The 230686-nt window shown below is 72.1% G+C and carries 199 protein-coding genes, 4 pseudogenes and 1 riboswitch (2 of these 204 cut by a window edge); of the genes and pseudogenes, 137 read left to right on the top strand and 66 right to left on the bottom strand.

From position 1 onward, the window contains the following. The 3 genes and pseudogenes from rnc to OOJ91_RS33450 form a co-directional block, all read left to right on the top strand. Positions 1 to 48: pseudogene (gene rnc, locus OOJ91_RS33460) on the top strand (ribonuclease III); its annotated part reaches 705 nt to the left of the window's first position; the annotation flags it as partial. A 259-nt stretch (positions 49 to 307) separates the two neighbouring features. Then, on the top strand, positions 308 to 1165 hold the full coding sequence (mutM, locus tag OOJ91_RS33455) for a bifunctional DNA-formamidopyrimidine glycosylase/DNA-(apurinic or apyrimidinic site) lyase (protein ID WP_266251434.1): 858 nt from the start codon (positions 308 to 310) through the stop codon (positions 1163 to 1165). Positions 1166 to 1387: 222 nt separating this feature from the next. Beyond that, a complete protein-coding gene (locus OOJ91_RS33450) occupies positions 1388 to 3607 on the top strand; it encodes an MMPL family transporter (protein ID WP_266251433.1) in 2220 nt (739 codons plus the stop codon). 93 nt (positions 3608 to 3700) lie between these two features. On the opposite strand, the gene OOJ91_RS33445 is transcribed toward OOJ91_RS33450, so the two are convergent. Then, on the bottom strand, positions 3701 to 4543 hold the full coding sequence (locus tag OOJ91_RS33445; RefSeq protein ID WP_266251432.1) for an endo alpha-1,4 polygalactosaminidase: 843 nt from the start codon (positions 4541 to 4543) through the stop codon (positions 3701 to 3703). Positions 4544 to 4659: 116 nt separating this feature from the next. Next, positions 4660 to 5823 carry a CAP domain-containing protein gene (locus tag OOJ91_RS33440; RefSeq protein WP_266251431.1) on the bottom strand — a complete coding sequence of 388 codons (1164 nt, stop codon included), beginning with the start codon at positions 5821 to 5823 and terminating at the stop codon, positions 4660 to 4662. Positions 5824 to 6197: 374 nt separating this feature from the next. Here OOJ91_RS33440 and OOJ91_RS33435 point away from each other — a divergent pair, with 374 nt between their 5' ends. The 3 genes from OOJ91_RS33435 (at position 6198) to OOJ91_RS33425 (ending at position 10987) form a co-directional block, all read left to right on the top strand. Continuing rightward, complete coding sequence (locus tag OOJ91_RS33435) at positions 6198 to 6392, top strand: hypothetical protein (RefSeq protein ID WP_007456482.1); 195 nt, start codon at positions 6198 to 6200, stop codon at positions 6390 to 6392. Positions 6393 to 6752: 360 nt separating this feature from the next. Continuing rightward, the gene (smc, locus tag OOJ91_RS33430; RefSeq protein ID WP_266251430.1) at positions 6753 to 10367 is read left to right on the top strand and encodes a chromosome segregation protein SMC; all 3615 of its coding nucleotides are present in this window, start codon (positions 6753 to 6755) and stop codon (positions 10365 to 10367) included. Further along, a complete protein-coding gene (locus OOJ91_RS33425) occupies positions 10367 to 10987 on the top strand; it encodes an HAD family hydrolase (RefSeq protein WP_266251429.1) in 621 nt (206 codons plus the stop codon). The genes smc and OOJ91_RS33425 overlap by 1 nt, the downstream gene beginning before the upstream one ends. A gap of 6 nt (positions 10988 to 10993) precedes the next feature. Here the strand turns inward: OOJ91_RS33425 and OOJ91_RS33420 are convergent, their stop codons facing one another. The 5 genes from OOJ91_RS33420 to OOJ91_RS33400 form a co-directional block, all read right to left on the bottom strand. Further along, on the bottom strand, positions 10994 to 11524 hold the full coding sequence (locus OOJ91_RS33420; protein WP_266251428.1) for a DinB family protein: 531 nt from the start codon (positions 11522 to 11524) through the stop codon (positions 10994 to 10996). Between the two features lie 42 nt (positions 11525 to 11566). Next, positions 11567 to 12061 (bottom strand): universal stress protein, encoded by a 495-nt coding sequence (locus tag OOJ91_RS33415; protein ID WP_266251424.1) that lies wholly within the window; start codon positions 12059 to 12061, stop codon positions 11567 to 11569. A gap of 9 nt (positions 12062 to 12070) precedes the next feature. Next, a complete protein-coding gene (locus OOJ91_RS33410; RefSeq protein WP_266251422.1) occupies positions 12071 to 13675 on the bottom strand; it encodes an MDR family MFS transporter in 1605 nt (534 codons plus the stop codon). A gap of 148 nt (positions 13676 to 13823) precedes the next feature. Next, positions 13824 to 14264 (bottom strand): MarR family winged helix-turn-helix transcriptional regulator, encoded by a 441-nt coding sequence (locus OOJ91_RS33405; RefSeq protein ID WP_007456496.1) that lies wholly within the window; start codon positions 14262 to 14264, stop codon positions 13824 to 13826. Positions 14265 to 14290: 26 nt separating this feature from the next. Continuing rightward, entirely contained in the window at positions 14291 to 16003 is a 1713-nt protein-coding gene (locus tag OOJ91_RS33400) for an alkaline phosphatase D family protein (RefSeq protein ID WP_266251419.1), read from the bottom strand. Between the two features lie 82 nt (positions 16004 to 16085). Between OOJ91_RS33400 and ftsY the strand changes: the two genes are divergently transcribed. From ftsY to OOJ91_RS33350, 10 genes are all read left to right on the top strand, one after another. Then, positions 16086 to 17276 carry a signal recognition particle-docking protein FtsY gene (ftsY, locus tag OOJ91_RS33395; protein WP_266251418.1) on the top strand — a complete coding sequence of 397 codons (1191 nt, stop codon included), beginning with the start codon at positions 16086 to 16088 and terminating at the stop codon, positions 17274 to 17276. 6 nt (positions 17277 to 17282) lie between these two features. Beyond that, positions 17283 to 18146, top strand: a complete 864-nt coding sequence (locus OOJ91_RS33390) for a phosphotransferase (RefSeq protein ID WP_266251417.1) — start codon at positions 17283 to 17285, stop codon at positions 18144 to 18146. A gap of 275 nt (positions 18147 to 18421) precedes the next feature. After that, complete coding sequence (locus OOJ91_RS33385) at positions 18422 to 19834, top strand: ammonium transporter (RefSeq protein ID WP_266251415.1); 1413 nt, start codon at positions 18422 to 18424, stop codon at positions 19832 to 19834. 25 nt (positions 19835 to 19859) lie between these two features. Next, positions 19860 to 20198 carry a P-II family nitrogen regulator gene (locus OOJ91_RS33380; RefSeq protein ID WP_007456507.1) on the top strand — a complete coding sequence of 113 codons (339 nt, stop codon included), beginning with the start codon at positions 19860 to 19862 and terminating at the stop codon, positions 20196 to 20198. A gap of 16 nt (positions 20199 to 20214) precedes the next feature. Beyond that, positions 20215 to 22491 carry a [protein-PII] uridylyltransferase gene (locus tag OOJ91_RS33375; protein WP_266251414.1) on the top strand — a complete coding sequence of 759 codons (2277 nt, stop codon included), beginning with the start codon at positions 20215 to 20217 and terminating at the stop codon, positions 22489 to 22491. A 403-nt stretch (positions 22492 to 22894) separates the two neighbouring features. After that, positions 22895 to 24061, top strand: a complete 1167-nt coding sequence (locus OOJ91_RS33370; protein WP_266251413.1) for a sensor histidine kinase — start codon at positions 22895 to 22897, stop codon at positions 24059 to 24061. Then, positions 24058 to 24714: a response regulator transcription factor gene (locus OOJ91_RS33365; protein ID WP_266251410.1), complete on the top strand. Its 657-nt coding sequence runs from the start codon at positions 24058 to 24060 to the stop codon at positions 24712 to 24714. Before OOJ91_RS33370 ends, OOJ91_RS33365 begins: the two co-directional genes overlap by 4 nt. A gap of 126 nt (positions 24715 to 24840) precedes the next feature. After that, on the top strand, positions 24841 to 26403 hold the full coding sequence (gene ffh / locus OOJ91_RS33360) for a signal recognition particle protein (protein ID WP_266251408.1): 1563 nt from the start codon (positions 24841 to 24843) through the stop codon (positions 26401 to 26403). Positions 26404 to 26473: 70 nt separating this feature from the next. Further along, positions 26474 to 26653 (top strand): hypothetical protein, encoded by a 180-nt coding sequence (locus OOJ91_RS33355; protein WP_266251406.1) that lies wholly within the window; start codon positions 26474 to 26476, stop codon positions 26651 to 26653. A gap of 18 nt (positions 26654 to 26671) precedes the next feature. Beyond that, positions 26672 to 27751 carry an amidohydrolase family protein gene (locus tag OOJ91_RS33350; RefSeq protein WP_266251403.1) on the top strand — a complete coding sequence of 360 codons (1080 nt, stop codon included), beginning with the start codon at positions 26672 to 26674 and terminating at the stop codon, positions 27749 to 27751. A gap of 625 nt (positions 27752 to 28376) precedes the next feature. Here the strand turns inward: OOJ91_RS33350 and OOJ91_RS33345 are convergent. Beyond that, complete coding sequence (locus OOJ91_RS33345) at positions 28377 to 28979, bottom strand: TetR family transcriptional regulator (protein ID WP_266251401.1); 603 nt, start codon at positions 28977 to 28979, stop codon at positions 28377 to 28379. A gap of 220 nt (positions 28980 to 29199) precedes the next feature. Between OOJ91_RS33345 and proS the strand changes: the two genes are divergently transcribed. The 12 genes from proS to OOJ91_RS33285 all read left to right on the top strand — a co-directional run bounded on the left by proS (position 29200) and on the right by OOJ91_RS33285 (position 37400). Then, on the top strand, positions 29200 to 30606 hold the full coding sequence (gene proS / locus OOJ91_RS33340; protein ID WP_266251400.1) for a proline--tRNA ligase: 1407 nt from the start codon (positions 29200 to 29202) through the stop codon (positions 30604 to 30606). 1 nt (position 30607) lies between these two features. After that, positions 30608 to 31264: a DUF402 domain-containing protein gene (locus OOJ91_RS33335; protein ID WP_323178596.1), complete on the top strand. Its 657-nt coding sequence runs from the start codon at positions 30608 to 30610 to the stop codon at positions 31262 to 31264. Between the two features lie 230 nt (positions 31265 to 31494). Then, a complete protein-coding gene (gene rpsP / locus OOJ91_RS33330) occupies positions 31495 to 31980 on the top strand; it encodes a 30S ribosomal protein S16 (RefSeq protein WP_266251399.1) in 486 nt (161 codons plus the stop codon). Continuing rightward, positions 31955 to 32215, top strand: coding sequence for an RNA-binding protein (locus tag OOJ91_RS33325; protein WP_186718042.1), 261 nt, complete (start codon positions 31955 to 31957; stop codon positions 32213 to 32215). Before rpsP ends, OOJ91_RS33325 begins: the two co-directional genes overlap by 26 nt. Then, the gene (gene rimM, locus OOJ91_RS33320; protein WP_266251397.1) at positions 32215 to 32769 is read left to right on the top strand and encodes a ribosome maturation factor RimM; all 555 of its coding nucleotides are present in this window, start codon (positions 32215 to 32217) and stop codon (positions 32767 to 32769) included. Before OOJ91_RS33325 ends, rimM begins: the two co-directional genes overlap by 1 nt. An 11-nt stretch (positions 32770 to 32780) precedes the next feature. Then, positions 32781 to 33554, top strand: coding sequence for a tRNA (guanosine(37)-N1)-methyltransferase TrmD (gene trmD / locus OOJ91_RS33315; protein ID WP_266251395.1), 774 nt, complete (start codon positions 32781 to 32783; stop codon positions 33552 to 33554). A gap of 143 nt (positions 33555 to 33697) precedes the next feature. Then, on the top strand, positions 33698 to 34054 hold the full coding sequence (gene rplS, locus OOJ91_RS33310) for a 50S ribosomal protein L19 (RefSeq protein ID WP_007456548.1): 357 nt from the start codon (positions 33698 to 33700) through the stop codon (positions 34052 to 34054). A gap of 181 nt (positions 34055 to 34235) precedes the next feature. Further along, complete coding sequence (gene lepB / locus OOJ91_RS33305) at positions 34236 to 35105, top strand: signal peptidase I (RefSeq protein WP_266251393.1); 870 nt, start codon at positions 34236 to 34238, stop codon at positions 35103 to 35105. Positions 35106 to 35115: 10 nt separating this feature from the next. Then, on the top strand, positions 35116 to 35751 hold the full coding sequence (gene lepB, locus OOJ91_RS33300) for a signal peptidase I (RefSeq protein ID WP_266251391.1): 636 nt from the start codon (positions 35116 to 35118) through the stop codon (positions 35749 to 35751). A 49-nt stretch (positions 35752 to 35800) separates the two neighbouring features. Continuing rightward, on the top strand, positions 35801 to 36274 hold the full coding sequence (locus OOJ91_RS33295) for an NUDIX hydrolase (RefSeq protein WP_266251388.1): 474 nt from the start codon (positions 35801 to 35803) through the stop codon (positions 36272 to 36274). Next, a complete protein-coding gene (locus OOJ91_RS33290) occupies positions 36268 to 37080 on the top strand; it encodes a ribonuclease HII (protein ID WP_266251385.1) in 813 nt (270 codons plus the stop codon). The genes OOJ91_RS33295 and OOJ91_RS33290 overlap by 7 nt, the downstream gene beginning before the upstream one ends. Next, positions 37077 to 37400 carry a DUF2469 domain-containing protein gene (locus tag OOJ91_RS33285; protein WP_007075222.1) on the top strand — a complete coding sequence of 108 codons (324 nt, stop codon included), beginning with the start codon at positions 37077 to 37079 and terminating at the stop codon, positions 37398 to 37400. Before OOJ91_RS33290 ends, OOJ91_RS33285 begins: the two co-directional genes overlap by 4 nt. Positions 37401 to 37454: 54 nt before the next feature. Here the strand turns inward: OOJ91_RS33285 and OOJ91_RS33280 are convergent, their stop codons facing one another. After that, positions 37455 to 38582 (bottom strand): sulfite oxidase, encoded by a 1128-nt coding sequence (locus OOJ91_RS33280; protein WP_266251352.1) that lies wholly within the window; start codon positions 38580 to 38582, stop codon positions 37455 to 37457. A gap of 226 nt (positions 38583 to 38808) precedes the next feature. On the opposite strand from OOJ91_RS33280, the gene OOJ91_RS33275 reads away from it, so the two are divergent. After that, entirely contained in the window at positions 38809 to 39492 is a 684-nt protein-coding gene (locus OOJ91_RS33275; RefSeq protein ID WP_266251350.1) for a murein hydrolase activator EnvC family protein, read from the top strand. On the opposite strand, the gene OOJ91_RS33270 is transcribed toward OOJ91_RS33275, so the two are convergent. The 5 genes from OOJ91_RS33270 to OOJ91_RS33250 form a co-directional block, all read right to left on the bottom strand. Then, the gene (locus OOJ91_RS33270) at positions 39426 to 40607 is read right to left on the bottom strand and encodes an aminotransferase class V-fold PLP-dependent enzyme (protein WP_266251348.1); all 1182 of its coding nucleotides are present in this window, start codon (positions 40605 to 40607) and stop codon (positions 39426 to 39428) included. The genes OOJ91_RS33275 and OOJ91_RS33270 overlap by 67 nt on opposite strands. A gap of 44 nt (positions 40608 to 40651) precedes the next feature. Continuing rightward, a complete protein-coding gene (locus OOJ91_RS33265; RefSeq protein WP_266251347.1) occupies positions 40652 to 41713 on the bottom strand; it encodes a tyrosine recombinase XerC in 1062 nt (353 codons plus the stop codon). 126 nt (positions 41714 to 41839) lie between these two features. Continuing rightward, positions 41840 to 43114 carry a DNA-processing protein DprA gene (gene dprA / locus OOJ91_RS33260; RefSeq protein WP_439117162.1) on the bottom strand — a complete coding sequence of 425 codons (1275 nt, stop codon included), beginning with the start codon at positions 43112 to 43114 and terminating at the stop codon, positions 41840 to 41842. Beyond that, the gene (locus tag OOJ91_RS33255; protein ID WP_266251344.1) at positions 43024 to 44544 is read right to left on the bottom strand and encodes a YifB family Mg chelatase-like AAA ATPase; all 1521 of its coding nucleotides are present in this window, start codon (positions 44542 to 44544) and stop codon (positions 43024 to 43026) included. Before OOJ91_RS33255 ends, dprA begins: the two co-directional genes overlap by 91 nt. Before the next feature lie 30 nt (positions 44545 to 44574). Beyond that, positions 44575 to 44934, bottom strand: coding sequence for a YraN family protein (locus tag OOJ91_RS33250; protein ID WP_266251342.1), 360 nt, complete (start codon positions 44932 to 44934; stop codon positions 44575 to 44577). Positions 44935 to 45291: 357 nt separating this feature from the next. On the opposite strand from OOJ91_RS33250, the gene OOJ91_RS33245 reads away from it, so the two are divergent. From OOJ91_RS33245 to frr, 5 genes are all read left to right on the top strand, one after another. Continuing rightward, a complete protein-coding gene (locus tag OOJ91_RS33245; protein ID WP_266251340.1) occupies positions 45292 to 46452 on the top strand; it encodes a hypothetical protein in 1161 nt (386 codons plus the stop codon). Between the two features lie 340 nt (positions 46453 to 46792). Next, on the top strand, positions 46793 to 47725 hold the full coding sequence (gene rpsB / locus OOJ91_RS33240; protein WP_266251338.1) for a 30S ribosomal protein S2: 933 nt from the start codon (positions 46793 to 46795) through the stop codon (positions 47723 to 47725). Positions 47726 to 47859: 134 nt separating this feature from the next. Further along, complete coding sequence (gene tsf, locus OOJ91_RS33235; protein WP_266251337.1) at positions 47860 to 48687, top strand: translation elongation factor Ts; 828 nt, start codon at positions 47860 to 47862, stop codon at positions 48685 to 48687. A 160-nt stretch (positions 48688 to 48847) separates the two neighbouring features. Next, positions 48848 to 49615, top strand: a complete 768-nt coding sequence (pyrH, locus tag OOJ91_RS33230; RefSeq protein WP_151490294.1) for a UMP kinase — start codon at positions 48848 to 48850, stop codon at positions 49613 to 49615. A gap of 87 nt (positions 49616 to 49702) precedes the next feature. Continuing rightward, positions 49703 to 50260 carry a ribosome recycling factor gene (frr, locus tag OOJ91_RS33225; RefSeq protein ID WP_266251335.1) on the top strand — a complete coding sequence of 186 codons (558 nt, stop codon included), beginning with the start codon at positions 49703 to 49705 and terminating at the stop codon, positions 50258 to 50260. A gap of 85 nt (positions 50261 to 50345) precedes the next feature. Here the strand turns inward: frr and OOJ91_RS33220 are convergent, their stop codons facing one another. Then, on the bottom strand, positions 50346 to 50789 hold the full coding sequence (locus OOJ91_RS33220; protein ID WP_266251333.1) for a hypothetical protein: 444 nt from the start codon (positions 50787 to 50789) through the stop codon (positions 50346 to 50348). Between the two features lie 340 nt (positions 50790 to 51129). On the opposite strand from OOJ91_RS33220, the gene OOJ91_RS33215 reads away from it, so the two are divergent. The 3 genes from OOJ91_RS33215 (at position 51130) to OOJ91_RS33205 (ending at position 55182) form a co-directional block, all read left to right on the top strand. Beyond that, a complete protein-coding gene (locus tag OOJ91_RS33215) occupies positions 51130 to 52626 on the top strand; it encodes a phosphatidate cytidylyltransferase (RefSeq protein ID WP_266251331.1) in 1497 nt (498 codons plus the stop codon). Positions 52627 to 52730: 104 nt separating this feature from the next. Next, on the top strand, positions 52731 to 53888 hold the full coding sequence (rlmN, locus tag OOJ91_RS33210; RefSeq protein WP_007456589.1) for a 23S rRNA (adenine(2503)-C(2))-methyltransferase RlmN: 1158 nt from the start codon (positions 52731 to 52733) through the stop codon (positions 53886 to 53888). Positions 53889 to 53919: 31 nt separating this feature from the next. Continuing rightward, positions 53920 to 55182, top strand: coding sequence for a DivIVA domain-containing protein (locus OOJ91_RS33205; protein ID WP_266251328.1), 1263 nt, complete (start codon positions 53920 to 53922; stop codon positions 55180 to 55182). Between the two features lie 87 nt (positions 55183 to 55269). Here the strand turns inward: OOJ91_RS33205 and OOJ91_RS33200 are convergent, their stop codons facing one another. After that, a complete protein-coding gene (locus OOJ91_RS33200) occupies positions 55270 to 55494 on the bottom strand; it encodes a DUF2631 domain-containing protein (protein ID WP_007456591.1) in 225 nt (74 codons plus the stop codon). Between the two features lie 198 nt (positions 55495 to 55692). Between OOJ91_RS33200 and OOJ91_RS33195 the strand changes: the two genes are divergently transcribed. Beyond that, complete coding sequence (locus OOJ91_RS33195; protein ID WP_266251325.1) at positions 55693 to 57273, top strand: Rieske 2Fe-2S domain-containing protein; 1581 nt, start codon at positions 55693 to 55695, stop codon at positions 57271 to 57273. A gap of 87 nt (positions 57274 to 57360) precedes the next feature. Here the strand turns inward: OOJ91_RS33195 and OOJ91_RS33190 are convergent, their stop codons facing one another. The 3 genes from OOJ91_RS33190 to OOJ91_RS33180 form a co-directional block, all read right to left on the bottom strand. Then, on the bottom strand, positions 57361 to 58956 hold the full coding sequence (locus OOJ91_RS33190; protein ID WP_266251323.1) for a phytoene desaturase family protein: 1596 nt from the start codon (positions 58954 to 58956) through the stop codon (positions 57361 to 57363). A gap of 90 nt (positions 58957 to 59046) precedes the next feature. Next, positions 59047 to 60933, bottom strand: a complete 1887-nt coding sequence (locus OOJ91_RS33185) for a HAMP domain-containing sensor histidine kinase (RefSeq protein ID WP_266251321.1) — start codon at positions 60931 to 60933, stop codon at positions 59047 to 59049. After that, a complete protein-coding gene (locus OOJ91_RS33180) occupies positions 60923 to 61624 on the bottom strand; it encodes a response regulator transcription factor (RefSeq protein ID WP_266251320.1) in 702 nt (233 codons plus the stop codon). Before OOJ91_RS33180 ends, OOJ91_RS33185 begins: the two co-directional genes overlap by 11 nt. A 111-nt stretch (positions 61625 to 61735) precedes the next feature. Here OOJ91_RS33180 and OOJ91_RS33175 point away from each other — a divergent pair, with 111 nt between their 5' ends. Genes OOJ91_RS33175 through OOJ91_RS33160 form a run of 4 tightly spaced genes read left to right on the top strand, consistent with a single transcriptional unit; the run spans position 61736 to position 65403 of the window. Then, positions 61736 to 62350 carry a hypothetical protein gene (locus OOJ91_RS33175; RefSeq protein ID WP_266251318.1) on the top strand — a complete coding sequence of 205 codons (615 nt, stop codon included), beginning with the start codon at positions 61736 to 61738 and terminating at the stop codon, positions 62348 to 62350. Then, complete coding sequence (locus OOJ91_RS33170) at positions 62337 to 63446, top strand: peptidoglycan-binding domain-containing protein (protein ID WP_266251316.1); 1110 nt, start codon at positions 62337 to 62339, stop codon at positions 63444 to 63446. The genes OOJ91_RS33175 and OOJ91_RS33170 overlap by 14 nt, the downstream gene beginning before the upstream one ends. After that, a complete protein-coding gene (locus tag OOJ91_RS33165; RefSeq protein ID WP_266251314.1) occupies positions 63443 to 64189 on the top strand; it encodes an ABC transporter ATP-binding protein in 747 nt (248 codons plus the stop codon). The genes OOJ91_RS33170 and OOJ91_RS33165 overlap by 4 nt, the downstream gene beginning before the upstream one ends. Further along, the gene (locus OOJ91_RS33160; protein ID WP_266251312.1) at positions 64186 to 65403 is read left to right on the top strand and encodes an ABC transporter permease; all 1218 of its coding nucleotides are present in this window, start codon (positions 64186 to 64188) and stop codon (positions 65401 to 65403) included. The genes OOJ91_RS33165 and OOJ91_RS33160 overlap by 4 nt, the downstream gene beginning before the upstream one ends. Here the strand turns inward: OOJ91_RS33160 and OOJ91_RS33155 are convergent. Then, entirely contained in the window at positions 65371 to 66231 is an 861-nt protein-coding gene (locus OOJ91_RS33155; protein WP_266251310.1) for a YhjD/YihY/BrkB family envelope integrity protein, read from the bottom strand. The two genes, OOJ91_RS33160 and OOJ91_RS33155, sit on opposite strands and share 33 nt — an antisense overlap. 51 nt (positions 66232 to 66282) lie before the next feature. Here OOJ91_RS33155 and OOJ91_RS33150 point away from each other — a divergent pair, with 51 nt between their 5' ends. Together OOJ91_RS33150 and OOJ91_RS33145 are read left to right on the top strand one after the other, a co-directional pair. Next, positions 66283 to 66834, top strand: a complete 552-nt coding sequence (locus tag OOJ91_RS33150; protein ID WP_266251308.1) for a GNAT family N-acetyltransferase — start codon at positions 66283 to 66285, stop codon at positions 66832 to 66834. 276 nt (positions 66835 to 67110) lie between these two features. Further along, positions 67111 to 71079, top strand: a complete 3969-nt coding sequence (locus OOJ91_RS33145; protein ID WP_266251306.1) for a CARDB domain-containing protein — start codon at positions 67111 to 67113, stop codon at positions 71077 to 71079. Positions 71080 to 71238: 159 nt separating this feature from the next. On the opposite strand, the gene OOJ91_RS33140 is transcribed toward OOJ91_RS33145, so the two are convergent. From OOJ91_RS33140 to OOJ91_RS33130, 3 genes are all read right to left on the bottom strand, one after another. Beyond that, positions 71239 to 71682, bottom strand: coding sequence for a hypothetical protein (locus OOJ91_RS33140; protein WP_266251305.1), 444 nt, complete (start codon positions 71680 to 71682; stop codon positions 71239 to 71241). 114 nt (positions 71683 to 71796) lie between these two features. After that, entirely contained in the window at positions 71797 to 72063 is a 267-nt protein-coding gene (locus OOJ91_RS33135; RefSeq protein ID WP_266251304.1) for a hypothetical protein, read from the bottom strand. After that, on the bottom strand, positions 72060 to 72302 hold the full coding sequence (locus OOJ91_RS33130) for a hypothetical protein (protein WP_266251302.1): 243 nt from the start codon (positions 72300 to 72302) through the stop codon (positions 72060 to 72062). The genes OOJ91_RS33135 and OOJ91_RS33130 overlap by 4 nt, the downstream gene beginning before the upstream one ends. Before the next feature lie 136 nt (positions 72303 to 72438). Between OOJ91_RS33130 and OOJ91_RS33125 the strand changes: the two genes are divergently transcribed. The 7 genes from OOJ91_RS33125 to ispG all read left to right on the top strand — a co-directional run bounded on the left by OOJ91_RS33125 (position 72439) and on the right by ispG (position 78351). Next, positions 72439 to 73320: a helix-turn-helix domain-containing protein gene (locus OOJ91_RS33125; protein WP_266251300.1), complete on the top strand. Its 882-nt coding sequence runs from the start codon at positions 72439 to 72441 to the stop codon at positions 73318 to 73320. Then, a complete protein-coding gene (locus OOJ91_RS33120) occupies positions 73310 to 73507 on the top strand; it encodes a DUF397 domain-containing protein (RefSeq protein WP_266251298.1) in 198 nt (65 codons plus the stop codon). Before OOJ91_RS33125 ends, OOJ91_RS33120 begins: the two co-directional genes overlap by 11 nt. 90 nt (positions 73508 to 73597) lie before the next feature. Then, positions 73598 to 73813 (top strand): hypothetical protein, encoded by a 216-nt coding sequence (locus OOJ91_RS33115; RefSeq protein ID WP_266251296.1) that lies wholly within the window; start codon positions 73598 to 73600, stop codon positions 73811 to 73813. 105 nt (positions 73814 to 73918) lie between these two features. Beyond that, the gene (locus OOJ91_RS33110; protein WP_266251295.1) at positions 73919 to 74560 is read left to right on the top strand and encodes a Uma2 family endonuclease; all 642 of its coding nucleotides are present in this window, start codon (positions 73919 to 73921) and stop codon (positions 74558 to 74560) included. Positions 74561 to 74707: 147 nt separating this feature from the next. Next, positions 74708 to 75919 carry a 1-deoxy-D-xylulose-5-phosphate reductoisomerase gene (gene dxr / locus OOJ91_RS33105; protein ID WP_266251294.1) on the top strand — a complete coding sequence of 404 codons (1212 nt, stop codon included), beginning with the start codon at positions 74708 to 74710 and terminating at the stop codon, positions 75917 to 75919. Continuing rightward, positions 75919 to 77169, top strand: coding sequence for a M50 family metallopeptidase (locus tag OOJ91_RS33100; RefSeq protein ID WP_266251293.1), 1251 nt, complete (start codon positions 75919 to 75921; stop codon positions 77167 to 77169). Before dxr ends, OOJ91_RS33100 begins: the two co-directional genes overlap by 1 nt. 9 nt (positions 77170 to 77178) lie before the next feature. Next, positions 77179 to 78351: a flavodoxin-dependent (E)-4-hydroxy-3-methylbut-2-enyl-diphosphate synthase gene (ispG, locus tag OOJ91_RS33095; protein ID WP_266251291.1), complete on the top strand. Its 1173-nt coding sequence runs from the start codon at positions 77179 to 77181 to the stop codon at positions 78349 to 78351. Between the two features lie 70 nt (positions 78352 to 78421). Here the strand turns inward: ispG and OOJ91_RS33090 are convergent, their stop codons facing one another. Continuing rightward, a complete protein-coding gene (locus tag OOJ91_RS33090; protein WP_266251289.1) occupies positions 78422 to 79012 on the bottom strand; it encodes a PadR family transcriptional regulator in 591 nt (196 codons plus the stop codon). A 152-nt stretch (positions 79013 to 79164) separates the two neighbouring features. On the opposite strand from OOJ91_RS33090, the gene OOJ91_RS33085 reads away from it, so the two are divergent. Further along, positions 79165 to 80004: a GNAT family N-acetyltransferase gene (locus OOJ91_RS33085; protein ID WP_266251287.1), complete on the top strand. Its 840-nt coding sequence runs from the start codon at positions 79165 to 79167 to the stop codon at positions 80002 to 80004. A gap of 193 nt (positions 80005 to 80197) precedes the next feature. On the opposite strand, the gene OOJ91_RS33080 is transcribed toward OOJ91_RS33085, so the two are convergent. After that, entirely contained in the window at positions 80198 to 80758 is a 561-nt protein-coding gene (locus OOJ91_RS33080; RefSeq protein WP_266251286.1) for a hypothetical protein, read from the bottom strand. A 684-nt stretch (positions 80759 to 81442) separates the two neighbouring features. Here OOJ91_RS33080 and OOJ91_RS33075 point away from each other — a divergent pair. Next, positions 81443 to 85057 (top strand): ATP-binding cassette domain-containing protein, encoded by a 3615-nt coding sequence (locus OOJ91_RS33075; RefSeq protein ID WP_266251285.1) that lies wholly within the window; start codon positions 81443 to 81445, stop codon positions 85055 to 85057. Between the two features lie 45 nt (positions 85058 to 85102). Here OOJ91_RS33075 and OOJ91_RS33070 read toward each other — a convergent pair whose 3' ends face one another. From OOJ91_RS33070 to OOJ91_RS33055, 4 genes are all read right to left on the bottom strand, one after another. Then, positions 85103 to 86170 carry an NADH:flavin oxidoreductase/NADH oxidase gene (locus tag OOJ91_RS33070; RefSeq protein WP_266251284.1) on the bottom strand — a complete coding sequence of 356 codons (1068 nt, stop codon included), beginning with the start codon at positions 86168 to 86170 and terminating at the stop codon, positions 85103 to 85105. A gap of 66 nt (positions 86171 to 86236) precedes the next feature. Next, complete coding sequence (locus tag OOJ91_RS33065) at positions 86237 to 87529, bottom strand: dicarboxylate/amino acid:cation symporter (protein ID WP_266251559.1); 1293 nt, start codon at positions 87527 to 87529, stop codon at positions 86237 to 86239. A gap of 197 nt (positions 87530 to 87726) precedes the next feature. Further along, on the bottom strand, positions 87727 to 88395 hold the full coding sequence (locus OOJ91_RS33060; protein ID WP_266251283.1) for a DUF998 domain-containing protein: 669 nt from the start codon (positions 88393 to 88395) through the stop codon (positions 87727 to 87729). Beyond that, positions 88388 to 89353, bottom strand: a complete 966-nt coding sequence (locus tag OOJ91_RS33055) for a glutathione S-transferase family protein (RefSeq protein WP_266251282.1) — start codon at positions 89351 to 89353, stop codon at positions 88388 to 88390. The genes OOJ91_RS33060 and OOJ91_RS33055 overlap by 8 nt, the downstream gene beginning before the upstream one ends. Positions 89354 to 89460: 107 nt before the next feature. Here OOJ91_RS33055 and pcaF point away from each other — a divergent pair, with 107 nt between their 5' ends. From pcaF to OOJ91_RS33000, 11 genes are all read left to right on the top strand, one after another. Further along, entirely contained in the window at positions 89461 to 90666 is a 1206-nt protein-coding gene (gene pcaF / locus OOJ91_RS33050) for a 3-oxoadipyl-CoA thiolase (RefSeq protein ID WP_266251281.1), read from the top strand. Between the two features lie 154 nt (positions 90667 to 90820). Continuing rightward, the gene (locus tag OOJ91_RS33045; RefSeq protein ID WP_266251280.1) at positions 90821 to 91633 is read left to right on the top strand and encodes an SAM-dependent methyltransferase; all 813 of its coding nucleotides are present in this window, start codon (positions 90821 to 90823) and stop codon (positions 91631 to 91633) included. Between the two features lie 5 nt (positions 91634 to 91638). Beyond that, positions 91639 to 93804: a putative bifunctional diguanylate cyclase/phosphodiesterase gene (locus tag OOJ91_RS33040; RefSeq protein ID WP_266251278.1), complete on the top strand. Its 2166-nt coding sequence runs from the start codon at positions 91639 to 91641 to the stop codon at positions 93802 to 93804. A gap of 46 nt (positions 93805 to 93850) precedes the next feature. Next, positions 93851 to 94351, top strand: coding sequence for a DUF456 domain-containing protein (locus OOJ91_RS33035; protein WP_266251276.1), 501 nt, complete (start codon positions 93851 to 93853; stop codon positions 94349 to 94351). 456 nt (positions 94352 to 94807) lie between these two features. Continuing rightward, complete coding sequence (locus tag OOJ91_RS33030; protein WP_266251275.1) at positions 94808 to 96394, top strand: amino acid permease; 1587 nt, start codon at positions 94808 to 94810, stop codon at positions 96392 to 96394. A gap of 115 nt (positions 96395 to 96509) precedes the next feature. Continuing rightward, on the top strand, positions 96510 to 97874 hold the full coding sequence (locus OOJ91_RS33025; protein WP_266251273.1) for a glutamine synthetase family protein: 1365 nt from the start codon (positions 96510 to 96512) through the stop codon (positions 97872 to 97874). A gap of 18 nt (positions 97875 to 97892) precedes the next feature. After that, a complete protein-coding gene (locus OOJ91_RS33020; protein WP_266251271.1) occupies positions 97893 to 99248 on the top strand; it encodes an aldehyde dehydrogenase family protein in 1356 nt (451 codons plus the stop codon). A 5-nt stretch (positions 99249 to 99253) separates the two neighbouring features. Further along, entirely contained in the window at positions 99254 to 100021 is a 768-nt protein-coding gene (locus tag OOJ91_RS33015) for a 3-oxoacyl-ACP reductase (RefSeq protein WP_266251270.1), read from the top strand. Next, the gene (locus tag OOJ91_RS33010; RefSeq protein ID WP_266251269.1) at positions 100018 to 100773 is read left to right on the top strand and encodes a gamma-glutamyl-gamma-aminobutyrate hydrolase family protein; all 756 of its coding nucleotides are present in this window, start codon (positions 100018 to 100020) and stop codon (positions 100771 to 100773) included. Before OOJ91_RS33015 ends, OOJ91_RS33010 begins: the two co-directional genes overlap by 4 nt. Positions 100774 to 100820: 47 nt before the next feature. Beyond that, complete coding sequence (locus OOJ91_RS33005; protein ID WP_266251268.1) at positions 100821 to 101372, top strand: pyridoxamine 5'-phosphate oxidase family protein; 552 nt, start codon at positions 100821 to 100823, stop codon at positions 101370 to 101372. 183 nt (positions 101373 to 101555) lie between these two features. After that, on the top strand, positions 101556 to 105215 hold the full coding sequence (locus OOJ91_RS33000; RefSeq protein ID WP_266251267.1) for a SpoIIE family protein phosphatase: 3660 nt from the start codon (positions 101556 to 101558) through the stop codon (positions 105213 to 105215). Positions 105216 to 105261: 46 nt separating this feature from the next. Here the strand turns inward: OOJ91_RS33000 and OOJ91_RS32995 are convergent, their stop codons facing one another. Beyond that, entirely contained in the window at positions 105262 to 105576 is a 315-nt protein-coding gene (locus OOJ91_RS32995) for an STAS domain-containing protein (RefSeq protein WP_266251266.1), read from the bottom strand. 94 nt (positions 105577 to 105670) lie between these two features. Between OOJ91_RS32995 and map the strand changes: the two genes are divergently transcribed. Both map and OOJ91_RS32985 read left to right on the top strand, forming a co-directional pair. Beyond that, positions 105671 to 106528, top strand: a complete 858-nt coding sequence (map, locus tag OOJ91_RS32990; protein ID WP_266251265.1) for a type I methionyl aminopeptidase — start codon at positions 105671 to 105673, stop codon at positions 106526 to 106528. Beyond that, positions 106525 to 107238: a VIT1/CCC1 transporter family protein gene (locus OOJ91_RS32985; protein WP_266251264.1), complete on the top strand. Its 714-nt coding sequence runs from the start codon at positions 106525 to 106527 to the stop codon at positions 107236 to 107238. Before map ends, OOJ91_RS32985 begins: the two co-directional genes overlap by 4 nt. Before the next feature lie 32 nt (positions 107239 to 107270). On the opposite strand, the gene OOJ91_RS32980 is transcribed toward OOJ91_RS32985, so the two are convergent. The 6 genes from OOJ91_RS32980 to OOJ91_RS32955 form a co-directional block, all read right to left on the bottom strand. After that, positions 107271 to 107771 carry a nitroreductase/quinone reductase family protein gene (locus OOJ91_RS32980; protein ID WP_266251263.1) on the bottom strand — a complete coding sequence of 167 codons (501 nt, stop codon included), beginning with the start codon at positions 107769 to 107771 and terminating at the stop codon, positions 107271 to 107273. 156 nt (positions 107772 to 107927) lie between these two features. Next, positions 107928 to 110654 (bottom strand): FtsX-like permease family protein, encoded by a 2727-nt coding sequence (locus OOJ91_RS32975; protein ID WP_266251262.1) that lies wholly within the window; start codon positions 110652 to 110654, stop codon positions 107928 to 107930. Between the two features lie 44 nt (positions 110655 to 110698). Further along, positions 110699 to 111433, bottom strand: coding sequence for an ABC transporter ATP-binding protein (locus OOJ91_RS32970; RefSeq protein ID WP_266251261.1), 735 nt, complete (start codon positions 111431 to 111433; stop codon positions 110699 to 110701). Continuing rightward, entirely contained in the window at positions 111430 to 112032 is a 603-nt protein-coding gene (locus tag OOJ91_RS32965; RefSeq protein ID WP_266251260.1) for a PadR family transcriptional regulator, read from the bottom strand. Before OOJ91_RS32965 ends, OOJ91_RS32970 begins: the two co-directional genes overlap by 4 nt. A 52-nt stretch (positions 112033 to 112084) precedes the next feature. After that, on the bottom strand, positions 112085 to 112522 hold the full coding sequence (locus tag OOJ91_RS32960) for a ferritin-like domain-containing protein (RefSeq protein ID WP_007456672.1): 438 nt from the start codon (positions 112520 to 112522) through the stop codon (positions 112085 to 112087). Continuing rightward, the gene (locus OOJ91_RS32955) at positions 112519 to 113046 is read right to left on the bottom strand and encodes a hypothetical protein (protein ID WP_266251259.1); all 528 of its coding nucleotides are present in this window, start codon (positions 113044 to 113046) and stop codon (positions 112519 to 112521) included. Before OOJ91_RS32955 ends, OOJ91_RS32960 begins: the two co-directional genes overlap by 4 nt. 154 nt (positions 113047 to 113200) lie before the next feature. On the opposite strand from OOJ91_RS32955, the gene rimP reads away from it, so the two are divergent. From rimP to OOJ91_RS32905, 10 genes are all read left to right on the top strand, one after another. After that, on the top strand, positions 113201 to 113920 hold the full coding sequence (rimP, locus tag OOJ91_RS32950; RefSeq protein WP_266251258.1) for a ribosome maturation factor RimP: 720 nt from the start codon (positions 113201 to 113203) through the stop codon (positions 113918 to 113920). Further along, positions 113917 to 114960: a transcription termination factor NusA gene (gene nusA, locus OOJ91_RS32945; RefSeq protein WP_266251256.1), complete on the top strand. Its 1044-nt coding sequence runs from the start codon at positions 113917 to 113919 to the stop codon at positions 114958 to 114960. The genes rimP and nusA overlap by 4 nt, the downstream gene beginning before the upstream one ends. 16 nt (positions 114961 to 114976) lie before the next feature. Further along, complete coding sequence (locus OOJ91_RS32940) at positions 114977 to 115309, top strand: YlxR family protein (RefSeq protein WP_266251254.1); 333 nt, start codon at positions 114977 to 114979, stop codon at positions 115307 to 115309. Positions 115310 to 115402: 93 nt separating this feature from the next. Continuing rightward, complete coding sequence (infB, locus tag OOJ91_RS32935) at positions 115403 to 118417, top strand: translation initiation factor IF-2 (protein WP_266251253.1); 3015 nt, start codon at positions 115403 to 115405, stop codon at positions 118415 to 118417. 90 nt (positions 118418 to 118507) lie between these two features. Next, on the top strand, positions 118508 to 118804 hold the full coding sequence (locus tag OOJ91_RS32930) for a DUF503 domain-containing protein (RefSeq protein ID WP_266251251.1): 297 nt from the start codon (positions 118508 to 118510) through the stop codon (positions 118802 to 118804). 127 nt (positions 118805 to 118931) lie between these two features. Then, the gene (gene rbfA / locus OOJ91_RS32925) at positions 118932 to 119435 is read left to right on the top strand and encodes a 30S ribosome-binding factor RbfA (protein ID WP_266251248.1); all 504 of its coding nucleotides are present in this window, start codon (positions 118932 to 118934) and stop codon (positions 119433 to 119435) included. Beyond that, entirely contained in the window at positions 119432 to 120490 is a 1059-nt protein-coding gene (locus tag OOJ91_RS32920) for a DHH family phosphoesterase (RefSeq protein ID WP_266251245.1), read from the top strand. The genes rbfA and OOJ91_RS32920 overlap by 4 nt, the downstream gene beginning before the upstream one ends. Before the next feature lie 123 nt (positions 120491 to 120613). Beyond that, complete coding sequence (locus OOJ91_RS32915; RefSeq protein ID WP_266251243.1) at positions 120614 to 121021, top strand: hypothetical protein; 408 nt, start codon at positions 120614 to 120616, stop codon at positions 121019 to 121021. After that, the gene (locus OOJ91_RS32910) at positions 121021 to 121230 is read left to right on the top strand and encodes a DUF6186 family protein (protein WP_234588302.1); all 210 of its coding nucleotides are present in this window, start codon (positions 121021 to 121023) and stop codon (positions 121228 to 121230) included. The genes OOJ91_RS32915 and OOJ91_RS32910 overlap by 1 nt, the downstream gene beginning before the upstream one ends. Before the next feature lie 455 nt (positions 121231 to 121685). Further along, positions 121686 to 123014, top strand: a complete 1329-nt coding sequence (locus OOJ91_RS32905) for an MATE family efflux transporter (RefSeq protein WP_266251241.1) — start codon at positions 121686 to 121688, stop codon at positions 123012 to 123014. 15 nt (positions 123015 to 123029) lie between these two features. Here the strand turns inward: OOJ91_RS32905 and OOJ91_RS32900 are convergent, their stop codons facing one another. Then, positions 123030 to 124046 (bottom strand): hypothetical protein, encoded by a 1017-nt coding sequence (locus OOJ91_RS32900; protein WP_266251239.1) that lies wholly within the window; start codon positions 124044 to 124046, stop codon positions 123030 to 123032. A gap of 191 nt (positions 124047 to 124237) precedes the next feature. Here OOJ91_RS32900 and truB point away from each other — a divergent pair, with 191 nt between their 5' ends. From truB to dapB, 6 genes are all read left to right on the top strand, one after another. Continuing rightward, positions 124238 to 125122, top strand: coding sequence for a tRNA pseudouridine(55) synthase TruB (gene truB / locus OOJ91_RS32895; protein ID WP_266251237.1), 885 nt, complete (start codon positions 124238 to 124240; stop codon positions 125120 to 125122). 78 nt (positions 125123 to 125200) lie between these two features. Beyond that, positions 125201 to 126130, top strand: a complete 930-nt coding sequence (locus OOJ91_RS32890; protein ID WP_266251235.1) for a bifunctional riboflavin kinase/FAD synthetase — start codon at positions 125201 to 125203, stop codon at positions 126128 to 126130. A 190-nt stretch (positions 126131 to 126320) separates the two neighbouring features. Further along, positions 126321 to 126590, top strand: a complete 270-nt coding sequence (gene rpsO, locus OOJ91_RS32885) for a 30S ribosomal protein S15 (RefSeq protein WP_007456699.1) — start codon at positions 126321 to 126323, stop codon at positions 126588 to 126590. A gap of 226 nt (positions 126591 to 126816) precedes the next feature. Beyond that, on the top strand, positions 126817 to 129213 hold the full coding sequence (locus OOJ91_RS32880; RefSeq protein ID WP_266251233.1) for a polyribonucleotide nucleotidyltransferase: 2397 nt from the start codon (positions 126817 to 126819) through the stop codon (positions 129211 to 129213). Between the two features lie 47 nt (positions 129214 to 129260). After that, entirely contained in the window at positions 129261 to 130658 is a 1398-nt protein-coding gene (locus OOJ91_RS32875; protein WP_266251231.1) for a M16 family metallopeptidase, read from the top strand. Between the two features lie 95 nt (positions 130659 to 130753). Continuing rightward, on the top strand, positions 130754 to 131506 hold the full coding sequence (gene dapB / locus OOJ91_RS32870; RefSeq protein WP_266251229.1) for a 4-hydroxy-tetrahydrodipicolinate reductase: 753 nt from the start codon (positions 130754 to 130756) through the stop codon (positions 131504 to 131506). A 168-nt stretch (positions 131507 to 131674) separates the two neighbouring features. Here dapB and OOJ91_RS32865 read toward each other — a convergent pair whose 3' ends face one another. Further along, a complete protein-coding gene (locus OOJ91_RS32865) occupies positions 131675 to 133783 on the bottom strand; it encodes an amylo-alpha-1,6-glucosidase (RefSeq protein ID WP_266251228.1) in 2109 nt (702 codons plus the stop codon). 144 nt (positions 133784 to 133927) lie between these two features. Here OOJ91_RS32865 and OOJ91_RS32860 point away from each other — a divergent pair, with 144 nt between their 5' ends. The 4 genes from OOJ91_RS32860 to OOJ91_RS32845 all read left to right on the top strand — a co-directional run bounded on the left by OOJ91_RS32860 (position 133928) and on the right by OOJ91_RS32845 (position 138286). After that, complete coding sequence (locus OOJ91_RS32860) at positions 133928 to 134917, top strand: LacI family DNA-binding transcriptional regulator (RefSeq protein ID WP_266251226.1); 990 nt, start codon at positions 133928 to 133930, stop codon at positions 134915 to 134917. A gap of 27 nt (positions 134918 to 134944) precedes the next feature. Beyond that, positions 134945 to 136195: a sugar ABC transporter substrate-binding protein gene (locus OOJ91_RS32855; protein WP_266251224.1), complete on the top strand. Its 1251-nt coding sequence runs from the start codon at positions 134945 to 134947 to the stop codon at positions 136193 to 136195. Positions 136196 to 136269: 74 nt separating this feature from the next. Then, positions 136270 to 137391, top strand: coding sequence for a carbohydrate ABC transporter permease (locus OOJ91_RS32850; protein ID WP_266251222.1), 1122 nt, complete (start codon positions 136270 to 136272; stop codon positions 137389 to 137391). Position 137392: 1 nt separating this feature from the next. After that, the gene (locus tag OOJ91_RS32845; RefSeq protein WP_266251221.1) at positions 137393 to 138286 is read left to right on the top strand and encodes a carbohydrate ABC transporter permease; all 894 of its coding nucleotides are present in this window, start codon (positions 137393 to 137395) and stop codon (positions 138284 to 138286) included. Between the two features lie 46 nt (positions 138287 to 138332). Here OOJ91_RS32845 and OOJ91_RS32840 read toward each other — a convergent pair whose 3' ends face one another. Beyond that, on the bottom strand, positions 138333 to 138908 hold the full coding sequence (locus OOJ91_RS32840) for a GNAT family N-acetyltransferase (RefSeq protein ID WP_266251219.1): 576 nt from the start codon (positions 138906 to 138908) through the stop codon (positions 138333 to 138335). Positions 138909 to 138943: 35 nt separating this feature from the next. Here OOJ91_RS32840 and OOJ91_RS32835 point away from each other — a divergent pair, with 35 nt between their 5' ends. After that, a complete protein-coding gene (locus tag OOJ91_RS32835) occupies positions 138944 to 140218 on the top strand; it encodes a glycosyltransferase 87 family protein (protein ID WP_266251218.1) in 1275 nt (424 codons plus the stop codon). On the opposite strand, the gene OOJ91_RS32830 is transcribed toward OOJ91_RS32835, so the two are convergent. Beyond that, positions 140117 to 140668, bottom strand: a complete 552-nt coding sequence (locus tag OOJ91_RS32830; RefSeq protein ID WP_266251217.1) for a GNAT family N-acetyltransferase — start codon at positions 140666 to 140668, stop codon at positions 140117 to 140119. The genes OOJ91_RS32835 and OOJ91_RS32830 overlap by 102 nt on opposite strands. Positions 140669 to 140748: 80 nt before the next feature. On the opposite strand from OOJ91_RS32830, the gene OOJ91_RS32825 reads away from it, so the two are divergent. The 5 genes from OOJ91_RS32825 (at position 140749) to OOJ91_RS32805 (ending at position 146439) form a co-directional block, all read left to right on the top strand. Then, positions 140749 to 141978, top strand: a complete 1230-nt coding sequence (locus OOJ91_RS32825; RefSeq protein ID WP_266251216.1) for a winged helix-turn-helix domain-containing protein — start codon at positions 140749 to 140751, stop codon at positions 141976 to 141978. Next, positions 141968 to 142555 carry a DUF2752 domain-containing protein gene (locus OOJ91_RS32820; protein WP_439117153.1) on the top strand — a complete coding sequence of 196 codons (588 nt, stop codon included), beginning with the start codon at positions 141968 to 141970 and terminating at the stop codon, positions 142553 to 142555. The genes OOJ91_RS32825 and OOJ91_RS32820 overlap by 11 nt, the downstream gene beginning before the upstream one ends. 428 nt (positions 142556 to 142983) lie before the next feature. Beyond that, on the top strand, positions 142984 to 143724 hold the full coding sequence (gene thyX, locus OOJ91_RS32815; RefSeq protein WP_266251558.1) for an FAD-dependent thymidylate synthase: 741 nt from the start codon (positions 142984 to 142986) through the stop codon (positions 143722 to 143724). Between the two features lie 47 nt (positions 143725 to 143771). Beyond that, positions 143772 to 144698: a 4-hydroxy-tetrahydrodipicolinate synthase gene (gene dapA, locus OOJ91_RS32810; RefSeq protein ID WP_266251214.1), complete on the top strand. Its 927-nt coding sequence runs from the start codon at positions 143772 to 143774 to the stop codon at positions 144696 to 144698. 52 nt (positions 144699 to 144750) lie between these two features. Further along, on the top strand, positions 144751 to 146439 hold the full coding sequence (locus tag OOJ91_RS32805; protein WP_266251213.1) for a ribonuclease J: 1689 nt from the start codon (positions 144751 to 144753) through the stop codon (positions 146437 to 146439). A 67-nt stretch (positions 146440 to 146506) separates the two neighbouring features. On the opposite strand, the gene OOJ91_RS32800 is transcribed toward OOJ91_RS32805, so the two are convergent. After that, positions 146507 to 148111 carry a YbjN domain-containing protein gene (locus tag OOJ91_RS32800; RefSeq protein ID WP_266251557.1) on the bottom strand — a complete coding sequence of 535 codons (1605 nt, stop codon included), beginning with the start codon at positions 148109 to 148111 and terminating at the stop codon, positions 146507 to 146509. A gap of 89 nt (positions 148112 to 148200) precedes the next feature. Further along, positions 148201 to 148671, bottom strand: coding sequence for a YbjN domain-containing protein (locus OOJ91_RS32795; RefSeq protein WP_266251212.1), 471 nt, complete (start codon positions 148669 to 148671; stop codon positions 148201 to 148203). Positions 148672 to 148784: 113 nt separating this feature from the next. Here OOJ91_RS32795 and OOJ91_RS32790 point away from each other — a divergent pair, with 113 nt between their 5' ends. Continuing rightward, the gene (locus OOJ91_RS32790) at positions 148785 to 151247 is read left to right on the top strand and encodes a DNA translocase FtsK (RefSeq protein WP_266251210.1); all 2463 of its coding nucleotides are present in this window, start codon (positions 148785 to 148787) and stop codon (positions 151245 to 151247) included. Between the two features lie 74 nt (positions 151248 to 151321). Here OOJ91_RS32790 and OOJ91_RS32785 read toward each other — a convergent pair whose 3' ends face one another. Together OOJ91_RS32785 and OOJ91_RS32780 are read right to left on the bottom strand one after the other, a co-directional pair. After that, positions 151322 to 151567, bottom strand: a complete 246-nt coding sequence (locus tag OOJ91_RS32785) for a hypothetical protein (protein WP_266251209.1) — start codon at positions 151565 to 151567, stop codon at positions 151322 to 151324. Between the two features lie 75 nt (positions 151568 to 151642). Further along, positions 151643 to 151957 (bottom strand): DMT family transporter, encoded by a 315-nt coding sequence (locus tag OOJ91_RS32780; protein WP_266251208.1) that lies wholly within the window; start codon positions 151955 to 151957, stop codon positions 151643 to 151645. Between the two features lie 92 nt (positions 151958 to 152049). Between OOJ91_RS32780 and OOJ91_RS32775 the strand changes: the two genes are divergently transcribed. From OOJ91_RS32775 to pspM, 7 genes are all read left to right on the top strand, one after another. Then, complete coding sequence (locus OOJ91_RS32775) at positions 152050 to 152973, top strand: ornithine cyclodeaminase family protein (RefSeq protein WP_266251207.1); 924 nt, start codon at positions 152050 to 152052, stop codon at positions 152971 to 152973. An 80-nt stretch (positions 152974 to 153053) separates the two neighbouring features. Then, complete coding sequence (rimO, locus tag OOJ91_RS32770) at positions 153054 to 154562, top strand: 30S ribosomal protein S12 methylthiotransferase RimO (protein WP_266251206.1); 1509 nt, start codon at positions 153054 to 153056, stop codon at positions 154560 to 154562. Between the two features lie 77 nt (positions 154563 to 154639). After that, a complete protein-coding gene (gene pgsA / locus OOJ91_RS32765) occupies positions 154640 to 155236 on the top strand; it encodes a CDP-diacylglycerol--glycerol-3-phosphate 3-phosphatidyltransferase (RefSeq protein ID WP_266251205.1) in 597 nt (198 codons plus the stop codon). 134 nt (positions 155237 to 155370) lie between these two features. After that, a complete protein-coding gene (locus tag OOJ91_RS32760; protein ID WP_266251204.1) occupies positions 155371 to 155931 on the top strand; it encodes a CinA family protein in 561 nt (186 codons plus the stop codon). 152 nt (positions 155932 to 156083) lie between these two features. Next, the gene (locus tag OOJ91_RS32755; protein WP_266251203.1) at positions 156084 to 156545 is read left to right on the top strand and encodes a helix-turn-helix domain-containing protein; all 462 of its coding nucleotides are present in this window, start codon (positions 156084 to 156086) and stop codon (positions 156543 to 156545) included. A 202-nt stretch (positions 156546 to 156747) separates the two neighbouring features. Then, positions 156748 to 157620, top strand: coding sequence for a PspA/IM30 family protein (locus tag OOJ91_RS32750; protein WP_266251202.1), 873 nt, complete (start codon positions 156748 to 156750; stop codon positions 157618 to 157620). A gap of 23 nt (positions 157621 to 157643) precedes the next feature. Next, the gene (pspM, locus tag OOJ91_RS32745) at positions 157644 to 158429 is read left to right on the top strand and encodes a phage shock envelope stress response protein PspM (protein WP_266251201.1); all 786 of its coding nucleotides are present in this window, start codon (positions 157644 to 157646) and stop codon (positions 158427 to 158429) included. A 34-nt stretch (positions 158430 to 158463) separates the two neighbouring features. Here the strand turns inward: pspM and OOJ91_RS32740 are convergent, their stop codons facing one another. Both OOJ91_RS32740 and OOJ91_RS32735 read right to left on the bottom strand, forming a co-directional pair. Further along, entirely contained in the window at positions 158464 to 162138 is a 3675-nt protein-coding gene (locus OOJ91_RS32740) for a hypothetical protein (RefSeq protein WP_266251200.1), read from the bottom strand. Positions 162139 to 162305: 167 nt separating this feature from the next. Continuing rightward, positions 162306 to 163115 (bottom strand): DNA-formamidopyrimidine glycosylase family protein, encoded by an 810-nt coding sequence (locus OOJ91_RS32735; RefSeq protein ID WP_266251199.1) that lies wholly within the window; start codon positions 163113 to 163115, stop codon positions 162306 to 162308. 109 nt (positions 163116 to 163224) lie between these two features. On the opposite strand from OOJ91_RS32735, the gene OOJ91_RS32730 reads away from it, so the two are divergent. Continuing rightward, positions 163225 to 164493, top strand: a complete 1269-nt coding sequence (locus OOJ91_RS32730) for a hypothetical protein (RefSeq protein WP_266251198.1) — start codon at positions 163225 to 163227, stop codon at positions 164491 to 164493. A gap of 24 nt (positions 164494 to 164517) precedes the next feature. Here the strand turns inward: OOJ91_RS32730 and OOJ91_RS32725 are convergent, their stop codons facing one another. Both OOJ91_RS32725 and OOJ91_RS32720 read right to left on the bottom strand, forming a co-directional pair. Then, entirely contained in the window at positions 164518 to 164760 is a 243-nt protein-coding gene (locus OOJ91_RS32725; RefSeq protein ID WP_039905669.1) for a CPCC family cysteine-rich protein, read from the bottom strand. A gap of 73 nt (positions 164761 to 164833) precedes the next feature. Next, positions 164834 to 165085: pseudogene (locus tag OOJ91_RS32720) on the bottom strand (SAM-dependent chlorinase/fluorinase); the annotation flags it as partial. Positions 165086 to 165210: 125 nt separating this feature from the next. Between OOJ91_RS32720 and OOJ91_RS32715 the strand changes: the two are divergent. Beyond that, positions 165211 to 165822, top strand: coding sequence for a hypothetical protein (locus tag OOJ91_RS32715; protein WP_266251195.1), 612 nt, complete (start codon positions 165211 to 165213; stop codon positions 165820 to 165822). A 283-nt stretch (positions 165823 to 166105) separates the two neighbouring features. Here OOJ91_RS32715 and OOJ91_RS32710 read toward each other — a convergent pair. Beyond that, positions 166106 to 170862: pseudogene (locus OOJ91_RS32710) on the bottom strand (Lhr family helicase). A 178-nt stretch (positions 170863 to 171040) separates the two neighbouring features. On the opposite strand from OOJ91_RS32710, the gene OOJ91_RS32705 reads away from it, so the two are divergent. The 10 genes from OOJ91_RS32705 (at position 171041) to OOJ91_RS32660 (ending at position 181299) form a co-directional block, all read left to right on the top strand. Further along, positions 171041 to 171427, top strand: a complete 387-nt coding sequence (locus OOJ91_RS32705) for a hypothetical protein (RefSeq protein WP_266251193.1) — start codon at positions 171041 to 171043, stop codon at positions 171425 to 171427. Positions 171428 to 171579: 152 nt separating this feature from the next. Next, positions 171580 to 174414, top strand: a complete 2835-nt coding sequence (locus tag OOJ91_RS32700; RefSeq protein ID WP_266251191.1) for a Na+/H+ antiporter subunit A — start codon at positions 171580 to 171582, stop codon at positions 174412 to 174414. Further along, the gene (locus OOJ91_RS32695) at positions 174411 to 174899 is read left to right on the top strand and encodes a Na(+)/H(+) antiporter subunit C (protein WP_266251189.1); all 489 of its coding nucleotides are present in this window, start codon (positions 174411 to 174413) and stop codon (positions 174897 to 174899) included. The genes OOJ91_RS32700 and OOJ91_RS32695 overlap by 4 nt, the downstream gene beginning before the upstream one ends. 22 nt (positions 174900 to 174921) lie before the next feature. After that, a complete protein-coding gene (locus OOJ91_RS32690; RefSeq protein WP_266251186.1) occupies positions 174922 to 176427 on the top strand; it encodes a Na+/H+ antiporter subunit D in 1506 nt (501 codons plus the stop codon). Further along, positions 176424 to 177029 carry a Na+/H+ antiporter subunit E gene (locus OOJ91_RS32685; protein ID WP_323178593.1) on the top strand — a complete coding sequence of 202 codons (606 nt, stop codon included), beginning with the start codon at positions 176424 to 176426 and terminating at the stop codon, positions 177027 to 177029. Before OOJ91_RS32690 ends, OOJ91_RS32685 begins: the two co-directional genes overlap by 4 nt. Beyond that, entirely contained in the window at positions 177026 to 177289 is a 264-nt protein-coding gene (locus tag OOJ91_RS32680; RefSeq protein WP_007456778.1) for a monovalent cation/H+ antiporter complex subunit F, read from the top strand. The genes OOJ91_RS32685 and OOJ91_RS32680 overlap by 4 nt, the downstream gene beginning before the upstream one ends. Beyond that, positions 177289 to 177678: a monovalent cation/H(+) antiporter subunit G gene (gene mnhG, locus OOJ91_RS32675; RefSeq protein WP_266251184.1), complete on the top strand. Its 390-nt coding sequence runs from the start codon at positions 177289 to 177291 to the stop codon at positions 177676 to 177678. Before OOJ91_RS32680 ends, mnhG begins: the two co-directional genes overlap by 1 nt. Before the next feature lie 161 nt (positions 177679 to 177839). Continuing rightward, positions 177840 to 179195, top strand: a complete 1356-nt coding sequence (locus OOJ91_RS32670) for a hemolysin family protein (RefSeq protein WP_266251182.1) — start codon at positions 177840 to 177842, stop codon at positions 179193 to 179195. After that, positions 179192 to 180256: a hemolysin family protein gene (locus OOJ91_RS32665; RefSeq protein ID WP_266251180.1), complete on the top strand. Its 1065-nt coding sequence runs from the start codon at positions 179192 to 179194 to the stop codon at positions 180254 to 180256. Before OOJ91_RS32670 ends, OOJ91_RS32665 begins: the two co-directional genes overlap by 4 nt. A 110-nt stretch (positions 180257 to 180366) precedes the next feature. Continuing rightward, entirely contained in the window at positions 180367 to 181299 is a 933-nt protein-coding gene (locus OOJ91_RS32660) for a sporulation protein (protein WP_266251555.1), read from the top strand. A 6-nt stretch (positions 181300 to 181305) separates the two neighbouring features. Here the strand turns inward: OOJ91_RS32660 and leuE are convergent, their stop codons facing one another. Both leuE and OOJ91_RS32650 read right to left on the bottom strand, forming a co-directional pair. Further along, positions 181306 to 181977, bottom strand: a complete 672-nt coding sequence (leuE, locus tag OOJ91_RS32655; RefSeq protein ID WP_266251554.1) for a leucine efflux protein LeuE — start codon at positions 181975 to 181977, stop codon at positions 181306 to 181308. Continuing rightward, positions 181977 to 183218 carry a bifunctional pyridoxamine 5'-phosphate oxidase family protein/GNAT family N-acetyltransferase gene (locus OOJ91_RS32650; protein WP_266251178.1) on the bottom strand — a complete coding sequence of 414 codons (1242 nt, stop codon included), beginning with the start codon at positions 183216 to 183218 and terminating at the stop codon, positions 181977 to 181979. Before OOJ91_RS32650 ends, leuE begins: the two co-directional genes overlap by 1 nt. Before the next feature lie 34 nt (positions 183219 to 183252). Between OOJ91_RS32650 and OOJ91_RS32645 the strand changes: the two genes are divergently transcribed. The 8 genes from OOJ91_RS32645 (at position 183253) to OOJ91_RS32605 (ending at position 191925) form a co-directional block, all read left to right on the top strand. Next, entirely contained in the window at positions 183253 to 184593 is a 1341-nt protein-coding gene (locus OOJ91_RS32645) for an aminotransferase class I/II-fold pyridoxal phosphate-dependent enzyme (protein ID WP_266251176.1), read from the top strand. Between the two features lie 91 nt (positions 184594 to 184684). Beyond that, entirely contained in the window at positions 184685 to 184807 is a 123-nt protein-coding gene (locus OOJ91_RS32640) for a hypothetical protein (protein WP_266251173.1), read from the top strand. A 930-nt stretch (positions 184808 to 185737) separates the two neighbouring features. After that, a complete protein-coding gene (locus OOJ91_RS32630) occupies positions 185738 to 186442 on the top strand; it encodes a UdgX family uracil-DNA binding protein (protein WP_266251168.1) in 705 nt (234 codons plus the stop codon). A 159-nt stretch (positions 186443 to 186601) separates the two neighbouring features. Continuing rightward, positions 186602 to 188206: a flavin monoamine oxidase family protein gene (locus OOJ91_RS32625; protein WP_266251166.1), complete on the top strand. Its 1605-nt coding sequence runs from the start codon at positions 186602 to 186604 to the stop codon at positions 188204 to 188206. Positions 188207 to 188302: 96 nt separating this feature from the next. Beyond that, positions 188303 to 189781 (top strand): MFS transporter, encoded by a 1479-nt coding sequence (locus tag OOJ91_RS32620; RefSeq protein WP_266251164.1) that lies wholly within the window; start codon positions 188303 to 188305, stop codon positions 189779 to 189781. 4 nt (positions 189782 to 189785) lie between these two features. Next, positions 189786 to 189986 carry a DUF3046 domain-containing protein gene (locus OOJ91_RS32615; RefSeq protein ID WP_007456799.1) on the top strand — a complete coding sequence of 67 codons (201 nt, stop codon included), beginning with the start codon at positions 189786 to 189788 and terminating at the stop codon, positions 189984 to 189986. A 188-nt stretch (positions 189987 to 190174) separates the two neighbouring features. Continuing rightward, positions 190175 to 191221: a recombinase RecA gene (gene recA, locus OOJ91_RS32610; protein WP_053656326.1), complete on the top strand. Its 1047-nt coding sequence runs from the start codon at positions 190175 to 190177 to the stop codon at positions 191219 to 191221. Between the two features lie 14 nt (positions 191222 to 191235). Then, positions 191236 to 191925 (top strand): regulatory protein RecX, encoded by a 690-nt coding sequence (locus tag OOJ91_RS32605; protein WP_266251157.1) that lies wholly within the window; start codon positions 191236 to 191238, stop codon positions 191923 to 191925. A gap of 87 nt (positions 191926 to 192012) precedes the next feature. Here OOJ91_RS32605 and OOJ91_RS32600 read toward each other — a convergent pair whose 3' ends face one another. Both OOJ91_RS32600 and OOJ91_RS32595 read right to left on the bottom strand, forming a co-directional pair. After that, the gene (locus OOJ91_RS32600) at positions 192013 to 192207 is read right to left on the bottom strand and encodes a hypothetical protein (RefSeq protein WP_266251154.1); all 195 of its coding nucleotides are present in this window, start codon (positions 192205 to 192207) and stop codon (positions 192013 to 192015) included. A 26-nt stretch (positions 192208 to 192233) separates the two neighbouring features. Continuing rightward, positions 192234 to 192605, bottom strand: a complete 372-nt coding sequence (locus OOJ91_RS32595; protein WP_266251151.1) for a hypothetical protein — start codon at positions 192603 to 192605, stop codon at positions 192234 to 192236. A 695-nt stretch (positions 192606 to 193300) separates the two neighbouring features. Between OOJ91_RS32595 and rny the strand changes: the two genes are divergently transcribed. Further along, a complete protein-coding gene (gene rny, locus OOJ91_RS32590; protein ID WP_266251149.1) occupies positions 193301 to 195067 on the top strand; it encodes a ribonuclease Y in 1767 nt (588 codons plus the stop codon). 107 nt (positions 195068 to 195174) lie between these two features. Here rny and OOJ91_RS32585 read toward each other — a convergent pair whose 3' ends face one another. From OOJ91_RS32585 to OOJ91_RS32570, 4 genes are all read right to left on the bottom strand, one after another. Further along, positions 195175 to 196047 carry an amino acid ABC transporter permease gene (locus tag OOJ91_RS32585; protein WP_439117152.1) on the bottom strand — a complete coding sequence of 291 codons (873 nt, stop codon included), beginning with the start codon at positions 196045 to 196047 and terminating at the stop codon, positions 195175 to 195177. Positions 196048 to 196084: 37 nt separating this feature from the next. Beyond that, positions 196085 to 196741, bottom strand: a complete 657-nt coding sequence (locus OOJ91_RS32580; RefSeq protein WP_266251147.1) for an amino acid ABC transporter permease — start codon at positions 196739 to 196741, stop codon at positions 196085 to 196087. Between the two features lie 80 nt (positions 196742 to 196821). Then, positions 196822 to 197757: a glutamate ABC transporter substrate-binding protein gene (locus OOJ91_RS32575; protein WP_266251145.1), complete on the bottom strand. Its 936-nt coding sequence runs from the start codon at positions 197755 to 197757 to the stop codon at positions 196822 to 196824. A gap of 59 nt (positions 197758 to 197816) precedes the next feature. Continuing rightward, positions 197817 to 198572, bottom strand: a complete 756-nt coding sequence (locus tag OOJ91_RS32570) for an amino acid ABC transporter ATP-binding protein (protein WP_266251143.1) — start codon at positions 198570 to 198572, stop codon at positions 197817 to 197819. Positions 198573 to 198767: 195 nt separating this feature from the next. Here OOJ91_RS32570 and selD point away from each other — a divergent pair, with 195 nt between their 5' ends. Together selD and OOJ91_RS32560 are read left to right on the top strand one after the other, a co-directional pair. Continuing rightward, the gene (gene selD / locus OOJ91_RS32565) at positions 198768 to 199757 is read left to right on the top strand and encodes a selenide, water dikinase SelD (RefSeq protein WP_266251141.1); all 990 of its coding nucleotides are present in this window, start codon (positions 198768 to 198770) and stop codon (positions 199755 to 199757) included. Positions 199758 to 199981: 224 nt separating this feature from the next. Then, a complete protein-coding gene (locus OOJ91_RS32560; RefSeq protein WP_266251140.1) occupies positions 199982 to 200461 on the top strand; it encodes a hypothetical protein in 480 nt (159 codons plus the stop codon). Here OOJ91_RS32560 and OOJ91_RS32555 read toward each other — a convergent pair. Continuing rightward, positions 200407 to 200691 (bottom strand): DUF2277 family protein, encoded by a 285-nt coding sequence (locus OOJ91_RS32555; protein WP_266251136.1) that lies wholly within the window; start codon positions 200689 to 200691, stop codon positions 200407 to 200409. The genes OOJ91_RS32560 and OOJ91_RS32555 overlap by 55 nt on opposite strands. Positions 200692 to 200747: 56 nt before the next feature. Here OOJ91_RS32555 and miaB point away from each other — a divergent pair, with 56 nt between their 5' ends. After that, positions 200748 to 202247 carry a tRNA (N6-isopentenyl adenosine(37)-C2)-methylthiotransferase MiaB gene (gene miaB / locus OOJ91_RS32550; RefSeq protein WP_266251134.1) on the top strand — a complete coding sequence of 500 codons (1500 nt, stop codon included), beginning with the start codon at positions 200748 to 200750 and terminating at the stop codon, positions 202245 to 202247. A gap of 45 nt (positions 202248 to 202292) precedes the next feature. On the opposite strand, the gene OOJ91_RS32545 is transcribed toward miaB, so the two are convergent. The 3 genes from OOJ91_RS32545 to OOJ91_RS32535 form a co-directional block, all read right to left on the bottom strand. Beyond that, positions 202293 to 203684 (bottom strand): pectate lyase family protein, encoded by a 1392-nt coding sequence (locus OOJ91_RS32545; protein ID WP_266251132.1) that lies wholly within the window; start codon positions 203682 to 203684, stop codon positions 202293 to 202295. A 236-nt stretch (positions 203685 to 203920) separates the two neighbouring features. Beyond that, positions 203921 to 205531, bottom strand: a complete 1611-nt coding sequence (locus OOJ91_RS32540; RefSeq protein WP_266251130.1) for a cellulase family glycosylhydrolase — start codon at positions 205529 to 205531, stop codon at positions 203921 to 203923. Positions 205532 to 206411: 880 nt separating this feature from the next. Then, on the bottom strand, positions 206412 to 207620 hold the full coding sequence (locus OOJ91_RS32535; protein ID WP_266251128.1) for a DUF349 domain-containing protein: 1209 nt from the start codon (positions 207618 to 207620) through the stop codon (positions 206412 to 206414). A gap of 201 nt (positions 207621 to 207821) precedes the next feature. Between OOJ91_RS32535 and OOJ91_RS32530 the strand changes: the two genes are divergently transcribed. From OOJ91_RS32530 to dapF, 3 genes are read left to right on the top strand one after another with little or no spacing between them, the layout of a single operon-like run. Then, a complete protein-coding gene (locus OOJ91_RS32530) occupies positions 207822 to 208553 on the top strand; it encodes a hypothetical protein (RefSeq protein ID WP_266251126.1) in 732 nt (243 codons plus the stop codon). Then, the gene (gene miaA / locus OOJ91_RS32525; protein ID WP_439117151.1) at positions 208478 to 209482 is read left to right on the top strand and encodes a tRNA (adenosine(37)-N6)-dimethylallyltransferase MiaA; all 1005 of its coding nucleotides are present in this window, start codon (positions 208478 to 208480) and stop codon (positions 209480 to 209482) included. Before OOJ91_RS32530 ends, miaA begins: the two co-directional genes overlap by 76 nt. A gap of 7 nt (positions 209483 to 209489) precedes the next feature. Continuing rightward, complete coding sequence (gene dapF / locus OOJ91_RS32520; protein ID WP_266251122.1) at positions 209490 to 210341, top strand: diaminopimelate epimerase; 852 nt, start codon at positions 209490 to 209492, stop codon at positions 210339 to 210341. Between the two features lie 104 nt (positions 210342 to 210445). On the opposite strand, the gene OOJ91_RS32515 is transcribed toward dapF, so the two are convergent. Next, positions 210446 to 211912 carry an NAD-dependent malic enzyme gene (locus OOJ91_RS32515; protein WP_266251121.1) on the bottom strand — a complete coding sequence of 489 codons (1467 nt, stop codon included), beginning with the start codon at positions 211910 to 211912 and terminating at the stop codon, positions 210446 to 210448. Positions 211913 to 212097: 185 nt separating this feature from the next. Between OOJ91_RS32515 and hflX the strand changes: the two genes are divergently transcribed. Next, positions 212098 to 213552 (top strand): GTPase HflX, encoded by a 1455-nt coding sequence (gene hflX, locus OOJ91_RS32510; RefSeq protein ID WP_266251119.1) that lies wholly within the window; start codon positions 212098 to 212100, stop codon positions 213550 to 213552. Between the two features lie 50 nt (positions 213553 to 213602). After that, positions 213603 to 215303 carry a hypothetical protein gene (locus OOJ91_RS32505; protein WP_266251117.1) on the top strand — a complete coding sequence of 567 codons (1701 nt, stop codon included), beginning with the start codon at positions 213603 to 213605 and terminating at the stop codon, positions 215301 to 215303. Between the two features lie 70 nt (positions 215304 to 215373). Here OOJ91_RS32505 and lexA read toward each other — a convergent pair whose 3' ends face one another. Beyond that, positions 215374 to 216159 carry a transcriptional repressor LexA gene (lexA, locus tag OOJ91_RS32500; protein ID WP_091400540.1) on the bottom strand — a complete coding sequence of 262 codons (786 nt, stop codon included), beginning with the start codon at positions 216157 to 216159 and terminating at the stop codon, positions 215374 to 215376. A gap of 596 nt (positions 216160 to 216755) precedes the next feature. Between lexA and nrdR the strand changes: the two genes are divergently transcribed. Both nrdR and OOJ91_RS32490 read left to right on the top strand, forming a co-directional pair. Further along, positions 216756 to 217256, top strand: a complete 501-nt coding sequence (gene nrdR / locus OOJ91_RS32495; protein WP_007456845.1) for a transcriptional regulator NrdR — start codon at positions 216756 to 216758, stop codon at positions 217254 to 217256. 32 nt (positions 217257 to 217288) lie between these two features. After that, positions 217289 to 220195 carry a vitamin B12-dependent ribonucleotide reductase gene (locus tag OOJ91_RS32490; protein WP_266251110.1) on the top strand — a complete coding sequence of 969 codons (2907 nt, stop codon included), beginning with the start codon at positions 217289 to 217291 and terminating at the stop codon, positions 220193 to 220195. A gap of 62 nt (positions 220196 to 220257) precedes the next feature. Here OOJ91_RS32490 and OOJ91_RS32485 read toward each other — a convergent pair. Beyond that, positions 220258 to 220650 (bottom strand): annotated as a pseudogene (locus OOJ91_RS32485) (bifunctional 5,10-methylenetetrahydrofolate dehydrogenase/5,10-methenyltetrahydrofolate cyclohydrolase); the annotation flags it as partial. An 812-nt stretch (positions 220651 to 221462) separates the two neighbouring features. Here OOJ91_RS32485 and OOJ91_RS32480 point away from each other — a divergent pair. From OOJ91_RS32480 to OOJ91_RS32470, 3 genes are all read left to right on the top strand, one after another. Beyond that, positions 221463 to 222110 carry a hypothetical protein gene (locus OOJ91_RS32480; RefSeq protein ID WP_266251108.1) on the top strand — a complete coding sequence of 216 codons (648 nt, stop codon included), beginning with the start codon at positions 221463 to 221465 and terminating at the stop codon, positions 222108 to 222110. Between the two features lie 3 nt (positions 222111 to 222113). Beyond that, positions 222114 to 224099, top strand: a complete 1986-nt coding sequence (locus tag OOJ91_RS32475; protein ID WP_266251106.1) for a hypothetical protein — start codon at positions 222114 to 222116, stop codon at positions 224097 to 224099. 82 nt (positions 224100 to 224181) lie between these two features. Beyond that, positions 224182 to 226335 (top strand): hypothetical protein, encoded by a 2154-nt coding sequence (locus OOJ91_RS32470; RefSeq protein ID WP_266251104.1) that lies wholly within the window; start codon positions 224182 to 224184, stop codon positions 226333 to 226335. Positions 226336 to 226546: 211 nt separating this feature from the next. Here the strand turns inward: OOJ91_RS32470 and OOJ91_RS32465 are convergent, their stop codons facing one another. Continuing rightward, positions 226547 to 227722 carry a Shedu anti-phage system protein SduA domain-containing protein gene (locus tag OOJ91_RS32465; RefSeq protein WP_266251103.1) on the bottom strand — a complete coding sequence of 392 codons (1176 nt, stop codon included), beginning with the start codon at positions 227720 to 227722 and terminating at the stop codon, positions 226547 to 226549. A 578-nt stretch (positions 227723 to 228300) separates the two neighbouring features. On the opposite strand from OOJ91_RS32465, the gene OOJ91_RS32460 reads away from it, so the two are divergent. Further along, positions 228301 to 228489: a hypothetical protein gene (locus tag OOJ91_RS32460; protein WP_266251102.1), complete on the top strand. Its 189-nt coding sequence runs from the start codon at positions 228301 to 228303 to the stop codon at positions 228487 to 228489. After that, a complete protein-coding gene (locus OOJ91_RS32455; protein WP_266251100.1) occupies positions 228486 to 228704 on the top strand; it encodes a hypothetical protein in 219 nt (72 codons plus the stop codon). Before OOJ91_RS32460 ends, OOJ91_RS32455 begins: the two co-directional genes overlap by 4 nt. 121 nt (positions 228705 to 228825) lie before the next feature. On the opposite strand, the gene OOJ91_RS32450 is transcribed toward OOJ91_RS32455, so the two are convergent. After that, the gene (locus tag OOJ91_RS32450) at positions 228826 to 229725 is read right to left on the bottom strand and encodes a bifunctional 5,10-methylenetetrahydrofolate dehydrogenase/5,10-methenyltetrahydrofolate cyclohydrolase (RefSeq protein WP_266251098.1); all 900 of its coding nucleotides are present in this window, start codon (positions 229723 to 229725) and stop codon (positions 228826 to 228828) included. A 14-nt stretch (positions 229726 to 229739) separates the two neighbouring features. Further along, positions 229740 to 229821, bottom strand: a riboswitch (ZMP/ZTP riboswitch). Positions 229822 to 230035: 214 nt separating this feature from the next. Between OOJ91_RS32450 and OOJ91_RS32445 the strand changes: the two genes are divergently transcribed. Continuing rightward, positions 230036 to 230686, top strand: the 5' portion of a protein-coding gene (locus OOJ91_RS32445) for a hypothetical protein (RefSeq protein ID WP_266251096.1). It continues 318 nt past the right edge of the window; the window shows 651 of its 969 coding nt (coding positions 1-651); it begins with the start codon at positions 230036 to 230038; the stop codon falls past the right edge of the window.

The following is a 230686-nucleotide window of genomic DNA, read 5'->3' as shown; positions in this document are numbered from 1 at the left end:
CAGCACGAGCAGAACGCCAAGCAGGACCAGCCGGACGGGTCCGACGAGGGCGACTCCTTCGGGCCGCTGGAGAGCGCCGAGCAGGCGGCCCGGACCGAGCAGGCCGACCACCTCGCGCAGGTCATGCCTGCCGACGTGGCGGACCAGCAGACCCCGCCCGAGCGGCAGGTGTCCGCCAACGGCGCCGGCCCCTCCGCCGATCGCGACGGTGCGGCCCGGACCGGCGAGGCCGGCAACGACGAGGCCCGGACCGGCGAGGCCCGCGACGCCGCGTCCCCGACCGGTGGTCGCGAGACGGGCGTACGTCGTGCCTGAGCTGCCCGAGGTGGAGACCGTCCGGCAGGGGCTGGCCCAGTGGGTCACCGGCCGGCGGATCGCCTCGGTCGAGGTCCGACACCCGCGCGCCGTCAGGCGGCACGTCCCCGGCGGCGTGCACTTCGCCGACGTCCTCGCCGGCCGGACGATCGTGGACGTGCGCCGACGCGGCAAGTACCTGTGGCTCCCACTTGACAGCGGCGACGCGGTGGTCGGGCACCTCGGCATGTCGGGTCAGTTGCTGCTCCAGCCGCCCGGCACCCCCGACGAGACCCACCTGCGGGTCCGGTTCCGGTTCGCCGACGACGGGCCCGAGCTGCGCTTCGTCGACCAACGCACGTTCGGCGGACTCGCGGTCAGCGAGGGCGGCGCGGACCTGCCTGCAGAGATCGCGCACATCGCCCGCGACCCGATGGACCCGGAGTTCTCCGACGCGGCCTTCGTCGCCGCGCTGCGCCGCCGGCGGACCGAGGTGAAACGGGCCCTGCTCGACCAGACGCTGATCTCCGGGGTGGGCAACATCTACGCCGACGAGGCGCTCTGGCGCGCGGGGCTGCACGGCGCCCGCCCCACCGACGCGCTGACCGGGCCGGCCGCGCAGCGTCTGCTCGGCCACGTCCGCGACGTGCTCGCCGAGGCGATCAAGGAGGGCGGCACCAGCTTCGACGCCCTCTACGTCAACGTCAACGGCGAGAGCGGCTACTTCGACCGGGCACTGAACGCCTACGGCCGCGAGGGCGAGCCGTGCCGGCGGTGCGGAGCCCCGATCCGCCGCGAGTCGTTCATGAACCGCTCCTCGTACAGCTGCCCGCGCTGCCAGCCCCGGCCTCGGGGTGCCCTTCGGGGATGACCCGGAGTCGGCTCCGGGTCGGCACCGGCGGGTCGTGGCCGGACCCTCCGGGCCACACCCGGGCGTACGCCCGAATCGCGTGTTGATGCCCCTCCGGCGGACCCGCCGCCCTCCGCACACCGACTCCGGGGTGGACGGGGGCCGTTCCCCGATGTGACCGCCTCGTCACGCCCCTAACGTCAGCAGCGTCGGCAGGGGGTCGACGTGACAGGGGGACACGAGATGGGCAACAGACCGGTGACGGTGCGGATGGCGCGGTGGAGCGCCGAGCATCCGTGGCGGGCGATCGCGATGTGGATCGTGTTCGTGGCGGTGTGTTTCGTCGGCGGCAACGCCGCCGGCCTCACCGAGGCCACAAGCGGGGACCAGGCGATCGGCGAGGCCGGGCGGGCGAGCCTCATCGTGGACGACGGGGCCTTCGACGACCCGGCGGTCGAGAACGTCCTGATCACCTCCCGCGCTGGCGCCCTGGACCCGGCGGCGGCGAAGGCGGCCGCCGACGACGCGGCGACCCGACTGCGTACGGTCACCGGAGTTGCCGAGATCGGCCCGCCGGTCACCGCGCGGGACGGGTCGGCGCTGCTGCTGCCGATCACCATGTCCGGTGACCCGGAGACCGCGTCGGACCGGGTGCAGCCGCTGCGCGACGCCACCGCCACCGTGCAGGGCGCGCACCCGCAGCTCCGCGTCGAGCAGGTCGGCGGGGCGTCGATCGGCCAGGCGCTCGACGACACCCTGGGCAAGGACTTCAAGCGCGCCGAGCTGCTGAGCCTGCCGGTCACCCTGGCCATCCTGATCATCGCGTTCGGCGCGTTGATCGCGGCCAGCGTGCCGGTGCTGCTGGCGCTCTCCTCGGTCGCCGCCGCGATGGGCCTGTCCACTCTCGCCTCGCACCTGGTGCCGGCCACCGACACGACGTCACCGGTGATCCTGCTGATCGGCATGGCGGTGGGGGTCGACTACTCGCTGTTCTACATCCGCCGGGAGCGGGAGGAGCGGGCCAAGGGCCGCTCCGGCCTGGACGCGGTGGAGATCGCAGCGGAGACCTCCGGGCACGCCGTGGTGGTCTCCGGCTTCGCCGTGATCATCGCGATGGCCGGGCTGTTCCTCGCCGGCGACGTGGTCTTCTCGTCCCTGGCCGTCGGCTCGATCCTGGTGGTCGCGGTCGCGGTGACCGGCTCGCTGACCGTGCTGCCGGCCCTGCTGGCCAGGCTGGGCCGCTGGGTCGACAGGCCCCGGGTGCCGCTGCTCTGGCGGCTGACCGCGCCGCGCACCGGCCGGCACGGCGAGCCGCGTACGCCTCGGCTCTGGCCGGCGCTGCTCCGGCCGGCGCTGCGCGCCCCGGTGGTCACGCTCGTCATCTCGGTCGGTCTGCTGCTCGCGCTGGCCGCGCCGGCGCTCGGGATGAAGCTGAAGTTCCCCGGGATGGAGGACCTGCCGCGCACCACGCCTGCCATGCAGGCGTACGACAGGCTCACCGCGGCCTTCCCGAGCACCGGCACCAACCATGTGGTGGCCGTCCGGGCGCCTGCCGAGCAGGCCGATCGGGTCAACGCGGCGCTCACCGACCTGGCCGGCCGCGCCGGCGGAGATCCGTTGTTCGCCCCCACCGAGGCGGACGGCCCGAAGATCAAGGTGTCGGCCGACAGGCGGGTGTCGGTGCTTGACGTCGCCACCCCGTACGCCAGCCGGGACGACCGGTCGGTGCAGTCGCTGGAGAAGTTGCGGGCCGACCTGGTGCCGGCCGAGCTGCGGGGGATCCCCGGGATCGAGTACGCGGTCGGCGGGAGCGTGGCCGACAGCGAGGACTACGCGTCGCACGTCCGCGACAAGCTGCCGCTGGTGATGGGCTTCGTGCTGGTGCTCACGTTCCTGGTCATGGCCTTCACGTTCCGCTCGGTGGTGGTGGCGGCCAGCTCGATCGCGCTGAACCTGCTCTCCGCCGGCGCGGCGTACGGGCTGCTGGTGCTGGTCTTCCAGGGCGAGTGGGCCGAGGGACTGCTCGGCTTCACGTCGATGGGCGCGATCGTCTCCTGGCTGCCGTTGTTCCTGTTCGTGGTGCTCTTCGGCCTCTCGATGGACTACCACGTGTTCGTGGTGAGCCGGATCCGCGAGGGGGTCCGGGCCGGCATGTCCAACCGCGACGCGGTGTCGTACGGCATCACCTCGTCGGCCGGGGTGGTGACCAGCGCGGCGATCGTCATGGTCGGGGTGTTCTCGATCTTCGCCACGCTGAGCACCATCGACATGAAGCAGCTCGGCATCGGCCTGGCGGCGGCGATCCTGCTGGACGCCACGATCATCCGGGGAGTGGTCCTGCCGGCCCTGATGACAATGCTCGGTGACGCCAACTGGTGGGCCCCGCGGTTCCTGCGGCGACGCCCGGCGCCCGCCCCCACCGACCCGCCGGCCCCCGCGCCGGAGCTGGTGCCGGTGTCCTGAGCCGAACGTCTGTCGTCCGTGCCGGGCCGCGACTCGCGGCCCGGCACGTGCCGTGGTGGGCACGCTGTGGCGGCACCCGGGCGCGATCGCAGGTCACGGCAGCGCGCACGGTTCCCGCCAGGCGTCCAACGTCCGCTCCTTGCGGATCGAGGCGAAGCCGTAGCCGACAGTCGCGACGCAGAAGTCCTCGGTCGACCCGGTGTACTCGACGTGGAAGACCGGCTTGCCCGCGTCCACGAACGGCAGCAGCTTGGCGCACTGGTCCAGCCGGACGCACTCCTCGTTGACCACGAAGTCGAAGTCCGGTGCCAGCGCCGCGAGCTGCGGCACGTCGTTGACCAGCCCGGGGGAGAGGTCAAGTGCGCGGGCCAACTGGGCCAGCCGGCGGTTGAACAGCAGTTGGTCGTCGAAGCCGAGGGGGAAGCCGCTGCGGTGGGCGTACCCGTCGGCGTCGGCAAGCGCCACCGCGCCGAACCCCTTGCCCCGGCACAGCCGCAACCGGTCGGCCAGCACCGGCTCCAGCGCGTCCCACAGCCGCACGTCCAGCCACCGGCTGCCCGGCTGTGGGCCGGCCGCGCCCCGCACGACGGCGGGCACCCGGCTGGCGTCCGGGTCGGTCGAGCGCACCGAGCCGACGGGCACCTGGCAGATCAACCGCCGGTCACGCGAGCGCAGTTCGGCAGTCTGCGCGGCAGTGGTGGCCACCGGGTCGAGCAGGAAGACGTCGGCGTCCACGGTCGTGTCGACCGGGCCGTCGAGTTGCCACTGCCACCGCCAGTGGCGAGCCTGCGTGGCCGGCCACGGGGTGGGGGCGCCCGGCGGGGTCAGTTCGCGCCGGCACCCGTACGCCGGCAGCACCAGGACGAGCGCGACGCCGGCCGACACGATCCGGCGCAGCGGGCGTACGGCGGCACGTCGCCGCGGCCGGATCCGCATCGGCAGCTCCCGGGTCACGGGCGGCCGGTCGCCGCCCACACCGGCACGTCGACCCCACGTCCGGTCCGGCGTACCTCACCGGGTCCAACGAGCGCGGGAGCGCGGACGACGCGCCGTCAGCGCGGCGCCGCGAAGACCTGCGTCCAGTACGGCCCGTTGCTGCTGGCGATGCCGACGCCGATCTCGGTGAACGCGCAGTTGAGGATGTTGGCCCGGTGCCCGGAGCTGTTCATCCAGGCGTCCATCACGGCGGCCGGCGTCTTCTGGTTCCACGCCACGTTCTCGCCGTAGGTGCGCCAGGCGTAGCCGACGCGGTCCAACCGGACGCCTGTGTCGCTGCCGTCGCTGCCGGTGTGCGACATCGTCTGGTGGTCGGCCTGGTCCTGGCTGTGCCCCTGGGCGGCGGTCATCAGCTTGTCGTCGACGCTCAGCGCCTTGCAGCCGGCCTTGGCCCGCTCGGCGTTGACCAGGTCCACCACCTGCTGGGCCTGGGTGCCGACGGTGCCGCTCACGCCCCCGGAGCCACTGCTGGTGCTCGGGGCCTTGCTGCGCTCGGCGGTGCGCCGTGACGGGGCGGTGGTCCGCGACGCGGCCGGGGTGGGCCTGACCACCCTGCTCGGCGACGGGCTCGGCCGTGCCGGGCTGGGCGAGCTGGTCGGAGAGGGTGCGGCCAGGGTGTCACCACCCGGCTGGTCGGTCGGGACCGCGGGCGCGGCGGCGACGGTGCCGTCGACGGCTGTGGGTTCGTCGGCCGGGCCGTCGCCACGGGGCATCGCGAGCGCGCCGACGCCGACGCTCACCACGAGGGTGGCTGCCGCGGCGGCGCCACCGATCATCACGGGGCGACGCCAGCGCCGGGGCGAGCGGTGCCGCCCCTCGCCGGGCCGACCGCCGCCGCTCCGGTCACCGGTGGCCTGCGCGTCGGCCTCGGTACGCCAGCCGCCGGTAGCCTGCGCGGCCTCGGTGGTCCAGCCGCCGGTGGTCTGCGCGGCCTCGGTGCGCGGGGTGTCGTCGCGCCAGCCGCCTGTCGCCTCGTCACTCCGTTCGTGGCTCGGCCAGGCGCTATCAGGCGCCTCGACCGGGGCGGCCGGGGACGCGGGCTGCCAGCGGGCGGTGGGCTCGGCGCGGTGCCACTCGTCGCCAGGCTGGTCGGGGTCGTCCCCGAAGAGGTAGGCCGAGCGGGGCTCCGGGCGGTCGCGCAGCCAGTCCGGCTCGTCGGTCGGCCGCTCGGCGCGCCGTTGGGCGCCGTTCGGGTCCATCGGGTCGGTCCAGCCGTACACGCCTCTGCCTCCACGGGGTCGGTTGCGGGCCGGGGTGACGCTACGACTCGCCCGCGACCTGCGGCAACGTGGCTAAGGAAGAGTTAAGAGGAAGTCGGACGTCAAGGCGCTGACTTCCCCGAATCCGGGCGTACAGTAAAGGTGTCCGGACAGAGAGTGTCCGTGCCTTGCGGCAGCCCCCCGACAAGTGGACAGGTCGACGTAGAGATGATCTACGGCCTGCGAGAACTTGACGAAGGAGGGGTTTGCGGCTCAATATATAGGTGTCGCCAGTCGCGCCCGGTCATGCCCAGATACAGCTGGAATGACAGCCGCGTACAAAATTGGGCGCGCGTTTGGCCGGCCTTTCCGGCAGCGCATATCAAGGAGTCAGCATGGCGAAGGCCCTCTACGGCCACGTAGGTGCAGCGCCCGACCGGCGTCTGCTCGACGAGGTCACCCGACTGCGTGCCAGGGTTCAGGCACTGGAGTTCGAGATCACGCGTCTGCGTGCCGACAATGATCGGCTCGCGGCGGCTGCGGCGGAAGCGGACGACCTGCTCCGTCTCGCCGAGCCGGCGCTGACCTGATCTTCAGGTCGGAAAACTGAATCGCAGCACCACCGCAAAAATGCGCGCCGACACCTCTGTGCCGGCGCGCAACGCTGTCCGGCGCCTTTCGCGCCCGACCATTTCTGATCTTGTGACCGGCCCCGCGATAACCGCACCCACGGTTTCGCCGAAACGCCCCGACCGGCGCGCCGATCATGAACGGAGTTTGTCTTTCTCGTCGTCGCCGCCACCACCGCGCGCTCGGCCCGTGCTCGCCGTCGACACGGCCCCGGGGCGGGTCGCGTGCCGGGTCGGTCCCGCCAGCGGGTTAGTCTGCGGGTTCACCCAGGTCCCCGCAGCCGGCGACGGTACGGCGGCCACCGGACGAGGATCGAGTAGGTGTATCTCAAGAGCCTGACGGTGAAGGGCTTCAAATCCTTCGCCTCCGCCACGACGTTGAAGCTGGAGCCCGGGATCACCTGCGTGGTGGGCCCGAACGGCTCCGGCAAGTCCAACGTCGTCGACGCCATCGCCTGGGTCCTCGGCGAGCAGGGCGCCAAGGCGCTGCGCGGCGGCAAGATGGAGGACGTCATCTTTGCCGGCACCGCCGGCCGTGCGCCGCTGGGCCGGGCCGAGGTCACCCTCACCATCGACAACACCGACGGCGCGCTGCCCATCGAGTACACCGAGGTCTCCATCACCCGCCGGATGTTCCGCTCCGGCGAGAGCGAGTACGAGATCAACGGCAACTCCTGCCGCCTGCTCGACATCCAGGAGCTGCTGTCCGACTCCGGCATCGGCCGGGAGATGCACATCATCGTCGGCCAGGGCCGGCTCGACGGCATGCTGCACGCCAAGCCGGAGGACCGCCGCTCGTTCATCGAGGAGGCGGCAGGCGTCCTCAAGCACCGCAAGCGCAAAGAAAAGGCGCTGCGGAAGCTCGACGCCATGCAGGTGAACCTCAACCGGCTCACCGACCTCACGGCCGAGCTGCGCCGCCAGCTCAAGCCGCTGGGCCGGCAGGCGGAGGTGGCCCGCCGCGCCGCCGCGATCCAGGCCAACCTGCGCGACGCCCGGTTGCGACTGCTCGCCGACGACCTGGCCACCCTGCGGACCACCCTCGATCGGGAGATCGCCGACGAGACCGCGCTGCGGGAGCGGCGTGAGCAGATCGAGGGCGAGCACACCGAGGTGCAGGGGCGGCTCGGCGAGTTGGAGGGCGCCCTCGCCGAGGACGCTCCGCTGCTCGCGGCCGCCCAGGACACCTGGTACAGGTTGTCCGCACTCCAGGAACGCTTCCGCTCGATCGAGCAGCTCGCCCGGGAGCGACTGCGGCACCTCAGCGCCACCGGCGACGACGAGCGGCCCGGTCGCGACCCCGACCAACTGGAGGCCGAGGCCGAGCGGGTCCGCGAGCAGGAGGAGGAACTGCGCGCGGCGCTCACCGACGACCAGATCCGGCTCGCCGAGGCGGTCGAGCACCGCCAGGAGCTGGAACGGCAGCTCGCCGCCGCCGAGCGGGGGCTGGTCGCCGCCGCGAAGGCCATCGCCGACAGGCGTGAGGGCATGGCCCGGCTCACCGGCCAGGTCAACTCGGCCCGCGCCCGGACCACGAGCGCCGGCGAGGAGATCGAGCGCCTCGCCGTCGCGCACGCCGACGCGTTGGGCCGCGCCGAGCAGGCGCAGGCCGACCTGGACGCGGTGGCCGCGCAGTCCACCGAGGCGGACCGGGACAACGCCGACCTGGACGCCCGGCACGCCGAGGCGGTCGCCGTCCAGGAGCGGGCGCAGGCAACCGTCCGGTCGCTTGCCGACGCCGAGCGGGCCGCCGAGAAGGACGCCGCCACCTGGAAGGCCCGCGAGGAGGCGCTCGCCCTGGGGCTGCGGCGCAAGGACGGCGCGGGAGCGCTGCTCGCCCGCGCCGGCGACGTACCCGGCCTGCTCGGCAGTCTGGCCGGGCTGCTCACCGTCGCCCCGGGGCACGAGGCCGCGCTTGCCGCCGCGCTCGGCGGGCTCGCCGACGCGGTCGCCGTCAGCGGGGTCGACGAGGCCGTCGAGGCGATGCGGCTGCTGAAGATCTCCGACGCCGGCCGGGCCGGTCTGTTGGTCGGCAGCCCGGCGGGACCGGGCATGACCGGCTCGGCCGACGCGCTGCGCCCGAAACTGCCCGACGGCGCCCGCTGGGCCCCCGACCTGGTCGAGTGCACGCCCGACATTCGTCCGGCGGTGCACCGGGCGCTGCGCGACGTGGCGCTCGTCGACGATCTCACCGCGGCGGCCGACCTGGTCGCCGGCAATCCCGAGCTGCGGGCCGTCACCCCGGACGGGGACGTGATCGGGGCGTACGCGGCGGCCGGCGGGTCGGCCAAGGCCCCCAGCTACATCGAGGTGCAGGCGGCCGTCGAGGAGGCCCGTACCAACCGGCTCGCCGCGGAACGCTCAGGCGCGGAGCTGCGCGACCAGCTCGTCGAGGCGCGTGCCGAGGTGGCCGCCGCGAAGGAGACCGTGCAGCACGCCGCGGCCGAGAAGCGGGAGGCGGAGAGCCACCGCAACGCCGCCGCCCGCCGGCTCGCCGAGCTGGGCGCGGCTGCCCGCTCGGCGAGGGCCGAGACGGACCGGCTGGGTGAGTCGCGGGCCCGTGCCGAGGCGGCCCGGCAGCGGGACCTCGCCACGCTCGACGAGCTGGAGGAGCGACTGCGGCTGGCCGAGGACACCCCGATCGACGCCGAGCCCTCCACCGAGGAGCGCGACCAGCTCGCCGCGATGGTGCCGCAGGCCCGGCAGAACGAGATGGAGGTCCGGCTCGCCGTGCGTACCGCCGAGGAGCGGGTCTCCTCGATCGCCGGTCGGGCCGACTCGCTGGCCCGGCAGGCCACCGCGGAGCGGGCCGCCCGGGAACGCGCCGCGGCCCGGCGGGCCGCGCGCACCCGTGGCGCGGGCATCGCCAGGGCCGTCGCCGGCGGCGCCCGGGAGGCGCTCACCCGACTCACCACGTCGATCGCCGCGGCCGAGGAGCACCGCGACGCCGTCGCGCGGGAGCGCGCCGCCCGCGAGGCAGAGCTGCAGGAGGTACGCGGAGCGGCCAAGCGGCTCGGCGCGGAGCTGGAGCGGCTGACCAGCCAGGTGCACCGCGACGAGGTGGCCCGCGCGGAGCAGCGCCTGCGGATCGAGCAGTTGGAGGCGAAGGCCGCCGAGGACTTCGGGTTGGACGTGGAGACGCTTGTCGCCGAGTACGGCCCCACCCAGCCCGTTCCGCCGACACAGGCGGACGTGGCGGCGGCCGAGCGCGACGGGCTGCCGGTGCCCGAGCCGGTCCGCTACGAGCGGCCGGTGCAGGAGAAGCGGGCCGCCAAGGCGGAACGCGAACTGGCCCTGCTCGGCAAGGTCAACCCGCTCGCGCTCGAGGAGTTCGCCGCGCTGGAGGAGCGCTTCAAGTTCCTCTCCGAGCAGTTGGAGGACCTCAAGGCGACCCGGCGGGACCTGCTCACCGTGGTCAAGGACGTGGACGAGCGGATCCTGGAGGTCTTCGCCAGCGCGTTCGAGGACACGGCCCGGGAGTTCGAGCAGGTGTTCACCGTGCTCTTCCCCGGCGGTGAGGGCCGGCTGATCCTCACCGACCCCGAGGACCTGCTCACCACAGGCGTCGAGGTCGAGGCCCGCCCGCCGGGTAAGAAGATCAAGCGGCTGTCGCTGCTCTCCGGCGGCGAGCGGTCGCTGACCGCGGTGGCCATGCTGGTGGCGATCTTCCGTGCCCGGCCGAGCCCGTTCTACATCATGGACGAGGTGGAGGCGGCCCTGGACGACGTGAACCTGGGCCGGCTGATCACGTTGCTGGCACAGTTGCGGGAGAAGAGTCAGCTGATCGTCATCACGCACCAGAAGCGGACGATGGAGATCGCCGACGCGCTCTACGGGGTGACCATGCGCAGCGGGGTCACCCAGGTGATCAGCCAACGGCTCAACCGGGCCGACGAGGACGACAGGCGGCACCGCCGCGGCGAGGAGAACGGGTAGTGGCTCGGGAACGCGCGACGGCGCTCCTGCTGGACTTCGACGGCGTGCTGCGCCGGTGGGACCCGACGGTGGCCGCCGTTGTCGAGCGGGAGTACGGCCTCTCCGAGGGGGTGCTCGGCGAGATCGCCATGCAGTGGGGGCGGCTCCAGCCGGTGCTCACCGGTCAGGTCAGCCACGCCGAGTGGATGAGCAGCGTCGCGGACGCCCTGAGCGAGTCGGTGGGCAGCCCGCAACGGGCCCGTGCCGCGGTGGAGCAGTGGCAGAGCTACCGGGGAGAGGTCGACCAGGAGGTGCTGGCGTTCGTCCGGGAGGTCCGCGCGGCCGGCGTCCGGGTCGGGCTGGGCACCAACGCCACCGACCTGCTCGACACCGACCTGGCCGCGCTCGGCCTGGTCGGCGAGCTGGACGTGGTGGTCAACTCCTCCACGCTCGGGGTGCACAAGCCGACGCCGGAGTACTTCCAGGCCGCCTGCCAGGCGCTGGCCACCCCGCCGGCCCGGGTGCTCTTCGTCGACGACGAGGACTGGGCCGTACGGGGCGCCCGGTCCGCCGGGCTGTCGGCGCACCGCTGGGGCGGCCACGCCGACCTGCGCTACCTGCGGGCGGCGCTCACCTACTGAGGTCGCTCAGTCGCCGGTGACGCCGTCGATGCGCTCCCGGATCAGGTCGGCGTGGCCGTTGTGCCGGGCGTACTCCTCGATCATGTGCACGTACACCCAGCGCAGGCTGAAGGTGGGGGTGCCGTCCCTGCGGGGCAGCGTGAACGTCTCGTCCAGGGACCGTCCCTCGGTCACCGCGCGGGCCGCGTCGACCTCGGCTCGGAAGGTGGCGAAGGCGGCCTCCGCGTCGGCGCCGGCCGCGGCGTGGAAGTCGGCGTCGTTGTCCGTGTCGTAGTCGTAGAGGTCGGGCAGGTCCTGGCCGGCGAAACGCGTGCGGAACCAGGACCGCTCGACATCTGTCATGTGCAGGACCAGTCCGAGCAGGCTCAGGCCGGACGGCTCGACGCTCGCCGAGCGCAACTGCTCGGCGGTCAGGCCGGCGCACTTGTGCAGCAGGGTGTCGCGGTGGTAGTCGAGCCAGCCCTCCAGCATGGTGCGCTCGTCAGCGACCAAGGGCTCCTGAGTGCGGTCGATCTCCGGTGCTCGCCATGTCGTCATCGGGCCATCCTGCGGCTCGGGTACGACAGTCGCGAGCGGATTTCAGGGCACCACGACGACGGGCCAGTGACCCTTGCGGACCAGCCGGGTGGCGACCGAGCCGACCAGCCGGTGACCGGCCTGCTCGGACGCGCCCACCACCACCATGTCGGCCTGGAACTCGTCGGCCGCCGCGCACAGCTCGGCGTACGCGTCGCCGCGGCGGCACAGGAAGGTCACCGGAATGCCCAACTGCTCGGCCGCACGCCTGCACTCCCGGCGCAGCTCGTCGGCCAACTCGTCGTGGGTGCGCTGGACCGCGCCGGCGTCCATGCCGGGCACGAGGGCGGTGATCCCGCTCGACGAGCCGACGAAGACCACCACAAGGGTGGCGCCCTGCCGGCGGGCCAGCCCGGCGGCGTAGGCGCCGGCCCGCGCGGAGGTACGGGTGCCGTCCACGCCCGCCATGACCACCCGCGGACCGTCCGTGCCCCGTTCGAAGGGCAGCGGGTTGATCCGAGGGCCGTACTCCTCGCGGTCCGGCGCTCCCACGCTCATGGCTCTACCTCACCTCTGCTCGCCGGTCCGGACCACACCGGAGACGAGGTTCGATTCCCCGTCGCCCGCATCGGAAACCGGGTTGCCGCTGTGCTGCCGCAGCGGCACCTCCTTGATGAAGCTCACCGCGATCAGCGCGATCAGCGCGAAGGGGGCGGCGGCCAGGAAGATGTCACCGGCGCCGTGGCCGTACGCGCTCTCCACCACCATCCGCAGCGGACCGGGCAGGGTGTGCACGTCGGGCAGGGTGCCGCCGCTGCCCGAGCTGGATGCCGGGATGCCGAGCTGGGCCAGCCCGTCGGCGGTGTAGTCCTTGACCTTGTGGGCGAGCACCGCGCCGAGGGCGGAGACGCCGATCGCGCCGCCCAGACTGCGGAAGAACGCCACCACCGAGCTGGCGGCGCCCAGTTCGTGCGGGCCGACGGTGTTCTGCACGGCGAGGACGAGGTTCTGCATGGTCAGGCCCAGGCCGACGCCGATCAGCGCCATGTAGACGCTGAGCAGGGTGAAGCTGGTGTCCGCGCGCAGTGTGCCCATGAGGGCGAAGCCGACGGTGAGCAGCGCCGAGCCGAGCACCAGGAACCGCTTCCAGCGGCCGGTCCTCGTGATGATCCGTCCACCGACAGTCGAGGCGACCAGCAGGCCGAGGATCATCGGCAGGGTCATCAGGCCGGCCATGGTCGGGGACTCGCCCCGGCTGATCTGGAAGTACTGGCCGAGGAAGATCGACGCGCCGAACAGGCCCACGCCCACCGCGATGCTGGCGACGACGGCGAGGGCGATCGTGCGGTTACGGAACAGCCGCGGCGGGATCACCGGCTCGGCGGCCCGGGTCTCCACCCGGATGGCGAGCGCGCCGAGGAGCAGGGCGCCGAGGACCATGGCGACGGTCTGCCAGGAGCCCCAGGCGAACTGGTCGCCGGCGAGGGAGACCCAGATCAGCAGCACCGAGACGGCCGCGGTGATCAGCGTGGCCCCCCACCAGTCGATCTGCGCCTTGCGCTTGATGACCGGCAGGTGCAGGGTCTTCTGGAGCACGACGAGCGCGGCGATGGCGAACGGCACGCCGACGTAGAAGCACCAGCGCCAGCCGAGCCACGAGGTGTCGACGATCACGCCGCCGATCAGCGGTCCGCCGATGGTGCCGACGGCCATGACGGCGCCGAGGTAGCCGCTGTAGCGGCCTCGCTCGCGCGGCGCGATCATCGTCGCCATGATCACCTGGGCGAGGGCCGTGAGGCCGCCGGCGCCGACGCCCTGGACCACCCGGCACGCGATCAGCTCGCTGGTGCCCTGAGCGAGGCCGGCCAGCACCGAGCCCAGCACGTAGATCGCCAGGGCGAGCTGGACCAGGGTCTTCTTGCTGGTCAGGTCGGCGAGCTTGCCCCAGATGGGGGTGGTCGCGGTGGTCGCGAGCAGGGCCGAGGTGACCACCCAGGTGTACGCGGACTGGCCGCCGTGCAGCTCGGTGATGATCCGCGGCAGCGCGTTCGAGATGACCGTGGACGAGAGGATCGCGACGAACAGGCCCAGCAGCAGGCCGGAGAGGGCCTCCAGGATCTGCCGGTGGGTCATGTCGACGGCGGGCGCCCGAGACGCTGTCGCCTGGCTCATCGTGTACTGCCTCCGAGCGGAGTAGAGGTGGTGGGGCGGCGGGCCGCACCGTGGGTCCCGCCTGAGAGTTGCCTGGAGCAACCGTACGTTTTTGGTTGCCTCAAGCAACAACCAGACGGGCGAGTGGGACATTCCCCACCCGCGGAGGTCATCTCCAGGAATCGTTGAACCGGCCGAGCAGCCGGGCGAACTCCTCGACGTCCCGCGACGGCCAGTCGTCGAGCGCGCGGAGGAACTCGCCCAGGCGGGCGGACCGGGCGACGTCGAACCGGCGCTGGCCCTCCTCGGTGAGGCTGATCTGGGCCGCCCGCCGATCACTCGGATCGGGGTCGCGGTGCACCAGACCGAGGGCCTCCAGCCCGTTGATCTGCCGGCTCAGCGTCCCCTTGCCCACACCGAGCCGCGCCGCCAGCTCGGTCAACCGGATCGATCCGCTGCGCCGCAGCCAGAGCAGCAGCCCGTACGTGTTCGGTTCGAGGTTCGGGTGCACCTCTCGGGCGATTTCCCAGGAAACCGCCCGTCCCCGGCGCAGCAAGGCGGTCAGCTCGTGCTCGACGGCCCGGATCGGCTCCGGCAGGTGCTCGTCCACGCGCTAGAGAGTACGGCGGGGCGTGTTCAGTCGTCGCCGGAGAGGCGGCGACTCATCACCGGCCGTAGGTGCCCGTCGCTCGTGGTGCCCTCGATTGTCACCTCGGCCTGCCGGCCCCGGTGGGTCAGCGTGGCGACGGCATTGCCGAAGTAGGGGCCTGCCATCTTGCGCCAGCGCACCCCCGGGCGTCGGACACCCGCCGAGCGGGCCAGCGCCCGGGTGGCGCCCGCCGGCCCGGACGACCAGCCCAACCGCATCAGCGGGCGGATGCCTGCCGGCACCTGGTTGTGGATCGGCGAACAGGTGAGCTGGTGCACAGGTGTGACGACCGTGGGATCGGCGAACCGGGCCCGGGCCACGTACGAGTGGTGCACGTCCCCGGAGAGCACGCTTATCGACGCCGGTGGGGCGTACGCCGGCCCGGCGCCGACCCGGGCGCCGGACTGTCTCGGGGTGCCGGTGCCGATCCGGGCGAAGGTCTCCCCGAGCGCCTCGAACGAGCGCCGGAACGCCGCCCAGTGCTCCAGGTCGAGGGCCCGGCGCAGCTTCTCGGCCCCCCGGGCCACCCACGGCCGGCGCGAGTCGGCAAGCTTCTCGTTCCACGCCTCGATGTGGTGGATGCCCTGGGGCAGCAGCCAGGGCAGCGAGGCGCCGACCACCAGGTGGTCGTAGACGCCGTGCGCCTGGTCGAGGAACCACGACCACTCGCCCGGCGGCAGCATGGCGCGGCTGCCCGCCTCCAGCACCCGGCTGCACCGGTTGTCGAGCATGACCAGCCGGGTGCGCCCCAGGTCGAGCGCGTAACTCCACTGGTACTGCACCGCGCGCCAGCGTTCGGTGTCGTGTGCCAGGTCGGACTCCTGGTCGACCCGGTGCCCGAACTCGCGCAGCACACTCGTGGCGTCCTCCGCGACGGCGACCTTGGCGAAGATCGGGTCGGCGGCGATCTCGTCCGGGGAGAGGTTGCCCAGGTGCTGGTAGACCCAGTACGAGGCAAGCCCGCTGCCGATCCGTTCGGCCCACCACGGCTGCTCACGCATCTCGGCACGCCACGCCGCCGAGGTGTTCCAGTCGTCGATGATCTCGTGATCGTCGAAGATCATCACGCTCGGCACGGTCGAGAGCAGCCAACGGATCTCCGGATCGCGCCACGACTCCAGATAGAGCTTGGTGTACTCGTCGAAGCTCACCACCTGGTCGGCCGGCGCGCCCTTGGGACGCCGCCGACGCCGACGCAGCAGCCGCCGCACGGTCGGCGAGGTGACGTCGGCGTAGACCTGGTCACCGAGCAGCACCAGCAGGTCGGGCAGCGCGTTCGACTCGGGGTCGGCCATCAACCGACGGGCGTACGCGTCAAGCGCGTCCGGCGGCAGCTTGCGGGTGGTGGCGTGCTGGGTGGTCTCCCGACAGGAGCCGAAGATCAGGCTGACCGGCTGGTCCAGGTCGTCGGCCGCCCGGGTGCGGATCACGCTCGGCGGAAAGCCGCTGCTCCGGACCGGCCAGACCACCTCGTCGTCGACAAGCACCTCGTAGGTCGTCGCGCTGTCCGGGGTGAGCCCCTCCACCACGACGAGGGCGTAGTGGTGCTCGTACGCCGAGAAGGTGGGTGCGGTGCCGGTGGCGCCGTGGGCGGTGCGGACGGTGACCACGGCGGGCGCGGCGGTCTCCACCCAGATCGTCGCCCGGGTGTCGACCACTCGCCGCAGAAGTGGGCCGATCAAGAGGTGTGCGGCGGGCATGCGGCGAGCCTACCGCCGGTTCGTGAGACCGGCCGGGTGCGGTGGCTGGGACGCCGTCGCCGGCATCTGACAGGATTCCGGCATGGCCGAATATCTCGTCCTCGCTCTGGTCCTGCTCGGTGTGCTGATCGCCGGCACAGTCGGGCTGGTCGTGCCGCGCCTGCGGCGGCGGCCCGAGCCCCCGCTTCCGCGCACCGAGGTCGACACCCGGGCCGAGGAGGATCTCGCCGGCCCGCCGGTCGAGGCACCGGAGTCCGATCTGTCCACAGGTGTCCTGGTCGAGCCGCCACCTGTCATCGAGGCGCCCGCCCCGACCGTGGAGGTGCCCGAGCCGACCGCCGGCCGCCTGGTCCGGCTCCGCTCGCGGCTGTCGCGGTCGCAGAACGTCTTCGGCAAGGGTCTGCTCGGCCTGCTCGCCCGCGACCACCTCGACGAGGACGTCTGGGAGGAGATCGAGGACAGCCTGATCACCGCCGACGTCGGCGTCGAGGCGACCCGCGACATCGTCGACCGGCTGCGCGAGCGGACCCGGGTGCTGGGCACCCGCTCGGCAGGTGAGCTGCGCGCGCTGCTCGCCGCCGAGCTGGTCAACGCCCTCGACCCCGGCATGGACCGTTCGCTGCGGACCGCCCCGAAGGACGGCGTGCCCGCGGTGGTGCTCGTCGTCGGCGTCAACGGCGCCGGCAAGACCACCACCTGCGGCAAGATCGCCCGGGTGCTTGTCGCCGACGGCCGGACCGTGCTGCTCGGGGCCGCCGACACCTTCCGGGCCGCCGCCGCGGACCAGTTGCAGACCTGGGGCGAGCGGGTCGGCGCGGAGACCGTCCGCGGCCCGGAGGCGGCCGACCCGGCAAGCGTCGCGTTCGACGCGGTCCGCCGTGGCGTCGACACGGGCGTGGACACCGTGCTCATCGACACCGCAGGCCGCCTGCAGAACAAGGTCGGCCTCATGGACGAGCTGGGCAAGGTCAAGCGCGTGGTGGAGAAGCAGGGCCCCATCGACGAGACGCTGCTCATCCTCGACGCCACGACCGGTCAGAACGGTCTGGAGCAGGCCCGGGTGTTCACCGAGGTCGTCAACGTGACAGGCGTGGTACTGACCAAGCTCGACGGCACCGCGAAGGGCGGCATCGTGATCGCCGTGCAGCGCAAGCTCGGCATCCCGGTGAAGCTCGTCGGCCTCGGTGAGGGCAAGGACGATCTCGCTCCGTTCGACCCGGCGCAGTTCGTCGACGCGCTGCTGGGCACCGAACCCGCCGGACGGGACGCGTAGTCTCGGGTGACCACTGACGATCGCGCGTACGCGGGCTGGCGCGACCCCGGCCACCCCTCGCAGCGCCTCGGGAGACCGTACGTGACTTCGCAGGAGATCCCGCTGCACGGCGGCAACGTGAGCACCGTGGTCCGGGTCGGTGACACGGTCCGTCGCAACGCCGGGCCGTGGACCCCGTCCGTGCACGCCCTGCTGCGCCACCTGGAGTACGTCGGGTTCACCGGCGCACCCCGGGCGCTCGGGATGGACGAACGCAACCGGGAGGTGCTGTCGTACCTGGAGGGGGAGTGCGGGGAGTACCCGCTCGCCCCGCACTGGGTGACCGACGAGGCGCTGGTGACCGTCGCCACCATGCTGCGGATGTTCCACGACGCGCAGTACGGGTTCGCCCCGCCGCCGAACGCCGTCTGGCGCTCGTTCGGGCCTCCGCCGCCGGACACCGAGGTGATCTGCCACCACGACGCCGCGCCGCACAACGTGATCTGGCGGCCCGACGGCACGCTCGGGCTGATCGACTTCGACCTCGCCTCGCCCGGCGCCCGGATCTACGACGTGGCGTACGCCGCGTGGACGTGGGTGCCGATCTTCGCGGACCGGGACTCGATCACGCTTGGCTGGAAGCACCCGGACCGGCCGCGCCGGCTACGGCTCTTCGCCGACGCGTACGGGTTGATCCCGCGGGACCGGCACCGGCTGATCCGCACCATCCGCAAGCGGATCGTGGACCACGTCGAGGGCATCCGCCGGATGGCCGCCGCCGGTGAGCCGGCGTTCGTCCGGATCGTGCACAAGGGGCACCTGCGGCGGCCGATGCGTGATCTGCGGCTGCTCGACTACGAGCGGCACGCGCTGGAGAACGCCCTCCGCTGAGCGCCGTCCGGTCGATGCTCGGTCGGGCTCGTCAAGCGCACCGGTCGATGCCGCTGGCCGGTCAGCCATCGAGGTTCGCCGTCCGGTCGATCCACAATCGTCCATGCTGCTGACTGTGCGGAGTTCGTGACACGTCCGAAACAACTGGTCACGAGACGGAAACCCGCACGGGACCCTTGGTGAAACAGCCGGCCGCGAAGCTTCCGCGCAACCGGCCTACGGGCGACGCTGCCCCGGAAAGCCGCGAAGGAGGACTTCACCTTTAGGAGGCCAGCGTGCCTGAAGCACCGACGATCGACGGCGCCAATACCACGTGGCTGCTGGTTTCGACCGCGCTCGTGCTGCTCATGACCCCCGGACTGGCGCTGTTCTACGGCGGCCTCAACCGGGCCAAGGGCGTACTCAACATGATGATGATGAGCTTCACGGCCATCGGGCTCATCTCTGTTCTGTGGTGGTTCTACGGCTTCAGCGTTGCCTTCGGCACCGATCAGAGCGGCATCATCGGTGACCCGAGCACGTACCTCGGTACCAAGACGTTCCTCGCCGAGTCCGACCTGTGGGGCGCCACGACGGAAAACCCCAGCGGCATCGGCATCCCGCTCTACGTGTTCATGGCCTTCCAGATGGTCTTCGCCGTGATCACCGTCGCGCTGATCAGCGGCGCCATCGCCGACCGGGCCAAGATCGCCGGCTGGCTGCTGTTCGCGTTCGGCTGGGCCACCCTGGTCTACTTCCCTGTCGCCCACTGGGTGTGGGGCGGCGGCTTCATCGGCGCCGACCTCCACGCGCTGGACTTCGCCGGCGGCACCGCGGTGCACATCAACGCCGGTGCGGCGGCCCTGGCCGTGGCGCTGGTGCTCGGCAAGCGGCTCGGCTGGCCCCGCGAGGGCATGAAGCCGCACAACATCCCGCTCGTCGCGCTCGGCGCCGGTCTGCTGTGGTTCGGGTGGTTCGGGTTCAACGCCGGTTCGGAGCTGACCGTCGACTCGGTCGCCGGCCTCGCCTTCATCAACACCCAGCTCGCCACCGCGGCCGCGGTGCTCGGCTGGATCGCGGTCGAGTGGGTCAAGGACCGCAAGCCGACGATGGTGGGCGCCTCGTCCGGTGCCATCGCCGGCCTGGTCGCCATCACCCCGGCCTGTGGTTTCATCGCCCCGTGGGCGTCCGTGCTGCTCGGCATCGTCGCCGGGGTCGTGTGCGCGCTCGCGGTAAGCCTCAAGTACCGGTTCGGCTACGACGACTCCCTCGACGTGGTCGGCGTGCACTTCGTCGGCGGCTGGATCGGCTCGCTCTGGCTGGGCCTGTTCGCCACCAACTCGGTCAACGCCGCGATCAGCGACGTGGTGGGCGCCTCCGACGGCCTGTTCTACGGCGGCGGCGCGACCCAGCTCGGTCGGCAGGCCCTCGCCGGCCTGATCGTCACCGCCTGGTCGTTCGGCATCGCCTGGGTGCTCGCCTTCGTCATCGAGAAGACGATCGGCTTCCGCGTCAAGGGTGAGGCCGAGGTCGAGGGCATCGACATCGCCGAGCACGCCGAGAGCAGCTACGACCTGTCCCCGGCCGGCGGCGGCACGGGCGGCGCGTTCGCGATGGCCGGCATCGGCACCCCCGGTGGCGGCACGCCGAGCGGTGCCACGCCGGAGGCCGAGTCCACCGAGCCGGTCAGCGCCAAGGTCGCCGGTTAACGTTCCTGGGATGGAGGGGTTGGACATGAAGCTGGTGACCGCGGTCATCAAGCCGTACCAGCTGGACGCGGTGAAGGAGGCTCTGCACGCCCTGGGCGTCGCCGGGCTGACCGTCAGCGAGGTCCAGGGGTACGGACGGCAGAAGGGGCACACCGAGGTCTACCGGGGTGCCGAGTACACGGTCGAGTTCCTGCCCAAGATCCGGGTCGAGGTGCTCACCGACGAGATCGACGTGGAAAAGATCGTGGACGCCATCGTCGGCGCCGCCCGTACGGGCAAGATCGGCGACGGCAAGGTGTGGGTCACAGGTGTCGAGGAGGTCGTCCGGGTGCGTACCGGCGAGCGCGGCCTCGACGCCCTCTGATCCGGGCCACGACGACATGACCTCGTTGATCAAGAAGGACGCGTCAGGGCACGCCGGTGACGGCGACGCGAACTTCTTGATCAACGAGGTCGTCGGCGTACCCGGGGGGATCGGGGAGGCCGCCCGGCGGGCGCGGGCGGCCGCGTACGACGATTTTCTGCGCGGGTTGCTGCCGGCACGCGACGGGGTCGCGCTGATGGCCGTCGGGGGGTTGGGGCGGCGGCAGTGCGCCCCCTACGGCGACCTCGACCTGGTACTGCTGCACGCCGGGGTGCCCGGCACGGACGACCTGGCGGCCTCGGTCTGGTATCCGATCTGGGACGCCGGCCTGCGCCTGGACCACTCGGTGCGGACCGTCTCCGAGGCTCTGTCGGTGGCCCAGGACGACGTCAAGGTCGCACTCGGACTGCTCGACGCCCGCCTGGTGGTCGGCGACCAGGGACTCGCCGACGCCCTGATCCGCACCGCCGCCGATCACTGGCGGCGTACCGCCGTCCGCCAACTGCCGGGCCTGCGGGAGGTCACCGTCGCCCGCTGGCAGGCGCACGGCGAGCTGGCCTTCCTCCTCGAAGGTGACCTGAAGGAGGCCGCCGGCGGGCTGCGCGACGTGGGACTGCTGCGCGCGATCTCCGCAGCCGGGATCACCGACGCGCTGCGCCCCGCCGTCCGCGCCGCCCACCTGCGCCTGCTGGACACCCGCGACGCCCTGCACCAGCAGGTCGGTCGCCGGGTCGACCGGCTTGTCGCCCAGGAACGCGCGGGTGTCGCCGCGCTGCTCGGCGTGGAGGACGGCGACGCCCTCCTCCGTCGGGTGGCCGGGGACGCGCGCACGGTCAGCCACGCCCTCGACGACGCCTTCCGCGCCGCCGACCGGCTGCGCTCGGGCCGCTCCCGGGGCGGGAACGGTGCTCCCGTGCGCCGGCCCGTGGCCCGGGACGTGGTCGAGCACGACGGGGAGCTGGTGCTGGCCCGGACGGCGATCGGCGCGCGCCCCGACCCGAGCCTGTCGCTGCGGGTGGCCGCCGCGGCGGCCACGACCCGGCTGCCGATCGCGCGGGCCACCTGCGAGTGGCTGGCGGCGTACTGCCCCCCGCTGCCCGCGCCCTGGCCGGCCGAGGCCCGGGCCGCGCTGACCACGCTGCTGGGCGCCGGTCCCGGCCTGGTGCCGGCCTGGGAGACCTGCGACAGGTACGGGCTGGTGGACGGCTGGCTGCCCGAGTGGACCAGGCTGCGCAGCCTGCCCCAGCACAACCCGGTGCACCGCTACACCCTGGACCGGCATCTGGTGCAGGCCGCCCACGAGGCCAGCCGGCACACCCGCGAGGTGGACCGCCCCGACCTGCTGCTGCTCGGCGCTCTGCTGCACGACATCGGCAAGGGCCTGCCCGGTGACCACAGCACCGTCGGGGTGCCGCTCGCCGAGACGGTGGCCACCCGGGTCGGGCTGCCCGCCCCGGAGGTCGAGCTGATCGGCACGCTGGTCCGGCTGCACCTGCTCCTGCCCGACGTGGCCACCCGCCGGGACCTCGCCGACCCGGTCACCATCGCGTCGGTCGCCGAGGCGGTGGGGGACACCGGCACCCTCGACCTGCTGCACGCGCTCGTCCGCGCGGACGCCGCAGCCACCGGGCCGGCCGCCTGGTCGGACTGGAAGGGCCGGCTGGTCGCCGAACTGGTAGCCCGCGTCCGTACCGCCCTGGACACCGGCGTGCTGCCCGAGCCACCCGCTCCGGATCCGGCGCTGCTGGCCGGGCCGTTGCCTGTCGTCCACCTCACCGGGGACCGGGTGGCGGTGGCCGCCGCCGACCGGCGGGGCCTGCTCGCCACGGTGGCCGGCTGCCTGGCCCTGCACCGCCTGGAAGTGCTCTCCGCGGACGCCTCGGTGGTCGACGGCCGGGCCCTGGTCGAGTGCCGCGTGCAACCCCGCTACGGCCTGCCGGCCGATCCGGTCCCGCTGCGCGCCGACCTCCGTCGCGCGGTCGCCGGCGACGTGTCCGTCACCCAGCGGCTACGCGGTCGCGCGCTCGCCGCCCGGGGCAGCGGCGCCGCCCCCCGGGTCGTCTGGCACCGCGAGGCCGCCACCGACGCCGTGCTTCTCGAACTCCGCGCGGCCGACGCCGCCGGGCTGCTCTACCGGGTCGCCTGCGCGCTCGACGAGGCGGGTGCCCTGGTCCGCGCGGCGCGCATCTCCACCCTCGGCGCCGACGTGGTCGACGCCTTCTACCTGGTGGGTGGCTGGCCGGACGACGCCACCCGGGAACGCCTGGAGGCCGCCGTCCTCGCCGCCGTCTGACCCAGGTCAGCTCCGCCCGCTGCAGTGCGCGGTGCGCGGTGGGCGGTGGGCGGTGCGCGGTGCGCGGTGCGCGGTGTGCCGTGTGCCGTGACCAGGGCGCGGTGCTCGCTGCGGGGCGACCCGCTCGTCCCCTCGCCGCTGTCCGTGGGGATCCGCCCCTGTCCTCGCGGCTCGGCCATGCCCTCGTGCGGCAGCCCGTGCGGTCATTCCTCGCGCACGGCACCGCGTGTCTGGGCCGCCGCTCGCACCCGCGACACCGTCGTCGCCGACCGGGGCGGGTAGCGCCGCGCGGGCCGGCGGCGGGCGCGGGCCGGCGGCGGGCAGCGGGTACGCCCTGGGGCGTAGGGGCGGTACCGCTCGTGGACGCACGTCACGGGGCGTCCACGCGGGCAGAATGACGGCCATGCGATGGAACGGGCGGCGGGTGTGGCCGGATGCGCTGGCTGACGCCGTGCTCGCCCTGGCGCTGCTCGGGTTCGGGCAGCTCGCCACCGGGCTCGCGGGGGCCAACCAGCCCGGGTCGAGCCCGGTGGACGCCGTCTGCCGGGTGCTGATTGCCGTCGCCGCGCTGGCGCTCGTCGGTCGGCGGCGTGCCCCGGTCGCCGTCCTCGCCGTGGTCACCGTGGCCACCACTACGTACCTGGTGCTCGGCTACCCGTACGGGCCGATTCTGCTCACCTTCCTGCTCGCGGTGTTCACCGTGGCCCTGCGGCTGCCGGTGCGCCCGGCGGCGCTCGCCACCGTCGGCGCGTTCGTGGTGCTGCTGGCGCACGTCTTCTGGTCCCGGGGCCCGGCGCCGGGCTGGACCGGAGTGCTCCCCGCGTCGGCCTGGGCGGTCGTACCCTTCGCTGCGGGTGTGGTGGTGCGGGTCAACCGCGAGGCCGCCGCCCGCAGCCGCGCCGAGCAGGCACGTGATCGTGTCGCGCAGGCCCGGCGGCAGGCCGACGAGGAGCGGCTGCGCATCGCTCAGGAGGTGCACGACGTGGTGGGGCACGGGTTGGCCGCGATCAGCATGCAGGCGGAGATCGCCCTGCATCTGCTGCCGAAACGGCCGGAGCAGGCGGAGGTCGCGCTGACCGCGATCGGTCGCACCAGCCGGGAGGCGCTCGACGAGCTCCGGGTCACGTTGGGCGCGGTACGTCGGGGCGCGGAGCGCGAACCGGTCCCGGGACTGGCCCGACTCCCGGCGCTGTGCGAACGGCTGGCCGGCGCCGGTCTCGCCGTCGACCTGCGCCGCGACGGCGAGCCGCGGGAGTTGCCGACGGCGGTGGACCTGGCCGCGTACCGGGTGGTGCAGGAGGCGCTCACCAACGTGTTGCGGCACGCCGGGGTGGCTCGCGCGGAGGTGACCGTCGGCTACCGGGTCGACGAGGTGACAGTCGAGGTCACCGACCGGGGCGTCGGGGTCCCCGCCGGGTCGTTCGACGCGGCCGACGAGGAGACCGGCGGGCACGGCCTGGCCGGTATGCGGGAGCGGGTGGCCGCGCTGGGCGGGCGGCTGACGATCGGACCGCGCCCGGACGGCGGGTTCCGCGTCTGGGCCCGGCTGCCCGTGGAGCCGCAGGCGTGATCCGGGTGCTGATCGCCGACGACCAGGACCTGGTCCGCCTCGGGCTGCGCGCGCTTGTGGAGAGCGAGGACGACCTGGCGCTCGCCGGTGAGGCGGCCGACGGGCTGCGGGCCGTGGAGCTGGCCCGCGAGGTCCGGCCGGACGTGGTGCTGATGGACATCCGGATGCCCGGAATCGACGGGATCGAGGCGACCCGCCGGATCGTCGCCGATCCCGACCTGACCGGCACGCGGGTGGTGGTGCTCACCACCTTCGAGCTGGACGAGTACGTCTTCGACGCGCTGCGGCACGGTGCGAGCGGGTTCCTCACCAAGGACACCAGGCCGCCGGAGCTGCTGCGCGCCATCCGGCTGGTCGCCGAGGGGGAGGCGCTGCTGTCGCCGTCGGTGACCCGGCGGGTGGTGCGGGAGTTCGCCACCAGGCCGTCACGGGCACCCCGGCCGCACCCGCGGTTGGGCGCCCTCACCGATCGGGAGCGTCAGGTCGTCGGTCTGGTCGGTGAGGGGCTGAACAACGAGGAGATCGCCGCCCGGTTGGTGCTCAGCCCGGCGACCGCGCGGACCCACGTCAGCCGGGCGATGGGCAAGCTGGGAGCCCGGGACCGGGCCCAGCTCGTCGTCTTCGCGTACCAGTCGGGTCTGGTCCTGGGGTGAGGCCCGGGAAGCGGGCCGGGCCGGGCGAGAGCGGCCCTGCGGCGGGGCGGTTACCCTAGCGGTGGCCGGACTCCGCAGTGCCGGCCGCGTTGTGCCCGCCGGAACACTGACAAACGGGATGTTCGCGTGTTTGACACCTTGAGTGACCGCCTGTCCGGGATCTTCACCAAGCTCCGCGGCAAGGGGCGGCTCACCGACGCCGACATCGACGCCACCGCGCGCGAGATCCGCCTCGCGCTGCTGGAGGCGGACGTCGCGCTGCCGGTGGTCAAGGGCTTCATCGCGGCCGTCAAGGAGCGGGCTCGCAGCTCCGAGGTCTCCCAGGCGCTCAACCCGGCCCAGCAGATCATCAAGATCGTCAACGAAGAGCTGATCAACGTGCTCGGCGGCGAGGGGCGACGGCTCCAGTTCGCCAAGCAGCCGCCGACCGTGATCATGCTGGCCGGCCTCCAGGGTTCCGGTAAGACCACCCTGGCCGGCAAGCTGGCCCGCTGGCTCAAGGGCCAGGGGCACCAGCCGCTGCTGGTCGCCGCCGACCTCCAGCGCCCCAACGCCGTCGGGCAGCTCCAGGTGCTCGGTGGCCGGGCCGGCGTCGAGGTGTACGCCCCGGAGCCCGGCAACGGCACCGGTGACCCGGTGCAGGTGGCCCGCGCCTCGATCGAGCACGCGAAGCGCGCCGCCCGCGACATCGTCATCGTCGACACCGCCGGCCGCCTCGGCATCGACGCCGAGATGATGCAGCAGGCCGCCGACATCCGCGACGCAGTCTCGCCGGACGAGGTCATCTTCGTCATCGACGCGATGGTCGGTCAGGACGCCGTCCGCACCGCCGAGGCGTTCCGCGACGGCGTCGGCATCACAGGCGTGGTGCTCTCCAAGCTCGACGGCGACGCCCGTGGTGGCGCCGCGCTGTCGGTGCGCGAGGTGACCGGGCAGCCGATCCTGTTCGCGTCCACGGGCGAGAAGCTGGAGGACTTCGACGTCTTCCACCCCGACCGGATGGCCAGCCGGATCCTCGGCATGGGCGACGTCCTCACTCTGATCGAGCAGGCCGAGCAGGCCTTCGACTCGGATCAGAAGGAGAAGATGACCGCCAAGCTGATGGGCGGCGAGCAGTTCACGCTCGACGACTTCCTCGACCAGCTCATCGCGGTGCGGCGGATGGGCCCGATCGCCAACGTGCTGGCCATGATGCCGGGCATGGGGCAGATGAAGGACCAGCTCGCCGAGCTGGACGACAGCCACTTCGACCGGGTCACCGCGATCATCAGGTCGATGACCCCTGGCGAGCGCAGCAACCCGAAGATCATCAACGGTTCCCGCCGGGCGCGCATCGCCAACGGCTCCGGGGTCACCGTGATGGACGTCAACCAACTGCTCAACCGCTTCGCCGACGCGCAGAAGATGATGAAGCAGATGGGCGGCATGATGGGCCTGCCCGGCGGTGGCCGGCGCAAGGCGACCAAGTCGCCCAAGAACAAGCGCAAGGGCACCAAGGGCGGCGGTCGTCCGCGTACGGGCGCTGGCGCCGGGCTCCCGGGCGGTTTCCCGGGCGGCATGCCGCAGCTCCCGCCGGGAATGGACCCGAACGATCTCGCCGGCGGCGGCCAGGGCCTTCCGCCCGGCTTCAAGCTCCCGAAGATCGACTTCAACAAGCTCGGCAAGGGCGGCGACAAGGGCCCGCGCTGACGCGTGTCGGTGACGGCGGGCCGGTGCCGCCTCTTAGGGTGACGTCGCCGGTGTCCGGTCCTACTGGGTAATGGACCCGCTGCAGGAACGCGTCACGCGCACCGAGTGCACCTTCGGCGCCAACCGCGAGTACGAGCAGGTCGCCCACACCGAGGACCTGTTCGTCACCGAGCGGCCGTGGAAGGTCTCCGTGGACCTGCCGGCCCTGACCTCCCGGAAGAACGACCTGCTCGCCCCCGACGAGGAGTGATCGGGTAGGACTGTGCGCATGGCTCTTCATGTGCGCGGCGTGCTGCTCCCCGACGACGAGGTCCGGGACCTCTGGCTGGTCGGCGACCGGGTGACCTTCACCCCGGTGCCCGGCGCGGAGACCGTCGTGGACGGCGGGTTCGTCCTGCCGGGGCTCGTCGACGCGCACTGCCACATCGGCATCGCCCGCGGCGGTGCCCCGATCACCTCCCTCGACCAGGCCCGCGAGCTGGCCCACGTCGACAGGGACGCCGGTGTGCTGGCGATCCGTGACGCCGGCTCGCCGTACCCGTACCCCGAGTTGGACGACGAACCGGACCTGCCGCGCCTGGCCCGCGCGGGTCGGCACGTCGCGCCCCCGAAGCGCTACCTGCGCGACATCGGTGTCGAGGTCGGCGCGGCGGAGGTGGCCGCCACGGTGGCCGCGCAGGCGCGGGCCGGCAACGGCTGGGTCAAGCTGGTCGGCGACTGGATCGACCGGGGCGTGGGCGACCTCGCGCCGGCCTGGGACGCCGACACCCTCACCGCCGCCGTGCGGGCCGCGCACGACGCCGGGGTACGCGCCGCCGTGCACACCTTCTCCGAGTCGGCCGTCGAGATCATGGTGCGCGCCGGGGTGGACTCGGTGGAGCACGGCACCGGCCTGAGCCTCGACCTGATCGACGAGATGGCCCGGCAGGGCACCGCGCTGGTCCCCACCATGATCAACATTGCCACCTTCGGGGGTATCGCCGAGCAGGCGCGCACCAAGTTCCCCGGGTACGCCGAGCACATGCTCGCGCTGCGCGACGGGTTCCCCGAGGTGGTACGCGCCGCGTACGAGGCGGGCGTGCCGATCTACGTGGGCACCGACGCCGGCGGGGGCATCGACCACGGGCTGGCCGCCGAGGAGATGCTGCTCCTGCACGAGCGCGCCGGCCTGGCACCGATCGACGTGCTCGCCGCCGCCTCCTGGGGTGCCCGGGAGTGGCTCGGCTTCCCCGGCCTGGTCGAGGGTGGCCTCGCCGACCTGACCGTCTACCCCGAGGACCCCCGCCACGACCTACGCGTCGTCCGTGCCCCGTCCCGCACGATCCTGCGCGGCCGAGTCATCCGCTGACTCGCACAGGTGCTGCGCCCCGGCGGTGCTGCGCCGCGTCGTGCCGGCCGTGCGTCGTGCCGGCCGTGCGTCGTGCCGATCCGCGTCGTATGCGGCGCAAGAGCGCGCTCGATCCTGGATGTAGTGGCCTCGGCGGTGAGGAGATACCACTACATCCAGGATCGAGCACGATCTTGGCGTGCGCCGAGATCAATGGCGGGGCAATCAGGAAGATCCGCGCAACATCGGGGATGTTGCTGCCTCCCGGGTGCCCGATACATCAACATCCGGGAAGTTGCGTGGATCTTGGCGCGGGGCGCGTGGTGCGGGCGTGGGGCGCGTGGTGCGGGGCGTGGGGCGCGTGGTGCGGGCGTGGGGCGCGTGGTGCGGGGCGTGGGGCGCGTGGTGCGGGCGTGGGGCGCGTGGTGCGGGGCGTGGGGCGCGTGGTGCGGGCGTGGGGCGCGTGGTGCGGGGCGTGGGGCGCGTGGTGCGGGCGTGGGGCGCGTGGTGCGGGGCGTGGGGCGCGTGGTGCGGGCGTGGGGCGCGTGGTGCGGGGCGTGGGGCGCGTGGTGCGGGGCGTGGGGCGCGTGGTGCGGGGCGCGTTGGTGCGGGGGTTCGGGGGTGCGGGGGTTCGGGGGTCAGGGGGTCAGGGGGTTGGGCGGGTGGCGGCGCTGAACAGGTGGACTGCCAGGTTGGCCAGTGCCGTGGCGGTCTGCTCGATCGGTTCGCGGGGGAGCACGATGTGGCTGACCACCAGCCGGACGATCGTGTCGGCGGCGAAGGTCAGCGCGGCCTGGTCCGCTCCGGGCAGGTGGTCGCCGGCCCAGTCGATCAGCGCGCCGGACGCCTCCGTGAGGACCACCTCGGCGCGGGTGGTGAGGTACGGCAGCAGCTCGTCCGACCCGCCCCGCGCGCTGGTCAGGATCGCCTTGACCAGCGGGTTGTCCGCCGCCGTGGCGAGTGTGTGCGCGATGGCCGCGTACGCGCCGGCGCGCACGTCGGAGCCGTGGGCAAGCAGCGCGTCGCGCACGTCGCCGACGAATCGGTCGACCTCGGCCCGGGCGAGCGCCTCGGCCAGCCCGGCCTTGCTGCCGAACTCGTTGTAGACGGTCTGCCGGCTCACCCCGGCCGTGGCGGCCACTCCGCCCATCCGGACCGCGTCCCATCCGGCGGCGATGGTCCGCGCGCGGGCGGCGTCCACGATCGTGTCCCGCAGCCGCTGGCGCGGTGAGCCCGTCATCGCAGTCATGATGGTCGAATTCTACTGGCGAGCCGGCGCTCAGAGTACGTCGCCCGCCTGCCCGCCTGCCGAGCGCACGTCGCATGTCCAGGGCGCCCTGGGCGGGCCCGCTCAGGACGCGCCGCCGCCCCGCCCGGCGCTGGTGTGACCGCTGCCCGGGGGGCGCTTCGCGCGGCGTGGCGACTCCCGGGCGCGGCGGCGCCCCGCGTGGCGCATAGGATGTGCGGTCATGGCACGCGTGCTCACTCCCCGTGCGGAGGACTTCCCCCGCTGGTACCAGGACCTGATCGCCAAGGCGAAGCTGGCCGACAACGGCCCGGTCCGCGGCACCATGGTCATCCGACCGGCTGGCTACGCCATCTGGGAGCGCATGCAGCTCGAGATGGACGCCCGGATCAAGGCGGCCGGCGCGGAGAACGCGTACTTCCCGCTGTTCATCCCGGAGAGCTACCTCAAGCGTGAGGCCCAGCACGTCGAGGGCTTCTCGCCGGAGTTGGCGGTGGTCACCCACGGTGGCGGCAAGAAGCTCGCCGAGCCGGTGGTGGTGCGACCCACCAGCGAGACGGTGATCGGCGAGTTCATGGCCAAGTGGATCGACTCGTACCGGGACCTGCCGCTGCTGCTCAACCAGTGGGCCAACGTGGTCCGGTGGGAGCTGCGTCCGCGGATCTTCCTGCGGACCAGCGAGTTCCTCTGGCAGGAGGGGCACACCGCGCACGCCACCCGCGAGGACGCCCGCGCCTACGCGCGGCGGATCCTGCACGAGGCGTACGAGGATCTGATGGTCAACGTGCTCGGCATTCCGGTGGTGGTGGGCCTGAAGACGACCCGTGAGCGCTTCGCCGGGGCGACTGCCACGTACACCTGCGAAGGCATGATGGGCGACGGCAAGGCGCTGCAGTTGGGCACCAGCCACGAGCTGGGTCAGAACTTCGCCAAGGCGTTCGACATCAGCTACTCCGCCAAGGAGGGCGGCCGCGAGCACGCGTGGACGACCTCCTGGGGCACGTCGACCCGGATGCTCGGCGGCCTGATCATGGCGCACGGCGACGACAGCGGCCTGCGGGTGCCGCCGAGGCTGGCCCCCATCCAGGCGTACATCATGATCGTCAAGGACGGCGAGGGCGTCGCGGAGGCGGCGGCCAAGCTGCGCGACGGCCTGCGCGACGCCGGTGTCCGGGTCGCGCTCGACGACCGGACCGACACCGCGTTCGGCCGCCGGGCCGTCGACGCCGAGCTGCGCGGCTATCCGGTACGCGTCGAGGTCGGTCCCCGCGACCTGGCCGTGGGCAACGCGACTGTGGTCCGCCGTACCGACGGGTCGAAGTCCCCGACGCCGGTGGCCGACGTGGTCGGCGCGGTGCTCGAGGCGCTGGAGGCCGACCAGCAGGTGCTGCACGACCAGGCGCTCGCCCACCGGTTGTCGCGCACGGTGGAGGTCGCCACCCTCGCGGAGGCGATCGAGGCGGCCGCGACCGGCTGGGCGCGGGTGCCGTGGTCGGCTGTCGGCGTGGCCGGCGAGGCGGAGGCGAACGGCCAGGGCGTGACGGTGCGCTGCCTGCTGCGCGCCGACGGCTCGGTACCGGACTCGGAGGACGAGTCCGACCTGGTCGCCATCCTCGCCCGCGCCTACTGAGGTGACTGTCGACCGCTTCGAGCCGGGTCGGCTGATCCTGCACCGGAACGTGCGGCGGGGGCGGATCGGGTGGGTCCGGCCGGCGCGTGTCGTCCTCGACGACGATCGGGGGCTGCTGCTCTGGGTCGCCGAGGGTTCGCCGGTGGCGCACGAGGTGAACGGGGTCGGTCTGACCATGCGAGGGCTGCCGTTCGCCGACTGGATCACGCCGACGTACCAGCTCGCGCAGGGGCGCTGGAACGGCCCACCGCTGCTGAAGTTCCTGCCCACCGGGGCCGCGCACTCCGTCTGGTGGTTCCGCGACGCGGCGGGCCGGTTCAGCCACTGGTACGTCAATCTGGAGGAGCCCGGCGTCCGCTGGGACGACGGGCCGGTGGCCGGCGTCGACGTGGTCGACCAGGACCTGGACGTGGTGGTCGCCCCGGACCGCACCTGGCAGTGGAAGGACGAGGACGAGTTCGTCGAGCGTCTCGCCTTTCCGGAGGACTACTGGGTGACCGACGAGAAGGCGGTCCGCGCCGAGGGGGAGCGGGTGATCGCGCTCGCCGAGGCGGGTGAGTTCCCGTTCGACGGCACCTGGTGCGATTTCACCCCGCCGGCGGAGTGGGACGTACCGGACGAACTTCCGCCCGGGTGGGACCGCCCGCCGGTGCGCTGAGAGGTGTCCCGGGTCACCTGCGGCGCGGTGTCCGGGTCCGATGCGAGACATCGGCGTCGGATCTGGCAGAATGGGTCGCTGGTATCCGGCGCGCGTCCGGCGCCCTCTAACCCGGGCACGTCGCTAGTCCACCGAGTAGTCTCCGGCCCAACCCCACGGGTCCGGTCGGCGCTCACCCACGCACACCGCCCACAGCGGGCTGGTGAGATCGCAACAGGAGCGAAACAACTGTGGCCGTAAAGATCCGGCTCCTGCGGATGGGCAAGATCCGCAACCCGCAGTACCGCATCGTCGTCGCCGACTCGCGCACCAAGCGCGACGGCCGGGCGATCGAGTTCGTCGGGGTTTACCAGCCCAAGGAAGACCCCTCGATCATCGAGGTCAAGTCGGAGCGGGTCCAGTACTGGCTGTCCGTCGGCGCTCAGCCGAGCGAGGCGGTGCAGCGGCTGCTGGAGCTGACCGGTGACTGGCAGAAGTACAAGGGCCTGCCGGCCCCGCCGCCGCTGAAGGTCAAGGCCGAGCGGGTCGACCGCAAGGCCGCGTACGAGGCCGAGGCGAAGGCCGCCGCCGGGCTCGCCCCGGAGACCCCGGCCAAGCCGGCCAAGAAGGCCGCCAAGGCTGCCGAGGCTCCGGCCGAGGCCCCGAAGGCCGAGGCCGCTCCGGCGACCGAGGCTCCGGCCGAGACCCCCGCTGCCGACGCCGGTGAGCAGGCCTGACATGCCTCTGCGTCCGGCGTTGGAGCACCTGGTCAAGGGCATCGTCGACCACCCGGATGACGTCCGGGTCCGGCTTGTCGATTCCCGTCGGGGCAAGCGGCTTGAAGTCCGCGTGCACCCCGAGGACCTCGGCACGGTGATCGGGCGGTCCGGCCGGACCGCCAAGGCGCTGCGTCAGGTGATCGGCTCCATCGGCGGGCGCGGAGTACGCGTCGACATCGTCGACTCGTACTGATGCAGCTCGTCGTCGGAAGGATCGGCAAGCCGCACGGTGTCCGCGGTGAGGTCACCGTGGAAGTGCGGACCGACGAACCCGAAGCACGGTTCGCCCCCGGTGCGGTGCTGCGCACCGAGCCGGGGGCGACACCCCCTCCCACCACCGACGAGCCCGGGGTGCCGTTCCGGGTTCCCGCGACGCTGACCATCGAGGAAGCCCGCTTCCACCAGGGTCGGGTGCTTATCGCGTTCGAGGGCATCCCGGACCGCAACACCGCCGAGGCGCTGCGCGGGACGCTGCTCGTGGTGGACAGCGTCGACGTGGCGCCCCCGGACGACCCGGAGGAGTTCCACGACCACCAGTTGGTGGGTCTGGCCGTGGTCACCCCGGCCGGCGAGCAGTTGGGCGAGGTCGCCCGCATCGACCACGCGCCGTCGTCCGACCTGTTGGTGCTGCGGCGCCCCGAGGGGCGCACCGCGCTGATCCCGTTCGTCCGGGCGATCGTCCCGGAGGTCGACCTGGCCGGTGGACGCGTGATCGTCGACCCGCCGGCCGGACTGCTCGATCTTTAGGACCACCCCGCATGCGCGTCGACGTCGTGTCGATCTTTCCGGAGTACTTCGCCCCGCTTGACCTGTCGCTGATCGGTCGTGCCCGGGCCAATGGCGTACTCCAGCTCGCCGTGCACGACCTGCGGTCCTGGACCCACGACGTGCACCGCACTGTCGACGACACGCCCTACGGCGGCGGCCCGGGCATGGTGATGCGCCCCGAGCCGTGGGGTGCGGCGCTGGACGCGCTCGCGCCGGCCGAGGCCCCGCCGCCCCGGCTGCTCGTGCCGTCCCCGGCGGGTGTCCCGTTCACCCAGGCCATGGCGCACGAGCTGGCCGCCGAGCCGCACCTGCTCTTCGCCTGCGGCCGGTACGAGGGGATCGACCAGCGGGTGTTGGCGCACGCCGCCACCCGGATGCCTGTCACCGAGGTGTCGCTCGGCGACTACGTGCTCTTCGGCGGCGAGGTCGCCGTGCTGGTCATCCTGGAGGCGGTCACCCGGCTGCTGCCCGGGGTGCTGGGCAACGCGGGCTCGCTGGACGAGGAGTCGCACGCGCACGGGCTGCTGGAGGCCCCGATCTACACGAAGCCGCCGAGCTGGCGGGGGCACGACGTCCCGGAGGTGCTCCGCTCCGGCGACCACGGCAAGATCGCGCGCTGGCGGCGCGAGGAGGGGCTGCTGCGGACCGCGGCCCAGCGCCCGGACCTGCTGGCCGCGCTGCCGCCCGAGCGGCTCGACAAACGGGACATCGCGGCGCTGGAGCGGGCCGGATTTCAGCCGCCGCCGGGGGATGTGGCAAAGTAGGGGGGTTGCCGCATCCGTCCGCGCCCGCGGGCGGCTGCGAGGATCCCCGACCGGGGTCGGCCTGCCGACCACCACCCGGGAATCAGAATCACCCACCCGCGCACCGAGTGACGGTGCGCCGTGAGCCTTACGAGGACGCAGCGATGAACATCCTGGACGCCCTTGACGCCCAGTCGAAGCGGACCGACCTTCCCGACTTCCGTGCCGGTGACACCGTCAAGGTGCACGCGCGGGTCGTCGAGGGCAACCGGTCCCGTGTCCAGATCTTCCAGGGCGTCGTGATCCGCCGCCAGGGTGACGGTCTGCGCGAGACCTTCTCGGTCCGCAAGGTCAGCTTCGGTGTCGGTGTCGAGCGGACCTACCCGCTCAACGGCCCGGGCATCGACCGGATCGAGATCGTGACCCGCGGTGACGTGCGTCGCGCCAAGCTCTACTACCTGCGCGAGCTGCGCGGCAAGAAGGCCAAGATCAAGGAGAAGCGGGAGAAGCAGCCCAGCTGACTTCCCGCTCGCCACGCCGCCTGAGCTGCGCGTATGCCGTACCGACCAGACCGCACTACCCTGGTCGTACGGGCGCAGCCAGACGGCGGCCCCGCCTACGTGGCGGGCAGCCGTGCACATCCGCCCGTGGAGCCTCGACGAGGCTCCCGGGCGGTGGTGTTTCTGCGGACCGGGGAGTGGCGTGGTGCAGACGCTTGACGAGGACGGCACCGTCGATCCGTGGCGCCGGCGGGTTCGCCGTGGCCGCCGCCAGATGCCCCTCTGGCAGGAGCTTCCACTGCTGCTGGTGGTGGCGTTCTGCCTCGCGGTGCTGATCCGCACGTTCCTGCTCCAGGCGTTCTTCATCCCGTCCGGTTCGATGGAGGACACCCTCCTGATCGGCGACCGGGTGCTCGTCAACAAGGTCGTCTACGACGTCCGTGACCCGGTGCGCGGCGAGGTGGTGGTGTTCCGGGGCACCGACCGCTGGGCGCCGCAGGTCGACCAGCAGCCGGAGCCCGGGTTCGCCGGCAAGGTCGCCCGTACCGTCGGGGACCTGGTCGGGGTGAGCCGCCCCGGTGAGAAGGACTTCATCAAGCGGGTGATCGGCCTGCCCGGTGACCGGGTGAAGTGCTGCGACTCCCAGGGCCGGGTCACCGTGAACGGCACCCCGCTCGACGAGCCGTACGTGCTGCGCGACTCCCCACTGGATCTGCCACCGAACCCGCAGGAGTGCCGCTCCCGACGGTTCGACGAGGTGGTCGTACCCCCGGGTCAGATCTTCGTGATGGGCGATCACCGTGAGGTCTCCCAGGACGCGCGCTGCCAGGGGCCGGTGCCGATCGACAACGTGGTCGGCCGGGCGTTCATGGTGGTCTGGCCGTCGTCGCGTTGGGCCGCGCTGTCGGTGCCGTCGACCTTCGACGACGTGGCCGCGCCGGCTACGGCCTCCTCCGGTGCGCCGCCGGTCCGGCCGTCCCCGCAGGGCGGTGTGCTGCTGATTCTCCCGTTGGTGGTCGCGCTGAGGGGTTCCCGCGCGTTCCGGACGGTGCCGTCCGGTCCGGCAACGTAGGCTCCTTGGCGTGATTGACGAGCAGACCGACAAGCCGCGCAGCTCCTTCTGGAAGGAGCTGCCGATCCTGCTGGGTGTGGCGATCCTGGTCGCGGTGCTGGTCCGCGCCTTCGTGCTGCAGACCTTCTTCATCCCCTCCCCGTCCATGGAGAACACTCTCAAGATCGATGACCGGGTGTTGGTCAACAAGCTGGTCTACGACTTCCGGTCGCCGCACCGCGGCGAGGTGGTCGTGTTCAAGGCGCCCACCGAGTGGAGCGGCAACCCCGACGGTGAGGACTTCATCAAGCGGGTGATCGGTGTCGGCGGCGACCACGTGGTCTGCTGCGACGCGCAGGAACGCCTGATGATCAACGGTAAGTCGCTCGACGAGCCGTACATCTTCTCGATGGACGGGGTCCAGGACAAGCCTGCCGACCAGGAGTTCGACATCACCGTGCCGAAGGGTCGGCTGTGGGTGATGGGTGACCACCGGTCGGCCTCGGGTGACTCGTTGGAGCACTGGCAGCAGTCCGGGCAGAACATCACCGAGGCCACGATTCCCGAGGGCGAGGTCGTCGGGCGGGCGTTCACAGTCTTCTGGCCCGTCAACCGGGCCACCTGGCTGACGGTGCCCGACGGGTTCGACGGCATTCCCAAGCCGTAGAACCGGCGGGGGCATGGGCGATCGGCCGCACGTCTGGCAGGCTGGTGCGGTGACCGTCTACACCCCTCGACGCGCGGCCCGGGTGCTGCTCGTCGACGCGGCCGGCCGGGTCCTGCTGTTCCGGGGCTTCGACCCGGCCCGCCCCGAGCACCGCTACTGGTTCACTCCGGGCGGCGGGCTCGACGAGGCGGAGTCCCCGGCGTCCGGCGCGGCACGGGAGCTGGCCGAGGAGACGGGGCTGCGGGTCGCTCCCGCCGACCTGGGCGAGCCCGTCTGGTCCGACACGACCGAGTTTCCGTTCGACGGCGGCTGGTACCGCCAGGAGCAGGACTTCTTCCTGCTCCGGGTGCCGTCGTGGCAGGTCGACACCGTCGGCTTCACCGATGTCGAGCAGCGCAGCATCGCCGGTCACCGCTGGTGGCTGCCGGCCGAGTTGGCCGCCAGCGGCGACAGGTACTACCCGGCGGAGCTGCCCGACCTGCTGGCCCGGCACCTGCCGCCGGCCGCCGAGGCGTCGTGCTGACCCCGCCGCGCACCGTCGTGCGCCGCGAGGCTGGCCTGTACGCGCTGGAACGGGCGCTGCAACGGCGCGGCTTCCGGCACGTGGCGGGCGCCGACGAGGCCGGCCGGGGCGCGTGCGCCGGCCCACTCGTCGCCGCCGCGGCGGTGCTGCCGGAGGGGCGACGCGGCGAGATCGACGGGCTGGCCGACTCCAAGCTGCTCACCCCGGCCAGCCGGGAGCGGGTGTACGCCGAGGTCGTGGACCGCGCCCTGGCGTACGCCGTGGTGGTCATCCCGGCCGACGAGGTCGACGCCCGGGGGCTGCACGTGTGCAACCTGGCCGCGATGCGCCGGGCGCTCGCCTCGCTCACCACCCGACCGGACTACGTGCTCACCGACGGCTTCGGCGTGGACGGTCTCGGCGTGCCGGGGCTGGCGGTGTGGAAGGGCGACCGGGTGGCCGCGTGTGTGGCGGCGGCAAGCGTGCTCGCCAAGGTCACCCGGGACCGGATCATGGTGGAGCTGGACGGGGTGTTCCCGTCGTACGGCTTCGCCGAGCACAAGGGCTACATCACCCCGGAGCACAGCGCGGCGCTGCGGGAGCACGGGCCGTGTCGGGAGCACCGCTTCTCGTACGTCAATGTCGCCGCCGTCTCCGGCCGCGACGGCCGACCGCCGCGCGCCCGACGGCCCGTCGGCACGGCGTCGGACGAGCCGATGGAGCGCTCCTGGGCGTCAGGGGGTACCGTCGGCGTGGCGTTGGGCGAGCAGGCTCGGCCTCCGGCGCCGGTGGGGGAAGATGTGGTCATGGAAGGCGGAGTGCGATGAGCGCGGAAGATCTCGAGAAGTACGAGACCGAGATGGAGCTGCAGCTCTACCGGGAGTACCGCGACATTGTCCGCCAGTTCTCCTACGTGGTGGAGACGGAGCGCCGGTTCTACCTGGCCAACCAGGTCGACCTGCACGTGCGCAACTCCGACGGCGAGGTCTACTTCGAGGTCGAGATGCACGACGCCTGGGTGTGGGACATGTATCGTCCTGCCCGCTTCGTGAAGAACGTCCGAGTGATGACCTTCAAGGACGTCAACGTCGAGGAGCTGGAGAAGCCCGACATCTCGCTGCCCGCCGACTCCGGCTTCGGCGGCTGACGACACTCGACCACGCCACGGCCCCCCCATCCGTGGCGCGGCCCACCACACCTGTCACTCGGCCGGCACCACGACCTCGACGCGCTGCACCAGGTTGTTGGCGAAGCCGCCGCGGTTCCACGGCTGCTCGACCGGCTGGGTCCGCCCGGACGCGTCGGTCGCCCGCGCGCTGAGCACGTACCGGCCCGGCGTCGCCGTCCACTCGTGCCGCCACCGCCGCCAGGCGAACTCCCCGCCCGTCGCCGGGTCCAGCTCGGCCGGCGCCCAACTCGCCCCACCGTCGACGCTCACCTCCACCGCGACCACCGGCGCGTGCCCCGACCAGGCCCGGCCGTCCAGAGTGCACGGTCCCGGCGGCAGCACCCGGCGGCGCGTCATGAAGTCGGGAAAGCCCGGCGGGCGGACCAGCGCGCGCGGCTCGATCCGGGTGACAGCCACGCCCGGGTCGTCGGCGTCGCGACGCAGCCGGTACGCCACCGCGTTCTGGTAGCCCTCGAACGGCTCCGTCCGGATCTCGATCGAGTGCAGCCACTTCACGTGCGCCATGCCGTACCAGCCCGGCACGATCAGCCGCAGCGGGGCGCCGTGCTGCGGCAGCAGGGGAGCGCCGTTCATCTCGTACGCCAGCAGCACCTCCTCGCGCAGCGCGTCAGCCACCGGCAGCGCCCGCTGGTAGTCCTGCTCGACACCGCGCTCGACGCCGTGGTCGGCGCCGGTGAAGACCACGTCGACCGCGTCCGCGCCCAGGCCCGCCTCGCGCAACAGTGGCGCCAGCGGGGTACCGGTCCACTCGGCGTTGCCGACCGCCTCGACCAGCCAGGGCTGGCTCACCGGCCGGGGGTGCAGCAGAGCCCGGCCGTTGCCGGCGCACTCCAGGGTGACCCGGTGGCTGACCCGGGGGCGCTCGCGCAGGTCGGCCAGGGTGACTGTCAGCGGTCGGTCGACCGCGCCGGCGACTGTCAACGCGTGGGCCCCCGGATCCAACTCCGGAATGTCGTAGTGGATCAGCAGGTAGTGCAGCCCGGCCGGGGTGACGTCGTAGCGCAGCGCCTCCAGCGGAAGGCCGTGGTTGCGTGCGGCGAGCTGCAGCTCGTCGGCGCTGATCGCCTCGTCGGGCTCGGCGAGCCGCGACGGGCCGCTCACGTCGGCCACCCTCGGCCCCCGGTCATCGACAGTGGTCATGCGTGGCCTCCCCGGCGCAGACGGCGGCGTCCGCCGTACCCGGCCAGCCTAGGCCCTGGACGGCGGCCCGGTGGTGGTGAGCTGTTCCGGCGGGCGGCGGGCCGGGGACAGCGCCCACATAACAGATCACCGAGACCGTTGGGTGGTCGTCCACAGCACCTCCGGTTGTCCACAGCTCGGACGGTGGGGCTGGCGGACCACCCGGCCTCGGCCGGAGGCTGCCGTCATGCGACAAGCATCAGTCCGTTCGATCTGCCGCACGCTGCTGCTCTGCGCCGCGCTCCCGCTGGCACTCACCGTCCAGCTCTGCGGGCTGGCGGTACTGGTCGCGGCGGTGCCCGGCCAACCACCGACGCCCACCATCCCGGTCGCGGCCCGGACCGTCCCGCTCGCCGAGGTGCTCGCCGATCCCGTGTCCGCCGGGCGGTTCCGCTGGCCGGTCGACGGGCCGCCTCGCCCGGTGCGCCGGTTCGACCCGCCGCCCCTACCGTGGCTGCCGGGCCACCGTGGCGTCGACCTGGCCGCCCCGGCCGGAACTGTGGTCCGCAGCGCCGGGCCGGGCACCGTGCTCTTCGCCGGCCTGGTGGCCGGTCGACAGGTCGTCACCGTGGGGCACGCCGACGGGCTGCGGACCACCCACGAGCCGGTCCAACCCGCCGTACGCCCCGGCCAGCCGGTCACCGCCGGCACGCCGCTGGGCGAGCTGCTGTCCGGGCATCCGGGTTGCCCGGCCGAGGCGTGCCTGCACTGGGGCCTGCGGCGGGGGGAGGAGTACCTCGACCCGCTGGCCCTGCTCGGCCTCGGCCCGGTGCGCCTGCTCCCGCTCGGTGCGGCGGGATCGGGTCAGCGTTGGGCGAGCAGCGCCGGCAGCCGCACGGCCAGCCGTTCGTACTCGTCGGCGGCGTTGTAGACCTGGCCGGTGAGCCGCAGCCACCCCCGGCCGTTCCAGCTCATCACCGCGACCTCCGCGGCGAGCCGCTCACCGATCCGCGCCTGCAACGCCCGCGCCGCGTCGATCGTGGTGCCCGTGCCGGGCGGCAGCGGGATGAGACGGAGAGCCACCCCCGGCCCGCCCGGGTCGGGCAGATCGGCGGGTGCCACGCCCAGAGCGTCCCCCACCACCCGCTGGCCGTACGCCGCGAGCGCCGCGTTGTGCGCCCGCACCACGTCGACGCCGAGGCTGCGCAGCGTGAACAGGCCCGCCGGGGCGGCCAACCAGGAGGTGTAGTCGAGGGTGGCCTGCCATTCGACCCGGGCCGGGAAGCCGGATTCCTGCTCCCACGAGACCACCAGCGGCTCGATTCGCTCCCGCCACTGTGGGGCCACCGCCAGCAGCGCGGTGCCCCGCGGGGCGTAGCCCCACTTGTGCAGGTTGCCCGCCCAGAAATCCGCGCCGATGCTGCTCACCGGAGTGGCCAGCATGCCCGGGGCGTGTGCCGCGTCCACCAGGACGGGCACGCCGTTCTCGTGGGCCACCCCGACGATGGCGGCGGTCGGGAAGAGCCGGGCGGTGGCGGAGGTGAGCTGGTCGACGACGAGCAGCCGCGTCCGCCCCGGGCGCAGGCCGGCCCGGATGGTCTGCACGATCTGCTCGTCGGTGGCGGCCAGCGGGATGGGCAGGACGCGGCTGACCGCGCCGGTGCGGCGGCACTCCCGCTGGATGGCGAGGCTCACCGCCCCGTACCCGTGGTCGGTGCTGAGCACCTCGTCACCGGGTTGCAGACCCACCGACTGGAGCACCACGGCGACGCCCGTGGTGGTGTTGCCGATCAGCGCGCTGCCGTCCGGGTCGGCGCCCAGGAAGCCGGCGAGGTGCCGGCGGGTGTGCGCGATCCGGTCGACGAGCCCCTGGGTGAAGAAGCGCAGCGGGTTGGCCTCCATCTCGTCGCGCAGCCGCTGCTGGGCTCGCTGCACGCCGATCGGCACCGCGCCGAACGAGCCGTGGTTGAGGTGGCTGACCGCCGGGTCCAGGGAGAAGAGCAGGCGGGCGCCCGGGATCGGCTCGGGGGGCTGCGGGACGCTCACCTGATGATCGTAACCGTCGAGCCGGCCGGCCTCTCGGCCCTCGATCAGGCGCGGGGGTGTGCCTGCCGGTAGGCGGCGCGCAACCGTTCCACCGAGACGTGGGTGTAGATCTGCGTGCTGGCCAGCGACGAGTGGCCGAGCAGCTCCTGCACGGCGCGCAGGTCGGCGCCGCCCTCCAGCAGATGGGTGGCGGCGGAGTGGCGCAGCCCGTGCGGGCTGGTACGGGGAAGGCCGGCCGTCTCGGCGTACCCACCGACGATCTGTCGCGCGGTCGTCGGGTTGAGCCGGCCACCGCGAGCCCCGAGCAGCAGCGCGTCGCCGGAGCGGGCGCCGGACAGCACCCGTCGGCCCCGGCGCAGCCAGTCGTCAAGCGCCCGCTGGGCGGGCACCCCGTAGGGCACCGCACGCTCCCGCCCGCCCTTGCCGAACACCCGGATCACCCGGCGGCCGTGGTCGACGTCTCCGACGTCCAGCCCGCACGCCTCGCTGACCCGCACACCTGTCGCATAGAGCAGCTCCAGCAGAACCCGGTCGCGCAACAGCACCGCCTCGGCGGCTGCCGCATCCGCCGCGTCGACGGTGGCTCCCGTCGCTGCCCCGTCAGGGGCCGCACCCGCCGTGGTGGTGTCGTGTGCGGCCGTTTCCGTCGCGGTGGTGCGGTCGTCGGTCGTCGGTTGTCGGGCCGGTGCCTCCATCAGGGCGGCGGCCTGGTCGGCGCGAAGGACGCCTGGCAGCTCCCGGTGTGCACGAGGGCTGGCCAGTGCAGCGCCCACGTCGGCGGGGAGCAGCCCGGCGCGGTGCGCCCACGCGCTGAACGCCCGTGCCGAGGCGGCCCGACGGGCGAGCGACGTACGGGCGGCACCCGTCGTCCGCTGCCGGGCCAGCCAGCTCCGCAGCACCGAGAGGTCCAGCTCGGCCAGCTCCAGGCAGCCCATCCGCACGGCGTGGTCGAGCAACGCGACCACATCGGTGACGTACGCGCGGACGGTGTGCGCCGACCGGTTGTGGACCCGGGCGAGGTGCTCGGCGAAGTCGTCGACCGCGTCCCGCAGCGCCGGCGGCAGCTCCTGGTGGGTCGTCCGGGTGCCCCGGCCGGACCGGCTCACGGCCGCCGCGCCGATGGCGGCGTCGTGGTGGCTGCACCCTCACTGACAGATGGCACGGCACCAGCGTACGGCCGAGAGCTTCGCACCGCCGGCCACGCCAGCATCGGTGTCGCCACCCGTGACCGCTCACGCGCCGCCCTTCGATTTGGTGGTCGGGGCGAGGGCGTAACCGTCGTCGCGGCGCACCACCATGGACAGCTCCTCAAGCAACGACAGCTTGCGCAGCGCGGTACGCACGTTCAGGCCGGCGCGGGCGGCGAGCGCGTCCACACCCCGTACGCCCCGGCGAGGCAACGCCTCCAGCACAGATCGGGCGTCGTCGTCCAACGCGTCGGTCGGCCGTTGCGGGCCACGGGCCAGCGGGGCCAGGTCCGCGCCGATCCGGCCCACCTCCTCGAGCACGTGTGCCACCCCGGTGACCAGCCGCGCCTTGGAGCACTCGCGTAGCAACTCGTGCGCGCCGACGGACATCGCCGAGGTCACCGGCCCGGGCACGACCATCGCGACCCGCCCGGTGTGGATGGCCCGTCGGGCGGTCTGCGTCGCGCCGCTGCGCGCCGACGCCTCCACCACGACGGTGCCGAGGGTGCCCCCGGCGATGACCCGGTTGCGGATCAGGAACCGGGGGCGTAGCGGCTCGGCGCCGGGTGGCCACTCGCTCACCAGCAACCCGGTGTCGGCGATCCGGTCGAAGAGCGCGGTGTTGCCCACGGGATACGGCCGGTCCACCCCGCAGGCAAGCACCGCGACGGTCAGCCCACCCGCGTTGAGGGCGCCCCGGTGGGCTGCGGCGTCGATGCCGAACGCGCCGCCGGAGACCACTGTCCAGTCCCGCTCGGCCAGCCCGTACCCCAGGTCAGTCGCGACGTGCTGGCCGTAACCGGTGGCCGCCCGCGCGCCGACCACCGCCACCGAGCGCTCCAGCGCCTCGCCCAGCGGCCAGGCCCCGCGTACCCAGAAGCAGAGCGGGGGCGCGGTCTCAACGTCTACCCGGCGGGTGGCGTCCGGCAACCGGAGCGTCTTCAGGCCGGCCACCCGGGCCGGCCACTCCTCGTCGTCCGGGGTGACCAGGCGGGCGCCGAGCCGGTCGGCCCTCGCCAACGCCTCGGCGGCGAACGCTCGCGCGTCACCGGCGGCCGAACGGGCGGCCACCGTGCTGTGCAGCCAGCCATCGGGGCTGCCGCCGTCGAGCAACAGATCCAGTGTCGCCACCGGACCCAGTCGGTCGACCAACTGGTGCACCGCCCGGGTGCCCGGCTCGGCCAACCAGGTCAACGCCACCCGGGCCAGCCTGCTCTCCTCATTGGCGCTCACGCCGCCTCCCCTGTCCGTAGTTGGATCGCCTCTCGTACGTCCTCGCGGTCCGGCCGGTCCCGGCCGTCCAGGTCCGCGATGGTCCAGGCCATCCGGATCACCCGGTCGAAGCCCCGCGCCGAGAGCGACCCGGAGTCGAGTCGGCCGCGCAGCTCGGCGGTGACCAGCGCCGGTAGCCGCCACGGCGGGCGGCGCAGGAGCGGGCCGTCCACCTCGGCGTTGAGTCGCCGCCCCAGGCCGGCCCAGCGGGTGGCCGCCGCGCGGCGGGCCGCAGCGACCCGGGCGGCGACAGTGGCCGAGGACTCGGCGTCGCCGTCGGACGCCATCAGCTCCGCCGCCCGCACGGGCATCAGCCGCACCTGCACGTCGATCCGGTCGAGCAGCGGCCCGGAGAGCCGGCCCAGGTAGCGGCGGCGGGCCAGCGGTGAGCACTCGCAGTACGCGTCGCCGGACGGCTTCGCGCAGGGGCACGGATTGGCGGCCAGCACCAGTTGGGTACGGGCCGGGTACTCGGTGCCGCCCCCGCTGCGGCTCAGCAGGATGCGACCGTGCTCCAGTGGCTGGCGCAGCGCCTCAAGCGCGCCCTTGCTGAACTCCGGCGCCTCGTCCAGGAAGAGCACCCCACGGTGGGCCAGGGACACCGCGCCGGGGCGGGCCAGCCCGGAACCGCCGCCGACGAGCGACGGGACTGTCGCCGTGTGGTGAGGTGCCTGGAACGGCGGGCGGCGTAGCAGTCGACCGCCCGGCGGCAGCAGCCCGGCGACCGAGTGCAGCGCGGTCACCTCGAGCGCCGCGTCGTCGTCCAGCTCGGGCAGGAGGGACGGCAGCCGCTCGGCAAGCATCGTCTTGCCGGCACCCGGAGGGCCGAGCAGCGCGATGTGATGCCCACCCGCTGCGGCGACCTCCAGCGCCCGCCGGCCCAGCGCCTGCCCGGCGACCTCGGCGAGGTCGGGGCCGACGGGAGCCGGTGCCGGGGCGTCCGCCGGTGGTTCGATCAGCGGACTGCCGTCGCGTACGAAGGCGACCAGCCGGTGCAGCGTGTCCACGGCCCGCACCCGTACGCCGGGGATGACCGCGGCCTCGGCGGCGTTGCCGGTCGGCACGATGACCCGCTCGACGCCGGCCCTGGCCGCGGCGGCGACCATGGGCAGCACCCCGCGCACCGGCCGGACCGTGCCGTCCAGGCCCAGCTCGCCGAGGACCACGACCCCGTCCAGCGGAAGCAGCGGCAGCTCACCCGAGCCGCCCAGCAGCGCGGCGGCGATGGCCAGGTCGAACGCCGAGCCGAACTTCGGCAGCGTCGCGGGCAGCAGGTTCAGCGTGATCCGCCGGTTCGGCCAGCGTTGGCCGGAGTTGACGACGGCGGCCCGGACCCGGTCGCGGGCCTCGTGCAGGGCGGTGTCCGGGAGACCGGAGATCACCACGGCCGGCAGGCCGGCGGCCAGATCCGCCTCGACCTCGACGAGGTGGCCGGTGACGCCGACCAGCCCCACGCAGAGCACCTTCGCGTAGCTCATGGGGAGTCACCGATCCGTCGGCGGCGCATCTCAGAACGCGCCCTTCAGGTGGTCGACCTGCGCGGGACCGGCGTCGGGCAGTCGTACCGACAGCACGTCGAACCGCACCTCGTCGGCGCTCGTGCCGGTCTCGGCGAGCCAGCGCGCGGCGAGCCCGCGCAGGCGACGGGCCTTGGCCGGTACGACGGCCTCGGCCGGTGTGCCGAACACGTCGCCCCGGCGCGTCTTCACCTCGCAGAACGCGAGGACCGGCCCGTCCCAGGCGATGATGTCGATCTCGCCCTGCGGGCAGCGCCAGTTCCGGACGATCGGGCGTAGCCCCGCCTCGCTCAGGTGCTGGGCGGCACACCGCTCGCCGTACGCTCCGACCGCCTGGTTCCGCTTCGTCATGGCCGCGACGGTGCCCGTCCGGGTGCGCGCGTCGCGACCCCGCGACGGCCCGGCTGTGGACGAAGGGCCTCCTGTGGACAACCGGACGATCAAGCCCGCGCTGTGCTAGGTGCGCGTGAGCCTCCGACCGCGGCCGGCAGCACGGGCTGGCCGCGCTCCAGATGGGGCCCGTCTTGATCAGGTGATGAGAAACAGGTGTCAGGACCGCTGCGGACCTACTTTTCATCACCTGATCAAGGGACCGCCGCGCCGCAGCGCTATCCGAGCGCAACTCGTGCTCCACGCTTCCGGGCGGTCGGCGGGCGGCCGGGCAGGCTGAAATGGCGCGGGCGTGGCCTGTCGCATACGGTGCCTGACGTGGACGGACGACGGAGCTTTCCGGAAGATCAGGAGTCGCGCTGGTACCCCGACGAGCGGGCTCGCGGTTACGGCGATTCCGAGTGGCGCGGTGCGGGTGAGCCGCGATACCGGGACGGCGAGATCCCCGAGCAGCGCGGGAGCGACGACGGCCGATCCGTCGAGGACACCGGCGTCGGCCGACGCCGGGAGCCGGATCCGGGGCGATTCGGCGGTACGCCGGAGCCAGGCTCGGGCCGCTTCGGCGCGATCGACGCGGGCCGCTTCGGCAGTGCGCCCGAGCCGGACTCGGGCCGTCTCAGCGCGCTGGACGTGGGCCGGCCCGAGCCGGACCCGGGCCGTTTGAGCGCGCTGGACGTGGGCCGGCCCGAGCCGGACTCCGGGCGGTTCGGCGCCGTCGAGGCCCCAGTGGGGAGGTTCGGCGGCAGCGAGCCCGACTCGGGACGCTTCGGCGCGGTAGACCCGCTGGGTGACGCGCGTGCGGAAGGGGACGGTTACCGGGCGACCCGCTCGCGCAGGGCGGATCGGGACCCTTCGGAGATCTCCGGTGAGCTGCCCGGCCGCCGAGCCGCCCGAGAGTCGCTGAGCACGGCCACGCCGGGAACGGCCCGAGACGCCGGGCCAGCGGCCCTCCGGGACACCCCGCCAGCGGCCACCGCAGACGCCGGGCCGGCGGCCGGGGTGCTCGCCGACCCGACCCGGCCCGCCCCGCTCGCCGGCTACCCGATCATCGAGCCGACCCGGGGTGGCGGGGACCAGCCGCACCCGCTGGAGATGCCGACCGGTCCGATGCCGGGGATCGGCCCCCGTCCCGACCTGTCCGTCGGCGAGCCGCCGGCGTACCCCCAGGCGGCCGACGGTGTCTACCGGACCCGCCGCCCGGCGCTGGCCGCGCTCTTCGCCCTGCTGGCGTTGATCTTCGAGGTCCCGGCGCTGCGGGTGCTGCTGGCGGGCGTCACCGGCGACCCGCTGGACGCCGGTAACGTCGTGGTGGGCATCTGCCTGGTCGCCGGGCTGCCGATCTTCGCATCGGGGCTGTACGGGCTCAGAACCGGCGGACTGGCGCTCTCCGACAGCGGACGGGGCTGGCTGCGCCCTCCGACGGCGTACCTGACCGTCGGCCTGGTGCTCTTCGTCGCCGCCGCCCTCGCCGCCGGCTGATCCCCGCGCAGCCGACCCGCCGGCTGATCCCCGCGCAGCCGACCCGCCGGCTGATCCCCGCGCGGCAGACCCAGCGCAGCCGACCCGGTCGGCTGATCCCCGCGTCGCCACCCCGCCCGCGCGTACCCGGAGGTCGGGGGGCGGGGAAGGGGCGTACACTGGCCAACTGGCGACCGCCTCGCGCGGTCGACCTCGCGCGCCCTCTTCACGAATCGTCGTGGAGCGACGGCCTCCCTGGTCCCGATCTTGATCGGGCCCACCATGGGCCGGCGACCAGGCGCCAGGACGCCCGGCCACCGGCCGGGCGTGACAACCAGGGATCTTGAGGAGTACCCCACCCATGGCCGTCGTGACCATGCGTCAGCTGCTGGAGAGCGGTGTCCACTTCGGGCACCAGACCCGGCGCTGGAACCCGAAGATGAAGCGCTTCATCATGACCGAGCGCAACGGCATCTACATCATCGACCTGCGCCAGACTCTCGACTACATCGAGAAGGCGTACGAGTTCGTGCGTGGGACCGTCGCGGAGGGTGGCAGCATCCTCTTCGTCGGCACCAAGAAGCAGGCCCAGGAGGCCATCGCCGAGCAGGCGACCCGGGTCGGTCAGCCGTACGTCAACCACCGCTGGCTCGGTGGCATGCTGACCAACTTCCAGACGGTGTACAAGCGGCTCCAGCGGATGAAGGAGCTGGAGGGTCTTGGTGACCTCAGCGGCACCGCCGCCGGTTACACCAAGAAGGAGACCCTGCAGCTCTCCCGCGAGAAGATCAAGCTGACCCGCACGCTTGGTGGTCTGCGGGACATGCAGAAGCTGCCGGCCGCGGTCTGGATCGTCGACACCAAGAAGGAGCACATCGCCGTCGACGAGGCCCGCAAGCTGGGCATCCCGGTGATCGCCGTCCTCGACACCAACTGTGACCCGGACGAGGTCGACTTCCCGATCCCGGGTAACGACGACGCGATCCGCTCGGCCGAGCTGCTGACCAAGGTCGTCGCGGCCGCCGTCGCGGACGGTCTCATCGCGCGTTCCGGCCGTCGCCGGGGCAACGACGAGAAGCCCGAGGGTGTCGCGAGCGACGAGCCGCTGACCGAGTGGGAGCGCGAGCTGCTGGAGCCGAAGAAGGCCGACGAGTCGGCCGCCCCGGCCGAGCAGCCGGCCGCTGCCGCCGCCGAGCAGCCCGCCACCGAGCAGCCGGCCACCGAGCAGCCCGCCACCCCGGAGCAGCCGGCGCAGGCCGCCACCGAGCAGCCGGCGGCCGCCACCGCGGAGTGACCCGCACCGCCGCTGCCCGCCGTCCGTTTTCGCGAACGGCGGGCAGCGGCGGTACGCCGGGCACGATCCGCCCGGATCCGGGTAACCGGCACCTCTGACCATCCACACGCCGTCTCAACACCGAAGAGAGAGCCATGTCCCAAATCACCGCCGCGGACGTCAAGAAGCTCCGCGACCTCACCGGCGCCGGCATGATGGACAGCAAGAAGGCGCTGACCGAGGCCGAGGGCGACTTCGACAAGGCCATCGAGATCCTGCGCGTCAAGGGCGCCAAGGACGTCGGCAAGCGGGCCGGCCGTACGGCCGCCAACGGCCTGGTCGCCCACTCCGGCAAGGCGCTGCTCGAGCTCAACTGCGAGACCGACTTCGTCGCCAAGACCGAGTCGTTCATCGCGCTGGCCCAGCAGTTGGTGGAGCACGGCGAGCGTTCCGGCGTGAACAGCGCCGAGGAGCTGCTCGCCTCCGAGCTCGACGGCAAGGTCGTCGCGGACCTGATCCAGGAGCAGTCCGCCAAGATCGGCGAGAAGCTGGTGCTCAACCGGTTCGCCAAGGTCGAGGGCACCACAGCGGTCTACCTGCACCGCAAGGCCCAGGACCTGCCGCCTGCCGTCGGCGTGCTGGTGTCGTACACCGGCAAGTCCGACGAGGCGGGCGACGCCGACGCCCGTGGCGTCGCCATGCAGATCGCCGCGATGCGGCCGAAGTACCTCACCCGGGACGAGGTTCCGGCCGAGGTCGTCGAGTCCGAGCGGCGCATCGCCGAGCAGACCGCCCGCGAGGAGAACAAGCCCGAGGCGGCCCTGCCGAAGATCGTCGACGGTCGGGTGAACTCCTTCTTCAAGGACTACGTCCTCGTCGAGCAGGCGTCCGTGGCTGACAACAAGAAGACTGTGAAGCAGATGCTGGCCGAGGCCGGCATCGAGGTCACCCGCTTCGTGCGGTTCGAGGTCGGCCAGGCCTGAGCCGCCACCGGGCGCCGCGCGCCCGTGGGCAGGAGACGTCGACGAGGAGGCCGCCGGTGTACGTGACAGGCACCGCGGCCTCCTCGTCACATAGGGTCGGCAGCGGCAGGTTCGCGGTAACGCGTCGCGCGGGGCGTGCGCGTGGGGGAAGGCGGGGCGGATGACGCAGGTTGTGAGTGACCGGACGCTGGCGGTGGACGATCCGACGGCGCCGCCGCCGGGGCGGGCCCGCCGGGTGGTGCTGAAGCTCTCGGGTGAGGTGTTCGGCGGTGGCGCGATAGGCGTCGATCCGGACGTCGTGCAGGCCATCGCCCGGCAGATCGCCACAGTGGTCCGCCGCGGCGTGCAGGTCTCCGTGGTGGTCGGCGGGGGCAACTTCTTCCGTGGCGCGGAGCTGCAGAAGCGCGGGATGGACCGCGCTCGCGCCGACTACATGGGCATGCTCGGCACCGTGATGAACTGCCTCGCGCTGCAGGACTTCCTGGAGAAGGAGGGCATCGAGACCCGGGTGCAGAGCGCCATCACGATGGCCCAGGTCGCCGAGCCGTACATCCCGCTGCGGGCGATCCGGCACCTGGAGAAGGGCCGTGTGGTCATCTTCGGCGCCGGCGCGGGCATGCCGTACTTCTCCACCGACACCGTGGCCGCCCAGCGGGCGCTGGAGATCCGGGCCGACGTGGTGCTGATGAGCAAGAACGGCGTGGACGGCGTCTACACCGCCGATCCGCGGATCGACCCCACCGCCAGCAAGCTCGACTCGATCACCTTCTCCGAGGTGCTGCGCCGCAACCTGCGGGTGGCCGACGCCGCAGCGTTCAGCCTCTGCATGGAGAACGGCCTGCCGATGTTGGTCTTCGGCGCGCAGGGTGACGACACCATCATCCGCGCGGTGGGTGGCGACAAGATCGGCACCCTGATCACCGCCTGAGCCCGCCCCGCCCCGGGCGACGGCCGCGGCGGTCCTGACGACTTTCAGCAGAGCCCACGACGAGCACAGAAGGAGGCGAGGAGACCGGTGATCGACGACACCCTCCTCGAGGCCGAGGAGAAGATGGAGCGTGCGGTTGAGCACGCCAAGGAGGAGTTCGGCGCCATCCGTACCGGTCGCGCCAACGCCGCCATGTTCTCCAAGGTCATCATCGACTACTACGGCACGCCCACGCCGCTGACCCAGATGGCGTCGATCGCGGTGCCCGAGCCGCGGATGGCCGTCATCAAGCCGTACGACAACTCGCAGATCAACGCGATGGAGAAGGCGATCCGCGACTCGGACCTCGGGGTGAACCCGAACAACGAGGGCAACCAGCTGCGCATCCTGCTCCCGCAGATGACCGAGGAGCGCCGCCGCGACATGATCAAGGTGGCCAGGAACAAGGGCGAGGAGGCCAAGGTGGCCATCCGCAACGTCCGCCGCCGTGGCAAGGAGGAGCTGGACCGGATCGTCAAGGACGGCGAGGCCGGCGAGGACGACGGCCGCCGCGCCGAGAAGGAGCTGGACGACCTGACGCAGCGCTACGTCGCCAGCATCGACGACCTGGTCAAGCACAAGGAGACCGAGCTGTTGGAGGTCTGAGGCCGCACCCGGCGTTCGCCGGGTGCGCAGCAGCCGACGTGAGGCCCGCCCCCGATCCGGGGACGGGCCTCGTGCCGTTCGAGCGTCAGCGGGGGATCCGGACGGTACGGGTCGTCTCGGTCAGGGTCGTTCCGACGTACGCGTCGTGCAGCTCGAAGCGCACGGTGGCCCGACCCGGGTGCAGCACCGGGCCACCCCGGTAGAAGCCCATCGAGATGCTGGCGGTGCCGCCGTCGCAGACGATCTCGCCGGCGCCGAGGCCGCCGGTGGCCCAGTAGGTCGGCAGGCCGTCCTGGATAAGCGACGCCGACAGGAAGTACACGCCGGTCGGGCAGTTGCGCACCTCCCCCCGGGCGATGGCGGCCGGGTACGCCGGCCCGGTCCCGTCGGGGCTTCCGTCGTACAGGTAGATCTCGCTGGTGCGGTGGTCGATCCTGATGCTGGCGTGCCGCGTCGCCGCGGTGGCCGGTGTGGCCGCCGTCAGGACGAGGGCGACAATCGTCAACATCGCCAGGCTGATTCTGCGCACGAACGCTCCTTCCCCGCTGTGGTGCGGAAACCGCCGGCGGACGCCGGCACACCGACAGCCGACCATCGATGGGCAGCGCGGGTCATCCCCTGTTCGCCCGGATGCACGGTCGGATAGGCGTCGGTGCGCCGCCGGGGCCCCGACGGTCAGGGGCGCCATCGTCCGCCTCGCCCCGGCGGCGGGTGCAGTAGGCTCGGCAGGATTCCCGGCCACCGGGCGGTGCGCACCGGGAATCGACCGACCGTCGGGGCGGTCGAGCCGGAGGAACACAGTCGCGCGTGTAGGGGATGCTTGTGGTCTTGCGTCATGTGGTGGTACTCGTGCCGCGTCGCGGTGCGTGATGTCCCACCCCGACCCCTACACCGACGAACCGCGCGGCTGGGACCGGCCGGAGCGCCCGGTCGCCCTGCCCTGGCCCGAGCAGGAGCTTGAGGCGGGCCAGTGGAGCCGCCGTCCGGCCGTCGGGCCCGAGTTGTACGCCGAGCCACGCACCCGCCCGTACGCGGAGCCGTACCCGGCAGACCCGTACGACGAGCGTGGCCGGGCGGTTCGTCCGGACGACCGGGACCGGCGCGACCGTTTCACCGACCGGGACCGCTACGACGACGATCGGAACCAGCCCGACCGGTACGACGACCGTGGTGGCCCCGGCCGCTACGGCGACCGCCCGCCAGCGGGCGACGCCCCGGCGCACTACGCCGACCCCGGCGCTGCCCAGCGTTACGACGACCGCGACGCGCCGCCGCGTTTCGACGACCGTGACGCGCCATCGCGTTTCGACGACCGCGACGTTCCGCCGCGCTACGACGACCGTGACGCGCCGTCGCGTTTCGACGACCGTGACGTTCCGCCGCGCTTCGACGACGATGCCGGTTACCCGACCGCGCAGCTCGCGCCCATCGGCGCCGAGATCCTGCCGGACGATGACCCGGTGACCGAGCCGGAGCCGCCGACCGGACGGCGGCCGAGGGGCCGGCGACGGGCCAGCCTCGACCGGCCGGCGACCCAGCAGGTGGGCACCGGGCGGGCCGGCCGGAACCTGCCGGCGGCGATCGGGGTCGGGCTCGGCCTCGGCGCGCTGATCGTGGTTCCGCTGGTCTTCTACCCGCTTGCGTTCCTGCCGGTGATCGCCGCCGCCATCGCGGTAGGCATCTGGGAGATGGCCCGGGCGGTCCGCCGCAGCGGCGCCCACCCGCCGCTGGTGCCGCTGCTCGCCGGTGGCGTGCTGACCATCGGGCTGGCGTGGTTCGCTGGCCCGGACGCCCTCAGCCTGGGCCTGCTGGTCACCGTCCTGGGCACGATGATCTGGCGGTTGGGCGACGGCCCGGCCGGCTTCCAGCGGGATCTCACCGCGGCCACCCTGATCGCGGTCTACGTGCCGTTCCTCGGCGGTTTCGCGGCGTTGCTGGCGGCGGCCCCCGACGACGGCCGGTTGCGCATCCTGGCCACGCTGATCGCGGTGGTCCTCTCCGACACCGGCGGGTATGCGGCAGGCGTCTCCTTCGGCCGCCACCCGATGGCACCGTCGATCAGCCCGAAGAAGTCCTGGGAGGGTTTCGCCGGCTCGGTCACCGCGGCGGCGCTGGGCAGTGCCCTGCTGCTGTGGCTGATGTTCGAGGTGGCTCCCTGGTGGGGTGCCGTCTTCGGGGTGGCGGTCTCCTGCGCGGCGGTCCTCGGCGATCTCGCCGAATCGATGATCAAGCGGGACCTCGGGGTCAAGGACATGAGCAACCTGCTGCCCGGGCACGGTGGCCTGATGGACCGGCTGGACTCGATCCTGTTCGCGGTGCCGACCGCGTACCTGCTGTTGGCGATCTTCGTGCCGGTGGTGGGGTGAGGCATGGATCACCGTGGCCCGAGCGTTCCCGACCGGCGGCCGGGGCCGGTTCCACGCCTCCGGAGGGGTGCCCGGCGCCGGAGGCGTGACACACTGGACCAGCCATGACGAGCCTGCCGTTGATCCCCGCCCTGTCGGACGCCCCCGCCGCACGCCGGGCCTCCATGCCACCGCAGCACCTCGCCGACCTGGACCTGGCCGGCCGCCAGGCGCTTGTCGCCGGGCTCGGTGAGCCCGCCTTCCGTGCCAAGCAGATCTCCAACCACTACTTCGGGCGGCTGGTTCGCGACCCGCAGGCGATGACCGACCTTCCCGCGGCGACGCGTGAGCGGCTTGCCGACCAGCTGCTGCCCACGCTGCTCAACCCGGTGCGTGAGCTGGCCTGTGACGACGGCGCGACCCGCAAGGCGCTCTGGAAGCTGCACGACGGTGCGCTCGTGGAGAGCGTGCTGATGGGCTATCCGGACCGGGTCACGGTCTGCATCTCCAGCCAGGCGGGGTGCGGCATGGCCTGCCCGTTCTGCGCCACCGGCCAGGCCGGGCTGACCCGCAACCTGTCCACGGCGGAGATCGTCGACCAGGCGGTCTACCTGGCCGGGGTGGCGGCGTCCGGTGCGGTCGCCGGTTCACCGCCGCGGCTGTCGCACGTCGTGTTCATGGGCATGGGCGAGCCGCTGGCCAACTACAACAGGGTCATCGCGGCGATCCGTCGGCTGGTCAGCCCCGCTCCGGAGGGCCTGGGCCTGTCCCAGCGGCACATCACCGTCTCCACTGTCGGCCTGGTTCCGGCCATCCGCCGACTGGCCAGCGAAGACCTCTCTGTGACCCTTGCGTTGTCGTTGCACGCGCCCGATGATGATCTGCGCGACGAACTCGTGCCGGTGAACCAGCGCTGGAAGGTAGCCGAGGTGCTGGACGCAGCGTGGGACTACGCCGCCCGGACGGGTCGTCGTGTGTCGATCGAATACGCAATGATCAAGGACGTGAACGACCAGCCGTGGCGAGCTGACCTGCTCGGGCGGCTGTTGGCCGGCAAGTTGGCGCACGTGAACCTCATCCCGCTCAATCCGACGCCGGGCAGCCGCTGGGACGCGAGCCCGAAGCCGGTCGAGCGGGAGTTCGTCCGGCGCTTGCGTGACGCGGGAGTGTCCACCACCGTACGGGACACCCGGGGCCGCGAGATCGACGGCGCGTGTGGCCAGCTCGCCGCCGCCGAGGACACCGACACCTTCACCGACCGCGCCGGAGAGGCACCGGCGTGACCGGGCGTGGCGAACGAGACCAGGAGACATAGTGGCGAGTCAGGGTCAGCGTTTCCGGCGCAAGGCGCTCCGCCGGGGATACAAGGTCGACGAGGTGGATGCCTTCCTCGACCGGGTGGAGGCGACGCTCGACGGCCGGCAGGTGGGTGCGCCGGTGGCCTCCCAGGAGGTCCACGACGTCGTCTTCCGGGTCCGGTTCAACGGCTACGACGAGTGGCAGGTCGACCTGCACCTGGACCGGGTCGAGCGACAGCTGGCCGAGCTGGAGGAGCGCACGAGCGCCGGGCGCGGTGGTGACCCTCGGATGGCTGACCGGTTGGGTCCGCCGGACCGGATGGGCCCGCCGCTGCGTGACGACCGTGGGGGCATGGTTCCGCAGCCGATGCCGCCCCGGCCGATGCCCGCGCAGGCCGGTCCGCCCGCCGACCGCTACGGCCGGTACGACGAGCCCACCGGCGCCTTCGCCGGCGGGTACGACGCCCCCCGCGGCGGCTACGACGCGCAGCGCGGCCCCGGCGGCCCTCCTCCGATGGGGCCGGGTGGTCCGATGGGTGGCCACGGCGTCCCGCCGCGCGGCCTGCCGGCCGGTCCGGGCGGGTACGGTCCGCCCGATGACCAGCGTGGGCCCGGCGGGTACGGCCCGCCCGATGACCAGCGTGGGCCCGGCGGGTACGGCCCGCCCGACGACCAGCGTGGGCCTGGCGGGTACGGCCCGCCCGACGACCAGCGCATGCCCGGCGGCTTCGGTCCGCCCGACGACAAGCGTGGGCCTGGCGGTTACGGTCCACCCGATGACCAGCGTGGGCCCGGCGGCGGTTACCCGCCGGAGGAGCCCCGCTTCGACGGCTTCGAGGCCGGTCGGCACGGCCGGGCGGACATGACCGCCGAGATCCGGATGCCCGAACGGGACCTGCGCGACCTGCGCCGTGGCCCGGTCGGCCCGCCCCCGATGCCGCAGCAGGGCATGGGTGGCCCGCCGATGGCTGGCCCGCCCGCCGTGGCCGGTCCTCCGATGGTCGGTCCGCCGATGGCCGGCCCGCCCGGCAGCGACCTGTACCGGGTCGACCAGATCCGCCGCAGCTTCCAGGTGCGCCGGTTCGGCAGCGGGTACGACCCGGACCAGGTGGACCGATTCTTCGAGACCCTGCTCGGCGGCATGCAGCGCCGCAACCCGATGCCTGTCGACCCGAAGGATCTGGACACGCTCCGGTTCGGCCTGGTGCCTGGCGGCTACTTCGAGGCCGAGGTCGACGCCGCGCTCAAGGACGTGCAGGACATCCTCTTCGGGCGCTGACCCCGACGCGTACGCGAACGAGGGCCCGTCCCCGGGTGGGGGCGGGCCCTCGGCGTCTGTCGGCCTGTCGTCCGTCGGCCGGTCGGGTCAGGAGCGCAGGCCGTTGCGCCGCAGCACGGCGTCGCCGATCACGATGACCAGCAGCAGCGCGGCCAGGCCGACCAGCCAGATGTCCTCGACCCTGCCCTCGTGGTTGCCGCAGAACGCCATGACGACCAGCGCCAGCGCGGACAGCACGGCGCCGATGCGCCCCGACTTGCGGTGCCCGGGCTTGTGCTGGTCCGGCGACGTTACCGGCTCGCTTCCTGCCACTGTCGGTCCTTCCCTCGCGATCGGATCTTTGGTTAGTCTGGCACGCCTCCCGCCCGGGGCGGCGCGGTGGGGGTTTCCTCGCCTTCTGGCCCTGCCCGCCCAGGCCGGACGGCACTACGGGCGTCGCGGGGTGGCGGTCAGACTCCCTCCGGTAGCGTTTGGCGTACACCTGATTGTCTGTTTGAGGGGGACTGTGCGGTGCGAGTGACCGGAACCGGGCACGCCAGCATGCGGATCGACACGGCCGCGGGCAGCATCCTGTGCGACCCGTGGGTCAACCCGGCCTACTTCGCCTCCTGGTTTCCCTTCCCGGACAATTCGCTGCTCGACTGGGAGACCCTGGGCCAGGTCGACTACCTGTACGTCTCCCACCTGCACCGGGACCACTTCGACGCGAAGCATCTGCGGGACTTCGTCTCCAAGGACGCCACTGTCCTGCTCCCCGAGTTCCCCACCTCGGAGATGGAGGACGAGTTCCGGGCGCTGGGCTTCACGAAGTTCCTGAAGGCCCCCAACGAGCAGGTCGTGGAGCTGGACGGCGGCCTGAAGATCATGATCCAGGCGTTGACCAGCCCCACCGACGGCCCGATCGGCGACTCCTCGCTCTGGGTCGAGTACGAGGGTGTGCGGCTGCTCAACCAGAACGACGCCCGCCCCACCGACCTGAGCGTCTTCGCCGAGCTGGGGCACGTGCACGCGCACCTGCTCCAGTTCTCCGGCGCGATCTGGTACCCGATGGTCTACGAGCTGCCGCAGGCGGCGAAGACCGCGTTCGGCAAGCAGAAGCGCGACAGGCAGTTCGACCGGACGTGGCGCTACATCGACGACCTGAAGGCCGACCACGTCTTTCCGATCGCCGGCCCGCCGTGCTTCCTCGACGACGAGCTGTGGCAGTTCAACGACATCCACGGCGACGAGGGCAACATCTTCCCGGACCAGTCGGTCTTCCTGAGCGAGTACGCCAAGGTCGGCGGCACCAACGGCATCGTGCTGCTGCCGGGCAGCGTCGCCGAGGTCACCACCGAGGGCGCGAGCACGACCCACCCGGTGCCGGTGGAGGAGTTCTTCGCGAACAAGGTGGCCCACCTGGAGGAGATGCGGGAGCGCAAGCGCCCGGTCATCGAGGCGGAGAAGGCGTCCTGGCGGCACCCCGAGGTGGACGTGCTGGGCCAGATGAAGAGCCGGATCGAGCCGCTGCTCGACGAGTCGATCTACCTGGCCAAGGGCGTGGGCGGTCCGGTGCGCTTCGATCTGGTGGGCTACGACGGCGAGAGCGTCGAGTCGATCGTGGTGGACTTCCCCGGCAAGGAGGTCCGGCCGTACGCGGACGAGAAGGTCCGCTACCGCTTCCGGACCGAGCGGTCGCTCATCGAGCACCTGCTCTTCATCGACGAGGTGGACTGGGTCAACTCGCTCTTCCTGTCCTGCCGGTTCTCGGCGGCCCGGATCGGTCAGTACAACGAGTTCGTCTACGCGTTCTTCAAGTGCCTCTCCGAGGAGCGACTCCAGTACGCCGAGGGCTGGTACGACGAGCACGAGCGCAGCACCGACGCCGAGGACATCACGCTTGGCGACTGGGTGGTGCAGCGGCGGTGCCCGCACCTGAAGGCGGACCTGACCCGGTTCGGCATCGTCGAGGGTGACCAGCTCACCTGCCAGCTGCACGGCTGGCGCTTCGACCTGCCCAGCGGCCGCTGCCTGACAAGCGTGGGCCACAAGGTAAGAGCCCACCGCGTAGACGCAGAAACCCCCGCCCCGGCAGGCGAAGCCACGATCTGACCCGGCTCCAGGCGCGTCGATCATGGAGTTATTGCCGCGACACGCCGCTGCGGCGGGCAATAACTTCATGATCAACGCGTGTCGTCGTCAGTGGCCCAGGTCCGTGAGGATGCGGCGGGCGGCGTTGTGGCCGGCGGCGCCGATCACGCTGCCGGCCGGGTGGCAGCCGGCGCTGCCCGCGTACACGCCGTCGATGCCTGTGGCGTAGGGCATGCGGTCGGTGAACGAGACGGTGTTGTCCACGTGGTGGATGTGCCCGCCGGTGATGCCGAAGTGCGCCTCGATGCCCGGCGGGGGCAGCGGCACCGCGTCGGCGATCAGGTCGGCGGTGCCGGGGGCGTACCGCTCGACGATCCCGACGAGCCGGTCGACGTACCCGGGCAGCGCCGCATCCCAGGTGGTGCCGGCCAGCTCGTAGGGGACCGACTGGACGAACAGCGCCGACGAGTGGTGCCCGGCGGCGTCGGAGAGCGACGGGTCGACAGTGGTGTGCAGGTACCACTCGATTGTGGGCTCCGCCGGCAGCCGCCCGGCCTGCACGTCGGCCCACATGGCGCGCAGAGCGGTCATCGGGGAGGTGGCGTCGCCGCCGACAAGCGACGCGGACCCGGGCAGCAGGTGGATCGTCGAGCCGAACGGGCTCGGCGTGCCGGCCGGCAGGCAGGAGAAGCGCGGCAGCCCGCTGAGCGCCAGGTTGAGCTTGAGGGTGGTGCCGGGCCGGCGGACCGCCGCCATCCGTTCGCCGAGCCGCGCCGGGAGCGCGCCGTCGGGCAACAGGTCCATCAGCCGGTACGGGTCACATGCGCCGAGCACCACCCTCGCGGCGACCTCCCGACCGTCGGCCAGCACGACTCCGCTGGCCGTGCCGCCGTCCAGGGTCACCGCGCTGACCGGCGTACCCGTCAGGATCGTCGCACCGGCGGCGCGCGCGGCGTCGGCGAACGTCCGGGAGACGGTGCCCATCCCGCCCTCGGCGATCATCCAGGTGCCGCCGGAGCCGGGCAGCCGGCACATGTTGTGCACGAGGAAGTTGTGGCCGGTCCCGGGGTCGTCCGGGCCGGCGTTGAGGCCGGACAGGCCGTCGGTGACCGCGTACATGCTGACCAGCAGCTCGGAGCGGAACTCGAACCGGGCCAGGTAGTCCGCGACCGAGCCCCGGACGAGGTCGACGAAGACCTGCCGCAGTGCCGGGCGGACGTGCCGCTCGGCGGTCTCCTCGGCGGTCAGCGGCTCGGCCAGCCAGGCCGGTGCGAGGTCCTCGCGCAGAGCGGCCAACTCGGCCTGCATGGCGTCGTCGGCGGCCACGTCGGCGGGGGAGAAGAACGCGGCGAGCTGCGCCCGGGTGGCGGCGGTGTCGCTGCCGAAGAGCAGGTACGGCGAGCCGAGGCCGCCGGGCGTGGGCAGGAAGTAGTGCGGGTCGCGGCGCAGCACCGGTATCCGCACGTCGAGCGTGGCGAGCAGTTCCGGTGGCATGAGCCCGAGCAGGTACGACCCGGTGGAGTGGCGCAGCCCCGGCACCTTCGGGAACGGGTTCTCGGTGCGGGTCGCGCCGCCGATCACGTCGGCCGCCTCAAGCACGAGAACGTCCAGCCCGGCGCGGGCCAGCAGAATCGCGGAGACCAGACCGTTGTGCCCGGCACCAACGATCACGACATCAGCGCGCTCGGGAAGTTCACTGCTCATGCCGCCGCAGCCTAGTCCGTGCCACCCCTGCCCGCGGTGATCAAGAGGTTTGCGTCAGCAGGCGCCGTCCGGATGACGCAAACCTCTTGATCACCAAGGGCCGGTGGGGGAGGAGGGAGGGCCGGCGGGGGAGGAGGGAGGGTCGGTGGGGAGGTGGAGGGTGAATGTGGTGCCCTGGGGTGGGGTGCTGGTGGCGGTTACCGTGCCGTTGTGGGCCTCGGCCAGTTTGCGGACGATTGCCAGGCCCAGGCCGCTGCCTCCGGTCTGGCGACTGCGCGACTTCTCCGCCCGCCAGAACCGGTCGAACACGCGGGGCAGGTCCTCGGCGCTGATGCCGCTGCCGGTGTCGGCGACCGCGATTGTCACCCCGCCGTTCGCCGTCCGGGCGCTGATCGTCACGCTGCCACCCGCGGGGGTGTGGCGTACGGCGTTGGTGACGAGGTTGCCGACGGCCTGGCGCAGCCGCACCGGGTCGGCGTACACCTGTGGGTCGGCGTCGACCCGCACCGAGAGGTCGACGGCGGCACTGTCGGCCTGGACACGGTGCGCCTCCGCCACCTGGGCCAGCAGGTCGGCGAGGTAGACCTGTTCGGGGTGCAGCCGCAGGGCGCCGGCGTCGGCCTGGGCGAGGTCCTGCAGGTCGGCGATGACATGTTGGAGGAGCGTGGCTTCCTCCAGCAGCGACGACACCAGTCTCCGGTCCAGGGCGGCGACGCCGTCCTCGGCGGCCTCCAACCAGCCCCGGATGTTGGTGACAGGCGTACGCATCTCGTGCGCGATGTCGCTGACCATGGCCCGGCGCAGGTGTTCCAGGCGTTCGCGCCGCTCGGACATGTCGTTGAACGCCTCGGCCAGCCGGGCGATCTCGTCCCGACCGCTGACCTGGACGCGGGCGGAACCGTCGCCGTCGCGCATCCGCTGCGCGGCTCCGGTCAGGGCGTGCAGCGGCCGGGTCAGCCGGATGCCGGCGAGCACGGTGACGCCGACGGTCACCAGCAGCACGAGACCGGCTACCGCGGCGATGCGGGCCTGGTTGGTCCGGGACAGGTCGAAGGTGCTCGTCGGTCGACCGCCCGGATCCGCGACGAACAGGGTTGCCGCCGGTGCCACGTACGGGAGGAGTTGTTCCCGTCGGCTGGTGCCGACGCAGGAATTGACCGCGCGGCTGTGCTCCTGGTCGATCGTGGTGCCGGCCCGGGAGGTTTCGGTTGCGGCGGCGCGCTGTCTCGTCCAGGTCCAGTCCAGCTCGACTCGCACGGGAGGCAGTTGGCGGCGGGCCAGGCAGGTGTTCACAAGCGCGTTGAGCTGCGCCAGCGCCTTGCGCTCGGTGGCCGTGGGGTCCGCCAGGTCCGATCGGTCCTGGAGGCAGGCGATGGTGTCGCTCAGGTCGGTGCCGGGGGTGTCGATGCGGGGTCGGCCGGTGGGGCCGTCCACGACGGCGGCCTCGATCTTCGCCCGCCCCTGGAGGCAGGTGACGGCCTGCGTCGCCCGGTCGCGCAGGGCCCGGCGTTCGTCGGGCGGGAGCAGGTACGGACCTGTGGTGCGGGGATCGATGCGGGCGCTCCCCGTGTCGCCGCTGGCGAGCGCGTCGATGCCGGGGGTCAGCGCGGTGTCGACGGAGAGCGCGTCGACGGTCGCGGAGGGCTTCGCCGGCAGCGGACCCGCCTCGGGTGCCGAGTCGGCGACCGGCGTGCCGGATTCGGTGGTCAGGGTGATGCGCCGGCCGACCTGCTCGGCGAGCGGTCGCACTGTCGTGTCGACGCCGTCCCAGGTCGGGTGGGTCGCCGCGTAGGCGATGAGCGTGTCGTAGATGCGGGCGTCGTCGGCGAGCGCCTGCCCCTGTTCCTGCCGGATCGCCCCGGTCGTGGTGCGGACGGCCAGCCAGGCGGTGGCCGCGATCGAGCCGACGGCGATGAGGACTGCAAGCGTCAGCAGCCGGAGCAGCAGGCTGCGGTGCAGCGGCACCTCACGCCGCACGGTGGCTCTCCTCGGCCAGTTTGTAGCCGACGCCGTACACGGTCACCAGGCGGGTCGGCTTGCGCGGATTGGGCTCGATCTTCCGGCGCAGGTTCATGACGTGGACGTCGACGGTCCGGCCGGTGATGTACCTGTCGAACCCGTGCAGGTAGCCGAGGAGTTGGTCGCGGGTGAAGGCGCGTCCGGGCTGGGCGGCCATCGCCTGGAGCAGATGGAATTCGCCAGGTGTGCAGTCGACGCGTCGTCCGTCGGCGCGTACCTCGTGCCGGACCGGGTCGACGTGCAGCGCGCCGACCCGCAGCACCGGATCGACCACGGGCGCCGACCGCTGCCCCCGGCGCAGCAGCGTCCGCACGCGGGCGACCAGCTCGCGCGGGCTGTACGGCTTCGTCATGTAGTCGTCGGCGCCCAGGTCGAGGCCGAGCAGCAGGTCGTCCTCGGTCGACCGGGCGGTCAGCATGAGCACCGGCAGGTCGGATTCGCGGCGGAGGATGCGGCAGACGTCCAGGCCGTCGACCTTCGGCATCATCACGTCGAGGATCAGCAGCGCCGGTGGGCGTTGGCGGACCTGCTCCAGGGCGGCCCGCCCGTCGCCGACGACGATGACGGCGTGGCCCTCCCGTTCGAGGTAGCGGCGTGCCAACTCGGCCTGCTTCTCGTCGTCCTCCGCTATCAGCACCAGCGCTCCCACGGCAGCGACTGTACGTCGCCGAGTCGCCGTCGACGGTGCCGCTGAACTGGGACTACCGGATGAGCACCGGATCCTCACAGGTCTCTGACAACTGCGCGTGAGGCTGCCGGCATGACGAACGCACCACGACACGTCGGGCTCGCCGCGCTCACCCTCCTCGCTGCCGTCCTCGCCGGCTGCGGCGGTGCGACGTCCGACGCCGGCACCGGCAGCACGGCCGGCAGCACGGCCGACGTCGCGTCCCTCGCCACGGCGTCCGCCGCGCCGGGCGTATCCGCCTCCGGTGCTGCCGGGACCGGCCGCCCGCAGTTGCGCCTGGACATGAACGAGGACGACAAGCAGCGGCTCTGGAACACGTACGACTACTGCCTGCGCGACCACGGCGTCAAGGAGAACAAGGAACGTTCGGCTGGGGCCCCCAGGGGGAGCGGCATCATCTCCCTCGACCAGAGTGGCGAACCGAAGGCGGCGTACGTGGCGTGTGCCGACAAGCTGCCGCTTCAGCCGCCGGAGCTGGACGAGGAGAAGAACCCGAACTACGTGAGTCAGTGGAACGACTACGTACAGTGCCTGCGCGGACGCGGCATGAAGATCCACTCACTGCCGGACGGCTCCGGCTGGACGTACGACGACGGGGTCGCCGACCCGTCGGGCGGTCTCAAGGGCGCCGCGTACGACAAGGCCGAGAAGGAATGCACGATGGAGGCGTTCCATGGCGGGAAGTAGGCCGACCCGGCGGACCGCGATCCTGGTGGCGCTGGTGACAGTGGTGGTCGCGGTCGGTGCCGGGGGCGCGGTGCTGACGTTGCGTCCCGATGGCGCGGACGACACCGCGAGCGCCGCGCCGGCGTTGACGACGACGACTGTGACCCGTACCGACCTGTCCGACAGCCGGTCGCTGGGTGGGACGCTCGGCTTCGGTCCGGAGCGGACGGTCAAGGGGGCGGGCGAGGGCGTCGTCACCCGACTGCCGAAGGTCGGCGACACGGTGGCCCGAGGCAAGCCGCTCTACTGGGTCGACGACCGTCCCGTACCTGTGCTGTTCGGCGACACCCCGCTCTTCCGTACGCTCGACAAGCCCGGTCTCGTGGGCAGCGACGTCAGGATCGTGTCGGACAATCTGGCGGCGCTCGGCTACCAGACCGGCTCGCAGCCGAGCCGGGCCAAGGACGGCACGAAGATCCCGGCGAGACACGCTCTGCTCACCGACACCCTCGTGGCCGCGATCAAGAAGTGGCAGCAGGCGCTCGGCCTGGAAGCCACCGGCCGCATCGAGGTCGGGCAGGCCGTGGTGCTGACCGGCCCGGTCCGGGTCAGCGCGGTGAAGGCCGTGCCCGGTGACTCCGTCGCCGGCGAGCTGCTGGCCGTCACCGAGAAGACCAAACTGGTGACAGTGGCGGTGGAGGCGACCGAGGTCGGCAGCGTCCGGGTGGGCGTCACCGTCGCGATCACCCTGCCCGACACCACCGAGATCCCGGGCCGGGTCGCGTCGATCTCCCACGCCGTCCAGGGTGGCGGCCCGGACGCGGGATCCGGACAGAGCGGGCCGCCCACGGTCGACGTCCTCGTCACACCTGTGAAGGCGGCGGACGTGGCGAAGCTGGACGCGGCGGCGGTCCAGGTCACCTTCACCACGAGCACCCGGAAGAACGTCCTTGCCGTACCGGTCGGCGCGCTGGTGGCGCTCCGCGAGGGCGGTCACGCCCTCCAACTGCCCGACGGTGGGCTGCTGGCGGTGGAGACCGGCATGTTCTCCCGGGGACTCGTCGAGGTCAGCGGCACCAACGTGACCGAGGGCCTTGAGGTGGTCACGGCCGCATGAGCAACGTGATCCCCATCCGCCCGCGGGAGGCGCCGACCGAGGTCATCGCGGCGTACGCGGAACCGGTCCTCAGCATCGACCGGGTGAGCCGGACGTACCCGGGCGGTGTCACCGCGCTTGACGACGTCTCGCTCAGCGTCCGCGCCGGTGAGCTGCTCGCCATCGTCGGACCGTCCGGGTCCGGCAAGTCGACACTGCTGAACATCATGGGCACCCTCGACCTGCCCACCACCGGGCGGGTACGCGTCGCCGGGCAGGAGGTCACCGAGCTGTCCGACCGTCGGCTCTCGGCGCTGCGCGGCCGGTGGCTCGGCTTCGTGTTCCAGCAGTTCCACCTCGTCGGCGGGCTGGACGCCGCCGAGAACGTCGCCACCGGGCTGCTCTACGCAGGCGTACCCCGTCGACGTCGACGGCAGGCGGCGGCCGACGCGTTGGCCCGGGTCGGCCTGGCGCACCGGGTCGGCCACCTGCCGCACCAGCTCTCCGGTGGGGAGCGGCAGCGGGTGGCGATAGCGCGGGCGCTCGTCAACGAGCCGGCGCTGGTCCTGGCCGACGAGCCGACCGGCGCCCTGGACACCGCCAACGGGGAGGCGGTCCTGGCACTGCTGCTGGCGTTGCACGCGGAGGGCACCACCATCGCCGTCATCACCCATGACCGGGACCTCGCCGCCCGGACGCCCCGACAGGTGGAGATCCGCGACGGCCGGATCGTGTCCGACACCGTTGACAGGAGCCGTGGATGAGCACGCAGAAGCAGGCACCCGGTGGCCGGCCGTCCCGGCTCGCCCCGACCGACGTACTCCGGCTCGGTCTGCTCGGGCTCACCACCCGGCGGATGCGGGCGGTCCTGTCCGCCCTGGGCATCTCCATAGGCATCGCCACGATGATCGTCGTGGTGGGCATCCCGGCGTCCAGCCAGCGTGACCTGATGAACCAGCTCTCGGCTCTCGGCACCAATCTGCTGCGCGCCGAGCCGGTACCGGATCGGGATCCGCCGGTGCTGCTGCCGGAGGACTCCGTCGCGATGGTGGACCGGATCGGCCCGGTCGAGACGGTGAGCGCCGTGGCGAACACGCACGTCACGGTCCGGCGCAACGACCTGGTGGACAGGTACGACACGTCGGGGCTCACCACGTTGGCCGTGCGGCCGGACCTGCTGGAGACTGTCAACGGCCGGGTCCGTACCGGCCGGTTCCTCGACGCCGGCACGGCGAGCCTCCCGACCGCCGTCCTCGGCTACGTGGCCGCGAGCCGGCTCGGATTCGCCGCCGTGGACCCGGCTCGGCCGCCCCAGGTGCGCATCGGCGAGCGCTGGTTCACGGTGATCGGCGTGCTCGATCCGCTGCCCATCGCCCCGGACCTCGACCGGTCGGTGCTGGTCGGCTGGGAGGCCGCTCGGGACCTGCTCGGCTTCGACGGCCATCCCACAGTCGTGTACGTGCGGGCCCGCGAGGACGCGTTGAAGGACGTCCGGGCGGTGCTGCCGGCCACCCTCAATCCGCAGTTGCCGGGAATGGTCCAGGTGAGCCGCCCCTCCGACGCGCTCGCCGCGAAACGGGCCACCGAGAGCACCTTCTCCGCCCTGTTCCTCGGGCTGGCCGCGGTGGCCCTGCTGGTCGGCGGGATCGGGGTGGCCAACACGATGGTCATCTCGGTGTTGGAGCGCCGTCGGGAGATCGGTCTGCGTCGGGCGCTCGGCGCGAACCGCGGCCAGATCCGGGTGCAGTTCCTCACCGAGTCGGTGCTGCTGTCCGTGCTCGGTGGCGCGGCCGGGGCGGCCCTCGGTGTGCTCGCGACGGCCGGGTACGCGGGCTACCAGGGCTGGCCACCGACGATCCCGGTGACCTCGGTGGCCGGCGGCGTCGGCGGCGCCCTGCTCGTCGGCATGGCGGCCGGTGTCTACCCGTCGATCCGGGCCGCCCGCCTAACTCCCACCGACGCCCTCGCCACCCCCTGAGGCGGCCCGTTGGGCACGCCAGCGGGAGAGGGCGAGGGTAGCCGAGTAGCCGGCCAGGACGATCACGTGGAACAGGTACAGCCACAGGAGCACTGCCACGCCGGCGCCGATCTCGTCGAAGCCGCCGAACGGCACGCCCAGGTCCAGCGGCAGGGACGCGAAGAGCACGAAGCCGTGCAGGAACCCGGAGAGGTTCGCCGCGGTGAACGACCCGATCCCGAGGGTGGAGAGCCAGTCCGGTGAGGCGGGCCCCACCACCCGGAACACCCACACCAGCACCGGTGTGAGCACCAGCCACACGGCCAGGAACGACAGCACCACGCCCAGCGCGCCGACCCAGCCGCCCTGGGTGACCAGGTGGGTGGTGACGGGGAGCGCCAGCAGGATCGACAACAGCAGCGCGGGCGCCGGTGCGAGCAGCGGCAGCAGCAGCAGCCGACCCCGCCAACCGACCAGGTGCTCGTCGCTGCGTGGGGCCGCCACCGACACGAAGGCGCGGCGCAGCCCCTCGCCGTACAGCGACGCCGGCAGTAGCGAGGCGAGGGCCAGCACCGGGGTCAACTCCACCCCGGCGTCGACGAGCGCGGCCACCGCCCGGGGCGCCCCGATCGCCGTCGGCAGGGCATCCACGGCGTACGACGTGAGTCGGCGTACCCGATCGGCGCCGGCGATCAGCGAGGTGAGCCAGAGGGCCAGGAGCGCCACCGGAACCACGGCGATAGCGCCGTAGAAGGTGATCGCGGCGGCGTGCAGCGACAGGTCCCGCCCGCGCACCGGACGGAACGCGGCACTCGTGATCCGTTTCGCCCGCTGCCATCCGCTGCCCATCGTGACCTCCTTCCCCGCCGTCGGGGCCGTCACTCCTTAAGATCGCCGCCCATGACTGTTCTCACCACCGAACGCCTCATCCTGCGCGACTGGACCGACGATCCGGCCGATCTGGCCCGGATCTACGACATCTACCGCCGCCCCGAGATCACCCGCTGGCTGGGCGCCTCGCCGGGTCTGCCGCTGACCGACCCGGCGCGGGCCGTCGACCGGTTGCGACTGTGGCGGGAGCGGCACGCCGCCGATCACGGACGGTACGGCACCTGGGCGATCGAGGTGCGCGACACCGGCCGGGTGGCCGGCACGGCGCTGCTCAAGCCGTTGCCGGGGCGGGACGAGGCGGTGCGTACCGGGGACATCGAGACGGGTTGGCACCTGCACCCGGATTCGTGGGGTCACGGGTACGCCACCGAAGCCGCTCGTGCGCTCATGGCACGGGAGTTCGCCACCGGTACCCGGGAGATCTACGCGGTCGTGTCGCCGGGCAACGATCCGTCGATGGCTGTCGCTCGGCGGTTGGGCATGACCCACGTGGGCCAACGCACCGACTGGTACGGCGGTGAGCTGCTGGAGACGTTCGTCCTGACGGCGCCGCACGGCTGAGCGTTCTCGCGGAGGCGACGGCCCCGGTCGCTCGGCGGACCGGGGCCGCACGTACCGAAGGTCGCCGATAGTCACGGCTGTCGAAGTGTTGACGCTCCCGTAGCACGTCAGTAACCTTTGGCCAAAGTCATGCAAGATTTGGACAACGGCGTGTCTGCTTTCTTGCATCTGCTCGGAAAACCCCGTGAACCGCTTTCGTGGTGCCCCCGCACCCACCACCTGCTCCACCCCGTGGTCCCGCCACCCGCGGCGCCGTCCCCCAACGACAGGACAGTCATGAGACGAACGAATCTGTTCCGGATGGTGGCGACGACAGTCGCGGCCACGATGATCGCCGCGGCAGGCGCGACGGCCGCGGCGACCCCTGCCGCCGCCCGCCCCGCCGAGACGACCGCCGCGTCGGGCAGCGCCGTCGCGGCGGCCGCCACCAACCTCGCCCAGGGTCGTCCCACCCAGGAGAGCGGCCACGCCGACGTGTACGACTCGTCGAAGGTCGTCGACGGCAACGCGGGCAGCTACTGGGAGAGCCTCAACAACTCGTTCCCCCAGTGGGTACAGGTCGACCTCGGCTCGTCGCAGAGTGTCAACCAGGTCGTGCTGAAGCTGCCGACCTCCGGTTGGGGCACCCGGACGCAGACGTTGAGCGTGCGAGGCAGCGCCGACGGCTCGTCGTTCACCGACCTGGTCGGGTCGCAGACGTACACCTTCAACCCGGCCAGCGGCAACACCGTCACGATCAACGTCAGCGCGGCCTCCACCCGCTACGTCCGGATCACCATCACCGCCAACAGTGGCTGGCCGGCCGGGCAGCTCTCCGAGCTTGAGGTGTACGGCAGCGGCGGCACCACCCCGGACACCACCGCGCCGAGCGTCCCGGGCAACCTGTCGTACACCCAGTCGGGCACCACCATCAGCCTCACCTGGGTCGCGTCCACCGACAACGCGGGCGGCAGCGGCATCGCCGGCTACGACGTCTACCGCAACGGCGCGTTCCTCCAGTCCGTCGGGAACGTGACCACCTTCAACGACACCCAGCCGGCCACGGCGACGGTGTCCTACTACGTCCGGGCCCGCGACGCGGCCGGCAACCTCTCCGGCAACAGCAACACGGTCACCCGTACGGGAAGCGGTGACACCACCGCGCCGAGCGTGCCGGGGACGCTGTCGCAGAGCACGTCGGGCAGCACCATCACGCTCACCTGGGGGGCCTCCACCGACTCCGGCGGCAGCGGGCTCGCGGGCTACAACGTCTACCGGGGCGGCAGCCTGATCGCGACGCTTGGCACCGTCCTCACCTACCAGGACACCCAGCCGGCCACGGCGACGGTGTCCTACTACGTCCGCGCCCGCGACGGCGCCGGCAACCTGTCCGGCACCAGCAACACCGTCACCCGGACCGGCAGCAACCCGCCCGCCTGCACCAACGTGGCGCAGGGCAAGAGCATGACGGCGAGCGGCTCCACCTTCAGCTTCACCCCGGACAAGGCCAACGACGGGCAACTCGCCACCTACTGGGAGGGCGCGGCGAGCTACCCGCAGAACCTGACCGTGGCGCTGGGCGCCAACCACTCGATCTCCGGCGTCACAGTGAGACTCAACCCGGACTCGTCGTGGGGCACCCGTACCCAGACCATCCAGGTCCTCGGCCGCGACCAGGCGTCGTCCGCGTACACCAGCCTGGTCTCCGCGGCGGCCTACCAGTTCGTCCAGGGCACCAACGCGGTGACCATCCCGGTCACCGCGACCACCGCTGACGTGCAGTTGCGCTTCACCGGCAACACCGGCGCCCCGTCCGGCCAGGTCGCCGAGCTGGAGGTGTGCGGCACTCCGGCGCCCAACCCGGACCTGGTCGTCAGCTCGGTGACCTGGTCACCCACCTCGCCCAGCGAGGTCAGCGCGGTCACGCTCTCGGCAGTCGTGCAGAACATCGGCTCGGCGTCCGCCGCCGCGACGACAGTCAACTTCAGCCTGGCCGGCGCGGTCGTCGGCAGCGCCACCGTGGGCGCGCTCGCCGCGGGCGGCTCGACCACCGTGTCGTTCAACGCCGGTACGCGGCCGATGGGCAGCTACGCCGTCTCGGCGGTGGTCGACCCGACGAACACGATCGTCGAGCAGAACAACGGCAACAACAGCCTCACGGCGGCGTCGCCGCTCGTGGTGACGCAGGCCCCCGGGCCGGACCTCCAGGTGCTCAGCATCGCGTCGAACCCGCCGAACCCGGCCGTCGGGGCGTCGGTCACCTTCACCGTGGCCGTCCGCAACCGGGGCACCACCGCGACCGGCACGACCACCGTCACCCGCCTGGCGGTGGGCGGCACCACGCTCAACACCAGCACCGCCTCGATCGCGGCCGGCGCGACGGCCACCGTGGCCGTCAGCGGTAGCTGGACCGCCACCAGCGGCGGGGCCACCATCACCGCCACCGCCGACGCGACGAACGTGGTCGCCGAGACCAACGAGTCCAACAACGCGTTCAGCCAGGCGATAGTGGTCGGCCGTGGGGCCGCCGTCCCGTACGTCTCCTACGAGGCCGAGGCCGGCCGTTACCAGGGCACGCTGCTGGAGCCCGATGCGCTGCGGACGTTCGGGCACACCAACTTCGCCAGCGAGTCCTCCGGCCGCAAGTCGGTACGGCTCACCAGCACCGGGCAGTTCGTCGAGTTCACCTCGGCCAACCAGGCCAACTCCATAGTGGTGCGCAACTCCATCCCGGACGCGCCAGGTGGCGGCGGCATCGAGGCGACAATCAGCCTCTACGTCAACGACGTCTTCTCCCGCAAGCTGACGCTGTCGTCGAAGCACAGCTGGCTCTACGGCGACACCGACGGGCCGGAGGCCCTGACCAACACCCCGCAGGCCGACGCCCGACGGCTCTTCGACGAGTCGAACGCGCTGCTGGCGCAGTCGTACCCGGCCGGCACCCGGTTCAAGTTGCAGCGCGACTCGGGTGACACCGCCTCCTTCTACGTCATCGACATGATCGACCTGGAGCAGGTGGCACCGGCGGCGAGCCAGCCGGCGGGCTGCACCTCGATCACCGCGTACGGCGCGATCCCGAACGACGGGCTCGACGACACCGCCGCCATCCAGCGGGCCGTGACCGACGACCAGAACGGTGTCATCGGCTGCGTCTGGATCCCCGCCGGGCAGTGGCGGCAGGAGCAGAAGATCCTGACCGACGACCCGCTGAACCGGGGTCAGTGGAACCAGGTCGGCATCAGCAACGTCACCATCCGGGGCGCCGGCATGTGGTACTCGCAGCTCTACACGCTCACCGAGCCGCAGAACGTGGTGGGCGGCATCAACCACCCGCACGAGGGCAACTTCGGCTTCGACATCGACAAGAACACCCAGATCTCGGACATCGCCATCTTCGGCTCCGGCCGGATCCGCGGCGGTGACGGCAACGCCGAGGGCGGCGTCGGTCTGAACGGTCGCTTCGGCACCGGCACCAAGATCAGCAATGTGTGGATCGAGCACGCCAACGTGGGCGTCTGGGTGGGTCGCGACTACGACAACATCCCCGACCTGTGGGGCCCGGCCGACGGGCTGGAGTTCACCGGCATGCGGATCCGCGACACGTACGCCGACGGCATCAACTTCAGCAACGGCACGCGCAACTCGCGGGTCTTCAACTCGTCGTTCCGCACCACTGGCGACGACGCGCTCGCCGTCTGGGCCAACCCGTACGTCAAGGACCGCAGCGTCGACATCGCGCACGACAACCACTTCGTCAACAACACCGTCCAGCTGCCCTGGCGGGCCAACGGCATCGCCATCTACGGCGGCTACGACAACTCGATCGAGAACAACCTGATCTACGACACCGCGAACTATCCGGGCATCATGCTGGCGACCGACCACGACCCGCTGCCGTTCTCCGGCACGACGCTCATCGCCAACAACGGCCTCTACCGCACCGGTGGCGCGTTCTGGAACGAGGACCAGGAGTTCGGCGCCATCACGCTCTTCCCCTCCACCAGGGACATCACCGGAGTCACGATCCGCGACACCGACATCATCGACTCCACGTACGACGGCATCCAGTTCAAGAACGGCGGCGGCAACATGCCGAACGTCGCCATCACCAACGTACGGATCGACAAATCCAACAACGGCGCCGGCATCCTCGCGATGAGCGGGGCGCGCGGCAACGCCAACCTGACGAACGTGACAATCACCAACTCGGCCGACGGCAACATCGTCATCCAGCCGGGCTCACAGTTCGTCGTCAACGGCGGCTGACCCCGGTCGCCGTTTGATCAACACGGTTTCGGTGCAGTCGGGGTGTCCGCAGCCTGCGGACACCCCGACTTCCATGAAGGCGAGTCGATCGTCGTGGCCCGGCGCGGCCTCGTCGTGGCGCGGCCTCGTCGTGGCGCGGCGGGGTGGGGCCGGGGCCGGTCAGGCGGTCGGCACCGGCACCAGGGCCGCCGCGAGGGCCTCGGCGTTCTTCTTGTCCACCCGGGGGAAGGTCAGGGTGACGCCGTCTCCCGCGGCGCCGAAGGCGATGCGCAGCAGGCTCACGATGCCCATCTTCGCCTCGGCGAGTGCGACCTGCTCCCGAGGCACCTCGCCGAGCACACCGGTGCCGGGCCCGCCGAGGAAGGTCTGCGGCAGGAAGATCAGCCGCCGGTCGGTGAGGACGACGAACTGCTTCTTGGTGCGCGTCAGCGCGTGGCCTACCGCCCCGGCACCCGCGGTGATCAGTCCTTGCGAGACGACCGTTCCGAGTCGACCGGCCGAGAAACTCCCGACCAACGCCCGGGTCGCGGTGACCGGCTGTTCCCCGGGTTGCAGGATCGACGCCACTCGCTCGAACGCACGGGTCTGAAGCTTCTGGTTCATGTGGTCCCCTCCGTGTTTGACCGTGATCGCCGCTGATGCTCGCGGAACAGGACACCCCGGGCCATCCGTCGATCAGGCGCATGATCATGACGGTCAGCCATGGTCGCCGTCGGGTCACCCGCGGTTTCGGGCCTGCCCGCAGGGGCCGTCGTGGGCGTCGGGACGTCGGCACCGGCCGACGCCGCCGAGCCGGGCGTCACAGAACACTCGGGTACGCAGAAACTGCGCATCCTCCTCGCTGAGCGTCATCTCGCCGAAGTCGACGACGGCGAGGTGGCCGAGCGAGTCGCACAGCGCCACGGCCAGCGCGGCGACCTCGTCGAGGCTTGTCAACGTGGTCGGCAGGTGGATGATCCAGCGTGGCCGGGTGGCGAAGCTCATGGCAGGACCACCGTTCCTCCAGCGAGCAACGTCTGGATCTGCCCGTCGGTCAGGCCGCGCTTCTGTAGGACGCGACGGCCCCAGCGGTGCAGTCGGCACGGGTGCCGAGCGTCGTCCTTGCGGCAGCGCTCGCCGTCCGGTCGGTGCTCGGCGGCGTGCACGCTGACCGCCCGCAGCGCGAACACGACGTCCTCTTTGGTCACGTAGGGCGGCAACGGCAGTTCGTCGGTCGGTTCCATGGCCGTCCTTCGGTGGGATGTTCGGGTCGGTGGTCATCAACGAGCGTCATTGCGGTGCTGGTCTGGCGCAATCTTTCAAAGCAGAATGTGGACCAAGGGACGAGGTGCCTAATGCAACGACAGTCAGGGAGATGACGTGGACGACCCCGGCAGCACAGTTCCACGGAGGCAGCTCGGCAGATACCTGAGAGAGCTTCGCGAAAACGCGTATGTGACAGTTACCGCGGCGGCCAGGGAATTGGAGTGGTCGGCACCCCGGATCTGGCGGTACGAGACCGGCCAGGTCTCCATGCACCCCAATGACGTGGCGGCCATGTGCCGCGTCTACGGCGCGTCGCCGGAGACGATCGAGACGATGCGGGCGCTGGCCCGGGAGACCAAGGCGCACGGCTGGTGGCACAGCTACGGCGAGGCGATCAAGGACTGGTTCAAGCTGTACGTCGGCCTGGAAGCCGCCGCCACCCGCATCCGCCACTACGAGGCGAACCTCGTCCCCGGCCTGTTGCAGACGGTCGAGTACATGGCCGAGCTGATCGCCACCGACCAACCGCAGATGGGCGAGCAGCAGCGTCAGGCGAAGGTCGACGTGCGGCTTCGCCGCCAACGCCTGCTGGCTCGGGCGGTGCCCCGCGCTCCACGCCTCGACGTCATCCTGAGTGAGGCGGTGTTGCGCCGCCCGCTGCGCGACCGGGCGGCGATGGCCCGGCAACTGGAGTCGCTACTGGTGTCGTCGCGGCAGCACAACATCAGCATCCGGGTGCTGCCGTTCGATGCGGGGCTGGTGCGCTGGGCGCAGTCCGGCACCTTCACGATGCTCGACTTCCCGTCCGACGTGCGCGAGCCGGAGCCGACGACGATCTACATGGACGGGCCGTGTGGTGCCGTCTACCTTGACAAGACCCACGAGATCGAGATCTATGAGGACGCGTGGCGCTCCCTCGGCGAGCGGGCGCTCAGCGCCGACGAGTCCCGCGAGCTGATCGCGGCCATGGCGAAGGAGATGACAGATGGTGCGTGACGGAGTCTGGCGCACGTCGACCCGATCCGGCAGCGAGGGCAACTGCGTTGAGGTGGCGGGGTTCACCGAGACGGTCGGCGTGCGCGACAGCAAGGACCAGCAGGGGCCGGAGCTGAGCTTCAGCCTCTCGGCCTGGGGTGGCTTCGTCGCTGCAACCCGCGCGAAGCAGTTGGACAACCGCCGCTGAGCCGCCCGCGCCATCTCGTTCACCGAGATCTTGAAAGAATTCGGCCTCTTGGAGGGGAGGTGGGGATGCTGGGGTGAGCGGGATCCCGGAGTGGCGGTCTTCCGGGGGTTCCCCACCTCGGCCGTACGCGCCGAATGGCAGGAGCAGTTCGGGCCCATGCTGGACGCGTCCGGCGCGCTGCAGGAGTACCTCCCGCTGGCGTTTTCCGGTTGGACCGTCCCGGACGTGTGGGCCACGACTCTGGCCGTCAATTACGGCGACGGGGTCGTGCCACCCCGGCTCGTTGATCAGGATCAGTGCGGCTGACCGTGAGCCACTTGGGTGTCGGACTGGGTGTGCGATGACGCGTTCCGAGGGCTGCGGTGGCTAGGCTGACCTGAGCAGAATGTCCCGCTGAGGGGGTGAGCCCGGATGGCCCAGGCAGCGTTCGCGCCGGAGCCGGCGCCGCAGCACACCGAGCCGTCATTCGACGTGCTGCGGTGGCATGACGAGCCGTGGACCGCGCAGCTCGCCCTCGACCTGTTGCCGGAGACCAACGGCCCCAAGGTTGAGGTCCTGAGCGGAAGCGTGATCGTGACACCACATGCGGGATATGACCATCAGGACGCGGAGCTCGATCTCGCCTATCTCCTGAAGCAGGCGGCTCGGCGCGCGAAACTGTGGCTCTATCTGGAGACGAACGTCGTCTCGGGCGAGGACCTCTTCATTCCGGACATCGTGATTCTTGATGCTCCGGGCGGCGGGCGAACGACGATGGACATCAGGCACGCCGTGCTGCTCGGTGAGATCGTCTCTCCCGGCAACCGACGTAAGGACATCATCGACCGACCGCGTGAGTACGCCGCTGTCGGTGTTCCCTTCTTCCTCCGGGTCGACCTGCGGAACCGGGTACCCACCCTCGCTCTGTACGAGCTGACCGAGGGGGAGTACCGACCGGTGGCCGCTGCTGCCGCCGGCACGCGGTTCGTCATGCGCGAGCCGTTCGAGTTCTCTATCGATCCGGGCGACCTGCTGGGCGAGGAAGCAGTCCCGGAAGAGCCGGGCACCGCTTGATCGACACGGTTTCGGCGATGTCGGGGTGTCCGAGAGCTGCGGACACCCCGACATCGGCGATCTGGAGTCGATCATTGTCGCGAGCGCCGGGTGCGGGCGGCTGAGGCTCCCAGCGGGCGTTCAGTGACGGTGGGGGAGAATGGCTTCGTGACTTCCCCCCGCGACCTCGTCCTGCTCGGGTCCACCGGTTCGATAGGCACGCAGGCCATCGACATCGTCCGGCGCAACCCGGACCGGTTCCGGGTGGTGGCGCTCGGCGCCGGCGGCGGCAACGTCGAGTTGCTCGCCGCGCAGGCCCTCGAACTGGGCGTCGAGGCGGTCGGGGTGGCCAAGGCGTCCGCCGCGCAGGACCTGCAACTCGCGTTCTACGCGGAGGCGAGCAGGCAGGGCTGGGCCACCGGCGACTTCAAACTTCCCAAGATCGTGGCCGGACCTGACGCCATGACCGAGTTGGCGCAGTGGCCGTGCGACATCGTGCTCAACGGGGTGGTCGGCTCGCTGGGCCTCGCTCCTACGCTGGCCGCGCTGCGCGGTGGTCGTACTCTCGCGCTTGCCAACAAGGAGTCGCTCGTGGCCGGCGGCCCGCTCGTCAGGGCCGCGGTGACACGGCCGGGGCAGATCGTCCCGGTCGACTCGGAGCACTCGGCGCTGGCGCAGTGTCTGCGGTCCGGCTCGCGCGGCGAGGTGCGGCGCCTGATCGTCACGGCCAGCGGTGGCCCGTTCCGGGGTCGGCGGCGCGACGAGTTGACCCAGGTCACGCCGGAGCAGGCGCTCGCGCACCCGACGTGGAACATGGGGCCGGTCGTCACGATCAACTCGGCGACCATGGTCAACAAGGCGCTTGAGGTGATCGAGGCGCACGAGCTGTTCGACGTGCCGTACGCCGACATCACCGTCATGGTGCACCCGCAGTCGGTGATCCACTCGATGGTCGAGTTCGTGGACGGGTCGACGATCGCCCAGGCCAGCCCACCTGACATGCGGCTGCCGATCGCGCTCGGCATCGGCTGGCCGGACCGGGTTCCCGAGGCGGCCACCGCCGTCGACTGGACGGCCGCGCACACGTGGGAGTTCGCGCCGCTGGACGACGCCGCGTTCCCGGCCGTCGCGCTGGCCAAGGCCGCCGGGGAGGCCGGGCGCTGCCGTCCGGCGATCTACAACGCGGCGAACGAGGAGTGCGTGGCGGCGTTCGTGGCGGGCCGGCTGCCGTTCCTCGGCATCGTCGACACCCTCGAACGCGTGTTGGAGGAGGCTCCGGACTTCGCCGAACCAGGTACCGTCGAGGACGTGCTCGCGGCCGAGTCGTGGGCTCGCGCGCACGCGCAGGAGATCATCGCGGGTTCGGTGGAAGGAGCTTGATGTCGTACCTGCTCGGGGTGGTCCTCTTCGCCCTGGCCATCCTCATCTCGGTGAGTCTGCACGAGGCGGGGCACCTGCTGACCGCCAAGATGTTCGGGATGAAGGTGACGAAGTACTTCGTCGGCTTCGGCCCCACCATCTGGTCGTTCCAGCGGGGCGAGACCGAGTACGGCCTCAAGGGCATTCCGCTCGGCGGTTTCTGCAAGATCGTCGGCATGACCCCCCAGGACGACGACGTCGAGCCGGGCGACGAGTCGCGGGTGATGTGGCGCTACCCGGTCTGGAAGCGGACGATCGTGATGGCCGCGGGGTCGATCACGCACTTCGCGCTCGCCCTGGTCACCATCTGGATCCTCGCCGTCTCCGCCGGCCTGCCCAACCCGGACTTCCCGACCACCGACGCGCAGGCCCGCCAGGAGCCGGCAGTCATCCAGCTCAGCCCCTGCGTGGTGCCGGAGAACACGCTGCGGGAGTGCACCCCCGCCGACGCGGCCAGCCCGGCCGCCCAGGCCCAGCTGCGCGACGGCGACCGGATCACCTCGATCAACGGCACCCCGATCGGCAACTACGGCGACCTGCTCACCACGCTGCGCGGTCTCAAGCCGGGGGCCACCACCCAGATCGAGTACGTCCGCGACGGGCAGGCGGGCAGCACCAGCACGGTGCTCGCGCAGACCCAGCGTCCGCCGCTCGACGACCCGAAGGGCGCCGCCGCGCCGGTGGCCGCGCTCGGCGTCGGCCTCGTCCCCAGCACCCCCACCCGCGTGACGTACGGGCCGGTCGGCGCGTTCGGGGCCACCGCCGACTTCACAGGCCAACTCGCCGTCGGCACCGCGCAGGCGTTGCAGCGCATCCCGCAGAAGGTCCCCGCCCTGTGGACCGCCCTCACCGGCGGCGAGCGGGACGTGGACACCCCGATCAGCGTGGTCGGCGCCAGCCGGCTCGGCGGCGAGGCTGTGCAGAACAACGCCTGGCTGGTCTTCTTCATGCTGTTCGTGTCGCTGAACTTCTTCATCGGCGTGTTCAACCTGCTGCCGCTGCTGCCGGTGGACGGCGGCCACATCGCCATCGCCTGGTTCGAACGGGCCCGCTCCTGGGTCTACGCGCGGATCGGCCGGGCCGACCCGGGCCGGGTCGACTACCTCAAGCTGATGCCCTTCACGTACGCGGTGATCCTGATCGGTGGCGCGTTCACGCTGCTCACCATCGCCGCGGACGTCGTCAACCCGATCACGCTCTTCTCAAGGTGAGTGCCTGAAGTGACAGCTATCAGTCTCGGTATGCCCGCCGTGCCGCCCCCGTCGCTCGCACCCCGCCGGGCCAGCCGCCAGATCATGGTCGGTTCGGTGCCCGTCGGCGGCGGCGCGCCGGTGTCCGTGCAGTCGATGACCACGACCCTCACCTCCGACATCAACGCGACCCTCCAGCAGATCGCCGAGCTGACCGCGTCCGGCTGCCAGATCGTCCGGGTGGCCGTGCCGTCCCAGGACGACGTCGAGGCGCTGCCCGCGATCGCCAAGAAGTCGCAGATCCCGGTGATCGCCGACATCCACTTCCAACCCAAGTACGTCTTCGCCGCGATCGACGCCGGCTGCGCGGCCGTCCGGGTCAACCCGGGCAACATCCGCCAGTTCGACGACAAGGTCAAGGAGATCGCCCGTGCCGCGGGGGCGGCGGGGGTGCCGATCCGGATCGGCGTCAACGCCGGCTCGCTGGACAAGCGGCTGCTGAGCAAGTACGGCAAGGCCACCGCCGAGGCGCTCGTCGAGTCGGCGCTGTGGGAGTGCTCGCTGTTCGAGGAGCACGGCTTCCGCGACATCAAGATCTCGGTCAAGCACAACGACCCGGTCGTGATGATCCGCGCGTACCGGCAGCTCGCCGAGCAGTGCGACTACCCGCTGCACCTCGGCGTCACCGAGGCCGGGCCGGCGTTCCAGGGCACGATCAAGTCGGCTGTCGCCTTCGGCGCCCTGCTCGCCGAGGGCATCGGCGACACCATCCGAGTGTCGCTGTCCGCCCCGCCGGTCGAGGAGATCAAGGTCGGCAACCAGATCCTGGAGTCGCTCGGCCTGCGCGAGCGCGGCTTGGAGATCGTCTCCTGCCCGTCCTGCGGACGGGCCCAGGTAGACGTCTACAAGCTCGCCGAGGAGGTCACCGCCGGCCTGGAAGGGCTGCCGGTGCCGCTGCGGGTCGCCGTCATGGGCTGCGTCGTCAACGGTCCGGGCGAGGCCCGCGAGGCCGACCTCGGCGTCGCCTCCGGCAACGGCAAGGGCCAGATCTTCGTCAAGGGCCAGGTCGTCAAGACGGTGCCCGAAGCGCAGATCGTGGAGACGCTCATCGAGGAGGCGCTGCGCATCGCCGACGAGATGGGCGCCGAGCTGCCCGAGGAGCTGCGTGGGCTGGTCACCGGCCCGACCGTCACCGTGCACTGATTCTCCATCCGGAAAAGCGGCCGTTCCCCGCACGGGGAACGGCCGCTTTCGTCTGTGCCGGCGTCGCGCGTCACTCGGATTCGGCGAGGATCGCGTACAGCTTGCGCCGGGTCTCGTCGAGCACCTGGGCGGCCCGCTCACGCTGGTCGTCGGTGCCGTTCATCATGACCTGACGCAGGGCGTTCATCGCCTGCGCGCCGGAGTCGCGGATGTCGTGCCAGCTGCTCACGGTGCCCTGGGCGACGTCCGCCCACGGCGGGGTCTCCGCGGCCGCGGTGGCCTCCGCCTGACCGGCCTCGGTGACGGTGAACCGCTTGCGTCCACCGCCGGCCTCCTCGGTGCTGGCGGCGATCACACCCTCGTCCTCCAGGAGTTGGAGGGTGGGGTAGATCGAACCCGGGCTCGGCCGCCAGGCGCCCCCGGTGCGGGAGTCGATCTCCTGGATCATCTCGTAGCCGTGCATCGGCCGCTCGGTGAGCAGGGCCAACACCGCGCCCCGGACGTTGGGGCGTCGGCCCCTGCCTCGTCCGCGACCGCGTCCGCCCCAGGGGCCGCCGTGTTCGTGACCGTGCGGGCCATGGGGGCCGGGCGGGACCGGCGGGAAGCCGAACCCACGCATCCGGGCCTCGTGCATCGGGTGGTGCTGTCGTTGGAACCTCATGGGGTTCTCCCTCTCTGCGTACTGTCGCTGATGCATCAACGATATATCGGCAATGCATCGTCGACAAGTCTTCCCGTCAAGTTCTCGGCCGACCTCGGCGGGCTCGCCACTCGGCCGGCGGGGCGGGGGGTCGATCTGGCAGGCTGATAGACGTGCTGACGGTGCCGGTACGGCAACTGGGGGAATCGGAGCGCCGCGCGGTCGAGCGCCTGCTCGACCGTGACCCGTTCGCGGGCGCGCAGGTCGCCGAGCGCATCGCCGCGCGCGGGCTCTCGTGGTGGAGGGCCGAAGGACGGATCCTGGGGTACGGCGCCCGGCGCAACCTCGAATCGCTGTGCTGGCTCGGCGGCAACCTGACACCTGTGCTCGCCACCGACGCCGCCGTGTCCGCCTTCGCCGACCTGCTCGCGGGGGAGGAGCGGCTCTGCTCCTCAATCGTCGGCCGCGCCGACGCCGTCCTCGGCCTCTGGGACCGGCTCTCCGGCACGTGGGGGCCCGCCCGCGACGTCCGCCCCAACCAGCCGCTGCTGGCCACCGACACGATGCCGGCCGTACCGGCCGACCCAGAGGTACGCCGCGTCCGCTCCGGCGAGGTCGACAGGCTCTTTCCGGCGGCCGTCGCCATGTACACCGAGGAGGTCGGCGTCTCCCCACTCGCCGAGGACGCCGGCCGCAGCTACCGCCGCAGGGTCAACGACCTGGTCCGCGCCGGCCGCGCGTACGCCCGGATCGTCGACGGCAAGGTCGTGTTCAAGGCCGAACTGGCCGTCGTGACCAAACGGACCGCCCAGGTCCAGGGCGTCTGGGTCGCGCCGGAGTGGAGAGGCCGCGGCATCGCCGCCGCCGCCATGGCCGCCGTCGTACGTGACGCGCTGCTCCGGGTGGCCCCCACTGTCAGCCTGTACGTCAACGACTTCAACCTGCCGGCCCGCCGGGTGTACGAGCGCTGCGGCTTCCAGCCGGTCGGCACGCTCGCCACTGTCCTCTTCTGACTCCTCCGGCACCGTACCGACGGCAACGCGTCGAGCCGGACCCGTGGTTGCGGGCTCCAGATCTTGGATTACTCGACGGGGCAGCTCGGTGTCCCCGGCTTGGGGTGGCCGCCGGGTCGGGCTGGGCTGGGTGTGCCGCTGGCCGGCATCCCGGGTTCGGGATGCCGGCCAGTCGGTCGGGTCGTGCGGTGGGTCAGCTGTTCCAGTGCTGGGTGACGAGGTCGGTGGCCTGCTGCTCCCACTGGGCGTACGCGTCGGGGTAGGCGGAGACCTGGACGGTCTGCGCGGCGTCGGTCAGGGGCATGTCCTGCCAGCCGTCGATCTGACGCAGGCCCTTGAGGAACGCGGTGGTGGAGTACTCGGGGTTGGTGATCTGCTCGGGGGTGCCCCAACCACTGGAGGGGCGCTGCTGGAACAGGCCCAGCGAGTCGTGGTCGTTGGCGTCGCCGAGGTGGCCGAGGTTGTCGAGCTTCGACTCCTGCAGGCTCGTCGCGATGGAGATGACCGCGGCGCGTTCGGGCAGGCCGGCCTTCTTCGTGGCGGCGATGATCGCCTTGGCGTTGGCCGTCTGCTCACCGTTGAGGGTGATGTGCGACTGGTCGCCCTGCGGCTTCGGCGCGCTGGTCTGCACGGCGACGGCGACCGGCTTGGCGTCGACGGGGTTGGCGTGGGCGGCGATCGGGCCGGCGAAGACACCACCGGCGAACGCGAGACCAGCAACGGACAGCATGCTCTTACGGAAGATCGTGTTCATCAGGGGTAGCTCCTTCGGGGGTAGGAACACCCACGCGACCGATGGGGGTCGGCACGGCGGGGTGTGAGCACCTCGTCCGGCGCTGCAGATTCAAAAGGGGGGAAAGTCTCAGGGTCGGCGGCCTGCGAGCGGGGGCTCGTGGCGCCGGGACCGGATGTAACGACCGTCGGGCCGGGGTGATTCCCGGGGGCGAGCCCAACGGCGGGGACCGGATCAGGTCTGCGCGCCGGGCGGGCTCACGGTGGTTCGGGGGTCTGCAACGACCCGGCCGGGCCGGCCATTCCCACCCCCATGACGGGGGCGTGGCGCGGGCGGGTGGCCGTGGTCCTGCGATCGTCAGGGTGTGTAACGACCCCCGGCCCGCCACGATTCCGGCCCACGGATGCACCCGGTCACACCCGACCGGCCCACAGAAACGGGCATTGCGCCCAGACCGGCCTTCGGTGCCCATCGAAGCGGGCATGCGGGAAGTGATCGACACGAGTTCCCTGATATGGGGGTATCCGGGGCACCGGGACACCCCGACATCACCGATCTCGTGTCGATCATGCTGGTGCTCGGCAACGGGCGCCGGGTCACCAAGACCTGATCGCAAGCCCTGCTCAGGGCGGGTAAATCGGTTGAGTCGACGGGGCTGCTGCCGGCACGCTGGGTGTTCCGCCACCCACGTCCGGAGGAACTCCGATGCGCCTGCTCCGTGATCTGTGGGGCACCTCGCCGCGCCGTCTGACGTTCGTGGCCGTTCTGATCGTGCTGGGTGCCGCCGGTCAGGCGGGCGCGTCGGCGCTCGCCGGCGCGGTGCTGGTCCACAGGTCGACAGGCGCCTTCGCGGTCCTGGCCGCGGCGCTGGCCGCCGTCGTGCTCAGCGACCTCGTGGTGAGCCTGTTGATGGCCGGGCTGACCGCCGACTGGTCCGCGGACGTGCGTCGGCGACTCTGCCGGGTTGCGCTCGGGCAGGATCTCCCCAGCCTGGAGACCACCCCGGTGGGCGAGCTGCTCGACCGCATCGACGGGGACGTCTACCAGGTGGCGTCGGCGGTTCGTAACCAGGGTTCGCGCCTCGCCCAGGGGCTCTGCGTCGGCCTGCTGTCGATTGTTGTCGCGGTGGCCGTCTGGTGGCCCGCCGGGATGGCGATGCTCTTACTCACGGTGCTGCTCGGGCTGGGGTTGCGCCGGCCCACGGCGCGGATCGGCCCCGCCCGGATGGTCGAGGAGGAGGCATGGTCGGACCTGGCCGCCGTGATGGAGGAGGCGGTGCACGGGCAGGACGACGTGCGGACCAGCCTGGCCCAGCCGTACGTGCTGCGGCTGTACGCACGGCGGGCCGCCGCCGTGCTGTCCCGCGGCCACCGGGTCTGGGTGCTGTCCGCCCGGGTGGCGACGGTCGCCACCGCGACGATCCGGGCCGGCGTCGGCGTGGTGGTGCTCGGCGGGGCCTGGGCCCTGGCCACCGACCGGGTCGACGCCGCCCGGCTCACCGCGATCTGGCTGCTCGCCCTGGCCTTCGGGGCCACCGCCGAACACGTCAGCCGGATGGTGCCCGAGCTGCAGGAGGCCCTCGGCGCGTGGGCCCGGGTGCAGTTGCTCCAGAAGTCACGGCAGGAGCCCGTCGGCGGGGCCAGTCCGGCCGAGGGGGACCTGCGCATCCGGGACCTGACATTCGGGTACGAGGTGAGCGGCCCGGAGAGCGGGCGAGGGCCGGCGCTGTGCGGACTCAGCCTGACCTTCGCGCGCGGCCGGTCGTACGCCCTGATCGGGCGGACCGGATCGGGCAAGTCGACACTGGCGAAGGTGCTCACGAGGGCCGTGGACGTGCCGCCGGGCACCGTGTTCCTCGGCGGCACGGACCTGTGTGACCTCGACGTCGAAGAGCTGCGCCGCTGGGTGGCGCTGGTGCCGCAGCGCACCGAGATCCTGGCCGGCACGCTCGCGGAGAACGTCGCGCTCTACGACCCGGAGCTGCTCGACGCCGCCGCCCGGGCGCTTGACGAACTGGGCCTGGCCGGCTGGATCGCCGAGCTGCCCGACGGGTTGGCCACCCGGCTGGGGGAGGGTGGGCACGTGCTCTCCGCCGGTCAGGAGCAGTTGGTGGCGTTCGCCCGGATCCTGGTGCGTGACCCGCACGTGGTGATCCTGGACGAGGCCACCGCCCGGCTGGACCCGGTGACCGAGGCGCGGGTGCAGCGGGCCACCGAACGGCTGCTGCGCGACCGGATCGGCATCGTCATCGCCCACCGGCTCTCCTCGGTACGCCGCTGCGACGAGGTGGTGGTGCTGGCCGACGGCGCAGTGGTCGAGGCCGGCCCGCTGGAGACGTCGACACGTTTCGCCGAGCTGCTGGCGACCAGTCACGCCGCCGTGTACGCCGGTGGGACGTCGTCGTCCCGGTCCGGCGGCGGCACCGACCTGCTGACCGGCCCGGACAGCGCCGGCACCGACCTGTTGACCGACAGCGCCGGGACTGGCCCGGACACCGCCGGGACCGGCCGGGACAGCGCCGGGACTGGCCGGGACGCCGCCGGGACTGGCCGGGGCGTCCCTGGCGCCGGCCCGGACGCCGCCGGGACCTGGCCGACCGCCGGCCCGGCGGTGCGGGCCGAGCCGCCGCCGTTGCCACCGACCCCGCCGGCCCGTACGTTCCGGGAGATCATCCGGCTCTGCACCAACGACCCCCGGTACGGAGCGGCGGCGATGGCCCTGTTCCTCGGGCTCAGCCTGCTCGGGCTGGACGGCCCGCTGTTGCCGTGGCTCTGGGCCGACCTGGTCGACGGGACCGGCAGCCCGTACCTGCCGGCGCTCGGCATCGTGGCCGGGCTGCTTGTCACCCTGCCGCTGCCGTACTACACGCACGTCTGGTTCCCGCACTGGTGGGTGCGGCAGATGCTGCGGATCGGCCTGCGTCTGGTGCACGGTCAGACCGGCCCGCGCCGGGTCAGCTCGCACACCCCGGCAGAGGTGGTGGCGCAGGGCGGTGACACCGAGCGCGTGGTGCAGCTCGCCGACAACGTGCTCGACCAGTCGGTCGCGCTGGTCCTGGTGGTCGCCATGACTGCGGTCACCGGCAGCGTCGTGCCGGGGCTGTTCTTCCTCGGCACGATGGTCGTCTCCGGGTTGGCCGCGACGCTGTTCGGCCCGAGGCTTGAGCGTGCGGCACGGGCGACAGTGACGGCGCGGGCGGCGTTCGCCACCGCCCTGGTCTCCGCGCTCTCCGCGGCGCGCACGGTGAAGCTCGCCGGCGCGACTGCGGCGGTGCTGCGTCACCTGGCCGACCTGGACGCGCTGCGCAGCGACAGGCAGCGACGGGAGATCTCGGTGCAGGTGTGGTCGCGGTCGACGCCGTCGGTGGCCAGTGGCCTGCTGCCGATCGGCGCGTGGGCGCTCTACCTGGGCGGCGAGTTGTCGGCCGGTGCGGTGCTGGTGGCCGTCTCCACGCTGGGCGCGGCCCGGTGGTTCGCCTGGACCACCGCGTCGTTGATCTCCCAGCTTCCGTCGGCGCGGGTGTGGACCCGGCGGACGGTGGCGATGACTGGCGTGGGCGCGTACACGGCGGCGGTGCCGGCCGTCGACCTGGCCGGCGGGACGGCGCCCGCGCCGACGTCGTCGCCGCGGCACCCGCTGCGCCGGTTGGAGCTGCGCCGGTTCTCGGTGGTGCACTCCGACGGCACGCTCGCCGTCCGGGACGTGGACCTGACGGTGCAGCGCGGGCAGTTGGTGCTTGTCGTCGGGCCGGTCGGGTCGGGCAAGTCCTCGCTGCTGCGGGCGCTGGCCGGCATCGTGCACCACACCGGCGAGCTGTCCTGGAACGGCGATCCGGTCACCGAGCCCGAGCTGTTCCTGCGCCCCAACCAGGTCGGTTACGTCGGCCAGTTGCCCCGGGTGCTGTCCGGCACGGTGGCCGACAACATCGCGCTCGGCCACCAGGTGGACGCGGCCGGCGCGGTCAGCACCGCCCAGCTCGACCACGACCTGGCCGCCGCCGGCGGTGGGCTGGGTCTGCTCATCGGGCACAAGGGCACCAGGCTCTCCGGCGGCCAGCTACAGCGGCTGGCGCTGGCCCGGGCGCTGGCGCCGCGTACCGAACTGCTTGTCGCCGACGACGTGTCGTCGGCGCTGGACGTCACCACCGAGTTGGCGCTGTGGCGGGCGCTGCGGGCGCACGGGGTGACAGTGGTCGGGTCGACAGCGAAGCGGGCCGCGCTCGTCCGCGCCGACCACGTGGTGGTGTTGCACGCCGGGACGGTGGCGGCGCAGGGCACGTGGCGGGAGCTGGAGGGCGACTGGTCGCACCTGGCCGGCTGACGGTCGGGCGGCTGCCGGCGACGGCAGCCGCCCGACCGGCGCGGATCACCAGGCGCGGGCGTACTGGGCGGGTCCGGTGTACGCGACGCCGAGCTTCGCGGCGGCGCGGCGCGGCCAGTACGGGTCGCGCAGCAGTTCCCGGCCGAGCAGCACCAGGTCGGCCTCGCCGCTGGCGACGATCTGCTCGGCGTGCTCCGGCTCGACGATCAGGCCGACCGCGCCTGTCGGCACGCCCGCCTCGCGGCGGATCTGGGCGGCAAGCGGCACCTGGTAGCCGGGGCCGAGCGTGATGCGCTGGCCGGTGCTGACACCGCCGGAGGAGGCGTCGACCAGGTCGACGCCGACGCCGGCCAGCTCACCGGCGAGGACCACGCTGTCCTCGACAGTCCAGCCGCCCTCCACCCAGTCGGTGGCGGAGATCCGGGTGAGCACCGGCACGCTCTCGCCGACGGCGGCGCGCACCGCGCGGGCGACCTCCAGGGTGAGCCGCATCCGGGAGGCCCGGTCGCCGCCGTAGGCGTCGGTGCGGTGGTTGGTGAGCGGCGACAGGAACTCGTTGAGCAGGTACCCGTGCGCGGCGTGGATCTCCACGGCGGCGAAACCGGCGGCGAGGGCCCGCTCGGCGCCGGCGGCGAACGCGTCGACCACGCCGGCGATGCCCGCCGCGTCGAGAGCGGTCGGCGTCCGGTAGCCGGGAGTGAACGGCTCGGACCCGGGGGCGACTGGCGTCCAGCCGCCCTCGGCGTCGGGCACACCGCCGCGCTCCGCCGCCCACGGCCGGTAGGTGGAGGCCTTGAACCCGGCGTGCGCGAGCTGGACGGCAGGTACGGCGCCGTGGGCGGCGACGAACGCGGTCACCGGTCGCCAGGCGTCCACGTGCGCGTCGGACCACAGTCCGGTGTCCTGCGGAGAGATCCGACCCTCGGGGGTTACGGCTGTCGCCTCGGTCAGCACCAGGCCGGCCCCGCCGACGGCGCGGGTGCCGAGGTGGGTGAGGTGCCAGTCGGTGGGCAGGCCGTCGGGGCCGGCCGAGTACTGGCACATCGGCGCCATCGCGATCCGGTTGGGCAGTGTGACCCCGCGCAGGGCCAGGGGAGTGAACAGGGAACTCATGGGGTCATCCTCTCCGAGACGGCGACGGGCCCCGGGGAGAGGGCCCGTCGCCGTGCGGTGATCTGGTCAGGCAGGGACGGGACTGAGCTCGGGCCGGGTGTCGGCGACCGGGTCCGGATCGACGAGATCCCGGCGGCCCGCGGACTCGTACGCGGCCCGGTCGAGGGTGCCCTCACGGGCGGCGACCACTGTCGGCACGAGGGCCTGCCCGGCCACGTTCGTGGCGGTGCGGATCATGTCCAGGATCGGGTCGATGGCGAGCAGCAGGCCGGCGCCGGCCAGCGGCAGACCCAGCGTGCTGAGGGTCAGGGTGAGCATGACGATCGCGCCGGTCAGGCCGGCGGTGGCCGCCGAGCCGACCACCGAGACGAAGGCGATCAGCAGGTAGTCGCCGACGCCGAGGTGCACGCCGAACACCTGCGCCACGAAGATCGCGGCGAGGGCCGGGTAGATGGCGGCGCAGCCGTCCATCTTCGTGGTGGCGCCGAAGGGCACCGCGAACGAGGCGTACTCGCGGGGCACACCGAGTCGCTCGACGGAGCGCTGGGTCACCGGCATGGTGCCGACCGAGGAGCGGGACACGAAGCCCAGCTCGATGGCCGGCCAGGCGCCGGCGAAGAAGCGCAGCGGGTTGAGCCGGCCGGCGAGGACCAGCACCAGCGGGTAGACCACGAACAGCACGATGGCGCAGCCGACGTAGACGGCTGTGGTGAACTTCGCGAGGGGGGCCAGCAGGTCCCAGCCGTACGAGGCGACGGCGTTGCCGATCAGGCCGAGGGTGCCGATCGGTGCGAGCCGGATGACCCACCACAGGGCCTTCTGCACGATTTCCAGCAGCGAGCGGTTGAGCGCCACGAACGGCTCGGCGGCCTCGCCGACCAGCAGGGCCGCGGCGCCGATGACCACGGCGAGGAAGACGATCTGCAGGACGTTGCCCTCGACGAACGCGCCGACCGGGTTGGTGGGCACGATGCCGGTGAGGAAGTCGGTCCAGGAGCCGGTCTTCTTCGGCGCCGCGGCGCCACCCAGGTCGAGGGTCACGCCCCGGCCCGGGTCGACGAGCAGGCCGAGGCCGATGCCGATGCTCACGGCGATCAGCGCGGTGATGCCGAACCACATCAGGGTCTTCAGCGCGAGCCGGGCGGCGTTGGCCACGCCACGCAGGCTGACCACGCTGACCACGATTGCGGTGAAGACCAGCGGCGGCACGGCCAGCTTGAGTAGCTGGACGAAGAGGGAGCCGATGGTGTGCAGGGTGCTGGTAAGCCAACTCAGGTCGTTGCTGCGGGCAACGAAGCCGAGCGCGACGCCGAGCACGAGGCCGAGGAGGATCTGCACGGAGAACGGAATTTTGCGCAGGCCGAAGGGCATGACGTATCCAATTGTCTGGTCTGGTCGGGGTAGGCGCGTGGAGGGCGGCTACGCCGGACAGATGCCGCTGGCCTGCAGTCGGAGATCGACATACAGGCGGACGGTGAGGCCCCAGACATTTGTCATCGTCAGCCGACGATACGCCAATCGGCGCCACCTGCAAGGCGCGCTTGTCGTGACGCTCCTTACAAGCCCCGTCGGCCGCGGGTCAGGGCCAGTGCCGTACCGGTGGCCACGCCCCACAGCGCCGCGAGCCCGAGGACCAACCGCTCCACCACGCCGACCAGGGCGCCCCGGCCGACCACAAGCATGGCCACCCCGACCGTCGCGCACAGCGGCAGGGCGAGCACGGCCGTGCCGGCCGCCAACCGGCGGACCATCGCCCCGGCCGGCCCGGACACGGCCAGCGCGACCATGGCGAGGACCACAGCCGCAGTCGCCGCGATGCTCGCGCCCCCGTGCACCAGGTCGGCCACCGTGGTCCGCTCGAACGGCGGCAGCGGGCAGCCGGCGGAGCAGGTCACCGCCCCGGACACCGCGGTGAGGACCGCGCCGGTGGCCAGCAGCGCCGGCGCCACCCGCACCCCCGGGGGCAGCGCCGCGGCGACCAGCAGCAACGCGCCGGCCAGGGCGAGAACCCCGATGCGGTACGCCACGGCGTGCGCGCTGCCGGCGATGCCCGCCTCGCTCACGTACCCGGTGAGACCCGGACCGGGACCGGCGACGACCGCGACCGTCACCGCGACCGCGCCGGCCACCGCGCAGCCGGCGGCGGCGGAACCGGCGACCCGGCGGGCGACGTCCCCGCGGGCTGCGGGCGCCGTCGCGGTGCCGGGCCGCCCCGGCTCAGCCACGCCCGTGCGGCGTCGTCCAACCGGACTCGTCGGGCCCCAGCGGCACGATGCCTGTCGGGTTGATCTCCCGGTGGGTGCCGTAGTAGTGCCGCTTGATGTGGTCGAAGTCCACCGTCTCGCCGAAGCCCGGGGTCTGGAACAGGTCCCGGGCGTACGCCCAGAGCACCGGCATCTCGGTCAGCTTGCTGCGGTTGCACTTGAAGTGCCCGTGGTACGCGGCGTCGAAGCGCACGAGCGTGGTGAACAGCCGCACGTCGGCCTCGGTGATCGCGTCGCCCAGCAGGTAGCGCTGCCCGGCCAGGCGTTCGGACAGCGCGTCCAGTCGGGCGAAGAGCGCCCGGAACGCCTCGTCGTACGCCTCCTGGGAGGTGGCGAACCCGCAGCGGTAGACGCCGTTGTTGACGTCGCGGTGGATCTCGTCCATCAGCGCGTCCATCTCCGGGCGCAGCGCGACCGGGTACAGGTCCGGTGCGCCGGGCGCGTGCAGGGACCGCCACTGCGTGGAGAGGTCGAGGGTGAGCTGTGGGTAGTCGTTGGTGACCACCCGGCCGGTGAGCGTGTCGACGAGCGCCGGCACGGTCACCCGGCCGGTGTAGTCCGGGTCGGTGGCCAGGTACGCCTCGGAGAGGAAGCTGACACCGAGGACCGGGTCGAAGCCGTCCGGGTCGAGGGCGAACGCCCAGCCCCGCTCGTCCCGGATCGGGTCGACGGTGCCCAGCGAGATGGCGTCGTCAAGCCCGAGCAGACCGCGCACGATCCTCGCCCGGTGCGCCCACGGGCAGGCGCGGCACCAGATCAGCCGGTACCGGCCGGCCTCCAACGGCCACCGGTCCTGCTCGTCCGGACCGCCTCCGGGCGGGGAGGTCGAGTCGGCGGTGACCCGACCGGTGAAACGGTTGGGCTGGCGGACGAACGCGCCGCCGCCGCTGGTCTCTGCGCTGAACTGGGCCCGGGCCATGCCGCCAACCTATCCGCTGCGGGCGTGGATATCCTGACGGCTGGGGAGTCCCCTGCGACCCGGGTGGACGCCCGCACCCCGCCCTTCCCACCCCCGAAGGACTCGCGATGACCGTGGCATACCTGGTGGCCGGTGTCCGTACCCCCATCGGCCGGTACGCCGGCGCGCTGGCCGGCGTCCGCCCCGACGACCTGGCCGCGCACGTGATCCGCGAGCTGGTCGCCCGGCACCCGTCGGTGGACTGGGCCCGCGTCGACGACGTCGTGCTCGGCTGCGCCAACCAGGCCGGCGAGGACAACCGCAACGTGGCCCGGATGGCGGCGCTGCTCGCCGGCCTGCCCGAGGAGGTGCCGGGCAGCACCGTCAACCGGCTCTGCGGCTCCGGCCTGGACGCCCTCGCCACCGCCGCCCGGTCCATCGTGGCCGGCGAGGCGGACCTGGTGGTCGCCGGTGGGGTGGAGAGCATGAGCCGGGCGCCGTTCGTCGTGCCGAAGGCGACCTCGGCGTACTCCCGCGCTGCGGAGATGTACGACACGACCCTCGGCTGGCGGCTGGTCAACCCGCTCATGCGCGACGGGTGGGGGGTCGACTCGATGCCGGAGACGGCGGAGAACGTGGCCGCCGAGTACGGCGTCGATCGGGCCGAGCAGGACGCCTTCGCGTACCGCTCGCAGCAGCGCGCCGCCAAGGCGCAGGCCGACGGCCGGTTCGCCGAGGAGATCGTGGCGGTGTCCGTGTCGGCCGGTCGCCGGGAGACCCGACTCGTCGAGGTCGACGAGCACCCCCGGGAGACGACGCTTGCAAAGCTGGCAGCGCTGCCCACCCCGTTCCGCGACGGCGGCACGGTGACCGCCGGCAACTCCTCCGGTGTCAACGACGGCGCGGTCGCGCTCCTGGTCGCCAGCGAGGCGGCGGTGCAGCGGTACGGCCTCACCCCGCTGGCCCGCGTCGGCGGCGCGGCGACGGCCGGCGTACCGCCACGGATCATGGGAATCGGCCCGGTGCCGGCCACCCGCAAGCTGCTCGACCGGGTCGGCGTCGAGCTGGGCGCGGTGGACGTGATCGAGCTGAACGAGGCGTTCGCCGCGCAGTCCGTGGCGGTGCTGCGCGAGCTGGGGTTGCCCGTCGATGCCGAGCACGTCAACCCGAACGGTGGGGCCATCGCGCTCGGACACCCGCTGGGCGCCAGCGGCGCGCGGCTGGCGCTGACCGCCGCCCTGGAGCTGCGCCGTCGCGGCGGCCGACGGGCGCTCGCCACGATGTGCATCGGCGTCGGGCAGGGCATCTCGCTGCTGCTGGAGTCGGCCGCCTGAGCGCGGAAAGTTACATGAAGGGATCTCCCGTACGCGGGAGTCGGCGGCCTAGAGTGGTCCACACCACACGACCCGCGGGGTCGGCCGGCGGTCGCGCGTGCCCGTCGACGCCGGTGCCGCCCTTCGCGACGGCGACGAACTGGGGAGCACACCGATGCCGGACGCACTGCCGACCGAGATTGACCTGACCAGGCCGAGCGCCGCCCGGGTGTACGACTACTTCCTGGGCGGGGCGCACAACTTCGAGGTCGACAGGCAGTTGGCCGAGCAGATCGCCAGCATGACCCCGAATCTCGCGGCCACCATGCGCTCCGGTCGGGAGTTCCTGCGCCGGGCCGTCCGGGTGCTGCTCGACGCCGGCATCGACCAGTTCCTCGACATCGGCTCCGGCATTCCGACGGTGGGCAACGTGCACGAGGTGGCCCAGGCGGCGAACCCGAAGGCCCGCGTGGTCTACGTCGACATCGACCCGGTGGCCGTCGCGCACAGCCGTGAGCTGCTCGCCGGCAACGACCTGACCGGGGTGATCCACGCCGACCTGCGCGAGCCGGAGCGGATCCTCCAGGAGACCCGGCGGCTCGGGCTGATCGACCTCAGCCGACCGATGGGCATCCTGCTGGCCGGGGTGGTGCACTTCATCCCGGACGCCGACGGTCCCGAGGAGATCCTGTCCACCCTGCGGGCCGCCGCCGCGCCGGGCAGCTTCCTGGTCATCTCGCACTCGACCTTCGAGGACCAGCCGCAGGAGATGCTTGACGCCCAGCGCCTCTCCGCCCGCACCGCCACCGAGATCACCCTGCGCTCCCGCGCGCAGGTCACGGGCTTCTTCGGCGACTGGACCGTTCTGGAACCGGGCGTGGTGCACATGCCACTGTGGCGTCCCGACTCGCCGTCCGACGTGGACGAGCACCCCGAGCGGTTCGGCGCCTTCGGGGGCGTGGCCCGGTACGACCAGCCCGCCGGCTGATCGGAGTGGCCGCCGTCCCGGACCCCACCGGGGTCGACGTCGGCCGGGGCGGCGCCCAGGGCTACGCCGCCGACTGGGCCCGCGCCGTACGCCGGATCGGTTTCGTGCCGCTGAGCGCGGCCGAGACCGAGCGGCTGTTGCTGCTGCACACAGTCCGGTTGGCCCAGGTGGTGCGGGCCGATCCGTTCAGCGCCCGTCCCGCCGAGGAGGTCGGGCGGGCGTTGGTGGAGGCGCACCTGACCGAGCCTCGGGCGCTTGAGTGGTCGCTGCGCGCGCTCGGCGACGACTTCCCCGCTCGGGTCCTGCCGTCCGGCGACCGGCCGGCCGACCTGGGCGAGCGGATCGCGGCGGTGCAGGGCGGGCTGGCCGCCGGGTTCGCCCGCGCGTTGCGCGACCGCACCTTCAGCCAGCAGGAGCGCATCGCCCGCTCGGCCTGGCAGGCACGCGACGAGGTCGAGCAGGCGCTGCGCGACAGCGAGGCGCGGTTCCGGGCGGTCTTCACCGGCGCGGCGATCGGGATCGGCATCGCCGGGGTGGACGGCCAGATCATCGACGTCAACGCGGCGTTCGCCGCCATGCTCGGCTACTCGATCGAGGAGCTGTGCGAGATGAACGTGGCGGCGCTGTTCCACGCCGACGACGCCGCCGGCATGTGGGAGCTGTACCAGGAGCTGATCGAGGGCAAGCAGGACTCGGCCCGGGTGGAGAAGCGCTACCACCGCAAGGACGGCAGCATCGTCTGGACGGACCTGGCCGTCTCGTTGATCAGGTACGACGACGGACGACCCCGGTTCACCGTTGCCATGATCGAGGACATCACCGAGCGGTACGAGCTCCAGCAGCGGCTGCGCTTCCAGGCGCTGCACGACCCGCTGACCGGCCTGCCCAACCGGACGTTGTTCTTCGAGACGCTGGGCCGGGTCTTCGACACCGCCGGGCCCGGTCAGCGGGTCGGGGTGTGCTTCCTGGACCTGGACGGCTTCAAGGCGATCAACGACAGCCTCGGGCACGACCTCGGTGACCGGCTGTTGGTGGCGATCGGCAGGCGGCTCGCCGAGTGTGTGGCCGACCACGGCCACCTGGTCGCCCGGATGGGCGGCGACGAGTTCGTCATCCTCGTCGACGGCGGTGACGACGTCGACGACGCGGTGGCCGTGGCGGAGGCCGCGCTTGCCGCCGTCGCCGCCCCGGTGCACCTCGGCGACAAGCAGTTGGCGGTCTCGGCCAGCGTGGGCATCGTGGACTGCCCGGCCGCCGAGACCACCGCCTCGGAGCTGATGAAGGCCGCCGACACCACGCTCTACTGGGCCAAGGCGGCCGGTCGCGGCCGGTGGGCGGTGTACGACCCGGAGCGCAGCGCCCGCGACCTCGCCCGGTCGGCGCTTGTCGCCGGTCTGCCGGCAGCGCTGGACCGGGGCGAGTTCGTGCTGCACTACCAGCCGATCGTGTCGCTGCTGGAGGGCACGATGCTCGCGGTGGAGGCGCTGGTCCGCTGGGAGCACCCGGAGCTGGGTCTGATCGGCCCGGACCGGTTCATCGGCCTCGCCGAGGAGACCGGCCTGATCGTCCGGCTCGGCGAGTGGGTGCTGCGGCAGGCCTGCCACGACGCCGAACGCTGGCGGCGGGAGTTCCCCGACGCCCGGCTTGTGGTCAGCGTCAACCTGGCCGCCCGGCAGGCCGACGAGCCGACGATCGTCGCGACGGTGGCGGACGCGCTGGCCACCAGCGGCCTGCCGGCGGAGCTGTTGCAACTGGAGCTGACCGAGAGCGCCGTGATGGGCAGCGCCGGCGAGCCGCTGCGCAGCCTGCACCGACTCGCGGCGCTCGGCGTCCGGCTGGCGGTCGACGACTTCGGCACCGGATACTCCAACCTCGCGTACCTGCGGCGGCTGCCGATCCACTGCCTGAAGCTGGCCGGCCCCTTCGTCGAGGGCATCCGCGCCGACGGGACTGACGCGGTGGCGGACCACCGCGACGAGCGGATCGTCGACGCGTTGGTCCGGTTGGCGCACGCGCTGGAACTGTGGGTCACCGCCGAGGCGGTGGAGACCCCGGTGCAGGCCGAGCGGCTGCGGGCGTTGCGCTGTGACACCGGGCAGGGGCGGTACTTCGGCGCACCCGCGCCGGCCGAGGAGATCACCGCCCGGCTGGGCGGCGGTTCGGCGGCGTGAGCGGGGGATGCGTCCGGCCCGAACGGTGGCAACGGAAGGTGGCGCGGTGAGCCTGAACGACTCGCAGACGGTGGTGACTGTGGTGGCCGCGCTGGCCATCCTGGCCGGGCTGGCCGGTGTGGTGGTGCCCGGCCTGCCGGCGCTGCCGCTGTGCTGGGGTGGGGTGCTGGTCTGGGCGATCTTCGGCGGCGCCGGCCCGGGTGGCTGGGCGGTGTTCGCCGCCGCGACGCTTGTCGCGGTCGGGGGCATCGTCGTGAAGTACCTCTGGCCCGGGAGGAACCTCAAACGCACAGGCGTGCCGACGTGGTCGCTGCTGGCCGGGGGCGCGCTCGGCCTGGTCGGGTTCTTCGTGATCCCGGTGGTCGGTCTCGTGCTGGGCTTCGTGGCGGGAGTGTGGGCGGCGGAACGGCTGCGGCTGGGCAGCAACCGGCTCGCCTGGCCATCCACGGTGCAGGCGCTCAAGGCGGCCGGCCTGTCCATGCTTGTGGAGTTCCTGGCCGGCCTGACCATCGGCGCCCTCTGGGTTGGTGGCCTCCTCCTCACCTGAGCGGATCCGCGACGGGCCGGGTGCCCCGCCGTCTGACCGGGCACCTCGCCGCGGCTGTCGGCCTGGACGAGTGATTCCTGACCCCGGCGGGGGCGGTGGGCTCGGCCGAGGGCCGGCGGTGACCGAAGGAGCGGATGGACGTGCGGCTGCCATTCGCCCCGTTGCGGATCCACAGCGGCAGCGGCGACGCGAGGTACCCGTCGGATACGGCATTCCACCGTACGAGAGAGAGGTGGCGCCCCGCGCCGCCGCGGTGCCGGACGGTCCGAGCGCCCGGCGGTGGCCCGTCGCGATCGGGCCTGGTCACGGGGTCAAGCATGCGGGCGGGTCGGGCGGGCGGCAACGCAATTAGCCGGGACGGCGGTGAGATTCCCACCGGCATCGTATTGACCTGTCTTGATCGGCGGGACGACACTTTGCGCACTCGCCAGCGGAACCACCTCAGGGAGGTGTGCAGTGGCCACGACGCCCGTGCCGACCGCAGAGCAACCGATCGACGACGACGCCCGACGACTCGCCGAACTCGGCTACAAGCAGGAGCTGCGCCGCAAGTGGAGTGGCTTCTCCAACTTCGCCATCTCGTTCTCCATCATCTCGATCCTTGCCGGCTGCTTCACCACCTTCGGCCAGGCGTGGAACAACGGCGGGCCGGTCGCCATCTCCTGGGGCTGGCCGCTGATCTCACTGTTCATTCTGATCATCGGCTTCTGCATGGCCGAGCTGGTGTCGGCCTACCCCACGGCGGGCGGGATCTACTGGTGGGCGGCGACCATGGGCCGGCCGGTGCACGGCTGGTTCACCGGTTGGTTGAACCTCATCGGCCTGGTCGCGGTCACCGCCTCGGTCGACTACGGCTGCGCGACCTTCCTCAACCTCACCCTGTCGGCGCTCTTCGACGGCTGGGCCGGGACGCTGCGGCAGGCGTTCGTCCTCTTCGTGATCATCTTGGCGCTGCACGGGCTCATCAACATCTTCGGGCACCGGATCATCGACGTACTCCAGAACGTCTCGGTCTGGTGGCACGTGGCCGGCGCGGCAGTCGTGGTGGCCATCCTGGTGTTCGTTCCGGACGACCACCAGAGCTTCCAGTTCGTGTTCACCGAGCGGTTCAACAACTCGGGCTTCGGCGACGGGGACACCGGCGGGCTGACGTTCTGGTTCTACGTGCTACCGCTTGGCTTCCTGCTCACCCAGTACACGATCACCGGCTTCGACGCCTGCGCGCACGTCTCCGAGGAGACCCGGGGCGCCTCGCAGGCCGCCGCGCGCGGGCTCTGGCAGTCGATCTTCTACTCGGCGATCGGCGGCTGGATCCTGCTGCTGGCGTTCCTGTTCGCGGCCACCGACGTCGAGGCGGTGAACGCCGCCGGTGGCTTCTCCGGGGCCATCTTCGAGTCGGCCCTGACCCCGGTCTTCTTCAAGGTCGTCATCATCATCTCCACGATCGGGCAGTTCTTCTGCGGGATGAGCTGCATCACCTCGATGAGCCGGATGGCGTACGCCTTCAGCCGGGACCGCGCGGTGCCGGGCTGGCGGCTCTGGTCGAAGGTGAACCGCAACGGCACCCCGGTCAACGCGATCATCGGCACCACGATCGCCGGCCTGGTGCTGACCCTGCCGGCGCTCTACGAGAGTTCGGCAGGCATCCCGGTCGCCTTCTACGCGGTGGTCTCCGTCGCGGTGATCGGCCTCTACCTGTCCTTCCTCATCCCGATCGCGCTGCGACTGCGCCTCGGCGACAGGTTCGTGCCCGGCCCGTGGACGCTGGGACGGAAGTACAGGCTGCTCGGCTGGATCGCGGTCATCGAGATCGCGGTCATCGCCGTGTACTTCGTCCTGCCGATCGTGCCGGCCGGCGTGCCCGGCAACGACGACTTCACCTGGTCGGCGGTGAACTACGCGCCGCTCGCCGTGGGCGGGGTGCTGCTGGTGGTCGCCGTCTGGTGGTACGCGTCGGCCCGGAAGTGGTTCGCCGGTCCCGTCCGTACCGTCGAGGAAACCGCGCCGACGTCCGACCCGGCGCCTGTCGACGGCCCGGCCTGACGCCCACCCGGTGAGGCGGGCGCCGCGCCCGTCCCGCCGGGTTTGCCGCCGTCTCCATCGGGGGCATTGACGGTGATCCGGTTTGCCAGTAGACCTTGGTGATGGAGGCCCGCGAATGACGAAAGCTCCGCTCACGCTGGAACAGCTGCGGGTCGCCATCAACGACGGCGAGATCGACACCGTCGTGCTGGCCCTCGTCGACATGCAGGGCCGGTTGCAGGGCAAACGGTTCCACGCGCCGTTCTTCCTCGACCAGGTGGTGGCCAACGGCAGCGAGGGCTGCAACTACCTGCTCGCCGTGGACGTCGACATGAACACCGTCGACGGGTACGCGATGTCGAGCTGGGAGCGCGGTTACGGCGACTTCGCGATGGTCCCGGACTTCGCCACCCTGCGCCGGGTGCCCTGGCAGCCCGGCTCGGCCCTGCTGCTGGCCGACCTGACCTGGCTGGACGGCTCCGGTGACGTGATCGCCTCGCCCCGGCAGATCCTGCGCCGGCAACTGGACCGGCTGGCCGAGCACGGGCTGACCGCGTACGCGGGCACCGAGCTGGAGTTCGTGCTGTTCCGCGACTCGTACGAGGACGCCTGGCGGCGGGGCTACCGCGACCTCACCCCGGCCAACCAGTACAACGTGGACTACTCGCTGCTCGGCACCGCCCGGGTGGAGCCGCTGCTACGCCGGATCCGCACCGAGATGGCCGGCGCGGGGCTCACGCCGGAGAGCGCCAAGGGCGAGTGCAACCTCGGCCAGCACGAGATCGCCTTCCGCTACGACGAGGCGGTGGCCTGCGCCGACCACCACGTCATCTACAAGAACGGGGCCAAGGAGATCGCCGCCCAGGAGGGCATGGCGATCACCTTCATGGCCAAGCCGAACGAGCGGGAGGGCAACTCCTGCCACATCCACTTCTCGCTGCGCGACAGCACCGGCTCGTCGGCCATGCTCGGCGACGGGCCGGCGCACCTGTCGGAGATCGGGCAGCGCGTGCTCGCCGGGCTGCTCTCCACCATGCGGGAGTTCAGCCTGCTGTTCGCCCCGAACATCAACTCCTACAAGCGCTACCAACCGGGCTCCTTCGCCCCGACGGCGCTGCGCTGGGGGGTGGACAACCGCACCTGCGCCCTGCGGGTGGTGGGCCACGGACAGGGCATGCGCGTGGAGAACCGGGTGCCCGGCGCCGACGTCAACCCGTACCTGGCGATCGCCGGGCTGGTCGCCGGCGCGCTGCACGGCATCGAGCGGGAGCTGGAGCTGGGCGCGGAGTGCACAGGCAACGCGTACGACGACCCGGAGGCCGAGCGGGTCCCCGGCACGCTGCGCGACGCCCTGACCGTGTGGGAGGGCTCGACGGTGGCCCGGGAGGCGTTCGGCGACGAGGTGGTGGCCCACTACGCCAACCAGGCAAAGGTGGAGTTGGCGGCCTTCGACGCCGCGGTGACGGACTGGGAGCTGACCCGTGGCTTCGAACGCCTCTGACGTGCTGGGGTGGTGGGTGTGACTCTCGTCGTGGACCCGGCGTCCGGTAAGGGGATCCGGGAGGTCCCCGGTGCCTCGGTGGCGGAGGTCGACGCGGCGATCTCCCGGGCCGCCTCGGCCTTCGAGACGTGGCGGGCCGTCGCGCCGGGGGACCGGGCCCGACTGCTGCGACGGTTCGCCGCCGTCGTCGACGCGCACCTCGACGAGTTGGCAGTGCTGGAGGTGCGCAACTCCGGGCACACCGCCGGCAACGCCCGCTGGGAGGCCGGCAACGTCCGCGACGTGCTTGACTACTACGCCGGTGCGCCGGAGCGGTTGACCGGGCGGCAGATCCCCGTGCCCGGCGGCCTGGACGTCACCTTCCACGAGCCGCTCGGCGTGGTCGGCGTGATCGTGCCGTGGAACTTCCCGATGCCGATCGCCGCCTGGGGTTTCGCCCCGGCCCTCGCCGCCGGCAACACGGTGGTGCTCAAGCCCGCCGAGCTGACCCCGCTCACCGCGCTGCGCCTCGCCGAGCTGGCCCGCGAGGCCGGTCTGCCCGACGGCGTGTTCACCGTGCTCCCGGGCGAGGGAGCGGTGGTGGGGGAGCGGTTCGTCAGCCATCCGGCGGTCCGCAAGATCTGCTTCACCGGCTCCACCGAGGTCGGCACGCGCATCGCGGCCGGCTGCGCCCCCCAGGTGAAGCGACTCACCCTGGAGCTGGGCGGCAAGAGCGCCAACATCGTGTTCGCCGACGCGGACCTGGAACGCGCCGCCGCGACCGCGCCCGGCGCGGTCTTCGACAACGCCGGCCAGGACTGCTGCGCACGGTCACGGATCCTGGTCCAACGCCAGGTGTACGACAGGTTCCTGGAACTGCTCGAACCGGCGGTCCGCGCGGTGCGGGTCGAGGACCCGTCCCGGGACACCGCGGAGATGGGGCCGCTGATCTCGGCGGCCCAGCGGGACCGGGTCGCCGGCTACCTGGCCGGGGCGACTGTGGCGTTCGCCGGCTCGTGCCCCGACGGTCCCGGCTTCTGGCACGCCCCGACAGTGGTGCTGGCCGACTCGCCTGCGGACCGGCACTGGCGGGAGGAGATCTTCGGCCCGGTGGTGTCGGTGCTGCCGTTCGACGACGAGGCCGACGCGGTCCGGCTCGCCAACGACACCGAGTACGGCCTCTCCGGCTCGATCTGGACCCGCGACGTCGGCCGCGCGCTGCGGATGGCCCGCGCCGTCGACGCGGGCAACCTCAGCGTCAACTCGCACTCCTCGGTGCGCTACTGGACCCCGTTCGGCGGGATGAAGCGTTCCGGACTCGGCCGTGAGCTGGGCCCGGACGCGCTGCACTCCTTCACCGACGTCAAGAACGTGTTCATCGCGACAGAGGAGTGACGCCAGTGCAGGGTCGGTTGCAGGACCGGGTGGCAGTGGTCACCGGAGCGGGCAGCGGGATCGGGTTGGCCACCGTCCGGCGGTTCGCCGCCGAGGGGGCCCGGGTGGTCTGCGTGGACATCGACGCGCAGGCCGGCACGAAGGCCGCCGAGGAGTGCGGCGGCGAGTTCGTGGCCACCGACGTGGCCGACGAGGCGGCAGTCCGCGACCTGTTCGACGGGGTCGCCGAGCGGCACGGCCGGGTGGACGTCGCCTTCAACAACGCGGGCATCTCCCCGCCGGACGACGACTCCATCCTGGACACCGGCCTGGACGCCTGGGAGCGGGTGCTGCGGGTCAACACCACGAGCGTCTACCTGTGCTGCAAGTACGCGATCCCGCACATGCGCCGCCAGGGCAAGGGCTCGATCATCAACACCGCCTCGTTCGTGGCGCTGATGGGCGCGGCGACGTCGCAGATCGCGTACACCGCGAGTAAGGGCGGCGTGCTGGCGATGACCCGGGAGCTGGGCGTGCAGTTCGCCCGCGAGGGCATCCGCGTCAACGCGCTGTGTCCCGGCCCGGTGGCCACTCCGCTGCTGCTGGAGCTGTTCGCCGCCGACCCGGAGCGGGCCGCCCGCCGGCTCGTGCACGTGCCGATGGGCCGCTTCGGGCAGCCGGAGGAGATCGCCGCCGCGGTGGCGTTCCTGGCCAGCGACGACGCCTCGTTCATGACCGCCGCGCAGTTCGTCGTCGACGGGGGCATCACCGGCGCTTACGTCACACCCCTGTGAGACGGCCGCTGATCGGGATCAGCGCGTACGTCGAGCCCGCCGACTGGGCCGTCTGGCGCGGTGTGCGGGCGGTGCTGGTGCCCGAGGCGTACGTGCGGGCGGTGACCGCCGCCGGTGGCCGGGCGGTGGTGCTGCCCCCGGACGACTCCGACGCCGACGTGCTGGCGGTCCTCGACGGGCTGCTGCTGGCCGGGGGCGCGGACGTCGGTCCGAGCCGGTACGGCCAGCAGCCGCACCCCCGGACCGAGGACCGGCCGGACCGCGACGCCGGTGAGCTGACCCTGCTGACGGCCGCGCTCGCCGCCGACCTGCCCGTGCTGGGTGTGTGTCGGGGGATGCAGTTGCTCGCCGTGGCGTACGGCGGCACCCTGCACCAGCACCTGCCCGACGTCGTCGGAACGGAGGCGCACCGTCCGGCCCCGGCGGTCTACGGCACCCATCCGGTGCGGTTCGCCCCGGGGAGCCTGGCGGCGAGGACGCTGGTCGGGGTGGACCGTGTCAACTCGTACCACCATCAGGCGGTCGCCACCCCGGGGCGGCTCGCGGTCACCGGCTGGGCGGCGGACGGCGTGATCGAGGCTGTCGAGGACCCGGACCGTCCGTTCGTGCTCGGGGTGCAGTGGCATCCGGAGATCGAGCCGGACCCGCGTCCGATTCCGGCGTTGGTCCGGGCCGCCCGCGGGCGGGCGTCCGGGCCGCCGGTGGGCGCCGACCCCGGGGGCGTACGCGTGGCGGTGCCGCCGGTGGTGTGACGCAGCTCGCCCCCGTCGGGCGGCGGGTGCGGTGGGAGGATCGCCACATGGGCAAGGTCTATCCGGAGATCGACGTTCGTCTGCGGGAGTTCATCGCGGCCCAGCCGGTCTTCTTCGTGGCCACCGCGCCGTCCGGTCCCGAGGGGCACGTCAACGTCTCACCGAAGGGCATGACGGGCACCTTCGTGATCCTCGGTCCGCACCGGGTCGCCTACCTGGATTACCACGGCAGTGGCGCGGAGACCATCGCCCACCTGCGCGACAACTCTCGCATCACGCTGATGTTCTGTGCGTTCGACGGGCCGCCGAAGATCGTGCGCCTGCACGGTAGGGGCAGCAGCGTCGCGGTGACCGAGGCGGGCTTCGCGGAGCGCCTCGCCGAGTTTCCCGCGCCGCCGGACGTGCACGCCGTGCGGGCCGTGATCAGTGTCGAGGTCGAGCGGGTCAGCGACTCCTGCGGCTATGCGGTGCCGCTGATGGACTACCGCGCGGAGCGTGACCTGTTGCTTACCTCACACTCCCGCCGCACGGCCGATGACCTCGTGACCTACCGCGCCACCAAGAACGCCGCGAGCATCGACGGACTACCGGTCTTCTGAGAGGTCAGAGCCCTGCTCGGGCCCGCGTCCACAGCCGTGCTGTCGGGTCGGCGACGGGCGGGGCCCAGGTAACCAGCGTCCACGGGTCGTCATGCGTTACGTTGCTGGTCCGCCGGGGTACAAGTCGGAGCACGGCGCGTGAAGATCAACGGCTGCGGGGTACGGCCGAAGCGGGGAGGCTGCATGAGCTCGGCCCAGGGGGGCGCGGACGCGGGGCATTCACACGCGTACGTCCACGAGATCCCCCCACACCTTGCCGCCGCCTTCGCGGGCGGCGGTGAGCTGGGCGAGCGGCTCCGCGCCTTCGACTGGTCCACCGCACCGCTGGGCGGGCCGTCCAACTGGCCGGTGGCGCTCTCCAGCGCGATCGGCATGATGCTCTCCTCCAGCTCGCAGATCGTCATGTTCTGGGGCGACGACCAGCTCGCCTTCTACAACGACGCCTACCGGCCGACGATCGGCAGCAAGCACCCGCAGGTGCTCTGCCAACCGGCCCGGCACCACTGGGCCGAGACCTGGGACGTCCTCGGTCCGCTGCTCGACGGGGTCCGGCGCACCGGGCTCTCCTACCGGGGCGAGGACCACCCCTTCCTGCTGGACCGCTCCGGCTTCGTCGAGCAGACCTACTTCGACGTCTCGTACGACCCGATCCGGGGCGCCGACGGCTCGGTCAGCGGCGTCTACTGCATCGTGAACGAGACCACCGGGCGGGTGGTCGGCGAGCGTCGGCTGCGGGCGTTGTCGGAGCTGGGCACCGCGCTGGCCGAGGTGAGCAGCGCGGGCGAGCTGGGCCGGACCGCCGCCGACGTGCTCGCCCGGCACTCCGCCGACGTGCCGTTCGCGCTGGTCCACCTGGCCGACTCCACCGGCCGGTTCACCCTGACCGCCACCAGCGGCGTCGACCCGGCCGCGGTCGACCTCCCGGCCGACACGATCGCCGAGCTGGTCGCGGAGGGCTCGCCCGCCACCATCGAGGTGAGTGGTCTGCTCGCCCGGCCACCGGCCGAGGCCGCCGACGTGGCGCTCGTGCTGCCCGTCAAGGCCGCCAACGAGACGGTCGGCGCGCTTGTCCTCGGCGTGGCCCGCCTGCTGCCGCTCGCCGACGACTACCGTGACTTCCTCGACCTGGTGGCCGCGCAGATCTCCCGCGCGGTCGGCACCCAGCGGGCGTACGAGCAGCAGCGCGCCCGGGCCGCCGAGCTGGCCGCGCTGGACCGCGCGAAGACCAACTTCTTCGCCAACGTCAGCCACGAATTCCGTACGCCGTTGACCCTGGTCCTCGGCCCGCTGGAGGACATGCTCGCCGACCCGGAGCTGTCCGCCACGTACACCGACCGGCTCGTCGTGATGCACCGCAACGCGTTGCGCCTGCTCAAGCTGGTCAACACGGTGCTCGACTTCTCCCGGCTGGAGTCCGGCCGGCTGGCCGCCCGCTACCAGCCCACCGACCTGGCCGGCTACACCGCCAGGCTGGCCAGCACCTTCCGCTCGGCCACGGAACGTGCCGGGCTGCGACTTGTGGTGGACTGCCCGCCGCTGCCGGCGCCGGTGTTCGTCGACCGGGACATGTGGGAGAAGATCGTCCTCAACCTGGTGTCGAACGCGGTGAAGTTCACCTTCGACGGCGAGATCCGGGTGCGGATCCGGGCCGACGACGGCGTCGCCCGCCTGGAGGTCTCCGACACCGGCGTGGGCATCGTGCCGGCCGAGCTGCCGCACGTCTTCGAGCGTTTCCACCGGGTGCCCGGGGTGCGCGCCCGTACGCACGAGGGCACCGGGATCGGGCTCGCGCTGGTCCGGGAACTGGTCGAGATGCACGGCGGCGACGTCACGGTGACCAGCCAGGTCGACGTGGGCAGCACCTTCACGGTGACCGTCCCGTTCGGATCGGCGCACCTGCCCGCCGACCGGGTGGCCGCGTTCGCCCCCCTGCCCTCGGGCGAGCCCGAGCAGGCCCGGCTCTTCGTCGCCGAGACCGCCCTGTGGGTCGACGATGACACGCCCGGTCACACCGACCGCCAGCCGACCGCCGCCGCCCCGGCCGGCCGGATCCTGGTCGTCGACGACAACGTCGACCTGCGCGAGCACGTCACCCGGCTGCTCTCCCCGATCTGGGAGGTGGTCACCGCGAGCGACGGCCAGGCGGCCCTGACGCTGGCCCGCGACGGCGGGTTCGACCTCGTGCTCACCGACGTGATGATGCCCCGGCTGGACGGGTTCGGCCTGGTCGGCGCGCTGCGCACGGACCCTCGCACCCGTGACGTGCCGATCGTGCTGCTCTCCGCCCGCGCCGGCGCCGCGGAGGCCGTCGCCGGCCTCTCCGTCGGCGCCGACGACTACCTCACCAAGCCGTTCTCCGGGCAGGAGCTGATCGCCCGGGTCCGGGCCAACGTCGAGCTGGGTCAGCTGCGCGGGCAGATCATCCGTCGGCTTCGGGCACTTGCCGACGCGGTGGTGGCGGTCAACACCGCCCGTTCCACAGCCGACGTGCTGCAGGTCGCCGCCCGGCACGCGCTCACCCTCGCCGAGGCCGCCCGGGTCGTGGTCACCGCGGCCGGCGCCCGCTCCGAGGCCGACGGCGGCGGAGTCACCGCCACCGACCCGTCCTTCGTGGCCGCGCTGACCGGCACCACGAGCGAGCAGCTCGGCGAGCTTCAGGTCTGGCGGGCCGCCGGCGACGACGCGCAGGCCGACGAGGCAGCGCTCACCCAGCTCGCCCGCCTGGTCGGCGTCCGGTTGGAGAACGCCCAGCTCTACGAGGCCGAACACCGCATCGCCACCACGTTGCAGCACAGCCTGCTGCCGAGGTCGCTGCCGCAGCTGCCGGGCGCGGTCGTGGCGAGCCGCTACCTGCCGGGCAGCGCCGACGTCGAGGTCGGCGGTGACTGGTACGACGCGCTCGCGCTCGAGGGCGACGACCTGGTGCTGGTGATCGGCGACGTGGTCGGCAAGGGCGTCCAGGCCGCCGCCGCGATGGGACAGCTCCGCAACGCGCTGCGGGCGTACCTGCTGGAGGGTTTCGACCCGGGTGAGTCGCTGAGCCGCCTCAACCGGCTGGTCGGGTCCACCGAGGGGCGCTCGTTCGCGACAGTGGTCTGCCTGCAGTTCAGCCCCCGTACCGGTCTGCTGCGCTACGCCAGCGCCGGGCACCCGTCCCCCCTGCTGATCCGAGGAGACGACGTGGCGTTCCTGCACGACCGCGCGCTCGGCCCGCCGGTCGGCGCCATCCCCGACGTGACGTACCGGACGGTCGAGGGTGAGCTGACCGCGGGCAGCCGGCTGCTGCTCTACACCGACGGCCTGATCGAGGACCGTCAGCTCGGCATCGACGCCGCGCTGGCACAGCTGCGCGCCGACGCGGCGACCCCGAGCGAGCACGTGGCCGATCTGATCGACACGGTGGTCGAGCGGGTCACCGGGCGGCCGCGCCGCGACGACGTGGCGGTGCTCGCCCTGGAGGCGGCCGAGCTGAACCGGTTCGCGCTGCGCCTGCCGGCGGACCCGACCCGGTTGAGTGTGCTGCGCAAGCGCCTGGAGGACTTCCTCGTGGCGCACGACGTCGGCGAGACCGACCTGTTCGACCTGACCGTGGCGGTCTCGGAGGCCGCCGCGAACGCCATCGAGCACCCCGTCCAGCCCGCCGAGGCGGTCATCAGCGTCGAGGTGGCAATCGAGGACCGGACGGTGATCGCCACCGTCCGCGACACCGGGCAGTGGCGGGAGTCGACAGGCTCCGGGTTCCGGGGGCGCGGCCTGTCACTGATCAAGGCGCTGGGTGACCTGGTGGTGCGGCGTACCGATGAGGGCACCGAGGTGACGTTGCGCCGGCAGTTGCGGGGCTGACGGGCGCCCGGCGGCCGGGGTGCCGGCGGCGCGGGCGTCGGCGGTCTCAGACCGGGTCGAGCCAGCTCTGGTCGCCCAGGCCGGAGATCTCCAACACCCGACGGACCTGCCGCGACGGCAGCACGGTGAGCGTGCCGGAGAACTGCTGGGCGAGCCGGACCAGGGCGTGGATGGCAGCCGAGTCGAAGAAGGTCACCGCCCGCAGGTCGAGCGTGATCCGACGGGCGGGCTCGCGCAGGGCGGTCTGGAGCATCGTGTCGGCGGTCGCCATGTCGACCTCGCCGGTCACCACCACGTGGAGGTGCTCGCCGTCGATCTCCGCGCTGGCGGAGAAGACCGGTGGTGCCTCCCCTTGATCCACGCTGACACCATGGCACAGGCGACCTGGCAGGGCAACAACCGGCCCCGACCGGCCGTGGCACGAGTCACGACCGCTCCGGCGATAGGCTTGCGGCATGACCGTCCGTCCGCCGCTGACCCCAGGCACGCTCTCCCCGATGCGACAGGTGCCCGCCCACATTCCCCGCCCGGAGTACGTGGGTAAGAAGGGCCCGCAGCAGTGGCGCGGCTCGCACGTGCAGACGCCGGAGACCATCGAGAAGATGCGGATCGCCAGCCGGCTCGCCGCCCAGGCGACACAGCTCGCCGGTGAGCACTGCAAGCCCGGCGTGACCACCGACGAGATCGACCGGCTCGTGCACGAGTTCCTCTGCGACCACGACGCGTACCCGTCGACGCTCGGCTACCGGGGCTACCCCAAGTCCTGCTGCACGAGCGTCAACGAGGTCATCTGCCACGGCATCCCGGACTCCACGGTCCTGACCGACGGCGACATCATCAACGTCGACGTCACCGCGTACATCGGTGGGGTGCACGGCGACACCGACGCCACCTTCTGCGTCGGCGAGGTCAGCGAGGAGGCCCGGCTGCTCGTCGAACGGACCCACGAGGCGATGATGCGCGGCATCCGCGCGGTGGCCCCGGGCCGCCAGATCAACGTGGTGGGCCGGGTCATCGAGTCGTACGCCAAACGGTTCGGCTACGGCGTGGTCCGCGACTTCACCGGCCACGGGATCGGCGAGACCTTCCACAGCGGGCTCTACGTGCCGCACTACGACAGCCCCCGCCCCACCGACATCATGGAGCCGGGGATGACCTTCACCATCGAGCCGATGATCACCCTCGGCACCTACCAGTACGACATGTGGGACGACGGGTGGACAGTGGTCACCAAGGACCGCAGATGGACCGCCCAGTTCGAGCACACGATCGTCGTCACCGACGACGGCCACGAGATCCTGACCCTGCCGTGACCGACACCCCCGCGGCACTGCGCGAGGCACACCACGCGGACGTCACGGGCGGCTGGCTGCGCCCGGCCGTCTTCGGCGCGATGGACGGGCTGGTCACCAACATCGCCCTCATCGCCGGCGTCGGCGGCGGTGGCGTGTCACCGCACAGCATCGTGCTGACCGGGTCCGCCGGCCTGGTGGCCGGTGCGATCTCGATGGGGCTCGGCGAGTACACGAGCGTGCGCTCGGCCAACGAACAGGTCGCCGCCGAGGTCGCCAAGGAACGCCGCGAGCTGGAACGGCACCCCGAGGCGGAGGCCCGCGAGCTGGCGGACGCCTGGGTGGCCCGCGGCCTGCCCCGCGACCTCGCCACCCAGGTCGCCGAGGCGGTACGACGGGACCCGGAGGAGGCGCTGCGGGTGCACGTCCGCGAGGAGTTGGGCGTCGACCCCGACGACCAGCCGAGCCCCTGGGCGGCGGCGATCTCCTCGTTCCTGTTCTTCTCGGTGGGTGCGCTGATCCCGCTGTTGCCCTACCTGCTCGGCGCCACCGTGCTCTGGCTGGCACTTGTCGTCGGCGGGTTCGGCCTGTTCGCCGCCGGCGCCGTGGTGGCCCGGTTCACCAACCGACCCTGGTGGACCAGCGGCCTGCGCCAACTACTGCTGGGCGCCGCCGCTGCCGGCGCCACCTACCTGATCGGCTCGCTGATCGGAGTGCAGGGCGGGCTGTGACGCCTGTCAACCGGTGCGCGGATCGCCTCGACCTAGCCAGCCGACGGAGGGCCGGCCGACGCGTCGCGCCCGGTCGGCACCAGCCGGAAGATGCGGATCTCCCTGCCCCCGGCCCGCTCGACGTACGTGCGGTACGCCGGCCACTCGGTGACCAGCAGGCGCCACAGGCGGTCCCGTTCGGCACCGGTGGCCGGGTCGGCCCGCACCGGAAACCGGCGACCCTTCACGTCCACCTCGGCGGCCGGGTCGGCGAGCAGGTTCATCGCCCAACCGGGCTGGTGGGTCTGCCCCCAGTTGGAGCCGATCACCACGTACGCGTCGCCGTCGGTCACGTAGAGCAGCGGATTGCTGCGCGGCTTGCCCGAGCGGCGACCGGTCGTGGTGATGACGAGGGACGGGAGCACACCAAGCGCGACCACCCGACCCCGGGTGAGCCGGCCGACGATCCGGTCGGCGGGGACCAGCAGGCGGGCGGCCGCCCCGAACCAGCGGTGGTGGCCGAGTCGACGGGTGAGGGTTGCGATCGCTGACACGCGGATCAGTCTGCCGGCCGCCGTGCCTCGACGGCACCCCCGGACGGCGTTGACTCGTGATCGTTGCGACGATCGGTGGCAGCTCAGCAGCCCGGTGTGCGGCGTGTCGAGGTGCGGGGCCGCCGACGATCGAGGACCCACGGATGACGCGTGCCCCTAGTCCAGCCGACGTTCGATCGGCAGCCGGGCACGCGTGAACAGGCCCGCGCCGAGCATCGCCACCACCGGCACCAGCACCAGCACGCCGAGCGCCGGCCACGGCACCAGGTACGGAAACGGCTCCTGCACAGGCCAGGCCGTGGCGTACTCCCGGTTGGCCGAGAACAGCACGATCGCCGCGGTGCCGAGTCCGGCCACGATGCCGAGCACCGAACCGAGACCGGCGATCACCCCGGCCTGACAGATCGCCAGCAGTCGGCGTACCGCAGGGGCAGCGCCGACCGCCGCGAGGGTGGACAGTTCGGCGCGGCCCTCGGCGGCGGCGAGCGCCGTGGCGATCCCGGCCGCGCCCACCGTGATCACGCCGGCCGCCGCGGCGAGCAGCAGCAACAGCGGTGAGTCGTCGCGCGTGGCGGTGCCCTGGGCCACGTTGAGGGAGAACGTCCCGAAGGCCCGCAGGTCGGCGGTGAAGCGCTCCTGCTCGCGCTGGCCGGGCGGCGCCGGGGTGGCGACCACCCAACCGGCCTCGACCGGTTTCAGGGCGAGGCGTCGGGTGGCGGACGGGGACAGCAGCAGGCGCGGCGAGCCGACAGCCGCCGGCAGCGCGTACCCGGGCAGCTCGATCGTGCTGGTGGTCAACTCGTCGGACCCGCCCAGAGCTTCGTTCACCTGCACCGTCACGTGGCCGTCGTGCAGGTAGCGCGGGTCGGTCACCACCACACCCCCGGAGCGCAGCACCGTCGCGGCATCGGCCGTGACCGTCGGGTCAGCGCCGGTGAGCAGCGGCAGCGCGCTGCCGTCGTCCACAAGCGTCTCCACGTAGTCCCCGTAGTAGTCCACGTCGCGGCCCTGGCAGCGCGGATCGGCCCGGGCCTGCCGGCGCTGCGCCGCTGACAGATCGTCGCCGGGCTGCCAGGGGCAGACCCGGTCGGGCGGCAGCTCGGGCGCCACGTAGCAGTAGCCGCCCGGCTCCTCGGCCGATGGGCAGGCTGCCGTCCGTACCACGGCGACCGCGGTGGCGCCGAGACGCGCTCGCGCGGTGCCGTCGATCTGGGCCAGCGTGGGGCCGGGATGCCGGGTCGACTGGTCCGGGGCGACCAGGACGTGGCCGGGGGGCAGCTCAGGCCGATAGGCGCGGGCGTCTCGGGCACCGTCGCTTGCCAGGTATCCGCCGAGCGCGACGCTGCTGGCCACCGCCGCCATGACGGCGCAGATGGCCGGCGCCGCGGCGGCCCGGTTGCGGCTGGCGTCGCGCAGCGCGATGCGGGGCGCCAGCGGCAGCACCCGGCCGAGGCGGGCGAGCACACCGATCAACGTGGGCGTGCAACAGACCAGGCCCAGCTCACCGAGGATCAGGCCGGTCAGGATCACCGGCGACGACGTCCGGGTGGCCCCGATCGCCGCGAGCGCCGCCCCACCGACCACAAGCGCCAACCCGAGGGTCAGCGCGCGGGCCCGGGACCGGGGCGGGGTACGTCGGCCGGCGAGCCCGGCGGTGACGTCCTGCCGGGCCGCGGTCCAGGCCGGCGCCAGCGCGGCCAGCACCCCGGCCAGCACCGCGACCCCGCCGAGCACGAGCAGGGCAAGGGGCCAACAGCGGTACCCGCCGAAGCGGGCGCCGAAGACGTACTGCTCCACGAGCGGACGGCCGGCGAACGCCGCGCCGACACCGAGCAGCAACCCGGCCACGGCGCCCAGCACACCCAGCACCACCCCGTCGGCGAGCACGATCCGACGCAGTTGGGCCGCGTCCCCGCCGGCCACCGCGACCAGCGCCAGGTCCCGGCGCCGACGGCGAACCCCGACGGCGAACGCGGGCCCGACCAGCAGCACGACCTCGAGCAACCCCAGGCCGGCGATCAGCACCCCGGTGCTCAGGTCGGTGGTGTCGGCGTCGCCGAACCAGGACCGGGACGACGTCGTCGAAGCGGGCAGGTGGCGGGGCGCGACCACCACCCCGTGGTCGTTGAGCCGCGACATCATGGCCTCGTCGACGCCGCCGGGCACGTCGACCAGCCAGCGGATGTCCGTCTGTGGATCGGCCCGGCCGACGGCCGCCGGGTGCAGCACCACCACCGGGCCGAGGTCGTCGGGAAACTCGACCACCCCGACCACCGTGTACGCCCTCGTCCCGTCGGCGGTGGCCACGGCCTCGCCCAGGCGTACGTCCAGGCGGCGCAGCGCCACAGGGCTCACGGCGACCTCGCCGGGCTGCTGCGGCGCCCTCCCGGACCGGAACCGCACCAGGCTTCGGGCCAGCGGGTCGGTGAGGTCGAGGATCCGCCCAGCCAGGGTCTCGTCGCCTCGCGGGCCCCGCACCGTCACCGGGCTCCCGGCGCGGATCTCGGTGGCCCGGCTGCGGGGGCCGAGCAACGCGGTCACCTCTGCGGCGGTGACCGTCCGGCCGGCCTGCGCCTGGCCGCCGTCCCGGGAATACCAGCCGTCGCCCCCCTCGTCCTGGACGACAGGGGTCTCGGCCACCCACCGCAGCTCCGCGTCGGCGACGCCGAGGCGGCGGTCGACACGCTCCTGCGGGGTCAGCTCCGCCATGTCGTAGCTCGCGGCCAGGAAGGCCAGCACCAGAACCGGCAGGGCGATCATCGCGAGCACCAGGGCGGTACGCCGACGCGCCCGGCGCGACTCCCGTCGGGCGATCCGCAGCGCCGCCCGCCAGGAGCCGGCCAGTTCGGCGAACCGTCGCCGGCCGGGAGGCGCACGGTCCACCGGGGCGCCCGGATGGCCGCGTGCCCGCTGCCTCCGCAGGAGGGTCAACTGTCGCTTCCGGACAGCAGTTGCTCGACGCTGCCCAGGGGTGCCGTCGTGTCGACAAGCACGCCGTCGCGCAGGAACACCACCCGGTCGGCCCAGCCGGCGTGGCGCGCCTCGTGGGTGACGAGGATGCCTGCGGCGCCCGCGTCGACCCGGCGGCGCAGCAGGTGCAGCACCGCCTCGCCGGTCTGCGAGTCAAGCGCCCCGGTGGGTTCGTCGGCGAGCACCAGCCGCCGCTCGCCGACAAGCGCGCGGGCGATCGCGACCCGCTGCTGCTGACCACCGGAGAGCTGGTCGGGGAAGCGGTCACCGAGCGCCGGAAGGCCCACCTCGGTAAGCGCGGCCAGGGCCGCCGCGCGGGCCCGTCGGCCGCCGATGCCGTCGAGTTCCAGCGGGAGCGCGACGTTCTCCAACGCGCTCAGGCTGGCCAGCAGGTTGAGCTGCTGGAAGATGTAACCGATGCGGCGGCGGCGCAGCTGGGCCAGCCCACGGCGATCCAACGCCCCGAGCGGCTGGCCCTCGACCCGGACGTCGCCGCGGGTCGGGCGGTCCAGCCCACCGGCGAGGGCCAGCAGCGTCGACTTGCCCGAGCCGGACGGACCCATCACGGCGACCAGTTCGCCCGGCCGGACGACCAGGCTGACACCGCGCAGCGCGTGGACCGCCGCCGGGCCGGCGCCATGGGTGCGGTGGACGGCGCGCAGCTCCAGCACCGCGTCGTCCGGTCCGCTCACCGTCGCGCCTCCTCGTCGGCCCACCGCGCGCCGTCGGACGCCCCGCCGTCGGGCGGCCGGGGTGGGGGCGGCGTCGGCCGGTTGGGCTGGTGCCGGACCAGGCTGCTCTCGCAGTGGTCCAGCCACCGCACCTCGGCCTCGGCCTGGAACACCATCGAGTCCAGCACCAGTCGCCACGGCAGGTCCTCCGGGCGGTCACTGCCGTACTTCAACCGGGTCAACTCCTGCAGCGTGCGCATCGTCGCGCTGCGCTGGGCCTGCACCACCGAGCGGACGTCCACTCCGGGGGTGGTGAGCGCCAGGGCCAGTTTGATCGCCAGCTCGTCGCGGGGCCTGTCGTTGCGGCTGATCGGGGTGGCGAACCACAGCGCGAGGTCCGCCCGGCCGGCGTCGGTGATCTCGTACGGGCGCTGCCCGGCCTCGCTCTCCGGCAGCGGGCGCACCAGACCGTCCCGTTCCAGCCGGGACAGCGTGGTGTAGACCTGCCCGATGTTCAGCGGCCACGTCGAGCCGGTCGACTCCTCGAATGCGGCGCGCAGCTGGTAGCCGTACATCTGGCCGCGCTCGAGGAGGGCGAGCAGCCCGTGACGGATGGACATGGCAACGGAGTATGCATACCTGGTATGCGCTCCGCAACCGGAGCGGACCGGTTCAGGTCGGGCGGCCGGGAAATGCGACAGTCGGCGGTGTCACACCGGCGGTCTTGCGCCACCGCGTGGCCCGTACGGCGTACTCGACGAGGGCGGCAAGCGCCTGGTCGCGGTCGGGGCCGGTGGTGGACGCCAGCGCGGCCCGCCAGTGCGCCGCCGTGCGCTCCTCCACCTCGACTGCCAGCCGCAACGCGCTCGCCCGGTCGGTGACGGGGAACGGCAGCGCGTACCCGGCCCGCCCCGGCGGAACGGTGCCCCCGGTGGTGCTGAGCTGCACCACGAGCGCGTCGCGCCGGCGTCGGTGGGCGGCCTCCGCCTGGTGTGCGGATTCGCGCGCCGCCCCGGTGAGCCGGACGCCGATCCGCCCGTAGGCGTAGATGGCCGCGTACTCGGCGGAGAGGACTGCGGCGAGCGCCTCCCCAGCGGTCGGCTGCCTCACTTCAGTGCCTCCTGGTGGGTGGCCCGCGCGGCGGCGATCGACCCGAGCAGCGCCGCCCGCTCGGCGGGCGCGGCCGCGCAGGCGGCGGTGGCGGACTGTTGTGCGGTCTTCTCCCGCGCGCGCAGGGCGGCCAGCGCGGCGGCCGGCTCGGTCGCCGTGGTGGCGCTCGGGTCGGCGGCGGGCGCCGACGGGAGGGCGACGCCGACGACCCGGGCCAGCTCGGTGGCGTGCGCGGTGTGTGTCTCGGCGATGGGGCCGAGGCGGTCGGCAAGCTCCGGCTGGGCGGCGGCGGTCGCCCGGTACGCCGCGGCCAGGCCCAGCGACTCGTCGACCATCGGGCGCAGCGGGTCCGGCGGTGGTGCCGGCTGGTCGTCGCGGTCGAAAAGATCACAGCCGGTCAGCGACGTCGCGGCGCCGCCGAGCGTCAGCAGCGCCCCGGCGCGCAGGAGCTTTCGCCGGGTATGCCCGGAAACTTGGTCACGCGGTGTCGTTCTGCCGATCCCCACCGGGCAAGTGAACACCATCCCCGCCGGTCCGGGGGCCACCGCCGTCGGTGCGCCGCCCGGTCCGCCGACGGGCAGGCGCGTTACGCTCTGCGCAGCCACCGGCGCGTCCGCTCCGGTGGCGTGCCGGCATGGCGGGACGAGCGTCCCGGTCGACCAGGGAGAGGGTGCGCAGATGACGCAGCGTGGCCGTGCCACCAGGTCGACGGGTCGACCCCGCGACGGCGCGGGCGCCCGCGGTCCGCGCGACGCCGCCGGTCCGCGCGGCGGCGGTGACCTCGCCGCACGGCGTACCCGGTTGCGGGCCGTGATCGAGCCGGTGGTCAACGGCGCCGGCTACGACCTGGAGGACCTGTCGGTCTCCCGGGCCGGCCGCCGACACGTGGTGCGGGTGATCGTGGACCGCGACGGTGGGATCGACCTGGACGCCGTCGCGGACGTCTCCCGCGCCGTCTCCAGCGCCCTGGACGCCGCGGAGGAGTCCGGCGGCGACATTCTCGCTGGGGAATACCAGCTCGAGGTCAGTTCGCCGGGCGTGGACCGACCGCTCACCCTGCCCCGGCACTGGCGGCGCAATGTGGGCCGGCTGGTCAAGGTCACCGTCCGGGGCGCGGTCGCGCTGCCCGGCCAGCGCGGCGAGCAGCCCTCCGGCGACCGCCAGCTGACCGGCCGGGTGGTCGGGGCCGACGACGAGGGCGTGCGGCTGGAGACCGACGACGGCCAGACCCTGTGGGCGTACGCCCAGCTGGGCCCGGGCCGGGTGCAGGTCGAGTTCACCCGCCTCGCCGAGCTGGGTGAGCCGGAGGACGAGTTCGACGACGCGGACGAGACCGACGAGATCGACGATTCAGACGACATCGACGACGAAGATGATGTGGAGGACGAGGAGAGGTGAACATCGACCTCGCGGCGCTGCGCGCACTCGAGCGCGAGCGGGAGATCCCGTTCGACACGATTCTCGCGGCGATCGAGACCGCGTTGCTGACCGCCTATCGGCACACCGACGGCGCCGAGCCGCACGCCCGGGTGGAGATCGACCGCAAGTCCGGCGCGGCCCTGGTGTACGCGCAGGAGATGGACGACGACGGCTCCCTGGTGCGCGAGTGGGACGACACCCCGCACGACTTCGGCCGGATCGCCGCGATGACCGCCAAGCAGGTGATCCTCCAGCGTCTGCGGGAGGCCACCGACGAGGTGCACTTCGGCGAGTACGTGGGTCGCGAGGGTGACCTGGTCACCGGCGTGGTGCAGGCGCACGAGACCCGTACCGAGAAGGGCATCGTCAGCGTCGACCTGGGCAAGCTGGAGGGTGTGCTGCCGCAGTCCGAGCAGGTGCCCGGCGAGCGGTACGCGCACGGCGAGCGGGTCCGGTGCGTGGTGGTGCACGTGGCCAAGGGCATGCGCGGGCCGCAGATCACCCTGTCCCGGTCGCACCCGGCCCTGGTCAAGAAGCTGTTCGCGCTGGAGGTCCCGGAGATCGCCGACGGCACTGTGGAGATCGGCGCGATCGCCCGTGAGGCAGGTCACCGTACGAAGATCGCCGTCCGCTCCACGACCCCCGGCGTGAACGCCAAGGGCGCCTGCATCGGCCCGATGGGCCAGCGGGTGCGCGCGGTGATGAGCGAGCTGCACGGTGAGAAGATCGACATCATCGACTGGTCGGACGACCCGGCCACCTTCGTCGGCAATGCGTTGTCGCCGGCCAAGGCGCTGCGTGTCGAGGTGGTGGATCTGGCCGGCCGGGCCGCTCGGGTGACGGTCCCGGATTTCCAGCTCTCGCTCGCCATCGGCCGCGAGGGGCAGAATGCCCGACTCGCTGCCCGGTTGACCGGTTGGCGGATCGACATCCGGTCCGACGCGGAGCAGACCACGCCGGCCGCGCGCGGCGCGGCCGAGCCCGTGCGGGAGCCGGGCGGAGCGATCTCGGGCAGCTAGGGGTAGACTTCCTCCAGTGGTACGACGCGCGCAGCCGGAGCGCACCTGTGTGGGTTGCCGGCAACGTGCGCCGGCCAGCGAATTGCTGCGGGTCGTCGCGATCGGGGACGAGGCTGGTCACAGCCTCCGGCCTGATCCGCGCCGCAGGCTGCCGGGTCGGGGAGCGAACATGCACCCGGATCCGGCCTGCTTCGCGCTGGCGGTGCGGCGCCGCGCCTTCGGGCGAGCGCTGCGCATCACCGAGGTCCTCGACCACGGTGTGCTGGCAGAGCACGTCGATGCGCCAACCACTACGTCCGGTCAGCCCGACCGGGCGAGGGTCGCTAGCAGGGTAGGACGACCGACATGAGCACACGATGAAGTCCCTGAAATGACCAGGCTTCAAGTGCACGAGTGAGGTCGCTGCGGGTGCTGCCCGCACGACCTCGGAGTGAGGAGTGCAGTGGCAGGCAAGGCCCGCGTTCACGAGCTTGCAAAAGAGCTCGGGGTCGAGAGTAAGACCGTTCTCGCCAAGCTGAAGGAAATGGGCGAGTTCGTCAAGTCCGCGTCCAGCACTGTCGAGGCGCCCGTCGCCCGACGGCTGCGCAACGCTTTCGTCGCGTCTTCCGGTGCTCCGGCGCCGGCCGCCCCGTCGGCGCCCGCGCCGACGCCGGCTTCGACGCCGACCCCGACGCCGTCTCCGACCCCGGGCGCCCCCCGGGTCTCGGCGAAGCCGATGCCGCCTCGGCGGCCGGCCGCGCCGGCACCCGGTCCGAAGCCCAAGGGTCCGGTGCCCGGTGCGCCGCAGTCCGCGGCCCCGGTCGCCAAGCCGGCGAGTGCCCACGACATCGAGGTGGCGGCCGCGGAGGCGCGTGCCGCCGCGCTGAAGGCTGAGCAGGAGGCCGCGGTCAAGGCCGCGCAGGCCGCCCGCCAGCAGCAGCGGGACAACCCCGTTCGCCGGGAGCCTCCGGCCGACGGCAACCGCCCCGGTCCGCGGCCTGGTCCGGCCGCGATGCCGCCCCGTCCCGGTTCGCCGGCCGCTCGGCCGAACACGCCGGCGCCGGGTCCCGGTGCCCGACCGGGCGGTCGTCCGCCGGCGCGCGGCGCCGGTAACAACCCGTTCGGTATCCAGGGTGGCCAGCAGCAGCGGCCGCCGGCCGCGGGTGCGGGTGGCCCCCGGCCCAACAGCCCGGCGGGCATGCCGCCGCGGCCGAGCCCGAACTCCATGCCGCCGCGGCCCAGCCCGGCGTCCATGCCGAGTCAGCGTCCGGCTGCCGGTCGTCCCGGCCCGGGTGGCGCGGGTCGTCCCGGTGGCGGCGCAGGTCGCCCCGGTGGCGGTGGCGGCGGCTTCCGTGGTGGTCCCGGCGGCGGCGCCGGTGGTGGCGGCGGTTACCGCGGCGGCCCCGGTGGCGGCGCGGGTGCCGGCGGTGGCGGTGGCTACCGTGGTGGTCCCGGCGGCGGTGGCGGTGCTCCCGGCGGCGGTTTCCGTCCGGGTGCTCCCTCCGGTGGCGGTGGCCGTCCGGGTGCGGGTGGTCGTGGCCGTGGCGGCGGCGCCGCGGGTGCCTTCGGGCGTCCGGGTGGCCGGCCGACGCGCGGTCGCAAGTCCAAGAAGCAGCGCAGACAGGAGTTCGACAACCTGTCGGCTCCGACCATGAGCTCGGGTGCTCCCCGGGGTCAGGGTCAGGTCGTCAGGCTCTCCCGTGGCGCCTCGCTGTCGGACTTCGCTGACAAGATCAACGCCAACCCGGGTTCGCTGGTCCAGGAGATGTTCAACCTGGGCGAGATGGTCACCGCGACCCAGTCCTGTTCTGACGACACCCTGCAGCTGCTGGGTGAGCACCTGGGCTTCGACATCCAGATCGTCAGCCCGGAGGACGAGGACCGCGAGCTGCTCGCGCAGTTCAACATCGACCTCGACGCGGAGGTGGCCGAGGAGCGTCTGGTCAGTCGTGCGCCGGTCGTGACCGTCATGGGTCACGTCGACCACGGTAAGACCAAGCTGCTCGACGCGATCCGTAAGGCGAACGTCGTGGCCGGTGAGGCGGGTGGCATCACCCAGCACATCGGCGCCTACCAGGTGCACGTCCCGCATGAGGGCGAGGACCGGGCGGTCACGTTCATCGACACCCCGGGCCACGAGGCGTTCACCGCCATGCGTGCCCGTGGCGCCCAGGTGACGGACGTCGTGATCCTTGTGGTCGCGGCCGACGACGGCGTGATGCCGCAGACCATCGAGGCGTTGAACCACGCCAAGGCGGCCGACGTGCCGATCGTGGTCGCGGTCAACAAGGTCGACAAGCCGGAGGCCAACCCGGACAAGGTCCGCCAGCAGCTGACCGAGTACGGCCTGGTCGCCGAGGAGTACGGCGGCGACACCATGTTCGTCAACGTGGCCGCGAAGCCGGGCATCGGCATCGAGGAACTGCTCGAGGCTGTCCTGCTGACCGCCGACGCGTCGCTGGAGCTCACCGCGCCGATCGACGGGCCGGCGCAGGGTGTGGCCATCGAGGCGCACCTGGACAAGGGTCGCGGTGCGGTGGCGACGGTGCTCGTGCAGAAGGGCACCCTGCGGGCGGGCGACTCGATCGTCGCCGGTGGGGCGCACGGCCGGGTCCGGGCCATGCTCGACGAGAACGGCAACCAGCTCACCGAGGCCGGTCCGGCGCGTCCGGTCATGGTGCTGGGTCTGACCGCGCCTCCCGGCGCGGGCGACACGTTCCTCGCCGCGGCGGACGACCGTACGGTGCGGCAGATCGCCGAGCAGCGGCAGGCACGGCGGCGGGCGGCGTCCTTCGCCAACTCCCGTGGTCGGGCCACTCTTGAGACGCTCATGGAGCAGCTCAAGGAGGGCGAGAAGACGTCGCTCAACCTCATCCTCAAGGGCGATGTCTCCGGTTCGGTGGAGGCCCTGGAGGACGCGCTGTTCAATCTCGACATCCCCGAGGAGGTCCAGCTCAAGGTCCTCGACCGGGGCGTCGGCGCGATCACCGAGAGCAACGTCATGCTCGCGAGTGCCTCGTCGGAGCCGGTCACGATCATCGGCTTCAACGTGCGGGCCTCGAACAAGGTCCGCGAGATGGCCGACCGCGAGGGCGTGGAGATCCGGTACTACACGATCATCTACCAGGCCATCGAGGAGATCGAGGCAGCGCTCAAGGGCCTGCTCAAGCCGGAGTACGAGGAGGTCGAGCTGGGCAGCGCGGAGATCCGCGACGTCTTCCGCTCGTCCAAGATCGGCAACATCTCCGGTTGTATCGTCCGGTCGGGCATCATCCGACGCAACGCGAAGGCTCGCCTGCTGCGGGACGGGGCGGTCGTGGCGGACAACCTCACGATCACCTCGCTCAAGCGGTTCAAGGACGACGCCACCGAGGTCCGCGAGGGCTTCGAGTGTGGTCTGACCCTGGGTGGCTACAACAACGTCCAGGTCGGCGACGTCATCGAGACCTTCGAGATGCGGGAGAAGGCTCGCGCCTGATCCGGCAGTGACACGCTGATCAAGGGGTTTACGCCGCACGGCGTAAACCCCTTGATCATGCGAGGTGGGTTGGCGGTATCGTCCGGGACGATGTTTACCGGAACCGCGGTCTTCGACCTGCTGCTGCCGGGTGACTCCCGGTCGCTCAAAGCCAAGAGATCATATGTACGGCCGATCGTGGCGGCACTGCGCCGCTTCGAGGTCTCGGCCGCCGAGGTGGGTGCGCTCGATCTGCACGGTCGAGCGGAGATAGCGGTGGCCGTGGTCGCCGCCGAGACGGCGCACGTCCGCGAGGTGCTCGACTCCTGTGAGCGCCTGGTGGCCGCGCGCCCCGAGGTCGAGTTGCTGTCGGTCCGACGCCGGCTGTACGGCGTGGACGACGACTGACTCAGGGTGCCGGCGGTGCCGGGCGACCGGTGCCGCCGCGCAGGTAGTGTTCGAGATGTTGGCCGGTCGGCCGGCGGCCCCCTGGTCGTCGGGTCGGCCGGGAGCAGGACGCCGTGGAGGTGGCGAGATGTCTGATCCGGCCAAGGTACGCCGGCACGCGGAACGGGTGCGTGAGCTGGTCGCGTCGGTGGTGCGGAGCCAGATCAAGGACCCGCGGCTCGGCATGATCACCATCACCGACGCCCGGATCACCGCTGACCTGCGTGACGCGACGGTCTTCTACACGGTCCTCGGCGACGCGGTGGCCCAGGCGGACACCGCTGCGGCTCTGGAGAGCGCCAAGGGGCTGCTGCGCAGCACTGTCGGCAAGGCGCTCGGGCTGCGGCACTCGCCGACGCTCACCTTCGTCCTGGACGACGTACAGGACCAGGTCAAGCACATCGACGACCTGCTCGCCGCCGCCCGCAACGCCGACGCGGAGGTGCAGCGGCTCGCCGCCCGCGCGGAGTACGCGGGCGAGGCGCAGCCGTACCGGGTCGACGACGACGAGACCGACGACGACGAGACCGACGACGAGGCCGACGTGGCCGCGGATGTCACGGAGCAGCCCCGGGGTGGGGCAGCGCGGTGACGGCCGCCGCCGGTGCTCAACTCGCCGCGACGGTCGACACCGGCCCGGCCGAGGCGGACTGGGCCGCGGCGGAGGCGCTGATCCGTGCCCTCCCGTCGACGAGCCGGGTGCTGTTGATCTGCCACGTCAACCCGGACGGCGACGCGCTGGGCAGCATGCTCGGCTTCGGGCTGGGCCTGCGCCAGTTGGGCGTACACCTGTTGCAGGCGACCTTCCCCGGGCCGCCGGAGGTGCCCGACCCGTTCCGGGGGCTGCCCGGCCTGGAGCTGCTGGTCCCGGCTAGCGCTGCCGACCCGGCTCCGGATCTGGTGATCTGCTTCGACGCGGCAAGCGAGTCGCGCCTTGGCGAGCTGGCCGGTCGGTTGTCGACGGCGTCCGCCGCTCTGGTGCTCGACCACCATGCCTCGAACCCGGGCTTCGGCACCGTCAACCTGGTCGACCCGCGGGCCGCCGCCACGTCGGTGGTCGCCGAGCAGTTGTTGGCGCGACTGGGCGTACCGCTTGATCGGGCCATCGCCGAGTGCCTGTACGTGGCGCTGACCACTGACACCGGCTCGTTCCGGTTCGAGGCGACCACTCCGGCGGTGCACCAGTTGGCCGCCCGCCTGCTGGCCACCGGCATCTCACCCGGGGACATCTCCCGGCGGGTGTTCGACACCCGACCCTTCGGCGCGGTCCGCCTCTTCGGGGAGGTGCTCGGCCGTGCCCGGCTGGAGCCGGCCGCCGCCGACGGCCGAGGGCTGGTGTGGACCTTCGCCACCCTCGACGACCTGGCCCGCCACGACCAGCGGCCGTACGTCCTGGAGGCGCTCATCGACTCGGTGCGCTGCACCGCCGAGGCGGACGTGAGCTGCGTGCTGAAGCAGACCGCCTCGGACGAGTGGGCCGTGTCGATGCGGAGCAAGGGCGCGGTGAACGTCAGCCGCGTGGCGGTGGCGCTGGGCGGGGGTGGCCACACGTTCGCGGCCGGGTTCACCGGCCGGGGCACCGCCGAGCAGGTCATCGAGGCGATCCGCGGCGAGCTGACCGGGGCGCTGCTCACCGGCGACGCCTGACCGGCTGCGGGCCGTCCGGCGTACGGGCGGCGGTGACCGTGTCCGCCGGGGCCGGGAAGTTCAGGGTCAGCTCCGGGGAGTGTCGGTCTTCCCGCGCTCCGTGATAGCGGGAAGAATTGCGGGATGGAGCAGCCGCACGATCTCACCGTGGAGGCCCCCCGAGCCTGGGACCGGCCCGCCGTCTCCGTTCCGGTTCTCCTCTGCCTGTCCCTCGTCGGTGGCCGGTTCGCGTCCTTCTCCACCGAGGCGAATCTCTACACGCTGGGCACCGGCGGCGTGTTGATCTGGCTCGGTCTGAGCAACCGGGTGCCGCGGCGGCCGGCGCCGCGTCGGCTGGGTGCGGGAGCGGCGTGGTGGGCGTTGCCGGTGGTGGTCTTCGGCGTCTTCGAGGGTGCGACCTTCGTGCTGGCCGTGGGCGACGACTTCCCCACCTTCTCCCGGCTGGCCGATCCCCTTCTGGAGGATCATCTGACCCGGTCGGTGGCCTGGTTCGCCTGGCTGGCCGCGTTCTGGGGGTTGGTGCGGCGATGATGCGGGCGCTCGCTATCGGCGGTTTCCTCACCGCGCTCGCCCTGTTCGTCGGGGTCGAGTGGTTGGCCCGGCGGGAGGGTTCCCGCATCCCGACCCTGGGTGAGGTCTGCGCGTACGTGATGCGGTACGAGGTCGGTTCGGTGCCGGTGGGCAGGATCGGTCTGTTCGGGTTCTGGTGGTGGCTGGGCTGGCACTTCCTGGCCCGCTGAGCCGGGTGCCCGACCGTCCAAATGGCGGGAACCGGGAGCAGCATGTGGACCTGAACGATAACTTGGGAGGCGGCCGGCACCACGTTGTGGCGCAGGTCGTGGGCGGTGGTGCCACACCTCGCGCTGCCTCCCTCCAGGGTCGGACCGACCCGGGCTCACGCTGCCCAGCCGGCTGCTCCGGTAACCCCGGACCGCCGTGGGGCGCTCAGCACGACCGCCCGTGAGGGCTGCCGCGTGCCGGTGGCTCGCACCCTGGAAGGAGCGCCACCATGCCGAACAAGCCCAAGCCCGAGACCACCAAGACCACCACCGACGACGCCCGCGAGCAGGCCCGCCGCGCGCTGCAGACGTCGATGGACACCCGCCAGTAGATCCGCCGGCCGGTGACGTCGCCGATTGAGTAAGCCCTCGGTGGGATTGCGATCCTTACCGTGGTCGTGCCAGGATCGGCGGCGATGAGCCACGCCCCCAGCGCCACCGCCACCGGATCCGCCTCACCGCGCCGGATCGCCGGCCTCGCGTTGCCGGCCCTCGTGGTGCTGGCCGCCGAGCCGCTCTACGTGCTCGTCGACACGGCAGTCGTCGGTCACCTCGGCCGGGTGCCCCTCGCGGCGCTCGCCGTCGGCGGCACCGTGATGACGCTCACCGCCTGGCTCGGCACCGTCGTCGCGTACGGCACCACCGGGCGGTCGGCCCGCCGCTTCGGCGCCGGCGACCGGGCGGCGGCCGTGGCCGAGGGAGTCCAGTCGTCGTGGCTCGCGTTCGGCGTCGGGCTGCTGGTCGCGATCGGCATGCAGATCGGCGGGGGCGCGTTGGCGCGTACCCTCGCCGGAGGTGGCGGCGACGTGGCCGACGCCGCCGCCCAATGGCTGCGGATCGCGGCGCTCGGCGCCCCTGGCCTGCTGCTCGCCGCCGCCGGCAACGGCTGGCTGCGCGGCGTGCAGGACACCCGCCGGCCGCTGCTCTTCGTGCTCGGCCCCAACCTGCTCTCCGCGCTGCTCTGCCCGCTGCTGGTCTATTCCGGCGGGCTCGGCCTGACCGGTTCGGCGATCGCCAACGTGGTCGCCCAGACGATCGCCGGTGGGCTCTTCGCCGCGGCGCTGGTCGCCGAACGGGTGTCGCTGCGGCCCCGACCCCGGGTGATCCGCCAGCAACTCGTGCTCAGCCGCGACCTGCTGATCCGGGGCGTGGCGTTCCAGGCCAGCTTCCTCTCCGCGACAGCCGTCGCCGCCCGCTTCGGCGCCGCCGCCGTCGGCGCACACCAGATCGCCCTGCAACTCTGGTTCTTCACGGCGCTGGTGCTCGACGCCCTCGCCATCGCCGCGCAGTCCCTGGTCGGCGCCGCGCTCGGGGCCGGCGACGCGGCGGAAGCCCGCGCGCTGGCCCGCCGGATCGGCCTGCTCGGCGGCGTCTGCGGCGTCGCCTTCGCGCTGCTCATCGCCGCCGGCGCAGGCGTCGTGCCGTCCTGGTTCAGCTCCGACGAGCAGGTACGCGAGCAGGCAATGGTGGCCTGGCCGTGGTTCGTCGCCATGCAGCCGCTGGCCGGAGTGGTGTTCGCGCTCGACGGCGTGCTGATCGGCGCCGGCGACGGGCGCTACCTGCGCAACCTCACCATCGTGGCGGCGCTCGGCGGTTTCCTGCCGGCCATCTGGCTGGCGTACGGGCTGGACCTGGGGCTGGGCGGCATCTGGGCCGGGCTCGCCCTCTTCGTGGCGATCCGCCTCGTCGCCCTGCTGCTGCGGTTGCGCGGTGGCGGCTGGGCGGTGGTCGGGGCCGTGCGCTGACGGTCCGCCCCCGGCTCAGCAGTTCTCGCCGTCGCCGGGACGCCATCCCGGGCCGTAGACGTCCCCGGTCGGCGCGGTGTTCGGCAGGCCCACCGCGGGCGCGGTGTCCAGGTCGATCCGACCCTTCCGGATCGCCGCGCAGGTCGCGTTGAACACCGTCACGTCGGCGCTGTCCACCCACAGCCCCGCCGAGCCCGCCCGCACGTCGTCGTGGTGCGGCAGGTGCCAGACGACCTGGTCCCGGAGGGTGACGAGTTCGGCGCCCGGGGCGTACGCCTGCGGGCGGGGCAGGTCGAAGGGGTAGACCCAGATGAACCGGGTGGTGATCGCCAGGACCCGGACTCCGTCGCTGTCAGTCGTCGACAGGTACTCCACGGTGCCGCTGGCCCGGATGCCGTCGGCGAGTTCGAGGCTCGGGTCGGTGCCGCGGTCGACCTGGGTGGCGTAGTTCAGGCTCGTCCCCTGCGTGAAGTCCTTGCCCAGGTAGGTGCGGGCGTCCGGGGCCAGGAGAGCGAGGAACTGGTCCGGATCGCCGAAGAGCATGGACGGGTCGAGCCGGCTCTGGATCAACGCGTTCTTGACCTTTGCCAACGCGTCACCGACCTGCTTGGCGGTGAACGGAGCGGCAGCCTTGGCCGTCGGGAGCGTGATCGCCGCCGCACCCACGGCGAAGGTCTCCGCGGGCGTGCCGACGTACGGTCCGAGGCTGTTGCCGCTCTCGTCGACCGGCCGGGGAGGCGTCGTGGAGGAGCCCCGGTCCAGCAGCGGCTCCCCGTCGTGGATCCGCTGCACGGCGCTGTACCCACTCCACGCCAGCACGGCCAGCAGGGCAAGCGCGACCAGCCCACCGACACCGCCGAGCAGCTTGCCCGCATGCTGCTCCCAGCTCAGCCGCAGCCGATCCGTGCCGGTCACGGGGGTCTCGGTCGCCGTACTCCGCATCCAGTCCGGCACCCGGATGTCGTCGGTCTCGCTGGCGACCGCGTACCGGTCTGTGGTGTTCGGCGGGCTGGTGGGGTCTTCGCTGGTCATCGTGACGTCCTGGTTCGGCGGGAGCGGGCGAGTGATCTTCGCATCCGGCCGACGGTGGTGCTGTCCCGTTCGGCGTCTACAGCGCCAGCGGGCATCAGGGCGCCGCCGTGGCGGCAGCGGGCCGGGGTCGGGCGGCCGAGGGCGCCGGGCGACTCCGGTCACCGAGAGGCTGTCTGGCAGGCTTGGGCGACGTGAGCACCGATGGTCTGATCGTGGTCGACAAGCCCGGCGGCATGACGTCGCACGACGTCGTGGCGCGGATCCGCCGACTGGCGAAGACCCGACGGGTCGGGCACGGCGGCACCCTCGACCCGATGGCCACAGGTGTGCTGGTGATCGGTGTCGGCCGGGCCACCCGACTGCTTACCTACGTGATCGGCGCGGGCAAGAGCTACACCGGCACCATCCGGCTCGGCCAGGCCACGGTCACCGACGACGCCGAGGGCGACGTGATCGCCAGCACTCCGGCCGGGCAGGTCACCGACGACGCGATCCGGTCGGCGTTGAGCGCGTTGAGCGGCGAGGTGGACCAGGTGCCGAGCGCGGTCAGCGCCATCAAGATCGACGGGCAGCGGGCGTACAAGCGGGTGCGCGACGGCGAGAGCGTCGAGCTGCCGGCGCGGCGGGTCACCATCTCCCGGCTGGAGGTGCTGGCGATCCGCCGGGCCGAGCCGGACGTGGTGGACGTGGACGTGGACGTCACCTGCTCCTCGGGAACGTACATCCGGGCCATCGCCCGGGACGCGGGCCTTGCCCTCGGTGTCGGTGGGCACCTCACCGCGCTGCGCCGCACCGCGGTGGGCGGCTTCACCCTCGCCGAGGCGGCCACGCTCGACGAGCTGGAGGGGCGCGCCCCGGCCGTGGTCAACCTGCCGCTGGACGCGGCGGCCGACCGGTTCTTCCCGCGCCGGGAGGCGACACCCGACGAGGCGAAGGTCCTCGGCCACGGCGGTCCGCTGGACCCGGCCGGCATCGCCGGTCCGTACGCCGTCTTCGGACCGACCGGCGGCCTGATCGCTATCGTCAGCGAGCGGGACGGGCGGGCCCGCGCGGAGATCGTGCTCGCCCCCGCCTGACGGCGGGACGCAGGTCCGCCGGCTTCGCCGCCGGCGGTGTCGACCCGCCGACCGGCGGGACAGCAGGAAAGGAACGGCATGCAGCGGTGGCGGGGGTACGACGCGGCGCCCGGTGGTTGGGGGCGCTCGGTCGTCACCATCGGCGTCTTCGACGGCGTGCACAAGGGGCACCAGGCGACCATCGGGCACGCCGTGGCCCGGGCCCGGGAGTTGGGCGTGCAGTCGGTGGTGGTCACGTTCGACCCCCACCCGGCCGAGGTGGTCCGTCCCGGCTCGCATCCGGCCGTGCTCACCGAGCCGGCCCGCAAGGCCGAGCTGATCGAGGCGCTCGGCGTGGACGTGCTCTGCGTGGTGCCGTTCACGCCGGAGTTCTCCCGGCTGACGCCTGAGCAGTTCGTGCACGACATCCTGGTCGAGCACCTGCACGCGGCGCTTGTGGTGGTCGGCGGCAACTTCCGCTTCGGGCACCGGGCGGCGGGCGACGTGGCGCTGCTGGAGCGGCTGGGGAAGACCTTCGGCTTCGGGGTGGAGGGCGGCCCGCTTGTCGCCGCGGACGGCACGGTCTTCTCCTCCACGTACATCCGCTCCTGCGTCGACGCGGGCGACGTGGGCGCCGCGGCGGGCGCGCTGGGTCGCCCGCACCGGGTGGAGGGCGTGGTGGTCCGCGGTGACCAGCGCGGTCGCGTGCTGGGGTTCCCCACCGCGAACCTGCTCTGTCACAGGTACGCGGCGGTGCCGGCCGACGGGGTGTACGCCGCCCGCCTGATCCGTCGGGGCCAGTCCGAGCCGTTGATGTCCGCGGTGTCGGTAGGCACCAACCCGACCTTCTCCGGGCGGGAGCGGCGGGTGGAGGCGTACGCGCTGGACTTCGACGGCGACCTCTACGGCGAGCGGCTGGCCCTGGACTTCGTGGCGCACCTGCGCGGTCAGGTCCGCTACGACTCGATCGAGCCGTTGATCGCCCAGATCGAACAGGACGTCGCACGCACCCGGAGCGCTCTGAGCTGATCATCCACCGGGTCGCGCAGGCCCTTGACCGGGCGCTTCCGGTGGGTGCTGGTAGGCTTGCGGGGACGTCGGGTGACCGGCGTGGGGCCTCGCGTGCCTGCTCGACGCCGCGGGTGCGAGGTACCGGTCCGTTCCCGGTCCACCGGGACGACGGACACCTACTTGATCAACCCATCGAAACAGGGAGAACATGGCGCTCGACCAGGAAGCCAAGGCCAGCATCCGCGCGGAGTACGCCACCGCCGAGGGCGACACCGGTTCGCCGGAGGTCCAGGTAGCGGTCCTCACCAAGCGGATCGCCGAGCTGACCGAGCACCTGAAGGTGCACAAGCACGACCACCACAGCCGCCGTGGGCTGCTGCTGCTGGTCGGCCGTCGCCGTCGGCTGCTCAACTACGTCCAGAAGAAGGACATCGCCCGCTACCGGACGCTCATCGAGCGGCTCGGTCTGCGCCGGTGACGTGACGGGGGAGCGGCCGTACGGCTGCTCCCCCGATCGGCGTCCCACCTGAAGAACACGGGCCGCGCGACCAACCCGAGAGGGAGCCGGTCAGCGTACCGGTCTCCGGTAGTGGCCCCCGGGAACCCGGCAGCACGCCGGCCACCCGGGCGCTTCGATCGAAGACCGGCCGGCTGAGCAGCTCCCCGACGTCGCGGGCCCACGACGCGAAGGAGCACGACAGCACATGACCGAGACCAAACTCGGCACCGAATCCCGCACCGCCGTGATCGACAACGGGTCCTTCGGCACCCGCGAGATCACCTTCTCCACCGGTCGGCTGGCTCGCCAGGCCGCCGGTTCCGTCATCGCCCAGCTGGGCGAGACGGTCGTTCTCTCCGCCACCACCGCCGGTAAGCACCCGAAGGAGCAGTTCGACTTCTTCCCGCTTACCGTCGACGTCGAGGAGCGGATGTACGCCGCGGGCCGCATCCCCGGCTCGTTCTTCCGCCGTGAGGGCCGGCCCAGCGAGGACGCCATCCTCACCTGCCGGCTGATCGACCGGCCGCTGCGCCCGTCGTTCGTCAAGGGCCTGCGCAACGAGGTCCAGGTCGTCGAGACGATCCTGGCGCTCGACCCGCAGCACCCGTACGACGTGGTGGCCATCAACGCCGCCTCGATGTCGACCAAGCTGTCCGGTCTGCCGTTCTCCGGCCCGATCGGCGCGACCCGGGTCGCCCACATCGACGGCCAGTGGGTCGCCTTCCCGACCCTGGAGGAGCTGGCCCGCGCCACCTTCGACATGGTCGTGGCCGGCCGCACGCTCGACGACGGCGACGTCGCCATCATGATGGTCGAGGCCGAGGCCACCCCGAACGCCGTGACCCTGATCTCGGCAGGTGCCACCGCCCCGACCGAGGAGGTCGTCGCCAGCGGCCTGGAGGCCGCCAAGCCGGCGATCCGCGAGCTGTGCCGCGCGCAGGCCGAGCTGGCCGAGGTGGCCGCCAAGCCGGTCGCCGAGTTCCCGGTCTTCCTGGACTACCAGGACGACGTCTACGACGCCGTCTCCGAGCTGGCCCGCACCGAGGTGGCCGAGGCGATCACCATCGCCGGCAAGGCCGACCGCGAGGAGGCCCTGGACCGGGTCAAGGCTCGGGTCGCCGAGGAGTTGGGCGCTCGGTTCGAGGGTCGGGAGAAGGAGCTCAGCGCCGCCTTCCGGTCGCTGACCAAGTCCGAGGTGCGCAACCGCGTGCTGCGCGAGCAGGTCCGCATGGACGGGCGTGGCCCGCGTGACATCCGGCCGCTGACCGCCGAGGTCGGCGTGCTGCCCCGGGTGCACGGTTCGGCGCTGTTCGAGCGCGGCGAGACCCAGATCCTGGGCGTCACCACGTTGAACATGCTCCGCATGGAGCAGATGGTGGACACGCTGTCCCCGGAGAACCGCAAGCGCTACATGCACAACTACAACTTCCCGCCGTACTCGACGGGTGAGACCGGCCGGGTCGGCTCGCCGAAGCGGCGCGAGATCGGCCACGGCGCACTCGCCGAGCGGGCGCTGATCCCCGTGCTGCCGTCGCGCGAGGAGTTCCCGTACGCCATCCGGCAGGTCTCCGAGGCGCTCGGCTCCAACGGCTCCACCTCGATGGGCTCGGTCTGCGCCTCGACGCTGGGCCTGCTCTCCGCGGGTGTGCCGCTGAAGGCGCCGGTCGCCGGCATCGCCATGGGCCTCATCTCCGACGAGGTGGACGGCAAGACCCAGTACGTGACGCTCACCGACATCCTCGGTGCCGAGGACGCGTTCGGTGACATGGACTTCAAGGTCGCCGGCACGCCTGAGTTCGTCACCGCGCTGCAGCTCGACACCAAGCTCAACGGCATCCCGTCGGACGTGCTGGCCGCTGCGTTGCAGCAGGCCAACGAGGCCCGGCAGATCATCCTCGGTGTCATGAAGGCGGCGATCGAGGCTCCGGCCGAGATGTCCGACTACGCGCCGCGGGTCACCACGGTCAAGATCCCGGTGGACAAGATCGGCATGGTGATCGGCCCGAAGGGTCAGACCATCAACGCGATCCAGGACGAGACCGGCGCCGAGATCTCCATCGAGGACGACGGCACGATCTACGTCGGCGCCACCAACGGCCCGTCGGCCCAGGCGGCCGTCGACCGGATCAACGGGATCGCCAACCCGACGCTGCCCAAGCAGGGCGAGCGGTTCCTCGGCACGGTGGTCAAGACCGCCGCGTTCGGCGCGTTCATCTCGCTGCTGCCGGGCCGCGACGGCCTGCTGCACATCTCCAAGGTGGGCGACGGCAAGCGAGTCGAGCGCGTTGAGGACTTCCTCAACGTCGGTGACCGGGTCGAGGTCGAGATCGCGGACATCGACGCCCGCGGCAAGATCTACCTGGACAAGGTCCGTCCGGAGGGCGCCGAGGCGCCGGCCGCCGGTGAGGCCGCCGGTGGCGACCGTCCGTCCGGCCGGGACCGGGGCGACCGGGGTCCGCGTGACCGGGGCGACCGCGAGCGTGGCGGCGACCGGGGCGGGCGTGGTCCGGAGCGCGGCACCGGTGGCGAGGGTGGCAACGGCGGCGGCGAGGGTGGTGGCGAGGGCGGCGAGCGTCCGCGCCGCCGGACCCGGCACAGCTGACCACAGGCACCTGCAACACCCACCCCTCGTCGAACCGGGAGCAACACGTGAGTCGGGCCTTCAGTGCGCCGTTTCCACCGGATCGACGGGGGGTGGCTGCGTCCCGGGACAACGGGGCGGGCCGCTCCGGCGGTGCCGCCCGCGCGGTGACCCGGACGCTCAGCGACGACCCGCTGGGCGGCACGGTACGACGTACCGTGCTGCCCAGCGGTCTGCGCGTGCTCACCGAGGCGATCCCGGCGATGCGCAGCGTGTCCTTCGGCGTCTGGGTGGCGGTGGGCTCGCGTGACGAGACCCGTCCGCAGGCCGGCGCCGCGCACTTCCTGGAGCACCTGCTCTTCAAGGGCACGCACAAGCGCACCGCGCTGGAGATCTCGTCGCAGATCGAGGCGGTGGGTGGCGAGACGAACGCCTTCACCACGAAGGAATACACCTGCTACTACGCCCGCGTGCTCGACGAGGACCTGCCGCTGGCGATCGACGTGATGTGCGACCTGGTCGCCGACTCGCTGCTGGAGCCGGCCGACGTGGAGACCGAGCGTGGCGTGATCCTTGAGGAGATCGCCATGCACGACGACGAGCCCGGCGACGAGGTGCACGACCTCTTCGCCCGGGCCGTCTACGGCGACCACCCGCTGGGCCGACTGATCTCCGGCACCGAGGAGACCGTCACGCCGATGACCCGCAGGCAGATCCAGACCTTCTACCGGAGTCGCTACACGGCGCCGCAGATCGTCATCGCCGCCGCCGGCAATCTCGACCACGCCGCGGTGGTCAAGCTGGTCCGGCAGGCCGTGCGTGGCACGCCACTTGACAGCGACCCTGCCGCGCCGGCCGCACACCGCGCGGCCACCCCGGCGGTACGCACCAAGCCGGCCACCACACTCGTCGAACCGAAGGAGACCGAGCAGGCGCACGTCCTGCTGGGCTGCCCGGGCATCGACCGCACCGACGACAGGCGTTTCGCCCTCGGGGTGCTCAACAACGTCCTCGGCGGCGGCATGTCCAGCCGCCTCTTCCAGGAGATCCGCGAGCAGCGCGGCCTGGCCTACTCGGTCTACTCCTACGCCAGCCAGTACGCCGACAGCGGCCTGTTCGCCGTCTACGCCGGCTGCGCGCCCGGCAAGGTGGACGAGGTGCTGGCCCTGACCCGCGCCGAGCTGGCCCGGGTGGCCGCCGACGGGTTGACCGAGGCCGAGGTGGCCCGGGGCAAGGGGATGAGCAAGGGCTCGTTCGTGCTCGGCCTGGAGGACACCGGTTCCCGGATGAGCAGGCTGGCCAAGGGCGAGCTGCTCTACGGTGACCTGATGCCCGTGGACGAGCTGCTCCGGCGGGTCGACGAGGTGAGCGTCGCGGACGTGAACACTCTCGCCGCCGAGCTGCTCGGCCGGCCGATGTCGCTGGCAGTCGTCGGCCCGTTCGGCGAGGGCGACTTCTCCGCCTGAGGGTTGTCGCCGCGCCGTCGGGGGCGCGTCCCGGCCGGTGGAGCGGACCGGATCCGGCGGGGAGGGCACGTCCCGATTGGGATAGGTTGTGCCCCGTGACTCACGAGCAGGAGAAGATCCGGGTCGGTGTGTTCGGTGCCCGCGGCCGGATGGGCATCGAGGTCTGCAAGGCGGTCGACGCCGCCGACGATCTTGAGCTGACGGCGTCGATCGACCAGGGCGACAGCCGTTCCGCACTCCCCGCCGCCCAGGTGGTCGTCGACTTCACCACGCCGGACGTCGTCATGGACAACCTGCGGTGGGCTGTCGAGCAGGGCATCAGCGTGGTCGTCGGCACCACCGGCTTCACCGAGGAGCGCCTGGAGCAGGTGCGCGGCTGGCTGGCCGACAAGCCCGGGGTCGGCGTGGTGATCGCGCCGAACTTCGGCATCGGCGCCGTGCTGATGATGCAGTTCGCCGCGCGGGCCGCCCGGCACTTCGAGTCCGTCGAGATCATCGAGCAGCACCACCCGCGCAAGCTGGACGCGCCGAGTGGCACCGCCACGCACACCGCCCGGCAGATCGCCCGCGCCCGCGCGGAGGCCGGTCTCGGCCCGGTGCCGGACGCCACGAAGGACGAGGTGCCGGGCGCGCGGGGCGCCGAGATCGAGGGTGTACGCGTCCACGCGGTACGCGCCACAGGTCTGGTCGCCCACCAGGAGGTGCTGTTCGGCGGCACCGGCGAGACGTTGACCATCCGGCACGACTCGTACGACCGGGTGTCGTTCATGCCCGGCGTGCTGCTGGCCGTCCGCGCGGTGCGCAACCGCCCCGGCCTCACCGTCGGCCTGGACCCCCTCCTCGACTGACCGCGCCCGCGCTGCCACCGTGCGGGCAAGGTCGGGTGAGCCGTCCCGGGCGTCGGTGTTCCTCGACAGCGACATACCTGTGAGTCATAACTATGACTCACAGGTATGTCGCTGTCGGGCAAGCGGCTCCGAGGCGGTGCGCTCGGCGGGTCGGTGGCGGGGGCGGGGCTACCTGCGAGGGGTGGTCGGGTTGGTGGGGCGGCGCTGAGTGGGAAGGGCGGGCGTCAGGGGAGTGGGAAGGCCGGTTGCGGTGGCCTCGCCCGTGCGGGCGACCTCGACAGTGACCGCGGTGTCGGCCACCCGGAGGTTGCGGACCGTCAGGGCGCCCAGTTCGGGGCCGGCCAGCGGGCTCAGCCGCACCGTTGCGCCCGGCACGTCCGGGTAGAGGCCCGCCGCGGCCTGGAGCAGCAGCACCGCACCCGCCGCGGCCCACGCCTGTGGTCGACACGCCGCCGGGTACGGCACCGGGCGGTCGAGCAGCGCCCGGTCGTCGCCGCCGTACAGCTCCGGCATCCGGTAGTCGAACGCCTCGGCCGCCGCGAGCAGCCCCTCGGCCAGGCCGAGCGCGGCGTCGCGGTGCCCGGCGCGGGCCAGCCCGGCGAGCACGATCGCTGTGTCGTGCGTCCAGATCGAACCGCAGTGGTACGACAGCGGGCTGAACCCGGCGTCGTCGGTGGACATCGTCCGTAGCCCGAAGCCGCCGGCGAGCGTGTCGGTGGTGAGCAGGCGGGCGACCTGGGCCTCCTCGTCGACAGTCAGCAGGCCGGTGCCGAGCAGGTGCCCGATGTTGCTCGTCAGCGAGTCGACGGGCCGCTTGTCCCGGTCGAGGGCCAGGGCGGGCTGCGGGCCGTACCGGCCGTCGACCCAGAAGCTCTCCCGGAACCGGCGGGCAAGCGTGGCGGCGTGCTCGCGCCAGCGGTCGCCGCCGGGGCGGCCGAAGGCGTCCAGCAGGGCGGCGCCGTTCACCGCCGCCTCGTGGGCGTACCCCTGCACCTCGGCCAGCACGATCGGCGCGGTGGCCAGTGCGCCGTCGTGGAAGCGGACGGCGTCGCCGGAGTCCTTCCAGCCCTGGTTGGAGAGCCCGTGGCCGGTGGTGTCGACGTACTCGACCAGGCCGTCGCCGTCCGGGTCGGCGTGCTCGCCGAGCCAGCGCAGCGCGGCCTCCAGGTGTGGAAGCAGCGGCTCGATCTGTTCGGCCGGCAGGCCCCATCGCCACGCGTCGTGCAGCAGGTTGACCCAGAGCATTGTGGCGTCGACGGTGCCGTAGTAGGCCGGTGGGAGGCGCAGCCCGTTCGCGGGCAGCGCGACCTCGTGCCCGCGCAACTCGTGCAGGATCTTGCCGGGGGACTCCCCGGTGGCCGGGTCGACGCGGGTGCCCTGTCGGCGGGCGAGCACGCGCAGGGTGGCGGCGGCCAGGTCGGTGCCGAGCGGCAACATCATCCGGGCCGCCCAGAGGCTGTCCCGGCCGAACAGGGTGAGGAACCAGGGCACGCCGGCGCCGAGGAAGACGTCCCCGGGCGTGCCGGTCTCGGCCAGGCGGAGGCCGCGCAGGTCGTCCAGGCTGCGGTCGAGGAGGCGGACGAGCCGGCGGTCGTCAGCTGTCACCTCGGGTCGGGCCCACTCCGGCTCGCCGGTCGGGCCGACCACCACGGCGCGCGGGGCCTCGACGCCCAGCTGCCAGCGCAGCACCGTCTCGCCCCCGGGGGGCAGGTCGATCGGCCAGGCCAGCCGGGGCGCGACGGCCCGCTCGTCGGCGGCGAGCACGCGGGCGTCCGGCGCGGTGACCGTGACGCTGATCCCGTCCGCCGACCAGGTGAGCACGCCCGGCTGGCCGGTCTTGGCCTCCAGCGGTTCGGTGGCCCCACCGGACTTGACCACCTCGATGGGCGCCAGGTCGCAGCCGAGGTCGACGCTCACGGTGGCCCGTACGCCGATCGTGGCGGTGGAGACGATCCGCAGCTCCTCGGTGAGGCCGTTGCGTGTCGCGTGACGGAGTCTGTCGACGCGGACGGTGGGGTCGGGGGTGGGGTCGCCGAGCCAGCGTGCCAGGCCCACGAAGCGGGCGCCGTGCGGGCCGTCCGCGCCGCGGGTCAGCCCCTCCAGCTCCTGGTCGTCGACTCGCAGCTCGGCCTGGGAGAGCACCCGGGCGTCGGCGTGGAAGACGCCCTGGACGCCGGTCGGGCGGATCTGCCCGGTCGCGTCCCCCAGCGCACTGGTCGGGGCGAGCACCACCCCCACCAACTCGTGCAGGAGGGGTTGCAGCTGGCGTTCGATCACGGTGCGGCTCCAGATCTCGGGGTGCGGGGCGGACATCTTGACAACGCGCCCCGGGCGGTGCAAAGTGCGAAACATTCCAGAAACTTGAACGATCTAATCCTGCACTATCCGAATTGGATCGTTCAAGACGGCGAGAGGGATTAAGTGCCCGAGAAGGTAACCATTGCGACGGTGGCCCGGCACGCCCGAGTGAGCCGGCAGACGGTCTCCAACGTGCTCAACGCCCCGCACATCGTGCGGCAGGAGACCCGCCAGCGGGTCGAGGACGCGATCAACGCGCTCGGCTACCGGGCCAACCAGGCGGCCCGACAGATGCGTACCGGCCGGTCCCGACTCATCGCCGCCCGGATCGAACCGACCCGCGACGGCATCAACGGCTCCGTGCTCGACCGCTTCCTGCACGGCCTCACCGAGACCGCCGACGCCGCCGGCTACCGGGTGCTGCTCTACACCGCCACCGACGACGAGCGGGAGATCGCCACCTACGACGACCTGCTCGGCACCTACGAGCTGGACGCCTTCGTGCTCGTCGGCACCAAGTACGGCGATCCGCGTACCGCCTGGCTCGCCGACCGGGACGTGCCGTTCGTGACCTTCGGCCGCCCGTGGGACGCGCTCGACGCGCACCCCTGGGTCGACGTGGACGGTGCCGCCGGCACCGGCGCGGCCACCAGGCACCTGCTGGCCGCCGGGCACCGACGGATCGCGTTCATCGGCTGGCCGCTCGGGTCCGGTGTCGGCGACGACAGGCGGGCCGGCTGGCACGACGCGCTGCACGCCGCAGGCGTCGACCCGACCGGGCTGCACCGCGAGACCGAGGACGGCATCGCCGAGGGCGAACGGCTGACACGCGACCTGCTGGCCGCCGTCGCGCCGACCGCCGTGCTCTGTGCGAGCGACTCGCTCGCCCTCGGCGCGCTCCAGGCGATCCGGGGCACCGACCCGCCGGTGTCGGTCATCGGCTTCGACGACACGCCTGTCGCCGCCGCGGTGGGACTGGCGAGCGTCAGCCAGCCACTTGGCGAGGCCGCCGCGCGCTGCGTGGACCTGCTCACCGGGGTCCTCGACGGCAACCACGAGACCCCCACCCACGTGCTGCTCCAGCCCTCGCTGGCGCTACGGCACACCGCGTAGTCCCATCCCCCACCAGGAGAGAACCCCATGGCACCTCGACACCTCACCCGGGCGGCGGTGGCCGGCCTCGCCGCCTTCGCGCTCCTCGGCTCCGCCGCCTGCGGCAGCGGCTTCGACGACTCCTCCGACGACGCCAAGCAGTCCAGCGGCCCGGCCAGTCTGCAGATTCTCATCGGCTCCTCAGGCGACGCCGAGACCAAGGCCGTGCAGGACGCCGCGGCGGCGTGGGCCAACAGCTCCGGCAACACCGCCACGGTCACCCCGGCGCAGGACCTCACCCAGCAACTCGGCCAGGCCCTCGCCGGCGGGACCCCGCCGGACGTCTTCTACGTCGACGCGGCCCGCTTCGCCGACTACGCGAGCGTCGGCGCGCTCGAGCCGTACGGCGACAAGATCTCGAACCCGGACGACTTCTACGAGAGCCTGCGCACCACGTTCTCGTACGACGGCAAGCTCTACTGCGCGCCCAAGGACTTCTCCACCCTCGCCCTGCAGATCAACACGGACCTGTGGGCGAAGGCCGGGCTGACCGACGCCGACGTCCCGACCACCTGGGACCAGCTCACCGCGACCGCCCAGAAGATCAAGGCGAAGGGGCAGGTCGCCCTGGCGCTCGGCGACACCCGGGATCGCATCGGCGCCTTCATGGTGCAGAACGGTGGCTGGCTGCTGAGCAAGGACGGCAAGCAGCCGACCGCCGACACCCCGGAGAACCTGGCCGCCCTCCAGTACGTCAAGACCCTGCTCACCTCAGGTCTCGCCAAGTACCCGAAGCAGCTCGACGCGGGCTGGTCCGGTGAGGCGTTCGGCAAGGGCAAGGCCGTGATGACCATCGAAGGCAACTGGATCAAGGGCGCCCTGCAGAACGACTTCCCGAACGTCAAGTACAAGGTGGTGGCGCTGCCGGCCGGCCCGAAGGGCCAGGGCACGCTCTCCTTCACCCAGTGCTGGGGCATCGCCGCCAAGTCGAAGTACAAGGACCAGGCGATCAAGTTCGTCGAGGCGATGACGAGCGGTGAGCAGCAGCTGACGTTCGCCAAGGCGGTAGGTGTCATGCCGTCCCGGCAGTCGGTGCGCGACAGGTACACGGCCGCCTCGCCGACGGACAAGGTGTTCATCGACGGCGCCGCGTACGCCCAGGGCCCGGTGAACGCGCCGAAGATGGACAGCGTCCTCAAGGACCTGGACACCGGTCTGCAGGGCCTGACCAACGGCGACCCGAAGACCGTGCTGCAGAACTTCGACAAGAACGCCAAGGCGGCGCTCGGCGGCAGCTGAGGTGACGGCGGGGGCCCCGACAACGCGCGGGGCCCCTGTCCGCGCCTTCGGCCCGAGAGAGGGGAGGAGGGGAGATGGCAACCGAGACACTGACCGCCGCGGCGACCGCGCCCGGGGCGAGCCCACGGCGACGTAGGGGTGGCGTCCGCGGCAACGAGAACCTCGCCGGCTGGCTCTTCGTCACGCCGGTGATCGTCATCCTGGGGCTGTTCCTGCTGCTGCCGATCCTGATGGCGCTCTGGGTCAGCCTGACCGACTGGAACGGGCAAGGTAGCCCGTTCACGGGCGACGTCCCGTTCGTCGGCGCGCACAACTACACGCAGTTGTTCACCGAGGACGGGCTGGCCCGCCGCGACTTCATGACGAGCATCCGCAACAACATCTACTACGTGGCGATCGTGGTGCCGGCGCAGACAGTGCTGGCGCTCGGGTTGGCACTTGTCGTGAACAGCCGGATGCTCAAGGGCAAGAGCTTCTTCCGCAGCGCGTTCTACTTCCCCTCGGTCACCAGCTCGGTCGCGATAAGCGTGGTGTTCCTGTTCCTGTTCGCCAACTCAGGCGCGGTGAACGCGCTGCTCGGCTTCCTCGGGATCGACGGCCCGGAGTGGTTCGCCGACTCCCGTGGCGTGCTGCACCTGCTCCTCGGCGCGGTCGGGGTCGACACGCCCCCGGCGGCGCTTACCGACGGAGGCCCGTTCGGGCTGACCTGGTGGGACTGGCTGGCCGGCCCGAGCGTGGCGATGATCTCGATCATCACGTTGGTCGTCTGGACCACGTCCGGCACGTTCATGCTGATGTTCCTGGCCGGCCTGCAGAACGTTCCGGTGACGCTGGACGAGGCAAGCACCCTCGACGGAGCCTCCCGCTGGCAACGCCTCCGCTACGTCACCCTGCCGATGATCAGGCCGACCACCTTCCTGGTGCTCACCCTCGGCATGATCGGCTCCTGGCAGGTCTTCGACCAGGTGTACGTCATGAGCCAGGGCGACCCGGCCAAGACCACCCTCACCCCGGCCTACCTGTCGTACCGGACCGCGTTCCGGGACTTCGACTACGGCTCCGGCGCGGCGATCTCCTTCGTGCTGTTCCTGATCATCATCGTGCTCACGCTGATCCAGCGCCGGGCGCTCGCCGAGCGCGACACCGACCGGCCGCGCCGCGGCTGGTGGCGTCGACGCGTACCGGAGAGGTTCTGACATGGCCGTGCTCACCGACCGCCAGGCGGCCGCGCCCGCGCCCGCGCGCGACGACAAGCGCGCGGCCCGCACCCTGGCCACCCGCTTCCTGGGGTACGCCACGCTTGTCTTCTTCGGGTTGGTGTTCCTCTATCCGTTCGTCATCCAGATCGCCAGCTCGTTCAAGACCGAGCCCGACGCGGCGGCGAACCCGCTCTCGCCGATCCCGGACCCCCTCACCCTGGCCGGCTTCGAGCGGATCTTCGCGGGCACCAACTTCCCGCTCTGGCTGGGCAACTCGCTGCTGGTGACAGTGCTGGTGACCCTCGGCCGGGTGTTCTTCGACTCGCTCGCCGGCTACGCGCTCGCCCGGCTGCGGTTCGCCGGGCGCGGAGGGCTGTTCGCGGCCGTCATCGCGGTGATGGCGGTGCCCGGCGTGGTGCTGCTGATCCCGAAGTTCCTGGTCCTCAACCAGCTCGGCATCTACAACAGCTACGCCGGCCTGGTGGTGCCGCTGCTGGCCGACGCGGCGGGCGTGTTCATCATGAAGCAGTTCTTCGAGTCGATCCCGGTGAGCGTGGAGGAGGCCGCCCGCATCGACGGGGCGAGCATCTTCCGTACCTTCTGGTCGGTGGTGCTGCCGATGGCGAAGCCGGCGCTGATCACCCTGACCATCCTGTCGTTCCAGGGCTCCTGGAACGAGTTCCCGCACAGCCTCGTGTCGGTGCAGGACCCGGACCTGTTCACCCTGCCCCGCGGCCTCGCCGACCTGGTCAGCGGCTCGCTGGGCAGCGGCACCCAGTACCCGCTCAAACTGGGCGCCGCGCTGCTCGCCACCATCCCGGTGGCGATCATCTTCGTGGTGTTCCAGCGCTACTTCGTCCGCGACGCCAACGACGGCTCGGACAAGGGCTGAACCCCGACCGGCGGTGGCGGCCCCGCGTCGGGGCCGCCACCGTCTGTCACTCGGTCTTCTCCGGCGGGACGGCCACGTGCAGGCGCACCTGAGGCACCAGCATGTCGTCGACGTCGAGCGCCCGGGCCGCGCCGTCGGGCTCCCAGCCGGTGCTGGTGAGGAACTTCCGGGTCGCCTCGTCACCGTCGAACGCCCAGGCCACCGCCCGACGCAGACCGTCCTCGCGCCACAGGTCGACGGTCGCGGCGAGCAGGCGACTGCCGTGCCCCCGCCGACCCCAGCGCGGCTCCACCAGCAGGTCGGTCACGGCGGCCACGTCCGGGCCCAGCGCGTCGGCCGGCTCACCCGGAGCGAGCGCCTCGCCGTCGGCCGGACCGGAGGCCGCGAACCCCACCAGATACGATTGCTCGGCCTGTTCGACGGCGACGAGCACCCGGTGCGCGCCCGAGGGCGGCTCCAGCACCGCGGCGCTCCACCGCCGGGCGAGGAACGCCTCGTCCAGGTTGTCGAGCACATGCCGAGGCAGGATGCGGCGGTACGCGACCCGCCACGTCGCGAGCTGGATGCGTGCGATCTCGCCGGCGTCCTCGGGACGCGCCGGGCGGACGTACCCGAGAGCCATGGGACGGAAGCCTACGCAGGGCGAGGGAGGCGACGGTGGCGCAGGGTGCCAACAGGACGACCGCACAGGTCGTCGGGGTGGTGGTGCTCGCCGCGGCGGTCGCCGCGTTCCTCGCCGTCGCGGCCGTCCGGCACGGCTTCTTCGACCTGAAGGTCTACTACGGCGCGTTGACGTGGTGGGTGCACGACGGCGGGGAGATCTACGACTACCTCAAACCGGGCACCCAGTACGGCTTCACGTACCCGCCGTTCGCGGCGCTTGTCATGCTGCCGATGGCGTACCTGCCGTGGACGGCCGCGATCGCGGTGAGCGTGCTCGCAAGCGTGGTCACCACCACGGTGTTGATCTGGTGGCTTGTCGACCCGATCGCCCGCCGGGCCGGGTGGACCCGCTGGTTCGCGCTCGCCGTCGCGCTCTGCCTGGCCGCCGCCTTCGAGCCGATGCGGGAGACGGTGAACTTCGGCCAGGTCAACACGCTGCTGCTCTTCCTGGTGGCGGTGGACCTGCTGCGGCTGCTGCCGGCCGGCAACCGCTGGGCCGGGGTGGGCATCGGCCTGGCCACCGCGATCAAGCTGACCCCGGGCATCTTCATCGTCTATCTGCTTGTCACCGGGCGCTGGCGGGCGGCGCTCACCGCCAGCGGCGCGGCCGCCGGGGTGTCGCTGCTGGCCGGCGCGCTCTTCCCGGACGCCTCCCGGGAGTTCTGGACCGAGGCGCTGTGGAACACCGGGCGGGTCGGCGAGTTGGCGTTCGTCTCCAACCAGTCGCTGCGCGGGGTGGTCGCCCGGCTCGACCCGCAGCACCCGAGCACCCTGCTCTGGCTGCTGCTCGTGCTCGGCGCCCTGACGCTCTGGGCCTGGCGGTCCCGGGCCGCCGTCGCGGCCGGCGACGAGGCGACCGGCCTGGCGCTGACCGGCGCGGTGATGTGCCTGGTCAGCCCGGTCACCTGGGTCCATCACCTGGTCTGGCTGCTGCCCGGGCTGATCCTGCTCGTCGACAACGCGATGGCCGCGCCCGCCGGTCGCCGCCGCCGCGTCCTGCTGGCCGCCGCGACCATCGGGTACGTGCTGCTGATCAGCCGGACCGTCTGGTTCTGGGAGAAGGACTTCACGGGCGTCGACGGCTTCGTCGGCAGCAACGCGTACGTCTGGATCAGCCTCGCCCTGCTGGCCTTCCTGCCGGTCCGCCGGTGGCTGACACCGGGCGGATCAGTCGTCGAGGCGGCCGGCGTACCGCAGCTCGACCAGCCCGACCGGCCCGCGCCCGCCGGCGAGCGGCACCTGGTAGGTCGACCGCTCACCGTCAGGTGACAGCCCGGCCCGTTCGTAGAACCGGCGGGCCCGTCCGTTGTCCGCCAGCACCCACAGCCGGTAGCCGGTCCAGCCCCGCTCGCTGAGCCCGACGCGGGCGGCGGCGAGCAGCGCGGCGGCCGTCCCGTCACCCCAGAACGCCGGCTCGACGTAGAGCGCCAGCACCTCGCCGACGGTCGGGTCCAGGTCGTCGCGGTCCTGGTTGCGGCGGTACGGCCCGAACGTGGTGAAGCCGACGACCAGCCCGTCCACCTCACCGAGCAGGGTGCTGAACGGGTGCTCCGGGTCGGCGGTGCCCACGTCACGGCGGCGCTGCGCCCAGGCCCCCACGTTGAGCCGATCGAGCACCTCGTCCGGCATGACGCCGGCGTAACCCGACTGCCAGCCGTGCACGTGCACCCGGGCGACCGCCTCGGCGTCGTCCGGCTCCTCCCGGCGGATGGTCAGCATTGCACCGTTCTATGCCCCCGTGGCGGTCGGAGTCCAGCTTCCCGCACCGGCGTCGTACCGATGATTTATCGTCGCCGACGATGGCCGCACCGGAATCACTCTCACTCGCCCAGGCCCGCCGGGTGGCACTCGCCGCCCAGGGCTTCGCCGACCCGCCGCCGGTCGGGGCGCCCACGCGTCGACATCTGCGCCGGGTCCTCGACCGGGTCGGGTTGATCCAGATGGACTCGGTGAACGTGCTGCAGCGCGCGCACTACCTGCCGCTCTACAGCCGGCTCGGTCCGTACCCCACCACGCTTCTCGACCAGGCCGCCTACCGGCGTCCCCGCGAGCTGTTCGAGTACTGGGGCCACGAGGCGTCCCTGGTGCCGGTGGGGCTGCACCCGCTGCTGCGCTGGCGGATGGCCCGCGCGCACAGCGAATCCTGGGGTGGCATGCGGCGCATCGCCCAGGAGCAGCCGGAGCTTGTCGCCTGGGTCCGTGACGAGGTGGCCGCGCGGGGCCCGTTGACCGCCGCCGAGATCGAGCACGACGCACCCCGGGAGACCGGCAACTGGGGATGGAACTGGTCGGCCGTGAAGCGGGCGCTGGAGTACTTGTTCTGGGCCGGCGAGGTGACCGCCGCCGAGCGCAGCACCTCCTTCGCCCGCCGCTACGACCTGCCCGAGCGGGTGCTTCCGCCGGCCGTGCTTGCCATGCCCACGCCGAGCGACGCCGAGGCGTACCGGGCTCTGGTGGCCCTCGCCGCGCGGTCGCTCGGGGTCGCCGCCGAACCGGAGCTGCGCGACTACTTCCGGCTGCCACTGGCCGGCGCCCGGCAGGCCGTCGCGGAGCTTGCCGAGGCCGGCGAGCTGGTGCCGGTCACCGTGGCGGGCTGGCGGCAGCCGGCCTGGCTGCACGCGTCCGCCCGGCTGCCCCGGTGGGTTCGCGGCAACACCCTGGTCAGCCCCTTCGACCCACTCGTCTGGGAACGGGCCCGCACCGAGCGGCTGTTCGACTTCAGCTACCGGATCGAGATCTACGTCCCGGCGCCACAGCGTGTGTACGGCTACTACGTGCTGCCGTTCCTGCAGGGCGACCGGTTCACCGCCCGCGTCGACCTGAAGGCCGACCGCAAGGCCGGGGTGCTGCTGGTTCCGGCCGCCTGGATCGAGCCCGGCGCCGACCCGGGGGAGACTGCCGTCGCGCTCGCCGCCGAGCTGTACCGGCTCGCCGGCTGGCTCGGGCTGGACGCGGTGGCGCCCCCCGCGGCCGGCGACCTGGCCGGTCCGCTCACCGCCGCGTTGGCCGGCGTGTCCGGTGTACCGTGAGCGCGTGACGAGCGCTCCCGGACCGGTCGACCAGCCGCAGCCCACCGGGTGGCCGGCGAGCCCGCCTGAGGGTTACGGCTATCCGCAGCCCGAGCCCGACCGGCTCACGCACTACGCGCGGGAGGTGCCGGCTGACGTGCTCACCCGGGTCGTGCTGCGGCTCTACGAGCGGTCGCCGCGCTGGGTGGGGCCGCTCGCCGCGGTCGGCTGCGTCGGTCTCGGCATGGCCTACGCGCTGCTGAGCAACCCGACCCAGACCGACCCGGACGCCGCGCCGACCTGCCTGCTCAAGCTGACCACCGGGCTCGACTGCCCAGGCTGCGGCGGCACCCGCGCGCTCTGGTACGTGCTGCACGCCGACCTGCCGGCCGCGGCCCGCCACCACTTCCTGTTCGTCTTCGCGCTGCCCTTCCTGGCGTACCTCTTCGTGGCCTGGGCGGCCAACCAGGCGTTCGGCTGGCGGCTGCCCGAGCTGCGGATCAGCACGAAGGTCATCGTCGGGTTCCTGGGCGCGTGGCTCGCGTTCTCGGTGCTGCGCAACCTGCCCTGGGCGCCGTTCACCTCGCTCTACGTCTGACCCGCCGCGCCCCGCCTCGGACCGGCGCAGGCGTCCGGCGCGTGGTCGGCCCCTGCTGTTCAGACCCTTTCGAGCTGATGTCGTTGACGACATCACGTACCTGGTCCTGAGCCATTCGCCGACGAGCCGGCCACGCCTCCGCTCAGCCGAGTCGACCTGGGCGGCTGTTGCCCGTCGGGCACGCCGGGTCGGTCGGGCGGCTCGGTTCCTCCGGTCGGGCGGCTCGGTTCCTCCGGTCGGGCGGGGTCGGTCACTCGGGCTGGCCGTCGGTCGGCGGCTGATGTCGCAGACGACATCAGCTCCAAAGGGCGCGGCCAGGACCCTTGGTTCCGGGCCCGGCGACGACGCCCGAGTGATCGACATTGCACGGGGCGCGCCTGAGTTGGGTGCGCAGGCGCCGCGCCACTACAGTCGCTGGCATGCCGGAGATGGTGCAGCCCCAGGTCAAGTTGATCGCGTGGACCCAGTTCGCGGCCCCGGACGACGTGCCGTGGTCGACCGACGCCGAGGGTGGCCAGGCGCTCGCCGAGTTCGCCGGGCGGGCCTGCTACCAGTCGTGGAAGAAGCCGAACCCGGCGACCGCCACCAACGCCGGCTACCTCGCGCACATCCTCGACGTCGGCCACCTGAGCGTGCTTGAGCACGGCTCGGTCACCTTCTACTTCACCGGGGTCTCCCGCTCCTTCACCCACGAGCTGATCCGGCACCGGCACTTCTCGTACTCCCAGCTCTCGCAGCGCTACGTCCCCGAGCGGGACGCGGCAATGGTCGAGCCGGCGGTCATCGCCGAGGACCCCGAGCTGCACAAGCGCTTCACCGAGGCCGCCGAAGCGAGCGTGCGGGCGTACACCGAGTTGCTGGAGGGGCTCGAGCAGCGCTTCTCCGACGAGCCGAACCCGACGTTGCGTCGCAAGCAGGCCCGGCAGGCGGCCCGCGCGGTGCTGCCCAACGCGACCGAGACCCGGATCGTGGTCACCGGCAACTACCGGGCGTGGCGGCACTTCGTCGCGATGCGGGCCACCGAGTACGCCGACGTGGAGATCCGTGAGCTGGCCGTGGAGTGCCTGCGCCAGCTCCAGACGGTGGCGCCGAACGTCTTCGCCGACTTCGTGATCTCCACGCTGCCGGACGGCACCGAGGTGGCGGCCAGCCCGCACGAGGCGTCCTGAGCCCTTCCCCGGCGGGCTCCGGCTGGTCGTCCGCTAGGTTGGAGGGTATGACGCACGACCACCCCGACGCCGCGGCCCGACCGGTGTCCCGCCCCTTCGGCCGGGTGCTCACGGCCATGGTGAGCCCGTTCACGTCCGACGGCTCGCTCGACCTCGACGGCGCCACCCGGCTGGCGAGCCACCTGGTCGACGAGCAGGGCAACGACGCGCTGGTGGTCAACGGCACCACCGGCGAGTCGCCGACCACCACCGACGCGGAGAAGGAACGCCTGATCCGGGCAGTGGTGGAGGCCGTCGGTGACCGGGCCAGGGTCGTCGCCGGGATCGGCACCAACGACACCCGGCACACCATCGAGCTTGCCGCCGCCGCCGAGAAGGCCGGCGCGCACGGCCTGCTCGTGGTCACCCCGTACTACAACAAGCCGCCGCAGAGCGGTCTGCTGCGGCACTTCACCGCCGTGGCCGACGCCAGCGGACTGCCGGTGATGCTGTACGACATCCCGCACCGCTCCGGAGTGCCGATCGACACCGAGACCCTGGTCCGGCTCGCCGACCACGGCCGGATCGTCGCGGTCAAGGACGCCAAGGGTGACCTGACCGCCACCAGCTGGGTGACCAGCCGGACCGGCCTCGCCTTCTACAGCGGCGAGGACGCGCTGACCCTGCCGGCGCTGGCAGTCGGTTGCGTGGGCGTGGTCGGCACCTCGACGCACTTCACCGGGGCGCTGACCGCAGAGATGATCGAGGCGTACGACGCGGGGGACATGCCTGCCGCGCTTGCCCTGCACCGGCGGCTGCTGCCGCTGTTCACCGGCATCTTCCGCACGCAGGGCACCATCCTGGTGAAGGCGGGCCTGGCCTCGCTGGGCCTGCCGGCCGGCCCGGTGCGACCCCCGCTCGTGGACGCCACCGACGACGAGATCGCCCAGCTGCGCGCGGACTTCGCGGCAGCGGGCCTGGAGCTGCCCGAATGATCGAACGACACGATGGGCGCCGAGTGACGGCGTCGCAGAATGAGGTGGACGCGTGACCGAGGCGCACATCGAGGCGGAGCTACCCCCGCCGCTGCCGGAAGGTGGCCTGCGGATCATCCCGCTCGGCGGGCTCGGCGCCATCGGTCGGAACATGACCGTCTTCGAGTACGACGGCAAGTTGCTGATCGTCGACTGCGGGGTCCTGTTCCCCGACGTCGAGCAGCCGGGTGTGGACCTGATCCTGCCCGACTTCGGTCCGATCCTGGACCGGCTTGCCGACGTCCAGGCGATCGTGCTGACCCACGGTCACGAGGACCACATCGGCGCGGTGCCGTACCTGCTCGCCCACAAGCCCGACATCCCGCTGGTCGGCTCACAGTTCACCCTCGCCCTGGTCGAGGCGAAGCTGGCCGAGCGGCGGATCCAGCCGTACACGCTCACCGTGCGCGAGGGCGGCCGGGAGCGCCTCGGCCCGTTCGAGTGTGAGTTCTTCGCTGTCAACCACTCCATCCCGGACGCGCTCGCGGTGGCCATCCGCACCCCGGCCGGCCTGGTGCTGCACACCGGCGACTTCAAGATGGACCAGCTCCCGCTGGACGGCCGGATCACCGACCTGGCCGGTTTCGCCCGGCTCGGCGCCGAGGGCGTCGACCTGCTGCTGTCCGACTCCACAAACGCGGAGATCCCCGGCTTCGTCACCCCGGAGCGGGAGATCGGGCCGGTGCTCGACTCGATCTTCGCGAAGGCCAAGGGCCGCATCATCGTGGCCTCGTTCGCCTCGCACGTGCACCGGGTGCAGCAGGTGTTCGACTCCGCCGCCGAGCACGGCCGCAAGGTCGCGCTGATCGGCCGGTCCATGGTGCGCAACATGGGCATCGCGCGGGATCTCGGCCTGCTCAACATCCCGGCCGGCCTGGTCGTCGGCATCGAGGAGGCGACCACGCTGCCGCCGGAGCAGATCGTGCTGATGTCCACGGGTTCGCAGGGTGAGCCGATGAGCGCGCTGGGCCGGATGGCAAGCGGCGACCACCGGCACATCACCATCGCACCCGGCGACACGGTCGTGCTGGCGTCCTCGCTGGTGCCGGGCAACGAGACCTCGGTGTACCGGGTCATCAACCGGCTCGCCCGGGCCGGCGCGGTGGTCGTGCACAAGGACGTCGCGAAGGTGCACGTCTCCGGGCACGCGCCGGCCGGTGAACTGCTGTACCTGCTCAACGTGGTCCGGCCCAGCAACCTGATGCCCGTACACGGGGAGTGGCGGCACCTGCGCGCCCACGCCCGCCTCGGCATCGAGTCCGGGGTGGCCGCCGACCGGGTGGTGATCTGCGAGGACGGCGACGTGGTCGACCTCGTCGAGGGCCGCGCCAGTCTCGTGGGGCACGTGAAGAGCCGGTACGTCTACGTCGACGGCCTCGCCGTCGGCGACGTCAGCGAGTCGCTGCTCACCGAACGGCGAATCCTCGGCGACGGCGGTTTCATCGCCACCACAGTTGTCGTCGACTCGGTCACCGGAAAGGTCGTCGCCGGCCCGACGCTGTCCGCGAAGGGCTTCTCCGAGGATCCGGAGGCGTTCAACCCGGTGATCCCCCTGGTCACCGAGGCGCTCAACCGGGCAGCCGCGGACGGGATCACCGACCCGCACCAGCTTCAGCAGATCGTCCGGCGGACAGTGGGGCGGTGGGTCAACGACGCGTACCGGCGGCGGCCCATGATCGTGCCCACAGTCGTCGAGGTCTGAGCACGTCGCGCTGACGCCGGTCCACCCGCTCGGGTGGACCGGCGTCGCCGTATCGGCCGCCTGGCGGTCAGGGCAGGTCGGCAACCGCTTCGGCGTACGCGACGCCGGTGGCGATCGCGGCGTCCACAAGCACCAGCAGTTGTGCCGGCGCCACTCCGTGGGTCAGGTCGGTCGCCACGTCCCCGGCGAGCACGATCTCCGTGTCGAGGTCGTGCGCGTACGCCTTGGGCAGCAGCCGGTCGTGGTTCCAGGCGTTGCAGAAGGCGTACGCCTCGGCGCGGCGCGCGGGCGGCAGCCGGCGCGCGGCCATGGCCCTGGTGTGCAGCACCTCGCCGCGTTCGCCGGCCCGGCGGAACTGGATCACCGCGGCACCCCACCGGCCGACCACGGTGCCGTCGTCGTCGACCAGGTACCTGTCGCCGCGCCGGTCCAGAGTCGAGGTGATCATGTCGATGGTGAGCGCCATCACCTCCTGCTCGGACGCTGTGTCCGCGCCGGCCTCAGCGTCGGCAGCGCCCGTCTCGGGGCCGGAGCGGTCCCCGCCGGCCTCGTCCGCGCCGGCCTCGTCGCCGGGGTCGTCGTCGGCGGGCAGTGGCACCGCCGCCGCGGACGGGCGCTCGGCCAGCCAGGCCGCCATCCGACCGGACTGGTGACCGGTGCCGTTGCGGGCGTCGAAGCTGCCCGCCAGGTCGGTGGCGAGGCCGAGCAGCAGCGCGCCGAGGGCGGCAGCGTCCAGCTCGGTGGCCGGGCGCTCGGCGTACGCCGGGCGGTGCACCGTCCGGTCGCCCAGCCCCGCCTCGTCGGCCAGCGCGCAGACCAGCGCCCCGGCGGCGGCGAACTCCATCGCGGCGAGGTCGTCGGTGGGCCGGTCCAGTCGGGGCAGCTGCTCGGTCAGGATGGCCAGCCCACGTTCCAGGTGCCCGCCGAGCGCGCAGAACCGCAGGTGCGTGGCCAGGTACGGGAAGGCGGAACGCTCGCGACGGTGCCGCCGGTACGCCCGCACGTGCGCCGTCGCGGCCTGCTCGGGCTCGCCGACCCGCAACAGCGGCAGCAGCGCGGCGACCAGCGCCCGCTCGGGCTGGTCGGTGCACTCCTGAGCCTCGGGGCCGGACGCCTCCAGCTCGGTGCGGGCGGCCTGCCACTCGCCCCAGCCGGCGAGCAGCTCCGCGCGCCGGGCCGGTGCGCAGCCCGGGCACCCACCGGCAGGCCCGGGACGAGTGCCCGCCCACGCCTGGTAGAAGTGCCGGGCGGTGGGCTCGTCGCCGAGGTGGTCGGCGACCCGGCAGCGCAGCTCGGCGACCGTCGGCGCGTCGGGTCCGTCGGCCCCCACCCGGTGGGCCAGGTCGTCAAGCAGGAGTCGGGTCTGGTCCAGCCCGACACGGGGAGTCCCGAGCAACGCCTCCACCGCGTACCGCTGGTAGCGCAGCAGCAGCTCGGCCTCGGCGTCGGTCAGCAGCGTGGGCCACCTGTCGGCGGCGGCCCGGCAGCGTCGCAGCGGCTCGATCAGTCGCCACCGCTCGCCGTGCAGCAGGTACGCCTCGATCAGGGCGAACCGGGCGTCCACCGCGGACCGGACGTCCCCGGCGGCGTCGGCCCGCTCGGCGACCCGTTCCAGGGCGACCAGCCGACCCGGCGCGTCGGGCAGGTCCCGCGCGTCGGCCAGCGCGGCCACCAGCGCCGCGCTGCTCTGGCCTGCGGCCCCACCATCGGAGGTGCCGTCCGCCCGGTCGGTGCGGCTGCCCGTCGCCTCCTCCCGCCCGGTCACGCCGACACCGCTCCGGGCAGCCGGCCGACGGCGACGCCGAGCTGGCAGCCGGCAGTGATGCCACAGTCGAGCAGTTGGTCGAGCTGGTGTGGTGTGACCCCGCGCTCCAGGTCGGTGATCACCTCACCGTAGATCCGGGCCTCGCCGCCGTCGTCGACGTGCACGAACGCCTTCGGCCAGAGCCGGTCGTGGTTCCATGCGTTGCAGAAGGCGTACAGGGCGGGCACCTGCTCGATCCCGAAGGCGGGCGCGACCATCGTGCGGACCTGGAGCACCTCGCCGGCGCCCCCGAGACGCAGGAACCAGATGAGGTTGTCGTCGAAGCGACCCAGGAGGTCACCGTTCACGGCGCGGCCGACCGACAGGCCACGCGCGGCGAGCACCGCGGTGACCAGCTCGCCGGTCAGCGGGCGCAACCTGTCGGGGTGCCCGGCCAGCGGATCGTCCTCGAGTCTCGGCGACGCCATCGGGCATCCCTTCTGAGGCGGATATCACGACCGGCGGCGGGGTCCGTGTTGCGACGCGCGGACACGACCCGGAAAAGCGGGGATCTGCCCGGTCCCACCGTTACCGTGACTCTATGGCGGGCCGTACCTCTCAGGCGAGCCGGCGACGCGGCGCGTCGCCGCGCGGTGGCACCAACAGCCGTGCCCGTCAACAGGCGAAGAAGACTCGGGCACCGGTACGCCGACGCACCACACCCGCCCGTCCGGGCCCGGCCGTCTACGTTGGCCGCGCGGTCGGCGCAGTGTGGATGGGGCTTGCTCACGGGATGGGTTGGGCGGTGCGGGCCGCCGGCCGGCAGGCCGCCTCCGCCCGTGACCTCGACCCCGAGCACCGTCGCGACGGTGGCGGGTTGTTGCTGTTCGGGTTGGCCCTGCTCAGCGCCGTCGCGCTCTGGTTCTCCGGAGCGGGCCCGGTGGGCGCGCGTCTGGCCGACACGATCCGGCTGTTCCTGGGCGCGATCTCCGTGGTGGTGCCGGTGCTGCTGATGATCGGGGCGTGGCGGCTGATGCGTCAGCCGGCCGATCCGGAGCACCGGGGTCGCGGGTTGATCGGGTGGGGCTCGCTGCTGGTGTCGACAGCCGCGCTGCTCCAGATCGGTCAGGACCCGACGGACACCGTGCAGCGCGACTACGCCGGTGGCCTGGTCGGCGCCGGCGTGGGCGGGTTGTTGGAGCGGGCGGTCACCGCGTGGGTGGCGGTGCCGTTGCTGATCCTGCTGCTGCTCTTCGGCCTGCTCGTGGTGACCGCGACGCCGATCAACAAGATCCCCGAGCGACTGGGCCTGCTCGCCGGAAGTCTGGTGGCGACACCGGACGCCGTCGTCGGTGAAGAGACCGACGAGACCGTCCTCAACCGACCGGCCCGCAAGCGGCCGGCGAAGCGGATGCCCCAACCCCTGGACCCGGACGACTTCGACGACCTGGAGGGCGCCGACCTCCAGGAGACGATGGTTCTGCCGCGCAAGGCCCCGGCCAAGGTGCCGGCCGGCCGCAAGCCGGCCGAGCCTCCGGAGCACTCGCCCGCGCCCACCCGTGCCGAGCAGCTCGCGTTGACAGGCCTGGCCGGCGACTACACGCTGCCGCCGGCGAACATGCTCAGCGCCGGCGCCGCCGCGAAGACCCGCAGCAAGGCCAACGACGAGGTGATCGCCGCGCTGACAGGCGTCTTCGACCAGTTCGACGTGGACGCCGCGGTCACCGGCTTCACCCGTGGCCCGACCGTCACCCGCTACGAGGTGGAGCTGGGCCACGGGGTCAAGGTCGAGCGGATCACCCAGCTCTCCCGCAACATCGCGTACGCGGTGAAGTCGCCGGACGTACGGATCCTCAGCCCGATCCCGGGCAAGAGCGCGGTCGGCGTGGAGATCCCGAACACCGACCCGGAGAACGTGGCGCTCGGTGACGTGCTGCGCTCGCGGGCGGCGACAAGCGACCACCACCCGATGGTGGTGGCGCTCGGCAAGGACATCGAGGGCGGCTACGTGGTGGCCAACCTCGCCAAGATGCCGCACATCCTCATCGCAGGGGCCACCGGCGCCGGGAAATCGAGCTGCCTCAACACTCTGCTGGTGTCCGTCCTCACCCGAGCCACGCCGGACGAGGTGCGGCTGCTGTTGATCGACCCGAAGCGGGTCGAGATGACCGGCTACGAGGGCATCCCGCACCTGGTCACCCCGATCGTGACGAACGCCAAGAAGGCTGCCGACTCGCTGGACTGGGTCGTGCGCGAGATGGACATGCGGTACGACGACCTCGCCGCCAACGGGGTCCGGCACATCGACGACTTCAACCGCAAGGTCCGCAACGGCGAGATCAAGGCCCCGCCGGGCAGCGAACGGGAGATGCGCCCGTACCCGTACCTGCTGGTGATCGTGGACGAGTTGGCGGACCTCATGATGGTCGCGCCACGCGACGTGGAGGATTCGGTCGTCCGGATCACCCAGCTCGCCCGGGCCGCCGGCATCCACCTGGTGCTGGCCACCCAGCGCCCGTCGGTCGACGTGGTGACCGGCCTGATCAAGGCGAACGTGCCGTCCCGCCTGGCGTTCGCCACCTCGTCCCTCGCGGACTCGCGGGTCATCCTGGACCAGCCCGGCGCGGAGAAGCTGTTGGGCCGCGGTGACGGGCTCTTCCTGCCGATGGGCGCCTCGAAGCCGGTCCGGATCCAGGGCGCGTGGGTGACCGAGCGCGAGATCGCCGACGTGGTGAAGTTCTGCAAGGACCAGCGGGAGCCTGAGTTCCGCAAGGACGTGCTGGCCCCCGCGCAGGAGAACAAGAAGAAGATCGACGAGGACATCGGCGACGACCTCGACCTGCTCGTGCAGGCGGTGGAGCTGGTGGTCACCTCACAGTTCGGCTCCACCTCGATGCTCCAGCGCAAGCTGCGGGTCGGTTTCGCGAAGGCGGGTCGTCTCATGGACCTCATGGAGACCCGTGGGGTGGTCGGGCCGTCGGAGGGGTCGAAGGCCCGCGACGTGCTCGTCAAGCCGGACGAGCTGGACGACGTCCTGGGCGGCCTGCGCGGCGACGTGGACTGACCGGGAGATAAGAACCGGACCGGGAGTACGCGACGGGCCCGCCGGAAGCCGGCGGGCCCGTGAAGGAAGTGCGCTCAGTTGTTGATCAGCGCGCCGATGATCACCAGGCTGATGATCGCGGCGACGACGCTGGCCACGGCGGCGTACCAGCCCAGCGGCTTGTCACCGAGCACGGCGCCGACGACGCCGGCGATCACGCCGAGCACACCGAAGATGATCGGGTTGAGCAGCAGGGCGAGCACCGCGAACACGAAACCCACGATGGTGAGGATCCGGGCGGCGTTGGTGCGCTGGCGGGCGGTGCCGGGAACGTCGGCCATGTCTTCCTCCGGTGTGAGAGCCTGTGGTGGCGGACCGATCACTACCCACTGTGGGCGCTCGTCACGCGTCCCTCGTCAGTGGAAGATCTTCAGCCCGACCACGCCGGCGACCACCAGCAGCAGGCAGAGGATCCGGGGCAGGCTCGCCGACTCGCCGAGCGCCACCATCCCGACCAGCGCCGTCCCCACCGCGCCGATGCCGACCCAGACCGCGTAACCGGTGCCGACCGGGATGTCACGCAGCGCGTACGCCAGCCCGGCCATGCTCAGCACCAGGGTCAGGACGAACACCGCCGACGGGAGTAGCCGGCTGAAGCCGGCGCTGCGGTCCAGGGCGATCGCCCAGGCGGTCTCCAAGAATCCTGAGATCACCAACACCAGCCAGGCCATCGGCCGACGCTAGCACCGGCCCGGCGGGCGGGGCGGTGACTCCCACCACCACACGTTGACCTGTACCTCGCTTCAACTTGCAGGATGGCGGTATGGCCCTGCTCTATGCCGATCCCGAGGTCGCTGCCGTCCTGGACGCCACCACCACCGTCGACGCCATGCGGGTCGCCCTGGTGGCCGCGTACGAGGGGCGGCTGGTCGCCCCACCCCGGGCCACCGCCCGGCTCGGCGGGGGACGGATGGTGCTCACCGCCGGGCACCTGGTCGGCGAGTGGTACGGCTACCGCTCGTACGACACGTTCGGCCACCCGCAGGGCGAGCAGCTTGTGGTGCTGCACGACGAGCGCACCGGCGCGGTCCGGGCGGTCGCCGTCGGCGAGGAGCTGGGCTCCCGGCGTACCGGTGGGCTGGGTGGCGTCGCTGTCGACGCGCTGGCCCGGCCGGACGCGGCGACCCTCGGCGTGATCGGCTCCGGGCGGCAGGCGTGGACCCAGGTGTGGGCCGCGGCGGCGGTCCGCCCGCTGCGCGAGGTGGCCGTGCACAGCCGTTCGGCGGCGCGACGGGACGCCTTCGCCGCCCGCGTGCGCGCCGAGCTGGGCGTGCCGGCCCGCGCCGTCGCCGACCCGGGCGCGGCGGTCACCGGACACGACATCGTGGTGCTCGCCACCACCAGCCCGACCCCGGTGCTGCGCGCCGCCGACGTGAGCCCCGGCACACACGTCAACGCGGTCGGTTTCAAGCAGCACGACCGCAGCGAGTTCGGCACCGACCTGCTGGACGTCGCCGACCTGCTGGTCACCGACTCGCCGGCCCAGGCGGCCGACTACCAGCCGCCGATGCTCGCGGCCCTGCCCCCGTACGCCGGGCGGTTGCGTGACCTGGGCGGCATCCTGGCCGGCGCGGTCCCCGGCCGGACCACGGCGGACCAACGCTCCGTCTTCTGCTCCACGGGCCTGGCCGGCACCGAGGTCTTCCTGCTCGACGCGCTGACCCGGGTGGGCGCGGCGGCGGGCTGACCGGAGCGCCGCGCGGGGCCACCCCGGCCGTCAGCACGGCCCGCGTGCGTGGGCTACCCGGGCCGGCCCGGTACCCTCGGATGGTGTCTGCCACCTCTCCTTCTCCTTCCGACGACGCCGAGGGCCGCCGCGTCGCCCTGCTCACCCTGGGCTGCGCCCGCAACGAGGTCGACTCGGAGGAGCTGGCCGCCCGGCTGCACGCCGACGGCTGGCAGGTGACCACCGACGGCGAGGGCGCCGACGTGGTGGTCGTCAACACCTGCGGTTTCGTGGAGAAGGCCAAGCAGGACTCCATCCAGACCCTGCTCGCCGCCGCCGGCACCGGCGCCAAGGTGGTCGCCGCCGGCTGCATGGCCGAGCGGTACGGCCGGGAGCTGGCCGACAGCCTGCCCGAGGCGCAGGCGGTGCTGAGTTTCGACGACTACCCGGACATCGCCGCCCGGCTGAACGCCGTCGTCGCCGGGGAGCAGATCACCGCGCACACTCCCCGGGACCGCCGCGAGCTGCTGCCGCTGACCCCTGTGCAGCGCCAGAGCGCCGCCGTGTCCCTGCCCGGGCACGGGACCGTGACGCGCACCCCCGTCGACACCGACGAGCACACCCCGGCGCACCTGCGCCAGGTGCTGCGCCGTCGGCTGGACACCGGCCCGGTCGCCTCACTGAAGCTCGCCAGCGGCTGCGACAGGCGCTGCGCGTTCTGTGCCATTCCCGCGTTCCGTGGGGCCTTCGTCTCGCGTACGCCCGACGAACTGCTCGCCGAGGCGGAGTGGCTGGCCAAGACCGGCGTACGGGAGCTGGTGCTGGTCAGCGAGAACTCCACCTCGTACGGCAAGGACCTCGGCGACCCGCGCGCGTTGGAGAAGCTGCTGCCGCAGCTCGCCGCGGTGTCCGGCATCGTGCGGGTGCGGGTGAGTTACCTCCAGCCGGCCGAGACCCGGCCCGGTCTGGTCGAGGCGATCGCCGGCACGCCGGGGGTGGCCCCGTACTTCGACCTGTCGTTCCAGCACTCGAGTGAACCGGTGCTGCGCCGGATGCGGCGTTTCGGCTCGACCGACCGTTTCCTGGAGCTGCTGGCCAGTGCCCGCGCGCTGGCCCCGGAGGCGGGCGCGCGGAGCAACTTCATCGTGGGCTTCCCCGGTGAGACCCGCGCCGACATCGACGAGCTGACCCGGTTCCTGACCGAGGCGCGGCTGGACGCGATAGGCATGTTCGACTACAGCGACGAGGACGGCACCGAGGCGGCCGGCCTGCCCGGCAAGGTCTCCGCCGCGACCATCAAGCGGCGCTACGACAGGCTCAGCGCGCTCGCCGACGAGCTGTGCTCGCAGCGGGCCGAGGACCGGCTCGGCTCGACTGTCGAGGTGCTCGTCGACGCGATCGTCGACGGCGTGGTGGAGGGCCGGGCGGCGCACCAGGCGCCGGAGGTGGACGGTTCCACCACCCTCGTCGCACCTGCCGAGGGCGGGGTCGACCTGGCCGCGTTGCGCCCGGGTGACCTGGTGCGGGCCACGGTGACCGGCACCGAAGGGGTGGATCTGCTCGCGGTGCCGGATGAGATGATCTCGGCCTCGCCCGGCGCGGCACGGTGACGGCGGGCCCGGACGAAGCGGGGGAGCCAGGTGGTGCGGTGCCGGAGACGCCATGGCGACCCGAGCGGAGCGAGACGGTGACCGGGGCGACGGAGTCGACGCCGGCCCGGGTGGTCGCGCGGGTGCCCGTGCTCAACGCGGCAAACGCGCTTACCGCCCTGCGGCTGGCGCTGGTGCCGGTGTTCGCCGCGTCCGTGATCGTGTCGGGAATGACCCACGCGGGCTGGCGGATGGCGGCCTGCCTGATCTTCGCGGTGGCCTCGGCGACCGACCTGGTGGACGGCTGGATCGCCCGCCGGTTCGGGCTGGTCACCTCGGTCGGCAAGGTCGCCGACCCGATCGCCGACAAGGCGCTCACCGGCGCGGCCCTGGTGCTGCTGTCCTGGTACGACCGGCTGCCCTGGTGGGTGACGGCGCTGATCCTCGCCCGCGAGCTGGGCATCACCGGGCTGCGGTTCTGGGTGATCCGGCACGGGGTGATCGCGGCCAGCCGCGGCGGCAAGATCAAGACTGCTCTCCAGATCCTGGCCATCGCCTGGTACCTCTGGCCGATGCCTGCCGCGCTCGTCGCCGTCGGCCCCTGGATCATGGGCGCCGCCGTCCTCGTCACGGTGGCGACGGGCTTCGACTACGTCACCCAGGCCCTACGCCTGCGCCGCCCCCACCGGGACTGACACCACCCACCCCCACCCACCCGCGTCGATCATGAAGTTGTTGCCGTCCGGGCCGGTGTGTCGGGGCGATAACTTCATGATCGGACGGGTTCGGCCGGGAGGGTTGGGGGTCGGCGGGTGGGGAGGACGGGCTCATGAAGCGGGGCGAGCGGGACGTGGGGGACGGGAACGTGGCGGGCAGCGCGGCGGCGGGCGTGGTGCACAGCCTGGCGCAGCGGCACGAGACCCTTGCCACTGTCGAGTCGCTCACCGGCGGCCTGCTCTCGGCGTCGATCGTGGAGATCGCCGGGGTCAGTGCGATCTACCGGGGCGGGCTTGTCGTCTACGCCACCGAGTTGAAGGCCACGCTCGCCGGCGTACCGGCCGATCTGCTGGCCGAGCGCGGCCCGGTGGACCCGGACGTGGCGTTGGCGCTCGCCGAGGGCGGTCGGCAGCGCTGCGGCGCGGACTGGGGGCTCGCCACCACCGGGGTCGCCGGCCCGGAGCCGCAGGACGGCAAGCCCGTCGGCCTCGTCTACGTCGCGGTCGCCGGCCCGACCGGCGCCGAGGTTCGTCAGCTCGACCTGGACGGCGGGCGGGACCACGTGCGCTCGGCCGCCGTCGTCGAGGCGTTGCGGCTGCTCGCCGACCGGATACACAGCGCCGACGAGGCCGCCCGCGACGGCGTGGGAACGGGCGGCGCGGGGCGCCGATGAGCCGCCCCGGGCGAACCGACGGGCGGGGCGGGATGTCGCCGGGCCCCACAACGGGTACGGTTGCGGGAAGGCTCCGACGCTCGGAGCCGGCGCGGTCCGCCGCGGCCGGCTGCCCGAGGCCGGGCGAGAGGTATCCCTCAGGGGGAGGTGCGATGGTCCTGCTACGCCGGGTGATCGGTGACGCACTGCGGGCGCGCCGGCAGGGACAGCAGCGCACACTGCGTGAGGTGTCCACCGCCGCCAACGTCAGCCTCGGCTACCTCTCCGAGATCGAGCGGGGGCACAAGGAGCCGTCCAGCGAGCTGCTCGCCGCGATCTGCGACGCGCTCGGCGCCCGCCTGTCCGAGTTGTTGCGCGAGGTGAGCGACACCGTGGCGCTCGCCGAGCAGATGCCCGCCGGGGTGCTCGTCGGCATGCAGGACGAGCCGGCCGAGGCCGCGCCCGTCGGCGCGTCGGCAGCCGTGCGCAAGGGCGCCAACCGGGGCGTTCGCCAGGTCACGTCCGATGGCAAGGTCGCCGTGTCGGTCCGGCACGACTCGCCGCTGCGGGCAACGCTGCGCAGCACCCGGGTCCGCCCCACCGAGCGCGACCGGGACGTGGTCTGCGCCGCCTGAGCCCGTCGCGCGGTTGACCATGGGCGAGGTGGCCCCCGCCGCGTAGGGTTGCCCGCAGGAGCCGACGGTGCCCGTCGAGCGCCCGGTACGGATGCCTCGCTGGCGTTCGGCTGGGACGATGGAGACCGGCCGGTGCGCGGTCGGTCGGGGCGACCCCGGCCCGATCGCGGTGGAGCGACGCTACTGAGGGGATACCGCGGAGATGGCGAACCCGTTCGTCAAGGGCTGGAACTACCTGATGGCACTCTTCGGTGCCAAGATCGACGAGCACGCCGATCCCAAGGTGCAGATCCAGCAGGCCATCGAGGATGCCCAGCGGCAGCACCAGGCGCTGGTCCAGCAGGCTGCGGCGGTCATCGGCAACCAGCGTCAGCTGGAGATGAAGCTGTCCCGGCAGATGACCGAGGTCGAGCGGTTGCAGGGCAACGCCCGGCAGGCCCTGGTGCTGTCCGACCAGGCCCGCGCCAAGGGCGACGAGGCCGAGGCGGGGCGGTTCGAGCAGTCCGCCCAGGCCCTGGCCACCCAGCTCGTCTCTGCCGAGCAGGCCACCGAGGACCTGAAGACCCTGCACGACCAGGCGCTCGGCGCCGCCGCGCAGGCCCGCCGCGCCGTCGAGAACAACTCGATGATCCTCCAGCAGAAGCTCGCCGAGCGGACCAAGCTGCTCAGCCAGCTGGAGCAGGCCAAGATGCAGGAGACGGTGGCCCGCTCGCTGGAGTCGATGTCGTCGCTGACCGCGCCCACCAACACCCCGTCCCTGGACGAGGTGCGTGATCGCATCGAGCGGCGGTACGCCAACGCGATGGGCCGCGCCGAGCTGGCCGGCAACTCCGTCGAGGGCCGGATGCTGGAGATCCAGAAGGCGACAATCGACTCGGCGGGCTCGGCCCGGCTGGAGCAGATCCGGTCCAGCATGGCGGGGGAGCAGCTCGGCGGCACGGCCCAGCGTCCGGCGGTGCCGCAGGGTGAGAAGGCGGGACCGGCAAACGACCCGACCGCCGCAGCCCGGCTGGACGAGCTGCGCGCCAGCATGGCCCGCGAACGGGGCACCGGCGACCCGACCGCCGCCGGCTGAACGACCGGTCCGAGGAGGTCACGGTGGCAGACGAGCGGACGCGGTACTTCCGTCGGCTGGGTCGGCTGCGCCGGTCCGCGCGGCGGTGGAGCGTACTGGCCGGTGGGCTCGGCGGCGCCGCGGCGGTGCTGACCCCGTACGCCGGCCTCGGTCTGCCGGACGCGGCCTGGGCCGGCGCCGCGGGCAGCGCCGTGGCGATGGCCGCCTGGCGGTGGATCGACCTGCGGGCGCTGGCCGCCCGCCCGGCGCCCCCGGCGTTGGATCCGGCCGAGGCTGCCGCGCGGTCCCGGGCCCGGCTGGTGGCCGCCGTCGAGCGACTGCCGGTCGGCTCGGGCGTGCTGGCCGAGGTACGCCGGGTCCGCAGCCGGGTCGCGCTGCGCGGCACCACCGCCGGGCAGCAGTGGGCCCGACTGGACCGTGCGTCGCTCACCCTGGCCGGGATGGCGCCGCGACTCAGCGGGCTGGCCGAGCCGGCCGTGCGGGAGGCCGCTGCCGCCGACCGGTCGTTGCGCGACCTCGCCGAGCGGGTGGCAAGCGTGGAACGGGCCCTGCGGCTCGCGCCGACCGACGCCCGGACGCCCCTGGCCGAGGCGCACCGCACGCTGACCACCCAGCTGGAGAGCGGCGTGGCGGCCTACGAGCGGCTGGTGGTCGCCGCCGCCGGCTACCTCGCCGAGGACTCCCGACCGGAGCCCACCCACCCGGCCGCCGACCGTCTGACCGAGGCGACCGACCTGCTGCACGGGGTGGCCTCGGCCCTCGCCGAGCTGCGGGCCGGCAGCGACGGCCTGCGCGCGCCCACCCGCTGACGACCCGCGCGCCCCCACGCTGAGGACCCACCCGTCACGGTGGGGTCGTGACCGGGATCGGGCCCGTGTACGGCGAGCTGCCGACGACGTTGAACGACCGGATCCGGTAGTGGTAGGTCACGCCCCGGGCCAGCCCCGTGTTGGTGAAGCCGCGACCGGTCACCGTGAAGGTCGCCACCTCCTGGCCGAACGCCGGGTCCAGCGCCCGCTGCACGATGAACCCGGACCCCGGGCCGGCGGGCGTGTGCGCCGTCCAGCCCAGCACCACAGTTGCGGTGTCCGGCCCCGGCGCGCTCGCGGCGGCGGTCACCTCGCTCGGGGTGCCCGGCGCGGGAGGGGTGCTCGCCGCGGCCACCGTCGACCAGGCCGAGGCGGCGCCCAGGTAGGTCGTGCGGACCCGGTAGTAGTACGTGGTGTCCGCGGCGGCAGTGGTGTCCAGGTGGTTGTCGCCGACCCCGATCGCCGTGGTGCCCGGGCCGCTCGTGAACGTCGGGTTGGTGGCGCGCTGTACGTCGATGCCTGTGGCGAAGGAGCGGTTCGTCCAGCGCAGGGCCACCCGCAGCGGCGCGGCGGGCGGGATCGCCGCGATCAGCGCACCAGGCGCGGCGAGGTGCACCGAGGCGGGCACGCTGTTCGACCAGGACGAGTAGCTGACGTCGTTCTCCGCCCGGATCCGGTAGTGGTAGGTCACGCCCGGGGTGACCGTCGCGTCGGTGTAGCGGGTGGCGGTGGCCGCGACGGTGATCGTGGTGACGTCGCCGCCGAACGCCGCGTCGGTGGCCCGTTGCAGCAGGTGGCTGGTCGCGGCCGGGCGTCCGCCGTTGCCGGTCCAGGCCAGGGCGATCGCCGGCAACGCGGTGGCCGACCCGGGCACCGGCGTGGCGGTCAGCCCGGTGGGCGCCCGCGGCGTCACCCGCAGCACAAGCGGGCGGCTCATGCCCAGGTCACGGTGGCCGGCGAGCTGGCTGTGCCAGCGGTACTCCCAACCGAGGTTGACCATCTGGTTGACCACCACGGCGGGTCGCCCGTCGGTCGGGCTGAGCGGCGTCGATCCGACCCGCGCACCGGGTGGACGGCCGGGGTCGAGCAACCGGACGCTGTCGCCCAACTTGAACGGCAGGGCCGGCGCGACGGGGCGGAGCGCCACCACCACGTCCTCCCGCGGGTTGACCCGGACGATCTGTTTCCAGCCCAGCTCCGTCCCGTGCGGGGGGCGCTGCGTGCCGTCCCAGCCGACCCGGTTGACGAGCTGCACGTCGCAGCCACCGAAGTGCAGCGGCTCGGTCTGCCGGACGTTGCCGCTGATCCGCCAGAGCTGGGTGCCGTCGGCCGGCGCGCCGACAGGTACGGCCGGGTCGGCGGCGTACAGCACCTCGGTCACCGGGTCGGTCGGGCCGAGCGGCAGGGTCGCCGGGGCGAGCGGCCCGGCGTGCGGGTGGGCGACACCGAGCCGCCCGGCCAGCCGGCCGTGACCGGGTTCGAAGACCTGCTGCGTGGCCTTGACCTCGATCGGCAGGGTCACCGGGCCGGCGCCGCCCAGCGGCGTGAACGTCACCGTGTCGGCGTGCGCCGACACGGTCGTCTCGGCCGCCGTCCGGCTGCCGAACGCCGGGTCGTACGCCGGCTGCGGCACGATCGGCGGGCGCTGGCTGGCCGCGTACGCCCCGGGCAGTCGCTCCCGCAGCCGGGCCAGGTCGTACGCCGGTTCGGGCACACCGCTCACCCGGAGCTGGAGCAGGGTCCGGGTGTTCGGGCCGTACCCGGGCTCGGTGGGCGGCGGGCCGCCCTCGGCCGTCCGGTCCGGCGCGTCGGTGTGCTGGTCGTAGCGCGGATCGAAGCCGGGCAGCGGGGCCGGGGCGTCGTTGTAGAGGATCAGCGTGCTGCCCGGGGCCACCGTGGAGAAGTCGACGAGCACGTCGGCGCGCTCACCCGGAGCGAGCAGCAGCGTGTGCCCGTCCACGTTCAGCACTGTCGGGTCGAGCCTGTCGTAGCGGTACCCGATGGGCCGGTTCGCCAGCACCACCGGGGCGGGCAGCAACCCTGCCTCGTTGCCGATCTGGACGAACTCCGGGCCGGCGGCCCGTGGGTCCGGCACACCGCCGTCGCGCCCGTCGCTCGGCCAGCCGGCCGGCCGGTCCGGCGCCCGTACGGCGGGCACCATCGGCACCTCGCCGGCGTCCGCGTCGGCCAGAGCGCCGCCGTCGGTCCACATCGGGGCGTCCGAGCAGGCCCGGTAGAGCTGGAGGTTGAGGCTGCGGTCCAGGCAGGCGTTGAGGATGCGGAACCGGTACGTGCGCGGGCGCACCTCCAGGTACGGGTAGGCGACACCGTTGACGAGCGGGGTGTCGCCGTACGCCGCGGGCACCGCGGACGGGTGCGGCACCCCGGGGCGCAGCGGCGGCTCGGCGGGCGCGCCGACGGGGTCGTGGTGCGGGTTCGGCACCGGCCCCGGTCCGGTAGGCGGTGGCCCGCCGGCGATCCGGTCCGCAAGCGGCCACCCGTCGACAGTGGGCCCGCCGTCGGCGCGGCTGCCGTCCGGGGCGGGACTGCGCGACCAGGGGCCGTAGTCCCACCTGCCGGTCGGGTTGCGTCCCCCGGAGCGGTACGGGTTCTGCCGGGGCTGGTAGACGTGGGGGTGCCACAGGCTGCCCCGGGCGCCCCACCGCTCCCGGTCCCAGGTCGGGTCCTCGGCGGCGAGTTGGGTGTCGTCAGGCACGAACGTCTTGTCCTCGATCACCAGGGGTAGCTGCTCGGCCGGCAGGACCCCGTCGGCGACGAGCTGATTCTCGACCGGGTCGGTGAGCAGGTAGGGCGCGAGCTGCCCGCCGTAGACGGTGAGCCGGGCCAGGCCGAGGGTGTTGTCGTGGAACCACAGCAGTCGGCCGCTCTGCTCGTTGGGGAAGTAGAGCGTGGTGGCGCCCGCTCCGGGCGGCGGCATGTCCGGCACGGGCGTCAGGCCCGCCCCGGTCGGGTACGGGGTGATCTCCCCGGCCGGGGTGATCCACTGCCCGGGAGTGCCCGCGCTGGTCCAGCCGGTCTGCGCCCCGGCCAGGTGCAGCACCGCCCGGTTCTGCGGGTACGGCGCCGGGCCGTCCAGCGGGCCGATGCCGGCCCCCTCGACCGTCTCGTCGACAGGCAGGAACAGCTCGCCGGCACGGCCGGTGGGAAGCTGGTTGATGAACTTCACCCGGACCGGCCGGCCCCGCCTAGCGTGGATCATCGGGCCGAGGTGCCAGGGCCGCTCCGGGGGCGCCACCGTGTTGTGGCCGGACGCGTCGGTGCCCAGGTTGAGCTGCCGGTAGCCGCGCAGCCGGGTGGCCGGCAGGTCCCGGTGCAGGCGTTGCGCGTACTCCTGGAGCCCGAGTTCGTAGTAGTCGCAGCCCGGGTAGCTGATCGTGTCGGGCACGGCCACCGGCAACCGCCCGACGAGGTCCGTGCCGCTCGCCCGGCCCGGGGTCGGCAGCGCGTCGACGAACTTCCGCAGCCCGGTGCCCGGCATCGGCCGACCGTCGGGGGCGCGCGTCGGGCGGGGACTGTACGCGACGTTCGGCACCGGCCCGAAACAGCGCGGCACCGCGGTCGGGTCCAGGCTCGTCGTGGGGGCGGCCTCCTCGGCGGTACGCGCGGCCGGGACGGACACCGTCCGGCCGAGGCTGTCGGGGGTGGGCCGGTAGAAGAAGGTGGAGCGGAGTCTGCGGAAGATCGCCATGACTCTCCCCGAGGTTGGGGCAGGAGGATCGCCACCCCGGCGTGGCGGCCCCCCGGCACTCTGCTGACGGGCGGTGAGCACTCAACCGCAGCATGCGACGTCGGAGGCCGGTTAGGAATTACCCAATCGTCCGTTTCTGGGCAGACCTCGATCGACGAGGGCCCTGGTCAGCCGGACGAAGGCGTGCCCGGAAGCTCCGGCTGGCAGACCGGGCACCAGTAGGTGACCCGCTCGCCCAGCTCCTCCTTGCGGATGGCGGTGCCGCAGCGGCGGCACGGCTGGGCGCGGCGGCCGTACACGTAGCTTGTCTGACCCCGGTGCAGCGAACCTGTGGTGCTCTGCGTCCAGCGGCCCCGGTTGGCGGCCAGCAGCCGCTGCGCGAGCGCCACAGTGCCGGGCAGGTCGGGCACCGCGCCGACGGGCGTCCACGGCGACACGCCCCGCAGGAACAGCACCTCGCACTTGTAGAGGTTGCCCACCCCGGCAAGGTTGCGCTGGTCGAGCAGGGCCTCGGCGATGCTCTGCTCCGGGTGCGCGGCGAGCCGGTGGACCGCCTCGGCCGGATCCCAGTCCGGGCCGAGCAGGTCCGGCCCGAGGTGGCCCACCAGGCCGTCCTCCTCGGCGGTCGGCACCAGAGCCAGCTCGTGCAGGTGGTAGCCGACCGCCACCGCGCCGGGGGTGCGCAGCACCACCCGGATCAGGTGCGCCGGGCGGCCGCTCCACCGTTCCCCAGGCGCGTACGCCCGCCAGGCGCCGTCCATCCGCAGGTGGGAGTGCAGCGTCCACCGCGCCTCGTCCGGGGAAGTGAGGCGGAGCAGCAGGTGCTTGCCCCGGCTGGCCGACTCGCTGACGGTCCACCCGGTCAGGTCGGTGGTGGCGAGCTGCGGCACCCGGAAGTCGGACCCGGTGAGCCGCGCGCCGGCCAGCGCGCGGTGCAGCACGCGGGCCGTGTTCCAGACGGTGTCGCCTTCGGGCATCCTGCCATTCTCCCTCTTTCGAGCATGATTCGCATGTGTCGCTATTTGTACTCAGGTTCCTGGTGATCTACAGACATGGAAGGGTCAGGGGGGTTCTGAGGAGAATGCCATGACGCGACCTCATTGTCGTATCCGATCCGCTACCCTCACCGCCACCCTCGCCCTCACCCTCGCCGCGGCCGCCGTGTCCGCGATCGGCGCATCCCCGACCGCACCCTCCGCGACCGGACCCTCGCTCACCCTGACCGCCGTCGCAGCCGCCGGCGAACGGTGGAGCGCCGACCTGTCGACAGTGAACCGCGACGACGTCAACGTCAGGCGTACCCCCGCCGGGCTGCGGCTGCGCGAGGCCCGCGCGGGCGGCCGCAGCCCCCGCAGCCCGCACAGCGCGGTCGCCGAGGGCATGCTTCTCACCGCGCCGCGCACCCTCACCCGACCGGCCACCCGGGTCCGCGCCGAGATCACCGCCGACGTCCCCGCCGGCGCCACAGTGGAGGCGCAGGTCCGCGGATGGCGGATCAGCGGCTGGACCGAATGGCGGGCCGCGACCGCCGGCGTGGTCTTCGACCGGCCGGTCAGCCACGTGCAGACCCGGGTGGTGCTGACCGCGCGGGCCGGCGGCGCCACCGCGACGGTACGCGCCGTCCAGCTCACCGCCGACGCGACGGCAGCCGTCTCCGCCGCCACGCCCGGCCTCACCTACCGGGTGTACGCCACCCGCATCGGCCTGGTCGGCGAGCTGACCGCCAACGGCCACACCATCCAGGCGCGCGACCACTTCGCGGCGCTACCGTCGCGCCGGGGCCTCTCCCCGCTCAACAGCGGCGACTACACCGTGCGGGTCTGCACCACCACGGGCGCCCGCTGCGAGTACGCCCCGGTCTGGGACGTCGGGCCGTGGAACACCCGCGACGACTACTGGAACCCGTCCGCCGTGCGGGAGAACTGGAAGAACCTGCCGCAGGGCCGGCCCGAGGCGCAGGCCGCGTACCAGTCCGGCTACAACGGCGGGCGGGACCAGTTCGGGCGTACGGTGCTCAACCCGGCCGGCATCGACCTCGCCGACGGCACCTTCATCGACGGCCTGCGACTCACCACCAACGCCTGGGTGGACGTCGCCTACCTGTGGACCGGCGGCGGGCCGCGCGGCGTCGTCGGCGACGGGCCGCTGAACATCCGCAGCGGACCCGGCACGTCGTACGCGGTCCGTGGCCTCGCCGCGCGGTTCGCGAACGTGCCGATCCAGTGCTACGTCACAGGTCAGTCGGTCGTCGGCCCGTACCGCACCACCACCAGGTGGAACCGCCTGGCCACCGGGCAGTACGTCAGCCACGCGTACATCTCGGCGGTCTACGGCGGCGCCGTGCCTGTCTGCTGAGTCGATACCGCCCGGCGGGTGTCGTCAGGGACGCTCGTCGGGGCGGGCGGGGCGCACCATGTCCTGGTAACGCGGGTGGCTCGCCCCGTACACGGCGTAGTTGAGCCGGGCGTGCGACAGGCTCAGGTCACCGTTGGCGCCACCGCGCACCGCGTCGGCGTCGGCGTCGCTCTGACCGTCGTCGGTCCAGAAGCAGACCGGGCAGGTCCCGCCGCCGGTCCGAGAGGCACAACAGGGACAGCCCACGGGAACTACGTGTTCACCCACCGGGGCAGCATTCCATAGTCGAATGTCACCCGGCCACCCGCAGGAGGTCGCCCGGGCGCACGCCCGGGGTGGCCAGCGCGACGCCCCGCCGGGCGGTGCCCACCCCGGGGTCGACAACCGCCACGTGGACGCCCACCGGCAGGTACGGCACCGTCTGCGCCAGCACGGCGGCACCGCGCCGGACGTCCGCCGGCGGCACCAGATGGGTCACGTCGATGACCCGGGCGGCTGGCGCGATCCGGGCGATCACCCCGTGGCAGGCGGCCACGAAGCCGTCGGTGAGGCCGTAGTCGGTGGTCAACGAGACCCAGTGCGTGACAGCCATGCCGGCAGGTTAACCGTCGACGTGCCCCGGTCGCCGCACGGCCGATCGCCGGGTGGCGGATATGGGACAACGCGGTGACCGACCGGCCACTGCCGGCGGCCGGCGTCGCCCGGCAGACTGCCCTGGTGACACATCGGAGCCTGCCCGCCGTCGGGGTCCTGCTGGTCGCCGTCGCCCTCACCGCTGCCTGCGGCAGTGACGACAAGCCAAGCGCGGCGCAGTCCGTCTCGCCGGTCACCGCTCCCGCGGCGAGCGGCCTCGCGAGCGCGCCGACACCGTCGGTGGCCCCGTCAAACCCCGCCGGTGTCACCCAGCCCCCGAGCAGTCCCGCACCGCCAGCCCCGCCGTCGGCCGTGCCGCCCGCGGCCCCGCAGGGGCCGATCGAGCGCCGGCTGGCCAGCCCACCGCCTGTGGTGCTGCCCCCGCGTCCGCCCGGCGCTCCGGGCGCTCGGCAGGTGGTCGACGCGTTCCGGGCCGCCGGTCTGCGCGTGACACACCCGAAGGACCGCTCGGTGGACTGTGGACCGGACGGCCTGGGTCTGGGCTGTTCCGAGATCGTCGCCACCGACGGCGTCACCGTCTACGTCTTTCCGGACGAGACCAGCGCCGGCGACATCGCCGAGACGTGGGGTGGCCAGTCGTACCGGCGCGGCGCGGTGGTGCTCAACTACCTCGAGGCGAAGACCCCGGCGGCCGACCGCCCGCGCTACGAGAAGACCCTCAACAGCCTCCACTGACCGCCGCAGCCGATCGCTGGCCGCTGGCCGCTGGCCGCGTGGCGTCGGTGGTCCGAGGCATGTGTGTCTCGTGACCGGTATACCTGTGAGTCATATCTATGACTCACAGGTATGCCGGTCAACGGAAACAGACCGGCCGACGGCGGTGGCTGCGTGGCGGTGTGGCCTGAGGTGGGTCGTCCAGGTGACGGCGACCAGGCGGGAGGCTCGCTCGACAGGCGGCGGTCGTGGTGGTCGTGCGGTGGCCGGCCGCCGTCCGCCGACTCGACGCCGCGCGGGTGGGTCAGCCGCGCAGGCGCAGGCCGCGCGGGGTGGCCCGGAAGCCGGCGGCGGTCAGCGCGTCACCGAGCGGCGACGAGTGCACCGCCTCGCCGTCGGCCCGCTCCACAGACATCGCGCCCAACGCTCCGGAGTGGACGGCGTCGGCGAGCGCCTTGCCGGCCGCCGCGAGGGTTTCGGCGTCGTCGGTGAAGGAGAGCAGGGTCCGGCCGCCGCGTTCGACGTACAGCACCAGGTCACCGCCGACCTGCACCACGAGGGCGCCCGCCTTGCGGCCGGCCCGGTGCCCCGTCGCGGGGGTGGCTCCGTCACCGGAGTCGACGACGCGTTCCGGCCAGGGCAGCGCCGCACCGTACGGGTTGGCCGGGTCGGTGGCGGCCAGCACCGTGGCGGGGGCGCCCCGGCCACGACCACCGTCGGCCGGGTCGGCAAGCGCGCGGAGCCTGTCCACCGCGCCGGGCACCGCGAACTGCGCCGCGCCGAGGCCCTCGACGAAGTAGCCCCGGCGGGCCGCGCCGCGCTCCTCAAGCGCCGACAGCACCGGGTAGACCGCCGAGAATCCACCGACCACCTGCTCGGCCATCACCGCGCCGCGGGTGACCACCCCGTGCCGCTCCAGCAGCACGTCGGCGAGGGCGGCGGCCCGTCGGGTCGGGTCGAGGTCGCGGTCCGGGAGCCGGGACCAGCGGCCGGCGACTGTCGGTGGGCCGCCCCGGGTGGGCAGCGCCACCCGACCGGGCCGCCGGTAACGCGTGCGTGGGGCAGAGGGCCGCGACCGGTGCGCGCCACCGGCGCCGAGCACCGCCCGCAGCGGGGCGAGGGTGTCGTTGGTGAGGTGACCGGCCCAGACCAGGTCCCAGATCACCCCGGTCAGGGCGGCGTCGTCGGTGGCGCCGACCCGGTCGGCCAGCGCCCGGAAGAACAGTGCCTGCCCGTCGCCGAGCGCGTCGAGCACCGCGTCGTGCAGCGGGGTGCGGGTCAGCGCCTCGTCGGGCGGCGGGAGTAGCAGCGGCGCGGCGTCCGCGTACGCCAGGGTGACCCAGCCGTCGCCCCCGGAGATCGCCCCCGAACCGGCCCAGAGCACCTCACCGCTGGCGCACAGCTCGTCGAGCTGGGCGGGGGAGTAGTCGGCGACCCGGCCGGGCAGCACCAGCCGTTCCAGCGCGGACGCCGGCACCGCGGCCCCCTGCAACTGCTCCACGGTCGCGGCGAGCGCCTCCACACCTCGGCCGGACGAGCCGACCTGCTGCCAGCGGGGCAGGAACGTGGCAAGCGCCCGGGGCGGCACCGGTTCGATCTCCCGGCGCAGCGCGGCGAGCGAACGGCGGCGCAGCATCCGCAGCACCTCGGCGTCGCACCACTGGGCGCCTGCCGTGTCGGGCGTGAACTCCCCGGAGACGACGCGGCCGGTGGCGGCGAGGCGGCGCAGCGCCTGCTCGACGACGAACACTCCGAGTCCGAAGCGGGCCGCGCCGCTCGCGGCGGCGAACGGCCCGTGGGTGCGGGCGTAGCGGGCCACCAGGTCGCCCAGCGGATCGGCCACCGGGGCGAGGTACGCCTCGGCCACCCCGACCGGCAGCGCCACGCCGAGGGCGTCACGCAGCCGGGCGGCGTCCTCGATGCCCACCCAGCGCTGCTCGCCGGCGATCCGGACCCGCAGCACCCGGCGGGTGGCCTCCAACTCGGTCAGCCAGCCCTCCGGCACACCCCGCTCGGTCAACTCGGCGTCGCTCAGGTCGCCGAGCACCCGCAGCAGCTCGACCACGTCCTCCGCGTCACGCGGGCGGCGCTGGTCGGTCAGCCACCGCAGTTGCCTGTCGGTCTCGGCGAGCACCGCCGGATCCAGCAGTTCGCGCAGGTCGACCCGGCCGAGCAGCTCGCCGAGGAGGGTGGAGTCCAGCGCGAGGGCGGCGGCCCGGCGCTCGGCGAGCGGGGCGTCGCCCTCGTAGAGGAACGCGCCGACGTAGCCGAAGAGCAGCGAACGGGCGAACGGGGACGGCGCGCTGGTCTCCACCTCGACCAGCCGGATCTGCGGGCCGCCAGGTCGCGCATCAGCCCGGCCAGCGCCGGCTGGTCGAAGACGTCCTGGAGGCACTCCCGGGCGGCCTCCAGGGTGACCGGGAAGTCGGCGTACTCGCGGGCCACGTCGAGCAGTTGCGCGGCGCGTTGCCGCTGCTGCCAGAGCGGCTGGCGGCGGCGCGGGTCGCGGCGGGGCAGCAGCAGCGAGCGGGCGGCGCACTCCCGGAAACGGGCGGCGAACAGCGCGCTCGTGCCGACCGACTCCTCCACGAGCTGGGCGATCTCGTCCGGCTCGAAGACCACCACGTCGGCGCCGGGCGGCTCGTCGGCGGTATCGGGCAGGCGCACCACGATGCCGTCGTCGGACGGCATCACCTGGGCGTCCACCCCGTACCGCTCGGCCAGCCGGCGGCCCACGGCGAGGGCCCACGGCCCGTTGACCCGCGCGCCGAGGACGCTGTGCACGGCGAGTCGCCAGTCGCCCAGCTCGTCGCGGAACCGCTCGACCACTATCGTGCGGTCGTCGGGCAGCGAACGGGTGGCCTCCCGCTGGTCGCGCAGGTACGCCATCAGGTTGGCGGCGGCCCAGTCGTCCAGCCCGCCGTCGCGCAGCGCGGTCAGCGCCGCCTCGTCGCTCAACCGCAGCAGGGTACGCACCCGCGCGCCGATGGCCCGGCCCAGCTCGACCGGGCGGCCCAGCTGGTCACCCTTCCAGAACGGCATCCGGGCGGCCTGGCCGGGCGCGGGGGAGACCAGCACCCGGTCCGGGGTGATCTCCTCGATGCGCCAGGACGAGGAGCCGAGCAGGAAGACGTCGCCGACCCGCGACTCGTAGACCATCTCCTCGTCCAGCTCACCGACCCGGGCGGCCCGCTCGGCACCGGCCAGGAAGACCCCGAACAGGCCCCGGTCGGGGATGGTGCCGCCGCTGGTCACGGCCAGCCGCTGCGCGCCGGGGCGGCCGGTGAGCAGGTCACTGGCCCGGTCCCAGACCAGCCGGGGACGCAGCTCGGCGAACGCGGTGGACGGGTAGCGGCCGGAGAGCATGTCCAGCACGGCGTGCAGCGCCGAGTCGGGCAGCTCGGCGAAGGGCGCGGCCCGACGGACCAGCACGGCCAGGTCGCCGAGCGCCCACGGCTCCAGCGCCACCATCGCGACGATCTGCTGGGCCAGCACGTCCAGTGGGTTACGCGGGTAGTGCAGCTCCTCGATCGCGCCGTCGGTCATCCGCTCGGCGACCACCGCGCAGGAGAGCAGGTCGCCGCGGTGCTTGGGGAAGACCACCCCCCGGGAGACGGCGCCCACCTGGTGCCCGGCCCGGCCGACTCGTTGCAGCCCGGCGGCCACGCTCGGCGGCGCCTCGATCTGCACCACCAGGTCGACAGCGCCCATGTCGATGCCCAGCTCCAGGCTGGAGGTGGCCACCACCGCCGGGAGCTGGCCGGACTTGAGCGCTTCCTCGATGTGCTTGCGCTCCTCCCGGGAGACGCTGCCGTGATGGGCGCGGGCGATCACGGGTGCCGCACCAGCGGCCGCACCGGACTGGGCCATCACCTCGGCCGGCGGCCGGTTGCGCAGCGGACCGGCGGGGCCACCCCACCGCTGTGCGCCGGACACCGGGCCGCCGTCGGCCGCCGGGTCGTCGTCCGTCGACAACCCCTCGGGTACGCCGACCGCACCCTCCGCCAACGCGGATGCCCCTGCTGCGGAGACCGCCGCCTCGGAGGCTCTTGCTTCGGCGGCCCCTGCTTCGGCGGCCCCTGCTTCGGCTGACAGCGCCTCGGCTGTCACCGCCTCGGCGGCCAGCTCGTTGAGGCGGGCGCAGAGGCGCTCGGCGCTGCGGCGGGAGTTGGTGAAGACGATGGTCGAGCGGTGCTGCCCGATGAGGGTGAAGACCCGCTCCTCGACGGCTGGCCAGATCGACGCCCGGCGTGGCCCGGGACCGCCGAGGGAATCCTCCGGGGGCTGCTCCTGCTCGTCCAGCCGGGTCATGTCCTCCACGGGGACCTGCACGCTGACCTCGATGGTCTTCGCCGTGGCCGGTTGCACGACGTCGACCGGCCGGGCGCCGCCGAGGAACCGGGCGCAGGCGTCGATCGGCCGGACGGTGGCGGAGAGGCCGATCCGCTGTGCCGGCGCGGGCAGCAGCTCGTCGAGGCGTTCCAGCGAGAGGGCGAGGTGGGCGCCGCGCTTGCTGCCGGCCACCGCGTGCACCTCGTCCACGATCACCGTCTGGACGCCGCGCAGCGAGTCCCGAGCGGCGGAGGTGAGCAGCAGGAACAGCGACTCGGGCGTGGTGATGAGGATGTCCGGTGGGGTGCGGGCGAAGGCGCGTCGTTCGTCGGCAGGGGTGTCGCCGGTGCGCATGCCGACGGTGATGTCCGGCGGGGTGACGCCGAGCCGGGTCGCCGCCTGCCGGATGCCGGCCAGCGGGGCGCGCAGGTTGCGCTCCACATCGACGGCGAGAGCCTTGAGCGGGCTGACGTAGAGCACCCGGCACCGCTGCCGCGCCTCGGCCGGCGCCGGCTCCCGGGCCAGCCGGTCCAGCGACCAGAGGAAGGCCGCGAGCGTTTTGCCGGAGCCGGTGGGCGCCACGACGAGGGCGTTGCGCCCGGCGGCGACGGACCGCCAGGCGCCGGTCTGGGCGGCGGTGGGCGCGGCGAAGGCGGCGTCGAACCAGGCGCGGGTGGCCGGGCCGAACCCGTCGAGCACCCCGCCCCTGTCCGCATCTCCCTCGGTCACCGATCCATCCTGCCCCGCCGGTACGACAACCACGAGCGACCCACGGCGGAACGTGCCGGGCTGGCCGGAAAAAGCGATGGATGCGTCATTAATACGTTAAGTCTCACTTAACTGCTTGCTTGTACGGAGCAACATAAAGTAACTTCACCCGCAACGCGAACCGGGTGGAGGGGATCGGATGACCGCCGAGCCGCGACACGTCGAACCCGGCACCGATGTGCTGATCCGCAAGGTCGACAGTCACCTCGCCACGCTCCGCGGCGGTCTGCACGGGCCCGAGCTGGAGCTCGCCGAACGCCTTGCCCGCTGCCTGCGGGAGCTGGTCGTCTCCACCGCCCAGGCCAGCGCCGCCGACCGGGGGCAGGTCCGCGTCGCCGTGCACTATTTCGTGCTCCGCCGGGAGAGCCGCGGTCGGCTGCTCTCGATGCGGTCGCTTGCCGTCGCGGAACGGGTCGTGGCCAAGGTCGCCCGTCAGCTCGGCCGCGTCGACCTGCTGGCCGAGCTGCACCTGGAGAGCGCGCACCTCGACGACGTGCTGACCGCCGACGACGCCCTGCTGCGCTGACCGCACACCACACACCACACACCGCACACCGCGCAGCCCGCGCCGTAGAGGGCGAATTCCGGCAAAACCGCCCGAGGGGCGGAGATCTGGCGTCTGATCGCTGTCAGGCGCCACCGCTGTACGGGCGTCGGCCACCTCGATCGGGAGTGCGGGTGCTGGTACTGCTCATCCTCCACCTCGTGGCGGCCCTCGCCGCGCCGCTGCTCGTCCGGTGGTGGGGTCCCCGCGCGTGCTATCCGCTGGCGCTCGCGCCGGCCGCCGCGTTCGGCTGGGCGCTGGCCCGCACCCCGGCCGTCGGTCACGGCGACGCGGTGGTCGAGACGTACCCGTGGATCGGGCAGTTGGGCCTCGACATCGCGCTGCGCCTCACCACGCTGTCCTGGCTCCTGACCCTGCTGATCGGCGGCGTCGGCGCGCTGGTGCTTGTCTACAGCGCCCGGTACTTCGACGCGGACGCGCCAGGGATGGCCCAGTTCGCCGCCGTCCTGGTCGCCTTCGCCGGCGCGATGCTCGTCCTGGTCTTCGCCGACGACCTGCTGCTGCTCTACGTCGGCTGGGAGCTGACGACGATCTTCTCGTACCTGCTGATCGGGCACAGCACCGAACGACGGTCCAGTCGGTGGGCGGCGGCGCAGGCGTTGACAGTCACCACGCTTGGCGGGCTGGCCATGCTCGTCGGGTTCATCCTGCTCGGCGAGCACGCCGGCAGCTACCGCTGGTCGGAGATCTCCGCCCATCCGTTGCCCGGCGGTGGCTACCTGATCACGGCGGTGCTGCTGATCCTGGCCGGGGCGCTGTCGAAGTCGGCGGTGCTGCCGTTCAACTCCTGGCTTCCGGTCGCGATGGCGGCGCCCACCCCGGTCAGCGCGTACCTGCACGCCGCCGCCATGGTCAAGGCCGGTGTCTACCTGGTCGGCCTGCTCGCGCCGGTGCTCGCCACTGTCGGCCCGTGGCGGCCCGTGGTGCTCATCGCCGGCGTGGCCACCATGCTCGTCGGCGGCTGGGCGGCGCTGCGGCAGACCGACCTGAAACTGCTGCTGGCGTACGGGACGGTCAGCCAGTTGGGCCTGCTGGTCGCGGTGACCGGGGCGGGCACCCCGGCCGCCGCGCTCGCCGGCACGGCGATGCTGCTGGCGCACGCCCTGTTCAAGGCGGCGCTGTTCCTGGTCGTCGGCATCATCGACCACGGCGCCGGCACCCGCGATCTCCGCGAGCTGTCCGGGCTGCGGCGCTGGTCCCGGCCGTTGTTCGGGGTCGCGGTGCTGGCGGCGGCGTCGATGGCCGGTGTACCGCCGCTCGTCGGGTTCGTCGCCAAGGAGGCGGTGTTCGCGGCGTTCACCGACGACCCGCTGCTCCTCACCGGACTTGTCGCCGGGACGGTGCTGACCGTCGCGTACAGCGCTCGTTTCCTCTGGGGCGCGTTCGCCGACCGGCCGGGCGTCGAACCGGTCCAGCCGGGGCCGATCGCCGCGTCGATGCTGGTCCCCCCGGCCGTGCTCGCCGTCGTGGGGCTGCTCGCCGGCCCCGCCGCCGGAGTGCTGGACGGCCTGCTCAGCCCGTACGCCGAACTGCTCGGCGCGGTCGAGGGGCACCTGACGCTCTGGCCCGGGCCGACCGCGGCGCTCGGTCTGTCCGTGTTGGCGTTGGCCGGCGGCTGCCTGCTCTTCGCGCTGCGCGGGCCGCTCGCCCCGGTGCTGGCCCGGCTCCGCTCCCCGGTCGGCGGCAACCAGGGGTACGAGTGGGTCGTGGACCGGTTCGACAGGCTCGCCATCGAGGTGACAGGCGCGACCCAACGGGGCTCCCTGCCGCAGTACCTCGGCATCATCCTGGTCACCCTCGTGCTGCTGCCCGGTGGGGCGATGCTCGCCGCCGGGCCGTGGCGGGCCCGGCTGCCGCTCTGGGACAACCCGCTGCAACCGGTGGTCGTGGTGGTGATCGCGGTGGCCGCGCTGCTCGCGGTCCGCGCCCGCCGGCGGTTGACCGCGATGCTGCTGGTGGGGATGACCGGCTACGGCACGGCCATGCTGTTCATCCTGCACGGCGCACCTGATCTCGCACTCACCCAGTTCCTGGTGGAGACCGCGACCATCGCGGTGTTCGTGCTGGTGCTGCGCCGCCTGCCGGAGCGTTTCTCGGCCCGTCCGCTGCGTCGCAGCCGATGGGTCCGTCGGTTGATCGGCGTGGCGATGGGAGTGGTGGCGGGCGGGCTGGCGCTCGTCGCGGCCGGCGCCCGTCGCGCGCCGGACATCTCCGCTGCCTTTCCGGACCTGGCGGTGAGCGAGGGGTACGGCCGCAACGTCGTCAACGTGACTCTCGTCGACATCCGGGCCTGGGACACCATGGGGGAGGTGGCGGTGCTTGTGGTGGCCGCGACAGGGGTGGCCAGCCTGATCTTCGAGAGGTCCCGCACCGGGCCGCGACCACGCCGACCGGAGTCGGCCGACCGGGCGGTCCGCTCCGACCGGCCGGTCTGGTTACGGGGTGGCCCGACCCTCTACGAGGAGCGGCGGTCGATAGTGCTGGAGGTGGTCACCCGGCTGATCTTCCACACCGTGGCGCTGTTCTCGCTGTTCCTGCTCTTCTCCGGGCACAACGCGCCGGGCGGCGGATTCGCCGGCGGTCTGGTGGCCGGCCTCGCGCTCGTGGTCCGCTACCTGGCCGGCGGCCGGTACGAGCTGACCGAGGCCGCCCCGGTGGGCGCCGGCCTGATCCTCGGCGCGGGACTGGCGCTGGCGGTGGGCACCGGCGCGGTGGCGCTGCTGGCCGGTGGGTCGGTGCTGCAGAGCGCCAAGCTCGACCTGTCCCTGCCGCTGATCGGCGACGTCCACCTCGTCACCGCGCTCTTCTTCGACATCGGCGTGTACCTCATCGTGATCGGGCTGCTGCTTGACATCCTGCGCAGCCTCGGCGCCGAGGTGGACCGGCACATCGAGGCCACCGACACGGCCAACGGCGGTCTGGCCGTCGACAAGGGCGGCCGGACATGACGGCCAGTGACCCCGGACCCACGATGGTGCTTGTGCTCGCCGTCGCGGTGCTTGTCGGGTGCGGGGTGATCCTGCTGCTGGAGCGCAGCCTCACCCGCGTCCTGCTGGGCGTGATCCTGCTCGGCAACGGGGTCAACCTGTTGATCCTGCTGGGCGGCCGGTCCGGTGGCGCTCCTGTCGTGGGCACCGGGCCGGTGGACGAGATGAGTGATCCGCTGCCGCAGGCGATGGTGCTGACCGCCATCGTGATCACGTTCGGGTTGACCGCGTTCCTACTCGCCGTGGCTTACCGGAGCTGGTATCTCACAGGCGACGACGAGGTGCCCGACGACCTGGAGGACCGACAGATCATCCGCCGGGCCGGGCGCAGGGAGACGGGCGCCGTCGACCACGGCGGGGAGGGTCCGGACGGCGACCCGGAGCAGGTGGATCCCGAGCCGGCCCGCCGCCGGCTGCGACGCGGCAGAGAGGACGGGACGCGGTGACCCCGTCGTCGCGGAGGCCGTCGTGAGCCGGCTCCTGCCGCTGCCTGTGGTGGTGCCGCTGCTCGGCGCGGCGCTGACCCTGCTGCTTGCCACCCGCCCACGGGTGCAGCGTGCGGTGAGCGTGCTCTGCCTGACTGTCACGTTCACAGTCGCGGTCGTGCTGCTGGTCCAGGCGTACCGGCACGGGCCGGTGGTGCTCGCGATCGGCGGGTGGCCGCCCCCGGTCGGCATCGTGCTGGTGGCCGACCAGTTGGCCGCGCTGATGCTCGTGGTGTCCTCGGCGGTCACCCTGTGCGTGCTGCTGTACTCGATCGGCCAGGGTCGCAGCGAGACGAGCGAGAGCGCGCCCGTGGTCATCTTCCACCCGACGTACCTGGTGCTCACCGCGGGCGTCACCAACGCGTTCCTGGCGGGCGACCTGTTCAACCTGTTCGTCGGCTTCGAGATCCTGCTGGCGGCCAGCTTCGTGCTGATCACGCTGGGCGGCACCGAGACGCGCATCCGCACCGGGTCGACGTACGTGGTGGTCAGCATCCTCTCCTCGATGATCTTCCTGGCCGCGGTGGGGCTGGTGTACGCGGCCACCGGCACGCTCAACCTGGCGCAGCTCGCCCAGCGCCTCGACGACCTGCCGGACAACGTCCGGTTGACCCTGCAACTGACGCTGCTGCTCGCGTTCGCGATCAAGGCGGCGGTCTTCCCGCTGTCGGCCTGGCTGCCGGACAGCTATCCCACGGCCCCCGCCCCGGTCACCGCAGTGTTCGCGGGGCTGCTCACCAAGGTCGGCGTGTACGCGATCATCCGTACCGAGACGTTGCTGTTCCCCGGTGGCCAGGTCGACGGGCTGCTCATGGTCGTCGCCGGGCTGACCATGGTGGTCGGGATCCTCGGCGCGGTGGCGCAGTCGGACATGAAGCGGCTCTTCTCGTTCACACTGGTCAGCCACATCGGCTACATGATCTTCGGGGTGGCGTTGAGCACCGCGGCCGGCCTCGCCGGCGCGATCTTCTACGTGGTGCACCACATCACCATCCAGACCACGCTGTTCCTGGTGGCCGGCCTGGTCGAGGAGCGGGCCGGCAGCACCGACCTGCGCCGGCTCGGCGGGCTGGCCCGGATGGCGCCCCTGCTCGGCGTCCTCTTCTTCGTCCCGGCGATGAACCTTGCCGGGGTGCCGCCGTTCTCCGGGTTCCTCGGCAAGCTCGGCCTGCTCCAGGCCGGTGTGGCGGCCGGCGGGGCGCTGCCCGCGACGCTCGTGGCGGCCGGCACGCTGACCAGCCTGCTCACCCTGTACGTGGCCTCCCGGGTGTGGAACATCGCGTTCTGGCGGGCGCCCCGAATCGCCGCCACCGAGCCCGCCGTCCGGCTGCCCACCCTGATGGTCGGCGCCACCGCCGCCCTGGTCGCGTTCGGGTTGACGCTCACCGTGCTGGCCGGACCGCTCTTCGACGTCACCACCGACGCGGCCACCGACCTGCTCTCACGTACCCCGTACGTGCGGGCCGTCCTGCCAGGTGTCGCGCCGTGACCGGCCCGCGCGCGACGCCCCCGGCGGACGCCGCCCCGCCGATGCGGGGCCGGTTCGGGCGCTGGCGGGACCAGGCGTTGGCGCTCGGCTGGCTGGTGCTCGTCTGGAACCTGCTCTGGGGCGCGATCAACCTCGCCAACATCATCGGCGGCCTGCTGGTGGGCGGCGCGGTCCTGCTGTTCTTTCCGCTGCCGACGGTCAGCTTCGGCGGGCGGCTGCGTCCCGGTGCGCTGGTGGCGTTCGCGGGCCGGTTCGCCGTCGAACTCGTCAGCGCGAGCCTGCACATCGCCCGGATCGCCGTGCAACCCGGCTACCGGCCGCGCGGCGCGATCATCGCCGTGCCGCTGCGGGTGCCCACCGACCTGAACCTGGCGCTCACCGCCGAGGCGGTCTCGCTGGTGCCGGGCACGCTGATCCTCGAGGTGGACCGGGAGTCGGCGACGCTCTACCTGCACGTCCTGGACACCCACGGGCCGGCGGACCTGGCCCTCTCCCGGGAACGCACCCTCGACGTCGAGCGACGGATCGTCCGGGCGGTGGGCAGTGCCGCCGAACTGCGCCGCGTGGAGCCCGATCCCGTCGAGAAGGGAAACTCCCAATGATCACGTTCCTGGCCGTCGTCCTCACCGCCCTGCTGTCGGTGACCGCGCTGCTCGCGCTGATCCGGCTCTACCGGGGTCCCTCCCTGCTCGACCGGGTGATCGCCGCCGACATGCTGCTCGCCACAATGGTCGGCGCGGTGGGCGCGGAGGCGGCCGTCAACCGGCACGCCACCACGCTGCCCGTGCTTGTGGTGCTCTCCCTGCTCGGCTTCGTCGGCTCGGTGTCGCTTGTCCGCTTCGCCGTCCGGGAGCAGGCGTGATGTCGACGACAGGCGTGCTCGGGGTGGTCGCCGACTGGCTCGGCGCCGCCTGCCTGGTGGCCGGCGCGCTGCTCGCCCTGTCCGCCGGGATCGGTGTGCTGCGCTTCCCGGACGCGCTGTCGCGGATGCACGCGGCCACCAAACCCCAGGTGCTGGGCGTGCTCCTGCTGCTGCTCGGCATCGCGCTGCGGCTGCGGTCCCCGGCCGACCTCGGCATGATCCTGCTGGTGGCGGTCTTCCAGTTGGCCACCGCGCCGGTCGCGGCGCAGATGATCGGCCGGGCCGCGTACCGGTCCGGGCGGCTCGACCGGAGCCTGCTCGACGCCGACGAGTTGGCCGAGCGCCCGACGGGCGGCGGTTCCGGCGACGACCGCGCGCAGCCTGGGTGAACCGGACGATCGACGCCTTCGGCCCACCCTCAGCGGAGTCCCAGCCGGCACCGATAAAATGGCGGCATGATCGACTCGTCTGCCCAGGAGGGCAGCAGTAGCCAGCCGGGTCGTGCCCGGCATATTCCCGTCCCGACGGCCCCGGGAGCCCTGAGCGACAGGTGCTGATCGTCGTCGGCCTTCTCTTGATCATCGTGCTCACCGCCGCCACCGGCTACTTCGTGGCGCAGGAGTTCGGCTACGTCGCCGTGGACCGGGGCAAGCTGCGGCAGCTCGCCGACGACGGCGACCAGGCCGCCGCCCGGGCCCTCACCGTCACGAGCCGGCTCTCCTTCGTGCTCTCCGGCGCACAACTCGGCATCACCGTCACCGCACTGCTTGTCGGCTACGTCGCCGAGCCGTACCTCGGTGGCGGTCTCGCCGACCTGTTCGGCGTCGCCGGCCTCCGCGAGTCGGTAAGCCTGCCGCTGTCGGTCGCGCTTGCCCTGGTCATCGCCACAGTGGTCCAGATGGTCCTCGGCGAGCTGGCCCCGAAGAACCTCGCCATCGCCCGGGCCGAGCCACTCGCCCGGGCGTTGAGCCGGTCCACCCTCGCCTACCTGGCCGTCGCCGGGCCGCTGATCCGGCTCTTCGACCAGGCGTCGGTACGCCTGCTGCGCCGGGTCGGCATCGAGCCGATCGAGGAGCTGCCCAGCGGCGCCACCCCTGCCGACCTGGAACAGATCATTGCCGAGTCCCGCGAGGAGGGCAGCCTGGACGCCGAGATGTCCACGCTGCTCGACCGGGGGCTCGACTTCCGCGAGCTGACCGCCGGCGAGGCCATGGTCCCGCGCGTCGACGTGCACACCGTCCGGGCGCACGAGCCGGTCAGCCGGGTCGTCGAGCTGCTGGACACCGGCCACTCCCGCTTCCCGGTGCGAGGTGCGGAGGGCGTCGACGACCTGATCGGCATCGTCGGGATCGCCGACGTGCTCGGCGTACCGCCGGGTGAGCGGGCCACCACCCCGGTGAGCGCGGTGGCGGGGCCGCCGCTGCTCGTACCGGAGACCCTGCCCCTGCCCACGGTGCTTGACCGCCTGCGGTCCGGGCACCGGCAGATGGCCTGCGTGGTGGACGAGTACGGCGGCTTCGCCGGCGTGATCACGCTTGAGGACATCGCGGAGGAGTTGGTCGGCCCGATCCGGGACGAGGACGACCCGCCGGAGCGCGCTCCCGCCCGGCAGGACGACGGGTCCTGGGTGGTGCCGGCCCGGTGGCGGATCGACGAGGTCGCCGACAGCACCGGCATCGCGCTGCCCGAGGCCCCGGAGTACGACACGCTGTCCGGGCTTGTCATGCGCGAGCTGGGCCGGGTGCCTGAGGTCGGCGACCGGCTGGAGATCAGCCTGCTGCCCGAGGGTGTCGAAATCGACGACGGCGAGGAGGAGCCGCGGGCCCTGGTCGAGGTGCTCGCCGTGGACCGGCACGTCGCCGACTCGGTACGGCTGCAGCTGAGCACGCCGGGGGTGACCGCGTGAGCCCCGGCATCGCGCTGTTCAGCTCGGGGGTCCTGCTCGCTTTGAACGGGTTCTTCGTGGCCGCCGAGTTCGCCCTGGTCGCAAGTAAGCGGTACCGGCTGGAGCAGGCGGCTGCCAGCGGCGGCAGGGCGGCCCGAGCGGCGCTTGACGGTGTCCGCGAGCTGTCGCTGATGCTGGCCGGGGCGCAGTTGGGCATCACGCTGTGCACCCTTGGGCTCGGCGCGCTGGCCGAGCCGGCGATCGAGCACCTGATCAGCCCGTTGCTGCACGCGGTGGGGCTGCCCGACGCGGCAAGTCACGTGGTCGCCCTGGTCTTCGCCCTCGGCCTGGTGACCTTCCTGCACCTGGTGGTGGGGGAGATGGCGCCGAAGTCGTGGGCGATCACCGACGCCGAGCGTTCGGCGACGCTGCTCGCGCTGCCGTTCCGGGCCTTCGCCCGGGTGTCCCGGCCGGTGCTGTCGGCGTTGAACGCCCTGGCCAACGCGATCCTGCGCCTGGTCGGGGTCAACCAGCAGGATCAGCTGGCCCAGGTGCACGGCCCGGACGAGCTGCGGATGCTGCTGGAGCAGTCCCGCGAGCACGGGCTGCTCGGCGCCGAGCAGCACCAACTGCTCACCAGCATGCTTGAGTTGCAGGGCACGTCCGTGGCGCAGGTGATGGAGCCGTTCGCCACCATGGTCACCGTCCGGCGCGACGACCCGGCCGAGCGGATCGAGCAGGTCAGCCGGGACAGCGGCCGGTCGCGGCTGGCGGTCCTGGACACCGGCGGCGACGTCTGTGGCCTGGTGCACGTCCGGGAGGCGGTGCGGGTGGTCACCACCGGCCGGGCCGCCACGGCCGGGGAGCTGATGACGCAGGCGTTCACCCTCCCGGCGACGTCCTCGGTCACCGAGGCGGTGGCCGCGATGCGCGCCCGGCAGTCCCAGCTCGCGCTTGTCCGCAACGGCGGTGGTCCGACCCGCCCGATCGGCTTCGTCGCCCTGGAGGACCTCCTCGAGGAGGTCATCGGCGAGTTCGACGACGAGACCGACACGGTGCCGCGCGGCCGGCGACTGCGCTGACGTGCCGACCCGGCCGTGCCGCTCGGCGCGGCCGGGTCGGCCGCTGGGCTTGAGATGACCGCTTCCGGGTAGGCGCGGCTGGTCCGGGGCCAGCGGTGAGGGGGCGCGTGGTGCGGTTGACGGGGGTGTCTCGGGAGTCCGGCGGGACCGGGCTGTCCGTGCAGACCACGCTGCCGAACCCGAGCACCCGTCCGGGTCTGCGTCTGCCGGGGCGGGTGACAGTCGCCGCCGGGCCGGACGACGTGCTCGTACGCCACATCCGGCTCGGCCTGGTCACCACTGTCGAGCCGGACGACCCGGCCGGCCCCCGACGGCTCATGCAGTTTCACCAGGTGCCGATCGCCGGGCGGTTCGTCGTGCCGGCGGGTCGGCGGCGGGCTGTCGACTTCGCCCTGCCGCTGCCGTGGGAGACCCCGGTGACCACGTTCGGCGGGGTGCCGCTGCTGAGCCTGCGGATGGGTCTGCGGACCGAGGTGTCCGTCGACCCGGATCTGGACCAGGGGGCCATGGTGCCCGTCCTCGTGCACCCGATCCCCACCCAGCAGCACGTGCTGGCGGCGCTGGCCACGCTGGGCTTCCTGATCCGCCAGTCCGGGTTGCAGGAGGGCGGGCTGCCCGGGGTGGAGCACACCCTGCCGCTGCACCAGCGGTGGGGCTACTGGGTGGGCCCGCTCTACGCCGGCCCGATCACCGAGCTGGAACTGATCTTCGTGACGAACTCGGCCGGCCTGGAGGTGATCATCTGGCTGGACCGCCGGTTGTCGCTGGCCGGGATCACCCACCAGAGCATCAGCCGGTTCCGGATCTGGCACGCGGACGCCGGGCAGCGGGACTGGATCGCCACCGTGGACGGCTGGATACGTCAGGCGATCAACAGACACGCCGCGGCCGCCGCGCACGCCGACTGGTCCGCGAACATCAGCGGGTCCGCCCATGTCAGCCGCCACCCCGACGAGCCGATCAAACCCGGCTACGGCTTGGGCGGCACCGCCGGAGGCGCCGGCGTCGGTGGCGGCGGCTCCGGCGGAGGCGACGGGACCTGAGCGGGGTCAGCCGGCGCTTGCGGTGGCGAGCTTGAGGCTGAAGGCGAGGAAGAGGGCCGCCACGGCTGTGGTGCCGCCCGCGGCGAGGCGGCGACGCCTGCGGAACTGGGTGGCCAGGAACGTACCCGCGAAGATCAGCGCGGTCAGGTAGAGCGCGCTGGTGACCTGGGCGATCAGGCCGAGCAGCAGGAACGACAGCGCCGGCCAGGCGTAGTCGGGGTCGACGAACTGGATGAAGAACGAGATGAAGAACAGGATCGCCTTCGGATTCAGCAGGCTGATCACCAGCGCCTTGCGGAACGGGCTGCGCATCTGCGCCGGCTCCGCGGCGTCGATGAGCCGCGGCGTGTCCGGGTCGTTGCGGTCGCGCCAGCGCCGCACGGCGCCGAGCAGCATGGTCACCCCGACATAACCGAGGTACGCGGCGCCGGCGTACTTGATCACCAGGAACAGCGGCGGGTACGCCTTGAGCAGCGACGCCACCCCGGCGGCGGACAGGATCATCAGCACCCCGTCGCCGACGAACACCCCGGCCGCGGCCCGGTAGCCGACGCCCACACCCCGCTTGGCGGCGGTGGAGAGCACGAAGAGCGAGTTCGGTCCGGGTAGCAGGATGATGGCCACGGTGCCCAGCACGTACGTCCAGATGTCGGTGATCCCCAGCACGCCCGCCATCATCACGCCACAGGTGCCGTCCGCAGAAGTCTTTCTCGCAGCCTGGCCTGTGCGTTCGGCCACTCGTCGACGGTCATCGCGTACTGCACGGTGTCCCGCCACGAGCCGTCCGGGCGTAGCCGGTGCATCCGGAGCACCCCCTCCCGGGTGGCGCCGAGTCGCTCGATCGCGGCCTGGGAACGAACGTTGCGGATGTCGGTGTGCCAGGCGACCCGCACCGCGCCCAGGTCGTCGAAGGCCCGGCCGAGCAGCAGCAGCTTGGCCTCGGTGTTGATCCCGGTTCGCCACCACGGCCGGCCGAGGAAGGTGTGCCCGATCGCCACCGACCGCCGTTCCGGGTCGATCTCGTAGTAGGACGTGGTGCCGACCACCGCCCCGGTCACCGCGCAGCGCTGCACCCAGGGCACCCGCTCGCCCTGCTGCTGGGCGGCCAGCGCGGAGGCGACCACCTCGGCGGTCCCGGCCGGCGCGGTGGGTCGCGCAACGGTGAGGTGCCGCCAGACGTCGTCGTCGGCGGTGGCGCTGTGCAGGTCGTCGGCGTGCGCCAGGTCCAGCGGCTCCAGCAGGACGTGCTCGCCGCGCAGTGCGGCCGGGTCGTGCCAGGGCGTGCGCGCCGCCCGCAGGTACGCCGGCAGGGGCGCGCTGACCCCGGCGGCGGGTTGCGGCTGGCCGGCGGTCAGCCGCAGCGGCAGCACGCCGGCCCAGTGCGGCAGGTGCAGGTCGGCCTCGTCCTCGCGGACCCCGCCGGTGCGGGACCGGACGGACACCTCCCGCAGCGGCAGCGCCAGCACTGCGGTCTCGGCCAGTTCGCGGCGGTTCGGCGGGCGGCTGTCGGCGCTGCGTCCCGCGCCCACCTTGTCGACGAGCGCGGTGAGCATGGCGCTCTTCTCGCGCTCGTCGGTGACCAGGTGGGCGGTGCCGAGCGCGACCACCGAGCGGTAGTTGGCGCTGTGGTGGAACTGTGAGCGGGCGTAGACCAGCCCGTCGAGCACTGTCACCGTGACGCAGACGGGCAGCCCGTCGCCCCGGGCGGCGAGCAGGGGACGGCTGCCGGTGGACCCGTGCAGGTAGAGGGTGTCGCCGATGCGGACGTGCAGGGTGGGCAGCACCCGGGGTTCGCCGTCGACTGTGAAGCCGAGCGCGCAGTGGTACGCCTCGTCGAGCACGGCGTGCGCGGCCTCCCGGTCGTAGCTCATCCGGTCGCGCGAGCGGGTGGGAGTGGTCCGGGCGGTGGGTGGATACATGGTCGCCCCTTTGTTCTAGTACAATCTCCTGTTTGTGTCAGCACGCTATCAGCTCAGTGGAACAACGGCCGTCGCGATTTCGGCGAGCATCGAGTCGGGCATCCGTGCCGGCGTCCTGCCACCCGGCGCTGCCCTGCCGCCGGTGCGGGCCCTCGCGGCCGAGTTGGGCGTCAGCCCGGCCACTGTCGCCCGCGCCTACCGGGAGCTGCGCCAGCGTGGCGTGCTGGCCACCGCCGGTCGGCACGGCACCCGCGTCCGCCCGCGCCCACCGGTGGCCGCCCGCCGCTCCGCGCTCCGTCCCCCGCCGCTGCCCGACGCCCGTGACCTGTCCCGGGGCGAGCCCGACCCCCGCCTGCTGCCCCCGATCGGCCCGCACCTGGCCGCGCTCGCCGCCGACGCCGGTCCGCCGGTCGGCTACTCGCAGGCCGGCGTGCTCCCGGAGCTGGCCGAGGCCGCCCGCGCCCGGTTGAGCGCCGACGGCGTGCCCGCCGGGGACCTCACCCTCACCGGCGGCGCGCTGGACGGCATCGAACGGCTGCTCGGCGCCCACCTGCGTCCCGGCGACGCGGTGGCGGTGGAGGATCCGGGCTGGGCCAACCTGCTCGACCTGGTCGCCGCCCTCGGGCTGCGGCCGATCGGCGTTCCGCTTGACGACGACGGTCCACTGGTGGCCGGGGTGGCGGCCGCGCTGACCGCCGGCGCGCGGGCGCTTGTGGTCACCAGCCGAGCGCAGAACCCGACAGGCGCCGCCGTCTCCGCCGCCCGCGCCGAGGAGCTGCGCGCACTGCTCGCCGGCCGACGGGACCTGCTCCTCATCGAGGACGACCACGCCGCCGAGCTGGCCCGCGTACCCCTGCACCCGCTTGCTGGCGCGACCGGAAGCTGGGCCTTCGTGCGGTCGGTGAGCAAGCCCTTCGGTCCCGACCTGCGGCTGGCGGTGCTGGCCGGCGACGAGACCACAGTGGCCCGGGTGACCGGCCGGACGCGGGTCGGCGCCGGCTGGGTGTCCACCGTGCTGCAACGGCTGGTGCTCGCCCTGTGGCGGGATCCGGCTGTCGACGAGCTGGTGCGGCGGGCGGCGCAGAGCTACGAGCTGCGGCGCGAGGGCCTGCTGGCGGCGCTCGCCGAGCACGGCCTGGCCGCGCACGGCCGCAGCGGCATCAACGTCTGGCTGCCGGTGCCGGACGAGACAAGCGCGCTGACCGCCCTGCGGGACGCCGGCTGGGCGGTCGCGCCCGGCGCTCTCTACCGGATCGCCGCCCCGCCCGCCCTGCGCATCACCGTCAGTTCGCTGGCCGTCGAGGAGTTGACCCCGCTGGCCGCCGCGCTGGCCCGAGCCATCCATCCCTCCCCGGCGTCAGGCTTCGCCATCTGAGGTGCCACCGAACCTTCCGCTGGTAAAAGGGGGAATTGCGACGATTCGGAGCGAGTGGGGCGGGTATGCGGGCCGCCGGAGGTGCCTGACCATGGCTGCAAGCGGAAACCGTAGGGGACTGTGGATCGCGATCGCGGTCGCCATCATCGTGATCATCATCGTGCTGATCGCCCTCGCATCCTGCGGCGGCGGCGGGGGCGGCAACGGCTACTGACGCGGCCGGGCCGCGGCTGACCTGGGCGTACCCGCCACGGACGCCTCTCGCTGGTACTGCACACATTCCGGCCGTACGAACAGGGAGCGTCGCGCCACGGCCTCGCGCTTGGCGTCCAGCTCATAAGCGTCGATCCAGGCCCAACCGTCATACGTCGGCCAGTCGAGCTTCCTGATGACTCGCAATCTCCTCAAGCATGATGACGGCCGCCTCGGTGGTTGCGACGCCTGAGCGCCTGACGCTTGCTGGTGGCCTCGTCCGGCCGCCGTCGTGGCGCAGGAGGCTCGCACTCGACAGGCTGGTACACGGAGCGCTCAACTACGTCGATCGGCTCGTCTGAGCGTTGGAACCACTTCCATCGGCGAACTCTGCCTCCCGAGTTCGTGGGGGAGGCCGACACAGAGTGCATACCCCTAGATGTGGGTGATTGGGTCGCTGAGGTGGCACAGATCGTGATGCGGGCCGACCGGATTGATCTGGACTATCTGATTGATCTCACCTAACTGGGCGTACTGCTGAAGCGACCCCACCGCGCCCACCTGGGCGCCCGCGCACCGTGCCCATGCGTCCGTGCCCGTGCGCGCCTCCGCCCCACCCCTGCGAGCCCGCGCCACGCGTCCTGCGCGCCCCACGCCCGGCAAGATCGCGCTTGATCCTGGATGTAGTGGTTTCGTGGTCGCTTCGTGGCCACTACATCCAGGGCCAAGCGTGACCTTGACCGACGCGGGTGCTCAAAAGCCCGCTTCCGGTCGGCCGCGCTTGGTGTTCGTCGTCAAGATCCGCGCAACATCAGCGATGTTGCTGTCACCCGCGCGTCGGAGGCAGCAACATCCGGGATGTTGCGAAGATCTTGGACGCGGGACGCGGGACGCGGGACGCGAGGGCGGGCGTATCCGGCAGGCGATATCGAACGGGTATATAACAGTCGGCATGGCCGAGCAGACCGACAACGCTCCCGGCGCCCAGCGGTTCATCCCGCCCGACGCCGACACCATCGCCGAGTTGCGCACGGCATCGGGCGGTTGTCGAGGCTGCGAGCTGTATCGGGACGCCACCCAGACCGTCTTCGGCCGGGGCGACGAGAGCGCCCGCGTGGTGCTCGTCGGGGAGCAGCCCGGCGACATGGAGGACCAGAAGGGTCTGCCCTTCGTCGGTCCCGCGGGCCGGCTGCTGCGCAAGGCCGTCGACGACGCCGGGCTCGACCCGGCGCAGATCTACCTGACCAACGCGGTGAAGCACTTCCGTTTCGAGCTGCGCGGCAGGCGGCGCATCCACCAGACCCCGGACCGGGTGCACATCACCGCCTGCCGGCCCTGGCTGGTCGCCGAGTTCGCCCGGCTCGACCCGGAGATCGTCGTGGTGCTCGGCGCGACCGCCGCGAAGGCGTTGCTCGGCCCGTCCTTCCGGGTGACGAGACAGCGCGGCGAGTTGCTGCCCTGGCCCGCGTCCGCCCAGCACCCGGAGGACTTCATCCAGGTGCCGGTGGACAGCGCCGGAGAGCGGGACGACGCCCCGCCGGCCCGGCTGCTGGCGACCATTCACCCGTCCGCCGTGCTGCGCGCCGATGACCAGGACACGGCGTACGAGGGTCTCGTCGCCGACCTCACCGTGGCGGCCCGCGCCCTCGCCGGTTGACCGTGCTCGGCGTACCCCGGCTGGCCTGAGCGTCGTCCCCGTCGGAAACCGCCGCGACCGGCGGGCCGGGAGGCGATACCTGCCGGAAACGGCGTTGCGTGATCCGCGTAACAGGTCCTCTGCAGACTCACGTGAGTCGATCTTGTAGGGGAGGCGTTCATGAGCGATCAGACGCAGTCGACGGTGAGCCGGCGCGGGTTCCTGCGCGCGGTCGGAGTCAGCGGCGGTGCCGGTGCGATGCTCGCCACGATGGGAGCCATGGGCCTCGCGCCCAGCGCCGACGCGTCGGTGACCCCGGCGTTCCGGGCGCCCGAGCGGTCCGACTTCACCCTCACCGGCCGGCCGGGGGCCAGCGTCGTCGTGCTCGGCGGCGGCATCGCGGGGCTCACCACCGCGTACGAGCTGGGCAAGGCGGGCTACCACTGCACGATCCTGGAGGCGCGGCACCGCGTCGGCGGGCGCAACCTCACCATCCGTGGCGGCGACGTCGAGACCGACCTCGACGGGCACACCCAGCGGGCCGGCTTCTCCGACGGCGTCTACTTCAACGCCGGGCCGGGCCGGATCGCACAGTGGATGGTCACCATGGACTACTGCCGTGAGCTCGGCGTACCCATCGAGGTCTTCACCAACCAGAACGCCGACGCCTGGATCTACAACGAGTCCGCCGGGATGACCGAGCCGATCCGCTACCGCACCGCCAAGGCCGACGTGTACGGCTACGTCTCGGAACTGCTCGCGAAGGCCACCGACCAGGGCGCGTTGGACGCGCGGCTCACCACCGAGGACCGGGACCGGCTGCTGTCGTTCCTGCAGAGCTTCGGCGCGATCGGCGGGCGTACCAGCGACTGGGCGTACACCGGAACCAACCGTCGCGGCTTCTCCGCGTACCCAGGCGCCGGCAACGAGGTGGGGACGCTGCTCGGCGCGCCGCCGGCGCTCTCCGACGTCTTCGCCAGCAACGTGGGCAGGTACTTCTCCTTCGAGTTCGGCTACGACCAGGCGATGCTGATGTTCCAGCCGGTCGGCGGCATGGACCAGATCCCGCGCGCCCTCGCCAAGGCCGTGGGCGGGCACCGGATCCGCCTCGACGCCGAGGTGACGGGGGTGACCGACCGGGGCAGCCGCGTCGAGGTGACCTACCGGCAGGGCGGCCGGCAGTCGCAGATCACCGCCGACTACTGCGTGGCGGCGCTGCCGCCGCACCTGATGGCCCGGGTGCCCCACAACCTCGGCGCCGGGGTGACCGCCGCCCTGGCCGACTTCCCGGTCACCGCCGCCGGCAAGATCGGCCTGGAGTACCGCAGCCGCTGGTGGGAGACCGACCAGCGGATCTACGGCGGCATCACGGAGACCGACCTGGACCTGTCGCACATCTGGTACCCGTCCTACGGCTTCCACGGCAAGCGCGGCCTGGTCGTCGGCTACTACAACACCGGGGCGAACGCCAGGGCGTACAGCGGGCTCACCCCCGAGCAGCGCCGGGAGCGAGCGGTGAGCCAGGGCGCGAAGATCCACGGCGACAAGTACCGCAGCGAGCTGGTCACCTCGTACTCCCACGCCTGGGACCGGACCCGCTACATCGAGGGCGCCTGGACCTCGCCCCGCTACGGCACCGCCGGCTACAACCTGCTGCTCCAGCCGGCCGGACGGGTCTACTTCGCCGGGGACTGGCTGAGCCACGAGGTGGCCTGGCAGCACGGCGCGTTCGTGGCGGCCCGTTCGGCGGTGTCGGCCCTGCACCAGCGCGTAATGGCCGGCTGACCGGCCCGGGCCGGGGGCGGTGGGGCCGCGCGCGGGCGGTGGGGCGGCGTGTGGGTGCGTAAGGATGGGGGTCCACCCCCCTTCTGAGGAGCGCCGATGGCCACCGACCTGACCGTGCCGCGTACCGGCGCCGGGCTCGACGTCGCGCCGATCCAGCGGCGCACCATGCGGCTGCTCTTCACCACCCAGATCATCGGCGGCGTCGGTGTGACGATCGGCATCTCCGTCGGCGCGCTGCTCGCCGCACGCGTCGCCGGCACCGCGGTGGCGGGCGTCGCGCAGAGCGCCGGGGTGGTCGGTGCCGCGCTGCTCGCCATCCCGGTCACCCGGATCATGGCGCGGCACGGCCGTCGTCCCGGCCTGGTGCTGGCGTACGCCGTGGGCGCCGTCGGCGGCGTCCTGGTGGTGCTGGCGGCGGCCACCCGCTCGGTGCCGCTGCTCTTCCTCGGCATGCTGCTCTTCGGCGGTGGCACCGCCGCGAACCTGCAGGCCCGCTACACGGCGGTGGACCTCGCCGAGCCGGCCCGCCGGGGGCGTCAGCTCTCGCTCATCGTCTGGGCCACCACCATCGGGGCCGTGGCCGCGCCGAACTTCGCCGCCCTGGCCGACCGGGTCACCACCGGCTGGGGGCTGCCGCCGCTGGCCGGCCCGTTCGCGTTCAGCGCGACGGCATTCGTGCTGGCCTCCGTCGTACTCCTCGGGCTGCTCCGGCCCGACCCACTGCTCACCGCGCGGCGGCTGGCGGCGGCCGACACGCCGCCGACCCCCGCCGGACCACCCGGCGGTGCCGCCCCGGACGCCGCCGTCGCGAGCAATGCCGCACCGGGCGTCGACGTGGCGGGCGGTGCCGGGTCGGCGGCCGCCGGGCCGAGGCGTGTCGCACCGACTGCCGCGGTGGCCGAGGCGCCGGCGGGCGGTGGAGCCGGGCCGGCCGCCGGGCCGGTCGGTGTGCGCGCGCCGCGCGCCGCCGGGATGCGGCTGGCCTGGTCGGTGGTACGCGGACAGCCCGCCGCCCGGCTCGGCATCGCGGCCGTGGCGATCGGTCACCTGGTGATGGTGGCGGTGATGGCGATGACCCCGGTCCGGCTCGGTGAGTCGCACGCCGACGCCGACGTGCTGCGGCTGGTCGGGATCGTGTTGAGCCTGCACATCGCGGGCATGTACGCGTTCTCCCCGGTGGTCGGCTGGCTCACCGACCGGCTGGGCCGGCGGGCGGTGATCCTCGGCGGGGTCGGGCTGCTGCTGGCTGCCTGCGCGGTCGCCGGTACCGCCGGGCACCACACGCCCCGGCTCTCGGTCGGTCTGGTCCTTCTCGGGCTGGGCTGGTCGGGGACGATGGTGGCCGGCTCGACGCTGCTCTCCGAGTCGGTGTCGGCAGGTGTGCGGCCCAGCGTCCAGGGGTTCTCCGACCTGATCATGGGGTTGGCGGGGGCCAGCGCCGCGGTGCTCAGTGGGTTTGTCATGCAACTCGCCGGTTATCCGGTGCTCACCCTGCTCGCGGCGGTCGCGACAGTGCCCCTGGTGGCGCTAGCGTTGCGCCCGGTGCCGACGGGGGCACCGGGCGAGGAGGATTGATCACGTGCGGCTGACCGACTTCTGGGCGCGGCTGGAGGAGGCGTTCGGGCCGGGCTACGCGGCCAGCATCGCCCGCGACCAGGTGCTGTCCCAGCTCCATGGCCGGACCATCGAGCAGGCGCTGTCGTCGGGGGAGCAGACGCACGTGGTGTGGCGGGCGGTCTGCGCCGCGTATCCCGACCGCGTGCCCGCCCGACTACGCTGAGCAGCCTTTTCGCCGGTTCCGCGTGTCACTTGTCGAGTCGTACACCTGTTCGGCTATTGTCCACAGCGGGGTGCTCGTCCACAGCTCGCGGCCCGTCGGCTGGTTTTCTGTCGGACCCAGCGCCTAGCGTGTCTCGCGTGACGAGAAGCTCAGCAGGAAAGACGCCGGCGAAGGCAGGGGTGGCAACGATGGCAGCAGGTCCTGACCGGGAGAAGGCGCTCGACCTTGCTCTCGCTCAGATTGACAAGCAATTCGGCAAGGGCTCGGTGATGCGGCTGGGTGACCGGCCGGTCGTCCAGACCGCGATCATTCCGACCGGCTCCATCGCGCTCGACGTGGCGCTGGGCATCGGTGGCCTGCCCCGTGGCCGGGTGGTCGAGATCTACGGCCCGGAGTCCAGCGGTAAGACCACTGTGGCGCTGCACTCGGTGGCCAGCGCGCAGCGGCTCGGCGGCATCGCCGCCTTCATCGACGCCGAGCACGCGCTCGACCCGGAGTACGCGAAGGCCCTTGGCGTCGACACCGACGCGATGCTGGTCTCGCAGCCGGACACCGGCGAGCAGGCGCTGGAGATCGCGGACATGCTGATCCGCTCCGGCGCGATCGACATCATCGTGATCGACTCGGTGGCGGCCCTGGTGCCGCGTGCCGAGATCGAGGGCGAGATGGGCGACAGCCACGTGGGCCTCCAGGCCCGGCTGATGAGCCAGGCACTACGGAAGATCACCGGTGTGCTCAGCAACACCGGCACCACGGCGATCTTCATCAACCAGCTGCGGGAAAAGATCGGTGTCATGTTCGGCAGCCCGGAGACCACCACAGGTGGTCGGGCGCTGAAGTTCTACGCCTCGGTCCGGCTCGACGTGCGACGCATCGAGAGCCTCAAGGACGGCACCGACGTGGTCGGTAACCGCACCCGGGTCAAGGTCGTGAAGAACAAGGTGGCCGCGCCGTTCAAGCAGGCCGAGTTCGACATCATGTACGGCAAGGGCATCTCGCGTGAGGGCTCGCTCATCGACGTCGGCGTGGAGCAGGCGATCATCCGCAAGTCCGGAGCGTGGTACACGTACGACGGCGACCAGCTCGGCCAGGGCAAGGAGAAGGCCCGGGAGTTCCTGAAGGAAAACCCGGACGTGGCCGCCGAGATCGAGAAGAAGATCCTGGAGAAGCTCGGCGTCGGGGTCGGCGCGGGTGACGCCGCCGGTGGCCCGGAGCTGCCGCCTGTCGACTTCTGATCGGTCGCTGACAAGTGGCAGGACGACGCGCTCGTACGGGGCGAGGCTGGGATGCCAGCCCACCCCGTACGGGCGACGCCAGCGATCCTCCCCGCCCTCCCCGGGGTCGCCGGACCGAGCAGCAGGTCGACCAGCCGGAGTCGCCGCCTCGTGACGAGTCGGAGGTGGCTCGCGAGATCTGCCTGCGCCAGCTCGCCGTCCGGCCCCGCACCCGGGCCGAGCTGGCCGATGCGTTGGCCAAGCGGGGCATCTCCGAAGAGGTCTCGGCCGAGGTGCTCGACCGCTACGACGAGGTCGGCATCATCGACGACGCCGCGTTCGCCCGCGCCTGGGTGTCCAGCCGGCACACAGGTCGTGGCCTGGCCCGCCGGGCGCTCGCCAACGAGCTGCGCCGCAAGGGCGTCGACGGCGAGGTGGCCACCGAGGCGCTCGGCGAGCTGGACGAGGAGACCGAGGCGGCGACCGCGCGCACTCTGGTGGAGCGCAAACTGCGCACCGCCCGGGGTGAGCCCGACGCGGTCTTCCGTCGCCTGGTCGGGATGCTGGCCCGCAAGGGCTATCCGCCCGGCGTGGCCATCCGGGCGGTGAAGGACGCGCTTGCCGCGCAGAGCGCCGAGGCGGCCGAGTTCGCCGAGCAGATCGACGCGGACGCGCTCGCCGACGCCGAGGGTGATCTGGAGCGCGACAACCGTCCGCTCGACTGAGCGGCGCGCTGGGTGTGGGTGGCCCGCTGTGCCGCGCTGGGCGTCGCGGCGCTGGCAGCCGGCGCCCAGTGAGCCGCTGACGTCGGGTCAGCGGGGGAAACGCAGGCTCTTCACGATCAGGTCGCATCCGGCCCGCATCTCCGCCACCAGACGATCATGGCGACAGTCGATCATGAAGGTGTCGGTGCTGCCCGGTACGACGCCGTAGACCATCACGTCTCCGACGCCCGGCAGCGTCGCAGTGCTCGGCAGGGGCCCGGGGGCATGGTCGGAGAGGTCCATCCGGACAGCCTTCGCGCCGTCCAGCGTCAGGCGTTCTTCGATGGATCCGGCGGCAGGATGGCGGGGTCGTCGATCAGCAGCAGATCCATAGGTGATCCCTCCACCGTGTTGGCCGGTGACGTCAGCACCGTGACGGTGTCACCCCCGGCGGCTCCCCGGGGCGAGAGCTGGGCGCAGTCCGGGTCTTCGCGCGGGGGACAGGGGCCCGTCGTCCAGCCCTTGGGTGCGGTGAAGCTCACCCTGCCGTCGGCGGTGCCCGTCCGCTCACCCGGGTCGAGCGCCGTCGTACTGCCCGACCGGGCAGTCGAACCGTTGATCACGCCTCGGCGGCCGAGGATCACCACGACGCTGAACGACAGCACCAGCACCAGGCCGAACAGGAGCATCTTCCGCATCATGCGCGGACCGTACGGGCGGATCAGTTGGTCGACAACCGCCCAGTCGTCCCGACTGCGCTCCGTTGCGTGTGCAGGTGGACGCGGAAGCGCGATCCTGCGGGCGGCCGGGGGCGGGTGGGTCTGGCGCGAGTTGGTCGGGCGCGGCCGGGCGTGGGCGACGGGGTCGCTGTTGTCACAAAGCCGGCTCGGAGGATGGTGTCCTCGTCGCTGAACAGGTACGACATCCGGATCGAGGCCCGTCGGCTCGCCGTGTTTGTCCCCCGGTGTCCACAACGACATCAGCTTTGGGTGACGCTACAACTTCGCTCCGTTCGGGGGGTTTGATCATGAGTCCTTGACCAGACCGCCCTTGGCGACCTAGCCTCGCCATACAGGCTCACATTGCCCGACCAGCGCAGGCTAAGCGCACAACATAGATCTCGTAACAGAACAGCATCACTTTGGCCGACTCCGCGGCCTTTGGCGGCAGTTCCGGACTGGCCGGTCCGGTGCTCCGCGACAACTGCACCCGGTCGCCGACGATGCCCGCGGGCACCGCCGGCGGAGAGAGCTATCCACGGCCAGCCGCTCCGGTCGGGCGTCCACAGCCGCAGGAGTGTGCCTCGGGCACAGTCGCTGCGGTCTCGACGTTCAGGGGAGGCGGCCATGGCGGGGCGGCGGCACAGGTTCACCGGTAGACCTCACGGGGTCCCGGCATGAACGCCCTCGACGTCGTGCTTCTCGCGGCCGTTTTGATCCTCGCGGTGGTCGTGGTCGGAGCGGTGCTGATCGGCATTCGGACGATGCGCCGGATGGGCACGGCGCCGGCCCCGGAGGATCCGGCCTTCATCGCGGAGAAGGACCGTCAGGAGCAGTCCCTGGCCGCCCTGCGCGACGCCGCCGACCACGCGAACAGCACGATCGACGTGGCGAAGTCGGCCGCCTCCGCGGCTCGTGCCGAGGCGGCGGCGGCGAAGGCCGAGGCGAAGGCGGCTCGGGCCGAGGCCCGGCGGGTGCTCGACGACGCCCGCGCCGAGGCGGACACCGTGCTGGAACGGGCGCACAAGCAGGCCGAGGCGGACGCCGAGCAGCTGCGCACGACGGCCCGTCGCAGCGGCGAGCGGGAGGTCGCGGTGCTCGCCGCCACCACCAGGGAGCAGGCCGCCGAGGTGGAGCGCCGGGCGGCCCGGATGGACGAGCGGGAGCGGCTGCACACCGAGGAGGTGGAGCGCTTCGCCGAGCGGGAGCGGCAGCTCACGGCGGCGAGCGCCGCCCTCGCGGCCCGGGAGTCCGCGCTCGCCCAGCGCGAGGCCGAGCTGGCCGAGGCCGAGGAGCTACGCCGTCGGGAGCTGGAGCGGGTGGCCGGTCTCACCGCCGAGTCGGCCCGGCTGGAGCTGATCGACGCGATCGAGACGTCTGCCAAGCGGGAGGCGGCGCTGCTGGTGCGCGACATCGAGTCCGACGCGCGCAACACCGCCGAGCAGCGGGCCCGACACATCGTGGTGGACGCGATCCAGCGGGTGGCAAGCGAGCAGACCGCGGAGAGCGTGGTCAGCGTCCTGCACCTGCCCGGCGACGAGATGAAGGGGCGGATCATCGGCCGGGAGGGGCGCAACATCCGCGCCTTCGAGTCGGTGACCGGCGTCAACCTGATCATCGACGACACCCCCGAGGCGGTGCTGCTCTCCTGCTTCGACCCGGTCCGCCGGGAGGTCGGCCGGCTCACCCTGGAGAAGCTGGTCCTGGACGGGCGCATCCACCCGCACCGGATCGAGGAGGTCTACGACCTCGCTCGGCAGGAGGTGGAGCAGCTCTGCCTGCGCGCCGCCGAGGACGCCCTGGTCGAGGTCGGCATCACCGAGATCCACCCGGAGCTGGTGACCCTGCTCGGCCGGCTGCGCTACCGCACCTCGTACGGGCAGAACGTGCTCAAGCACCTGGTCGAGACGGCGCACATCGCCGGCATCATGGCCGCCGAGCTGCGGCTGGACGTGCCCACGATCAAACGGTCGGCGTTCCTGCACGACATCGGCAAGGCGCTCACCCACGAGGTCGAGGGCAGCCACGCCATCATCGGCGCCGACCTGGCCCGTAAGTACGGCGAACACGAGGACGTGGTGCACGCCATCGAGGCGCACCACAACGAGGTGCCGCCGCAGACCATCGAGGCCGTGCTCACGCAGGCTTCCGACGCCTGTTCCGGCGGTCGGCCGGGCGCGCGTCGGGAGAGCCTGGAGGCGTACGTCAAGCGGCTGGAGCGGATCGAGGAGATCGCGGCCGGCAAGCTCGGCGTCGACAAGGTGTTCGCCATGCAGGCCGGCCGGGAGATCCGGGTGATGGTCAAGCCGGACGACGTGGACGACATCGGGGCGGCCGTGCTGGCCCGCGACGTGGCCAAGCAGATCGAGGAGGAGCTGACCTACCCGGGTCAGATCCGGGTCACGGTGGTCCGCGAGTCCCGGGTCACCGAGATCGCCCGCTGACCTGGTGGGCCTTTGATCGACACGGTTTCAGCGATATCGGGGTATCCCGTCGCCGGTGATACCCCGATATCAACGAACTCGTGTCGATCACCGGCCGGACAGCCCGGTCAGATCATCCGTGCGGAGTCCGCGCCGGCGTCCTGGGCGGGCAGCACCTTGGCGGCCGTGCGCGGCGTGCGGCCCATCCGCTTCTGCAACCACCAGGCCAGCGCCGACAGCGAACCGCAGATGGCGATGTAGATCGCCGCCACGATCAGGTACGTCGGCACGTACGGCAGCCCGAACGGCAACCGACCGCCGATCTGCTTGCCAACGAACAGCAGTTCGGGGTACGTGATGATGAACCCCAGCGCCGTGTCCTTGAGCAGCACGACGAGCTGACTGACGATCGCCGGGAGCATCGACCGGACCGCCTGCGGCAGCAGGATCAGTCGCAGCACCTGGTTCTTGCGCATGCCGATCGCGTACGCGCCCTCGGTCTGCCCGTACGGCACGGCGTTGATGCCAGCCCGGAAGATCTCCGCGAGCACCGAGCCGTTGTAGAGCACCAGCCCGATGACAAGCGCCCACAGCTTGTCGATCGACCAGCCGTACTGCAGCGGCACGTAGTAGCCGAAGAAGATCAGGATCAGCAGCGGGATCGCCCGGAACAGCTCCACCACGAACGTCGCCGGGGTCCGCAGGATCCACTTGTCGCTCAGTCGGCCACTGGCGAAGACCGCGCCGAAGAGCAGCGCGAGTACCGCGGCGATGCCTGCCGCCTTCAGCGTCGCCCCCAGGCCGCCGAGCAACTCCCGTTGCACCGAGGCGTACTGGAACTGCTCCCACTTGCGGGCCTCGAACTGGCCGGTGTCGGCGAACTTGTAGCCGACGTAGGCGAGCAGCGCGATGATGCCGACGGTGGAGGCGACGCCCAGGATCGCGTTGCGCCGTTTGGCGCGGGGCCCGGGCAGGTCGTAGAGGATCGACGCCTGGCTCAACTCAGCCACCCTTCGTTCGCGACCACACCGACGGCGCTCATCGGGCCACCCTCCACTTGCGCTCCAGGAACCGTTGCAGGGCGACAAGCGGAAGGATCAGGATCAGGAAGCCGATGGTGATCCAGAGCAGGACGGCGAACTGCGGCTCACCCCGCTCGGCCATGTACGCCGGGATCGCGCCGGCCTCCAGCACCGAGAACCCGGCGGCGATCGTGGTGTTCTTCAGCATCGCGATGTACACGCTCATCATCGGCGGGACCATCGCCCGCAGGGCCTGCGGCAGCACGATGAGCGTGAGCACCTGGCCGAAGGTCATGCCCAGCGCGCGTGCCGCCTCGGCCTGCCCGGCCGCGACCGTGTTCACGCCGGAGCGGATCACCTCGCAGACGAACGCCGAGGTGTAGACGGTCAACGCGATGGCGGCGCTGGGAAAGTAGTCGATGTTGACGTCGAGCTTCGGAACCGCGAAGACGAGGAACGCGAAGACAAGCGTCAGAGGGGTGTTGCGCACCAGGTTGACGTACGTGGCACCGAACGCCCGCAGGGCCGGCACGGGGGAGACCCGCATCGCGCCGAGCAGCGTGCCGAGGACGAGGCTGCCGACCGCGGCGATCAGGAAGAGTTTGACGGTGTTGGTGAACCCGTCGACGAACAGTTGCCCGTTGTCCGTCAGTACGCGGAAGAACGCGCCCATGCCTCGCTCTCAGTCCCTGGGGCGGGCGCCGGACGGGGACGAGCCCCGTCCGGCGCCGCAACTCGTGTCGAGCCGGTCGGTCAGTACCGTTCGAGCTTGGGCGGGGTGCCCGCCGAGCCGGACTTGCCGAGCGTGCCGTCGTAGATCTTCTGCCACGTGCCGTTCGTGAAGGCGGCCTCGATCTGGTCGTTCACGTAGTCGCGCAGCGCCTTGTCGTCCTTCGGCAGGCCGATGCCGTACTTCTCGGTGCTGAACGGCTGGCCGACGACCTTGAGCTCGTCCGGGTTCTGCGCCGCGTAGCCCTTGAGGATGGCGTCGTCGGTGGTGACGGCGTCGACCTTCTTGTCCAGCAGCTGCGAGACGCACTCCGAGTAGGTCTTGAACTCGACGATGTTGTTCGCCTCGGTCAGACCCTCGTCGCGGACCTTCTGGATCGGGGTCGAGCCGGTGGCCGAGCAGACCTTCTTGCCCTTGATGGTGTCCTTGCCGGTGATCGACGTCTCGTCCTTGCGGACCAGCAGGTCCTGGCCGGCGATGAAGTACGGGCCGGCGAAGGAGATGTCGTTCTTGCGCTTGTCGGTGATCGAGTAGGTGCCGACGTAGTAGTCGACCTCACCACCCTTGATCGCGGTCTCCCGGTTGGCCGACGCGATCTCCTTGTACTCGATCTTCGTCGGGTCCACGCCGAGCGTGCTGGCCACGTACTGGGCGATCTCGATGTCGAAGCCGCACCGCTTGCCCTGGGCGTCCTTGTAGCCGAGGTTCGGCTGGTCGAACTTGACGCCGACGGAGACCTTGCCCGCCGCCTTGATCTTCTCGAAGGCCGGGCTGCCGGCGACGGCCGCGTCCGTCTTCGGGGTGAAGGTCGCGCCGGAGCTCTTGCAGGTGTCTCCCTGGGCGGCGCCGGAGGCGTTTCCACCGGCGCTCGGCGTCGGCTCACCCTCCTTGCCGCAGGCCGCGGCGGACAGGGCGAGGGACGCCATCATGGCGACCGCCGCCACGCGCTTCATACGCATACTCTTCTCCTTCTTCGACGGAGCCCACCGAGGTGCGGTGGTAGCTCCACTACGGACGCCTAGTGCGTGAGGATCTTGGAGAGGAAGTCCTTGGCCCGTTCGCTGCGCGGGTTGGCGAAGAACTCCGCGGGGGAGGCGTCCTCGACGAGCTTGCCGTCGGCCATGAAGATGACCCGGTTGGCGGCGTGCCGGGCGAAGCCCATCTCGTGGGTGACCACGACCATGGTCATGCCGTCGCGGGCCAGCGAGGTCATCACGTCAAGCACCTCGCCGACCATCTCCGGGTCGAGGGCGCTTGTCGGCTCGTCGAAGAGCATCGCCTTGGGCTGCATGGCCAGGGCGCGGGCGATAGCCGCCCGCTGCTGCTGGCCGCCGGAGAGTTGGGCCGGGAACTTGTCCGCCTGGTTGGCGATGCCGACCCGGTCGAGCAGGGCCAGGCCACGCTCTCGAGCCGCGGCGGGCTTCTCCCTGCGGACCTTGACCGGCCCGAGGGTGACGTTCTCCAGGATGGACTTGTGGGCGAAGAGGTTGAAGGACTGGAAGACCATCCCCACCTCGCTGCGCAGCCTCGCGAGGGCCTTGCCCTCGGCCGGCAGCGGCTGACCGTCGAAGGTGATGGTGCCGGAGTTGATCGGTTCCAGTCGGTTGATGGCGCGGCACAGCGTCGACTTGCCGGAGCCGGACGGGCCGATCACCACGACCACCTCGCCCCGACCCACCGACAGTGAGACGTCGTCCAGCACGTGCAGCGGCCCGAACCACTTGTTGACCGCGTCCAGCACGATGAGCGGTTCGCCCGTCGTCACGTCGTCCACCGTCCCTGTCGTCTCCCCGGATCGGGGTCGGTTGACCCCCGGTTGGGCAACTGTAGGCGGCGGGCTGTGGCGGAACGCAACTCAGTTGGTCACGGAGCGGTAACACCGGTCACGATCGGTGTCGAGGCTCCGATTCCGGTCCTCGAGCGGGCCGCAACAGTGGCGTCGGCACCCGATGCCCGTGACGATGGGAGCATGACCGAACCGGTACGACTGACGAAGTACGCCCGTGGCGGTGGCTGCGCCTGCAAGATTCCGCCGGGCGAGCTGGAGACCATGGTGGCCGGTCTCGGCCCGGCCACCGGAACTGCGGAGCTGCTTGTCGGCCTGGACCACGGCGACGACGCCGCGGTGGTCCGCCTGGACGAGCGGACGGGCCTGGTCAGCACCGCTGACTTCTTCACCCCGGTCGTCGACGACGCGTACGACTGGGGGCGCATCGCCGCCGCCAACGCGCTCTCCGACGTGTACGCGATGGGCGGCATCCCGCTCGTGGCGCTCAACCTGCTCTGCTGGCCGCGGGACGTGCTGCCGCTGGAGTTGGCGCGCGAGGTGCTGCGCGGCGGCCAGGACGTGGCCCGGGAGGCGGGCTGTCACCTGGCCGGTGGGCACAGCGTGGACGACGACGGTCCGAAGTACGGTCTCGCGGTCACCGGCACCGTGCGCCCGGAGGAGCTGATCACTCTGGACGCCGGTCGGGCCGGGGTGCCGCTGTCGCTGACCAAGCCGCTCGGCGTGGGCGTGCTCAACACCCGGCACAAGGCCACCGGCGAGAGCTTCCCGGAGGCGGTCGCCACGATGAGCGCTCTCAACCGGGACGCCGCGCGGGCGGCGGTCGCCGCCGGTATCCGCTGCGGCACCGACGTGACAGGCTTCGGCCTGCTCGGGCACGCCTCGAAGCTGGCCCGTGCCAGCCGACTCACGGTGGCCATCGACACCGCCCGCGTGCCGTACCTGGCCGGCGCGCGGGAGGCGCTGCGCGACGGGTACGTCAGCGGCGGCAGCCGTCGCAACCTGGAGTGGGTCACCCAGTGGACGGATTTCGGCGCGGCGGACGAGGATGAGCGGTTGCTGTTGGCCGACGCGCAGACCTCCGGCGGTCTGCTGGTCGCCGGTGAGCTGCCGGGCGCGCCCGTGGTGGGCGAGCTGCTGCCCCGCGGGGAGCACATGGTGGTGCTGCGCTGACGGACACGACGGCGCGGTGACACGCGGCCCCCGATGACGCGAACGACGCACGATACCCGATAAACTGTCACCTTCCCGCTACTCCGAGCAATGCCGCTCAGGGAAATTTTGCCCGGAATGGTCACAGACCGGTAACTTGCCCCCGGCTGAGGTCAAATGCCCCCCACCATCGTCAGTAAGGCCCGATCCGGAGGCCGGTGGGACGAACGCAGCGAGGAGGCCGAATGACCGAGCTGTGGAACTGGAGAATCGATCGGGTACGACCCGTGGAGGTCTACCCGGCGCTGGCCGAGGCGCTCGGCCGAGTGGTGATGCCGCTGGCGGTGGCGGACCCGGCCCGACTGCCGGCGTACGCGGTGGTGTGTGACGTCTGGCAGGCGCCGGGCGAGTTCTCGACCGTGGTCGACTGCTACGGGGTGCCCGAACGGCTCTCCGAGCACGCCAGCATCGCCGCGCTGGCCCGGCTGCTGGGCCGCAACTGCCTGCTGCGCGACGACACGCTCGACGCCGGCCGGCACCTGCTCGTCGCACCGGACGGGACGGTCCGCCCGGTGCACTTCGACGTCCGGGACACCGACGACGGCGAGGTGCTCAGCCGGCAGCGGCTCTGCACGCTTGGTGATCCGGGCTGCCGGGGCTGGTCGCAGTGTCACCGCTCGCGCTGGGCGCCCGACACCGTCGCGCCGGTGCTCGCCGCGGCCTGACCCGCGGCGGCCGAGCCCGGCCCGCCACCCCGCACGACCAGCTGGTCGAGCAGGGTGCGGGTGGCCTCCGTCACGGCGGCCACCGCGGCCTCGAACGCGGCGGCGTTGTGCGCCGCGGGCGCCCGGAAGCCTGAGATCTTCCGGACGTACTGCAACGCCGCCGCCTCGATGTCCGCGTCGGTCACCTGCGGGGTGAACGGCTCCCGCAACGTCTTGATGCTTCGGCACATGTCTGGTGCTCCTCGGGTCGGGGCGATCCGGCCGACCCGGATACGCTGTCCTGGTCATGACTACCGCAGCGGCGGGCAGCCCGCGCACCTACCAGGTGCGCACCTATGGCTGCCAGATGAACGTGCACGACTCCGAGCGCATCTCCGGCCTGCTCGAACAGGCCGGTTACGTGCGTGCGCCCCAAGCCGACGACACCCCGGACATCGTCGTCTTCAACACCTGTGCGGTGCGGGAGAACGCCGACAACCGCCTCTACGGCAACCTCGGTCATCTGCGCCCCGTGAAGGACAAGCATCCGGGGATGCAGATCGCCGTCGGCGGTTGCCTGGCGCAGAAGGACCGCGGCGAGATCGTGCGCAGGGCGCCCTGGGTGGACGTGGTCTTCGGCACGCACAACATCGGCGCGCTGCCGGTGCTGCTGGAACGCGCCCGGCACAACGCCGCCGCCGAGGTGGAGATCCTGGAGTCGCTCGACGTCTTCCCGTCCACGCTGCCGACCCGCCGCGAGTCCACGTACGCCGGCTGGGTCTCGATCTCGGTGGGCTGCAACAACACCTGCACGTTCTGCATCGTGCCCTCTCTGCGCGGCAAGGAGAAGGACCGCCGTCCCGGCGACATCCTCTCCGAGGTGCGCGCCCTGGTCGACGAGGGCGTGTTGGAGGTGACCCTGCTCGGGCAGAACGTCAACTCCTACGGCGTCGAGTTCGGTGACCGGTACGCGTTCGGCAAGCTGCTGCGCGCCTGCGGCGAGATCGACGGGTTGGAGCGGGTCCGGTTCACCAGCCCGCACCCGAAGGACTTCACCGACGACGTGATCGCCGCGATGGCCGAGACACCGAACGTCTGCCACTCGCTGCACATGCCGTTGCAGTCCGGCTCCGACGACGTGCTGAAGGCGATGCGCCGGTCGTACCGCTCCGAGCGCTACCTGGGGATCATCGAGAAGGTCCGGGCGGCGATGCCGGACGCGGCGATCACCACCGACATCATCGTCGGCTTCCCCGGTGAGACGGAGGCCGACTTCCAGCGCACCCTGGACGTGGTGCGCGAGTCCCGCTTCTCCTCGGCCTTCACCTTCCAGTACTCGAAGCGCCCCGGCACCCCCGCCGCCACCATGGACGGCCAGCTGCCCAAGCAGGTCGTGCAGGAGCGCTACGAGCGGCTGATCGCCTGCGTCGAGGACATCTCCTGGGCGGAGAACAAGCGCCTGGTGGGGGAGGCCGTCGAGGTGCTGGTCGCGGTCGGCGAGGGCCGCAAGGACGAGCGCACCGGGCGGCTGTCCGGCCGTGCCCGTGACGGCCGGCTCGTGCACTTCGACGCCGGCAGCTTCGCCGGGTCGATCCGGCCCGGCGACATCGTGCAGACCACAGTCACGTACGCCGCGCCGCATCACCTCAACGCCGACGGAGCGCCACTGTCGCACCGCCGGACCCGGGCCGGCGACGCCGCCGAGGCGGGCCGCTCCCCGCGTACCCCCGGGGTGTTGCTCGGTCTGCCCACGATCGGCGCGCCGGCGGTCGCACCCGCGCCCACCGGCGGCTGCGCCGCGCACTGACCCGGTCGGGGCCCGCCGGCACGGCGGACCCCTACCGGCACACGGTCAGACCGTGATCCGACCGGCGCCGGCGCCGGCCGTCACGATGGACTTGACGGTGCTCGCGGTGTCCAGTTGGTACGAGTACGGGATGCTGGCGACGCTGCCGCCGGTCTGCCCGGCGGGTGAGTTGACGAAGTGGTTGTTGCGGGCGACCAGGCGGCCCGGCCCGGAGTCGGCCTCGCCGAGGTGGTACGTGTCGCTGACGTTCTCGAAGTAGTTGCCCTCGACGAGCACGCCGGCGTTCTCGGTGGAGGCCACGCCGTAGCCGCCGTTGGCCCGGTAGTAGTTGTTGTAGACGTGCACCGGGTTGCCGAAGCGCACCCGGGGGTTGCGCTGCCTGCTGCCGTCGAACCAGTTGTGGTGGTAGGTCACCCGCAGGTGGCCGGTGTCCTGGGCGCCGTTGTCGTCGCTGTGGCCGAGCAGCATGGTCTTGTCGTGGTTGAAGACCCGGTTCCACGACACCGTGACGAAGTCCGACCCGCGCTTGATGTCGACAGCGCCGTCGTACCCGTTGCTGAAGGTGTTGTGGTCGATCCAGATGTTGGTGGCCGACTCCTGCACGTTTATCGCGTCGTCGTTCCAGTCCCGGAAGGTCAGGTTCCGGATGATGACGTTGCGGTCACCGCTGACGTTGAGTCCGCAGCCGACGATCGTCGCGCCGGAGTTGCCGAGGATGGTCTTGTTGGACCGGACCCGCAGCATGCCCGAGCAGGAGATCGTGCCGGACACCCGGATCACCGCGGCGCCTGTCGCGTTCAGGGCGCTGGTAAGCGCCGAGGCGTTGCTGACGGTGGTGGTCGGTGCGCCGCCGCCGCCGGTGGTGCCGCCGTTCTGGGTGGCCCAGCCGACGAGACCGGTCGGTGGTGGCACGCTGGGCGGCGGATCGCTCGGGACCGGCGGGGTCGTCGGGGTGCCCGGCGTGCCCGGCGTGCCAGACGTGCCCGGGGTGCTCGGCGTGGTCGGGGTGGTGGTGCCGCCGGTGCAGGCGACGTTGTTCAGGGTGAAGCTTGTCGGGTCCGGGTTGCTGGAGTTGTTCCAGCTCGCGTTGAACCCGAACGAGGCGCTGCCGTTGGTGGCCAGGGTGCCGTTGTAGTCGACGTTGGTGGCGGAGACCTGGGCGCCGCTCTGTGTGGCGGTGGCGCCCCACGCCTGGCTGACCTGCTGCCCGGCCCCGTACGACCAGCGCAGCGTCCACCCGGAGACCGGGTCGCCGAGGTTGGTGACCGTGACGTTGCCGGTGAACCCGCCCGGCCACTGGCTGGCGACCGAGTAGGCGACCCGACAGCCGGCGGCCGCCTGCGCCGAGACGGCGGTCAGGAGCCCGCCGGTGACCAGTGCTGCGGTGGCGGCGGCGGTGGTGGCGAGCAGCGTCATCCGACGCTGTGGTGTGCGCATGCTGCTTCCTCTCGATGAGGCGGACGGACCGTCGCGACGCCCATGCCCGTGGGCGGCGACGTCGGCCGGGACCCGTGGGTCTCGGGCCCGCCGGTGCAGTTCGGGGAAAGCGGCTCCCGCGTTCGCGCCTGCCACTGCGGAGGCAAGCGCTTTCCCGATAGAAACATAGAAGCCAGTGGATGTAAATGCCCGGGGTGGCCGGCGCCCACGACGTGGGCGCCGGCCACCCCGGTGGCTCAGCAGCCGGCGCCGTTGAGCTTCACGGTCGCCGGGGTGCTGGCAGTGCCGTTGGCGGTGAAGCCCACGGTGACCGAGGCCCCCGCCGCCAACGACGGCGCGTGGCTCGGCGCGGCGGCGGTGACGGTCGTGCCCGACTGGGTCACTGTGGCGTTCCAGCCACTGCCCAGGGTCACCCCGGACGGCCAGGTCCAGGTCACCGACCACGGGTTCACCGCGGCCGAGCCGGTGTTCTTCACTGTCACCTCGCCCTGGAAGCCGCCCTGCCAGGCGTTCACCTGCCGGTAGGTGGTCGTGCAGGCGCCCGGGGGCGGCGTCGTCGGTCCACCTGTCGGCCCGCCAGTGGGTCCGCCGGTCGTCGGTCCGCCCGTGGGCCCGCCGCCGGCCGGCGCGATCAGGTACGGCTGGAGGATCGCCTGCTTGGTGGTGTTGATGTTCGTCCAGTCGTCAAGCGCGATGCCACCTGTGTCACCCGAGTTGGGGTTCCACGACCAGTAGGTGAACGACATCCCGGTGACCCCGGTGCCGGTGTACGCCATCAACTTCTCCAGCCACACCCGGTCCTTCGGGTCGGCCAGGGTGCTTCCGAACTCACCCATCATGATCGGGGCGATGTTCTGCTTGTAGAGGTAACCGAAGTACTTGTCCCAGATGGCCGGCATGTTCGCCGGGTAGTCCGGGGCGTCGAACCAGGTCTGCCGGTACACCGACGTGGCGTACTCGTGCGGCGAGTAGACCAGCCGGTTCGCCACGTTCAGCCGCACCGGGAACTGGCCGGCCTTCGACAGGTTGCCGCCCCACCAGCCGCAGTCCTCGTCGTTGCTCGGATCGTTGTCCCACACGTTGGAGAGACCACCGCTGGGGCAGCTCACCCCCTCCACGAAGATCAACCAGTTGGGCTGGACACCGAGGATCGCGTTGCCGGCCCGCTCGGCGGCGAGCCGCCAGTCCCGCGCGGTGTCGCCACAGCCCCAGCACGCGCCGGTGGCCGCCGGGTTGGTGCCCTCGGCGTGCGGCTCGTTGTGCAGGTCCGCGCCGATCACCGTGGGATTGCCCGCGTACCGCTGGGCGAGCATCTTCCAGTCGTTGATCCAGGTCGCCTCGGAGACCGTCGATGTGTACCAGAGCGGCGACTGCCCGGCCGACGTCGGCCGGTGCCGGTCCAGGATGATCCGCATGCCCTTGCTGCCGGCATAGGCGATCACCTTGTCCAGGATCTGCAACGGTGAGAGCCCGACCAGGTCCGGGTTGACGAAGTCGTTGATCCCGGTGGCGGTCGCGCCCGCCTTCAGCGCGTCGTTCGAGTACGGCACCCGCAACGTGTTGTAGCCCAGCCGGGCCATCGTGTCGAGCTGCCCCCGCCACGGGTTGCTCGACCAGAGCCCGTGGAAGGTCTTGTTGTCGGTCTCCATGCCGAACCAGTTGATGCCTGTCAACCGGACCGTGGCGCCGGTGCTGTCCACGATCTGACTGCCGTTCGTGTGCAGATAACCGGTGCCGGTGCCCGCGGCGGAGGCCGGGGTGGTGCTGACGGCGGCGGCGATGAACACGCCGGCCGCGACGGTGGCGAGCGCGGTCAGCGCACCGCCGAGAGCTTTGGGACGGAACATTCGAGCTCCACTTCACAGGCCCGGCGTCGGCCATGGGGCCGCGCGGGCGAGCTGCCGTCGACACGTCACGACCCCCACGGGGTACGCGGACAGTGCGCGACGGTCCATGTCACGCGGACGGGGACACTCGCGGAAGCTCACCGGCCGATCCTCGACAGCGGAACCCCGCCGTCGTCGCCCTCGTCCCGGTGGCCCTACCTGACTCCGTCGCCCATTCTCATCAGCCCGCCTCGATGCGTCAACTGCCCAGCCCGCCGCGTGCCCCGCCCCCGGGTCCGCGCGCCCTGCCCCGGGTCCGCGCGTCCTGCACCGGGCCCGCGTGTCCTGTCTCGGGCCCGCGTGTCCTGTCTCGGGCCCGCGTGTCCTGTCTCGGGCCCGCGTGTCCTGTCTCGGGCCCGCGTGCCCGCGCGCCCTGTGCGCCCGGCAAGATCGCGCTCGATCCTGGATGTAGTGGCTTCGTGGTCGCTTCGTGGCCACTACAGCCAGGATCGAGCGTGACCTTGACCGGCGCGGGTGCTCGAAGGCCCGCTTCCGGTCGGCCGCGCTTGGTGTTCATCGCCAAGATCCGCGCAACATCGGTGATGTTGCTGCCTCCCGCGTGTCGGAGGCAGCAACATCCGGGATGTTGCGTAGATCTTGGGCGCGGGGCGCGGGGCGCGGGGCGCGGGGCGTGGGGCGTGGGGCGTGGGGCGTGGGGCGTGGGGCGTGGGGCGTGGGGCGTGGGGCGTGGGGCGTGGGGCGTGGGGCGTGGGGCGTGGGGCGTGGGGCGTGGGGCGTGGGGCGTGGGGCGTGGGGCGCGGACACGCGGACACGCGGACACGCGGACACGCGAGAGCCCCCGGTCCCGTGCGGGGACCGGGGGCTCCCGGACAGCGTCAGGTCAGCCGGCCTGCTCGGCGAGCTGGAGGAACTGCCGCTTGGAGGCGAGGGCCTGCTCGGCCTCCTTGATCCGGCGGGCGTCCCCGGCGCTCTGCGCCCGGGCCAGCCGCTCCTCGGCCTCCGCCACCTGGGACCGCATCTGGGCGAGCAGCGGGTTGTCCTCCTTGGTGGTGCGGCGCCACGCCGAGTCCATCACGTCGCGGACCTTGTCGTCGATGACACGCAACCGGCGCTCCAGCCCGGCGGCGGCCTCGCGGGGCACCCGGCCGGCCTCGTGCCACTGGGCCTGGATCTCCCGCAGCTTGGCCTGGGCGCCCTTCGGGTCGGCGTCGATGTCCAGGGCCTCGGCCTCGGCCAGCAGGGCCTGCTTGCGCTCCAGGTTGCCGCGCTGCTCGTTGTCCCGGGCGGAGAAGACCTCGCTGCGTCGGCTGAAGAAGGCGTCCTGCGCGGCCCGGAACCGTTCCCAGAGCTTCTGCTCGGCCTCCTTGGAGGCACGCGGGGCGGCCTTCCACTGCGTCATCAGCTCCTTGAGCTGGTTGGCAGTGGCCGCCCACTCGGTGGAGTCCTTGATCTTCTCGGCCTCTTCGACCAGCTCTTCCTTGACGGTCTGCGCCTGCTTGCGCGTCGCGTCAAGGGAGGCGAAGTGGGCGCCCCGACGCCTGGTGAAGCCGTCCCGCGCGGCGGCGAACCGCTTCCACAGCTCGCCGTCGGCCTTCTTGTCGACCCCGCGAATGGTCTTCCACTCGTCGAGGATCTCCTTGAGCCGGTCACCCGCCGTCTTCCAGCCGGTGGACTCGGCGGCGAGCTTCTCCGCCTCCTCGACAAGTGCGGTCTTGCGGGCCAGGGCCTCACCGCGGGCGGCGTCCCGGGCGGCGCGCGCCTCGGTGGCCTTCTCCTCGGCGACTGTCGACAGCTTGTCCAGCCGAGCGGCCAGGGCGTCGATGTCGCCGACCACGTGGGCCTCGGGCAGCGTGGCGCGGATCCGCTTGATCGTGCTCAGCGAGTGCCCGGCGTCCGCAGCGCCCGAGTTGAGCCGCGCTTCGGTCAGGTCCACCTCGGTGACCAGGTCGGCGAAGCGGCGTGCGAAGTGTGCGAGACCCTCCTCCGGTGCTCCCGCCTGCCAGGATCCGACCACCCGCTCGCCCTCGGAGGTCTTGACGTAAACGGTGCCGTCCGCGTCCACCCGTCCGAAGGCAGTCCAGTCGCTCATGTGCCCATCCTCGTTCTCCCGGCGTCGAGGGAACAGTCCCCCGTCGCCGCCACGGCGCAGCCAAGTTACTTCCGGCATTGTCACAGGTCCGACCCGGTCCGCGTCGAGCGCCTATCGCCGACCGTGACCATACGGTGTCCTAGAGCCTGATTGACCGTATCGGCGCGGAGACGCACCGGGCATTCCCGCTACGGTGAACGGGTGCCACTGGTCGCCGCCGCTGTCTGCCCGCATCCGCCCCTGCTCGTGCCCGAGGTCGCCGGTGCCGCCGCGGGGGAGCTGGACGACCTGCGGGCAGCCTGTGACCTCGCCGTACGCCGGCTGCTGGCCGTCGATCCGGACGCGGTGGTGCTGCTCGGCGTCGGCCCGTCGACCGGCCCGATCCGGCCCCCGGCCACCGGCACCCTGCAACCCTGGGGCGTCGACCTGGATGTGCCCCTGGTCCCCGGTCAGCCGGACCGGGGCGCGGTGCTGCCGTTGAGCCTGACTGTCGGCGCGTGGCTGCTGGCCCGGCACGCGGCGCGCCCCGCCGTGGCCGCCGCGGCGGTGAGCGCCGTGCAGGTGACCGCCGACGCCGGGCCGGTCGAGGTGGCCGCGCTCGCCGAGCAGGTCGCCGGCGCCGGTGACCGGGTGGCGCTGCTGGTGCTCGGCGACGGGTCGGCCTGCCGGGGGGAGAAGGCACCCGGGTACGACGACAAGCGTGCCCTCCCGTACGACAAGCGGGTCGCCGCGGCCCTGGCCGAGGCGGACCTGGACGCCCTGCGCGACCTGGACGCGGGTCTGTCGACGCAGTTGAAGGTCGCCGGACGGGCGTCGTGGCAGGTGCTCGCCGAGGCGGCCCGGTCGAGCGGCGGCGGATGGCGCGGCGAGCTGCTGCACGACTCGGCCCCCTACGGCGTGGCCTACTTCGTGGCGTCCTGGGAGCGGGCGTGACCGGCGGTGGGGCGGTCCCGGCCGGCACGGTCGTGGCGGTGGTCGGGCCGACGGCTGCGGGCAAGTCGGCGTTGAGCATCGCGCTCGCGCACGCGCTGGACGGGGAGGTGGTCAACGCCGACTCGATGCAGCTCTACCGGGGCATGGACATCGGCACCGCCAAGCTGACCCCCGCCGAGCGGGACGGTGTGCCGCACCACCTGCTCGACATCTGGGAGGTCACCGAGCCGGCGAGCGTCGCGGAGTACCAGCGGCTGGCCCGCGCGGCTGTGGACGACATCCTGTCCCGGGGTCGGGTGCCGCTGCTGGTCGGTGGCTCGGGGTTGTACGTGCGGGCGGTGCTGGAGCGCTTCGAGTTCCCCGGCACCGACGCGGCGCTGCGCGAGCGGCTGGAGCGGGAGTTGGCCGAGGTGGGCCCCGCGCCGCTGTACGCGCGGCTGCGCGCCGCCGACCCCGTCGCCGCCGAGGGCATCCTGCCCGGCAACGGGCGACGGATCGTCCGGGCCCTGGAGGTGATCGAGCTGACCGGTGCGCCGTTCGCCGCGTCGCTGCCGCAGCCGACGCCGTACTACCCGTCGGTGCAGCTCGGCGTCGACCTGGACACCGGGCTGCTGGACGAGCGCATCGCGCTGCGGGTGGACCGGATGTGGGCCGACGGGCTGGTGCCGGAGACCCGCGAGCTGGTGGGTCGGGGGCTGCCCGAGGGGCGCACGGCGAGCCGGGCGCTGGGCTACCAGCAGGTGTTGCGGATGCTCGCCGGTGAGCTGACCGAGGCGCAGGCGCACGACGAGACGGTCCGGGCCACCAGGCGTTTCGTCCGTCGGCAGCGGTCCTGGTTCCGGCGCGACCCGCGGATCCACTGGCTGGACTCGGCGACGCCGGACCTGATCGGGGCCGCCCTGCGTCTGGCGCCGGCCGAGACGCGATAATGGGTGCGTGGAGTTCACCAAGGGCCACGGCACCGGCAACGACTTCGTCCTCCTGCCCGACCCGGACGGTCAGCTCGACCTGACCCCGGAGCTGGTCGCGGCGCTCTGCGACCGACGGCGGGGCATCGGCGCGGACGGGGTGCTGCGGGTCGTCCGTGCGGCCAAGCATCCGGACGGCGCCGACCTGGCCGGCGAGGCCGAGTGGTTCATGGACTACTGGAACGCCGACGGTTCGTTCGCCGAGATGTGCGGCAACGGCGCGCGGGTCTTCGTCCGGTACCTGCTCGACAACGAGCTGGCCACGCCGGTCGGCGCGGCGCTGCCGGTGGCCACCCGGGCCGGCGTCGTGCGCGCGCTTGTCGAGGGCGACGCCGTGTCCGTCGAGATGCGCCGCCCCCAGGTGTACGACGCCTCGACCGCCACCCTTGGCGGTCTGACCCTGCCCGGCACCGCCGTGGACATCGGCAACCCGCACCTGGTCTGTGTCCTGCCGGCGGGCGTGGAGCTGGCCGCGCTGGACCTGACCGTCGCGCCCGGGTTCGACCCGGAGGTCTTCCCGGCCGGCGTGAACGTGGAGTTCATCGTGGCGGGCGACCCGGTCGACGCCACCGACGCGCACTCTCTGATGCGGGTGTACGAGCGCGGCAGCGCCGAGACCCTGTCCTGCGGCACCGGCGCGTGCGCGGTGGGCGCGGTGGCCCTGCGCGACGCCGGCCGGGACACCGGAGTGGTCGCCGTCGACGTCCCCGGCGGCCGACTGACGGTGACGGTCACCGAGAACTCCTGCTGGCTCTCCGGCCCCGCCGTCCTGGTGGCGACGGGCGAGGTCGACCTCTCCACCCTGCCCACTGCCGTCTGACGCGCGCCCCCACCGTATTGATCAAGAGGTTCGCGTCAGATTTCACGTGGTTCCTGACGCGAACCTCTTGATCAATACGGTGGGGGCGGTGGGCGGTTCGCGCGTTACGGGGTGGCGCTTGCGTTGGCGGCGATCTCGGGGAGGTCGGACGGGCCCGGGTCGGCTGCCGGCAGCGGGCTCGGGTTGTGTGCGGCGGCGCGGACGGCGGCGGCGACCGCCGGGGCGACCCGCGAGTCGAAGACGCTCGGCACGATCACCGTCGGGTTGATCTTGTCCTCACCGACGACGTCGGCGATGGCCCGGGCCGCCGCGATCGCCATCTCCTCGGTGAACTCCTCGGCGTGCGCGTCGAGCATCCCGCGGAACACGCCCGGGAAGGCGAGCACGTTGTTGATCTGGTTCGGCTGGTCCGAGCGGCCGGTGGCGACCACCGCGGCGTACTTGCGCGCCTCCCGCGGGTCGACCTCCGGGTCCGGGTTGGCAAGCGCGAAGACGATCGAGTCCTTCGCCATCTGCGCGATGTCGTCCCCGGTGAGCAGGTTCGGCGCGCTGACCCCGATGAACACGTCGGCGCCCCGGATCGCGCCGGGCAGGTCACCCGCGTAGTTCTCCTTGTTGGTGTTCTCCGCCAGCCACTGCCACGCCGGGTTGAGGTCGGTCAGCCCGCGGTGCAGGGCGCCCTGGCGGTCGTACGCGATGATGTCGCCGACGCCCTGGCGCAGCAGCAGCTTCATGATCGCGGTGCCGGCCGCGCCGGCGCCGGAGACGACCACACGTACGTCCGCGAGCTGCTTGCCCACGACGCGCAGCGCGTTGGTAAGCGCGGCAAGCACGCAGATCGCGGTGCCGTGCTGATCGTCGTGGAAGACCGGGATGTCCAGCGCCTCGCGCAGCCGGGCCTCGATCTCGAAGCAGCGCGGCGCGGCGATGTCCTCCAGGTTGATCCCGCCGTACGCGGGCGCGATCGCCTTGACGATCTGCACGATCTCGTCGGTGTCCTGCGTGTCGAGCACGACCGGCCAGGCGTCCACGCCGCCGAAGCGCTTGAACAGCGCGGCCTTGCCCTCCATCACCGGCAGCGACGCGGCCGGGCCCAGGTTGCCCAGCCCGAGCACCGCCGAGCCGTCGCTGACCACCGCGACGGTGTTGCGCTTGATCGTCAGCCGTCGGGCGTCCGCCGGGTTCTCGGCGATCGCCATGCAGACCCGGGCCACCCCCGGGGTGTACGCCCGGGACAGCTCGTCACGGTTGCGCAGCGCGACCTTGGAGGTCACCTCGATCTTGCCGCCGAGGTGCAGGAGGAACGTGCGGTCCGACACCTTGCGCACGTCCACGCCGTCCAGCGCGGTCAGCGCCTCGACCACCTGGTCGGCGTGACCGGCGTCGGCGGTGTCGCAGGTCAGGTCCACGATCACGTGGGTCGGGTCCGAGTCCACCACGTCCAGCGCCGTGACGATCGCCCCGGCCTCGCCGACGGAGGTGGTGAGCCGGCCGATCGAGGACGCGTCCGCGGTAACGGCGATCCGGATCGTGATCGAAAATCCGGCGCTCGGCAGTCGGGTGATGGCCACGGGGTCCCTCCGTCACGGCTGTGCGGCCGGTCGGCCGCCGCCTGAGCATTTCTACCGGGTTGTCGAGGTCGACCGGTATTCGCCCCCACTTTTGGCGACGTTCGGCACGGGCATATAGCAGGTGCGTTCGGCGTTGTGTCATGTCAGGATTACGTTCTACTCATCATTTCGGACAGGAGAACCGCTTGCGAGACCAGGAGAGCTTCGTCCCCGTCGAGGACGAGTTCGACGACGTCACCACCGGCGAGATGGAACTGTCGGAGCGACAGTCCCTGCGACGCGTCCCGGGCCTGTCAACCGAGCTCTCCGACGTCACCGAGGTGGAATACCGCCAGCTGCGGCTGGAGCGGGTCGTCCTGGTGGGCGTCTGGACCGAGGGCACGGTGACCGACGCCGAGAATTCCCTCACCGAGCTGGCCGCGCTGGCCGAGACCGCGGGCTCCCAGGTGCTCGAAGGGCTGATCCAGCGTCGTACCCGACCCGACCCGGCCACCTACATCGGCCGCGGCAAGGTCGACGATCTGGGCGCGGTGGTGCTCTCCACCGGCGCCGACACGGTCATCTGCGACGGTGAGCTGTCCCCGTCGCAGCTGCGCAACCTGGAGCAGCGCACCAAGGTCAAGGTTGTCGACCGCACGGCGCTGATCCTCGACATCTTCGCCCAGCACGCCAAGAGCAAGGAAGGCAAGGCGCAGGTCGAGCTGGCCCAGCTGCAATACCTGCTGCCCCGGCTACGCGGTTGGGGTGAGACGCTCTCCCGGCAGACCGGTGGTTCCGGCCGTGGCGGCGGCGCCGGCGGCGGCGTGGGTGTGCGTGGTCCCGGTGAGACCAAGCTGGAGACCGACAGACGGCGCATCCGCCACCGCATCTCCCGGCTGCGCCGCGAGATCAAGAGCATGCGCACGGTACGCGTCACCAAGCGCGCCCGCCGTACCCGCAACTCCGTGCCCGCCGTGGCCATCGCCGGCTACACGAACGCCGGCAAGTCCAGCCTGCTCAACCGGCTGACCGGCGCGGGCGTGCTGGTGGAGAACGCGCTCTTCGCGACGCTCGACCCGACCACCCGCAAGGCCACCACCTCGGACGGGCGGCTCTACACGCTCTCCGACACTGTCGGCTTCGTCCGGCACCTGCCGCACCAGATCGTCGAGGCGTTCCGCTCGACGCTTGAGGAGGTCGCGGAGGCGGATCTGGTGGTGCACGTCGTCGACGGCACCCACCCGGATCCGGAGGAGCAGGTCCGGGCGGTGCACGAGGTGCTCGCCGAGGTGGGCGCGGACCGGCTCCCCGAGCTGCTTGTGGTCAACAAGACCGACGCGGCCGACGAGGACGCGCTGCTGCGGCTCAAGCGCCTCTGGCCGGAGGCGATCTTCGTCTCGGCGTACTCGGGGCGGGGGATCGACGCCCTGCGGGCGGCGATCGAGGAGCGGCTGCCGCAACCCGCCGTGGAGGTCCGGGCCGTCCTGCCGTACGACCGCGGCGACCTGGTGTCCCGCGTGCACCGCACCGGCGAGGTGCTCAGCACGTCGCACCTGCCGGAGGGCACCCTGCTGCACGTCCGGGTCAGTGCGGCGCTCGCCGCCGAGCTGGCGCCGTTCGACGTCGCGCGGGAGGGCCAGGCGGTCGGCAGCCGGCCCTGAGCGGCCCCGGCGTCATCCACCGGAAACGCGCGGCATGCGACACTGGCCGAATGCGCCGCGTTGTTTCCTCGGTCACGGTTGCCCTCGGCCTGCTCGGGGCAACCGTGGCGCTGGCCGGAGTAGCAGTTGCCGCTCCCGCTCCCGGATCATCCCAGCCGCCCGCCGCCACCCCCGGCAAGAAGCGCTGCACGGTCGCCGACGAGCGGCTGCGGGAGCTGTCCGGGTTGGTGGCGACCAAGAGCGGCTACATCGTCATCAACGACGGCACCGACGTTGAGGCGCGCAAGCGGATCTTCTTCCTCGACAGCAAGTGCAAGGTCGTCAAGGAGCCGGTCCGCTACTCGGGCCAGGGGCCGTTCGACACCGAGGACCTGGCCGTGTCGCCGAAGGGCGACACCCTGTGGATCGGTGACATCGGCGACAACACCAGCAGCAAGGAGCGGCGGTCGCGGATCGCGGTCTGGACCATGCCGATCAACGGCAGCAAGCAGCCCGTGCTGCACCGGCTCTCCTATCCCGAGGCCAAGCCGCACGACGCGGAGGCGTTGCTGGTGGGGGCCGACGGCCTCCCGCTGATCATCACCAAGGTGGCGAGCGGCGACTCGGAGATCTTCACTCCGACGGCGAAGCTGAAGAACGGCGACACCGCGCCGGTGCCGATGAAGAAGGTCGGCGAGATCAAGCTGCCGAAGACCACTACCGAGAACCCGCTCAGCGTGTACGGGCGGTCCGCGGTCACCGGGGCCGCCCGATCGCCGGACGGCAGCCGCGTCGTCATCCGGACGTACGCGGACGCCTTCGAGTACGACGTGACCGGCGGCAACATCGTCGAGGCGCTCACCACCGGCAAGCCGCGGGTGACGCCACTGGCCGATCCGTTCGGTGAGGCGATCTCCTACACCTCGGACGGGAAGACCTTCGTCACCGTCTCCGACGGCGGGCAGCTCACCGCTGACGAGCCGGTCGACATCCTGAGCTACACGCCGTCCACGAGCGTGGCGGCGGCCGTGGCCGCTCCCGGGGGTGCCAAGCCGGCCGCCGGGAAGTCCTGGGTCGACGGGCTCAGTTTCGACGACATCACCTACCTCGTGGGCGGGGTCGGCGTCCTCGGTCTGCTGCTCGTCGGCGCCGGAATCGTCGGCATCCTGCGGGCCCGCCGCCGGCCACCGGCCGCCGAGCCGGCCGACGGGTCGGGCTCGGATGTCGACCCGGACGACAGGCGTGGCTCTCCCTCCGACGGCGTCGTACCGGGCACCGGAGGCCGTCCGGCCCCCGGCGTCTACGGCGGCGCGGCGGCCGGTGGCGGCGTCTACGGCGGCGGCCCCGGTCGGGGCGGCGCCGCTCCCGCCGGAGGTGCCGTCTACGGCGGCGGTGCACGCCCACCGGGCGGTGAGGGTGGCGGCTACGGCCCCGGCCGTCCGGGCGGTCGCGGTGGTGCCGCTCCGGCCGGTGGCGGTGTGTACGGCGGCGCTGGCGGCGGCCGTCCGGCAGGCGCGGGCGGTGGGGGTCGCCCGACGGGTCCCGGGAGCGGCGGCCGTCCGGCGGGTGCCGGTGGTCGACCCGGCAACGGTGTGTACGGCGGTGGTGGCGGCCAGCCCGGCGGGGGTCGTGCCGAGCCGCCACGGCGTGGTGGGCAGGAACCGGACTACCGCGACCAACGGCCCGCCCGCAGGCGGGACGGCGACACGCCCGGCGACCCGTACGAGCAGTATCCCGGGGGCGGCCGTGGCCACCGGGGCGACCGCTACTGACGCGGGCAGCGCCTGATCGGTCGGGCGGCGCGGGTGAGCGCGGTAGACCACTCACCCGCCCGCCGGCCGGTCAGATTCGGCGGAGCACCGCCACGACCCGGCCCATGATGGTGGCGTCGTCACCGGGGATCGGGTCGAAGGCCGGGTTCTGCGGCATCAGCCACACGTGCCCGTCGCGTCGCCGGTAGGTCTTGACTGTCGCCTCGCCGTCGAGCATGGCGGCCACGATCTCGCCCGAGTCGGCCGTCGGCTGCTGCCGGACGACCACCCAGTCACCGTCGCAGATCGCGGCGTCGAGCATCGAGTCACCCTTGACCTGGAGCATGAACACCTCGCCCTCACCCACCAGCTCGCGGGGGAGGGGGAAGATGTCCTCCACCGCCTGCTCGGCGAGGATCGGCCCACCGGCGGCGATGCGGCCGAGCATCGGCACGTACGCCGGGGTGGGTCGTTGGGCGCGGGACAACTCGTCGTCGATGGCCTCGCTGGGGGCCCGGACGTCCACCGCGCGCGGCCGGTTGGGGTCGCGGCGCAGGAAGCCCTTCTTCTCCAGCTCCTTGAGCTGGTAGGCGACGCTCGACGGCGACACCAGGCCGACCGCCTCGCCGATCTCCCGGACGCTCGGCGGGTAGCCGTGCCGCTCCACCCAGGTGCGGATGAACTCCAGGATGCGGCGCTGGCGGGCGGTCAGGTCGACCGTCGCCGGGTCGGGGAAGGCGCTGACCACCGGAGTGACCGGGCGCACGGCGGGCTGACCCGTCCGGCTGCGCGCGGCGCTGCGGCGTCGGGTGGCTGGCGGGCCCGCCTCGGTGATCTGCTGCGGGCTCTTCGGCCGGCTGGCCCGGTCCTCGGTCACGTCCGTCCTCCCTGGTCGGCGCTGGGTGCCTCGTCGGCTCGTGGTGCGTGCGGTGGTGCCACGGATGGAACTCGGGTGGTGCGTCGCCGGGTTTGGTGAAGATCCATCGCGCCCGGTTGTTCCTGACCGTATAGGTGAGATCGGTCATTTTCAAACATCTGTACGACCTCTCACCGGCGTGTCGGGGTGAAAAACCGCTCCGGTCGTACGGATGTTCTGATAAATGGTACGTCGGATAGCACGGGTGTTCGATCGGTGGCTTTTTTCCGGGGTGGTCCGGCCGTGTGGCCGGTAACCGGGTCGGCTCCCCGGCGTTGGTTCTGCGGTGGAGCGGGGGGCGTGGATGACCGGATGGTCCGTGACGCGCCGGACACGCCCACCAACTTGACCCGGGTTCGCCGGCGACATACGGTCAACCCCTAGATGTAGTAGTGACACGGGCGTAAGTTGCCTACAGGTTGGGTTCGACTACCGACCGCACTCCCGTAACGTCGATCACGGCGGCCGTCGCCAGAGGGTGGCGCCGTCGTGGCGAGCCGTGTCCGGGAGCGCCCGGTCGCGTCCGCGGTTGATCATGATCTTTTGGAGGTTGGGCGATGCGGTGTCCGTACTGCCGGCACGCCGACTCCCGGGTGGTCGACTCGCGGGAGGCCGACGACGGCCAACTCATCCGGCGGCGACGCTCCTGCCCGGAGTGCGGCAAGCGGTTCACCACGGTCGAGGAGGCGGTCCTCGCGGTCGTCAAGCGCAGCGGGGTGACCGAACCGTTCAGTCGTACGAAGATCATCGGCGGGGTGCGCAAGGCGTGCCAGGGCCGGCCGGTGGACGACGACTCACTCGCGCTGCTGGCGCAGCGGGTGGAGGAGACCGTCCGGGCCAAGGGGGCCGCCGAGATCCCCAGTCACGAGGTGGGTCTGGCGATCCTGGGCCCGCTGCGCGACCTGGACGAGATCGCCTACCTGCGGTTCGCCAGCGTCTACCGCTCCTTCGACTCGCTCGCCGACTTCGAGCGCGAGATCGAGACGTTGCGGGCCGTGGCGCGAGCCCGGGAGCAGGGCCGGGCCGACGCGGTTGAGGCCGCCGGCCGTACCAACTGACTTCACTGTTTTTCGAGAGATCAGGACGCGCGGTGGGTGACCGCGCAGACGAGGGGGGCGACGGCGTGACAACGAGCCGTGCACGGAACAAGGCAGGCGTGGGGCTGAAGATCGAGCGGGTGTGGACGACGGAGGGGGTCCACCCGTACGACGAGGTCAGCTGGGAGCGCCGTGACGTCGTGATGACGAACTGGCGGGACGGCTCGATCAACTTCGAGCAGCGGGGCGTGGAGTTCCCGGAGTCGTGGAGCGTCAACGCGGCGAACATCGTGACCACCAAGTACTTCCGGGGCGCGGTGGGGACCCCGGAGCGGGAGTGGTCGCTCAAGCAGTTGATCGACCGGGTGGTCACCACCTACCGCACCGCGGGTGAGGAGTACGGCTACTTCGCCAGCCCGGCCGACGCCGAGGTCTTCGCCCACGAGCTGACCTGGATGCTCCTGAACCAGGTGTTCAGCTTCAACTCGCCGGTCTGGTTCAACGTCGGCACGCCGTCGCCGCAGCAGGTCAGCGCCTGCTTCATCCTCGCCGTCGACGACTCGATGGACTCCATCCTCGACTGGTACAAGGAGGAGGGGCTGATCTTCAAGGGCGGCTCCGGCTCCGGCGTCAACCTGTCCCGGATCCGTTCGTCCCGTGAGCTGCTCTCCTCCGGGGGCAACGCCTCCGGCCCGGTCAGCTTCATGCGTGGCGCGGACGCCTCGGCCGGCACCATCAAGTCCGGCGGCGCGACCCGCCGGGCGGCCAAGATGGTCATCATCGACGTCGACCACCCGGACATCCAGGAGTTCGTGGTCACCAAGGCGCGCGAGGAAGACAAGATCCGTGCGCTGCGCGACGCCGGCTTCGACATGGACCTCGGCGGCTCCGACATCGTCAGCGTGCAGTACCAGAACGCCAACAACTCGGTCCGGGTCTCCGACGAGTTCATGACGGCTGTGGAGAACGACGGCGGTTTCGACCTGCGGGGTCGGCTCGACGGCGCGACCATCGAGACGGTCGAGGCGAAGAAGCTGTTCCGTTCCATCGCCCAGGCCGCCTGGGAGTGCGCCGACCCGGGCCTGCAGTACGACGACACCATCAACGGCTGGCACACCTGCCCGGAGACCGGCCGGATCACCGCGTCGAATCCGTGCTCGGAGTACCTGCACCTGGACAACTCCTCGTGCAACCTGGCCTCGCTCAACCTGATGAAGTTCCTCCGCGCCGACGGTGGCTTCGAGGTGGAGAAGTTCGTCAAGTCCGTCGAGTTCGTCATCACCGCGATGGACATCTCGATCTGCTTCGCGGACTTCCCGACCGACAAGATCGGTGAGACCTCCCGCGCCTACCGGCAGCTCGGCATCGGTTACGCCAACCTGGGCGCCCTGCTGATGGCCACCGGCCTGCCGTACGACTCGGACCAGGGCCGCTCGGTCGCCGCGTCGATCACGTCGCTGATGACCGGCACCGCGTACCGCCGCTCGGCCGAGCTGGCAGGTGTCGTCGGCCCGTACGACGGCTACGCCCGCAACGCCGAGCCGCACAAGCGGGTCATGCGCAAGCACGCCGCGGCCAACGACGAGATCAAGCCGACCAGCCCGGTGGCCACCGCGATCGTCCGCGAGGCGACGAAGCAGTGGACCCAGGGCAACAAGATCGGTGACAAGTTCGGTTGGCGCAACGCGCAGGCGAGCGTCCTCGCCCCGACCGGCACGATCGGCTTCATGATGGACTGCGACACGACGGGCGTGGAGCCGGACCTGGCGCTTGTCAAGTTCAAGAAGCTTGTCGGCGGCGGCTCGATGCAGATCGTCAACCAGACGGTGCCGCGCGCCCTGCGCAGCCTCGGCTACCCCGAGGAGCAGGTCGAGGCGATCGTCGAGCACATCGCCGACCACGGCCACGTGGTCGACGCCCCGGGCCTCAAGCCGGAGCACTACCCGGTCTTCGACTGCGCGATGGGCGAGCGGTCGATCGCCCCGATGGGTCACGTGCGGATGATGGCGGCCATCCAGCCGTTCGTCTCCGGCGCCATCTCCAAGACGGTGAACATGCCGGAGGCGGCCACCGTCGAGGACGTCGAGAAGATCTACTTCGAGGGCTGGAAGCTCGGCCTCAAGGCGCTGGCGATCTACCGGGACAACTGCAAGGTCGGCCAGCCGCTCTCGGTGGCCAAGTCCAACAAGGCCACCACGCCGGCCGCCGTCGAGACCGCAGCCGCCGCGCCGGCCGCGGTGGAGAAGGTCATCGAGTACCGGCCGGTGCGCAAGCGCCTGCCGAAGAAGCGCCCGTCCGAGACGGTCAGCTTCTCCGTCGGTGGCGCCGAGGGTTACCTGACCGCGTCGTCCTACCCGGACGACGGCCTCGGCGAGGTGTTCCTCAAGATGTCCAAGCAGGGTTCGACCCTGGCCGGCGTGATGGACGCCTTCTCGGTGGCCATCAGCATCGGCCTGCAGTACGGCGTGCCGCTGGAGACGTTCGTCAGCAAGTTCACCAACATGCGCTTCGAGCCGGCCGGCATGACCGACGACCCTGACGTGCGCATGGCGGCCTCGGTGATGGACTACATCTTCCGTCGCCTGGCCCTGGACTTCCTGCCCTACGAGCGCCGCGCCGAGCTGGGCATCTTCACCGCCGGCGAGCGGGCCGCCCAGCTGCGGGCCGAGGCCGACGCGGAGGCCGCCGCCGTCACCGGCGCGGAACTCACCGCGATGGCGTCGTCGGCGCCGGTCGAGGCTCCGGCCAAGACCGAGGCCGTCGCCCAGCCGGCCCAGGAGATGGCCAACGTGGCCGCCGCCAAGCCGGCTCCGAGCGTGGGTTCCAGCACCGAACTGCTGGAGGCCGTGATCGGCAAGGCCGCGGACGCGCCGCTCTGCTTCACCTGCGGTACGAAGATGCGCCCCGCCGGTAGCTGCTACGTCTGCGAGGGCTGCGGCTCCACCAGCGGCTGCAGCTGACGTACGCGTCAGCGCTGCCCCGGCCTCCCGCCAGGAGGCCGGGGCAGCGCCGTTTCCGCCGTCTACCGGGTCGCGCGTTCGGCGGCGCGTACGGCGTTGCGGAACAGCATCGCCACGGTGGTCGGGCCGACCCCGCCGACCCGGGGAGTGATGGCGCCGGCGACCTCGGCGCACGCCTCGTCCACGTCGGGCAGGAGGCGCCGCCCGGCGTAGCGGACGCCGGCGGCGATGACGACGGCGCCCGGCTTGACGTGCTCGGGCTGGACGATCCCGGGTACGCCGGCGGCGGCGACGAGGATGTCGGCGCGGCGGGTGTAGCGGGCCCAGTCGGGAACCCCGGTGTGCACGACTGTGACGGCGGCGTTGGCCGTCGGGCGCTTCTGGGCGAGCAGCATCGCCAGGGGCCGGCCCAGGGTGGCGCCGCGACCGAGGATGACTACCTCACGGCCGGCAAGCGCAAGTAGCTGCAGTCTGTCCAGGTCCTACAGCCTGGGCAGCTGTGCCCACAACCGATTCAACTATGTTGGTTCCCGTTCTGCGACGCCGAGCTGCTCAACCATCTTGACCACGGCGCACGGCGAAACCCTAGCCAACGCATTCCGCCGGCTCTGTCCGATGATCGACAGGACAGACGTCAGGTGCCGGCACGGTGCACACAAACCCGCCTGCCAAGGACGAGGGGCGGACCTCACTGCCTCGTGCGTGCTCTTGCCTCGCCATAGCTGACGCGTACGAGAGGCCTGCTCGCGGAGGGCGCTTGTCTGCGTGGCTCGCCAGCGGGCGCCGCACCTTCCCCCCGGTCGGAGCGCATCGTGAGAGCTGATGAGCATCACTCCTGCATCACGTAATCGGCTAGATAGCCCGAAGGTGACCACGAACGGTGGGAACACAGAAACGCAGGGTCACCGTATAGTGTGGACATGCATGCCGAGGATGCTTGTACTGCGGGATTGATGGGCATCGAGTACGGGCACCCGGGCTTGTCGTATAAGACGTTCCCCAGCCAGGTGTGAATCCTCAGAAGGTCGGTAGCCACTCGGCTGTCACCAGTCTCCATGACAAGTTAGACGGCGTCGTCGCTGATGATGCCGACCGGCAGTTCCTCAATCTGAAGTCGTAACCGCTGTCGTTCCCCGTACACGGCTAGTTTCGTGGGCTTCGGTTGCTGCGCAAGAGCAAGGGCTGGCGGGTGACACAAGGCGTGTGTTCGGAGGTATGTATGACACAGCCGGGAGTGGGCGGCCTCGGGGTTCGCCCTGAGGCAACCATGATGCAGCACGCCATCCGGCTTCTAGCAATCCTGAGCGAATGTAGCGAGCCGGTAAAGACCGGCGACCCGCCAGAAGGCATCGCGGTCATCCGGGCAGAGTTGCGGCTACAAGCCCTTGACTTCTGGTTACGGAACCCGGACTACCTCGCTGGTGAGCTGCTTACAAAGGTAGAGGACCACGATCTACCGGCACACTACCTGAGCGTGGTCGAGCACCTGCTCAACAATCCGGAGCCAGACTTGCACTGGTATCCCATGCCGCGATGGCACCACGGCGCCTATGAGGCGATCGATGACGCGTTCTCCGTGCTCAGCGCATACGGGCTAGCGTTGGTCAGGCGGATGGGTGGGGTGCAAAAGACAGCGCGCAGCCAGTTCTTCCTCACCCACGCGGGGCGGGTGGCGGCCGCCGACCTGGCGAAGGAACGGGTGCTTTCCTGGTACACCGAGCAGGCGAAGCTGGTCGCCCTCGTGGCGGGCAGTGACAACGGGAGCACGCTGAAGAAGCGGCAATACCAGCAGGCGGAGTATGCGCGCACGAAGCTCGGTGTAAATATCGCGCCGATCCACTCTGCCGTACGCGGACGGCTGGAAGCGTTCAGAACCACGGTCAGCGGATCGTTGGCCCCCGTAGCAGGAGGATAGGCAATGACTAAGCTCGGGGACGCGGTCGCTCGGGACCTTGAGCGCCGAGGAAAGGCGATCGACCAGTCCCGCATCGAGAGGATCCTGCTCGACGCCGGTGTCTCCTCGACTGCGTCCCGTGGTGTCCCCGCTCGGCTTCGTGTCCGCCGGGTATGGGTCACGGGGGAGAAGCTGTACTCGGAAAGACCGACGGAGGAAACGCCGCCTGCGGAGATGAAGACGGCACCCATCAAGCTGGACTGGCAGCCCGGAGACGGCGTCAACGGTGTAGGTAGTGAGGCGAACCTGCGAGGAAAGTCGTCAGTCCTGCACTTCGCTATATGGGCGTTGACAGGGCGCAGCTACTTACAGGCTGACGTTGAGACGTGGGTTGAGCATGTTTCCGCGGAGTTCCATGTAGACGAGGTGCCCCTGTTCGTCGATTTTGACGTACGCGGTGGGATGCCGTCGGGGACCGTCACGCAGAAGACCCGATCGGGCCATGCCAGCCTGGGATCCTTCTTCGGCCACGCTGAGTTTGAATCGTTGATGGGATCGGTGATGCTCGACCGGTTACGCCTCGATGCAATCTCAGTGTTCTCCAAGGGGACCGAGACGGAGCATGCGTGGCCGTCGTACGCTGCTGCATTGGCCGTACACGCCGACAAGCTTGACCCGATCGTGGGCAATGAGAACACTCTCAAGACCCGGATCCTGCAGATGTTTGTCGGCACGAGGTGGGCGGCGGTCGACGCGCAGGTCGCGACCGCGTTTAAGGCGGCTGATTACGAGCGCGAAGTCCTCATCGAGAAACGCCGGGCAGCGGCTTCGGTGACCACGTCAGCTCTGAGGCAGGCCGAAACCCGCCTGAGGGAGGCAGAGGCGGCATTGGAGGTGTTCGACCCGACGCAGCCTGACGTGGATGCAGTCTTCGCGCTCGCGTCGGTTGCCTCCGCGCGTGCGCAGCAGGCACATGAACTGTCAATGAGGCTCATGGTGGCCCGTACCGCGCTCTCAGGGGCTGAAGAGCAGTTACGTACCGAGCAGATGCGTCGGCAGGCGGCAGAGGAGGACGCCGTAGCGCGCCGATTGTTCAATGGGATGGCGCCGAAAGCATGTCCCCGGTGCGCGGCGGAAGTGACGGCGGCGAGGTACGAGGCCGAGGTGACGGCCCACGAGTGCTCGATGTGCAAGAACGAATTCACGATCTTGGCAGACCTCGACGAGGCGTCGGCTGCGGCCGTTGTGGACAACGAGGTTGAGGAGCCGGTTGACCCCTTAGAAGCACTCCAGGCGGCCATCGCGGAAGCCGATGTAGATATCAGCCGGCTCGAGGGTGAGCTCCGTGAGGCTGACCGGTCTCGGCTCGATGCGGAGAACGCGGCGCAGCGAGGCCGCGGTCGCCTCGGCGCCGCTCGTGCTCGACTAGAGGCCGAGATCGACCTGGCCCGCGCAGAGAGCGCCCTGGGAGCATTGCGGGAGGCGATGCGTCCGGAGCCGTCGTCGCCGGTCGACGACGAAAGGCATCTTGTTCTTGAGGTCGCCTCGAGGCTGACGAAGAAGTGGGTCAAGGAGGATCAGGGCCCTCTTCTGGAAGCCGTTTCGCTCGCGATCGCCCGCCTCGCCCGCGAGTTCGGGTCCACCAACATCACCGCGGTGACCCTCAAGGGCAACGGCAACATGGACGTGGAGAAGGGCGGTGCCGTCACGGGCTACAGCGGGCTGACCAACGGAGAGAAGCTGCGGATCAAGCTCGCTGCTGCAATCGCACTGATCGAGATCGGGCACAGCGACGGAGTCGGCCGGCACCCAGGCCTGCTGTTCGTCGATTCTCCTGCTGCGGAGGAGATCCCCGAGGCCGACCTGCGGACAATGCTCGAGGCCATGGCTACTGTTGCCCAGAAGACTGACCTGCAGATCATCGTGGCCACTAGACACGGTCGGATACTGAGTGAAGTCATCGGTCCACAGAACCTCTTGGTCGCTACCGGTAGCAACTTCGTGTGGTGACACTTAACGTCGGACACCTGCATCGCCCTGATAGGCAGAGCTGTGCAACCACAGGACCCGACCTGGATCAAGAGGAGGAGCCGTGCCGCATCCGCTCGATCCAGCTTTCACTGGCGCTGAGCTCCTGCGAAGCCTCAGCGGCGGGCCACCTCCAGAGGACCTGGTTGACCGGATTGGTGGCTGGGACGCCGTCGAGGTGCTCGCACCGACCCTCGTTGACGAACCGCTCCTGACCGCAGCAGTCTCCCTGCTAGCCCGTGATGCTGCCCGCGCTGCTGCAACGGGCGCGAATCTTGCGCAAATCCGGCCCGCTGCACTAGCCCTAACAGATGCGGTGCTGGGAAGCAGCGACCCGTTGCAGTTCACCCAAAACATCAACACCATTTGCACCGAAACGGCCCTCGCCGGCATGGTCGGCGCCAAGGTCGCGGCGACGTGCCTCACCCTCGCTGCCCCCCCACGCACCGACGGTGATGACCCCCCTCTGGCCGCCGTCATCCGTCATGCCGTCGCGTTGGAGGCCCTTGCGCGGTTGGCCGTGCAGGGGCACGCCTCGAAGAACAAGCTCCTGGGGGTCCTAGAGGACGTCGCCGAGCCGCAGCCGCGTCGTTACGCTCAAGCGGTCGTCAGGACAGTCGGTTTGGCCTTCGACCACTGGACTGCTGACGACGAGGTTGCCGACGTCATCGACATCCTCACAGGAGAGAAGCCGCCGACGTACACGACACCGCCGGCCGCTGATGTCCTCGCCCGTAACGACGAATACCACCGCGACATCGCGGCCGACGCCATGTGGACGAAGGCAAATGTAGAAATCGCCCGAGCATTGCGCAGCACCCAGGCCACCCAAATGCTCGAGCGGCTCACCGCCGCACTGGAGGCGCTGGAACTTGTCACGGCGCTCGACGACCGCGACGATGCGAAGATGCTGCGCTCCGCGCTGCGTCTGCTCCAAGAGCTGCTGCAATCGCTAGAGGGCTCAGCGGCACCACAAGACGCCGCAACCTGGAAAGCCGCAGTCGCAGACGCGGAGCAGGCCGTACGGCAAGCGCACGAGTTCGCCATTGGCGCGTACGGGCTCAATCACTGGAGCGGTGATCGCAAGCTTGCCATCCTTGAGGGTTGGAGCAAACTCGCCAACGACCTCGCCTGGCTTCGTGATCAACTCAGCCGCGACAGCCTGTACGACGCTGCCGTGGTGCTCGACGACGTCCTCACCATCTACTCCGCGTCCCGGTCTTACGACGTCACCCGCAACGCCCATGGCGTAGAAACGGTGCTACAGATTCTGCGGCCAGCTGTTGCCAATGGCTTCGCCGCCCGAGCCGGACTGTTGCGGCACCTCAGCGACCATACCGAGCGACTGCGCCGCCGGGTCACCGAAGCTCTGGGGGTTGGCAACGATGCGTCGGAGCTGCAGGCACGGCTGATGACATCTGAAGCGGTCCTTGAGAACGCACGCGCGAGATTGCTCCACACCGGGGAGCCGCCGGGAAAACCGCTGCAGCAGGCGGCGGACATTCCGCCCCTGCTGGCCGAGCTGTTTGGGCCCCACGCCTCCCTCGCCGCAGTCCTAACTAGCGGCAATCCGGTGGAGCTCGCGGCACTGGCCGCCGACATCGCCGACCGCCAAGCCGCTTCGGACCGCGACCCAGACGTTACAGTCACCGGTATCCGCAAGCGGATGCTCGCTGAGCTCGCCGCCTGTGAAGACTTCACCGGCGACGTCGCGACTGCCGTAAGCGTTGTTCTTGATCAGCTCATCAAGTTCGTGGCGCGACGACTGAACACTCAGCAGTCGACCAAGGCGTATCTGTTCAAGCCGGATGCCAACGAGCAAGACTTGCACACCGACCTGTACGACTGGTTATCCCAAGGACAGTTGGCGAGCTCCACGAACGTGGAAGTACATGAGGTCGGCGCAGGCCGCACCGATATTCAGATCTCCTTTCCGGGCTTCCACCTTTATCTGGAGCTGAAGGCGGATGGGACTGCAGTACCGGTGGCTGGCAAGGCCGCGTACATCAAGCAGACGGTCAGCTACCAGGCCTCTGACGTGCGGATCGGATTTCTCGTGGTGCTCCGCTTGAAAGCTCCGAAAGACAAGAGCCCTTCCATGCACCTGACTGAGCTCGTGTCGCACACCGTTGTGCAGGTGCAGGACGGCCTGGTCGAACGCCATGTCGTGATGCTTGAGGTTCCAGGCAACCAGACCAGCCCGTCCGGGGTCCATTGACCTGGCAGCCGATCATACCGGGACCGACCTGAGAAGTGCGAAGGCATCATGGACAAGTCCCGCGACGCTGCGGGCGTCGGGGAAGGGCAGACATGTCGATGAAAACGCCGTCTAGCCGCGCCCGGTCGATCGCGACCAGGAACCCCCGATGACGAGCTCTGGTTACTGCCGTCCGGGCCAAAGTCGGTCATTATCCACGCGGACCTGCCACTCATTCCACCAACCGCAAGACCCGATCGGCCCGATTCACCACCTGTTTATAGGTGACCACCTCGACCCGGGACAGATGGCTGTTGTAGACGCGTAGCGCCGCGTCCACCTCGTTCTCGCTCGCCTCCTCCTCGAACTGCGGATGCCCAATGATCACCGCCGCTGAGGCCCGCCGTACGTCGATGCCCTGCTCGGCGAGCCGCGCCCGGTCCTCGTCCAGGACCACGAGGTAGTTCATCGCCTGCGCTACCGCCCGATGTACCTCGTTGGTCGGCACCCAACGGCCCCGCTGATGGGTGAGCAGCGGAACGGCGGCCCGCTTCAACTCGACCACGTGCACGGTGCCGTCCGGCCGGAGCAGCGTCATGTCCAACTCGATGCTGCGACTGATTCGCCGTGGCCCGAGCCTGTCCGCCAGCTGCGTCCCGCCGAATATCCAGAGATTCTTCTCCAGCGCTCGCTGCAGGTCGCGCTCACTGCTGTGCCGGTTGAGGACGACGGCATCGAGTTCGCGAAGCGCTTGGCGCCGTGCTCGCAGCAACACCACGTCGGCGATCTCTTCTGCCGAAGCCTCAGCGATTGGCGGGACACCGACGCCTGAATCGCCAGTGTGCAAGCGGTCGAGCAGTACCTCCGTCATCCAGGTTGCCTGCTCGTTCGTGCTGCGACTGACTTCGAAGACCCCAGCTGACCCGGCCACGTCCGTGATGACTAGGCGCTTCATTTCGTCGAGATATGCCACGAGCTCGTTGCGGGTCGCCTGGGGGTGTTCGTCGAGGAACGTGCGAACCTGGTCGGCGACGAATGTCGCGGATATCGACACGAAGGTGGTCAGTGCGTTCGCGTGTCGGCCACGGGCACCGCCGAGCAGCTGATACTTGATCTCCAAGTCCGGGGCGAGCATCACGTTGGTCGCATACGAGAGGGCGTCCTCCAACCGCTCGGCGGCGTCTTGGTCGCCTTCGGAGCGGGCTCCGGCGTGAGCCTGACGCAGCAGATCGGTAAGCGTCCTGCCGCCGCGATAGGGACTGCGGTATCCCATGTGCCGCTGCGCGTCCTCGACGAGGTTGCGGATGTGGTCGGAAAGGCCATAATCGACGATCTTCTGGAGCAGCAGACGCAGGGCAAAGTCGGATCGGACACGCGGGCGAGGTTTAGGCATGTCGGAGAGCGTCACCCAAGGGTATGACACGACCCTTTGGGTGCAGGAGGCCGTGCCCGAGTGCGCCTAGGAAGCGGGGTCGTTCGCCGTAGCTGAACCGGAAGACCGACCCGGGCCGGTTGACGGTATGGAGAGCTTGCCCGGACGGCGTCAACTGCTCGAAGGGAATACGACACGGGCTTGGTCCCCGCTCGGGCTCGCCATCGAAGACAGGGGTTTGGCTGCCGGGCAGAGCGGGTGCGCTTCGAGGTGCCGGATCAGTGGTCTTCGTCGCCCTCGGTTGGGCGTGGTGGGCGGTTGTGCTTGGCCCACTCGTCTACCTCGTCCGCATCCCAGATAGTCGTCCCGATCAGGCGGGCCATCGGCTCAGGGAAGCCGGGACGGCGGGTGATCTGAAGTACCCGCTGCCGCGACACGTTGAACAGGGCTGCCAACTCGCCAGGCCCGTACAAGCGCGGTCGCTTCACGGCCTGAAGGTAGGCGCAACTCAAACTTGACGATCGCTACTTACAGATTGACAAGACAGCGTGCGGTGATGTGTGGTGGAGTAGTTCACGCCAGGCGACGGCGGGACAGATCCGTCGGGAGGTCAGGTGCCGAAGCGTGTGCCGTACGACGACTACCTGCTGGCGGTGGCGCTGACTCTGGCGCGGCGGCACCAGCCGGTCTGGTCGTGGCGGCGGTGGCGGCGGATCTGCAGGTGTGGGGCGGATCTACCGTGCCACGTCCGGCATCGCATCCCGATCCGCCGAGGCTTCTGGCCGGGGGAGGAGCTGGAGTGACTACGCACGGCCCTGTCCTTCCGGTGTGGACCTGCGGTGGCTGCGACGCGCCTTGGCCCTGCCGGGCCCGGCGCATCGAACTGCGTGCCGAGTTCGAGGGTGCACCTGTGTCGTTGGCCTTCTACATGGGGTCCTACCTGGTCTGGGCCGCGGAGGACCTGACCTGGGTGCCCGCCTGGCTGCTGCACCGGCGTTTCCTGGGCTGGGTCCGGTAAACCTCGTCCGGCGGGGTGACGAGCGCAGGAAGTCGGCTCGATCACTTGATGCTCAGCAGATCTGGGCGATTCGCGCTGACTGCTCAGCATCAAGTGATCTTGTCGACGGCGGGGAGCGGGTCTACCGGGTCGCCCGTTCGGCGGCGCGTACGGCGTTGCGGAACAGCATCGCCACAGTCGTCGGGCCGACCCCGCCGACCCGGGGAGTGATGGCGCCGGCGACCTCGGCGCACGCCTCGTCCACGTCGGGCAGGAGGCGCCGCCCGGCGTAGCGGACGCCGGCGCCGATGACGACGGCGCCCGGCTTGACGTGCTCGGGCTGGACGATCCCGGGTACGCCGGCGGCGGCGACGAGGATGTCGGCGCGGCGGGTGTACCGGGCCCAGTCGGGAACCCCGGTGTGCACGACTGTGACGGCGGCGTTGGCCGTCGGGCGCTTCTGGGCGAGCAGCATCGCCAGGGGCCGGCCCAGGGTGGCGCCGCGACCGAGGATGACTACCTCACGGCCGGCGACGGGGATCTCGTAGTGCGCCAGGAGGGCCTCGATGCCGGCGGGGGTGCAGGGCAGCGGGCCGGGCAGGCCGACGGCGAGACGCCCCATGTTCAGCGGATGCATGCCGTCGACGTCCTTGTCCGGGTCGATGGTCTGCAACGCCGCGTCGTAGTCCAGGTGCCCCGGAACGGGGTACTGCACGAGCAGTCCGTGCACGGCCGGATCGCTGTTGAACCGGGCGATGGCCCGGTGCAGATCGGCCTGGGTGGCGGTGGCCGGCAGATGCACGTGCGGGGAGTCGAAGCCGAGCTCGGCCGCCTGACGCTGCTTGATGCCGATGTAGCCGGCGCTGGCGTCGTCGTCGCCCACCAGGATGGTGGCGAGGCTCGGTGTGATCCCGCGGTCTCGTAGGCGCGCGACCGCCGCGGCGACCTCGGTGAAGATGGCGTCGGCGACGGGTGCGCCCGGCAGGAGTCGAGCCTCGCCGGGTGTGGTGCGCGTCTGTGCGAATTCGCTTGTCGTGGACATGAGGGGCCCCTCGACGCGGGCGCCCAGGCGGTCGACGTCCGCGAGAGGCTCCCCGATGGTTCCACCATCCCCGTGCCGCCAGTCGCCGGTGGTTCGATGATGCCCCATCGCCGAGGCGGTCGCCCAGCAGGGGACGCGCGGCGGGGATCACCTGCCCACGCTCGCGGCGTGAGCGGTTCCCGCGGCCGGGGGACGAGGCGGCAGGAAGTTCCCACCACGGCGGGATCCCGACGGCCGGCACCCGGGAGAGGCTTGCCGGAGCCGGAGCCGGAGCCGGATCGGGCGTAGTGGCGGAAGGGCGGGACCAGCGATGGAGGTGCCGGTGGACATGGCGACAGTGCCGCCCGAGCGGGACATCGGCGCGCGGTGGAGCGCCGCCCGCAAGGTCGCCGGCTACTCGGCCGCGCTGGCCATGTCCCTGTACCTGCTCGTCAAGGTCATCTGGATCGCTGTCGCGCTGATCGGGAGCGGGCCGGACGACATGGGAACCGCCGCCTGGGTGGTGCTCAACGCGGTCACCGTCGGGATGTCCGCGATCGGGGTCACCGTCGGGCTGGCGCTGGCCCAGGACTGGGGCAGGCGGATTCCCGCGCGACCGCTCATCTTCTTCGCCTGGGTGGGCGGCGGCTTCCTGGTGCCGATGCTTCCGTACCTGGTGATCAGCGGTGTTCTCGCGGCGCTGGGTGGTGGCGGGTCCGTCGACGGTGGCGGGCAGGCGCCGGCCTGGGAGGGTTTCCTCATCGGCGTCGGCTTCCTGGGCATGGCGGCGGGACTGGCCGTCGCTCTGCCGATCTACCTGCGGCAACGATGGCCGGCCGCCTTTCTGGGCCGGCTGGGAGATCGGCCGCCCCGCGCGTCGTGGTTCGTGTTGCCGGCGGCGGGGGTGACCGTCGCGCTGGGTCTGCTCTGGCTGTCCTGGGCGTGGGGCGGGACGCTGGGCATCGAGCCCGCGCACCGCGCC

It is taken from the genome of Micromonospora lupini (assembly GCF_026342015.1).
Taxonomy (GTDB): Bacteria; Actinomycetota; Actinomycetes; order Mycobacteriales; family Micromonosporaceae; genus Micromonospora; species Micromonospora lupini_B.
The sequence above is the reverse complement of the archived record's forward strand: the minus strand, read 5'-3'. Positions and strand labels throughout refer to the sequence as shown.

Coding starts and splice junctions, on each gene's coding strand:
- OOJ91_RS33450 (WP_266251433.1), top strand. CDS start 1,388: ATGGGCAACAGACCGGTGACGGTGCGGATGGCGCGGTGGAGCGCCGAG.
- OOJ91_RS33445 (WP_266251432.1), bottom strand. CDS start 4,543: ATGCGGATCCGGCCGCGGCGACGTGCCGCCGTACGCCCGCTGCGCCGG.
- OOJ91_RS33435 (WP_007456482.1), top strand. CDS start 6,198: ATGGCGAAGGCCCTCTACGGCCACGTAGGTGCAGCGCCCGACCGGCGT.
- OOJ91_RS33420 (WP_266251428.1), bottom strand. CDS start 11,524: ATGACGACATGGCGAGCACCGGAGATCGACCGCACTCAGGAGCCCTTG.
- OOJ91_RS33415 (WP_266251424.1), bottom strand. CDS start 12,061: ATGAGCGTGGGAGCGCCGGACCGCGAGGAGTACGGCCCTCGGATCAAC.
- OOJ91_RS33410 (WP_266251422.1), bottom strand. CDS start 13,675: ATGAGCCAGGCGACAGCGTCTCGGGCGCCCGCCGTCGACATGACCCAC.
- OOJ91_RS33400 (WP_266251419.1), bottom strand. CDS start 16,003: ATGCCCGCCGCACACCTCTTGATCGGCCCACTTCTGCGGCGAGTGGTC.
- ftsY (WP_266251418.1), top strand. CDS start 16,086: ATGGCCGAATATCTCGTCCTCGCTCTGGTCCTGCTCGGTGTGCTGATC.
- OOJ91_RS33380 (WP_007456507.1), top strand. CDS start 19,860: ATGAAGCTGGTGACCGCGGTCATCAAGCCGTACCAGCTGGACGCGGTG.
- OOJ91_RS33375 (WP_266251414.1), top strand. CDS start 20,215: ATGACCTCGTTGATCAAGAAGGACGCGTCAGGGCACGCCGGTGACGGC.
- OOJ91_RS33370 (WP_266251413.1), top strand. CDS start 22,895: ATGCGATGGAACGGGCGGCGGGTGTGGCCGGATGCGCTGGCTGACGCC.
- OOJ91_RS33355 (WP_266251406.1), top strand. CDS start 26,474: ATGGACCCGCTGCAGGAACGCGTCACGCGCACCGAGTGCACCTTCGGC.
- OOJ91_RS33350 (WP_266251403.1), top strand. CDS start 26,672: ATGGCTCTTCATGTGCGCGGCGTGCTGCTCCCCGACGACGAGGTCCGG.
- OOJ91_RS33345 (WP_266251401.1), bottom strand. CDS start 28,979: ATGACTGCGATGACGGGCTCACCGCGCCAGCGGCTGCGGGACACGATC.
- proS (WP_266251400.1), top strand. CDS start 29,200: ATGGCACGCGTGCTCACTCCCCGTGCGGAGGACTTCCCCCGCTGGTAC.
- rimM (WP_266251397.1), top strand. CDS start 32,215: ATGCAGCTCGTCGTCGGAAGGATCGGCAAGCCGCACGGTGTCCGCGGT.
- trmD (WP_266251395.1), top strand. CDS start 32,781: ATGCGCGTCGACGTCGTGTCGATCTTTCCGGAGTACTTCGCCCCGCTT.
- rplS (WP_007456548.1), top strand. CDS start 33,698: ATGAACATCCTGGACGCCCTTGACGCCCAGTCGAAGCGGACCGACCTT.
- OOJ91_RS33285 (WP_007075222.1), top strand. CDS start 37,077: ATGAGCGCGGAAGATCTCGAGAAGTACGAGACCGAGATGGAGCTGCAG.
- OOJ91_RS33280 (WP_266251352.1), bottom strand. CDS start 38,582: ATGACCACTGTCGATGACCGGGGGCCGAGGGTGGCCGACGTGAGCGGC.
- OOJ91_RS33275 (WP_266251350.1), top strand. CDS start 38,809: ATGCGACAAGCATCAGTCCGTTCGATCTGCCGCACGCTGCTGCTCTGC.
- OOJ91_RS33255 (WP_266251344.1), bottom strand. CDS start 44,544: ATGAGCTACGCGAAGGTGCTCTGCGTGGGGCTGGTCGGCGTCACCGGC.
- OOJ91_RS33250 (WP_266251342.1), bottom strand. CDS start 44,934: ATGACGAAGCGGAACCAGGCGGTCGGAGCGTACGGCGAGCGGTGTGCC.
- rpsB (WP_266251338.1), top strand. CDS start 46,793: ATGGCCGTCGTGACCATGCGTCAGCTGCTGGAGAGCGGTGTCCACTTC.
- tsf (WP_266251337.1), top strand. CDS start 47,860: ATGTCCCAAATCACCGCCGCGGACGTCAAGAAGCTCCGCGACCTCACC.
- pyrH (WP_151490294.1), top strand. CDS start 48,848: ATGACGCAGGTTGTGAGTGACCGGACGCTGGCGGTGGACGATCCGACG.
- OOJ91_RS33215 (WP_266251331.1), top strand. CDS start 51,130: ATGTCCCACCCCGACCCCTACACCGACGAACCGCGCGGCTGGGACCGG.
- rlmN (WP_007456589.1), top strand. CDS start 52,731: ATGACGAGCCTGCCGTTGATCCCCGCCCTGTCGGACGCCCCCGCCGCA.
- OOJ91_RS33190 (WP_266251323.1), bottom strand. CDS start 58,956: ATGAGCAGTGAACTTCCCGAGCGCGCTGATGTCGTGATCGTTGGTGCC.
- OOJ91_RS33175 (WP_266251318.1), top strand. CDS start 61,736: ATGACGAACGCACCACGACACGTCGGGCTCGCCGCGCTCACCCTCCTC.
- OOJ91_RS33170 (WP_266251316.1), top strand. CDS start 62,337: ATGGCGGGAAGTAGGCCGACCCGGCGGACCGCGATCCTGGTGGCGCTG.
- OOJ91_RS33165 (WP_266251314.1), top strand. CDS start 63,443: ATGAGCAACGTGATCCCCATCCGCCCGCGGGAGGCGCCGACCGAGGTC.
- OOJ91_RS33160 (WP_266251312.1), top strand. CDS start 64,186: ATGAGCACGCAGAAGCAGGCACCCGGTGGCCGGCCGTCCCGGCTCGCC.
- OOJ91_RS33155 (WP_266251310.1), bottom strand. CDS start 66,231: ATGGGCAGCGGATGGCAGCGGGCGAAACGGATCACGAGTGCCGCGTTC.
- OOJ91_RS33150 (WP_266251308.1), top strand. CDS start 66,283: ATGACTGTTCTCACCACCGAACGCCTCATCCTGCGCGACTGGACCGAC.
- OOJ91_RS33145 (WP_266251306.1), top strand. CDS start 67,111: ATGAGACGAACGAATCTGTTCCGGATGGTGGCGACGACAGTCGCGGCC.
- OOJ91_RS33140 (WP_266251305.1), bottom strand. CDS start 71,682: ATGAACCAGAAGCTTCAGACCCGTGCGTTCGAGCGAGTGGCGTCGATC.
- OOJ91_RS33135 (WP_266251304.1), bottom strand. CDS start 72,063: ATGAGCTTCGCCACCCGGCCACGCTGGATCATCCACCTGCCGACCACG.
- OOJ91_RS33130 (WP_266251302.1), bottom strand. CDS start 72,302: ATGGAACCGACCGACGAACTGCCGTTGCCGCCCTACGTGACCAAAGAG.
- OOJ91_RS33120 (WP_266251298.1), top strand. CDS start 73,310: ATGGTGCGTGACGGAGTCTGGCGCACGTCGACCCGATCCGGCAGCGAG.
- OOJ91_RS33110 (WP_266251295.1), top strand. CDS start 73,919: ATGGCCCAGGCAGCGTTCGCGCCGGAGCCGGCGCCGCAGCACACCGAG.
- OOJ91_RS33100 (WP_266251293.1), top strand. CDS start 75,919: ATGTCGTACCTGCTCGGGGTGGTCCTCTTCGCCCTGGCCATCCTCATC.
- OOJ91_RS33090 (WP_266251289.1), bottom strand. CDS start 79,012: ATGAGGTTCCAACGACAGCACCACCCGATGCACGAGGCCCGGATGCGT.
- OOJ91_RS33080 (WP_266251286.1), bottom strand. CDS start 80,758: ATGAACACGATCTTCCGTAAGAGCATGCTGTCCGTTGCTGGTCTCGCG.
- OOJ91_RS33075 (WP_266251285.1), top strand. CDS start 81,443: ATGCGCCTGCTCCGTGATCTGTGGGGCACCTCGCCGCGCCGTCTGACG.
- OOJ91_RS33070 (WP_266251284.1), bottom strand. CDS start 86,170: ATGAGTTCCCTGTTCACTCCCCTGGCCCTGCGCGGGGTCACACTGCCC.
- OOJ91_RS33055 (WP_266251282.1), bottom strand. CDS start 89,353: ATGGCCCGGGCCCAGTTCAGCGCAGAGACCAGCGGCGGCGGCGCGTTC.
- pcaF (WP_266251281.1), top strand. CDS start 89,461: ATGACCGTGGCATACCTGGTGGCCGGTGTCCGTACCCCCATCGGCCGG.
- OOJ91_RS33045 (WP_266251280.1), top strand. CDS start 90,821: ATGCCGGACGCACTGCCGACCGAGATTGACCTGACCAGGCCGAGCGCC.
- OOJ91_RS33025 (WP_266251273.1), top strand. CDS start 96,510: ATGACGAAAGCTCCGCTCACGCTGGAACAGCTGCGGGTCGCCATCAAC.
- OOJ91_RS33005 (WP_266251268.1), top strand. CDS start 100,821: ATGGGCAAGGTCTATCCGGAGATCGACGTTCGTCTGCGGGAGTTCATC.
- OOJ91_RS33000 (WP_266251267.1), top strand. CDS start 101,556: ATGAGCTCGGCCCAGGGGGGCGCGGACGCGGGGCATTCACACGCGTAC.
- map (WP_266251265.1), top strand. CDS start 105,671: ATGACCGTCCGTCCGCCGCTGACCCCAGGCACGCTCTCCCCGATGCGA.
- OOJ91_RS32965 (WP_266251260.1), bottom strand. CDS start 112,032: ATGTCCATCCGTCACGGGCTGCTCGCCCTCCTCGAGCGCGGCCAGATG.
- OOJ91_RS32955 (WP_266251259.1), bottom strand. CDS start 113,046: ATGGTGTTCACTTGCCCGGTGGGGATCGGCAGAACGACACCGCGTGAC.
- rimP (WP_266251258.1), top strand. CDS start 113,201: ATGACGCAGCGTGGCCGTGCCACCAGGTCGACGGGTCGACCCCGCGAC.
- OOJ91_RS32930 (WP_266251251.1), top strand. CDS start 118,508: ATGTTTACCGGAACCGCGGTCTTCGACCTGCTGCTGCCGGGTGACTCC.
- rbfA (WP_266251248.1), top strand. CDS start 118,932: ATGTCTGATCCGGCCAAGGTACGCCGGCACGCGGAACGGGTGCGTGAG.
- OOJ91_RS32915 (WP_266251243.1), top strand. CDS start 120,614: ATGGAGCAGCCGCACGATCTCACCGTGGAGGCCCCCCGAGCCTGGGAC.
- OOJ91_RS32910 (WP_234588302.1), top strand. CDS start 121,021: ATGCGGGCGCTCGCTATCGGCGGTTTCCTCACCGCGCTCGCCCTGTTC.
- OOJ91_RS32905 (WP_266251241.1), top strand. CDS start 121,686: ATGAGCCACGCCCCCAGCGCCACCGCCACCGGATCCGCCTCACCGCGC.
- OOJ91_RS32900 (WP_266251239.1), bottom strand. CDS start 124,046: ATGACCAGCGAAGACCCCACCAGCCCGCCGAACACCACAGACCGGTAC.
- OOJ91_RS32890 (WP_266251235.1), top strand. CDS start 125,201: ATGCAGCGGTGGCGGGGGTACGACGCGGCGCCCGGTGGTTGGGGGCGC.
- rpsO (WP_007456699.1), top strand. CDS start 126,321: ATGGCGCTCGACCAGGAAGCCAAGGCCAGCATCCGCGCGGAGTACGCC.
- OOJ91_RS32880 (WP_266251233.1), top strand. CDS start 126,817: ATGACCGAGACCAAACTCGGCACCGAATCCCGCACCGCCGTGATCGAC.
- OOJ91_RS32855 (WP_266251224.1), top strand. CDS start 134,945: ATGGCACCTCGACACCTCACCCGGGCGGCGGTGGCCGGCCTCGCCGCC.
- OOJ91_RS32850 (WP_266251222.1), top strand. CDS start 136,270: ATGGCAACCGAGACACTGACCGCCGCGGCGACCGCGCCCGGGGCGAGC.
- OOJ91_RS32845 (WP_266251221.1), top strand. CDS start 137,393: ATGGCCGTGCTCACCGACCGCCAGGCGGCCGCGCCCGCGCCCGCGCGC.
- OOJ91_RS32840 (WP_266251219.1), bottom strand. CDS start 138,908: ATGGCTCTCGGGTACGTCCGCCCGGCGCGTCCCGAGGACGCCGGCGAG.
- OOJ91_RS32830 (WP_266251217.1), bottom strand. CDS start 140,668: ATGCTGACCATCCGCCGGGAGGAGCCGGACGACGCCGAGGCGGTCGCC.
- OOJ91_RS32825 (WP_266251216.1), top strand. CDS start 140,749: ATGGCCGCACCGGAATCACTCTCACTCGCCCAGGCCCGCCGGGTGGCA.
- thyX (WP_266251558.1), top strand. CDS start 142,984: ATGGTGCAGCCCCAGGTCAAGTTGATCGCGTGGACCCAGTTCGCGGCC.
- dapA (WP_266251214.1), top strand. CDS start 143,772: ATGACGCACGACCACCCCGACGCCGCGGCCCGACCGGTGTCCCGCCCC.
- OOJ91_RS32795 (WP_266251212.1), bottom strand. CDS start 148,671: ATGGCGTCGCCGAGACTCGAGGACGATCCGCTGGCCGGGCACCCCGAC.
- OOJ91_RS32790 (WP_266251210.1), top strand. CDS start 148,785: ATGGCGGGCCGTACCTCTCAGGCGAGCCGGCGACGCGGCGCGTCGCCG.
- OOJ91_RS32785 (WP_266251209.1), bottom strand. CDS start 151,567: ATGGCCGACGTTCCCGGCACCGCCCGCCAGCGCACCAACGCCGCCCGG.
- OOJ91_RS32780 (WP_266251208.1), bottom strand. CDS start 151,957: ATGGCCTGGCTGGTGTTGGTGATCTCAGGATTCTTGGAGACCGCCTGG.
- OOJ91_RS32775 (WP_266251207.1), top strand. CDS start 152,050: ATGGCCCTGCTCTATGCCGATCCCGAGGTCGCTGCCGTCCTGGACGCC.
- rimO (WP_266251206.1), top strand. CDS start 153,054: ATGGTGTCTGCCACCTCTCCTTCTCCTTCCGACGACGCCGAGGGCCGC.
- OOJ91_RS32760 (WP_266251204.1), top strand. CDS start 155,371: ATGAAGCGGGGCGAGCGGGACGTGGGGGACGGGAACGTGGCGGGCAGC.
- OOJ91_RS32755 (WP_266251203.1), top strand. CDS start 156,084: ATGGTCCTGCTACGCCGGGTGATCGGTGACGCACTGCGGGCGCGCCGG.
- OOJ91_RS32750 (WP_266251202.1), top strand. CDS start 156,748: ATGGCGAACCCGTTCGTCAAGGGCTGGAACTACCTGATGGCACTCTTC.
- OOJ91_RS32740 (WP_266251200.1), bottom strand. CDS start 162,138: ATGGCGATCTTCCGCAGACTCCGCTCCACCTTCTTCTACCGGCCCACC.
- OOJ91_RS32735 (WP_266251199.1), bottom strand. CDS start 163,115: ATGCCCGAAGGCGACACCGTCTGGAACACGGCCCGCGTGCTGCACCGC.
- OOJ91_RS32730 (WP_266251198.1), top strand. CDS start 163,225: ATGACGCGACCTCATTGTCGTATCCGATCCGCTACCCTCACCGCCACC.
- OOJ91_RS32705 (WP_266251193.1), top strand. CDS start 171,041: ATGACCGCCGAGCCGCGACACGTCGAACCCGGCACCGATGTGCTGATC.
- OOJ91_RS32695 (WP_266251189.1), top strand. CDS start 174,411: ATGACGGCCAGTGACCCCGGACCCACGATGGTGCTTGTGCTCGCCGTC.
- OOJ91_RS32680 (WP_007456778.1), top strand. CDS start 177,026: ATGATCACGTTCCTGGCCGTCGTCCTCACCGCCCTGCTGTCGGTGACC.
- mnhG (WP_266251184.1), top strand. CDS start 177,289: ATGTCGACGACAGGCGTGCTCGGGGTGGTCGCCGACTGGCTCGGCGCC.
- leuE (WP_266251554.1), bottom strand. CDS start 181,977: ATGATGGCGGGCGTGCTGGGGATCACCGACATCTGGACGTACGTGCTG.
- OOJ91_RS32650 (WP_266251178.1), bottom strand. CDS start 183,218: ATGTATCCACCCACCGCCCGGACCACTCCCACCCGCTCGCGCGACCGG.
- OOJ91_RS32640 (WP_266251173.1), top strand. CDS start 184,685: ATGGCTGCAAGCGGAAACCGTAGGGGACTGTGGATCGCGATCGCGGTC.
- OOJ91_RS32630 (WP_266251168.1), top strand. CDS start 185,738: ATGGCCGAGCAGACCGACAACGCTCCCGGCGCCCAGCGGTTCATCCCG.
- OOJ91_RS32625 (WP_266251166.1), top strand. CDS start 186,602: ATGAGCGATCAGACGCAGTCGACGGTGAGCCGGCGCGGGTTCCTGCGC.
- OOJ91_RS32620 (WP_266251164.1), top strand. CDS start 188,303: ATGGCCACCGACCTGACCGTGCCGCGTACCGGCGCCGGGCTCGACGTC.
- recA (WP_053656326.1), top strand. CDS start 190,175: ATGGCAGCAGGTCCTGACCGGGAGAAGGCGCTCGACCTTGCTCTCGCT.
- OOJ91_RS32600 (WP_266251154.1), bottom strand. CDS start 192,207: ATGGACCTCTCCGACCATGCCCCCGGGCCCCTGCCGAGCACTGCGACG.
- OOJ91_RS32595 (WP_266251151.1), bottom strand. CDS start 192,605: ATGATGCGGAAGATGCTCCTGTTCGGCCTGGTGCTGGTGCTGTCGTTC.
- rny (WP_266251149.1), top strand. CDS start 193,301: ATGAACGCCCTCGACGTCGTGCTTCTCGCGGCCGTTTTGATCCTCGCG.
- OOJ91_RS32580 (WP_266251147.1), bottom strand. CDS start 196,741: ATGGGCGCGTTCTTCCGCGTACTGACGGACAACGGGCAACTGTTCGTC.
- OOJ91_RS32575 (WP_266251145.1), bottom strand. CDS start 197,757: ATGCGTATGAAGCGCGTGGCGGCGGTCGCCATGATGGCGTCCCTCGCC.
- selD (WP_266251141.1), top strand. CDS start 198,768: ATGACCGAACCGGTACGACTGACGAAGTACGCCCGTGGCGGTGGCTGC.
- OOJ91_RS32560 (WP_266251140.1), top strand. CDS start 199,982: ATGACCGAGCTGTGGAACTGGAGAATCGATCGGGTACGACCCGTGGAG.
- OOJ91_RS32555 (WP_266251136.1), bottom strand. CDS start 200,691: ATGTGCCGAAGCATCAAGACGTTGCGGGAGCCGTTCACCCCGCAGGTG.
- miaB (WP_266251134.1), top strand. CDS start 200,748: ATGACTACCGCAGCGGCGGGCAGCCCGCGCACCTACCAGGTGCGCACC.
- OOJ91_RS32545 (WP_266251132.1), bottom strand. CDS start 203,684: ATGCGCACACCACAGCGTCGGATGACGCTGCTCGCCACCACCGCCGCC.
- OOJ91_RS32540 (WP_266251130.1), bottom strand. CDS start 205,531: ATGTTCCGTCCCAAAGCTCTCGGCGGTGCGCTGACCGCGCTCGCCACC.
- OOJ91_RS32535 (WP_266251128.1), bottom strand. CDS start 207,620: ATGAGCGACTGGACTGCCTTCGGACGGGTGGACGCGGACGGCACCGTT.
- miaA (WP_439117151.1), top strand. CDS start 208,478: ATGGCGCGGCGAGCTGCTGCACGACTCGGCCCCCTACGGCGTGGCCTA.
- OOJ91_RS32505 (WP_266251117.1), top strand. CDS start 213,603: ATGCGCCGCGTTGTTTCCTCGGTCACGGTTGCCCTCGGCCTGCTCGGG.
- nrdR (WP_007456845.1), top strand. CDS start 216,756: ATGCGGTGTCCGTACTGCCGGCACGCCGACTCCCGGGTGGTCGACTCG.
- OOJ91_RS32480 (WP_266251108.1), top strand. CDS start 221,463: ATGATGCAGCACGCCATCCGGCTTCTAGCAATCCTGAGCGAATGTAGC.
- OOJ91_RS32475 (WP_266251106.1), top strand. CDS start 222,114: ATGACTAAGCTCGGGGACGCGGTCGCTCGGGACCTTGAGCGCCGAGGA.
- OOJ91_RS32450 (WP_266251098.1), bottom strand. CDS start 229,725: ATGTCCACGACAAGCGAATTCGCACAGACGCGCACCACACCCGGCGAG.